We start from the raw sequence: 224,233 nt of genomic DNA, 5'->3' as shown, positions 1-224,233 counted from the left end.
GCAGGAACTCGTTCCACGCGATCATGAAGACGTAGAGCGAGACGCTGGCCAGCGCCGGCAGCGACAGCGGCAGGGTGATCTGCCAGATCACCTTGAGCCGGCTCAGCCCGTCCATCAGCCCGGCCTCCTCAATCTCGGCGGGCAGGCCGCGGAAATAGCCCTGCAGCATGTAGAGCGCCACGGGGATCGTGGTCACCGGGTAGATCAGCACGATGCCGAAGATGGTGTTGCGCAGCCCGGTCATGGAGAACGCGATGTAGATCGGCAGCGCCAGCACGATCATCGGCACCATGTAGATCAGCAGGATCGAGCGCGAGAACAACGCCTGCCCGCGGAAGCGCAACCGCGCCACGGCGTAGGCGCCGGGGATGGCGAAGGCCAGGGTGATCAGCACGGTGAGCACCGAGACGTAGAAGCTGGTCCACAGGTAGCGGCCGAAGCTGTACTCGGTCATCAGTTCGGAATAGCTGCGGAACAGCTCTGCTCCGCGGCTCAGGTCGATGGTGAAATCGAGCGGGTTGGCCATCAGCTCGGACTGGTTCTTCAGGCTGGTCATCACCATGACGTAGAACGGGATCAGCACGATCGCGGTGAAGAAGATGTAGCCGAAGCCGGTCAGGAAGCGGATCACCGCCTCCTCGAACTCGTGCCGGGTGAGGGCGCCGGGGCGCAGCTCCTCGAGGATCAGCCACAGCCCCAGCCCGGTGAAGCCCAGCGTCGCCACGCGCCCGGTCCAGGCCGCCAGCGGCGCGCTGTCCTCGCCGATCTCGAGAGGGCCGATCCCCGCCAGTCCGCCCAGCGTCAGCAGGACGAGCGCCACCGCCAGCGGGATCAGAACCCGCTGCTTGCCGCCGAACCGCAGGCAGGCCAGCCCAAGCGCCACGCCGGCAAGCAGACCGCCCGCGAGCGCCGGGCGGAAGGCGTCGCCGGTGAACAGGCTCATCGCCACCGCCACCGTCGTCGCCACGACAAGCGCCCACAGCGCCCCAAGGATTGGCCCGGCCAGGAGCCCATGCCGCAGCAGCCTCATGCCGCACCCCCGATCTTCTCTGGTTCAAAAATACCTCGGGGTGAATGCCGCCCCCCGGGCGGCAGAGGGGCAGTGCCCCTCCACACCCCTGCCACAGGCGCCACGCTCACAACCCTTCCTCCCGGCTCATCACCCGGAAGAAGAACACCGAGAACAGCAGCAGGCAGCAGAAGATCACCACCGCCACCGCCGCGCCGGCGCCGATATTCGACAGCGCGAAGGCCTGCTCGTAGACGTTCACCGTCAGCACCCGCGTGCCCGCGTTGCCGCCGGTGAGCAGGAAGATGTCGTCGAACTTGTTGAAGGTCCAGATGAAGCGCAGCAGGAACAGCACCGACAGGATGCCCAGAAGCTGCGGCAGCGACAGGTACCAGAACTTCTGGAACGGCGAGGCACCGTCCATGTCGGCGGCCTCGTACATGTCGTGGTCGATCGACTGCATCCTTGCGAGGATGAACAGGAAACTGAGCGGGAAGTAGCGCCAGATCTCGAACAGGGTCACCATGATCAGCGCCAAGGGGCGCTCGCCGAAGAAGTTGATCGCCTGCGAGGTCACGCCCATCTGCAAGAGCAGCGCGTTGGCCGAGCCCGAGAACGGATCAAAGAGCAGGATCCACGCGAAGGCCACGGCGATCACCGGGGCGACATAGGGAAACAGGTAGAGCCCGCGCAGGATGCCCTGTCCCTTGAAGGACTTATTGAGCAGCATCGCGGCAAACAGCCCCATGATCAGCGCGCCCAGCGTGCCGAAGACGGTGTAGAACAGCGTCACCCCCAGCACCGACCAGAACTCGTCGCCGTCGAAGATGCGGACGAAGTTCTCGGCGGTGAAGTCGAAGCTGGTCAGCACGTTGGTGGCGCTGCCGGTCATCGCGGGCGGGCTGTCGGTGGCGGGCGGGCCGGCGAGATAGGTCTCGGTCGCGGTGACGGGAATGCGCAGCGTCACCCGCTGGCCGCCCTCCCAGTCGCCGAAATCGCAGCTCAGCTCGCCATCGGCGATGGCACAGGCGGGATCGAGCTCGCCGGCCTCCAGACCGTCTGGCCAGGCATCGCTCAGCGTCACGCCGCGGATCGGCTGATCCTGCGAGGAATTGCGCAGCCGGTAGCGCAGCGTGGCTTCGTCGCCCGGCGCCTCGAGATCGCCGCGGATGTCCTCGCGCACGATCGGCGTCGGCGGGCGCAGGTCGGCCAGCGTCACCGGCTTGAAGCTGATCCAGAACACCGCCAGCAGCGGCAGGATCACCACCAGCGACACCGCCGCCAGCGTCGGGAACAGCAGGCCCCAGGCCAGCCGCGCCTCGCGCTTTGCCAGCGGGCCGGTGCGGGTGGGAGGGGTGGCGTCGGTCATCTTCGCCCTCGTCTTGCGGATACCGGGCCCGTCCCGACGCGGCGCCGGGACGGGCAGGGGCCGTGCTTACTGGATCGCACCCAGCTCGCTGTTGAGCTGCTCGACCGCGGCGCCGGCGTCGATCTCGCCGTCAATATACGCCCGCACCACGCGGTTCAGCGCCTGGCTGCTGATCATCTTAGACGCCAGCGCCAGCTGGCCGTCATCGGCGCCCCAGCGCTGGGCGACGTCGAGCCCGGCGACGATCTCGTCGATCATCTCCTGCGGGTAGAGCTCGCTGAGCGGCGCCTTGCGATCGACACCGACCGGCAGCTCCTGCCACGCGTTGACGAAGGCCTCGGCATCCTCGCCGTCGCCGCGGCGGATCGGAAACTTGCCCTCGGGCGCGATCGCCAGCGTGTCGACGTAGCCTTCGCCCATCGAGTAGGTCACGAACTCGATGGCGGCGTCGGTCTGCGCATCGCCGGTGATGCCGAACATGTTGATCGACGCCCACGCCGCACCATCGGGGTTCGAGGGGCCGGCGAAGTTGGTCACGATGCCGGTCTTCGAGGCGAGCTCGGACGACGTCGGATCGTCGGTGATGGTCGGCGGCGCGCTGTCGCGCAGGCCGGCCAGCTCGTCGAGGATGAAGGGCGACCAGATGATCATCGCCGCGTTGCCCGAGAAGTAGAGCGTGCGCGACTGGTCCCAATAAAGATCACCCGGGGGCGAGGCCTCTGCGATGGCCTTGTAGAACTCCAGCACCTCGGTGGTCGCGGCCTCGTCGAGCGGGGTGAAGCCCTCGGGACCCACCGGCGAGACACCGTTGGCGAGGAAGACATGCTCGAGCACCTGGCTCATGAACGACTCGTCCACCTTGGTGGCGGCGACGAAGCCGTACATCTCGGGCGGGTTGTGCAGCGCCTCCAAAGCGGCCTCGACCGCGGCGTAGGAGGTCGGCGGCTCGAGGCCCGCCTCCTCGAACAGGTCGGCCCGGTAGACGATCATCTGGGTCCAGCCGTCCGCGGGCACCGAGGCCCAGCTGCCCTCGTCGAAGCGCGCCATCTCGAGCGCGCCAGATGCGAAGGTGTCGGGGCCAAGCGCGTCGATCACGTCGGTGGCGGCATCGGGGTCGAGGATGCCCGCCTCGGCCCAGGGCAGGGCCAGCGCCAGCGGGTGATAGATCACGTCCGGAAGGTCGCCCGCGGCATAGGCCGCGGTGGCGCGGGTGCCAAGCTCGCTCTCGGTCACCGGGATCACCTCGACGGTGTGGCCCGAGGCCTCGCCGAACGCCTGCGCCATGCTCTCCTGCCGCGCGAGCCGCTCCGGCTGCTCCTCGGTGGTCCAAAAGCGGATGGTTTCCGCCCCGGCGGCGCCGGCGCTCAGCACCAAGGCCATCGCGACGCTGCCGAGCAGCGGTTTGCGCATGGATATCATGGGGTCCTCCTGTGAATTGGCGAGATCATCGATACAGCAACGGGCACGCTGCCCGGCGACGGGTCAGGGCGGATCTTCAAAGCTTGCCTGGGGTGCGGGGCGTGCGCCGCGCGCGTCTGCGCGGGCGTTGCGCCGCCTCTTTTCCTGCTTGCCAACCGCCGCATGAAAACAACTCTCCCGTCCGGAAGACTTGTCCTTCAAAGCGATTTGGGCAAGGGAAAAATGCGCCGCATCGCAGCAAGTTAGCGATAAACCGTCAGATCGACACTTTCGCCAGCAAGGCGGCGCGGTCGATCTCGCCCGCTCTTCCGGAGAGGGCCACTTCGCCGCGGGTCACCGCGACGAAACTGTCGGCCAGCCCCCACATGAAATCGAAGTACTGCTCGACGAGGATGATCGCCATGTCGCCCTGATCGCGCAGCTGCGCGATCACCCGCCCGATCTGCTGGATGATGTTGGGCTGGATGCCCTCGGTCGGCTCGTCGAGCAGCAGCACCCGCGGCCGCGAGATCAGCGCCCGCGCGATGGCGAGCTGCTGTTGCTGCCCGCCCGACAGGTCGCCGCCGCGGCGGTGCAGGAAGTCCTTCAGGATCGGGAACAGCTCGAAGATATGCGCGGGCACGCCGTGTTCCGATTTCGGCAGGCAGGCAAAGCCGGTCTCGAGGTTTTCCTGCACCGTCATCAGCGGGAAGACCTCGCGCCCCTGCGGCACGTAGGCGATGCCCGCCCGCGCGGCCTGATAGGCATTGAGATGCGACAGCGGCGCGCCGTCGAGCGTGATCGTGCCGCCCGAATAGGGGTGCCGCCCGGCGATGGCCTTCAGCAGCGAGGTCTTGCCCACGCCGTTGGTCCCGGTCACGGCGGTGACCTCGCCCGGCGCGGCGGTGAGCGAGATCCCGTGCAGGATCTGGCTTTGCCCGTACTTCAGGGTCAGGTTCTCGACGCTCAGCATGGCGTTCTCCTCTCAGCGACCGAGGTAGACTTCGATGACCTGCGGGTTCGAGGTCACGTGATCGAGCGAGCCCTCGGCCAGCACCGAGCCCTCGCAAAGCACCGTCACCCGGCAGTCGAGCCGGCGGATGAACTCCATGTCGTGCTCGACGACGACGACGGCGTGTTTCTTGGCGGCGCGCTTGAGCAGGTCGGTGGTGTGTTCGCGCTCCGCCGGGGTCATCCCGGCGGCGGGCTCGTCCACCAGCAGCAGGCGCGGGTCCTGCGCCAGAAGCATCCCGATCTCGAGCCACTGCTTCTGGCCATGGCTGAGCTCGCCCGCGACGCGGGGCAGGGCGTCGGTCAGTCCGATGATCTCGGCCAGCTCCTCGATGCGTTCGGCACCGCGCTTCGTCTTGCGATAGAGCAGCACGTCGAATGGCCCGCGCTTGTTCTTCAGCGCCATGGCGAGGTTTTCGCGCACGGTTTGGGCTTCGAACACCGTAGGCTTCTGGAACTTGCGCCCGACGCCGGCCATGGCGATCTGGCTTTCCGACATCTTCAGCAGCGAGATCGACTTCTCGCCATAGATCACCGTGCCCTCGTCGGGCCGGGTCTTGCCGGTGATGATGTCCATGAAGGTGGTCTTGCCGGCGCCGTTGGGGCCGATGATGGCGCGCAGCTCGGGCTCGCCGATGCGGAAGCTCAGGTTGTTGATCGCCTTGAAGCCGTCGAAGCTCACCGACACGCCGGACATTTCGAGAAGTGTCTTCATTTCTCTTCCTCTCCTTCGGCGGTGCGGCGGGCGCCCGTGTCGGGGCCGAAATCACCCACCCGCGCGGGCGTCGGGTGGCGCGTGGAGATCAGGTCGAACAGCCCGCCGATGCCCTTGGGGGCGAGCAGCGTGACCGCGACGAAGCTCACGCCGAGCAGCACCAGCCACCAGTCGGTCCACTGGATGGTGTAGAAGCCAAGCGGCACCGAGGGCACCGCGCCGGAGGTGAACCAGCTCGACAGGAGCGACACGAAGGCCGCGCCGAGGGCGGCGCCGTAGAGCCTGCCGCGGCCGCCGATGGCAACCCAGACCGCGAGGTAGATCGAGGCGATGGGGGCGATCTCGTTGGGGTTGATGATGCCGGCCTGCGGATAGTAGAGCGCGCCGGCGATGCCCGCGACGATGCCGGTCAGGGTGAAGACGAAGAGCTTGTAGCCCTCGACATGGTAGCCGAGAAAGCGCACCCGGCTTTCGTTGTCGCGGATGCCGCGGATCACCGAGCCGAACTTGCCCGAGGTGACCCAGGCAAAGAGCACGTAGCCGAGCCCCAGCGCCGTGGCCGAGGCCCAGAAGAAGGCGATCGACAGCGTGGCCTGCGGCACGTCGTCGAGCCCCGGCAGATTCTGCAGGCCCGAAAGGCCGTTGTTGCCGCGCAGCCCGCTCTCGTTCTGGAAGAGATAGAGCGACAGCGCCAGGGTCATCGCCTGCGTCAGGATCGACAGGTAGACGCCGGTGACCCGGCTGCGGAAGGCGAGCCAGCCGAAGACCAGCGCCAGAAGGCCCGGCACCAGCACCACCATCGCGATCTGCAGCCAGAAGCTGTGCGCAAAGATCCAGATTGCGGGAAACTCGGAGCTGCCCACCACCCCGAAGATCTGCGTGCCGATGGCATCGTGGATCTCCTGTGGGGTCGGCGGGATGGCGGCGGCCAGCAGGCTTTCTGTGACGATGATCTCGGTGCGGGCATACATCAGCCACATGCCGATCATGTAGCCGCCGAGTCCGAAGAACGCCATGTGGCCGAGGCTGAGGATGCCGGTATAGCCCCAGACCACGTCCATCGCCACGGCGACCAGCATCAGGCACAGCGTCTTGCCCAGCGTCTTGACGAAGCTCGTCGAGATCATGCCATTGCCAGCGGCGTCGGACAGCACCGTGACGATCAGGGCGAAGATCCCAAGCGCCAGCAGGAACCAGAACACCGAGCGGTTCTGCGTCAGGAAGGTACGGGTCATGCGAGAGCCCTTTCGCTGGTCAGGGAGGGGGCGCTGCCCCCTTCGCGCGCCGGGGCGCGCTCACCCCCGGGATATTTTCGGCCAGAAGAAATCAGGAGCGCGGCCTGCAGCTTCTTCTGGCTGCAAATATCCCCGCCGGAGGCAGGCCGGAGATCGCGGCCGGGGGTGGTGTTTCGGATCGGTGCGGTCATGCTCAGTCTCCCGCCGCGCGGCCCTTGAGGGCGACGATGCCCTTGGGGCGGAATTGAATGAACAGGATGATGAACAGGATCATGTAGGTCTGCGCCGCGAGCGTGTTCGAGGGGTTGAAGAACTCGATCCCCTTCTGCAGCCCGCCGATCAGGGTGGCGCCCGCGAGCGTGCCCCAGACATTGCCGACCCCGCCCACGACCACGGTCATGAAGCTCTGCACGATGTAGTTGGCGCCCATCTCGGAGGTGACCTGCGCGTATAGTCCGATGGCGATGCCGGCGATGCCGGCGATGCCCGAGCCCAGGCCGAAGGTCAGCATGTTGATCTTGTCGGGATTGATGCCCATCGAGGCGGCCATGCCGGGGTTCTGGGTCACCGCGCGCACCTCGAGCCCGAGACGGGTCTTGTTCAGCACCAGCAGGATCAGACCGAGGAAGATCAGCGCGAGGAGGAAGATGGCGATGCGGATATTGGCGATGCCCACCACGTCGTTGAGCACCCACGCCCCGTCGAGCCAGGAGGGCGAGGTCAGCGGCCGCGCCTGGGTGCCGAAGATGTTCTTGGCAAGCTGCTGCAGCGCGATGGAGATTCCGAAGGTGGCCAGCAGGGTCTCGAGCGGGCGGTGGTAGAGCCAGCGGATCACCAGACGCTCCATCGCCACGCCGGCGGCGAAGGTCACCGCGAAGGCCAGCGGCAGCGCCACGATCAGGCTCAGGGTGTAATCGGGGATGATCTGCTGCACCACGTAGCCGGTATAGGCGCCCATCATGATGAACTCGCCATGCGCCATGTTGATCACCCCCATCACGCCGAAGGTGATGGCGAGGCCAATGGCGGCGAGGAAGTAGATCGAGGCCAGCGACAGCGCGTCGAGCCCGAGATCCAGCGCCTGGTTCATCGCCACGCGGGTTTCGACCTCGTTGAGGGCGGCGCGGGCGGCCTCGGTGATCGCCGGATCGTCCTCGGTGTATTCCTCGTAGAACACATGCGCGGCGAGGGCGGCGTCGATGTCGCCTTCGGTGACCAGCGGCGGCACGGTGCCGGCCTCGGCGAGCGCCGCGTAGGCCCGGGCGCGCCCGGCTTCGGAGGCGAGTTGGCCGATCGGCACGCCGCCGACGCGGCCGTCGTCGATATTGTCGGTCAGGACCGCCTTGATCTCGTCCGGCGACTGCCGCGCCGGGGCGAGGCCGGCCTCGACCAGCCGCGCATAGGCCTCGGCCTCGGAGAGATCGTCGCCGGGGGTCAGGGTGCGGGCGATGTTGCGGTCCTCGGGGAGGCGGTCGGCCACGCCGCTGCGGGTCGTGAGGATCTGGTTGAGCACCGCGCGCACGTCCACCGCCAGCGCATCGGAGAGCGCGTCGATGGCGGCGATGCGGATCTCGGGCGTGGCGCCGTAGCGCGCCGCGAGCATCCCGGCGAGGCGCTCCTTGCGGGCCTTCAGAACGGGGTCGGTCTCTATCTCGATCGAGGCGCGCAGCGGCGCGAGCTGGTCGGGCTCGGGGTTGCGCGAGATGCTGTCGAGCGCGTCGGTGCGGCGGGCGATGTCGGGATCGGAGAGCTGGAACTGCACCAGCGCGGTGGCGATCACCCGGCGCACGCCGCCATTGGGGCGCACATCCTCGAGCTCGGCTCCGGGGTCGAGCGTCACCGGCGCTCCGGTGTCGATGTCGCGCGGCGGCGTGCCGTCATAGTAGAACAGGCCGGTGGTCTCGTCCTGCACGACCTCGCGCTCGGCCCAGCGGTTGAGAAAGTCTGGCACCTGCGGCAGCTCGGAGGCGACCAGCGCCTCGATCACCGACGCGACGGTCTGTCGGCCGGGGCTGGCGACCTCGTCGGCCTGGCTTTGCAGAAGCGTCTGGAGCGGGCCCGGATCCTGCGCCGCGCCCGGTGAGGGGGGCAGGAGAAGACAGAGCGCCAGCGACAGGGCGAGGGCAAACATGCGCGGCATCGGCAGCGGTCCCGGATATTGGAGGAGGGGTCTTTCGGACAAGCGGCGGGCGCCCCGGAGCGAGGCGCCCGCCCAAGATCACGTCAGATCAGTAGTTCGACTGGATCTGCACGCAGGTCTCGGTCTCGGTGTTGTACATGCCGCATTCGAGCTCGGCCCAGTCGGACTTGAGCGGCGCGGATTCCGGCAGGTAGTCGGTCCAGGCATCGCCCGGAACCGGATCGGTTTCCGAGATGATGTCGAACATGCCGTCGGCGCGGATCTCGCCGATCAGCACGGGCTTGGAGAGGTGGTGGTTAACGCCCATCACGGCGGTGCCGCCGGTCAGGTTCGGGAACTCCTGCCCCCACATGGCCTCGCGCACCGCGTCGACATCGGTGGTGCCGGCCTGCTCGACCGCGTTCACCCACATGTTGAAGCCGATGTAATGCGCCTCCATCGGGTCGTTGGTCACGCGCTTTTCGTCGCCGATGAATTCGTGCCACGCGGCAATGAATTCGTCATTGGCCTCGGATTCGGCGGTCATGAAGTAGTTCCACGCGGCGAGGTGGCCTTCGAGGTTCGAGGTGTCGAGGCCCGACAGCTCTTCTTCGCCCACCGAGAAGGCCACGACGGGGATGTCGTCGGCCGAGATGCCGGCGGCCGCGAGTTCCTTGTAGAAGCCGATATTGGCGTCGCCGTTGATCGTCGAGATCACGCCGACCTGCTTGCCGTCCTCACCCAGTGCCACGACGTCGGAGACGATGGTCGACCAGTCCGAGTGGCCGAAGGGGGTGTAGTTGACGAAGATGTCTTCCTCGGCGATGCCCTTCGACTTGAGGTAGGACTCGAGGATGTTGTTCGTGGTGCGCGGGTAGACGTAGTCGGTGCCGAGCAGGGCGAACTTCTCGACGCCAAGCTCGTCGAGGAAGTAGTCGGTGGCCGGGATCGCCTGCTGGTTCGGCGCGGCGCCGGTGTAGAACACGTTCTTCGAGCTTTCCTCGCCCTCGTACTGGACGGGGTAGAAATACAGCGCGTTGAGTTCCTCGAGCACCGGCAGCACCGCCTTGCGGCTCGCCGAGGTCCAGGAGCCGAAGGTCACGTCGACCTTGTCGTTGGAGATCAGTTCGCGCGCCTTTTCCGCAAACAGCGGCCAGTCGGAGGCCGGATCCTTGACCACCGCCTCGAGCTCGCAGCCGAGCAGACCGCCATCGGCGTTCTGCTTCTCGATCAGCATCAGCATGGTGTCTTTCAGAGTGGTCTCGGAAATCGCCATGGTGCCGGAGAGGGAGTGCAGCACGCCCACCTTGATGGGGCATTCCACGTCCTGGGCGTTGGCCGCGCCGGCGGCAATCAGCGCCGCGGCGGCCACGCCCGAGAGTTTCAATGTCTTGATCATAAAGGTCACATCCCTTGTGCGCGGCGCGATCCTCCCGGTCCCGCCCGGCGCTGGGCCGGGCGGAGCAGACCTGACGGCGCGCCGCTTTGTTATTGTTCGCCAGGGCGGGCTTCGGGCCTTCGCCTCTTGCCGCCGTGACATCCCCGTTGGTCGCTCCCTGAGAAAGCGCGATAACTGCTTAGCCGGGGCGCCCACGGGGGCCACGCGAATATGCGGGGGAGGGTTCTGCTCCGGAGCGTATGCCCTATTTGTGTGCGAAATTTCGCCCGTTTGCTGTCATTTTGTGCAAAAAATCGTATAAATCCGGCGCGAAGGATGCGTTTTGGTGGTTATCCTAGTCAAACGGCGAATCCCGTTTCGCTCAGGAATTGGGCGCAACGTGGCGGAAACGCCAAGAATTTTTACCCGGGGGCTTTCACTTGATGCAGATTAGTCGGACGTTGAGGCGCAGAGCGAAGGGAAGACAATGAGCGCCAAGCAAGCCCCGATCTTCAATGAGATGATGAACGGCGTGGACACCCGCGCCGCCTACCAGAACCTCGAGCAGTGGTATCGGTCGATGCCCTCCGAGCTTCGCAGCCTCAAGCAATCCGAAGCCGAGGACCTGTTCCGCCGCGTCGGCATCACCTTCGCGGTCTACGGCGAAGGCGGTGACCCGGAGCGGCTGATCCCGTTCGACATGTTTCCGCGCGTGCTGACCGCCTCGGAGTGGCGCAAGCTCGACCGTGGCATCCGCCAGCGCGCCGCCGCGCTCAACGCGTTTCTCTGCGATGTCTACGGACGCCGCGAAATCATCCGCGCCGGGCGCATCCCCGAGCATCTGGTGACCAACAACGAGGCTTACGAGAAGGCGGCGATCGGATTCATGCCGCCGGGCGGCGTTTTCAGCCATATCGTCGGCGTCGACCTCGTGCGCACCGGACCCGATCAGTTCTACGTGCTCGAGGACAATTGCCGCACGCCCTCCGGCGTCAGTTACATGCTGCAAAACCGCGAGATCATGATGCGCATGTTCCCGCAGCTGTTCATGGAGAACCGCATCGCGCCCGTCGATGGCTACGCCGGGCTGCTGAAGAAGACGCTGGGCTCGGTGGCGCCGAAGAAATGCCAGAACGAGCCCAATATCGTCATCCTGACACCGGGCCAGTTCAACTCGGCCTATTACGAGCACTCCTTCCTCGCCGACCTCATGGGGGTCGAGCTGGTCGAGGGGCAGGATCTTTTCGTCGAAGGCGATTTCGTCTGGATGAAGACCACCGAGGGCCCCAAGAAGGTCGACGTGATCTATCGCCGGATCGACGACAGCTTCCTAGACCCGCTATGCTTCCGTCCCGACTCGATGCTCGGTGTGCCAGGGCTGATGAACGTCTACCGCTCCGGCGGCGTGACGATCTGCTCGGCGCCCGGCGCCGGCGTGGCCGACGACAAGGCGATCTACACCTACGTGCCCGAGATGATCCGCTTCTATCTCGGCGAGGAGCCGGTGCTCGAGAACGTGCCGACCTGGCAATGCGCCAAGAAGGACGATTGCAAATACGTGCTCGAGCACCTGCCGAAGCTGGTGGTCAAAGAGGTGCACGGGTCCGGGGGGTACGGGATGCTGGTCGGTCCGAAAGCCGACAAGTCCACCATCGAGGCCTTCGAGGCCAAGATCCGCGCCAAGCCCGAGAACTACATCGCGCAGCCGACGCTGGCGCTCTCGGCCTGTCCGACCTTCGTCGAGGAGGGGATCGCGCCGCGCCACGTGGACCTGAGGCCCTACTGCCTCGTGGGGGAAAAGATCGAACTGGTGCCCGGCGGGCTGACCCGCGTGGCGCTGACCGAAGGGTCCCTGGTGGTGAACTCGTCGCAGGGCGGCGGGGTGAAAGACACCTGGGTCCTGGCGGAGTAGGAAGACCATGCTGAGCCGTACCGCAGATCACCTTTACTGGATGGCCCGTTATCTCGAACGCGCCGAAACCACCGGTCGCCTGCTCGAGGTGGGCGCCCGCAACGCGCTGCTGCCCGACCCGTCGGGCGGCTATCGCAACGACTGGGAGGCCGTGCTTCAGGCCAAGGGCACGCTCGAGCCGTTCCGCGAGAAATATGGCGAGCCCAACCAGCGCAACATCGAGACCTATATGTTCTTCGATGCGGACAACCCGTCCTCGGTGCTGTCCTGCATCAATGCGGCGCGCGAAAACGGCCGGGTGGTGCGCACCGCGCTGACCGCGCCGGTCTGGGATGCGCTCAACGGCGCCTATCAGGAGCTCAAGCAGCTGCAGCGCATCGAGCGCAGCAAGCTGATGACCAGCGAACTGACCGACTGGACGATGCGCAACTGCTTCCTCGTGAAGGGCTGCGTGCAGGCCACGCAGCTGCGCAATGACGGCTACGATTTCATGGGCATCGGCACCGCCATCGAGCGCGCCGACAACACCGCCCGGCTGATCGACGTGAAATACTACGTGCTGCTGCCGTCGCTGTCCTATGTCGGCTCCGGCCTCGACCAGAGCCAGTGGGCGCTTCTGCTGCAGTCGATGACCGCGCAGCGCGCCTTCAACTGGACCTATACCGGCGAGATCACCGCGCAGAAGATCGCCCACCTGCTGATCCTCAACCGCAAGTTCCCGCGCTCCCTGCGTTCGTGCGTGCAGTGGACCTGCGATCACCTCGACAACATCGCCGAGAACTACCAGACCGGGTCGCGCGCGCAGGAGGCGGCGCACCAGCTGCTCGACGATCTGCTCAACGTCACCGTCGATGACATCTTCGACGAGGGGCTGCACGAGTTCCTCGGGCGCTTCATGGCGCGCAATGCCGGCCTCGCCAACACGGTTCAGGACGTTTATCTTCACGGGATCCCCGCATGAGACTGAGTGTCAGACATACGACCCGCTACAGGTTCGACCACCCGGTGCGCGGCGTGGTGCAGTCGCTGCGCCTCTGGCCTGCGGATTGCGCCTCGCAGAAAGTGCTGTCCTGGGAGGTGACGACCGAGGGCGCCACCCGCGGCGCCGAGTTCACCGACGGGGCGGGCGACCGCACCGCGCTGGCAAGCTGGCGCGGCCCTCTCGAGACGCTGACCGTCGAGGTGATCGGCGAGGTCGAGACCGTCGATCTCTTTGGTGTGCTGCGCGATCATCGCGAGAAGGGGCCGGCCTCGCTCTACCTGCGCGAGACCCGGCAGGTTCGGCTGGACCAGGATCTCAAGGACCTGTCGGCCTCGGCCCTCGAGGGCATGAAGGGCGCCAGCGAGCTTGACCGCGCGCACGCGCTTGCCAGCGCGGTGAGCGGCGCGATCGCCTACGTGCCCGACGCGACCATGGCCCACACCACCGCCGCCGAGGCGCTCTCGGGTGGGGAGGGGGTGTGTCAGGATCACACCCACGCGCTGATCGCCGTGGCCCATGCCGCGAACATTCCTGCGCGCTACGTCACCGGCTATCTGCAGGCGGATGCCGACGGAACGCAGCACGGGGCCAGCCATGCCTGGGCCGAGCTCTTCGTGCCCGAGCTTGGCTGGGTCGGCTTCGACGCCGCCAACCGCTGTTGCCCGGACGAGCGCTATATCCGCCTCGGTTCGGGGTATGACGCGCAGGATGCGGCGCCGATCCGTGGCGTGGTGCAGGGCAGCACGCCGGAAGAGCACCTCGAGGTCGAGGTGGTCGTGGCGAACGGGCAGCAACAGCAGCAGTAACCACGCCCGCGCGTCGCCATTGCCCGGCCCCCGCATCGGCAGTATGACGCCAGGCGGGGCGGGGTGCCTCAAGAGGATTCGAACATGACCTATTGCGTTGGATTGCTGCTCGACGCGGGCGTTGTCCTGCTGTCGGACACGCGGACCAATGCGGGTCTCGACAACATCGCGACCTATCGCAAGATGTTCCTGTTCGAGCAGCCGGGCGAGCGCGCCATCGGCATCATGACCGCCGGCTCGCTGTCGATCACCCAGACGGTCATGGCGCGGCTTGCCGATGCCAACGAGCAGCCGGACAACGACCGCTCGATCTTGCGCGCGCCGTCCATGCTTCAGGTGGCCGAGCTTGTCGGGGCGACGCTGTCGGACGTGACGTCGGACGTGAAGTCCAAGATGGAGCGCATGAGCCAGAATGCCACCGCCTCGATGATCGTGGCCGGGCAGCGCAAGGGCGGCCCGATGCGCATGTTCCTGATCTATCCCGAGGGGAATTTCATCGAGGCGACCGCCGACACGCCCTTCCTGCAGATCGGCGAGCACAAGTACGGCAAGCCGATCCTCGATCGGGTGATCGAGCCGGGGACGTCGCTGGGCGATGCGGAAAAGGCGGTGCTGCTGTCGATGGATTCGACCCTTCGCTCCAATCTCAGCGTCGGGATGCCACTGGATTTCGCCGTGATCGAGGCGGACAGTTTCAAGATCGGCCGCACCCGCCGGATTGAGGCCGATGACGAGGGCTTTGCCCGGATGAGCGCGGCCTGGTCCGAGGCGCTCCGCAACGCGTTTCAGGAAATTGACCCGATCTGACGAGGTTAGAAGGCGCTTTGAATGGGGGCCTGGCGGGTGCATTTCGCGTCTTTGGGGCTCTCGCGATCCTGTCGTGGAATTTCTCTCGTCCCGTGATGCACGACGGGCCGGCCCCTCACGCCGAACTGTCCTCTCGTTGAGAGGGGCGCCCCATGACGGGCGCCGCCTCTTCCTGCTTTGCGAGGTCCGTGGTGCGTTGGCGCGGCGCGCGGATATGGTGTGATCGCGGCGCATGTCAGAACAGCACGATTTCGCCAACCGGAGCCGCAGGTGCAGGGGCAGGGGGGGCGACGCGGTCCACCGCGCCCGGAACAATGAACTGCTTCACCCGCCCATCCGACGGCCAGAACCGGATTCTGCGGGCCGAGTTGCCACCGGTGCTTTCCGATGCGATGGGAATGCCCTCGTTTTGCAGGAACTCGCGGGCGAAAGCGACGTTGGAATCGCCAATGTCCCGCAGTTGAGTCAACATCTTGGCGCCGCCGAACAGCTTTGCGACCATGCGGTGCTTGCGCGCGCCATGCTTCAGTAAACCGTTGATCAAAAGCTCCATTGAGTAGGCGCCGTAACGGACGTCTTCGCCGGACCGTCCGGTGCCGTGCGGCAGCAAAAAATGGTTCATGCCGCCGATCTTCTGAGACGGGTCGGTGAGGCAAACCGCAGCGCAGCTGCCGAGGACGGTCGACATCACGCAGTCGGGGTCCGCGGAGATGTGGTACTCCCCCTGAACGACGTTCACCAATTTTTCGCTCGTGCTCATCGCGTGGCGAGCCTCCGGTTTGTTTCTGTTGGTGCTTCGTGGCAGATCCTGAGGATCTCCGGCCCGATCTTCGGCAGCGGCAGCGAGTGCATCGCCGCCCCAAGTTCCACCGCGGCGCGCGGCATTCCGTAGACCGTGCTGGTGGCTTCATCCTGCGCAAAGGTGGTGGCCCCGGCGTCGCGCAGGGCGCGAAGGCCAGCCGCGCCATCGCGGCCCATGCCCGTGAGCAGGGCCGCGACCACCCGTTTCGCCCCCGGTATCGCGGAGTGGAACATCGCGTCGACCGACGGCATGTGGCCGGAAATCGGTCCGTCGGACGCGAGCGTTATGCGCATCGGCTTGCCGCCCGCAAGGCGCATGTGAGCCCGGCTCCCAGCGGCCACCACCACCTCGCCATGGGTGACACGTTCGCCATCTCGGGCGGGGCGCACGCGTGCTTCGCATTGCCTGTCAAGCAGGCGGGTCAGGCTCTCTCCGAAGCCCCCGCCGGTGTGCTGCACGATGAAGGTGGGAGGGCAGTCGGCCGGGAAGGCGGATAGCACGGTGAGCAGGGCGTCGACTCCGCCGGTGGAAGCGCCAATCAGAATAAAACGATTGCTGCGCCGACTGTCATTCCCCGGATCCGCTTTCGGACCCACGGTCGTCTTGGCCGGTGCCGCCGTGCCGATCCGCCGGGCCGTGCGCGTGACGCTGCGCAGTTGGCCGATCAGAGGCTCTGCGGCAATATCGGCTGGCACAGCGAACAGGTCCGAGGTTCGGCCCCAGGGCGACGCGGAGACACGGCTGCCTGTGTCGGGCTCATCGGAGATGACGATCCACCGAACATCCAGAGCGGCGAAAAGCGCGCGCATCACTTCGAATTCCGGTGCGCGCGCCAAGCCGCCATCGATAAGCACCGCCATCGGCTGTTGCTCTTCGACCTCGGAAAACGTGGCCATCAGGTCAGCCGTTTCGGCGATGATCCGAATCTGCGGTGACGATTCGATACTTTGCACAACCCGCCGGCGGCGCGTTCGGTCCGGTATGGCAATGATCAGCGAAATCGGATCCATCGAAGCCCCTTTCAGTCGGTGGTGCTGCTGCCGATAGCGGACGGCCGCAGGCGAGGCCCCTTAGGGGCCTGTCGAAGAAGCGTGAGGGCCTACCAAAAGCGAAGCGCCGCCAACGGAGCGCGGTCCTCACGGTATCAAAACAGTTCGGGCGCGTTTGCGGCCAAGTCGTCATGGCTGATCCCGCTTAACCGGCGTCCGAGCGCACGAAGCGGTATCGCAGAGAGCTCGCGGGTCAGGTCTAGTTCGGCGCTGTCCTCAAGCCGTTGTGAGAGCTTCTCTGAATAGGACGCAAGCGCATCCGTGGACTGCGCCAGTACATCAAGCTCCTGCAATGCCGTCACGGCGACAGAGCCGAGCCTCTCCCCTCCCGACGCATAGACATGTTCGATCCCATGCTCGAGCCGGGCAAGGCGATGGTGAAGATGGCGGATTTCGTCCGACAGCATCCGCATCGCCTCGCTCGGAGAAAGCCGGATTTCACCCTTGGTCATATCAGAGCTTTCCCACGACGCTTTCGATGCACTGTTTCATTGCCAAGGAAGTGAATGGCTTCTTGATCATGTTGTTGAGACCCCATTTCTTGGCCGTCGAGACCATGTCCGGCGTCGGTTTGCCGGTCACCAGGATAAAGCCCATGCGCTGCGTGGCCTTGTTTTGCCGCACCGCCTGCAAAAGGCCGAGACCGTCCATATTGGGCATGTTGAAATCCGACAGCACCAGGTGCACGGGGTTTGCCGAGATGCGCGCGAGGGCCTGCTGGCCATCATTTTCGGTCAGGTAGTTCTTGATGCCGATCTCATCGAGCGCTTGTGTGATAAGGCCACGGCTTGTCGCCATGTCATCGACGACCATGATGCGCAGGGAGTCCTTCAGGCTCATTCTTGTCTCCTATCAGGCGTGGTCGGGGCGGGGGCGACGGCTTTGCGGTAGGTGGTGACACCGGCGGACTGCAGACTGTCCAGCGCAGGTCCTGCAACACGTTCGGAGTGCCCGATGAACAGAAAGCCGCCCTCGCGCAGCAAAGCGGTAAACCGGGACCACAGGCGATGCTGCGTTTGATGGTCGAAGTAGATCGCGACATTGCGACAGAAGATTGCGTCAAAGGGGCCTTTGAAGGGCCACGGCTCCATCAGATTGAGTGCACCGAAGGACACCATGCGCTGCACCGGGGCGGTTATTTCGAAACTGGCCGGTTCTTCGGCGCAGGGCCGCGTGGCGCTCTGCTGCATCTTCGCAGGGATCGTGGCGAGATCCTCGAGCGCATAGCGCGCCGCGGAAGCTTTGCGGATCATCGCAGGATCAATGTCCGTGGCGAGGATGCGAGCATTGCGCAGGCTGGCCTCCGATAGCGCGTCGGTCAGGGTCATCGCGATGGAGAAAGCCTCTTGTCCCGAAGAGCATCCCGCCGACCAGATGCGGACCCTTTGCTGCTTTTCGAGCTGCGGGATCAGGTCTTTCTGCAAGGTGTCGAAATGGTGCTTCTCGCGGAAGAAGCTGGTGACGTTGGTGGTCAGTGCGGAGATCAGCTCGAGACGCTCCTCGGCTTCTTCCGGGCTTTTGAGCAGGGCCATGTAACTTGAGAAATCGTTAATCTTGCGGGCGCGCAGGCGCCGCGCGATGCGGGAGTACACCAACGGCTTCTTGCTCTCTGCCAGCGCCAGACCGAATTCGGCGTGCGCAAGCTGCGCCAGAGCGCGGAAGTCATCGTCGGTAAAGCGGACGTCGCCCGATCCGCTCACCGGGGCGGTGGTGATCATACGGTGCCCCCCTCGTTGTCGAGTACGGCGTCGAGGTTGACCACCCGGACCATGCTTTCCCCGACCGAAATCACGCCGAGGATCGCTTGGCGTGCGGCTTCGGACTTAATGTCCGGTGTTTCCTGGATCGCGGACTTCGCGACCGAAAGGATCTCTGAAACCGACTCGACGAGTAGACCGATTGTTGTTCCGCCGGCAGCGGCGACGATGACGACGTTGCGCTCATTGTCGATGGTCTCACCGAGACCAAACCGGGCCGAGAGATCGAAGATCGGGATCACCGCGCCGCGAAGGTTCATGACGCCGAGGACATCGTCGGGCGTGTGCGGCAGCTTGGTGACGGGCGTCCAGCGTCGAATCTCCCGGATCTGGGTGATCTCGAGGCAGAAACTCTGGTCCCCGGCGGAGAAAGTAATGAATTCGAACTGGGCCTCGGTGGGGGCCTCGGAAACGTCAAGCATGGCGCAGCTCCGGTCTGGGGGGGGAGGCGGGCGGCAGGAAAATTGCCGCCGGGGTGAGTTTGACAAGTTCGTCGGGGTCGAGAATCAGGGCAATCTTCCCGTCGCCGAGGATGGTTGCCGCCGAGACGCCGGCGATGGCCCCGTAATTGCTTTCGAGGCTCTTGATCACCACCTGGCGCTGATCGTGGATCGCGCCGACACGCAGCGCGGTGAGGCCTTGTCCTTCCGTGCTCACCAGAAGCAGGACGCCGCTGCTGTCTGCACGCTCGCTGGAGAGCCCGAGATTGCGGGCCACATCGACGATTGGGACATAGGCGCCACGCACCGAGATCACCTCGCCGTCGGTTCCGATACAATGCAGGTCGCGCGGGTTTGGTCGTATGGTTTCGATGATCGAGGCGATCGGGATCACCATCGTCTGATCGGCGATCGAGATGACGAAACCGTCCATCACGGCCAGGGTCAGTGGCAGGACGATGGTGAAGGTGGTGCCTGCTCCGGGGCTTGAGGTGATGGACACACGTCCGCCGAGCGCCGCCACGGCGTTCTTGACCACATCCATGCCGACGCCGCGGCCGGACAGGTTCGAGACCTCGGCGGCGGTGGAAAAGCCTGGCAGGAACAGGAGGTTGTCGACCTCTTGTTCGGAAAGCTCCGCCTCGGGAGAGACGAGGCCCTTCTCGATCGCCTTTTCAAGGATCCTGGCCCGGTTGAGGCCCGCCCCGTCATCGGCGATCTCGATGAAGACGCTGCCGGAGCGGTGCGAGGCGGACAAGCGAATCGCGCCGGTCGTGTCCTTACCAAGCTCGGCGCGCTTTTCCGGCCGCTCAAGCCCGTGGTCGACAGCATTGCGCACCATGTGCGTGAGCGGGTCGGCGAGGCGTTCAATCACGGTCTTGTCGACCTCTGTCGAGTCGCCCACGGTCACCAACTTGACCTTTTTCCCGGTGACTTCGGCGGCCTCGCGCACGATGCGGGACATGCGCTGAAACAGAGGCTTCACCGGTTGTGCCCGGATCGCCATCACCCCCTCCTGAATGTCGCGCGCCAACAGCTTGTAGGCTTCAAGCTCGTTGGTGAGATGTGCGACCGCCGGCAGCTCGAGCTCTTCGATCCGCTGCGAGATCATGGCCTGATTGATGATCAGCTCGCCCACCGTGTTGATCAGCCGATCCACACGGTCGAGGTCGACGCGGAGGGTCGGGCGCGGGCCGCGTGGCTCGTCGCGCGGGGCGCTGGCCGTGGCGGTCTTGGCGCTGGGCGGCGGCGTGGTGTCCTCCTGTGCTTTCGGCTCGGCCAAAGCCGCCCTGTCGGTAGGGGCCGGAAGGCCTTGAGAGGCGCGGCTGTCGAGCGGGGGCTCATCCACGGCCACGACCGGTTCGTCAGAGACCGCGATCTCCAGATCACAGAGGGCATCGACGAACTCGAACACCTCGTGGAGCACGGTCTCGTCCTCGGAGGTCAGCAGCGTGAGGCGCCAGTTTATCACCGCGTCCTCGGGATCGAAGCGGTCGAACTCGGGCAGGCGGGATAGGTCGGCGGTCACCGAGAGCGGTCCGAGTTCGGCCAGGGCGTCGAACAGCAAGAGCGGCTCGTGACCGTTGGCGTAGAGGGCCGGGGTCGGGCAGAACCGGATATCGAAGCGCCGCAGCTCGGTCCCGGTGGGCGGATCATGCTCGCCAATGTCGAGCGCCAGGGGGGCTGCGTCGAAGGCGAGCGGGGCGGCGTCGAAAGCGATCTCTTCCTCGCTTTCGACATCCCCGAGATAGGCGCTCAGCTCCTTGAGGATCGCGGCCTCGGATTCGGCGTTGGGCTCGCGCTCGTCGCGCGCCGCCTCCACGAGGTCGGCCAACTGATCGCCGGACCGGTGAAAGAGCAGCATCAGCTCCTCGTTTACGGCAAGCTGTTTCGAGCGGACCTTGTCCATCACCGTCTCGAAGGTGTGGGCGAAGTTCACCAGCCGGTCGAGGGCGAATGCCCCGGCGCCGCCCTTGATCGAGTGCACGGCACGAAACACCGCGTTGACCACCTCCATGTCGGAGGCGTTCTCTTCCATGGCGGCGAGTCCTTCGACGAGCGCCTCGAGAAGCTCTTCGCATTCTTCGAAAAAGGTATCGCGGATCGAGCTGTTGGACATGGCTTACACCACGTGTCCGGTCAGCCGGCGCAGAACCGAGACCAACGACGCATCGTCGAAGGGTTTCACGATCCAGCCCGTCGCTCCGGCCTCGCGGGCGCGGGCCTTGAGGTCCGGGCCGCTTTCGGTGGTCAGCACGATGATCGGCACAGTGGTTCGGTTGGGGCCGCTGCGCAGGTTATCGATCACACCGAAACCATCCATGTTGGGCATGTTGATGTCGGTGATCACCACGTCGGGCTCGACTTCGGCGAACTGCTCCACACCTTCGACGCCGTCGCACGCCGAATGGTATTCGAATCCCGCGCCTTCGAGCGAAACGCGCAGCAGGTTTCGGATGGTGCGGGAATCGTCGATCGCGAGGACTTTGGTGGTCATGAGGTCTGGTCCTTGTCGAAATGATCGGGGGCGAGGCCGAGCCGTTCGAGGCCGGCGCGGAAACTGTCATTCGCATCGGTCAGGCGGAACGGAAGTTCTTCGCGGGCCCACTGCTTCTGGGCCACGAGCAGGATCTGGAGCCGGTGGGCATCGAGCCGTCCGACATCGCTGACCGAGATCGTCACCGGGGCGTGGCGCGCCCCCAGCAGGAACGGAACCAGCGCGTCTTCGCCGTTGCGGTTTCGCGTGGGTTCGAGAACGTGAATATGGGAGTCGGACATCGTGTGCTCGGTGCCTTTGCCAGCCTCTGGGTCGGGTGACCCGCGCCGCGGCCATGCCGCCCAGGGTCAGACATGAGACATACGGTCGGTGTCTTAACAAAGCGTTCTGGAGTGCCGCTTTTCGCAGTCTGCTTGCAGACGCGCGGGCATCGCCTACAAGTAAGACGTCAGAGCAAAGGGAGAGTGTCGATGGCGCGCAATGGTGGACAGCTGGTGGTGGACTGCCTTGTGGCCCTTGGGGCCCGCAGGGCGTTTGGCGTTCCGGGAGAGAGCTACCTTGCGGTGCTTGACGCGATGCACGACACCGGCGGCAAGCTCGATTTCGTCAACTGCCGGCAGGAGGGCGGGGCCGCCTTCATGGCGGCGGCGCACGGCAAGCTGACCGGCCAGCCCGGCATCTGTATGGTGACCCGCGGCCCCGGCGCGACCAACGCGTCGATCGGCGTGCACACCGCGATGCAGGACAGCGCGCCGATGATTCTCCTCGTCGGCCAGATCGGAACCGAGATGCGCGAGCGCGAGGCCTTTCAGGAGGTCAACTACCGCGCCGTCTTCGGCACCATGGCCAAGTGGGTGACCGAGATCGACGATGTCGCCCGGGTGCCCGAGATCCTGTCGCGGGCCTGGACCACAGCGACCACCGGCCGTCCCGGCCCGGTGGTCATCGCACTGCCAGAAGACATGCTGATGGCCGAGACCGAGGCGGCGCCCGTCTCCGGCCCGGTGCCGGTCTTCCCGCCCGAGCCCGCGCCGGCGGCGATGGCCGAGGCGATGGAGATGCTGCAGGGCGCCGAGCGGCCGCTGATCGTGCTCGGCGGCGCGCCGTGGGACCGCGAGGCGCAGGACGCGCTCAAGCGCTTTGCCGAAGGCTCGGATATCCCGGTGATCAGCTCGTTCCGCTATCAGGACCAGTTCGACAACGGCTCGGAGTGCTTCTGCGGCGACGCGGGCGTGGGCATGAGCGCCGCGACCAAGGCGCTGCTCGGGCAGGCGGACGTCATCCTCGCGCTGGGCACCCGCTTCGGCGAGAACATGACCGACGGCTACACGCTGCTGCAGGTGCCCGATCCGGTGCAGAAGATCGTCCACGTGATGGCCTCGGACCGCGAGATCGGCAAGGTCTACCGCCCGGCGCTGGGCATCCATGCCTGCCCGCAGCGCTTTGCGCTGGCGCTCGGCGAGGCGGTGCAGGGGGGCTGGGCCGACTGGCGGCGCAAGGCGCGCGAGGCCTATCTCGGCTTCATCGACAACGCCCCGGCGCAGCCCGGGCCGGTCGACATGGTGGCGGTCTGCGCACATCTGCGCGAGCGCCTCGAGGAGCAGGAGCTGGTCCTGACCAACGGCGCGGGCAACTTCACCGTCTGGCCCACCCGCTTCTTCCGGTTCCGCCCGGGGATGCGGCTGCTCGGGCCGCAATCGGGGGCTATGGGCTACGGCCTGCCGGCCGCAGTGGCGGCCAAGATCGAACGCCCCGATGCGACGGTGATCTGCTTCGCCGGCGATGGCGACATCCAGATGACCATGCAGGAGCTCGCCACCGCCCGTCAGGCCGGTGCGGCGGTGATCGTGATGGTGGTGAACAACGGCACCTACGGCACCATCCGCGCGCATCAGGAGCGCGAGTTTCCGGCCCGGGTCTCGGGCACCGAGCTGGTGAACCCGGATTTCGCCGCGCTGGCGCAGTCCTGCGGGTTGTACGGCGAGGTGGTCTCCGAGACCGCCGGGTTCGCCGAGGCGTTCGAGCGGGCGCTCGCGTCGCCCACCGGCGCGCTTCTGGAGCTGATCGTCGACAAGGAGGCGCTGACCCCCTACCGGACGCTGAGCCAGATCCGGAATGGCAGCTGACCGGTGGTTTGACGCTCGGTTTTGAACGGAGACGGTCTGGCTGCGAGGCCAGACCTGCCCGCCCGGGGCCGGGATATGGGACTTGGTAGCCGATATGGCGTTCGGCGATCAGCGTCGGCGCAGCATCGCCCTCTCGTGACCCGGCATCGGGAGGCCCGCCCGCCCCCGTGAGTCGCGGAGGAATCATCGCAGCTCGCGGAAGGCCACGCGCTTTTCGCGGGCGGAGGTCTCGGGCATTCCCCGGCAGATCGGCTTGCCGCCAGCCTCACACGAACGCATCAAACGTCAGAGCGTGTGGCGGTTCGTCGGTGTCGACGACGATCGGGTGACGGGCGCGGCGAGCGTGCGCCCGGGGCGCTGCGCTGAAACTGTTGATTGAGAAGAGCCGCAAGCGCCGCGCATCAAGCTGCGCCAGACCATCCCAAAACGGTCTGCGGCGTTGCTTTGTCGGGCGCGGGATCGAGCGCGAGCGCACGTGTGGCGCCCCGCACAGGCGCAGCGGCGCTGTGCATCCAAGTGACTGATATCGCTTTGGAAAGTTGTGGTGCTGCTGGAGAGAATTGAACTCTCGACCTCTCCCTTACCAAGGGAGTGCTCTACCTCTGAGCTACAGCAGCGCCGGTGCGCCTTGGTGGCGTGGCGGCGTCTCTAAAGGCAATTTCAGACGGGCGCAAGCGCAATCTGGACCCTTTTTTGCCCCTGCTTTAAAGAAGTGTCATGGAGCGCAAGACAGGCAGCACTAAAACCAAGGCAGAAGAGCGTGATGCGCGGCTGAAAGCGGCGCTCAAGGCGAATCTCGCCCGTCGAAAACAGCAGGCCAAGGCCCGCAGCGCGGAGAGCACCGTGCGCGATCAGAGCAGTGAAAAGGACAAATAGGACATGGATTCGATCATCGTCACAGGGAACGGGCCGCTGTCCGGCCAGATCCCCATCGCGGGCGCGAAGAATGCCTGTCTCACGCTGATGCCGGCAACGCTGCTCTCGGACGAACCGCTGACGCTGACAAACGCGCCGCGCCTGTCGGACATCCGCACCATGACGACGCTTCTGCAGTCGCTGGGGGCCGAGGTTCAGGCGCTGAACGAGGGGCAGGTGCTGGCGCTGTCGAGCCACGCGCTGACCTCGACCCGCGCCGAGTATGACATCGTGCGCAAGATGCGCGCCTCGATTCTCGTGCTTGGGCCGCTTCTGGCCAAGCACGGTCACGCAGAGGTGTCGCTGCCCGGCGGCTGCGCCATCGGCGCCCGCCCGGTCGATCTGCACCTGCGCGCGCTCGAGGCGTTGGGGGCCGAACTCGACCTGCGCGAGGGCTACGTGCACGCCAAGGCGCCGGCGGGCGGCCTCAGGGGCGGTGTCGTGGACTTCCCGCTGGTCTCGGTGGGCGCCACCGAGAACGCGCTGATGGCGGCGACGCTGGCGAAGGGCACCACGCTGATCAAGAACGCCGCGCGCGAGCCGGAAATCGTCGATCTGGCCCGCTGCCTTCAGAAGATGGGGGCGCAGATCTCGGGCGAGGGCACCGACACGATCGAGGTGCAGGGCGTCGAGAGCCTTGGCGGGGCGACCCACCGCGTGGTCACCGACCGCATCGAGCTGGGCACCTACATGCTCGCTCCGGCCATCGCCGGCGGCGAGGTCGAGTGCCTCGGCGGCACCATCGAGCTGGTGAAGAGCTTCTGCGAGACGCTCGACGCCGCCGGAATCGACATCGAAGAGACCGAGACCGGTCTCAAGGTCAGCCGCAAGAACGGCCGGGTGCGCGCGGTCGACGTGACCACCGAGCCGTTCCCCGGCTTTCCGACCGACCTGCAGGCGCAGATGATGGCGCTGCTCTGCACCGCCGAGGGCACCTCGGTGCTCGAGGAGAAGATCTTCGAGAATCGCTTCATGCACGCGCCCGAGCTGATGCGCATGGGCGCGCGCATCGACGTGCATGGCGGCACCGCCACCGTGACCGGGGTCGAGAAGCTCAAGGGCGCGCCGGTGATGGCCACCGATCTGCGCGCCAGCGTGTCGCTGATCCTCGCAGGGCTTGCGGCCGAAGGCGAAACCGTGGTCAACCGGGTCTACCATCTCGACCGCGGCTATGAACACGTGGTGCGCAAGCTCTCGGGCGTGGGCGCTAAGATCGAACGGGTGAGGAACGAGTGACCGACGCACGCTTTGAAGACGCCGCCGGCGCGCCGCTGAACCTCGGCGCCATGGACCCCGACGACCTGCAGGTGCTCTCGGCATTGCTGCAGGACGCGGTGCTGACCGTGGCCGATGTCGCCTGGCAGAAACGCCACCAGCGCCTGACCCTTCTGGTCAACCGACTGCGCCGCGAGGATGGCGTGCACGTCTCGCCGCCCGAGCGGGTGCGGGCGCTGCTCGCGGTCGAGAACGTGATCGGCGTGTCGAGCCAGGGCATCTCGCGCGATGACCCCGAACTGGTGCTGTCGATCCTCGCGGTAAGCTTCGAGCCGACCGAGGAGGGCGCGGGCCACGTGGTCTTCACCCTCGCCGGCGATGGTGCGCTGCGCGCCCAGGTCGAGGCGCTGGAGCTTCGCTTGAAGGACGTGACGCGGCCCTATCAGGCGGTGTCCGGCAAGACTCCGGATCACGAGCTGTAAATCGGCGCCCAGCCCCTTCCTCCCATACGCGAGGGGAGGGGGCCGGCGAAGGGTTGTTGTCGCGCGACCTGATTCCGCCGACACAGGGCCGATCTCGCGCCGGCGCTCCGGTGTCTGCCGCATGGCTCTCCCCGCCGGATCTGGCGCCGATTCTGTCTTTCGCCCGTCATCCCGGCCAGCCCAGCCGACCCGTCACCGGGATCGCGGTCCCAGACGCTTGAGGCGGGGGCGGGCAGGGGGTAAGAGGCGCGGGACAGCGAAAAGGACCGCGCCATGCCCGTTTTCCTCGACACCACCGATCCCGATTTCGAGATCGCGTTCTCCCGCCTGCTGACGGCCAAGCGCGAGGATAGCCCCGATGTCGACGACACGGTCGCGGCGATCATCGCCGACGTGCGGGCGCGTGGCGACGCGGCACTGGTCGACTATACCGCAAAATTCGACCGGCTCGAACTGACGCCCGACCGGCTGGCCTTCACGCCGGAGGAGATCGAGGCGGAATGCACCCGTGTGCCCGCCGATGAGCGCGCCGCGCTGGAGAAGGCCGCCGAACGCATCCGTGCCTATCACGTGCGCCAAGTGCCGGAAGATGCGCTCTGGACGGACCCGGACGGCGCCACCCTCGGCTGGCGCTGGACCCCGGTCGCGGCTGCCGGTCTCTACGTGCCGGGCGGGCTGGCGAGCTACCCGTCCTCGGTGCTGATGAACGCCATTCCCGCCAAGGTGGCCGGGGTCGAGCGGCTCTGCATCACCGTGCCGACGCCCGACGGCGTGGTGAACCCGCTGGTGCTCCTGGCGGCGCGCATTGCCGGCGTCGACGAGATCTACCGCCTCGGCGGCGCGCAGGCCATCGCAGCCCTCGCCTATGGCACCGAGACCGTGGCGCCGGTCGACAAGATTACCGGCCCCGGCAACGCCTTCGTCGCCGCCGCCAAGCGCCGGGTCTTCGGCAAGGTGGGCATCGACATGATTGCCGGCCCCTCCGAGATCCTCGTCATCGCCGATGCCGAGAACGATCCCGAGTTCATCGCCCTCGACCTGATGAGCCAGGCCGAGCACGACGAGAGCGCCCAGTCGATCCTCGTCACCACCGATGCCGCCTTCGGGCAGGCGGTCGCAGCCGAGGTCGAGCGCCAGATCGAGGTGCTCGAGCGCGGCGCCATCGCGGGTGCGAGCTGGCGCGATTTCGGCGCCATCATCGTGGCGCGCGATCTCGACGAGGCGGCGGCGCTGTCGGACCGGGTGGCGCCCGAGCACCTCGAGCTCTGCGTCGCCGACCCGCTGGCGCTGTCCGAGAAGATCCGCCATGCCGGTGCGATCTTCCTCGGCCAGTGGACGCCCGAGGCCATCGGCGATTATGTCGGCGGCCCCAATCACGTGCTGCCCACGGCGCGCTCGGCGCGGTTCTCCTCCGGTCTCTCGACCCTCGATTTCCTCAAGCGCACGACGCTCGCGCAGATGTCGCCGCAGGCGCTGCGCGCCATCGGCCCCGCCGCCGAGGTCCTCGCCACGTCCGAAAGCCTGCAGGCGCACGGCCTCAGCGTAACCGCGCGCCTGCGCAAGATGAACGAGTGAGCCTGCCGCCTGTGCCGCGGTTGCGGGTCAGGCGCATTGCAGTGTGATCCCGGGCGCGCTAAGCCTTTCGGGCCCGGGGAAGGACTGTGCTCATGAGCCACATCTCGCAGATCGATCTTGACGACGGCAACCTGCCGCCGCCCACGCCCGAGATCGAGCAGGAACGCCGTGTCGCCATGTTCGACCTGATGGAGGAGAACTCCTTCGCGCTCCCCGATCGCGACGGCCGCGAGGTGCCTGCCGGCCCCTACAAGCTGGGGCTGGCGATCCGCGAAAAGCGGCTGGTCTTCGACGTCGCCACCGAGGCGGGCGAGAAGGCGGCGGAGTTCCACCTCTCGCTGTCGCCCTTCCGGCAGGTGGTGAAGGACTACTTCCAGATCTGCAAAAGCTACTTCGACGCGGTCAAGACCGCGGCGCCGAGCCAGATCGAGACCATCGACATGGCCCGCCGCGGCATCCACAACGAGGGCGCGCGCATCCTGCAGGAGCGGCTCGAGGGCAAGGCCGAGGTCGATGACGACACCGCGCGCCGGCTCTTCACCCTCATCTGCGTGCTGCATTTCGGGGGCTGAGGCTTGGCCGGTCTGCCGCAATCGGTGCTGTTCTGCTGCGATCACAACGCAGTGCGCTCGCCCATGGCCGAAGGGATCATGAAGAAGCTCTACGGCTTCGACACCTACGTGCAGTCGGTGGGGGTGGTGAACGATCTCGACATCGACGGCTTCGCCATCGCGGTCTGCCGCGAGATCGGCGTCGAGCTCGACAAGCACCGCTCGCGCAGCTTCGAGGAGCTCGAGGAGATGGGCGAGGCGCTGTCGGGCTTCGACCTCATCGTCGCCATGTCGCCGGCCTCGCAGCGCGCCGCGCTCGACCTCACACGCTATTACCACCTGACGGTCGAATACTGGCCCGTCATGGACCCGACCGGCCTTGGCGAGAGCCGCGAGATGAAGCTCAACGCCTATCGCCAGACCCGCGACCAGATCACAGACAAGCTGAAGAGCAGATGGGGAGCCACATGAGCGCAACCGACACCATCCGGCGCTATTTCGACGCCTTCAACGCCAACGACACCGAGGCCATGCTGGCCTGCCTCGATGCCGAGGTGGCGCATCACGTCAACGAGGGGCAGGTGCGCACCGGCAAGACCAAGTTCGCCGAGTTCTGCGCCCACATGTCCCACTGCTATGACGAGCATCTCACCGACATGGTGGTGTTCGAGGCCGAAGGCGGCACCCGCGCCGCCGCCGAGTACACCGTCAACGGCACCTACCTCGCCACTGATGAGGGCCTTCCCGAGGCCAACGGCCAGACCTACCGCCTGCCGGCCGGCTCGTTCTTCACACTGAAGGACGACAAGATCACCCGCGTGGTCACCTATTACAACCTCGCGGACTGGATCCGGCAGGTCGGCTGATGCGGGTCGAGGTGCTGACCGGCGCGGCGCTCGAGGCCGCGCTCGACGAGGTGGCGCGGCTGCGCATCGCGGTGTTTCGCGACTGGCCCTATCTCTATGACGGCGATTTCGACTACGAGCGCGCCTACCTGCAGACCTACCGCGACAGCCCCGGCGCGGTGCTGGTCGGCGCCTTCGACGGCGACCGGCTCGTCGGCGCCGCCACCGGCACCCCGATGGAGGACCACGCCGACGACTTCGCCGCCGCCTTCGCCGGCACCGCGCTCGATCTCGACACGATCTTCTACTGTGCCGAATCAGTGCTGCTGCCCGGCTATCGCGGTCGCGGCGTCGGTCACCGGTTCTTCGACCTGCGCGAGGCCCATGCCCGCGCCATGGGGCGCACCCGCTCGGCCTTCTGCGCCGTCGAGCGCCCCGCCGATCACCCGCTGCGCCCCGTCGGCTACGCCCCGCTCGACCCGTTCTGGCGCAAGCGCGGCTACGAGACACTCGAGGGCGCCCGCGCGCATTTCCGATGGAAAGACCTCGACCAACCCGCTGAGACCGACCACCCCCTGCAGGTCTGGATCAAGGCCCTGACCTGAGCCGCCAGTAGACCACGCCCCGGTCTTCTTCTGGCCGAAAATATCCCGGGGTCCGGGGTGGAACCCCGGTCCGACGCCCGCAAAAGGATCCGCGCCATGAAACTCGCCACCGCCGCCTACAAGATGGATGTCCTCGACAGCTGGGAGGCTTATGCCGCCAAGCTCACCGCGTGGGTCGAGGACGCCGCCGGGCAGGGCGCCGACCTGCTGGTGTTCCCGGAATACGGCGCCATGGAACTGGCGACCCTGGCGGGCCTCGAGGTGGCGGGCGATCTCGAGGCCTCGCTGCACGCGGTCTCCGACGTGATGCCGCAGGTCGACGCGCTGCATTCCGAGCTGGCGCAGGCGCACGGCGTCCATATTCTCGCCGCCTCCGCCCCGGTCTTCGACCCCGCGATCGGCCCCCGCCCGGTCAACCGCGCCCGCTTCTTCGCGCCCTCCGGCGCCATGGGCCATCAGGACAAGCAGATCATGACCCGCTTCGAGCGCGAGGATTGGGGCGTGGTGGGCGGCGGGCCGCTGCATCTCTTCGACACCGCGCTTGGCAAGATCGGCATCCTGATCTGCTATGACAGCGAATACCCGTTGCTCGCCCGAGCCATGATGGAGGCGGACCTGATTCTCGTTCCCTCCTGCACCGAGGCGGCGCATGGCTACCATCGCGTGCGCATCGGCGCCATGGCGCGCGCGCTCGAGCAGCAATGCGTGACGGTGATGGCCTCGACCGTGGGCGAGTGCGACTGGTCCGAGGCGGTCGACACCAATTGCGGCATGGGCGGCATCTTCGGCCCGCCCGACACCGGCTTCCCCGCCGATGGCGTGCTGGCGCAGGGCGAGATGAACAGGCCCGGCTGGACCTATGCCACGCTCGATCTTGACGCCGTCCGCCGGGTCCGCAAGGATGGTGTCGTGCTCAACCGCGCCCACTGGGCAGAGCAGGTCGGGCGTGACAGCCCCGCCATCTTGCGGAGCCTTTCCTGATCCCTGCTGCAATGCGCCCTTGAATTATGCGCGAATTGAGCGCATATCGTGATCCGTTCCGCAGCGTTTGGCGGAACTGCAATCACAGGAGTGACCATGGCCAAGGAAGACATTCTCGAATTCCCCGGCGTCGTGAAGGAACTCCTGCCCAACGCGACATTCCGGGTCGAGCTCGAGAACGGCCATGAGATCATCGCGCACACGGCAGGCAAGATGCGCAAGAACCGCATCCGGGTTCTGGCAGGCGACCGCGTCCAGGTGGAAATGACCCCCTACGATCTGACCAAGGGTCGGATCAACTACCGCTTCAAGTAAGCCTTGCATGGGCCTGACGGTATTGGCGAAACCCGTAACGCGGGCAGCGTCCGCTCGGGTCCGCGCATGAAGCTCGTTCTGGGATCCGGCAGCCCGCGCCGGCGCGAATTGCTCGCGCATCTGGGCGTGGTCCCTGCCGACATCCGCCCCCCCGACATCGATGAGGATCCCCGTCGCGGTGAACTGCCGCGGCCCTATTGCGTGCGGCTTGCGCGCGAGAAGGCCGAGGCCATTCCCGCCGCTGCCGACGAGGTCGTGCTCTCTGCCGACACCACCGTGGCGTTGGGCCGGCGAATCTTGGGCAAGCCCGAGGACGAGAAGCAGGCGGCGGAATTCCTCACCGCGCTCTCCGGGCGCCGCCACCGGGTGATCACCGCCGTCGCGGTGCGCCGTGGCGACAAGGTCTGGGAACGCGACGTCGTCACGCAGGTCAAGATGAAGAGCCTCTCGAACGAGGAGCTCAACGCCTATCTGCAAAGCGGTGACTGGCGCGGCAAGGCCGGGGGCTACGGCATCCAGGGCATGGCGGGCGCCTTTATCCCGTGGATCGGCGGCAGCTTCACCGCCGTCGTCGGCCTGCCGCTCGCAGAGACCGCGAATCTGCTTCAAGCCGCCGGGTTCCCGCTCTACAAGTCGGCCCCATGAAGGGACGAACCATCGCATTGGACGAGCTCGACGGGACGGAAGCGGCAGCGCTGATCGTCGACGGCCAGCTCCACGATCTGCTCATCGACAGCGACCATCCGCGTCCGGGCACGATCTATCGCGCCGTGGCCCTGCGCCCGGTGAAAGGGCAGGGCGGCATGTTCCTGCGCACTCCGGACGGCAACGCCTTCCTGCGGCAGGTCAAGGGGCTCGCCCCCGGCGACGCGCTTCTGGTGCAGGTCACCGGCTTCGCCGAACCCGGCAAGGCCATTCCGGTGACCAGCCGTCTTCTGTTCAAGTCGCGCTACGCCATCGTTACCCCGGGCGCGCCGGGCATCAACGTCTCGCGCCAGATCAAGGATGACGACTTGCGCGACACGCTGCTCGGCATCGCGCACGAGGTGATGGAAGGCGATCACGGGCTGATCCTGCGCTCCTCCTGCGCCGCCGGCGATCCCGACGACATCGCCGAGGACATCGCCGCCATGATCCAGCTCGCGGCGCAGGTTCTGGCCGACACCAGCGGCGAGCCCGAGACGCTGGTCGAGGGCGACGGACCGCACGCGCTGGCCTGGCGCGAGTGGGAGAGCGACGAGGTCGACGGCACGCCCGGCAGCTTCGAGCGCCACAACGTGCTCGACGCGCTTGAGGATCTGCGCTCGCCGATGGTGGCGCTCCCGGGAGGCGGGTCGATGTGCATCGAGCCCACCCGCGCGCTGGTCGCCATCGACATCAACACCGGCAACGACACCTCGCCCGCCGCCGGGCTCAAGGCCAACATGGCGGCGCTGCGCGAACTGCCGCGGCAGCTTCGTCTGCGCGGGCTGGGCGGCCAGATCCTCGTCGATCCGGCCCCGGCCCCCAAGAAGGACCGCCGCCAGATGGAGCAGGTGCTGCGCGCCGCGCTCAAGCAGGACGCCACCGAGACCATTCTCGCCGGCTGGACCCAGCTTGGCCTGATGGAGCTGCAGCGCAAGCGCGAGCGGATGCCGCTGCGCGAGGTGCTGACATGAGCTGTCCGATCTGCGGCAAGCCGACCGAGGCGGCCTACCGCCCGTTCTGCTCGAAACGCTGCGCCGATATCGACCTCGCCAAATGGGTCTCGGGCAGCTACGCCATCCCGTCCACCGATCCCGAGGATATCGAGGGGGCCATCGAGGCCGCCGAGAAGGCCCGGCAAGAGGAAACCAAGCATTGACCACCATCACCCCCGAGCTGCTCACCGAGATCCGGTCGAAATTCGCCCATGTGGAGGCCTGCCCCTTCACCGGCCCGCGGGTGTTCTTCGAGAACGCCGGCGGCGCGCTGACGCTGAACTCCGTGGTCGAGACCTCGGCCCGTTTCGCCGCGATCCCCGACAACCAGGGCCGCGACAACGCGGCCTCCGCCGCGCTCGGTGAGATCATCGCTAAGGCCCGGGAAGACGCGGCGACCTTCTTCAATGCGCCCGGTGGCAAGGTCTTCGTCGGCGAAAGCGGCACTGAGCTGCTGTTCCGGCTGATCGCGGATGCCTGCCTCGGCACGCCCGAGGGCATCGTGCTGGGCTCCACTGTCGAACACCCGGCCTCGCGCAGCGCCTGCGCCCGCTGGGCCGAGGTGGCAGGCAAGCGCCACGTGCTGGTCGCCCATGACGACGCCACCGGCGTCGTGACGCCCGAGGCCTATGCCGAGGCCGTGACCGCCGACACCCGCGTCGCCACCATCCTGCACACCTCGCCGGTCACCGGCATGGGCATGGACGTGGCCGGCATCGCCGGGGCGATCCGCGCCAAGGCGCCCGAGGCGTTGATCATCGTCGATGGCATCCAGCACGCCTGCCACGGCGGCATCGACATCGCCTCCTATGACATCGACGGCTACGTGGTGTCGCCCTACAAGGTGTTCTCGCGCCACGGCTACGGCGTGGCCTGGGCCTCCGACCGGCTCAGCGCGCTGCAGCACGACGCGCTCGTGGGCGGCCCCGAGGGCAACTGGGAGCTCGGCACCCGCGACACCGGCGCCTACGCCACCTTCTCGGACGTGGTCGAGTATTTCGAATGGCTGGGCAGCCGGGTGTCCGACGCCACCGACCCGCGCGCGCGGATCAAGGCGGCGGGCCGCGCGATCCATGACCACGAGGCGGCGCTCACCAACGCCATGCTGCACGGCACCGGAAACCTGCCGGGGCTGGCGGAGATGGAGGGCGTGCGCATCGTCGGCGGCGCCGACAACCCCGCCCGCGAGGGGCTGGTGAGCTTCTACGTCGCAGGGCGTGCGTCGCCTGAGCTGGTCTCGGCGCTGTCGGAGCACGGCATCCGCACCCATACCCGCAAGGCGGATCACTACTCGGGCAACATCCTCACGCCGCTCGGCCAGTCCGATTGCGTGCGCGTGTCGCTGGCGCATTACAACACCGAGGCCGAGGTCGCGGCCTTCCTGTCCGCGGTCAAGCGGATCCTCGACTAAACACTGAGCCTCACGCTTGCAGTGGGGGCGCTGCCCCCGCCGCGGCAAGCCGCGACTCCCCCGAGGTATTTGAAAACCAGAGAAGGGCAGGGCGCGGCGCCCCTATCTTCTCTTCGTCAAAAATACTCCCGCCGGAGGCGTCTGACCGTGACGTCCGCGCCAGCCCTGGGGGAGGGGCGGGCCTCCGGGTCAGGTGCGGAAGCGCAAGAGAACCCGGCGGCTGCCGCGGAGTGCGTCGATGGCCACGCGCGGGGCGGCGCGGCGGAGCAGGCGGTCGACCCCGCCCGGATCGGTGACGGCGCGACCGTCGATCTTCAGCACGATATCGCCGCGGCGCAGGCCGATGCGGGCGGCATAGGGGCCGGGCTCGGTGACCACGACGCCTTCGGCGGACATCGGCAGATCGAGCTCCGTGGCCACCGCCGGGTTCACCCGCGCCAGCGCCAGTCCCGGCAGCACGGCGCGCTCGCCCAGTGTCACGGCATCGCGCGGCGGGGTCTCGGGCGCGGTGATCATCTCGACCTCCGCCTCGTGCGTTTCGCCGTCCTGCAGGAAGCGGATGCGGGCCACGTGACCGAGACCGGCCACGGACATGCGGAAGATCATCTCGGGCGGGGTGTTGACCGGCTGGCCATCCACCGCGAGCACCACGTCACCGACGCCGAGCCCGGCCTTGGCAAACGGGCTCTCGGGGTGGATGGCGGCGATCAGCACGCCGCCGGGCAGGCCGAGCCCGAGGCTTTCCGACAGGTCCGCATCCACCGGCTGGCCGGTCATCCCGGCCCAGGGCCGGGCGAAGCCCGCATTGCCGGCGCGGGCCTGCTCCACGAACTGCGCCACCAGCGCCGAGGGGATTGCGAAGCCGATGCCGTTGGAGCCGCCCGAGCGGGTGAGGATCGAGGTGTTTACCCCGATCAGGTCGCCGTTCACATCGATCAAAGCGCCGCCGGAATTGCCCGGGTTGATCGGCGCGTCGGTCTGGATGAAGTAGCCCCGCGCGTTGCCGGTGGCGGTGCCGGAGCGCGCCAGCCCCGAGACGATGCCCGAGGTCACGGTCTGGCCGACGCCGAAGGGGTTGCCGATGGCCAGCACCAGCTCGCCCACCTCGACCGTGTCGCTGTCGCGCAGCGCCAGATGCGGCATGTCGCTGGCGCCCTCGAGCTTGAGGATGGCGAGGTCGGATTCCTCGTCGCCGAGCAGCACGCTCGCGGCGTATTCCTCGCCGGTGTTGAGCACCACGCGGATGTCTGTGGCCTGCCCGACCACGTGGTAGTTCGACACCACGACGCCATCGTCCGAGAGGATCACGCCCGAGCCCAGTGAGTTCTGCACCCGCGGCCGGCCGCCGAAGTCGCGGAACAGGTTGCCGAAGAGCGGATCGCCCGCGAACGGGCTGCGGGTCTCGACTGTGCGGCTGGCATAGATGTTCACCACCGCGGGGGTGGCCTGCTTCACCAGCGGCACGAAACTGAGCGAGATCTCGGCCTGGCTGTCGGGCACCCGGGTCTCGGCGAGGGCAATGCTGGCGGTGAGCGAGAGGGCGAGGGCGGCAAGCGCTGCGACGACGGTGCGAAGCATGGGACGATCCTTCTGTGCGTGTTCGATATGCCCGCCCCGGCGGTCGGTTTCAAGCCGGGGCGACGGAACGCGGAAAGCGCTATCCGCGTTGTCAGAGCACAACCAAGGAAAGGAGCCTCTCATGCCCGAGCGCCACAGATCCGAGGACGGTCGCCGCGAGACCGAGGAGTACACCGACAGCACCGAGACCCCTGACCAGCAGGGCCGCGCCGGCGGCACGACCGAGCGGCAGGTCGGGACCCGCGACCTGCTCAAGCGGGCCGAACAGGACCGCCCCGGTGCGACGCGCGTGCGCAAGTCGGAAGAGAAACAGAGCGACTGAGGAGACGACGATGACCACACTGAAAAAGGGCACTTGGGTGGTGGTGACCGACAGTGAGAAGGCGCTCTTCCTGCGCAACCTCACCGATCACGACGATCCCAATCTGAACGTGTTCGACGAGGAGGAGCAGGAGAACCCCTCCGACCGCGAGCAGGGGGCGAACAAGCCGGGCCGCATGCCCGACACCGGCGTCGGGCAGCGCTCGTCGATGGACGACACCGACTGGCACCAGCTGCAGAAAGAGCGCTTCGCCGCTGATCTGGCCGATCACCTCTACAAGGAGGCGCACAAGGGCGCGTTCGACGAGCTGGTGCTGGTCGCCTCGCCGCAGGTGCTGGGCGATCTGCGCCGGGAGCTGCACAAGGAAGTCGCCGACAAGGTCGTCGCCGAAGTGCCGAAGACCCTGACCAATCACCCGGTCGACAAGATCGAGGCGCTGGTCAAAAAAGAGCTCGACGCCGCCTGAGCGCGCGACAGCACACAAGAAAAAAGGCGCCGCAGGGATCTGCGGCGCCTTTCTTTTGGTCGCGTGTCGCGAGGATTACTCCTCAGCGGCCTCGAGCTCTGCGAGGCGGGCCTTGTCGGCTGCGCCCTTGGCGTCGACGTCGCGGTCGACCAGCTCGATGATCGCCATCGGCGCCATGTCACCGTAACGGAAGCCGGCCTTCAGCACGCGGCAGTAGCCGCCCGAACGCTCGGCGTAGCGCGGGCCGAGCACTTCGAACAGCTTCGCGACGTCCTTGTCCTGCTTCAGCTGGGCAGCGGCCTGACGGCGGGCGTGCACGTCGCCGCGCTTGCCGAGGGTGATCAGCTTGTCGATGACGCGCTTGAGTTCCTTGGCCTTGGGCAGGGTGGTCTTGATCTGTTCGTGCTCGATCAGCGAGCCGGCCATGTTTGCCCACAGTGCCTTGCGGTGCTCGTGGGTGCGGTTGAGGCGGCGGTAGCCTTTTGCGTGACGCATGTCTCTTTACTCCGATATGCCCTCTACGGGCGGTTTTGCTTTGTCAGGCGGCCCATGCGTTGCGGACCGCTCACCTTGGGGCAGATGCCCGGATCCCCTTGCGGGGGCGGAAACGGGGCGCCCTCTCACCGCGCCCCGTCCCGTATCTTTAAGAGGCTCTTAGAACTGGTCTTCGAGCTTCTTGGCGAGATCTTCGATGTTGTCCGGCGGCCAGTCCTCGACATCCATGCCGAGGTGCAGACCCATGGAGGACAGCACTTCCTTGATCTCGTTCAGCGACTTGCGGCCGAAGTTCGGGGTGCGGAGCATCTCGGCTTCGGTCTTCTGGATCAGGTCGCCGATATAGACGATGTTGTCGTTCTTCAGGCAGTTCGCCGAACGCACCGACAGTTCGAGCTCGTCGACCTTCTTGAGAAGGAGCGGGTTGAACTCGAGACCATCGTCCTCGTCCTGACGGCCAGCCGCTTCGGGCTCGTCGAAGTTGACGAAGATCGACAGCTGGTCCTGCAGGATGCGGGCCGCAAAGGCGATCGCGTCCTCGGGCGTGACCGAGCCGTCGGTCTCGACCTTCATGGTCAGCTTGTCGTAGTCGAGAACCTGGCCCTCACGGGTCGGCTGCACCTCGTAAGCGACGCGCTTGACCGGCGAGTAGATCGCATCGATCGGGATCAGGCCGATGGGCGCGTCTTCCGGCTTGTTCTTGTCGGCAGACACGTAGCCCTTGCCGGTGTTCACCGTGAGCTCGACATAGAGATCGGCGCCATCGTCGAGGTGGCAGATCACGTGATCCTTGTTGAGCACCTCGATGCCGGCGGTCTCGGCGATGTCACCGGCGGTGACGGCGCCCGGGCCGGTGGCGTTGATCGAGAGCCGCTTGGGGCCTTCGACTTCCATGCGCAGCGAGACGCCCTTGAGGTTCAGGACGATGTCGGTGACATCTTCACGGACGCCCGCGACAGACGAGAATTCGTGCAGAACATTGTCGATCTGCACGCTCGTGATGGCCGCACCCTGAAGGCTCGACAGCAGCACCCGGCGCAGCGCGTTGCCAAGGGTCAGACCGAAGCCGCGCTCGAGCGGCTCGGCGACGACGGTGGCCACGCGGCTCGGGTCGGCGCCGGGGCGAACCTCCAGCTGGGTTGGCTTGATCAGTTCAGCCCAGTTCTTGTGGATCATGCGTCCCTCCATTCCTGTCCGTGCCCCATGTCCAAAGGCTCAGACGCCCGAGGTTGAAATGACGTAAGGCGGGGCCCCGCTCGACGGCAGGGCCCCACCTTGTTGTAGCGATAGATCAGACGCGGCGGCGCTTCGGCGGGCGGCAGCCGTTGTGTGCGATCGGCGTCACGTCGCGGATCGACGTGATGTTGAAGCCTGCGGCGGCCAGCGCGCGCAGGGCCGATTCACGGCCCGAGCCGGGGCCTTGGACTTCGACTTCCAGCGTCTTCACGCCGTGTTCCTGCGCTTTCTTGCCGGCGTCTTCTGCGGCCAGCTGAGCAGCGTAGGGAGTCGATTTCCGCGAGCCCTTGAAGCCCATGGTGCCGGCGGACGACCAGGAGATCGCATTGCCTTGCACGTCCGAGATCAGGATCTTGGTGTTGTTGAACGAAGAGTTCACATGCGCCACGCCTGCGGCGATGTTCTTGGAGACCTTCTTCTTGCCTCCGCGACGGGTATCACGTGCCATATCGAGTAGCCTCCCTTACTTCTTCTTGCCGGCGATCGGCTTCGCGGGGCCCTTGCGGGTACGCGCGTTGGTGTGGGTCCGCTGACCGCGGACGGGGAGGTTGCGGCGGTGACGCAGGCCACGGTAGCAGCCGAGGTCCATCAGGCGCTTGACGTTCATCTGAACTTCACGGCGCAGGTCACCCTCGACGGTGTAGTTCGCGTCGATGTGCTCGCGGATGGCGAGGACTTCGGAGTCGGACAGCTCGTTGACGCGACGGGTCGCGTCGATGTTCACGGCTTCGCAGATCTGCTCAGCCGAGGTGTGACCGATACCGGTGATGTAGGTGAGGGCGATCGGCACCCGTTTGTTGGTCGGGATGTTGACGCCGGCAATACGTGCCAAATCTCTGTTCCTTTTCGTTGCGGTTCCGTAGCGCCAGAACCTTTTTTCACAACATGAGCCCGAGGCGAAATCGCCGTCGGGCTGTCCGCTGATGAGGTGATCTGCGGTAGGGGAGCGACCCGCCCCGCAAACATTGATTCTCAGATAGAGATGCGGGTGGGTATGAGGATTCGAAGCAGGGGTCAAGCCCTATGTCGGAACCTCGCGCCGCAATGGCGCGTTTCTCACGGTATGACAACCGTTCACCATATCCCCCGCCCGAGCACGGGATCTGATCCCGACATGATCACACAGATGCTTTATACAAGTCTGTCGCGGCATCCGCGAGGTCATTCATCGGATTATGACATTCTTGAGCACGCGATGCAAAACAATCGCTCCGCGGGCGTGACGGGCTATCTCCTGCGCGATACCGACCGGTTTTGTCAGCTGCTCGAAGGAGCGCAGGGCGTTCTGGACGCGCTTTACGACCGAATTCATCGCGACCCGCGCCACCACCAGATTGTCCTGCGGATGAAGCGCACGGTGCGCGAGCGCGGCTTTCTCGGCTGGTCGATGGGCTACGGAAGCCTGTCGGCTGAAGACAGCGCCATTCTCGCGCGGAGTTTTGCCGGGCCACCGAAGGGTATTCTGTTGGCCTTCAACCGAGTCAGTCGTATTGCCAGTGTCGCTGGATGACCAGCGCCAGGGCAGGGCGGGGTGCCCGAGTGTGCAGTCGGCGGAGCGGGCGGCGGTGCGCTTTCGTCCAGCGAGGCCGGTGACGGTCTGACACGGCTGCGCCGCAAAGAAAAAGGCGGACCCTCGGGCCCGCCTCTGATCTCTTCGCGAACAGCAGCGCTCAGCTGTCGAGCCGTTCCGCAAGCGATGCCTTGACCTCGTCCATCGAGGCCATGCCGTCGATGCGCGAGTACAGCCCCTTGGCGTAGTAGTACCCGATCAGCGGCGAGGTCTGCTTGTAGTATTCCATCAGACGCGTCTTGAAGCTCTCGGCATTGTCATCGGCACGCGGTTTCTCACCGGCGGCGATGGCGGCCTCGGCGCGCCCCACGATGCGGTCGACCAGCGCCACGTCGTCGACGCGCAGCTCGATCACCTTGTCGAGGCTCTGGCCCATCTCGGTCAGCAGCTCACCCAGCGCGTCGGCCTGCTTCAGCGTGCGGGGGAAGCCGTCGAAGATGACGCCCGATGCCTTCGTGGTCTGCAGCTTTTCGCGGATCAGGCCGATGACGATCTCGTCGGTGACCAGTTCCCCTGCATCCATGATCGCGGCGACACGCTTGCCCATCTCGCTGCCCGAGGCCTTGGCCTCGCGCAGCATGTCTCCGGTCGAGAGCTGCACCATGCCACGCTCTTCGACGAGAAACCCGGCCTGTGTGCCCTTGCCGGCGCCCGGCGGTCCAAGAAGAATAATGTTCATCGGCGTGCAGGCCCCCTCCGCTTGCGGGTCTTACTCTTACCGCGGAGCTGCGACTTCTGAATAAGACCTTCGTATTGATGTGCCAGCAGATGGCTTTGGATCTGCTGAATGGTGTCCATGGTCACCGAAACCACGATGAGAACCGAGGTGCCGCCGAAATAGAACGGGATCGCGTATTGCGAGCGCAGGATCTCGGGCATGAGGCAGACGGCAGCCAGGTAGGCAGAGCCAACGACCAGGATACGGTTGACCACGTATTCGAGGTGATCCGCGGTCCGCTTGCCGGGGCGAATGCCCGGGATGAAGCCGTTCTGGTTCTTCAGGTTGTCGGCCACGTCATCGGGTTTGAACGACACGTTGAAGGTGTAGAAATACGCGAAGAACACGATCATCGCGGCGAAGAACAGCAGGTAGAGCGGCTGTCCGGGGCCGAAATAGGCGAGGATCGTCGACATCACCGGACCGCTCGAGCCGGCTTGGCTGAAGGTCGCGATGGTGGTCGGAAGCAGCAGCAGCGAGGAGGCGAAGATCGCCGGGATCACGCCCGCCGGGTTGACCTTGACGGGCAGGTGCGACTGCTGCGCCTCGGTCATCTTCATGCCGACCTGGCGGCGCGGGTACTGGATGGTGATCTTGCGCAGGGCGCGTTCCATGAACACCACGAACATGATCACCGCGATGACCATGATGATGACCCCCACGATGATCGCCGGGCTCATGGCGCCGGAGCGACCCGAGGCGAAGAACTGCGCCAGTGCGGCGGGGATCTCGGCCACGATGCCGACGAAGATGATCAGCGAGATGCCGTTGCCGACGCCGCGTGCGGTGATCTGCTCGCCCAGCCACATCAAGAACATCGTGCCGCCGACCAGCGTGATCACCACGGCGGCGCGGAAATACCAGCCGGCCTCGTGGGCGAGGTCACCGGCCTCGAGCGACACCGCCAGCCCGTAGGCCTGGAACAGCGCCAGCGCGACCGTGCCGTAGCGGGTGTACTGGTTGATCTTCTTGCGGCCCTGCTCGCCCTCTTTCTTGAGCTGCTCGAGCGCCGGCACCATGGCCGCGAGGAGCTGCACGATGATCGAGGCAGAGATGTAGGGCATGATGCCGAGGGCGAAAATGCCCATGCGTCCCAGCGCGCCACCGGTGAACATGGAGACCATGCCGCCGATGCCCTGACCGGCCTGCTCCATGAAATCGCGGAGCGCGCCGCCGTCGATGCCGGGGACGGGGATGAAGGTGCCCAGCCGGTAGACGATCAGAAGTCCGAGGGTGAATAGGATGCGGTTGCGAAGGTCAGTGGCCTTCCCAAGCGCCGCCCAACTGGTGTTGGCGGCCATTTGTTCCACAGCGGATGCCATGCGGGTCCTCTCGAAGGCAGAACGCCGCCGGAAGCGCTTTCCGGCTCCGGCGGCGTTCGTGGAAAACGTGGGGTCCTATGTAAGCGGCAGTTTCACCGCTCACAACCCGCTTATTCTGCGGCCGCCGCGGTCGTGACCTTGAGAGCGCCGCCGGCTTTCTCGACCGCCTCGACGGCCGATTTCGACGCGCCAGTGGTCTCGATGGTCAGGGCGGTGGTGACGTCACCCTTGGCGAGCACGCGGATGCCGTCGAGCTTGCGGCGCACGAGGCCCGATGCCACCAGGCTGTCCTCGGTGATCGATGCGGCGTCGAGCTTGCCTGCATCGACGAACTTCTGGATCAGGCCGAGGTTGACGACGGCATAGCTCTTGCGGTTCGGCTTGTTGAAGCCGCGCTTGGGCAGGCGCTGGTAGAGCGGCATCTGGCCGCCTTCGTAGCCGTTGATGGCCACACCCGAACGCGATTTCTGGCCCTTGATACCACGGCCACCCATCTTGCCCTTGCCCGAACCCGGGCCACGGCCAACGCGCTTTTTCGACTGGACGGCGCCAGGATTGTCGCGGAGTTCATTCAGTTTCATGTCGCTTCTCCATTGCCGGATGTGGCCCCGAAGCGAACGGGCCAACCACGGCGTTTCTTGGTTTTCTGAATCAGTGGCCTTAAGCCACCGGGGGCCTGTACCGCAGAGCCCCGGCCAAAGCAAGGGTGCGGGCGTGGCTCGGTGGCTCGGGATCTGCCCTAATCCTAAAGCATCGCTGCATCGCGCGACGGCCTGCCTCCGGCGGGAGTATTTTTGACGAAGAGAAGCCAGGGGCGCGGCGCTCCTGGCTTCTTTGGTTCAAAAATACCTCGGGGGTGAATTGGCGCACGGCGCCAAGAGGGGGCAGCGCCCCCTCTTTCGTTCTTAAAGGCGCACGTCGGGTGAGACAGGGCGCGCGGACATCTCTCATGTCGCCTTCGGGGCGATTACTCCGCGCCCTTTTCCAGAGCGTCGAGACGGGCCTTCAGCGCCTCGTTCTCCTCGCGGGCCTTCTGGGCCATGGCGCGCACGGCGTCGAACTCCTCGCGGGTGACGAAATCGCGCTCGGCCAGCCAGCGGTCGATCATCGACTTCATCGCCGTCTCGGCCTCGTCCCTCGCGCCCTGTGCCACGCCCATGGCGTTGGTCATCAGCTGCGAGATGTCGTCGAATACCTTGTTGCGGGTCTGCATGGGTGCTCCTGATACGATGCTACCCTCAATATGGGCCCTCGGGCCGCCGGCCTCAAGGTTGACTTCGCCGGCAAAGCGACGGCACTCATGCCGCCATGAAAGCTGCGCTGCAATTCCCCTCGCTCTCGCCCGAACTGTTCTCGATCTCGATCGGCAGTTTCGAGTTCGCCCTGCGCTGGTACGCGCTGGCCTATATCGTCGGCATCCTGCTGGGCTGGCAGCTCGCCGCCGCGGCGCTGCGCCGCGCCCGCCTCTGGCACGACGACAGTCCGCCGATGAGCACCGAGCAGCTCGAGCAGCTGCTGACCTGGGTGATCCTCGGCATCATCCTCGGCGGGCGGCTGGGCTTCGTGCTGTTCTACCAGCCGGCCTATTACCTCTCCAATCCCGGCGAGATCCTGATGATCTGGCATGGCGGCATGTCGTTCCATGGCGGGCTGCTGGGGGTGATTCTGGCGGTGCTCGGCTTCTGTGCCAAGCATCGCATCCGCCTGATGCCCACCGCCGACCTTATGGCGCTGGCGGTGCCGCCGGGGCTGCTGCTCGGGCGGGTGGCGAATTTCGTCAATGCCGAGCTCTGGGGCCGACCCACCGACCTGCCCTGGGGGGTGATCTTCCCCGGCGAGGCGGCACAGGCCTGCGGACAGGCCGCGGGAGAGCTTTGCGCCCGCCACCCGTCCCAGCTCTACGAGGCCGGGCTCGAGGGGCTGATCCTCGGCGCGGTGCTGATCTGGCTGGCCTTCGCGCGCGGAGCGCTCAAGCGCCCCGGCACCGTCGCCGGCACGTTCTTTGCGGGCTATGGCCTCGCGCGGTTCCTCGTCGAGTTCGCCCGCCAGCCCGATGCGCAGTTCGTCTCGCCGGGCAACCCGCTGGGGCTCGCCTTTCAGGTCGGCGGCTACGGTCTCACCATGGGGCAGATCCTGTCGCTCCCGATGATCCTCATCGGTGTGGCGCTGCTGATCCGGGCGAGGCGGCGGGCATGACGCCGCTCGAGGAGATCCTGCACCGGCGCATCGCGGCCGAAGGGCCGATGACCATCGCCGAATACATGGCGATCTGCCTGAGCCATCCGCAACACGGCTACTACACCACCCGCGACCCGCTGGGCGTGGCCGGGGATTTCACCACCGCGCCCGAGATCAGCCAGATGTTCGGCGAACTGCTTGGCCTGTGCCTCGCGCAGTGCTGGATTGAGCAGGGGCGGCCATCGTCCTTCGTGCTGGCCGAGCTGGGGCCGGGGCGCGGCACGCTGATGTCCGACGCCACACGCGCCATGCGCGGCGTCCCGGGGATGCTCGAGGCGGCGCGTCTGCACCTGGTCGAGACCTCGCCACGACTGCGCGACGAGCAGCATCGAAGGCTGGCGCCTCTGATGCCGGTCTGGCACGACAGCATCGCCAACCTGCCCGAAGCGCCGCTCTACCTGCTCGCGAACGAGTTCTTCGACGCGCTGCCGATTCGGCAGTTCCTGCGCTCGGGCGAGGGCTGGTGCGAGCGCGTGGTCGGCGTCGTCGACGGCCGGCTCGCCTTCGGGCTGACCGAGCCCGCGCCACGCGGCGAGCTCGAGCATCGGCTGGCAGACACGGAGGAGGGCGATCTTGTCGAGACCTGCGCCCCGGCCACCGGCATCGCAGAAGAGATCGGCCGTCGCATCGCCGCGCATGGCGGCGCCGCGCTGATGGTGGACTACGGCAGCGCGCGCAGCCTTGGCGACACGTTCCAGGCGGTGCGCAGGCACGAGAAGGTCTCGCCCCTCGACGCGCCGGGCGGGGCCGACCTCACCGCGCATGTGGATTTCGGTGCGCTGGCCGCGGCGATGCCCTGCGCCACGACCGCGCTCACGCCGCAGGGGGTCTTCCTCGAACGGCTGGGCATCACCGAGCGCGCCCGTGCGCTTGCGGCCCGGCTGAGCGGCGCGGAGCTCGACAGCCACGTCTCTGCACATCGCCGGTTGACGCACCCCGAGGAAATGGGTTCGCTGTTCAAGACACTCGGGGCCTTTCCGGAAGGCGCGGCCCCACCGCCCGGACTGCAGGACACATGACGCTCGAGATCATCACCGCGCAAAGCCTCGTTCCCCTGAGGCACGGTTTCTTCACCCGCAAGGGCGGCGCCTCGTCCGGGGTGTTCGCGGGGCTGAACTGCGGCAACGGCTCGTCGGACCAGTCCGAGATCGTGGCCATCAACCGTGCGCGCGTCGCCGAGGCGATGGAGGTCCCGGTCGGGCGTCTGCTCAATGTTCACCAGACCCATTCCTCGAAGGTGCTTGTGGTCGACGGGCCGCATGAGGGCCCCGTGCCCGAGGCTGACGCGCTGGTCACCGCAACGCCGGGGCTGGCGATCGCGGTGCTCACCGCCGACTGTCAGCCGGTGCTGTTCGCCGATGCCGAGGCGGGCGTGGTCGGAGCCGCCCACGCCGGTTGGCGCGGTGCCATCGACGACATCCTCGACGAAACCGTGACCGCCATGGTCGGGCTGGGTGCGGTGCGCGAGCGCATCCGGGCCGTGATCGGCCCGAGCATCAGTCAGCGCGCCTACGAGGTCGGACCCGAGTTCTTCGAGACCTTCATGAGTGCCGATCCCGCGCATGGCCGCTTCTTCGCAGGCGGGGAGGGCGATCGGATGCATTTTGACCTGCCGGGCTTTGGCCTGCACAAGCTGCGCGAGGCCGGGGTCGAGGCGGAATGGACGCGCCACTGCACCTATTCCGATCCGCAGCGCTTTTATTCCTTCCGCCGCTCGGTGCACGAGCGCGAAGCGGATTACGGACGCCTGATCTCGGCCATCCGGCTTTAGTCCCGGTTCCGGACGCAGAGCCCGGGCGCTGCCGAAAGTTCGGCGCCTCTTCTGAACGGCGAGTCTCCGGCCATGCACCGGAATACCCCGCACGCGGAATGGTGCTGCTAAGAGCTTGAGAACCACGCGCAATCGCCATGGCATGGACCGTTTCGTCAACTCGGACGCCGCAACCGGCATGCCAGCCAGGGCGGAGGCTAAGCCAAGCTGGCATCGCGTGCCCCGCAGGTAGGCCCCGATCCTGCAATAGCCCGATCTGCGGCTCGATTCGCCTCAGTTTTGCCAAGGTTCGGTGCGATGATGTTGAGAGCGAAACACTCGCTGTCTTTTAATTTGATTGCTGGCGTTTGTTCGCGCACAACCGTTTATTCTTTGACATGCCCCGGGTTTTGGGGCCTATTTCATTTCGTTCGTTTACATCGGTTCATTTATTGTTGTCGGTGCCAACACCGACGTGACCGGTTCTTTAAAGGTGCTGACGTGTCTCGTGTTAACCAGTCCTCCAAGGCCGCGCCGTTTTCGGCCTCTTTTGAAACCTCCCGCAGGTCCGTTCCGCTCCGTGCCGAGCCGCGCCCCAGACGAAGTTCGGTTCCGATGCGCACCTACGAGACCGCGGCGCTGATGCCCGATCTCACGATTTCCTTCAGAAGCCAGATGGCCCCCGCCGAGCCGATTTTCGAAGAGGCCTTCACGGCGTTCCCGCGTGGCACGCTGATCCCTACCGTGAGCGGCCCGGTCGCCATCGAGGATCTGCTGCCCGGCGACGAGGTCGAGAGCAGTGCCGGCGTGCAGCCGGTCACCTGGATCGGCTCGACCACCTATGAGCCTGCAGCGTCGGATGATGCCAGGATGCAGACGTCGCTGTCGCGCATCACCGCCGAGGGCTTTGGCCCGGGGTGCCCGATGGCTGACGTGGTCGTCGGACCGGCGGCGCGCATGGTGATGCGCTCCGAGCGGCTGACATCGCGGACCGCGCACGAGAGGGTGTTGGTGCCGGTGGCGGATTTCGCCGACGGCGCGCGCATCGTCGACGTGGCCCCGGCAAGCTCGGTCCAGCTTTATCACCTGATGCTGGGGCGGCACGCCACCATCCGCATCGGCGGCATCGAGATGGAGAGCTACCATCCGGGCCGGACGCTCGCCCACGCCATGGGCGAGAGCGGTACGGCGCTGTTCCTGTCGCTGTTCCCGAATATCGGCCAGGCCGAGGATTTCGGCGCGCTCTGCCTCGCGCGCACAACGCGCAAGGCGATTGACGGACGTCAGTCTCGATAATCCGCTAGGGGCGGCTCAGGCGGAGCGGCTCAGCCGTTCCTCGAGCACGTCGAACGGCACACCCGGCTCGTCCTTGGCGCCCCGGATCACCAGCGAGGTCTTCACACTGCCGACATTCTCGGCGGTGAGCAGCTCTCCGGTCAGGAAGCTCTGGAAGGTCGACAGATCGGGCGCCACGCATTTCAGGATGAAGTCGACCTCGCCGTTGAGCATGTGGCACTCGCGCACGAGCGGCCAGTTGCGGCAGCGTTCCTCGAAGGCGCGCAGGTCGCTTTCGGCCTGGCTCTGCAGCCCGACCGAGGCAAAGACCTGAACCTCGAAGCCCAGCTCGCGCGGATCGACTTCGGCGTGGTAGCCTCGGATGAAGCCCTGCTCCTCGAGCGTGCGCACCCGGCGCAGGCAGGGCGGGGCAGAAATTCCGACGCGTTTGGCAAGCTCGACATTGGTCATGCGGCCATCGGCCTGAAGCTCCGCCAAAATCTTGCGATCGATCGGATCGAGCCGGTGTCCGGGCATCGTCATACCTCTTTTCATTTCGCGATTGTTATACCATCCCGGCTGCGTGGCGCAATAAAGTTTCACTTTTGCGAAAGAATATTAAGTTCTCATGCGTTAAAGCGCTGAAAATTCCATCGGCACACTGTCAGGTTGAGGCGCGCGCCGTGGCGGCTGTTGGCGCGAACATCGGTTCGGCCGCGACGGCGGGGCGGTTCGCGCGCCTTATGCCGCGCTGCGGCGCAAACGGCAAGCGCTTCGGGGCGGGGCTTTCGCTGCCGCGGCAAGCCGACTATATGAGCGCGAAACGCTTTGACCGAGGATTGCCCCATGTCCGATACCCGCCACACCAAGGTCCTGATCATCGGCTCCGGCCCGGCCGGCTACACCGCCGGGGTCTATGCCTCGCGCGCCATGCTCGAGCCGATCCTCGTGCAGGGGCTCGAGCCGGGCGGTCAGCTCACCACCACCACCGAGGTCGAGAACTGGCCCGGCCATACCGAGGTGCAGGGCCCCGAGTTGATGGTCAACATGGAGGCCCACGCCCGCGCCATGGGCACCGAGATCATCGGGGACATCATCACCAAGCTCGACCTCGACGTGCGGCCCTTCGTGGCGCATGGCGACAGCGGCACCACCTACACCGCCGACGCCGTGATTCTCGCCACCGGCGCCCGCGCCAAGTGGCTGGGGCTCGAGTCCGAGGAAGCCTACAAGGGCTTCGGCGTCTCGGCCTGTGCCACCTGCGACGGCTTCTTCTATCGCGGTCAGGAGATCGTGGTGGTCGGCGGCGGCAACACCGCCGTGGAAGAGGCGCTGTTCCTGACCAACTTCGCCAGCAAGGTGACCCTCATCCACCGCCGCGACGAGCTGCGCGCCGAGAAGATCCTGCAGGACCGCCTGCTCAAGCACGAGAAGATCGTGCCGCTCTGGCATCATGCGCTCGAGGAAGTGGTGGGGGAGGGCAGCCCCAAGGGTGTCACCGCTGTCCGCGCCAAGAACGTGCAGACCGGCGAGATCACTGAGATCCCCTGCAAGGGCGTCTTCATCGCCATCGGCCACGCGCCGGCAAACGAACTGGTGAAGGACGTGCTCGAGACCCATATGGGCGGCTACGTGAAGACCCAGCCCGACAGCACCGCGACCTCGATCCCCGGCGTCTTCGCTGCCGGCGACCTGACCGACCACAAGTACCGGCAGGCGGTCACCAGCGCCGGCATGGGCTGCATGGCGGCGCTCGAGGCCGAGCGCTGGCTGGCCGAGCAGGGCATGGACGAGGGCAAGGACGTCTCCGAGCCGCTGGGCTACGGCGCGGTGAACCCGGTCGCCGGCTGAACTGGAAAGACCTTGAGTGATAAAGGGGCGTGCCGCTGGCGCGCCCTTTTTCGTTTTGCCCCGTGCGCGCTGTTCTCGCAGAAGCGACAATCGCCGGTTGAAGTGGGGTTGCAATACATCCGGGCAACGGCAAGCGCCGCGGGTGGCGGAATTGTGCGACTGCAGCAATTTTCCCTTTTCTGGTGTCGCGGTCTGTGCAATGCGTTCACCCGTGAACACACTTTGAGTCGTCTATTATGTCCACCCCGGGTGCAAAACCGATTACCGATGAGGAAGGCCCGCTGTTCCGGCTGTTGCGTCACGTCGACGTCGCACCGCACGCATCGCAGCGGGAAATCTCCTCGGCCATCGGCGTGTCTCTGGGCAGTCTCAATGCGCAGCTTCGGGCCGCAGCCGAAGCCGGGTTCATCACCATCAGCGAACGCTCGGGGCCGGACCGGCGCCAGCGCTTCGCCTATTCCCTGACTTCGCGCGGTGCGGCTGAGAAGGCCCGGCTCACGGACCGTTTTCTGGCGCGGAAGTTCCTCGAGTATCAGGCACTTCACGCCGAACTGACCGGGACCGCCAGCAGCTACGTCCCCTCCACTAACAGGACCAGATTCATGCAGAACAATCTCGCCCCCATTCCCGAGCTGTTCGTCTCGTACGACAGCGCCCAGAAGCTCAAGGTCGAAGCCGGCGAGCTGACCTCGCACGATCTGACCCCGCGCCAGATCTGCGACCTCGAGCTGCTGATGAATGGCGGCTTCTACCCGCTGAAGGGCTTCCTCGGTGAAGAGGACTACAACGGCGTGGTCGACGACATGCGTCTGGCCGACGGCACGCTGTGGCCGATGCCGATCACCCTCGACGTGAAGGAAGACTTCGCCGACACCATCGAGATCGGTCAGGACATCGCCCTGCGCGATCAGGAAGGCGTGATCCTCGCCACCATGACCGTGACCGACAAGTGGGAGCCGAACAAGTCCAAGGAAGCCGAGAAGGTCTTCGGCGCCGATGACGATGCGCACCCGGCGGTCAACTACCTGCACAACACCGCCGGCAAGATCTATCTGGGCGGCCCGGTCACCGGCATCCAGCAGCCGGTGCACTACGACTTCCGCGCCCGCCGCGACACGCCCAACGAGCTGCGCGCCTATTTCCGCAAGCTCGGCTGGCGCAAGGTGGTGGCGTTCCAGACCCGCAACCCCCTGCACCGCGCCCACCAGGAGCTGACCTTCCGCGCCGCGCGTGAATCGCAGGCCAACCTGCTGATCCACCCGGTCGTCGGCATGACCAAGCCCGGCGACGTCGATCACTTCACCCGCGTGCGGTGCTACGAGGCGGTGCTCGACAAGTACCCGGCCTCGACCACCTCGATGTCGCTGCTGCCGCTCGCCATGCGCATGGCAGGCCCGCGCGAGGCGGTCTGGCACGGCCTGATCCGCAAGAACTTCGGTGTGACCCACTTCATCGTCGGTCGCGACCACGCGGGCCCGGGCAAGAACTCCGCCGGCGAAGACTTCTACGGCCCCTATGACGCGCAGGAGCTCTTCAAGCAGCACGAAGAGGAAATGGGCATCGAGATGGTGCCGTTCAAACACATGGTCTACGTCGAAGAGCGCGCCCAGTATGAGCCCGCCGACGAGATCGCCGACAAGGACAGCGTCAACATCCTGAACATCTCGGGCACCGAGCTGCGCCGTCGTCTTCAGGAAGGCCTCGAGATCCCCGAGTGGTTCTCGTTCCCCGAGGTGGTCGCCGAGCTGCGCCGCACCAAGCCGCCGCGCTCGAAGCAGGGCTTCACGGTGTTCTTCACCGGCTTCTCGGGCTCGGGCAAGTCGACCATCGCCAACGCTCTGATGACCAAGCTGATGGAGATGGGCGGCCGTCCGGTGACCCTCCTCGACGGTGACATCGTGCGCAAGAACCTCAGCTCCGAGCTGGGCTTCTCGAAGGAGCACCGCGACCTCAACATCCGCCGCATCGGCTATGTGGCTTCCGAGATCACCAAGAACGGCGGCATCGCGATCTGCGCGCCCATCGCTCCCTACGCGGCCACCCGCCGCGCGGTGCGCGAGGACGTCGAGCAGTTCGGTGCCTTCATCGAGGTGCACGTGGCGACCACGATCGAGGAATGCGAGCGCCGCGACCGCAAGGGCCTCTACAAGCTGGCGCGCGAAGGCAAGATCAAGGAGTTCACCGGCATCTCCGACCCCTACGACGTTCCGGCCAACCCGGAGCTGCGGGTCGAGACCGAGGGCACCGATGTCGACAACTGCGCGCATCAGGTGATCCTGAAGCTCGAGAGCATGGGCCTGATCGCCGGCCACTGAGCCAGCGACACGCCGAAAGTGCAGGGGCCACGCGCGACACCGCGCGTGGCCCTTTTTGCGTGTGGTCGCCAGCGGGGCGGCGCCGATGGCGCGAGAGGCCCGGCTTGTTCGTCGCGCGCGATGGGCTATCCTCGTGGCAAACGACAAAAAGGCAGCCGGCCATGAAACGTCTCATCTTTCTTCTTGCCGCCGCGGTGACGGTGGCCGGTGCGGCGCAGGCCGCGCGCAACCATGGCCGCATCGACCAGACCCCGGTTGCCGAACGGGCCTCCGGCACGTCGACGGAGCGGCTCGCGATGAGCATGGGGCGGCCCAACGCGCTCACTACCGGTGAGCAGCAGGAAGTGGTCTTCCTGCTTCCGGGCACCGACCCCACCACCATCCCGCCGGAGAAATGGGGGCGGGTGCGCGCCATCATCCACGGCGATTACAGCGACGCCCAGAAGAAGACCGATCTGCGGCTTCTCCTCCGGCGCTGACCTGCCGCCCTCCTACTGGGCGGCGTTCCTTGAATAGGTTTTGCCGAAGCAGAGCTGCGGCAGATTGTCATTTTCCGAAGCCACCCCTCTCCGTATCACGGAAGCCGAGATATTCGGGCGCAGCAGCGCCCCGGCACGGAGGACGCGCGGATGACACTCGAGACGATCGACACCCTTGTGGTCGGGGGCGGGCAGGCCGGGATCGCAATGAGCGAGCATCTGGGCCGCGCCGGCATCCCGCATCTGGTGCTCGAGCGCGCCCGCATCGCCGAGCGCTGGCGCTCGGAGCGCTGGGACAGCCTCGTCGCCAACGGTCCGGCATGGCATGACCGCTTTCCCGGCCTCGATTTCCCCGGTGGCGATGGCGAGGCCTTTGTCGCGAAGGAGCAGGTCGCCGACTACTTCGTGCAATATGCCGAGCAGATCGGCGCCCCGCTGCGCTGCGGGGTCGAGGTTACGTCGGTGCGGCGTCTCGAGGGCCAGCGGGGCTTCCGGGTCGAGACCTCCGAGGGGCCGATCGAGGCGCGAAACGTGGTCGCCGCGACCGGGCCGTTCCAGCGCCCGGTGATGCCGGAGGTGATCGCCCCGCGCGACGGCCTGCTGCAGATCCATTCCAACAGCTACCGCAATCCCGCGCAGTTGCCCGACGGCGCGGTTCTGGTGGTGGGGGCGGGCTCGTCCGGCGTCCAGATCGCCGACGAGCTGTCGCGTGCGGGCCGCAAGGTCTTCCTCTCGGTCGGGCCGCACGACCGCCCGCCGCGCCGCTACCGCGGACGCGACTTCGTCTGGTGGCTGGGAGTGCTCGGCAAATGGGACCTCGCCGCGCAAGAGCCGGGCCGCGAGCATGTCACCATCGCGGTGAGCGGTGCGCGCGGGGGCGAGACGGTGGATTTCCGCAGGCTCGCGGCGCAGGGCATCACGCTGCTCGGTCGCACCTTGTCTGAGGAGGGCGGCACGCTGCGCTTTGCCGACGACGTGGCGCTGCAGGTGCAGCGCGGTGACGAGAATTACCTCTCCCTGCTCGACGAGGCCGATGCCTATGTCGCGCGCAACGGGCTTGACCTGCCGGAGGAGCCGGAGGCGCGGGACTTCGGACCCGAGCCCGACTGCCTGACCAACCCGGTCACCGCGCTGGATCTGGACGAGGCTGGCATCACCTCGGTGATCTGGGCCACCGGCTATGCCGTGGATTACGGCTGGCTCGAGGTCGACACGTTCGACGAACGGGGCGTGCCGCGGCATCAGCGCGGGGTCTCGGAGGAGCCGGGGATCTACTTCCTCGGGTTGCCGTGGCAGTCGCGCCGGGGATCGAGCTTTATCTGGGGCGTCTGGCACGACGCCCGCCACGTCGCCGATCAGATCGCGATACAGGCGAGCTACACCGTCTATGACGAGGCCGCACGCGACGGCGCGCGTCCGGTCGCGAAGGCGGGCTGAGGGCGCTCAGCTCGGGTCGGTCCCGGCGGGCGGCGCGTCCATGCCCGGGATGCGGCTGTCCGAGATCTCCCGCGCGCAATGTTCCATGAAACTGCGCAAAAGCCGGGTCGGCTCCTGTCGGGCGACGTGGACGAGACCCAGCCGCAGCGGCTGCTGGTCGCCGGCGATGGGCACCCGCACCACCGCCCGCCCGTCAAGCGCGTGGCGAGATTTCGGACGGATATTCGCGATGGTGTAGCCGAAGCCGTTCGCGACCATGGTGCGGATCACATCCATCTGCTGCAGCCGCGCCGAAACCCGTGGCGTCAGCCCCGCCCGCGCGAAGAGCGAGAGGAAATAGTCGCGCGAGAGCGGCAGGTCGAGCAGGATCAGGTCGCGTGCGGCCAGCTCGTCCAGCGTCACCTCGGGCGCCTGTGCCAGAGGATCGGTCTCGGCCAGCATGGCAAACGGCGCCAGCCGGGCCAGCGGCGTGAAGCTGAAGCCGTCGGGCAGGTGCAGGTCATAGCTCAGCGCGAGGTCGAGCTCGGCGCGCTCCAGCCGGTGCAGCAGGCGTTCGTGATCGGCGACATCGGGCAGCACCTGCGCGCCGGGAAAGGCGGTGCTGAAGCTATGCGCGATGGCCGGAAGCACCATTGGCGCGAAGGTCAGCAGGCAGCCGAGCGACAGCGTCCCGGCCACCGTCTCGGATGCTTCGGAGGCGGTCTGGTAGAGCTTCTGCGCCTGATCGAGCAGCTGCTTGGCATCGACCAGCAGCGCGCGCCCCACGCGGGTCAGCGACAGCCCCTGCGCGTGCCGGCGCAGGAAAAGCTGCGCGCCAAGCTCGGCCTCGAGCTGCGAGATCGCCGCGGAGATCGAGGGCGGCGAGACATGGATGCGCTCCGCCGCAAGCGTGATCGACCCGGCTTCGGCGGTGGCGACGAAATATTCGATCTGGCGCAGCGTGTATCTCATGCCAGCGAGTCTTTCCCGGACGCCGGGGCAGGGCAAGCCGAAAGCGCGGCGCTGGGGGCCGGCCTCGTCGGACGCCTGCCTGATGTCGGGGCTCAGAGCGCAGCCGCCCCCGCCGCGCGGCCCAGCACCGCCGCTGCGAGCAATCCGTTGCCGGAAAGGTAGCCGCTGTCCCCTGCGCCCGAGACGCCGCAGGCAGCGCCGCCGGCGGCGAAGAGGTTGGGGAAGGGGGCGCCATCTGTCGCCATGACCCGTCCGCTGCCATCGGTCACGAGCCCGCCCTGGGTGTGAAACAGCGCCCCGGTGACGCGGACCGCGCAATAGGGCGGCGTCAGCCGGGTTTCGCCCCAGAGCCGGCCGAAGCGGTCGGTTCCGCCGGGCGTGATCGCGCTCATCTCTGCGTGCAAGGCGTCGGGGGGCAGATCGAGCTGTGCTGCTAGGTCTTCGAGCGTATCGGCACTGCGCACCGCGCCCTGCGCCTCGGCATTGCGGAAATCCTCGAATTGGCGCGCGATGCCGGCGATGCGGGCGTCGAAGATCGTCACCGCCTCGCGACCGGGCTGGGCCAGCACCACGCGCGCCGCCTCGGAGTAACCCTGTGCCTCGTTCCAGAAGCGCTTTCCGTTGCGATTCACCTGAATGCCGCCCTCGGTGATGGTGGCCCATGTGATCAGGATACCATGCGGATGCGCCACGTTGCCGTGGCCTTGATAGGCGCCAAGATGCCGCGTACCGGCTCCGAGTGTCGCGCCCCAGTCGAGAGCCTCGCCGCGGTTGCCCTCGTGGCCGAACCACAGCGCGTCCGAAATCGCGGGCATGTGGGCGGCGACCTTGTCGCGGCTCCCGCCGAAGCCGTTGCAGGCCAGCACCAGCTTGGTGCAGCCTACGGTCTCGAGCGTGCCGTCCGGCGCCCGCAGCCCGGCGCCGGTGACGGTGTGGCCCTCATGATAGAGAATCTCGGCCCGGCGTCCGCAGAGCAGGTCGATGCCCTGCGCCTCGACGGTGGCGCACAGCCGGTCGACCAGTTCGGCGCCCGAGCGGCTCGGCAGGCCGTGCATCCGTCGCCGTGAATGGCCGGGATAGTCGAAATCGCTCACCACCGAAAAGGGCAGGCCGTAGCGCTGTGCCAGCCAGTCGATCACCCCCGCTGAGCCCTCCGCCAGCGCCGCGACCAGCGCGGGATCGTTCTCGCCCTTGGCCTTGGCCTTGGCCTGGATGTCGGCGGCGAAGCGCGCCGCGTCATCGGCGATCCCGGCCTCGGCCTGCAGCGCGGTGCCGGCCGCAGGGATCAGCCCGGCCGAAAGCGCCGTTGAGCCCTTCGGCACCGGGTCGGCCTCGATCACGAGCACCTCCTGCCCGGCTTCGTGGGCCGCCAGCGCCGCGATCAGGCCGCAGGCCCCGGCGCCGACGATCAGTGTTTCGACCTCGATGTCGAAGGCATCGGGAGTGGGGGCGACCTCAGCCATCGCGGGGTTCCCACTTCTGTCCCGAGGCCAGCATCTCGGGCGTGCCGATGACCTCGTTCAGCCCGTCGAAATCAAACATCCGCGCGCCGAAAGGCCGGTTCGAGCCGTTGGCGTGCAGGCTGGCGTAGTAGTCCTGCGCGGTGCGCGCCAGCGCCCGCACGATGCCGCCGGGAAAGATCACGATGGAAAAGCCCATCGCCTCGAGATCGCGGGCGTTCGAGATCGGCGTGAAGCCTCCCTCGACCATGTTGGCGAGCAGCGGAATGCGCTTGCCGAAGGTCTCGCCGACCAGCTTCAGCTCCTCGCCCGAGCGCGGTGCCTCGATGAAGAGCGCGTCGGCGCCGGCCTCGATATAGGCCTCGGCCCGGGCCATGGCGGCGTCGATGCCCTCCACCGCGATGGCGTCGGTGCGGGCGATGATCAGCGTCTCGTCGCTGGCGCGGGCATCGGCCATGGCGGCGATCTTTCCGGCCATCTCGGCCGAGGGGATCAGCGACTTGTCCTTCAGGTGGCCGCAGCGCTTGGGATAGGTCTGGTCCTCGACCTGCAGCGCGGCGGCGCCGGCGCGCTCATAGGCGCGTAGGGTACGCTGGGCGTTGAGCGCGTTCCCGAATCCGGTGTCGGCGTCGATGATTACCGGCACATCGATGCGGTCGGCGATCAGAGCCATCGTGTCGGCCATCTCGCTGGCGGTGGTCAGCCCGATATCGGGCCTGCCGAGCCGGGTATAGGCGACCGCGGCGCCGGAGAGGTAGACCGCCTCGAACCCGGCCTGCTGCGCCAGCGCGGCGGTGAGCCCGTCATAGACGCCGGGGGCGACGAGGATCTCGGGGGCGTTGAGCCGCGCGCGCAGGCTCATGACAGCGCCTCCAGCTCGGCGATGACCTCGGCGCAGCTCTTCTGGGTGCCGAGCGAGCCAAGCGAGACCAGAGTGGCGTCATGCACCTCGGAGCGGAACGCGGCACAGCCATCGGTCAGCAGGATCGTGTCGACATTGCGCAGATGCGCGTCGCGCAACGTCGAGGCGACGCCGCCATTGGTGACGATCCCGCCGATGATCAGCGTATCGATCCCCAGTGCCCGCAGGATGTATTCCAGCCGGCTCTGGTAGAAGGCGGAATAGGCCACCTTTTCGACGGTGTAGTCGGCGGGGGCCAGCGTCTCGACCAGCTGGTGACCGAACTTGCCGGGCGCGAAATCGCCCTTGCCGAGGAACGGGCGCAGTTCCTTGAGATGCGGCGCGATCAGCGGCTCGTCCCCGGGGCCAGGGACCAGCGTGAACTGGGCGCTGATATAGGTGCCGCCCCTTGCGCGAAGCGCGTCGCGCAGCGGCGCGATGCGCTCGGGCAGGGCGGCGATGGGCTTTGCGGACTGGCCAGCGCGGCCATAGGCGCCCTCGGGGTGGAGGAAGTCGTTCTGCAGGTCGATGGTCAGCAGAGCGGTGCGTGTCGGGTCGATCGGTCCGTGAGCCATGGGTCAGGTCCTCGTGATGATGGTGTTGCCATAGGCGTCGACCCGGCCCGTCAGGCCCGGATCGAGCAGCACGGTGGTGTCGGCCTGCTCGAGGATCGCCGGGCCCTCGATCACGGCGCCGACCGGCAGTGCGAGCCGGTCGTAGATCGTGGTCTCGTGCCAGGCGGTGCCGAAATGCACCTGCCGCGTGCCCTTGCGCGCCGCCTCGGTGCTGCCGCCCTGCGGCGCCAGCGTGGCGAGGTCGAATTTCGGTCGCTTGCCGATCACCGCACTGCGCAGGTTGATCACCCGCTGCACGCCACCGGGCAGCGTGCGGCCATAGGCGGAACGATACGCCGCCTCGAAGGCCTCGGCGACCTGCGCGGCGGTGGGCGGGGTGACGGCGCCATCCTCGACACGCACATCAAGCGCCACCGGCACGGTGTGCGTCTGCCCGAGATAGGCCATGTCGAGCTCGAAGCGCAGCTCGCGGGCCTCGAAGCGGGTGGCGGCGGCGTCGAGCATGGCGCTGCCCTTGTCGGCGTGGTCCTGCATGAAGTGCCCGAGCGCCTCGCGGTCGAGGGTCGAGACGGTGGCGTTGATGGTCTGCACGAAATCGTGGCGCATGTCGGCGATGACGCAGCCCATGGCCGAGGTCACGCCCGGGTAGCGCGGCACGATGGCACTGCCGAGCCCGACATCGGCGAGCATCGCGCCGGTGTGGAGCGCGCCGCCGCCGCCGAAGGGCATGAAGGCAAAGCGCTTCGGGTCGAAGCCACGCTCGATGGAGACGAGGCGGATCGCACCGGCCATGCGCGAGTTGGCGACCGTCAGGATCGCCTCGGCGGCCTCGGTGCTTGACAGGCCGAGCGGTGTGCCCACATGCGCGTCGATGGCGCGGGCGGCGGCCTCCACATCGAGCCGCTCGAGCTTGCCGCCGATCGGATTTTCGGGATCGATGCGGCCCAGCACCACGTTGGCGTCGGTCACCGTGGGGCGGGTGTTGCCCTGCCCATACGCCACCGGGCCGGGGGTGGAGCCGGCGCTTTCCGGCCCGATGTTGAGCAGCCCGCCCTTGTCGACCCAGGCAATCGAGCCGCCGCCGGCGCCGATGGTGGTGATCTCGATCATCGGGGCGCGCACCGTCATGCCGAAATCGACGGAGGTCTCGGGCGCCAGCATCGACTGGCCGCCGGCGATCAGTGACACGTCGAAGGAGGTGCCGCCCATGTCGCCGGTGATGATGTCGGGAAAGCCGGCTTCGGTAGCGATATGGGCCGCCGCGATCACCCCCGCCGCCGGACCCGACAGCGCGGTGCGCACCGGCAGGCGACAGGCGGTGTCGACATCCATCACGCCGCCGTTCGACTGCACGATGAGGAACTCGGAGCCGAAGCCGCCGTTGCGAAGGGCAGTGTCGAGCCGATCGAGATAGCCCGACACCTCGGGCTGGAGGTAGGCGTTGAGCGCTGTGGTCGAGAAACGCTCGTATTCGCGGATCTCGGGCAGGATCTCGGACGAGGCCGAGACATGCGCGTTGGGCCAGATCTCGCGCAGCGCGGCGACCGCCTTGGCCTCGTTGCCGGGGTTGGCGTAGCTGTTGGCAAACAGCACCGCCACCGCCTGCGCGCCGGCCTCGATGAGCTGCCGTCCCGCCGCGCGCACCGCGTCGAGATCGACCTCGGTGCGGATGCTGCCGTCGGCCAGCGTGCGCTCGGGCACCTCGAGGCGCAGCTCGCGCGGCACCACGGGCTCGAACTCGCCGCGCAGGCCCCAGGTGCGGGGCCGGTCGCGGCGGCGCATCTCGAGCACGTCGCGCAGGCCCTCGGTGGTGATGACGCCGATGCGCGCGCCCTTGCGCTCGAGCAGGGCGTTGGTGCCGGCGGTGGTGCCGTGGATCACCGCCTGCACGGTCGAGAGGTCGGCGACCTGCCGGCCAATGCCGTCGAGAAAGCCGCCCGACTGATCGGGTCGCGTGGTCGGCACCTTGGCGACGCGGGCGGTGCCCGCCGCCTCATCGACCACGAAGACATCCGTGAAGGTGCCGCCCACGTCGACGCCGATGACCTGAGACCGGTCCGTCATGCCCGCACCTCCTTCCACTTGGGTCCGTAAATCCTGTCCGCCTCGGCCGCGCTGAGGAAGCCCTTGGCCACGTCGCCTGCCACCTTCTCGGGGGCGCGGTCTTCGGGGGCGCCGTAGCCGCCGCCGCCCGGCGTCTCGAGCCGTACGGACTGGCCCTGCGTCAGCTGGATGCCGCGCATCTTGGAGGCCAGCGGCGGGCTGTCCCAGCCCGCGTCGGTCTGGTACTCGAAATGGTTCAACGCCGCCTCTCCGCCGCCCGAGACGCCCTTGGGCGCGAAGCGGCCGCGTTCGCCGAAGAGGAACACCTCGGCGCCGTTCTCTTCCAGCACCTCGATCTCGTAGACAGCGCCGAGCCCGCCGCGATGCTGGCCTGGGCCGGCGCTGTCGGGGCGCAGCGCCCATTGCCGGAACATCACCGGATAGGCGGCCTCGAGGATTTCCATCGGCGGGATCGTCGCGGTCGAGATCGGCGCGTTGCCGTGGTTCAGCCCGTCCGACTCGGGCGAGCCGCCATGGCCGCCGCCATAGAACGAGAACATCACCCACGGGCTGCCGTTCGAGCGCCGCCCGGCGATGGCGAGCGCGTTGATCGTGCCGTAGGCATTGGCGACCACCCGCTCGGGCGCGGCCTGCGCGGCGGCAGAGAAGATCACGTCGATCATCCGCATGATGGTCTCGGTGTAGCCACCCACGGGCGCGGGAAATTCGGCCGCCAGCAGCGAGCCCTCGGGAATGCGCACGTCGATCGGGCGCATGACGCCGGCATTGGCGGGCACGTCCGGGAAGATGTGCTTGATCGCCACATAGGCGGTCGCCACGGCTGTGGGCAGGGCGATGTTGACCGGGCCCTGACAGCGCGGGGCGGTGCCGGTGAAATCGAGCACCATTTGTTCGCCCTTGATCTCCAGCGCCACCCTGATCGGCAGCGCTTCGTCGGTGATGCCGTCGTTGTCGAGGAAATCCTCGGCTTCCCAGCGCCCGTCGGGCAGGGTGGCGAGCTCGGCCCGCATCAGGGTCTCGGCCCGGTCCGACAGCGCCGTGAGCGCCGCCGCGACGGTGCCGCCGCCATACTCGCCCAGCAGCTCGCCCATGCGCCTGACGCCAAGGTCCAGCGCGCCGAGCTGGCCGTTGAGATCGCCCTCGGCGGATTGCGGCAGGCGGGTGTTGCGCATCAGGATGTCGATGACGTCCTGATTGATCTCACCCTTGCGGGCCAGCCGCACGGGGGGCAGCACGAAGGCCTCCTGAAAGGCATCCTTGGCAGCGGGGTTGTAGTTGCCCGGTGCGCCGCCGCCGAGGTCGTGCCAGTGCCCGACCGACGCCAGCCAGCAGAACAGCTTGCCGTCGTGGTAATAGGGCCGGATCACCCGCATGTCATTGAGATGGGTGCCACCGAGATGGGCGTCGTTGAAGATGAAGATGTCGCCGTCCTCGGCGCTGTCGCCGAACTTGTCGATCACCGCCTTCACCGCGAAGGACATCACGCCGACAAAGATGGGCAGGCCCGACTTGCCCTGCACCAGCGTGTCGCCGGTGGTGGCGTGGTAGATGCCGTGGCTGGCGTCATGGGCCTCGGCGATGATCGGGTTGAAAGCCGAGCGGAACAGCGTCGCGTCCATCTCGTCGGCGATCTGCTCCATGCGGCCGGAGAGAACCGCCAGCGTGATCGGGTCGATTTCGGGGCCGGGCATCAGGGGCGCTCCTCTGCGATGTCGTTCCAGACGTCCTGTCTGGTGATGAGGCCGTCGGTCAGCTCGAAGCGGTCGATGAACCGGATGCCCTCGAACGGCGTACCGTCGGGCCATTCGCCTTGGAGCGTGCCTGCGACGTAAACGGCCGAGCGTCCGGACGCGGCGGCGAGCTCGACGCTTTCGATGGTCTTCCTGACGAAGCGGTAGCGCGGGCGCGACCAGTCGATCAGCGCATCCAGCGTGGTCATCGGGGCGGCACTTGGGAAGCGCATGGTGAAGCCCTCGCCAAGCCGGGCGCGCGCGGCGTCGAGCGCGCCGTCTTCCATCTCGGCAAGGTAGCCGCGCACGATGGCGCAGGGATCGGGCAGGGCGGGGGCCGGGCTGCGGCGGACCCGTCCGCGCATGTAATCCTCGCCCGAATGCTCCGAGATCATCACCGTGACCGCGTCGGCTGGTGCGGCGATCACCGAGCTGATCGCGTCGGTGACGGCTTCGCCAAGACGGCGCTTGGTGTCACCGTCATAGCCTTCGATGAGATGCATCTGCACGATCGGCATAAGAAGTGCCTCCTGTTTGACCTGTATTTTTTATAAGACAGATTTTGACGATCAGAAAAGACAAATTTATTGATTTTGTAAAATCATTGCGTAGGCTCGGGCCTTCAGGAGTAGAAAATGACTGATCAGCACCGCCAGACATTGCCGGAAGGGGGCAAGGCCCGCAGGGTCTATCTCCTCCTGCGCGACGATATCCTTTCGGGCGTGCATGGCGCAGGCGCGGTTCTCGCGGGGGAGCAGAAGCTTGCCGAGATGCACGGGGTCAGCCGGGTGACGATTCGACGGGCGCTCGACGCACTCGACGAGGACGGCCTGATCGAGCGCCGCGCCGGCAGCGGCACGCGGGTCCGCGAAGCCGTGCAGCCCAAGACCATGTCGGCGGACATGGCGACGCTGATCCCGCAGATCGTCAAGATGGGCCAGCACAGCGCCCGGCTGCTGTCGTTCTCCTACGGCGCTGCGCCGGATCACGTGGCCGAGGCGATGGGGCTGGGGGCCGGCCACCGGGTGCAGCGCGCCGTGCGTGTGCGACTGGCAGGCGAGGCGCCGTTCTCGCATTTGACCACGTTCGTGCCTGAGGACATCGCGGTGAACTACTCCGAAGCCGATCTCGCCAACGTGCCGCTCTACCAGCTGCTCGAGCGCTCGGGCGTGCGGGTGTCGTCGGCCTCGCAGCGGGTCGGGGCGACGCTGGCCGGGCCGGACGTGGCCGAGGCGCTGGGCGTCTCGGTGGGCGCGGCGCTGTTGTCGCTGCGCCGGGTGGTCCGCGATGGCGAAGGCCGCGCGGTGGAATACCTCGCGGCGCTGTATCGGCCCGATCGCTTCGAGCTGGAAATGTCGCTCTCGCGGGTCGGCGAAAGCGCCACGCGCCACTGGGAGCCGGTGGTCGATCTGCCGTCGGGCGACACGGAGGGGCAGCCCTGATGGCGACGCTTCTCGACAAGCTCTGGTCGGCGCACGAGATCAAGGCCGAGCACGGCCAGTCGCTGCTCTGGGTCGACCGGCATCTGGTTCACGAGGGCTCGCACCACGCCTTTGCCAAGCTCGCCGAGCGCGGGCTCGAGGTGTCCGAGCCGGGGCTGACCTTCGGCGTCGCCGATCACTACGCGCCGACGCGCAACCGCGACCGCATCGAGGACCCGCAGGTCGCGGTGATGCTTGAGCGGCTCGAGGCCAATTGCAGCCGCCACGGCATCCGGCTCTTCGGGCTGCGCGATCCGCGGCAGGGCATCGTGCATGTCATCGGGCCGGAGCAGGGGCTGACCCTGCCGGGGCTGCTGATCAATTGTGGCGACAGCCACACGTCGACCCATGGTGCCTTCGGCGCGCTGGGATTCGGCATCGGCGCGACGCAGGTGGCACATGTGCTGGCCACCCAGACCGTCTGGCAGGCCAAGCCCCGCGCCATGCGCATCCGCTTTGAGGGGGAGGCGGGCCTTGCCGTGACCGCAAAGGACATGGCGCTGCACTGGGTCTCGCAACTCGGCACCGGCGGGGCCGCGGGGCACGCGGTGGAGTATGCCGGGTCGGCGGTGCGGGCGCTGTCGATGGAAGGCCGCATGACGCTGTGCAACCTCTCGATTGAGGGCGGTGCGCGCTTCGGTATGGTGGCCCCTGACGCGGTGACGCTGGCCTATGTGAAAGGCCGCCCGATGGCGCCTTCGGGTGCCGACTGGGACGCCGCCGAGGTCGATTGGCAGACGCTGCACAGCGATGCCGATGCCAGCTTCGATCGCGACGTGAGCTTCGACATGGCAGAGGTCGCCCCGACGGTGACGTGGGGCACGACGCCGGATCAGGCCCTGCCCATCGGCGCAAGCCTGCCCGATCCGGCGCGCCTTGACGCCACGCAGGCCGAGGCTGCGCGGGACGCGATGGACTACATGGGGCTGACGCCGGGCCGTCCGCTCGAGGGCACGCCGGTGGATCAGGTCTTTCTCGGATCCTGCACCAACGGCCGCATCGACGACCTGCGTGCCGCCGCCGCGGTGCTGCGTGGGCGCAAGGCCAAGGTGCCCGGGCTGGTCTCGCCGGGCTCGATGCTGGTCAAGCAGCAGGCCGAACAGGAGAGGCTCGACAAGGTCTTCATCGAGGCGGGGCTGGAATGGACCGGCTCCGGCTGCTCGATGTGCGTCGGCATGAACGGCGATCTCGTCGCCCCCGGCAAGCGCTGCGCCTCGTCGACCAACCGCAACTTCCGTGGCCGGCAGGGCAAGGGCGCGCGCACCCACCTGATGAGCCCGGCCATGGTCGCGGCTGCCGCCGTCACCGGCACACTCACCGACGTGCGGCCCTTGCTGGAGGGACGCGGCTGATGGCTGGCTGGACCACACACGAGGGCGAGGCGGTGGTGCTCGACCGCCGCGATGTCGACACCGATCAGCTGATTCCGGCGCGGTTCATGTCCGCCAGCCGGTCCGAGGGCTACGGCCGTTTCCTGCTGCACGATCTGCGAGAGGGCGACGCGGACTTCCCGCTCGACCGCCATCCCGGGGCGAGCGTGCTGATCGCGGGGCCGAATTTCGGCTGCGGCTCGTCGCGCGAAGCGGCGGTCTATGCGCTTGTCGATGCCGGCATCCGCGTTGTCGTGGCCGAGAGCTTTGCCGACATCTTCGCCGGCAACGCGGTGAACAACGGGCTGCTGCCGATCGCCACACCCGAGGCGGCGGCGCTGCGCGCGGCCATCGGGCGGGGTGCAGCGCCCGCCCGCGTCGATCTTGCCACCCGCCGTCTCAACGTGGCGGGGCAGGAGCTGGGCTTTGCGCTGTCCGAGACGGCGCAGGCCAAGCTGATCAATGGATGGGACGACGTCGACCTCACCCGTGCCCATGCGGGGGATATCCGGAACTTCCGCGACAGACGGAAGACCGATCACGCCTGGGCCTGGCCGTCAGCCTGACGCCGGGTCCGCTTTCAAATGCCGGGCGACCGGCACCTTACAGGGAGAGATTCTCATGAAGACGACCTTCTTCGCCAGTGCAGCCGCGATGCTGCTGGCGACAACGGCGCTGGCCGAAGACCGGCTTTCCGCCGTTCACGCCTTCCCCGAGACGCTGATCTACACGCAGAGCTTCCTGAGCTTCGTCGACAAGGTCAACGAGGCCGGCGAGGGCGTGGTGCAGATCGACGTGCGCGGCGGCCCCGAGGCCATCGGCATGTTCCAGCAGCCCGACGCGGTGCGCAACGGCGTGGTCGACATGGTCTACACCCCCGGTTCTTTCTACGCTGGCACCGTGCCCGAGAAGGACGCGCTGGTCACCGCCAACATCGCCGCCCCGGTGGCGCGCGAGAATGGCGGCCTCGACCTGATCGACGAGATCCATCAGGAGAAGATGGGCGTGAAGTACCTCGGCTGGTTCGACAGCGGTGTGTGCTACAATCTCTGGACCCGCGACGAGCCGAAGCTCGACGCCGAGGGCAACCTCGACGTCTCGGGGCTGAAGCTGCGCGGCAACGCGGTCTACAACGCCTTTTTCAGCGACTATCTTGGCGCGCAGGTGATCGACCTGCCGACCACCGATGTCTATTCCGGCCTCGAACGCGGGGTGGTGGATGCCACCGGCTGGACCCAGATCGGCCTCATCGACCTGAAGTGGAACGAGTTCCTCAACTACCGCATCGAGCCGTGCTTCTTCTCGACCGACCTCGGCGTGATCGTGAACCTCGACAAGTGGGAGAGCCTCTCGGACGAGTCGCGCCAGATCCTCACCGAGGTCGCCATCGCGCACGAGGCCGAGTCTGCCGCAGCCCTGGGCGAAAAGCGCGACGAGGATTTCGCCGCGCTGGAAGAGCAGGGCATGGAGGTCGTCACCCTCGAGGGCAAGGCGGCCGAGGATTACCTTGCCGCCGCGCGCGGCGAGACGCTCGAGCGTATGCAGGAGCTGATGAGCGCGCATCCCTCGGGCGCCGGCAACTACGACGCTCTGGTCGACCTGTTCTACGACGACGGCGAGTGACGCCTCCCCGGTGCGGCCCCGCTGCGGGCCGCGCCGCCTTCTTTCCTGAAAGGCAAGACTCATGCAGTCCCTGACACGGGCCTATGACAACGTGCTGACCGGCATGGCGATCCTCTCCGGTCTGCTGCTGCTTTGGATGATGGTCTCGATCATCGTCTCGGTGACCATGCGCAACCTCGGGCTGCAGCCCTTCGCGTGGCTGTTCACCTCGCTTGAATATGGCCTGCTCTACATGACCATGCTGGGTGCGCCGTGGCTGGTGCGCGAGAAGGGCCATGTGCATATCGAGCTCTTCACCGCCGGGCTGTCGCCCGCGGGGCAGCGCTTCGTGAGCCGTCTGGTCGCGGTGCTCTGCGTGCTGGTCTGCGCGGTGCTGGCATGGAAGGGCGTCGAGCTCGTGGCCAAGAACCTCTCGCGCAACGATTACGACGTGCGCGCCTACTACACGCCGAAATGGATCCTGACGCTGGCCTTCCCGATCAGCTTCGGCTTCATGGCGATCGAGTTTGCCCGGTTCACCTTCGGGCCCCGGATGCTGCTTTCGGGCGAGGCGGGGATCCACGAATGATGGAATGGTACTGGGCCATGGCCCTTCTGCTGGGCACGATCATGGGTCTCATGGCCCTCGGGATGCCCGTGGCGCTGGCGTTCCTCGCCTCCAACATCGTCGGGGCCTACGTGTTCATGGGCGGCATGAACGGCATCAGCCAGCTGCTCGACAACGGCTTCGGCGCGCTGACGCGGTTCTCGCTGGTGCCGATCCCGCTGTTTCTGCTGATGGGCGAGATCTTCTTCTATACCGGGCTGGGCGAGCGCATGTTCAATGCCATCGACCGCCTGCTCGGCCGGGTGCCGGGGCGGCTGTCCTACGTCACCGTGATCGGGGGCACCGGTTTCTCGACGCTGTCGGGCTCGTCGATGGGCTCGACCGCGCTGCTGGGCAGCCTGATGGTGCCCGAGATGAGCAAGCGCGGCTACAAGAAGCACATGTCCATCGGTCCGATCCTCGGCACCGGCGGCTTGGCGATCATCATCCCGCCCTCGGCACTGGCGGTGCTGCTGGCGACGCTGGCGCAGATCGACGTGGGCCAGCTGCTGCTCGCCGGCGTGATCCCGGGCGTGCTGCTGGCGGGGCTCTACATCGTGCTGATCTGGGCCCAGACGAGGATCGACCCCGAGGCCGCGCCGGCCTATGACGTCGCGCCGCTCGCGGGTCGCGAGAAGCTCAAGCTGATCGCCAAGGACATCCTGCCGATGATGTCGGTAATGGTGTTCACCGTCTGGGGCATGGTGGCCGGGGTCTTCACCCCCTCCGAGGCCGCCGCCTTCGGTGCGCTGGGGGTGCTGATCCTTGCGGTGATCTTCCGCTGCCTGAGCTTCGACGCGATGGTCAAGTCGGTGAAAGGCGCGCTGCGGGTGACGCTGATGGCCTATCTCATCGTCTTCGGCTCGGCCACGTTCAGCCAGCTTCTGGCGTTCTCGGGCGGCTCGCGCGGGCTGATCAACTGGGCCACCGGCTTCGAGCTGGCGCCGCTTGCGATGCTGGCGGTGATGTTCGGCGTGCTACTGATCCTGGGGATGTTCATGGAGCAGATCTCGATGATGCTGCTCACCGTGCCGATCTTCTTCCCGCTCGCGGCGCAGATGGGGTTCGATCCGATCTGGTTCGGCCTGATCATGCTGCTCGGACTCGAGATCAGCTTCACCACGCCGCCCTTCGGTCTGCTGCTCTTCGTGATGAAGGGCGTGGCGCCTCCGGGCACCACGATGCACCAGATCTACATGTCGGCGCTGCCCTTCATCGGCTGCTCGCTGCTTCTGGTGCTGATCCTCGTGGCCTTCCCCGGGCTGGCGCTCTGGCTGCCGGGGCTCTGAAACGGCCATTCTCACGCGCAAGACCCGCCCGGCCGGTCCGCAGACCCGCCGGGCGGTTTCGTTCTGAAAGAGGCTTCGGCGGACCGCGTGGGTACGGCCCGCGGGGCGTCTGCGCACTCAGGAGGGGAAGAAGGCCTCCGGCGACTTCATGCCCGGCAGCGCGCGCATCGCCTCGCTCCAGCGCCGCATCTTGGCGGAGGGGGCAACGCCGGCCTCGTCGAGCCACTGCACGTAGCCCCAGACGGCGCAATCCCCGATGCCCGGAGCCTCACCGTGCAGGAAGCGGGCCTCGCCCAGAAGCCGGTCGAAATTGGCCCGGTCGACCTCGAACCGCGCGGTGAGCCACGCGATCACATCGGCGGGAAGGCCGCCGCTGCCGGGGCGCCTCGCCTCCTTGAGTTGCGGCAGGCAAAGGCCGATGCGGTTGGCCTCCCACATCAGGATCTCGCGGCCACGGCGCAGGCCTTCGGAAGTGTCGCCGCCCAGCACCGCGTAGCGCTGCGCCAGCTCCATGAGGATCGCGCCTGACTGGAACACCGGCGTGCCGTCGATCACCAGAACCGGCACCTCGGCGAGGGGGCTCACGGCGAGAAACGCGGCCGGGCGGGTCTCGGGCGCGGCCCAGATGTCGATGCGCGTCGTGCGATGTGCAAGACCGGCCAGCGAGAGGGCCAGAGCGACCTTGCAGGCATGGCCGCTGTCGGGATGTCCGTAGAGATGAAGGTCGGTCATGGGCGCTCTTTGAGGCGATGGCGTGAAGGTGCGCGGACGCCCGGAGGAGTCAACATGCTTCTCCTGCACCGGGCGGCAAGACCGGCGAGGGCAGCCCCAATGATCGCGCTTTGTGAGACGCGTCCGGAGGGCGTTGAAGGGCTGTTTTGAAGCGAGGGGGATTTGGTAGCGGAGGAGGGACTTGAACCCCCGACACGCGGATTATGATTCCGCTGCTCTAACCAACTGAGCTACTCCGCCAAACCGTGGAGCGGTGGGTATGACAGGGGGGCTGACTCGTCAAGCGGAAAAAGGCGGTTTTTTCGTCGTTCGGCAAAATGTTTGCCCGGGCTCGGCGGCCGCTCCCTGCGCCAGCCTTGCGCGATGAAAAACGCCACCCCGAGGGCGGCGTCGGTGGGGGCTGACACTGCCGCCAGAATGCCTGGCTGCGTTCACTTGAGGATGGCCTCGTCCCTGACGAACATGTTCGACCACGCACGATCCACCAGCTCCTTGGTCATGCGGTAGGGCCAGCCTTCGAAATTGCAGATCGCGATCATCTGATCGATGAGAAACACCGGATGATAGTTGGCATAGACATTGTTGATCGTCGGATATTTGGACTGCAGCAGGTAGACCAAAGCCCCCTCGTCGAGCTCGAGCCGTTTCTTGCGCGCGACGAGTGCAAAGATCTTCAGGAAGTCCTGCTGGTTCGGGCCATCGATCTTGATCTTGAAGAAGATCCGGCGCAGCGCCGCCTGATCGAAGATCTCGTTAGGATGGAAGTTGGTCGAAAAGATCACCAGCGTGTCGAACGGCACCTCGAACTTCTCGCCTGATTGCAGCGCAAGGATGTCCTTGGATTCCTCGAGCGGCACGATCCATCGGTTGACCAGGGCCTGCGGCGGTTCTGCCTGTCGCCCGAGGTCGTCGACGATGAAGATGCCGCCGGTCGACTTGAGCTGCAGCGGCGCCTGATAGGTGCGGGCCGTGGGGTTGTAGACGAGGTCGAGCATGTTCAGCGACAGCTCGCCGCCGGTGATCACCGTTGGGCGGTCGCAGAGCACGTAGCGGCTGTCGAAGCGGCTGGTGCGGCGCAGCTGGGTGGGGTCGTCCTCTGCGACCTCGGCGGCGCTGTGCACGATGGGATCGTAGACCGAGATGACCTGACCGGAATACTCGATGGCGCGGGGCACATAGATCTTGTCCCCCAGCGCGTCGCGGATGCCGTTCGAGATCGACGACTTGCCGTTGCCGGGCGGGCCGTACATCAGGATCGACCGCCCCGAGCTCACCGCCGGGCCGAGATGCGAGATCAGCTCCTCGGGGAGCACGAGATGGCCCATGGCGCTCAGCAGCTGGGCGCGGGTGATCTGCAGGTTGCGGATCGACTGGCGCTTGACCTGCTCCCGGTAGCTCTCGAGCGTGACCGGCATGGCGCCGAAATACTCCGACTGCGACAACGCGTCGAGCGCGCGGGCCTTGCCGGACTCGGTCAGCTGGTAGCCCATCTCGTTGCCGTTCCTGCTCGACCTGAGTGTGCCCATCGCCTCGATCAGGCTCTGCGACCGGCCAAGGTCGATCAGCTCCTGCGTGATGCCGATCGGCAGGCAGAGCGCCTTGGCAAGCGCGCTCACGGTGTTGGTGTTCTTACGGAACAGGGTCTTCAGCGCGATGTCGCGCATGAAGATCTGGGGCAGCTTCATCTCGTCCAGCCGCTTGCGCGCGGGCGGTGCCAGAACGGCGCTTGGTTCCATGTTCATCTGCGAAGGCCCCCTCGGAAGTGTCGCCCGAGAAGAAGCGCCCGCTTTGTGGCAACAGCTTGGCCGGGCTTGGGAATTGCAGCGGCGTCTCGCGGGAGGGCGCAATTGCCGGTGCGGTCGTTCAGGGGCGCGGGGCGTCCTCGATCACGGCGGCGATCCGTTCGGCGATGGCGCGGCTACCCTTGGGCGAGGGGTGGATGAGGTCGGGACCGTGAAAAGAGCGGTCGCCCTCGGGCACGAGATCGGCGAGCGAGACATGGGTGACGCCGGGATCGAGATCGGCGAGCCGGGCGAGGCGGCGCTCGAAGCGGTCGCCGATGTCGCGGCAGCCGTCGATCAGCGACCAGCGGCCGGGGCTGCGCAGGTAGCCGGGATAGACCACGCGCGCGCCGGTCGCGCGCAGCGCGGCCACAAGCTCGGGGATCACGCCGCCGCGGCCATCTGCCGAGATCATCCGCTCGAGGCGGGTCTCGCAAAGCGCGCAGGCGCAGCCGAAGAGCAGGTCGTTGCCGCCGCCGTTCAGCACCACCCAGTCCCACGGGCGGGCGCGGAACTGCGCCGCGATGCGCAACCCGGCGCTGCCGGTGAGGGGGAAGACATAGATCATCCGCGCGCCCGGCACCGAGCGGTCGATGACCTCCTCGCCAAGCAGGCTCTCGAGCCCGTCGCCCACCGACTGGCCGGTGCCGCGATGGGTGGCGAGCATCGAGTCGCCCATCATCAGGATGCGGGCATCGCTGCCGGGCGCGATGCGCTCGCCGCAGGCGGCGAGCAAGGCGAGGCAGAGGAGGCGAAGGGGCATGGCGTCGCATCTCGCGCAAGGAGCGCCAGCCGATCCGGCGCCCGCTACTTGCCGTAGAGTATGCCGAAGATCAGGTAGATCGCCAACGTGCCGCCGAGCGCCACGCCCATCGGGAAGCGCTTACCGCTCGACCAGCTCTCCCAATGAGGGGCGAGGCGGCGCAGCGGGGTCAGCTTGGCGATGCGATGCGCGATGAAGGCGGCGAGCGTCACCGCCGCCCCGAGCGCCAGCAGAAAGCGCAGGTCGCCCACGTGGACGAAGGGCGCCGCCGCGGCGATGAACTTGGCGTCGCCCGCGCCCATGACGCCGCCGGCGTTGAGCGCGACCCCCGCCACCAGCGCAATGCCGAAATGCGCGTAGCGCCAGAGATAGGCGTCGAAGGGCAGCACGAAGAGCCCCACCACGGCATAGACCAGCAGCAGCGCCAGGTTGGCCTGGTTGGTGATCCGCATCTCACGCATGTCGGTGAAGCAGACATAAAGACAGATCGGCAGCACGAACGGCGCGAACCATGTCGCGGCGGCGGCGGAAATCGACAGCATCGGCTCAGTTCGTGACCGTCGGTTCCAGCGCCGCGAGCGCCGTGGCGGCGGCGTCGAAATGCTGGGGATGAGTCTCGATCGCGTCCTCGAGCAGGCCCTTGCCGATGCGCACGTCGCCGCGCTTGATCGCCGAAAGACCCAGCGTGTGCAGAAGCTCGGCGCGCTCGACCTGGGTCATCTGCATGACCGGCAGGCTGTAGTTGCCCTGGGCGCCGCGGGCCAGCACGAGGTTGTTCTTGGCGGTGAACAAGGTGGGATCGTGGCGCAGGGTCTCGTAGAAGAGCTTTTCGGCACCGGAATAGTCGCCGCGCGACAGCTTGGAATAGCCCCAGTTGTTCAGCACCGAGGCCGGCTTGGTGGTCAGGCCCACCGCGGTCTCGTAGAAGCTGTCGGCCTTGTCCCAGTTCTGGTTGGCGTCCGCGATCATCGCCTCGAGCCGGTAGCGCTTGTAGCTCTCGTGCGTCGGCGGGATCGAGTTCAGGGTCTGCTCGGCCCGGTCCCAGTCGTTGTTGCGGATCAGCGCGTCGGCCAGCGCCACCCGGTCATCATTGGTGCTGTCCGCATGGTCCACGACCTTGGCCCAGGCGATGGTGGCTTCCTGATTGCGCTTGGCGCGCACCAGCGAGGCGGCGAGGCCGCGCATCAGGTCGATGCGGCCCGGGTCCATGCTTTCGGCACGTTGGAAATAGACCACCGCCTCGGCCGGGTCGGCGGCCTTGAGCATGACATCGTTGAGGCCGGTCCCGTCGACGGCGTTCAGGCCGGTGAACTCGCGGTCGACGGCGTCCTTGTCGATGGTCTTTTCACATGCGGATAGTCCGAACACCCCTGCTGCGCAGAGGGTCGCAAGGATGGGGTGGCGCATTGTTGCGTCCTTTTTGCTGCTCTTGCCTCGTCAGTCGATCGACCGGATGAGGTAGCTGCCGCTGCCCCGGCGGACCAACTTGTAGTCTTCTTGCCTCGGCGCACCATAGCTTGCGGCGTCCATTTTTGCGAGCGCCAAGCGCAGATTGTCCCGAATTGCGTCACTTTCGCCATTGTCGAGCGCGTAGGCGCGGCGGAACACCTCGGACGCTTCGGCAGTCTCGCCGCGCTCCATCAGGACCACGCCGAGGTTGTTCCAGGCCTCGGACCAGTCCGGCTCTTCCTCGACAGCCTGCCGCAGCAGGGCCTCGGACTGGTTGAGCCGGCCGAGCCCGAGATTGGCGGTGCCGAGCGAGCTCAGCACCTCGGCGGTCAGTCCGTGGCTGGCGGCGGCGCGGGTGAAGGCCTCGAGCGCGAGCTCGTACTGCCCGGCCTGCATCAGCCGGTGGCCGACGACCAGCCCGTCCACCGCCTCGCCACGCGGGTCGAGGGTGGGGGCGTAGATCTGGCCCTCGGGAAGGACGCGGTCACCCGACGCGCAGGCGGCCAGCATCAGAACTGTCAGGCAGGCGGTCAGGCCTTGGCGCATGGCGTCCCCGTTGCGCGGTCCTAGAAGCCGAGGCTTCCGAGCTTGGTGATGTTCACGATCGACGGGCCGACCAGAATGATCAGCAGCGGCGGCACGGTGAGCATCATAGTCGTGAGCGTCATTTTTGTCGGCAGCTTGTTGGCCTTTTCCTCGGCGCGCATGACTCTTTTGTCACGCATCTCGCTGGCGTAGATGCGCAGCGCGTCGGCGATCGAGGTGCCAAAGGTCGAGGCCTGATTGAGCACGGTGACGAAGGACGACACGTCGGCCACGCCGCAGCGCTCGCCCATGTCGTTGAGCACCGAGGCCTTGTCCTTGCCGGCCTTCATCTCGTGGCTGATGATCTCGAACTCGTCGGCCAGCGCCGCGTAGGAGGCGCGCATCTCCTTCGAGACCCGCACGATCGACTGGTCGAGGGACTGGCCGGCCTCGACGCAGACCAGCATCATGTCGAGTGCATCGGGAAAGCCTTCCTCGATCTGCTTCTTGCGTTCCTCGACTCGCTTGGTGATCCAGTACTTCGGGGCGAGATAGCCGAGCGCACCGGGCAGGATGATATACATCAGCTTCTGCTGCATCGTGCTCTCGGGGCCGTCGACGACCATCAGGTAGTAGGTCAGGCCAGCCACCAGAAGCCCGACCCCCAGCACCATCTGCGCAAGGTAGTAGATTCGCACGGCGTCGCGGCTGCGGTAACCCGCCTGCAGCAGCTTCATGCGCACCTCGCCAAGCTCCTTGTCGCTCTTGGGTTCGAGATACTGGGCGTATTTGTTCAGCTTGGCGTTCTTGCGCTTGTCGCGCAGGATCGCCCGGGTTTCGGCGTCGACCCGGTCGCGGCCGGACTTGGTGAGCCTGTCCATCGGGTCGGGCTTGCTCACGAGCATCAGCGGGATCGCCGCGACGATCAGCAGGAAGGCGAGGCCGGCCACCACCATGAGCGGACCCGCCGGGCCGAGCATGTCGGTGATCATGATGCTGAGCGTTTCGATCATCGGGACAGACCTCTCAGACCTTGATGTTCACGAGCATACGCATGACCATCAGGTTCAGCGCCAGAAACACCGCGACGACAAAGCAGGCCGGAACGAACCACGGGTGGTCGAGAACCTCGTCGTAGTAATGCGGATCGGTCAGCTGGATCACCAGCAGCACGCCGACCGGGAAGCCCGACAGGAACTTGCCCGACCACTGCGCCTCGGCGGTGATTGCCTTGACCCTGCGGAACAGCCGGAAGCGGGCGCGGATCACCTTGGCGAGACCTTCGAGGATCTCGGCGAGGTTGCCGCCCGATTGCTGTTGGATCGACACCGCCACCGCGAGGAAGCGCAGATCCTGCATGTCGAGGCGCTCGGCCATGTGCTTGAGGCTTTCGCCGATGTCGCGGCCATAGGTGTTCTCATCGGCGATCACGCCGAACTCGGTGGCCAAGGGGTCCTTGATTTCCTTCGAGACCACCGTGATGGCCGAGCTGAACGGATGGCCCACGCGCAGCGAGCGCACCATCAGCTCCACCGCGTCGGGCAACTGCTCCTCGATCAGGGCGAGGCGTTTCTTGGCCTTGCCGTTGACCCACATGAACACGCCGCCCACGCCCATGCCGATCGCGAACATCACCCGCACGCCGAGCCCGGCCTCGGTGCCGATGCTGAGGGCGACGAAGGCAAAGGCGCTCACGCCGGCCATCATCGCGATGAGCTGGTTCGGGGTGAAGGCCAGCGCGGCCTTCTGGGCGCGATCCGCAAGCAGGGAGTAGAGCGGCAGGCCGCTGCTCTTCATGTGCTGGTCCATCTCCTTGCGGAGCTTGGCGAGCACCTCCTCGCGGTTGCTGTGCTTGTCGAGCATCTCGAGCCGGCGGTTGACCTTGCTGTTGAGGCTGATCGACTTGCCGAAGGCCACGAGATAGACGCCTTCGACCAGCACGAGCACGCCGACGAAGATCAGGCCATAGATGATCAGTTCTGCCGAAAACATGACAGGTTACTCCGGACGGAAGGGTTCGTAGATCGACGGCGGGACGTCGTAGCCCCACATCTTGAAGCGTTCCGAGAAATGGCTGCGCACGCCTGTCGCGGTGAAATGGCCGATGATCTTGTTGTCCGGGGTCAGGCCGACGCGCTGGTAGCGGAAGATCTCCTGCATCGAGATCACGTCGCCTTCCATGCCGGTGATCTCGGTGATCGAGGTCATCCGGCGCGAGCCGTCCTGCAGGCGCGAGGCCTGCACGATGAGGTTGACCGCCGAGGAAATCTGGCTCCGCATGGCCTTGAGCGGCATCTCGACGCCGGACATCGCGATCATGTTCTCCATCCGCGAGATGCCGTCGCGCGGGTTGTTGGCGTGGATCGTGGTCATCGAGCCGTCATGGCCGGTGTTCATCGCCTGCAGCATGTCGATGACCTCCTCGCCACGGGTCTCGCCCACGATGATGCGGTCGGGACGCATCCGCAGCGCGTTCTTGAGACAGTCACGCGGGGTCACCGCGCCCTTGCCCTCGACGTTGGGCGGGCGGCTTTCCATGCGGCCCACGTGGCTCTGCTGCAGCTGGAGTTCCGCGGTGTCCTCGATGGTCAGGATGCGCTCGCTGTCGTCGATGAACGAGGACAGCGCGTTGAGGGTGGTGGTCTTGCCCGAGCCCGTCCCGCCCGAAACGATCACGTTGAGCCGGGTCGCGACCGCCGCCTGCAGGTAGACCGCCATCTCGTCGGTGAAGGCGCCGTACTGGATCAGGTCGTCGATCGACAGCTTGTCCTTCTTGAACTTCCGGATCGAGACGAGCGAGCCGTCCACCGCGATCGGCGGCACCATGGCGTTGAAGCGCGAGCCGTCGGGGAGGCGGGCGTCGACATAGGGGTTCGACTCGTCGACCCGGCGACCCACCGCCGAGACGATCTTGTCGATGATCCGCATCAGGTGGCGTTCGTCCTTGAAGGCGACATCCGACACCTGCAGCTTGCCGTCGCGCTCGACGAAGATCTGGTGCGGGCCGTTCACGAGGATGTCCGAGACGGTCTCGTCCTTCAGCAGGGATTCCAGCGGGCCGAGGCCCTTGACCTCGTCATAAAGCTCCTGATTGAGGGTCTGCCGGTCCTCGCGGTTGAGCACGAGGCCCTTGTCCTGCAGCGTCTCGGCGACGATAGCGCTGATTTCCTCGCGCAGCTCCTTCTCGCTGGCCTGATCGATGGCCGCGAGGTTGAGGTTGTCGAGCAGCACCCGGTGCATCTCGAGCTTGATGTCGCCGAGACGCTCCTTGCGCTTTTTCTCGCGGTCCTGCGGGGTGACCTCGGCGGGCCGGACGCGCGGCGTGCGCGGCGGGGTGGCCGGCGTCGTCGGCGCCTTGGTCCGGGCGGCCTGTGGGGCAGGGGAGGTGGCGGCGGGCGCCTCGGCCACGTCGACAGCCGGCGCCGCGCCCTTCGCCGAGGGCCTCTTGTAACGTGAGAACATGTGTCAGATTCCTGCTCAGGCGGCTTCGGCTTCGGACTGGCCGATGCTGTAGAGCTCGGCGGCCAGCTTCGCGATATCCTTGCGCAGCGGGTTCTTGTGCGCGTGCTGCGCCAGCGTCAGCCCGTGATCGTTGGCCTGCCCGACAAGGCGCCCGCCATCGGGCAGTTGCACGTCGACGCGGATGCCGAGGCTTTCGGACATGCGCCGCACCCGGCTCTTGCCCTGAAGGTCGGTGAATTTCGGCGCCCGGTTGAGGGTGAAACGCAGCTTGTCGAAGGGCAGATCCTCGGCCTGCATGGCGCGCTTCAGCCGCAGGGTGTTCTGGGCCGAGCGCATGTCGAGGTCGATCACCGCGAAACAGACCTGCGCCTCGGTGAGCACCGTGTCTGTCCATTGCACCAGCGCGCCCGGCATGTCGACGACGACGTAGTCGAAATGCTCGCGCGCCACGTCGAGGACCCGTTTCACTTCGTCCGGACCGATCAGGTCGAGCGGAACGAGGTCGGCGGGAGAGGTCAGGACCTGAAGCTTGTCCTCGAAGCTCACCAGCGCCTGGCCGAAGCTCTCACCGTCCATGGCGTGAACGTCGCTCAGCATCTCGAGCACCGCTTCGCGGCGGGGCAGGTCGAGATAGGTGGCAACCGAGCCGAACTGCAGGCCGAGATCGAGCAGGCAGACCCGCGGCGCGCGCTCCTTGGCCACGTTGGCCAGCTCCCACGCGAGATTGACCGCAAGGGTGGTGGCGCCGCAGCCGCCGCACAGGCCCTGCACCGCGATCAGCACACCGTCGCCGTCGCCCGAGAGCTTCACCCGCGGCTCAGTGACCGTGGCCACCTCCGTCGCGCGGCGCATTCGCTCGATCGCCGAGGCCAGCTCGCGCTCCGGCAGCGGGTAGGGCACGAACTCGTCCGCGCCGCTGCGCAGAAGCTGGTGCAGCGATGCCGGTGTCACGTCCTCGGCGATCAGCACGACCCGGATGCCGCAGGCCTTCGCGCCGCAGATGATCTCGGAGAGCACGCCGAGGTTTTCCTCGTCCTCCCCGTCGATCGCGATGGCGAAGAACTCGAGATCCTGCGAGTCGGGCTGTCCGAGAAAGGCCAGCGCCTCGCCGAAGCCAAGATCGCCCCAGCCCTCGCCAAGCAGCGCTTCCATATCCTCGATGAGAAGGTCGAAATTCTGCACGTTCCGGCTGATCGTGCAGGCGACGATCGGGCTCGGGTTACTCTTTACAGCGGTCATACTCGTCATTCGCCAGTCATCCTGTGCCGTCTCCGGAACACCCGGCGCAGCAGGTCAGACAGCACACATGCCTGTTCCCGGGGCCGGGGTGCTGCTCCGACTCGGTCGGCACAGCGCTCCCATTGACGGTAAATTCACCCAGAATGTAGGCGACATTGGGGCCGAAAAGCCGAAATTGTAGGGTATCGCTGGACGATCCGGCGCAGGCCGCGCCGATCAGCTATCGGTGGACATCTCGGCGCCGGTGATGCCGCTGAGGCCGGAGGCCGGCTCGGCGCTGCGGATGTACTCGCGGTAGATCACCTGGGCATACTTGCCGTCGAGCACCGTGGGATGCGAGCCGACGAAGCCCGAAACCTCGGTCACGGTGCGCCGGTTGCGGCGCTCGCGCTCGCCGGTGGCGATCAGCGGCTGGGTCTCGCCGAACGACACCACCGCCTCGAGCCGCGCGCGCGAGATGCCCTGCGCCGCAAGGTATGCGACCGCCGCCTGCGCCCGGGCCATGCCGAGGCGCTTGTTGTAGGCGGGCGATCCGACGAGGTCGGTGTGGCCGTAGACGCGGAATCGCACTTCGGGGAACTGGCGGATCCAGTTCGCCTGTTCGCGCAGCGTTGCGCGCGCGCCATTGTCGAGCTGGGCGCTGTTGAAGGGGAAGGTGACCATGGTCGGCACTTCCCTGGCGAACCGCTCGCCAAGGTCGACCACGTAGCGGCGGTCGCCGTTCTGGATCTGGGTGTTGTTCATCGTGGCATTGCCGAAGCTGCCATTGTCGACCACGCGCCCGGCTTCCTGGCCCCACTGGCTCGAGGCACCGCAGGCGGTGAGGAGGGAGAGGCCAAGGCCCGCGAGGCCGACCCTGATCATCTTGCTGCGCCCGGTCATCTCAGCCGTCCTCATCTCAGTCCATCACATAGCCGTAGGAGCCGGTGAAATCCTGCTTAGCGACTTCCGCCGCACCACCGGATTGCGGCCTGCGGCTGTCGGAGGCGGTCCGACCGTAGAGGAACAGGTCCTTCTCGGTCGGCGGGCGCACGCGGTCGGTGGGCAGCGCCAGCACCTCGCCCCGGGTCGGGGTGACGAGATGCGGGGTGACGATGATCACCAGTTCGGATTGCTGGCGCGCGTATTCGGCGCTGCGGAACAGGGCGCCCAGCACCGGGATGTCGCCGAGCCAAGGCACCTGGCCATTGAGGTCGCGGAAATCGTCCTGCAGCAGGCCGGCGATGGCAAAGCTCTCGCCGTCGCGCATCTCCACGGTGGTCGAGGTTTCGCGGCGCCGGAAGGCGTCGATGGTGATGTCGCCGGAGGTGATGCCGTTCGCCGTGTCGATCGACGAGACCGCCGCCTCGAGCTCGAGGTTGATGAGGTCGCCATCGATCACGCGCGGCACGAAGTTCAGCTCGACGCCGAAGGGCTTGTAGCTGACGGTGGTGGTGCCATCCTCCTGCGACACCGGCACCGGGTATTCGCCGCCGGCGAGGAAGCGCGCTTCCTGACCAGACAGCGCCGTCAGGTTCGGTTCGGCGAGGGTGCGCGAAATGCCTTTGGATTCAAGCGCTTCGAGCAGGATGCCCACCTGAAGCGCGCCACTGTTGAAGCCCAGCAGAAAGGCCCCTTCGGTGTTGTCGCTCACATTGATGCGGGAATCGTCCGACTGACCGAGCAGGGTGCCGGTCTGGGTCGCGAGCGAGGTCTCGTCGTTGCCGAACAGCGTGCCGGTCACCGACAGCGACGAGCGCAGGTTCTTCGCGACCGAGCGCTGCATCTCGGCGAAACGCACCTTCAGCATCACCTGCTGCACGCCACCCACGCTCATCAGGTTCGAGACCCGCTCGGGGGCGTAGCGCTCGGCAAGGTCGAGGGCGCGCTGCAGCTTCTGGGCGCTCGAGATCGTGCCCGACAGCACGATGCCGTCATTGGCGGTGCGCACTTCGATGGGCTCGTTGGGCAGGATCTGGCGCAGACGTTCCTTGAACTCGGTGACATCGGCGGCGACGCGCACGTCGACATTGGTGATCAAGCGGCCGTTTGCGTCGAGGATGGTCAGCGTCGTGGTGCCGGGGGTCTTGCCCAGCACATAGATCGTGCGGTCGGACAGCGAGGAGATGTCGGCGATGGCGGGGTTCGCGATGGAAAGCTCGGCGAAGGGGGAGTCGCTCTCGACCACCACGGCGCGGTTCATCGGAACGCTGAGCACGCTTTCGGTGCCGGTCCGCACGACGCGCAGACTGTCGGCCCAGCTTGCCGGGGCCACCGCACTCGCGGCCAGGGTCAGCCCGAGCAGGGCTGCCTTCAGGGTCGTTTCGAATGTCATGTGACCTGCCTCTCGATCACGCCTCGGACGCGGGTCTTTTCTGCCCACATTTCCGCCGACTTTGGGGGAGTTTAGGATTCTTTGCAAGAATCAACGGCTTCAGGCGCGGTGATGATGTGGGGTGCGGGCAACAGCGCGGTGTGTCTTGAGACGCGATGCAAACAGGGGCGCCAACTGGCGCCCCGGCTCAAACGACTGAAAAGGCTCAGTTCGTACAGGGGATCGGGATGTCGACAACCTCCGAGCCGCGCCGCACCCGGGTCGAGCAGGACTGAATCTTCGGCGCCGCAGCCTGCGGCGTTTGCTCGACGAGGCCGAGCAGAACGCGCTGGTCGACCTCGATCACGTCGGCGACGGTCTCGTCATTGGCGCCCATCAGCGACAGCGACAGCCGTCCGGTGCTTTGCGCCTGCGCCAGACCTGCCACCTGTTGCGGCGTGATGGCGACGGTGACGGTGCGCGCGATGGTCGTCGGGCTTGCGGTCGCCGATTCAGCGGTCTGGTCGACAGCGATCAGACGCACACCCGTTTCGATGAGCTTGGTCACGTCGCCCTGGATCATGCCGGGATCGTTGCCGGGCACCCGGCCGGTCCAGTAGACGTCGACCCGGTCGCCCGGGCGCAGGAAGCCGGAGACGCCGGTGGCCACGTCGACCTTGATGGCAAAGGCGCGCTCGCCGCGCTCGAGCCGCGAGGTCAGGCCGGCATCGCCGCCCGGTTCGCTGACGCGTCCGTCAAGCACCGCGTCGAACTTGTCCATCGCCTGGACCACGACGCGCGGAGCCTCCCCCTCGACGAAGAGCGGCCGCTTCGCGGTAAAGATGCCCTCGGGCATGATTTCCATCGGCCAGGGCGCCAGCTTGACGGCGTCCGGGGTCAGGATCTCGCCGCGGGCGATGGGCCGGGTCATGACATAGATGCGGCCGGTCGGCACCGCTTCGACGGCCTTCTGGCGTTCCTGCTGCAGCGCGCTCTGATAGGCGCCGAACTGCTTCTGGGCGAGGTGAACGGCAAAGCCCGCGAGCGCGAGGCCTGCCAGAAGGACAAGTCCGAATACCAGTCGCATACGTGTTACCTTTCGGGTTGTCGCCTGTCTCCGGGCCGCCATTGGACCGGGGCGAACTCTGAACCTGGTCCACACCGCCAGCGGCGGAATGTGACCTGAACGGGCCGTCCTCGCAGCGCGTTGCGGGGCGCTGTCGCCAATGCAGGCGAGGGCGGGCCTGAAACAAGAAAGCCGCTTCGGGTCGAAGCGGCCGGGGGAGTGTCAGGGCTGACCTTGAGGGATCACTCCGGGAAGAGCCGCGTCTGTTCCTGCGCGACGGCGTTGCCCGCCGCAGCTTCGAGGTTCGCGCTGTTGTCTCGGATCTGGTAGAACGAGATCGCCGCCATCGCCACGACCGACGCGGTAAGAACCACCCAGTCGACGGTGATTGCGCCGCTGTCCTCGTCCAGGAAACGCCTGAGCTGTTGGATCATCTGACCCCCTCTGCAGGGAAAACTCGTTAAAGCAATGAACAAGGGCGGCTCTGCCCGCCGGCCGTCAGACGGGCCGGGGGCGAGAGATCCGGGGCGTCCGACTTAGTTGGTGAACAGATTGCCCTGCTCGGCCGCGATGGCGTTGCCCGCGGCGCTGATCATGTTGTCGGAGTTGTCTTTGATGGTGGTGTAGGCACCAATCGCCATGGCAACCACGGCTGCGGTCAGAACGACCCAGTCCACCGTCACGGCACCGTCTTCGTCTGCGCGGAAGGTTTTGATGAAGTTCAGCATGTCTCTCTCCGAAATCTAAGTACTGGTCTCAGGTTACTCATTCACCGCGACGGTGCCTTGGGGTGTCTCTCATGCCCCGTCCGTTGCGGTATGACGCTTATAGTCCCCGGATTCGGGCACGAATTTGGCGCAATTGGTTTGTTTTCACGAGCGAGATGGAAACAATCTGGCACGTTCATCTTAATGAAATCTAAAGGGATTTTCCGACCCTTTGTTTCCCGTTTTACGGGTGTTTTGGAGGGGCGGGCGAAAAAGGCACGGCCCGATAGCGAAACCCGGCGCAGCTCTTGGTCGGGGGGCCCTCGCGTGAGACACTGCTGCAAAAGCTTAGAGACCAGAGGCAGGTCCGACGATGTTTCGCATGATGACAGCCACCGTTCTCGTGGCCCTGATGGGCGCGGGGGGCGCCCCGGCCGAGCAACCGGCGCCGTTCCCGGAGTTCTCGGCCAAGCGGGTGACGCCGCCGAAGCCCGGCACCACGCGTCGCATCACGGTTCAGATCGCGCCCGCTCCGATGACGCCCAAGGCGCTGCCGGCCTCCGAGGCGGCGGTGGCCGTGCCCTCCGGGCGCGCCAGCGGCCCGGGCTCCTATGGCTGGTTCTGGGATGCGGTCTCGCCGGCGCTGGCCGACAGCGGCCCCGGCCGGCTCGAGCCGACCCTGATTAAGCTCTCGACCCCGCCGCAGGGCTATGGCGTCGCCGCCCCGCGCCTGCAGGACCTTCAGAGCATGGCGTCGTCATGGGGTGTCGAGCTGCTCAAGGCGACGGTGGGCACCCGCGTGTCGCCGGCGCTGGCGCTGGCGGTGATGGCGGTCGAGTCCTCGGGCCGGGCGGATGCGGTGAGCGGCGCTGGCGCGCAGGGGCTGATGCAGCTCATGCCCGCGACCGCGGCGCGCTTCGGGGTCGCGGATTCCCTCAACCCCGCGCAGAACATCCAGGGCGGGGTGGCGTTCCTCGATTTCCTGATGGAGACCTTCGACGGCGACCCGATCATGGTTCTCGCGGGCTACAATGCCGGCGAGAACTCCATTCCGCGGCACGAGGGGGTGCCCCCCTATGCCGAGACCCGCGACTACGTGCCCAAGGTGCTTGCGGCATTCAGCGTGGCGCGCGGCCTGTGCCTGACGCCGCCCGAACTGATCTCGGACGGGTGCGTGTTCCGGATCTCGGCCAACTGACGCGGGCCAAGATTTTTCGTACGAAAAATCTTGCGCTGTCCCACGCGCGCGACGGCGGCTGTCAGCCGCGCAGCACCGCGCCGGGGTTCATGATGCCATTGGGATCGAGCGCCGCCTTGATCGCCCGCATCGCCGCGAGCTTCGCCGGATCGCCATAGCGCTCGAGATCGTCGACCTTGAGCCGCCCGATGCCGTGCTCGGCGCTGACCGAGCCATCCATCTCGTGCACCAGGTCATGCACTGTCCGCTTGATCTCGTCGCGCTGGTGGACATGGTCCTCCTTGCGGCGTCCGGGCAGGGGGAAGACGTTGTAATGCAGGTTGCCGTCGCCGAGATGGCCGAAGCAGTTGATGCGGAAGTCGCCGACCTTCGCCAGCCGCGGCGCGCCACGCGCGATGAACTCCGGCACCAGCCCCAGCGGCAGCGAGATGTCATGCGACGAGATCGCCCCGATCGCCTTGTTGGCCTCGGGGATGCGCTCGCGCAGCGCCCAGAACGCGGCGCGCTGTAGCTCGGACTGCGCCACCAGCCCATCGCTCACCAGCCCGGCCTCGAGCGCGGTCGCGAAGAGCCCTTCCAGCGCCGCCGCGGGGTCGAGCCCGCGCGCGAGGCCAAGCTCCACCAGCACGCACCACTCCGGTGGCCGGGGCCAGGGCTGGCGCAGCTCGGGCAGGGCCTCGGTCAGGAAATCCAGCCCCTGCCGCGAGATCAGCTCGAAGGCGCTGATCCCCTCGCCAAGCTGCTCGCGGGCGATGGCCAGCAGGTCGAGCGCGGCGGCGGGGCTCTCTACGGTGAAGAGCGCGGTGCCGGTGGCGGCGGGCACCGGTGACAGCTTGAGGGCGGCGGCCGTGATCAGCCCCAGCGTGCCCTCGGCGCCCATCAGCAGGTGGCGCAGGTCGTAGCCGGTGTTGTCCTTGCGCAGGCGTTTGAGCCCGTTCCAGACCGTGCCGTCCGGCAGCACCGCCTCGAGGCCCAGAACCTGCTCGCGGGCATTGCCGTAGCGCAGCACGTTGACGCCGCCGGCGTTGGTGGCGAGCAGCCCGCCGATGCGCGCGGTGCCCTCGGAGGCCAGCGACAGGGCAAAGAGCCGGTTCTCCGCCAGCGCCGCCGCCTGCACGTCAGCCAGGACCGCGCCGGCCTCGGCGATCAGCACGTTCTCCCGGGGATAGAGCGCGCGCACGGCGGCCATGCGCTCCATCGAGACCAGGAGCGGCGCGACGCCGTCCTGGGCCACCTGTCCGCCCACCAGCCCGGTGCCGCCGCCATAGGGCACGAGACCCACGCGCGCCGCGTTGCAGGCGCGCACGATGGTGGACGCCTCCTCGGCGCTGCGGGGCAGGGCCACCCATTGCGAGCTGCCCGTCCAGCGACCGCGAGGCTCCTCGAGATAGCGCGGCTCGGCGCGACGCAGGGTGTTGTCGGGCAGGCGGGCGGCAAGGGTCTCGGCGAAGGTGTCGTCGGCGGGCATCAGCGGCATGGCAGGGTCCTTTCGGCGCCGACTGTGCCGATTTTCCGCCCGAAGCCAAGGGGCGCGCCGGTGGGGCGCGGGGCAAATCTTTCGCAGAAAGATTTGGGCGCCGGTCAGAAGGGGCGCAGCGTTACTCCCGCAGGGGCACCGGCTGCAGCACCACGACGGTCGGGCGCGAGGGCAGGTCGCGCAGGCTCACGGTGATCTCCGGCCCGCTGCGCCGATCGATCAGGAAGCGGTCCGACACGCCCGCGATAAAGGCCTCGAGCGAGTAGCCCGAGAACCAGTGCATGGGCAGGATGATCGAGCTTTTCACCCGGTCGACCACCTTGATCATCGTGTCGAGCGACATGGTGTAGCCGCCATCCACCGGCACCATAAGCACATCGAGCCGCCCCAGCGCCGCGTATTGCGCATCATTGGGCTCGTGATGCAGGTGGCCGAGATGGCCGATGCAGAGCCCCTCGACCTCGAATACAAAGATCGAGTTGCCGCGCGGTTCGGTGCCGCCCATCGCCGAGCGGATGTCGGTCGAGACGTTGCGCACCAGCATCTCGCCAAGGTCGAGATGGTGCTCGATGCCCTCGCCGAACGGCCCCCAGCCGGGCAGGACATGCGGGATCTCGGGGTCGGGGTTGGCCGTCCAGTGCGTGGAATGGGCGTGGTTCATGGTGACGATGTCGGGAACGAGATCGGTGGTGCCGATGAAGCCGGTGTAATCGGTCACCGCGTCGAGCCCGCCGCGGGTCTGGATCAGGAAGCTGGCGTGCGACAGGTAGCGAATGCGCACCGAGTACTCCGGCACCGGGTCGGTATAAGCGGCCCTGTGGAGGTACTGCAGCCCCGGTGCTGCGTCGGCGATGGCGATGCAGTGCGAGGGCTGGCGGGCCTCTTGAGCCTGCAGGGCCGGGGCCGTGGCGAAAAGGGCAAGTCCGAGGGCAAGCGCATGGCGCAGCATGGGCGGGTCTCCTTGTTGCGTGAGACCAGCCTAGCAGGGAACGCCGCCCTGCCATCTGACATTTACGTAAGGTCAGGCTGCGCGTGCAACCGAACGACGCACTGCCCAAAGCGCGGGCAGGCGGGACGGGGCGCGGTCAGCCGACCTGCGTCTTGCCCCGCCGGTCGCCGCGCAGGGCCGCATAGAGCACGTGGGTGCGCCAGCGCCCGTTGATCTGCAGGTAACTCTGGGCCACGCCCTCGTATTTGAAGCCCGAGCGCTCCAGCAGCCCGCGCGAGGCGACGTTCTCGGGCAGGCAGGCGGCCTCGATGCGGCTCAGGTCGAGCCGCTCGAAGGCGTGGTGCACCAGCGCCGCGATGGTCTCGCGCATGTAGCCGTGGCGGGCGAAGGGCTGACCGGTCCAGTAGCCCAGCACCCCCGATTGTGCCGGGCCGCGGCGGATGTTGTCGAGAGTGATGGCGCCCAGCAGCTGCTCGTCCTCGCGGCGGAACAGGAACAGCGGCACCGCGGTGCCCGCGGCGATCGAGCGCGTGGACCAGTAGACCCGGTTGGTGAAGGCGCGTCGGGTGAGGTGGTCCTGCGCCCAGGATGGCTCCCAGGGCGTCAGGTAGGCTTGGCTCTCGACGCGCAGCGAGACCCAGGCGTTGAAATCGCCGTGCTGCGGCGGGCGCAACACCAGACGCTCGGTGTCGAGCCGGAACCTGCGCCGCCGTCCGAGCATCAGGCGGCTCGACGTGCCTGCAGCGCGGCGAGGTCGGGGGCCTTGCTGACCGGGCCGTAGAGCGCCAGCGCCGCCGGCGCCGAGGCCGCCATCTGCTCGGCAAAGAGCCGCACGTCGCCGGTGGTGACGTTGTCGATCTTGGCGACCGTGTCCTCGATCGGCGGCACGCTGCCCCAGATCTGCACCATGCGCGCCATGCGTTCGGCCCGCGACGACGAGCTTTCTAGCCCCATCAGCAGCCCGGCCTTCATCTGGGCGCGGGCGCGGGCGATCTCTTCGGGGGACATGTCGTCGGCGGCGCGCTTCATCTCGTCGATGGTGAGATGGGCAAGATCTGCCAGCTCGTCGCCGCTGGTGCCAGCATAGACCGTCATCAGCCCGGTATCCTCGTAGGCCCCGCTCTGGGCGAAGATGGTGTAGCACAGGCCGCGCTTCTCGCGGATCTCCTGGAACAGCCGCGAGGACATGCCGCCGCCAAGCGCGATGGAATAGATCTGCGAGGTGTAGAACCCCGGATCGCGATAGCCGGGCCCTTCGAGGGCAAGCGCGAAATGCGCCTGCTCGAGCTGCTTCTCGCGGCGGATCTCGCCGCCGGTGAAGCGTGCGGTCTCGGGGTCCTTGGCCTTGCGCGAGCCCATGTCGCCGAACAACGCCTCGGCCTGGCTGACCAGCGCCTCGTGATCGACCGAACCCGCGGCCGAGATGATCAGCTGCTCGGGGCCGTAATGCTCGTCGACGAAGGTCTCGAGATCGCCCCTGCCGAAGCCGCGCACGTTGGCCTCCTCGCCAAGGATGGTGCGGCCCAGCGGCTGCTTCTGGTAGGCGCGCTCCTGCAGCCAGTCGAAGATCACGTCGTCGGGCGTGTCGAGCGCCTGACCGATTTCCTGCAGGATGACGTGGCGCTCGGTCTCGATCTCGCGCTCGTCGAAGACCGGGTTGCGCAGGATGTCGGCGATCACGTCGAGCGCCAGCTTGGTGTCGTTTTCCAGCACGCGCGCGTAATAGGCCGTGACCTCGCGCGAGGTGTAGGCGTTGATGTAGCCGCCCACGTCCTCGATCGCCTCGGCGATCTGCAGCGCCGTCCGGGTCTTGGTGCCCTTGAAGGCCATGTGCTCAAGGAAATGCGCCACACCGTTCTGCTCGATGCGCTCGTTGCGGCCACCGGCGGTGACCCAGACGCCAATCGAGGCGGATTGCAGCCCGTCCATGCGCTCGCTGACGATGCGCAGGCCGTTCTTCAGGGTGGTCAGTTCGACAGTCACTTGTTGATACGCTCCCGGATCAGGGTTTCGAGGGCGGAAAGATCGTTTTCCACCCGGGTGACGCGCTCGGGCCGGTCGAAGAGATCGGCCATGCGCTCGGGCAGGGGCGGGCGAAGGCCGCTGGCCTGCTCGACGGCGTCGGGGAATTTCGCCGGGTGGGCGGTGGCCAGCGTGACCATCGGCGTCGCCGGGTCGCGGTGCTCGTCGGCCACCTTCACGCCGATGGCGGAGTGCGGGCAGAGCAGCTCGCCCATGCTGTCATGCGCCTTGCGGATCGTCGCGAGAGTCTCTTCCTCGGAGGCGCGGCCGCTTTCGAAATGCTCGCGCAGGCCCTGCAGCGCGCCCTGGCTCACGTGGAAGCCGCCGCCGGATTTCAGCTCGTCCATCAGTTGCGCCACGGCGTTGCCGTCCCGGCCATAGGCATCGAACAGCGCGCGCTCGAAGTTCGAGCTCACCTGGATGTCCATCGAGGGCGAGATCGAGGGGAACACCTCGGCGGTCTGGTAATCGCCCGAGGACAGGCAGCGGTGCAGGATGTCGTTCTGGTTGGTGGCGACCACCAGCCGGTCGATCGGCAGGCCCATGCGCTTGGCGATGTAGCCGGCGAAGATGTCGCCGAAATTGCCGGTGGGGACGGTGAAGCTCACCTTGCGGTCGGGCGCGCCGAGCGAGACGGCGGCAGAGAAGTAATAGACCACCTGTGCCAGCACCCGCGCCCAGTTGATCGAGTTCACGCCCGCCAGCCGCACGTCGTCGCGGAAGGCGAAATCGTTGAACATGTCCTTGAGCTTGGCCTGGCAGTCGTCGAAATGCCCGTTAAGCGCCAGCGCGTGCACGTTGGCCTCGGTCGGGGTGGTCATCTGGCGACGCTGCACTTCCGAGACGCGGCCATGCGGGAACAGGATGAACACGTCGACCGCGTCGAGGCCCTTGAACGCCTCGATGGCGGCCGAGCCGGTGTCGCCCGAGGTGGCGCCCACGATGGTGACGCGCTCGCCGCGGCGGGTCAGCGCCTCCTCGAAGAGCTGCCCGATGAGCTGCATCGCGAAGTCCTTGAAGGCCAGCGTCGGGCCGTGGAACAGCTCGAGCAGGAAATGCCCCGGCGCAAGCTGCACCAGCGGCGCGCGCGCGTTGTGACCGAAGCCGGCATAGGCCTTGGAGATCAGATCGCCGAAGGTCTCGTCGGTGAAGCCGTCGCCTACGAAGGGCCGCATCACGCGGAAGGCGGTTTCCTCGTAGCTCAACCCGTGCAGCGCCCGGATGTCCTCGGCGGACATGGCCGGGATGGTCTCGGGCACGTAGAGGCCGCCATCGCGGGCGAGGCCCGACAGCATGGCGTCTTCGAAACTCAGCGCGGGCGCCTGTCCGCGGGTCGAGATGTAGCGCATCAGGTCTCTCCGGTCTTTCTCAGCCGCACGATGTAATAGGCGGTCATGAACAGCCACACCACGGCGAGCGAGAACCATGTCAGGGCATATTGCAGGTGATCGTTGGGAATGCCGCTGGTGTCCACCGGCAGCGGCTCGATTTGCGGGTCGCCGGGAGAGATCTCGCGGGCGATGACCAGAAGCGGTTCGGTCTGCAAGGCGTCGGCCATCTGGCCGATGTCGCGGGCGAACCAGATGTTGCCGGCGACATCGTTCTCGGGGGTCGAGGAATTGCGATCGTCGGGCCAGTGCAGGTTGCCGAGCACCTCGGCTGGGCCGGTGAGGCGCCGCGCATCCTTGTTGTCGGCGCCGGTGAAGCCGCGGTCGAGCAGCACCAGCCGGCCGTCGTTGGTGCGGAAGGGCGACACGATGCGGTAGCCGGCGCCGATCATCTTGCGGCTGACCAGAACGCGGACGTCTCCGGGCAGGATCTCGCCGCTCAGCGACACCGGCTGGTAGCGCTGCTCGGAGGGCGAGACCATCACCGGCAGCGGCTCGGGATCGGCGGCGATGCGGGCCTCGATGTCGTCCAGAACGCCCAGCTTCCAGTCCAGCCGCTGCAACTGCCACAGGCCGAGACCGACAAGAATGCCGGCACCGATCAGGCCGAAGAGCAGGGGGGCAAGGTAGCGGGACACGCGGGCTCCGAGACGGACTACAGTGCCGCCTGCTTTATCGCGCCGGGGCGGGGGGGTGCAAGCCGGGATGGCCGAGGCGCCCGCGGCGGAGATCGGCCTGTGCCGCGGTGGTCTCTCGGTGCTGTGAGATCGCTGCCCGAGTTTTGCCTGAATCGCCCGCTAGGGCGGCGCGATGAAGCAGATTTTATCCAGTATTATCCTAATTCTGGCCGGGGCAGTGGCCGCGGCCGGGCCGTCGGGCCGGGTGCATGTGATCGACGGCGACACGCTCGACGTGGGCGGCACGCGGGTGCGGCTGCATGGCATCGATGCGCCCGAGGTCAAGCAGATGTGCGGCGGCGACGGCACGCCGATGTGGCCCTGCGGGGCGTGGGTCTCACAAGACGTGCGCGACCGCTACGAGGGCCGGCAGGCCCGCTGCGAGACCCGCGACACCGACCGCTACGGTCGCGCGGTGGCGCGCTGCGAGGTCGACGGGCGTGATATCGGCCGCGAGATGGTGCGCGCGGGGCTGGCCTTTGCCTACCGGCGCTACTCGATGGACTACGACCTCGACGAGAAGCGCGCGGCGGTGAACGGGATCGGATTGCACGGCACCGGCGTGCAGGCTCCGGCGGCGTTCCGGGCCGAGGCGCGGAAGGGGCGCGCGGTGGCCAACGGTGCCGGGGCACCCGAGGGCTGCGCCATCAAGGGCAACATCTCGCGCAAGGGTGAACGGATCTACCACGTGCCGGGGCAGGAGCATTATGGCGCGACGCGGATCAGCACCGCCAAGGGCGAGCGCTGGTTCTGCTCCGAAACCGAGGCCCGCGCCGCCGGCTGGCGCCGCGCCAAGCGGTAGGGGACGGAGCCGCGCAGGCGCAGGCGGTTCGGTTTTAGGAGGCGGTTGGGCAGTCCGCGGACGGCATGGCGATGACCGACTGGTCGAGGACCGCGCTCCGGGAGACGCTGCGGAGGCGGTCGGCCTGCGCGGTCACTTGAGGAGTGGTTCGACCCGCGAGATGATCGCTGCGGATGTGGGGCGCGTTGCGGCGCCCCAGCCCTCGACGAAGCTGCCGTCGGGGCCAATCAGCGCCTTGTTGAAATTCCACGAGGGCGAAAACCCCTGATCGTCCAGCCAGCGGTAGAACGGATGCGCCTCCGCGCCCGTCACATGGGTGATGGTGGTCATCGGCAGGTCGAGGTCGAAGTTCAGCTCGCAGAACTCCTTGACCTCGGCCTCGCTGCCGAGCTCCTGCCGGAAATCGTTCGAGGGCACGGCGAGCACCACCAGACCGCGGTCGCGATAGGTGTCGTAAAGCTCTTGCAGATCATCGTATTGCGGGGTGAAGCTGCAGCGCGAGGCGGTGTTGACCACCAGCACCGGCTGCCCGCGATAGCGACCGAGGTCGAGCGTGCCGCCGTCGATGCTGCCAAAGCTGAAGCCCTGCGCGGCCAGCGCGGGCAGGGCGAGGAACAGGGCGATGAGGGGGGCGAGAACGCGGATCATGCGGGCACTCCTTTGAGAAGGCAAGGTAGAGCGGCGCCGGCAAAGTCAACGGGTCTGGAAACAGCGCCCCGTCAGGCCTATCTTTTTCCCGATAGAGGAGAGTGCCATGGCCGGAGGCTGGAGCCGCGACGGGGCGGTGAGCGAACAGATCGAGGCGTCGATCTCGGAAGAACTGGAGCGGATGCGGGCGCGGCGCGGGCCGGTGGGCGAGAGCCTGACGGAATGCGCCGAGTGCGGCGAGGAGATCCCCGAGAAGCGCCGTCTGGCGCTGCCGGGGGTGAAGCTCTGCGTCGACTGCCAGCAGGAACGCGACGGATCCCTGAAGGCGCGCGGCGGCATCAACCGGCGCGGCTCGAAAGACAGCCAGCTCAAGTGATCCCGCGGGGGACGTGACCTGGCGGAGCGGGCGCAGGGCGCCCGCGCAGGTCGTCTCGCCCCCGGCCCTTTGGGCCGGGGTCTCGGGTTGGCGATCGTGGACGTGTTTCGGGGATTATGATTGGCGCGGCGCCCGTGGCCTTGCCGGGATTGCCTGCCGAGAGGCGTCTGAGGGGCAGGTCTGCTCTCAGAGCGCCATTCCGAGCATGGGGGCGAGTCGCCGTCGCCTCAAGGACGCCTGCGGCGCCGCGCTCCGCGCGGGGACCTGCGGCCCTCCTTGACCCGCCGGAGACTCACCTGTCGTCTGGATCGGCGGGGGGCTTTGTCCGCCCGGCCCGGCGCAGCGCGGCCCGGTAGAGCGGCACGAGATCGAGCATCGCCACCGCAACGCCCAGCGGGATCATCCAGAAGCCCAGGATCGGCAGGAAGCCGAGGATGCCGCCGCCGATCAGCAGCAGCCCCAGCACCAGCCTCAGTCCCGGCGGCACGCGGCGCCGTACATGCACCTGGAAGCGGCGCGTCCGGCTCTTGAGCGAGCGTCTCGGGCGTCGGGGCCGGGGCTCCTGCATCGGCGTCCGGGAGGGCGCTCAGCCCTCCATCGCCTCCAGCTCGTCGATGAAGCCCTCGATCATCGACAGGCCCTTGTCCCAGAAGCTGGGATCGGAGGCGTCGAGGCCGAAGGGCGCCAGCAGCGCCTTGTGGTGCTTGGAGCCGCCCGCCTTGAGCATATCGAAATACTTGTCCTCGAAGCCCTCGGGGTCCTCCTGGTAGACCGCGTAGAGCGCGTTCACGAGGCCGTCGCCGAAGGCATAGGCGTAGACGTAGAACGGCGAGTGCACGAAATGCGGGATATAGGCCCAGAAGCGCTCGTAACCTTCCATGAACTCGAAACACGGCCCGAGGCTCTCGGCCTGCACCGACATCCACAGCGCGTTGATGTCATCGGGGGTCAGCTCGCCCCCGCGGCGCGCCGCGTGCAGCTTGCACTCGAAATCGTAGAACGCGATCTGCCGCACTACGGTGTTGATCATGTCCTCGACCTTGCCGGCGAGCAGCACCTTGCGCTCCTTCGGGTCGGTGGCCTTGTCGAGCATGGCGCGGAAGGTCAGCATCTCGCCGAAGACCGAGGCGGTCTCGGCCAGCGTCAGCGGCGTCGAGGCCAGCATCTCGCCCTGACCGGCGGCCAGCACCTGGTGCACGCCGTGGCCGAGCTCGTGCGCCAGCGTCATCACGTCGCGCGGTTTGCCGAGGTAGTTCAGCATCACGTAGGGATGCACGTCGGTCACCGTGGGGTGGGCGAAGGCGCCGGGCGCCTTGCCGGGCTTCACGCCGGCATCGATCCAGCCCTTGTCGAAGAACGGCTCGGCGATCTCGGCCATGCGCGGGTCGAACCCGGCATATGCCTGCATCACCGTGTCGCGCGCCTCGTCCCAGCCGACCACGCGGTCGCTTTCCATCGGCAGCGGCGCGTTGCGGTCCCAGACCTGCATGGTCTCGAGCCCGAGCCACTTGCGCTTGAGCTCGTAGTAGCGGTGCGACAGGCGCGGATAGGCGGCGACCACCGCGTCGCGCAGCGCCTCGACCACCTCGGGCTCGACATCGTTGGAAAGGTGGCGGCCCATCTGCGCCGAGGGCATCCCGCGCCAGCGATCCATGACCTCCTTCTCCTTGGCCTGCGTGTTGTGCACGCGGGCGAAGGTGCGAATGTTCTCGCCGAAGACCCGGGCCAGCTCACGCGCGGCGGCCTCGCGCTTGGAACGGTCCTGCTCGGTGAGGAAGTTGAGCGCCGACTCGATCGACATGTCCTCGCCGTCGATGGTGAAGGTCAGCCCGGCGATGGTCTCGTCGAAGAGCTTCATCCACGCATCGCCCACCACGCCCATGTCGTGCAGGAAGCGCTCGAGCTCGTCGGAGAGCTGGTAGGGCTTCATCGCGCGGATGCGGTCGAAGGCGGGCTTGTAGCGCGCCAGCTCGTCATTGGCCTCGAACAGCGCCGCATAGGCGTCATCCTCGACGCTGTTGAGCTCGAGCGAGAAGAACACCAGCGGGGTGGTGTAGATCGTCACCTTCTCCTGCAGGTCGGAGAGGAACTTGGCGCGTTCGCTGTCCATGGTGTTCTGGTAGTAGCGCAGCCCGGCGAAGGACATCAGTCGGCCGCCCACGGCCTCGATCTTCTCGTGGCGCTGGACCATCTCGAGGAAGCCCGCGGCGTCGAGCCCGGCGATCTTGCCCTCGAAATCCTGTGCGAAGCGCGCGCAGGCATCTTCCAGCCAGTCGAGGTCGCGTTTCAGCTCGGGCGCATCCTGCCCCTCGTAGAGATCGCTCAGGTCCCATTCCGGCAGCTTGCCGAGGTCGCGGCCCCCGGAAGCGTTGGCGTCGAAGACGGGGCGGGGATGGGAGAAGGCGTTCGTCATGGAGTCCTCATCAGAAGTTTCCCTCTGACATAGGGTCGGGGGTGGGGCGATGGCAATGGCCGCGGGCGGGAAAGCGTGCGGGGCTGGGCAGAAGCGCGGTGTCTGGCCTGCCGTGCGCGCCTGATCGCCGGGGGGCTGCCCGTGCGCTGCGAGGCGGCAGGGGCTGTCGGCGCTGCCGAAGATCACGGTTCACGGAGGCCGATCCGCCCGGAGGGGCGAAAAGGTGCAGGGCGCGTAGGGACAGGTGCGGGAGTTTGCCTCGCGCGTCGGCTCTGCGGGACAGCGCGGCGGGGCGGGAGCCGCCCGGTCACCGTGGGCTTAGGCGGGGTCGGTCCCCGGCGCGGACTGCGGCTGCGGCCGGAGGGCGACAGACCGGCGCGAACGGGGACGCACGTGGCCGTCGTGGCCGACCCGGAGAGACTGGTTCCGGCTCAGCCGTAGGCGGCCAGCAGTGCCTGCAGGTCGGCCAGCGTGTTGGCCTCCTGCACCGGCTTGTCGTGGCGCCAGCGCGCCATGCGGGGAAAGCGCAGGGCGAGGCCCGACTTGTGGCGCGGGCTGGGCTGGATTCCCTCGAAGGCGATCTCGAAGACCAGCTCGGGCTTCACCTGCCGCACCGGGCCGAAGCGCTGCAGCGTGTTGCGCCGCACCCACGCGGTGATCTTGTTGAACTCTGCATCCGTGAGGCCGGAATAGGCCTTGGTGAAGGGCACCAGATCGTTGCCGTTCCACGCCGCGAAGGTGAAGTCGGTGAACAGGTTGGCGCGCCGCCCGTGGCCCTGCTGGGCATAGATCATCACCGCGTCGACGCTGAGCGGGTCGAGCTTCCACTTCCACCAGTCGCCCTTCTTGCGCCCGGCGAGGTAGGGGGCGCCCAGCCGCTTCAGCATCAACCCCTCGGCGCGGCGCTCGCGGGCGGTGGCGCGGGTCTCGGCCAGCCCCTCCCAGGTGTCGAAGCCAAGACGCGGCGAGGGGCGGATGGGCGCGTCGGGTGGCAGGTCCGAGAGCAGCGCGTCGAGCCGGGCGCGGCGCTGGGCCAAGGGCGTGTCGCGCAGATCCTGCCCGTCCGCTTCGAGCAGGTCATAGGCCAGCAGGATGACCGGCGCGTCCTTGAGCAGCTTCTTCGGCACCGTCTTGCGCCCGATCCGCTGTTGTAGCGTGTTGAAGGGCAGGGGCTGGGTGCCGTCCCAGGCCAAGATCTCGCCGTCGAACACGTGGCCGGGCGGGATGAAATCCGCCGCCCGGGCAAGCTCGGGGAAGCGGTCGGTCATCAGCTCCTCGCCGCGCGACCAGACGTGGTGCGATCCGCCGCGCAGGATGAGCTGGCCACGGATGCCGTCCCATTTCCACTCCGCCAGCCAGTCCTCCGGCGGGCCGAGGCTCTCGGGGCCGTCGTCGAGCTGGTAGGCGAGGTAGAACGGGTAGGGGCGGCTCTCGTTTTCCTCCGGGTCGGGGGATTCGACCAGCGCGTGCCAACTGGTGCCCTGAGGCGTCCAGTCGCCCATCAGCCGCAACGCAAGTGCTGCCTCGTCCTGACCAGTGGCCTGCGCCAGCGCCCGGGTCATCAGCTTGCGACTGACCCCGATCCGGAAGCCGCCGGTGATCAGCTTGTTGAACAGGAAGCGCCCGGTCTCGTCGAGCTGGTCCCAGGCGTCGAGGATGAAGGCCTTGCGCGCCTCGAGGTCGCGGTTGGGCATGTCCGACAGCGCCTCGAGCCAGCTCGTCAGGCTGTGATCCGCCTCGCGCGTGGCGGGCGGCAGGAGCAGGGCGATGGTTTCCGCAAGGTCGCCGACGATGGGGTAGCTCTCTTCCAGCAGCCAGAGCGGCAGGCCGGCGCGCTCGGCGGCCCATTCGCGCAACTGCGTGGTGGTGACGGCGCGCTTCGGGCGGCGCCCCGAAAACAGCGCGATGGTCCAGAGCCGGTCCTCGTCCGGCGCGGTGCGGAAATACTCCGCCAGCGCCGCGGTCTTGACCGTGGTCTTGGTGCTCTGGTCGACGGCGGTGAACAGCGCTTCAAAGGCCTTCATGCGGCATCCTCCGCGCTGTCCGCCGCGTCTTCCTCGCCGCCGAACTCGGTGGGCACCACCTCTGCCTGATAGCCCTGCGTGTTGAGCCAGCGGGCGAAGATCTCGGTATAGCCATGCGTGGCGAAGATCCGTTCGGCGCCGGTCTGCCGGATCGCCTCGTGCAGTTCGGGCCAGTCGGCGTGATCGGAAAGCACGAAGCCCCGGTCCGCGCCGCGCCGCCGCCGCACCCCGCGCATCCGCATCCAGCCAGAGGCCATGCCGGTCGAGGCACGCCCGAAACGCCGCGCCCATGTGCTGCCGAGCGCCGAGGGCGGCGCGATGACCAGCGCGCCGGGATGCGCCTTCACGTCGAGATCGGGCGTCACGTGGTGTGTCTCGGGCAGCGCGTAGCCCTGCGCGCGCAGCACGGCGTTGGTGTTCTCGACCGCGCCATGGGTGAGGATCGGGCCAATTTCTGGGTCGAGCAGTGCCATCAGGCGCTGGGCCTTGCCGAGCGAGTAGGCCCCGAGCAGGCAGTGCCGGCCCTCGGCGGCGGTGGTGGCCCACCAGTGGTTGATCTCGGCGGCGATCTCGTGCTGCGGGCGCCAGGTGAAGACCGGCAGGCCGAAGGTGCATTCGGTGATGAAGGCGTGGCAGCGCACCGGTTCGAAGGTCTCGCACAGCCCGTCTGGCGCGAGCTTGTAATCGCCCGAGGCCACCCAGACCTCGCCGCCGACCTCGACCCGGATCTGCGCCGAGCCGGGGATGTGGCCGGCGGGGTGAAAGCTGACCGTGGCACGGCCGATCTGGCGGCGCTCGCCGAAGCGGATGGTGTCGAGGGTGATCTCGCCGAGCCGATGCCGGATCACCGGGGCGGCGGCCTCGGTCGCGAGGTAGGCGCCGTGGCCGGGCCGGGCGTGGTCGGAGTGACCATGCGTGATCAAGGCGCGCGACACGGGGCGCCACGGGTCGATGTAGAAATCGCCCGCCGGGCAATAGATGCCCCGTTCGGTGAAGGTGAGGACCGGCTCTGTCATGCGCCAGAGGGTAGTGCGGCGCGGGCCGCGGGCCAGATCAGGCGGTGCGGCTGGCGGCGTCGGTCTGCGCGCCCGCGCTGGCGAAGACATCGGCGATGCGGGTGAGGATGCGGCCACGGGTGAGCGCGTCTTCCATCAGCACCTCGTGGCGCCCGCCCTCGACGGTCTCGAGCTGACCGCCGGGCCATGACGCCATGCGCGCGGCGATGCGCGGCACGTCGACGATGCGCTCGTCGCTGCCGACAAAGGCGATGGCGGGCATCTTCGGCGCGGGCAGGCGGGCCAGGGTCAGGCATTCGTTGAGCGCTTCGTGCAGCCAGCGCATCGACGGACCGCCAAGCTGCAGCTCGGGGATGTCGTTCACCTGCCGCTGCATGTACTCCCAGCCGTCCCGGTCGCGGGTCAGCAGGTTCTTCTCGAACGCCACCGTGGCGACATAGCTCGCGGGGCCGGTGGAGGGCGCGTAGACATGACCGATGCCCATGCGGATGCTGCCCCAACCGAGCGCCCAGGCCGCGGGGCGCAGGGCCGCGGCCATGCGGATGCCCCACATCGGCCCGGTGAAGGCGGCGGCGTCCACCGGCAGCCCCTCGATCAGGGCGCGCAGCCCGATGCAGCCGCCCATGGAGTGCCCCAGCAGGTAGAACGGCCGGGGCAGGCCCAGCTCGTCCGCCGCCGCGAGCAGGGCGGTGACGTCGAACTGGTAATCCTGGAACAGGTTGACGTGACCGGCGCGGGGGTCGCGGTGCATACGGTCCGCAAGCCCCTGTCCGCGCCAGTCGATGGTCAGGGTGTGATAGCCCAGATCGGCGAACTCGCCGGCGACGCGCCCGTACTTCTCGACATATTCCGTGCGGCCGGGAAACAGCAGCACGGTGCCCTGCGCCGCCTCGGGCCCCGGGTAGTGGGCCACGCGGACGCGCAGGTTGTCTTCGGTGGTCTGCCAATAGGCGCGGGCCCCGGCGGGACCCTCGGCCAGATCGGCGTGAAAAGGCGCGTCGGGCATCATGTCAGGACAGAACCCCTCCGAGGCGCATCGCCGCGCCCATGTCGCCGTCGATGGCAAGCTTGCCCGACATGAAGGCCGTCGTCGGGTTGAGGTCGCCCTCGAGGATCTGCTGGAAGGTCTCGGTATCGGCCGAGAGCGTGACATCGGCGTCGTCGTCGCCCGCGCGGGCGCCGGCCTCGTCGATGATGATGCTGCCTTCGTCTTCGATGACGAACTTGGCGGTGCCGTCGAACCCTTCGCCGTCCAGTTTCTTGTTCAGCGCGTCGACCGCGGCTGTGATGACTTCGCTCATTCTGATCCCTTCCTTCACGAAAACCTGTGCTGGCAATCCAGCCTCTTCGGGTTACACTCGGAATCTATGAGCATGGGCCTACGCAAGAGCAAACGTATCGTGGCGGCACTTTCCGTCACAGTCCTGTTTTCCCTACCCGCCGCGGCACTCGCGCAGGCGGCGGCGGGGGAAATGCTGGAGCATCTTGGTGCGGCGCAATCCGCCGCCGAGGCCGAGCGCATCGAGCGCGAAATCTTTCTCGAATGGTCGAAATCCGGCTCCGCGGCGATGGACCTGCTGCTCAAGCGCGGGCGCGACGCGCTCGAGGTCAACGAGACCGGTGCCGCGATCGAGCATCTGACCGCGCTCACCGACCATGCGCCACAGTTCGCCGAAGGCTGGCACGCGCTTGCTCTGGCCTATTACCAGGCCGAGATGTTCGGCCCCGCGATGGATGCGCTCGAGCATGTGCTTGCGCAAAATCCTCAGCATTTCGGAGCCTTGCGCGGCGTTGCCGCCATCCACGAGCAGCTCGGGAACGAGTCGCTTGCATATGACGCATACACGCGGGTACTGGAACTCAGACCGTTTGACGAAGAGGTCACCGACGCGCTCGACCGGCTTGCGGGCCAGGTCCAGGGCATCGAGATCTGAACCTCTGAGGGAAGGAACAGGGCGTCACCATGCCCCAGCGCGCACGGATCGCGGCCGTTCTCGGCCCGACCAACACTGGCAAAACCCATTACGCCATCGAACGCATGCTCGGTCACCGCACCGGGATGATCGGCCTGCCGTTGCGGCTGCTGGCGCGCGAGGTCTACGACAAGGTCGTGGCGGCGCGCGGACCGGGCACGGTGGCGCTGGTCACCGGCGAAGAGCGCATCGTGCCGCCGCGGGCGCAGTACTGGATCTGCACGGTCGAGGCGATGCCCGAGGGCATGGGCTGCGATTTCGTCGCCATCGACGAGATCCAGCTGTGCGCCGATCCCGAGCGCGGCCACGTCTTCACCGACCGTCTGCTGCGGATGCGCGGGCTGCACGAGACGCTGTTTCTCGGTTCCGACACCATGCGCGGGCCGATCAATGCGCTGGTGAAGGGCTGCGAGTTCATCCGCCGCGAGCGGATGAGCCAGCTTGGCTATCTCGGCTCGAAAAAGATCAGCCGGATGCCGGCGCGCTCGGCGATCGTCGGCTTCTCGGTCGATAACGTCTATGCCATCGCCGAGCTGATCCGCCGCACCAAGGGCGGTGCCGCGGTGGTGATGGGGGCGCTGAGCCCGCGCACCCGCAACGCGCAGGTCGATCTCTACCAGAATGGCGAGGTCGACTACCTCGTGGCCACCGACGCCATCGGCATGGGGCTCAACCTCGATATCGACCACGTCGCCTTCTCGAGCCTGACCAAGTTCGACGGCCGCCGGATGCGCCCGCTGCAGCCCAACGAGCTGGCGCAGATCGCCGGTCGGGCCGGTCGCGGCATGAAGCCCGGCACCTTCGGCACCACGGGCGATGCCGGCCAGATCCCCGACGACTGGGTCGAGGCGATCACCAGCCACAGCTTCACGCCGCTGCGCAAGCTAAACTGGCGCAACCCGAAGCTCAATTTCGGCTCGATCCAGGGGCTCGTGCATTCGCTCGAGCTCGGTCCCGACGACGAGTGGCTCGTCAAGGCGCGCGAGGCCGACGACCTGATGGCGCTGAAGACGCTGGGGCAGGAGGCCGAGGTGCAGGCGCGCGCGAGCAACCCGCGCTCGGTGCAGCTTTTGTGGGATGTCTGCCGGATCCCGGATTTCCGGGGAATCAGTCATGCGGAACATGCTGGCCTGTTGCAGGTTATCTTCCAGCATCTGCACGAGCGCGGCGAGATCCCGAACGACTTCCTCGCCCGTCAGATCAAGCGGATCGACCGCACCGATGGCGATATCGACACATTGTCGAAGCGATTGGCGTTTATCCGCACATGGACCTACGTGGCGCAGCGCCGCGGCTGGGTCGATGACGAAAGCCATTGGCGCGAGGCGACCCGCGCTGTAGAAGACGCACTGTCCGACGCCCTGCACGAGCGTCTGACTCAGAGATTTGTTGACCGGCGGACAAGCGTATTGCTTCGCCGGTTGAAGCAGAAGGAGGCCCTTTTGGCCGAGGTGAATGACAAGGGTGAGGTGACCGTCGAAGGAGAATTCGTCGGACGTCTTGAAGGGTTCCGGTTCCGTCAGGATCAGGGAGCGACGGGCCAGGAGGCCAAGACGCTGAAACAGGCGTCGCTTCAGGCGCTCGCGCCGCATTTCCACCTTCGGGCGGATCGGTTCTACAACGCGCCGGATACCGAGATCGATTTCACCGAGCAGGGCGGCCTCATGTGGGGCGACCAGGCGGTGGGCAAGCTCGCCAAGGGCGACGACCCGCTCAAGCCGCGCGTGGTGGCCTTCGTCGACGACACCGCCGGAGCGGACGTGGTCCAGAAGGTCGAGCGCCGTCTGCAGCACTTCATCGACCGCAAGATCGCGGCGCTGTTCGAGCCGCTGCTGAACATGCAGCGCGACGAGACCCTCACCGGCCTTGCGCGCGGCTTCGCCTTCCGCATGGTCGAGGCCATGGGCATCCTGCCGCGCCAACTGGTGGCCGACGAGGTCAAGCAGCTCGATCAGGACGCGCGCGGCGTGCTGCGCAAGCACGGGATGCGCTTCGGTCAGTACACCATCTTCATGCCGCTGCTGCTCAAGCCCGCGCCGACGCGCCTGCGGCTGGTTCTCTGGTCGCTGCACAACGATCTCGACACCTTCCCCGAGGCACCGCCGCCGGGTCTCGTGACCGTGCCCAACGTTCGCGACGTGCCGATGCAGCACTACTCGCTGGCGGGCTATCGCCCGGCCGGTGACCGCGCGATCCGCATCGACATGCTCGAGCGCCTCGCCGACCTGCTGCGTGCGCAGGACAGCCGCGGCGGCTTCGAGGCCAACGCCGACATGCTGTCGATCACCGGCATGACGCTGGAGCAGTTCGCCGACCTGATGCAGGGACTCGGCTATCGTGGCGAGAAGGGTGAACGCACCAAGGTGCGCCGCGCCGACGAGGTGGTCGCCGAGACCTCCGAGCCGTCGGGCGTGGCCGGTGAGGACGAGCCGGTCTTCGACGCCGCCCGCGAGGCGGAAACCACACCGGGCGCCATGCCCGATCCCGCCGAGACTCCGCCGGCGGCGGACGTGGTCACCGGCTCCGAGGCGATCGATGACGAGGGCTTTGCCCCGGTCAACGAAGATCCCGCGCCGCTCGAGGTCGACGATCACATCGCCGAGACCCCGGAAGAGGAAATCCTCCCCGGCACCGCGCCCGACGAGGCCCTCGCGGGTCCCGAGACCGAGGTGTTCTACACCTTCACTTGGGCCGGCAACCGCAACAACCGCGGCCCGCGCCGCGAGGGCGGCGGCCAGCGCGAGCGTGACGGCGGTGGCCGCGACGGGCAGAAGAACGCCCGTGGCAAGGGCGGCGCGCCGCGCGGCAAGGGCGGCCCCGGCGGCAAGAGGGGCAAGGGCGGCAAGCCCGACGGCGACAAGGGCGCCAAGACCTACGAGTCCCGTCCCCGCAAGGAGCAGAAGATCGACCCCGACAACCCCTTCGCCGCGGCGCTCATGGGGTTCAAGGGCAAGTCGTAAGTGGCCGAGCCGGCGACCAAGCTGCGCATCGACAAGTGGCTGTGGCAGGCCCGCTTCTTCAAGACGCGGAGCCTTGCCGCCAAGGTCGTGTCGAGCGGGCTGCGGGTCAACGGCCAGTCCATCGCCAAGCCCGCCTTCTCGGTGGGGCTTGGCGACGTCCTGACCTTCTCGCAGGGGCGCGACGTGCGGGTGATCAAGGTGCTTGCCCTTGGCACGCGGCGCGGCCCGGCTCCGGAGGCGCAGGCGCTCTACGAGGATCTCGACCCGCCGGCGCCGCGCGCGCCGGAACCACAGACCCCGCGTTTCGAGGGCGGGGGACGTCCCACCAAACGCGATCGGCGTCAGCTCGACCGGCAGCGGGATAGGCTTGAATGATCCCGCATCGTGGTCTAGCTAGACGCAACTCGCGAGACTCTGACGGATGATTTTGCCATGACTTACGTGGTCACTGAAAACTGCATCGCCTGCAAATACACCGACTGCGTCGAAGTCTGTCCGGTGGATTGCTTCTACGAAGGCGAGAACACGCTGGTGATTCATCCCGATGAATGCATCGATTGCGGCGTCTGCGAGCCCGAATGCCCCGCGGATGCCATCCGGCCCGATACCGAGCCGGACATGGAGAAGTGGGTCGAGTTCAATCGCAAGTACTCGGAGCTCTGGCCGGTCATCATTTCCAAGAAGGATCCGATGCCCGAGGCCGAAGAGCGCGATGGCGAGCCGGGCAAGATGGAGAAGTATTTCTCCGAAGCGCCGGGCGAGGGCGGCTGAGCGGCGATTCGCCGTTCCGCGGCCAAAGCGGTTGCAAATGCGTAACTGGATCCGCGCAAAGCCCTGTTTTTGCGTGGAATCTCTGTTTCCGCCAAGAATCTGGGAAAGAGCGGGCTTTTGTGCTATTCTTTCTTGCACACATGACGAAGCCACGCAGACATGATCAGGTCGGGAACCGGCCGGGGGAATAATCCAAGACGTGACGCTTTCAGACGAACGGGATGCTTTGCATATCCGTCCGTCTTTTTTGTCGCCGCGTCCTTCTTGTCGTGATGAACCGTGGCTTGGCTGCTAAGGACACTTTTGTATGACCAAGAGCAAGAAAAACGAATTCCGGCCCAACGATTACGTGGTCTATCCCGCCCATGGCGTGGGTCAGATCATGTCGATCGAAGAGCAGGACGTCGCCGGCATGACGCTGGAACTGTTTGTGATTTCCTTCGAGAAGGACAAGATGACCCTTCGGGTGCCGACCCACAAGGCGACCGAGATCGGCATGCGCTCGCTGTCCTCGCCCGACGTGGTGAGCCAGGCGATGAAGACGCTTAAGGGCAAGGCCAAGGTCAAGCGCGCGATGTGGTCGCGCCGCGCTCAGGAATATGAGCAGAAGATCAACTCGGGCGACCTGATCGCCATCGCCGAGGTCGTGCGCGACCTGCACCGCGCCGACGACCAGCGCGAGCAGAGCTACTCCGAGCGTCAGCTCTACGAAGCCGCGCTCGAGCGTCTGACCCGCGAAGTGGCCGCCGTCTCCGGTGGGGACGAGGTCGCCGCGGCGCGTCAGGTCGACGAGGTTCTGGGGCTGCGCGCCGCCTGATCTTTCTGCGACTGTGGAATTCGAACTAAGCGGGCCTTCGGGTCCGCTTTTTTCGTTTCTCGCGTGTCGATCCTCTTTTCGAGCGGGGGGCCTAGCAAGGAGTGCGGCGACGGCACCTCCTGTCAGGCTACGCCGCGTCCTCGCGCCCTTCCATCAGCGCCGTGTAAAGCGCCGTTTCGAGCTCTTTCTCGAGCTCGCGGGCGCGCTTGATGTAGGCCTCGTTCTCGGACGACGGCACGCTCGGGTCCCAGAGCTGGGCCAGCTCCCGCACCGTCTCGCGGTCGTGGTGATAGAAGGTCTCCTGCGCGATCGCCGCCTCGTACTCGCTCATCCCGACCTGCTCGAGCACATAGCGCCCGGCCCGCAGGGAGCTGTCGAACATCTCGCGCACGATCTTGTCGGCACCGGCCTGATAGAGCTCGTAGACATGGGTTCTGTCGCGGGCCCGGGCGATGATGAAGAGGTCCTCGTTGATGCGGCGTGCAAAGCGCACCAGCTTGGTGCTGGCCTTGGGATCGTCGAGCCCGACCACCAGCACCTTGGCATCCTTGATGCCGGCGGCGTGCAGCAGTTCGGGCCGTGTCGGGTCGCCGAAATAGCCGCGGTGCCCGAAGCGGCGCATCAGCTCGATGGTCTTCATGTCGTGGTCGATCACCACCGTGCGGTAGCCCGAGCTGCCCACCAGCCGGTTCACGATCTGGCCAAAGCGCCCGATGCCGGCAATGATGATCGGCCCGTCCGCCTCGACCCTGTCCTCCTGCTGCGCCTCGCGGGTCTCCTCGAGCCGGGTCGAGAGCCAGTCATAGAGGATGAAGAGCAGCGGCGTGATCAGCATCGACAGCGCCACCACCAGCAGCAGCCGCTGCCCGAGCGCGGTGTCGAAGATGCCGAGTTGCAGCGCGAAGGAGATCAGCACGAACCCGAACTCCCCCGCCTGCGCCAGCGACAGGGTGAAGAGCCAGCGCGCCCGCGTGCGCAGCTTGAAGATGCGCGCCAGCAGCATCAGGATCGCGCCCTTCAGCAGCATCAGCCCGAGCGCCAGCCCGAGGATGACGAAGGGCTCGCTCATGAAGGCGAGCAGGTCGATGCCCGCGCCCACGGTGATGAAGAACAGCCCCAGCAGCAGGCCCTTGAAGGGCTCGATGTCCGACTCGAGCTGGTGGCGGAACTCCGAGTTCGCCAGCACCACCCCGGCGAGGAAGGTGCCAAGCGCCGGCGACAGGCCCACGAGCTCCATCACGAAGGCGATGCCGACCACGATCAGCAGGGCCACGGCGGTGAACATCTCGGGCAGGTGCGAGGAATGGATATGCCGGAACAGCGGGCGCGCGCCGTAGATGCCCGCCACGATGATCAGCGCGATGGCGGCCAGCGTCACCAGGGCCACGCCCCAGCCCGGCAGGCCCTCGACCAGCGACATGCCGTGGTGCGCGGCGTCGTCAGCGTGGCCGATGTCGATGGAGCCGTCCGCCGACAGATACGCCACGCCCGGAAGCGCCAGCAATGGCAGCAGCACGAGCATCGGGATCACCGCGATGTCCTGCGTCAGCAGCACCGAGAAGGCCGAGCGCCCGCCGGTCGATTGCATCAGCCCCTTCTCGTTCAGCGTCTGCAAAACGATGGCGGTCGACGACAGGGCAAACACCATGCCGCAGGCCAGTGCCGGCGCCCAGCTCACCCCGAGCGCCATGGCGCAGCCCATCACCGCCAGCATGGTGATGGCAATCTGCGAGCCGCCCAACCCCACCAGCCGGTGGCGCATGTCCCACAGCGCGCGGGGTTCGAGCTCGAGCCCGATGATGAACAGCATCATCACCACGCCGAACTCGGCGAAATGGCGCAGGTCCTCGGTGGCGGCGACGAGGTTCAGCACCGGGCCGATGACGATGCCCGCAAGAAGGTAGCCCAGCACCGAGCCGAGCCCGAGCCGCGCCGCGATGGGCACCGCGATCACCGCCGCCAATAGGTAGATCGACGCCTCGAAGAGAAATCCGTCCATGCTCGTCTCGCTGCCTCTGCCGGCATCATGATGGGGCAGGGCGGGCGGAAATGACAACCTCTCCCGGCGCCTGTCTTGCGCGGATCCCCGCGGAAATCGCGCGCATTCGAGTCAAAGACCGGAGGGATGGCGCGGCCTGTCACCACCGGAAAGCTTGACGCAACGGCGCGAGAGGCGTAATGCGCGGCCCGTGGCGCTTTGTTACCGGATTGCGGGCCACGTTAAAAAATTCCGCTAAAGAGGTCAGACGAAAGCCCCTTTCGCTTGACCGCGACGGGGCTTTTTTCAATTGCGGCGAGGGGTGCCGCGAAAGGACACGACATGACCAGCAAGGGATCTCGCACGAACGCGGTTCACGGCGGCACCAAGCGCAGCCAGTGGGGCGAGCTCAGCGAAGCGATTTTTCTGACCCAGGGCTTCGCCTATGACAGCGCCGAGCAGGCCGAGGCGCGGTTTCTGAAGTCCGGCCCGGACGAGTTCATCTACGCCCGCTACGGCAACCCGACCGTCGCCATGTTCGAAGAGCGCATCGCGCTGCTCGAGGGCGCCGAAGATGCCTTTGCCACCGCTTCCGGCATGGCAGCCGTGAACGGCGCGCTGACCTCCTGCCTCAAGGCGGGCGACCGGGTGGTCGCCGCCAAGGCGCTGTTCGGCTCCTGCCTCTACATCCTCGAGAGCATCCTGCCGCGCTACGGCGTCGAGGTGGTCTTCATCGACGGCGGCGACCTCGCGGCGTGGGAAGAGGCGCTCGCGCCCGGCGCCACGGCGGTGTTCTTCGAGAGCATGTCGAACCCGACGCTCGAGATCGTCGATATCGAGGGTGTGGCCAAACTAGCCCACGCGGCCGGTGCGATCGTCATCGTCGACAACGTGTTCTCCACCCCGGTCTACTCCGACGCCATCGCGCAGGGCGCCGACGTCGTGGTCTACTCCGCGACGAAGCACATCGATGGTCAGGGCCGGGCGCTTGGCGGCGTGATCCTCGGTACGCGCGAGTTCATCCGCGGCACGGTCGAGCCCTACATGAAGCACACCGGCGGCTCGATGAGCCCGTTCACCGCCTGGATCATGCTCAAGGGGCTCGAGACCATCGATCTGCGGGTGCGGGCGCAGACGGTCTCTGCCAAGGCCATTGCCGAGGCGGTGAGCACCCATGCCAAGGTCACGCGGGTCAGCTATCCGGGGCTGGAGAGCCACGCGCAGCACGCGCTGGCACAGCGTCAGCTCGGGGCAGGGGGCACGATGGTGGCCTTCGAGATCGACGGCGGCAAGGAGGCGGCGTTCCGCTTCTGCAATGCGCTTGAGATCATCCTGATCTCGAACAACCTTGGCGACGCCAAGTCCATCGCGACCCACCCGGCGACCACGACCCACCAGCGCCTCTCGCTCGAGCAGCGCGCGGATCTGGGCATTTCCGACGGGCTGATCCGCCTGTCGGTCGGCATCGAGGATACCGACGATCTGGTGGCCGACGTGCTTCAGGCGCTTGATGCCTGTTAGCATCACATGCGTGTGATCTCCGGGCGTTACTCGCCCGGAGAGATGAAAATGTTGGCAAACGGTTCGCACGCCACCTATCTCTGTGGCGGTAGGAGTGTCGCTTGAGGAAGACCGAGATGAACGTCCATACGCCGGAAATCGACAGCAAACCCAGCGAAGAGCAGGCGCGCGCCGCGCTCGACCTGCTGCGCCGTTTTGCAGACAAGGCGCATGATAGCGAGATCGACGCGGTCGATCCGGCGCTTGCCCTGCTGCGGGACGGGCCCGGCTATCCGGACCTGTCACGTGTCTATCCAAAGGATTTCAAGGCGGACGCCGCCTATCGTGAAACCCTGCCGGACCTGCAGAATGGCCCGGCGTCGCTGATCCGCGGAGAGAACCGCGCGATCCAGCATGTTGGTATTTCCAACTTCCGGCTGCCGATAAAGTTCCACACTCGCGACAATGGCGATCTGACGCTGGAGACCTCGGTCACCGGCACGGTCAGCCTCGATGCCGACAAGAAGGGCATCAACATGTCGCGCATCATGCGCAGCTTCTATGTCCACGCCGACAAGACCTTCTCCTTCGAGGTCATCGAAGCGGCGCTCGACGACTACAAGTCCGATCTGGAAAGCTTCGATGCCCGCATCGAGCTGGCCTTCTCCTTCCCGATGAAGGTCGAATCTCTGCGCTCGGGCCTGTGGGGGTTCCAGTATTACGACATCGCGCTCGAACTGGTGGAGACCGCGGGCGTGCGGCGCAAGCTCGTGCATCTCGACTATGTCTACAGCTCGACCTGCCCGTGCTCGCTCGAGCTGTCGGAACATGCCCGGCGCGAGCGCAACCAGCTCGCAACGCCGCATTCGCAGCGCTCGGTGGCGCGCGTGTCGGTCGAGCTGCGGGAGGGCGAGTGCCTGTGGTTCGAGGATCTGGTCGACCTCTGCCGCGCCGCCGTGCCCACCGAGACTCAGGTGATGGTCAAGCGCGAGGACGAACAGGCTTTCGCCGAGCTCAACGCCGCCAACCCGATCTTCGTCGAGGATGCCGCACGGCTGTTCGCCGCGCAGCTTCAGGCGGACCCGCGCATTGGCGACTATCGCGTGCTGGCTAGCCATCAGGAAAGCCTGCACTCGCATGATGCGGTCTCGGTGCTGACCGAAGGCGCCACCTTTGCGCATGACAGCCTTGGCCCCAAGCTGTTCCCGACGCTGATCCACAGCCACTGAGACACGCTCACCGCTGCAATTCGATGCGCCGCCCCCAGGGGCGGCGCATTTCTTGTGCAGCGTGCTGCATTGCAGCAATTCCTGCGCGGCGTGTTGGGGAACGGGTAAGAGGTCGGCCTAATTGTGAGGGCGGGAGGACCCCCACAGACGGAGGTTTCCGAATGCACGCCGACACCGTTCAGCTCGCCATCGGGCGCGGCTCTCTGAAGCACAAGATCGACCTGTACTTCGCCAATCTCGGGCTGGGGCTGAACCCCTATGGCCTGCGCAAGGCCCGCATGCGCGAGATCGTTCATCTCGAAATGAAAAGCGACGACCAGCTTGCCCGCATGGGGCTGAGGCGGGACGAGATCCTCCCGCACGTGTTCCGCGACCTCCTGTCCGCCTGAGCGGCGGCGGCGCGGGCGTGGAATTTGCTCGCCCGGCTGCTTGACTAATTTCGCGGGGCAGGACAACGCTGCGCCATGTTCGACCTCCGCCCCGTCGCCTATGTCATCGGTCTTCTTGTCGCCACTCTGGGCGCGACCATGTTCCTGCCCATGCTCGTCGATATCGCCGAGGGCCGGGGCGAGTGGAACGTGTTCCTCGAGACCGGTCTCGTCACGATGCTGACCGGCGGGCTGATCGCGCTGGCCTGTGCCAACGGCGTGAAGGAGGGGCTGACGCTGCAGCAGACCTTCCTGCTCACTGTCGGGGTCTGGGCGGCGCTGCCGCTCTTCGGCGGGCTGCCCTTCATCTTCGGGGCCACCGAGGCCAGCTTCACCGACGCCTATTTCGAGGCCATGTCGGGCCTGACCACCACCGGCTCGACCGTGTTCGTCGGGCTCGATACCCTGCCCAAGGGGCTGCTCCTGTGGCGCGGCATCCTGCAATGGCTGGGCGGCATCGGCATCATCGTGGTCGCCATGGTGTTCCTGCCCGAGCTGCGGGTGGGCGGAATGCAGGTGTTCCGCTCCGAAGCCTTCGAGACGATGGGAAAGATCCTGCCCCGCGCCACCGAGATCGCCTCGTCGATCTCGACCATCTATGTGGGGCTGACGCTGGCCTGCGCCGTGGCCTACCTGCTGTGCGGCATGAACGCCTTCGATGCGATGGTGCATGCGCTCACCACGATCTCGACCGGCGGATTCGCCAATTACGACGCCAGTTTCGGCACCTTCTCGGGGCCGGCGGAATACGTGGCCTCCGTCTTCATGATCGGCGCGGCGCTGCCCTTCGTGCGCTACGTGCAGATGATGAACGGCCATTACACCGCGCTGTGGCGCGACAGCCAGGTGCTGGCCTTCTTCGGCACCATCGCGGTGCTGGTGATGGTGATGGTGGTCGTGCTGGTCTCGATCTTTCCGCATCACCCGGAACAGGCGGTGCGCGAGGCGCTGTTCAACATCACCTCTATCATCTCGGGCACCGGCTACGCCTCGGTGGACTACATGCAGTGGGGCTCGTTCATCATCACGATGTTCTTTTTCATCGGGCTGATCGGGGGCTGTGCCGGCTCCACGGCCTGCTCGGTGAAGATCTTCCGCTACCAGATCCTGTTCGCCTCGATCCGGGTGCAGCTGCGCCGCATCCGCGCGCCGCACGGGGTGTTCACGCCGCGCTTCCAGGGCCGCCCGGTCGATGACGACACGCTGTCCTCGGTGCTGAGCTTCTTCGCGTTCTTCGTGGTGTCTCTGGGGGTGCTGTCGGTGGGGCTCGGGATGACCGGCCTCGACTTCATCACCTCGCTCTCCGGCGCGGCGACGGCGCTGGCCAATGTCGGCCCCGGTCTCGGCGATCAGATCGGCCCGGCGGGCAACTTCGCCGATATCAACGACACGGCGAAATGGATGCTGGCCTTCGCCATGCTCACCGGCCGTCTCGAGGTGATGGTGGTCTTCACCCTGTTCACCCTGCGCTTCTGGCGCGCCTGAGGCGCGTGGTTGCGGGCGCGGTGGTTTAGGCCAACCCTAGGCGCGTGGGTACGGTGGTTCAGACGCGGCTGAGGCGCGTGGGCGCGGTCGTTTTCGTTCAGCGCGCGAGCGCCGGCGTCCTCTCCGGGAGCGCCGGCGCCGAAGCTCAGTGCGGCTCGCCTGCGAGGTGGGTGATGTCGAGGCCGCGGGTAAAGACCAGCCCCATCGAATCCCGCAGCACCAGCGGACCGCCGACATAGTCTGGCCCGATGCCCGGGCCACGGATCGTCAGATGCCAGTCGTTGCGGCTGACGCTGTCGGGCAGCAGGTCGAGCGGGTCGATGTTGTCGGTGGCGCCGCCTTCCATGTGGCACACGGTGAACACCTCGCCCCCCTGCGGTGCGTTGCGCAGCGAGACAAAGACCGTGCGGCCGTCGATAGGTTCGACATAGCGGAAATGGTCATCGGCGCGCAGGTTCTGGCGCAGCCACGGGTTGTTGAGCCGGAACATGCGCAGGCGGCGCATGGCGTTGGTCTGCACCGGGTCGAGCTTCGAGGTCGAGTGCGAGACGTTGCAGTACTCGTGCATGTCGTCCATCCACGCCCGCGCGATCTGCTTCAGCCCGCCCACGGTGATCGGACGCGGCCCGGCCAGCGGCGGCTCCACCGCGTTGAGCAGCGTGGCGATGGTGTTGAGGTCGTAATCCGTCACCTCGACCAGCGCCGGCAGGAACTCGAGGAACCGCGCGAGGTCCTCTCGGGTCTCGAAGCCCAGCTCCTTGAGCCAACGGAAGTTGCCGGGGACCGAGTAGCTGTATTCGTCCACCTGCCACTTCAGCGAAATCGCCTCCTCGGCCACGACCTTGACCCCGTACTTGTCGTCCTGGTTGCGGATGAAGCCCCAGCTGGCGCGGGCGGTGGCGTTGAGGAAGTCCATCGGCACGCCGGGCAGGGCGGCATAGGTGAGGATCGACACGGCGGGGTTGTCATAGGCCTTGTCGAGGATCTCCATCTTGGTCTCGCCAAGCCGGGTGTTGATGTTGAGCTTGGGGTTCACCTGCGTGCCCCGGCGCAGCGTGTCGTGGTTGGCGGTGCCCGAGATCCAGTTCGAGCCGCGGGTGAGGATCTCCCACAGGCGCCAGTATTTCGACAGCCAGAAGGTGTAGATGAACGGCGTGTTGTGGGCGAAGGTCAGCGGCCCCCACTGGAACACGTCCGGGTCGGTGTCCTTCTGCGTCTCGATCACCGCGCGGTAATCCGAGCTCAGCTCCCAGTCTTCCTGCGGCCAAGGGCGGCCGTCCTCGAAGACGAACCAAGGGCGGTAATCGACGCCCGCCACGTTCTGCACAACGTCCGACATTTCCTGCAGGTAGTCGTCGTCGTGCCGCATTTCCTGCGTCGAGACATCCCACCACTTGAAGTCCTGCGCCCCGTCCACGCGCACGCCGTCGGCGCCGAAATCCACCTTGCGGCGCTGCAGCTCGAGCAGGATCGCCCGCACGAAGGGATTGTTGTAGTCGAGGTTCTGGCCGTACATGTTCGGCCCGGCGAAGAAATGGCTGTTGAGCGCGTTGAGACCTTGGTTGTCCGAGTGGCCGAACACCACGTCGAGCACCAGCATCTTGGGCCAGTGCGGGAAGTTGTGCAGCACCGCCGCGAGGTCGACCAGCTCGTCGGGGCGCGCCGTCTCGAGCAGCACCGGGTTCACCGTCGCCATGCCCGAGATGACGATGTCATAGCCCCAGTTGGTGGTGTCGGGCCGCATCAGATGGGCGGTCACCGTCTCCTCGTCGCTCTCGATGTCGGTCCAGAAATCCGGACCCGCCTCGTAGACGGTGGTGGGCTCGACCGGCAGGAGCTGCACCGCGTCGTAGCCGGCGAACAGCTCTTCGTCGGGCTCCAGCGTCAGTCCGGCGCCGACACGCGCGGCGAGGCGTTCGAACTGCCGGGTGAGCGAGGCCAGCGTGCCGCCGGGCGTTGCCGTGGGGACATGGACCTGCAGGATCGAGGTCGGCGGGGCGAACTTGTGCGGGCCGTCGGCCTTTCGGACCTGCTCGAAATAGCCTTTGTCCTGCCGCCGCGCCTGCATGGCCGGCAGATCGTAGATCTCGGCCGGGGAAAAGGCGCCATAGGGCAGCGAGGCGGCGAGCGGATCGAGGATGCGGTGATAGGCACCCTCCTGATCGCGGTAGACCAGCGCGTAGAAATCCCCGATCTGGTCCCGGCTGCCGGCCCTGAGACCGGTGGCGGCGGCAAAGGTGAAGGCCTCGCAGCGGGCCACCGGCAGCAGCACGCGGTCGAAGCGCACGTCGCCCTGGCTGGCGGTGAGGTCGAGCTCTTCCTGCGGGCGCAGCACCTCGAGGAACACGTCGCCATCGGCGATGCGCCAATCCTGCAGCTCCGGCGTCCAGAAGCCGAACTCCACCTTTGCACCATCGACCAGAGCTCCCAGCCGCCGCGCGATCTGCTTGCCGGCGTCAAAGCGGTTGGGCGCGGTGTCGAGCACCTGCTGGCACCACTCGGCGCGGGCCTCGGCGGCGGAAAGGTCGGCGAGGATGGCGGGCGTGTCTGTCATGGCGTCTCGGTCCTGTGTCGTTGCTCATGTGCCACCACCGCGGCCCTCGCGGGCGCGGCGCGGACTGTCTGGCGATCTGCGGGACAGCCACGCTTGCGCGCACCGTCCCGGGCGAACCGGCGGGCGGTCCCGCCAGTCCTCCGGTCAACCTAAGGCGCTGAGACGGGTCTGCAACGCGAAAGGCGGGGTTTCGCTTCGGGGAAGGGCTGCGTCTCGGGAAAAGCGCGGTCAGTCAGCAACGGATCGGGCGGCACCGGATCAGGCGGCGGCCCTGAGGAGCTTTTCGCGCATGAACTCGATCCGGTCCTGTCCCCAGAACCGTTCGCCGTCGACCACGTAGGTCGGCGCGCCGAAGATCCCGGCCTCGATCGCCGACTGCGTGACAGCGCCGGCCTCGTCACGCACGTGCTCGGCCTCGGCCTCGTGCAGGATGTCATAGGCGGGCATGTCGATCTGGTGCAGTGCCTCGCACAGTTCGCCCGGATCCGAGATGTTGCGCCCCTCGGCCCAGACCCCGCGCAGGCAGGCCAGCGTCACCGCGTCCTGATCGAGCCCGAGGCGCCCGGTGGCAAGGATCACCCGGCAGGGCAGGCGCACGTCGACCGGATGATGCGCCGGGTTCGGGGTCATGCGCAGGCCCCGCAGCCGCGCCCAGCGGCGCTGGTCCTCGATGCGGTAGCTCTGCCGGGCCTCGCATTGCTCGAGCGGGTGGGTGATGCCCATCTCGGCATAGACCCTGCGGATGTCCAGCGGGTGGAAGCGCACCATCGCGCCGACCTCGGCGGCCAGCGCCATCAGCGCCTGATGACCGAGATAGGTGAACCCGGAGGCTGGTGAGAAGAAATAGTCGATGGTTTTGCGCATGACGCCCCCGGAACTCGAAACTGGCTTCTACCCTTCATCGGCGGTCCGCGTCGGCTTGCCCGGCACTGTGGAGCGCCTGACCGGATCATGCCCCGATTGACGCGCAGAGGCGCGCTTTTTGTCAACGAAACCCGGTTCGGGCGGGCCGGGGGCAGGGCCGCAGCCGGGCGATCCGGGCGGAAACGCTCCTGACCCGCGAGGGAACGCCGGAAATTTGCGCAGATTTGAAACCATCGCGCGACGCCGCGCTCGGCGTCGCTGAGGCATTGTCAGCGCCCGTGCCTTGGCTATGCTCCGCCGCGACAAGGGAGGGTTTGTTATGAAGATCGAAGATCGTGTGTTCCTCGTGACCGGCGGCGGCTCGGGCCTCGGCGCGGCGGTGGCCGAGATGCTGGTGGGCGCGGGGGGCCGCGCGGTGCTGCTCGACGTCAACGCCGAGGCCGGCGAGGCCAAGTCCGACGCGCTTGGGGAGGCGGCGCATTTCGTGAAGACCGACGTGACCGACGCGGTGCAGGGCGAGGCGGCGGTGGCCGCGGCGCTCGAGCGCTTCGGGCGGCTCGACGGTCTGGTCAACTGTGCGGGCGTGGCGCCGGGCGAGAAGATCGTCGGGCGCGAGGGGCCGCACGGGCTCGACAGCTTCGCGCGCGCGGTGACGATCAACCTCATCGGCACCTTCAACATGCTGCGGCTGGCGGCGGACGCGATTTCGAAGCAGGAGCCGGGCGAGGGCGGCGAGCGGGGGGTGATCATCAACACCGCCTCGATCGCGGCGATGGACGGTCAGATCGGGCAGGCGGCCTACGCGGCGTCGAAGGGCGGTGTGGCGTCTTTGACGCTGCCCGCGGCGCGCGAGCTGGCGCGGCACGGCATCCGCGTTGTGACCATCGCGCCGGGGATCTTCGGCACGCCGATGATGGCGGGCCTGCCGCAGGACGTGCAGGACAGCCTCGGCGCCTCGGTGCCTTTCCCGCCACGGCTGGGCGACCCGGAGGAGTACGCGGCGCTGGCGCGGCACATCATCGAGAACCAGATGCTGAACGGCGAGGTGATCCGCCTCGACGGCGCGCTTCGGATGGCGCCGAAGTAGGACTAGGCGCTCGGGCGCCGTGCGGACTTCGGAAGGGGCGAGCGGGGCGAATGCGCGGCGGCGTCCCGGCTCGATGAGGTGGGAGTGGCTGAGAGGGATTGGGGCCGCGTGGACTTCGGAAGAGCCGAGCGTGTCCCCGCGCGGAATCAAGGCCGTAGGCCGCCGCGCAATCGCCGGCCCGCCCCCCGGGCTGGCGATCTGGTGAAGCTGGGAGCCGCGTGTCGAGGTCCTTCGGATGTGGCCGGGATAAATCGAGAGGTTCGAAGACCGGATCGCCACCCCGCGGACCGGCGATGGCGTGGCGGCGTCCCGGCACGACGAAGCAGACGGACTGGGTGGTGAAGTCGCTGAAACACTTCGCCCCCGTGGGCCAGAGATCGCACGGCGGTCTTCGGAATCGCGGTGCTAGAGTGGTCAGATGAGAGCGGGGCGTGCCGCCCCCCAAACGCAAACCGCCGCCCCGAAGGGCGGCGGTTGTCGTTTCAGCGAGAGAGACGCCTATCAGCCGATCTCGGCCAGACGCGCCAGCGCCTGCTTGAGCTTGGTCTCTTCCTCTTCGCGCGCGGCGAGGTTGTCGCGGGTCTCCTCGACCACCTCCTCGGGCGCGCTCTCGATGAACTTGGGGTTCTTCAGACGCCCGCGCAGACCGCCCAGCTCCTTGCCGAGCTTGGCGATGTTCTTCTCGAGCCGCGCCTTCTCGGCCTCGACATCGATGATGTCGGCCAGCGGCAGGCCGAAGGTCGCCCCGCCCACCGGCACGGTCACGCAGCCCTTGGGGAAGCTGTCGACCCGTGTCAGGCTCTCAAGCCGCGCCAGCCGCTTGATCAGCGTCTCGTTGTTGGCCCAGGCCGCCTCGCCGGCGGCGTCGATCTCGGTCACCAGCACCGGCACGTAGAGCCCCACCGGCACGCCCATCTGCGCCCGCGCCGAGCGCACGCCCTCGATCAGCGAGATCACCCAGCGCATCTCGGCATCCGCTGCCGGGTCGAGCAGTTCCTCGGTGGTGTAGACCGGCCAGTCGCCATGCACGAGCATCTTCGAGCGCGCGCCCAGCGTGCCCCAGAGCTCTTCGGTGATGAAGGGCATGATCGGGTGCAGCAGGACGAGGCACTGGTCGATGACCCACGACATGGTGGCCTGCGTCTCGGCCTTCGCAGCCTCGTCCTCGCCCTGCAGAAGGGGCTTGGAGAACTCGACATACCAGTCGCAGACCACGCCCCAGACAAAGGCGTAAAGCGACAGCGCCGCATCGTTGAAGCGATACTCGGCCAGAGCCGCATCGACGGTCTCGCGCACCCGCGCGGTCTCGCCGAGGATCCACTTGTTTACCGTGGCCTGCGGCACCGGGCGCGCCCCGCCAAGCCCCACGGCGCCGTTCATCTCGGCGAAGCGGGCAGCGTTCCACAGCTTGGTGCCGAAGTTGCGGTAGCCGGCGATGCGCTGCATGTCGAGCTTCAGCACCCCGCCCAGCGAGGCCATGGCGGCATTGGTGAAGCGCAGCGCGTCGGCGCCGTACTCGTCGATGATCTCGAGCGGGTCGACCACGTTGCCGAGCGACTTGGACATCTTCTTGCCCTTGGCGTCGCGCACCAGCCCGTGCAGGTAGACGTCGCGGAACGGGATATCGTCGACCACGGCGAGCTGCATCATCATCATCCGCGCGACCCAGAAGAACAGGATGTCCTGCCCGGTCACCAGCACGTCGGTGGGGAAGTACTTCTCGAGCTCCGGGGTCTTCTCGGGCCAGCCCAGCGTGCCGATCGGCCACAGCCCGGACGAGAACCACGTGTCGAGCACGTCGGGATCGCGGAACACCGGGATCGCCTGCGGCCGGCGGCGCTGGTCGACGCCGGTGAAATCAACGCCCTGCTCGAGCAGCGCCGCGAGGTGATCCTCGGCCGCTGCCGCGTCCTCGACCATCAGGAACTCGGCGTCCTCGCCGAAGAAGTCGTGCATCTTCTTCAGCGCCTCCTCCTCGGTCGCGGCGCAGAACGAGCGCCACTCGTCGCCGAGGCCGGGGGTGTGCCAGACCGGGATCTGGTGGCCCCACCACAGCTGGCGCGAGATGCACCACGGCTCGATGTTCTCGAGCCAGTGAAAATAGGTCTTCTCACCGCTCTCGGGCAGGATCCGCACGCGGCCCTCGCGCACGGCATCGAGCGCCGGCCCGACGATCTGGGTGGTGTCGACGAACCACTGGTCGGTGAGCATCGGCTCGATCACCACCTTCGAGCGGTCGCCGAAGGGCTGCATGATCGGCTTGGCCTCCACGAGCGGCACCCACTGCGCCGCCTCGTCGCGCGCCTCGCCGCCCTCTTCGGGGGCCACGGGGGCCTGCGCCGCCGCCTGTCCGAGCCGCGGATCGGTGAGCTCGGTCATCACCGCGAGACCGTCCTCGGTGATCTCGCGCACCACCGCCTCGCGCGCCTCGAACCGGTCGAGCCCGCGCAGGTGGTCGGGCACGAGGTTGAGCGCATCGGCCTCGTGCTCGGAGAGCGTCAGCTCGCCGCGGGCGACCTTCTGCGCGGTCTCGGCGGCCTCGGCATAAGAGATGCCGTCGGCGCGCATGGTGCCGCGGGTGTCCATGAGGCGGTACATCGGGATGCCGCCGCGCTTGGCCACCTGGTAGTCGTTGAAGTCATGCGCACCGGTGATCTTCACCGCGCCCGAGCCGAAGGTCGGGTCGGGGTATTCGTCGGTGATGATCGGGATCAGACGGCGGTGCTCCTTCGGCCCCACCGGGATCTCGCAGAGCTGGCCGACGATCGGCGCATAACGCTCGTCAGAGGGGTGCACCGCGACGGCGCCGTCGCCCAGCATGGTCTCGGGGCGGGTGGTGGCGATGGAGATGTAGTCGCGCTCCTCCTCGAAGAGCACGGTGCCGTCCTCGTCCTTCTCGACATAGGTGTAGGTGGCACCGCCGGCCAGCGGGTACTTGAAGTGCCACATGTGGCCGGGCACCTCGATGTTCTCGACTTCGAGATCCGAGATCGCGGTCTCGAAATGCGGGTCCCAGTTGACCAGCCGCTTGCCGCGGTAGATCAGGCCCTTCTCGTACATGTCGACGAAGACCTTGATCACCGCGTCGTGGAAGTTGCCCTCCTCGCCCGCCGGGGCGCCCTCGGCGCCCGACATGGTGAAGGCGTTGCGCGACCAGTCGAGAGAGGCGCCAAGCCGCTTGAGCTGCGTCATGATGGTGCCGCCGGAGTGCTGCTTCCACTCCCAGATCTTCGCGGTAAAGGCCTCGCGGCCCATCTCGCGGCGGGTGGCGTTGGCCGGATCCTTGGCCAGCTCGCGCTCGACCACCATCTGTGTGGCGATGCCGGCATGGTCCTGACCGGGCTGCCACAGCGTGTCGAAGCCGCGCATCCGGTGCCAGCGCACGAGGATATCCTGCAGCGTGTTGTTGAAGGCGTGCCCCATGTGCAGCGAGCCTGTCACATTGGGCGGCGGGATCATGATGCTGAAGCTCTCGTCGCGCGAGGCATTGGCCCCGGCGGCAAAGGCGCCCGCTTTTTCCCACGCTTCGTAGATACGCGCCTCGGCTTCGGCCGCGTCAAAGGTCTTTTCCATCGCCATGGGTCGTCTTCCCGTGCCTGCATGATTGTCCAGCCTCGTCTACCTGCTGGCGGGGCAAAGGGAAAGGCTGCACGTCCCGCGCCGCGCTCCCGGTTTCTTCTGGCCGAAAATATCCCGGGGAGTCCGCGCTCGAGCGGACGGGGCAGAGCCCCGAATTCACCCGCCACACGGACGCAGCGTTGAAGCAGGGTCCCAAAACGAAAAACGGCGGCGCCCGGGAGGAGGAGGGGCACCGCCGTCTGATCATTCCGACTGCCCAGGGAGGAGGAGAGGGCTGCGGAAACCGGCTGGACCATCGCGGTCCGAATGGGAGGTGCGGCGGGATCAGGGAGGAGGAGAGATCCCGCCGCGTATCGAAGGCCCCAGGGAGGAGGAGAGGGGCTCCGAAACTGTCGGGCGCGTGGCCCGGATGTAGGGTGCGACGGTGCCAGGGAGGAGGAGAGGCACCGTCGCGTATCGAAGGCCCCAGGGAGGAGGAGAGGGGCTCCGAAACTGTCGGACACGTGGCCCTGATGTAGGGTGCGACGGTGCCAGGGAGGAGGAGAGGCACCGTCGCGTATCGAAGGCCCCAGGGAGGAGGAGAGGGGCTCCGAAACTGTCGGGCATGAGGCCCGGATGTAGGGTGCGACGGTGCCAGGGAGGAGGAGAGGCACCGTCGCGTATCGAACGCCCCAGGGAGGAGGAGAGGGGCTCCGAAACTGTCGGGCACGTGGCCCGGATATGAGGGTGCGGCGGGATCAGGGAGGAGGAGAGATCCCGCCGCGCATCGAAGGCCCCAGGGAGGAGGAGAGGGGCTCCGAACTGTCGGGCACGTGGCCCTTGTGTCTTTGCGGCGGCGACCTCGGGAGGAGGAGGGAGGTCGCCGCCGGGGCTCGATGCGCTCAGGGAGGAGGAGGAGAGCGCCTCGAGAAAACTGTGATCAGGCCTCGTAGGCGGCCTGGTAGGCGATCCGGCGGATCATCGAGCGGTGCAGCCCGAGGTCGCTCAGTTCGCGGTTGCTCAGCTGGCCGAGCTCGCGCAGGGTCTCGCGGTAGAGACGGCGACGGGCATTGCGCTCGCGCAGCGAGGCGATCATGCCGGCGAAGAAGCCGTTCGAGCCTTGGGTGCTGGTGTCGGTTGCGTATGCCATGTTCGTTGCTAGCCTGTGTTCGTGTAACTGAGTGCGTGTCTTGCTCTGTTGGCCCTAACATGTGGCAAATGCTGCGAGTGCACAATCCCGCCAAAGCTCAATGCCGCTATGCAGCATCTGCATGGGCGACGTGAGGGAGAGCTATGCGAAAGCAACGCGTTAAGCGTAACAATTAAGCGGCCTGTGTACGAGCGTTGCGCGCAGAGCATGGTGACGCTACGTCGGTCTGCAGAAATGGAAAGGATAGACCATGTCCCCGACACAAGAGGCGGTGAAGGCAGAGCTGGCGCGGCTGGAATTGCCCGACGGCGGAAACCTGATTTCGCGAGACATGATTCGAGCGCTGAGCATCGAGGGCGGTGCCGTGCGCTTCGTCATCGAGGCGCCCTCGCCGGACATGGCCAAGCACATGGAGCCGCTGCGCGCCGCCGCCGAGCGCGCCGTGATGGCGCTCGAGGGCGTCACCTCCGCCAGTGCGGCGCTCACCGCGCACGGCCCGGCGGCGAAGGCGCCGTCGCTGAAGATCGGCGGCCACGCCAAGCCGCAGGAGGGCAAGATGAACCCGCCCGGTGTGAAGGCGGTGATCGCCATCGGCTCGGGCAAGGGCGGGGTCGGCAAGTCGACCGTGTCGTCGAACCTCGCGGTGGCGCTGGCGCGGGCGGGCAAGAAGGTCGGCCTGCTCGATGCCGATATCCACGGCCCGTCGCAGCCGCGCATGTTCGGCATCTCCAAGCGCCCGGCCAGCCCCGACGGCAAAACCATCATCCCGCTTCAGGCGCATGGCGTGACGCTGATGTCGATCGGCTTCATGCTGCCCGAGGACAAGGCGGTGGTCTGGCGCGGGCCGATGCTGATGGGGGCGCTGCAGCAGATGATGATGCAGGTGGAGTGGGGCGAGCTCGACGTGCTGCTCATCGATCTGCCGCCGGGCACCGGCGACGTGCAGCTCTCGCTCGGCCAGAAGAGCGATCTGGCCGGCGCCATCGTGGTCTCGACACCGCAGGACGTGGCGATGATCGACGCGCGCAAGGCGCTCGACGCGTTCGAGACGCTGAAGGTGCCCGTGCTGGGGCTCATCGAGAACATGTCGATGTTCGTCTGTCCCGATTGCGGCTTCGAGGCGCATCTCTTCGGGCAGGGGGGCGTTGCGGCCGAGGCCGAGAAGCTGGGCCTGCCGCTGCTGGCGCAGCTGCCCATCGACCTCGACACCCGGATCGGTGGCGACGAGGGCCGCCCCGTGGCGCTGGGCGACGGGGTCATGGCGCAGGCCTACGCGACGCTCGCCGACCGCTTCATCAAGGGCGGGATCGTCTGAGGCGGCGTCCCCGCGGGGACACTTTATATATAAGCGCGGGATGCGGGAGCGGCAGCGCTCCCGGCGCCATGAGGGCGGAGCTGCGCTTTCAAGAGAAGTGAGGGGGCTCTGCCCCCTGTCGCACCGGAGGTGCGCCTTGAAGAAAGAAGAGAGGGGGCTCTGCCCCCTCTTGGCGCTGTGCGCCAATTCACCCCCGAGGTATTTTTGAACCAAAGAAGATGGGGGCGGGGTGGCGTGGGCCGGATCAGCCTCGGCGGTCGAGCTTGGTGGTGAGGTGAATGAGGCTTTCCGAGCTTCTCACCCCGCGGGCCTCGGCAACGCGGTCGAGGGCGGCATCGAGCGCCTCGGTCGAGGCGGCGCAGACGATCACCATCAGATCGACCCGCCCCGTCGTGGTGTGCACCGTCTCGACCTCGGGCATCTGGCGCAGCCGGGCCAGCACCTCGGGCTGGGAGCGCGGCTCGATGCAGACCAGCACCGTGGCGCGGATCGCCTCTCTCAATGCAGGGCCGCGTCGGATGGTGAAGCCGGCAATGGCGCCGCGCTGGATCAGCCGCTCGATGCGGGCCTGCACCGTGGTGCGCGCCAGCCCCAGCCGCCGCGCGAGATCCGAGACCGGCATCCGCGCGTCATTGGAGAGCAGCGTCACGAGGGCGCGGTCGGTGTCGTCGATATTGTGGTTGGCGCTGTCGATTTGCGTCATCTGAGCCTCATAATGACAGTTCTGCCGAACGAAATCGAGTCTCCTGCCGCCCATACTGGCGAAAACTGCAAACAGGAGGTGTCTTCATGGGGATCGAGCAGGCCCTGATGCCGTCGCCCGAGGCGTGGCTCGCACGCGAGCGGCCCGACGAGCCGGTGTTCTTTTTCTGCCCGCGGCGGCTGGGTGAGGTGGCGACGCGGTTTCTCGACGGGTTCCCGGGGCTGGTGAGCTACGCGGTCAAGGCCAACCCGCTGCCGGAGATCATCGACGGGGTCTGGCGCGCCGGGGTGCAGGTCTTCGACGTGGCCTCTCCGGCGGAGATGGCGCTGGTGCGGACGCAGTGCCCCGGGGCCGTGCTGCATTACCACAACCCGGTGCGCTCAAACGACGAGATCAAGGCGGGGCTCAAGCATCGCTGCGTGTCCTGGTCGGTGGACCGGATGCGCGAGCTCGAAAAGCTCGCGGCGCTGCCGGCGGGCACCGAGATCGCGGTGCGGCTGAAGCTGCCGGTAACCGGCGCGGCCTATGATTTCGGCGCGAAGTTCGGCGCCGGGCCGGCCGACGCGGTGGCGCTGCTGCGGCGGGTGGTCGAGATGGGGCTGACGCCGTCGCTGACCTTTCATCCCGGCACGCAATGCCGCGGCGCCGCGCCTTGGGCGCGCTACATCCACGCCGCCGCCGAGGTGGCGCGCGAGGCGGGCGTCACGCTGCACCGGCTGAACGTGGGCGGCGGCTTTCCGAGCGACCGGGGCGAGGGGCATCCCGACCTCGAGACCATCTTCGCCACCATCGCGCGCGCCACCCGCGACGCCTTCGAGACGCCTCCGGCGCTGGTCTGCGAGCCGGGGCGCGGGCTCTGCGCCGAGGCATTGATGCTGGCGCTCCGGGTCAAGGCGGTGGATGCCGACGCGCTTTTCGTCAATGACGGCATCTATGGCGGTCTGGCCGAGTGGCGGGACCTGGGCGCGATGGGGCGGCTGCGGGTCATCGATCCCGCGGGTCGGCTGCGGGCCGGGCCTGCGCAGGCGCGCATCGTCTTTGGCCCGACCTGCGACAGCCTCGACCGGCTGCCCGAGCCGATGCCGCTTCCGGCGTCCATCGAAGAGGGCGATTTCCTCATCTGCGAAGGCATGGGCGCCTATTCGCGGGCGCTGGTCACCGGGTTCAACGGCTACGGCGCGCGCAGGGTGGTGCCGATGTCGGAGGCCTTCTGAGAATTCCCCGTCCTCGCGCTGGACACTTCCCCGGCAGGGCGCCACTCTGCGCCGCAGAGGACCAGCCAAGGGCGAGGACGGGAAATGGAAAAGTTCGGCAAGAGCCAATCATTCAAGCGCAGCGAGGACGTGCGCTTTCTGACCGGTCATGGCCGCTACATCGACGACATCGCGCCCGAAGGGGCGCTGCACGGCTTCGTGCTGCGCTCGCCGGTGGCCCATGCCACGATCACCGCGCTGGATGTGACCGCGGCGCGCGAGGCCGAGGGTGTGGCGCTGGTGCTGACCGTGGATGACCTGCTCGAGGCGGGCATGGACATTCGCATGGGCGGCACCGTGCTGACCAACCGCGACGGCTCGAAGGCGGCCGCGCCCGAGCGCCCGATGCTGGCGCGCGGCAAGCTGCGCCATGTCGGCGAGCCGGTGGCGCTGGTGGTGGCCGAGACCCTGCAGCAGGCGCGCGACGCGGCCGAGCTGATCGAGCTCGACTACGACGATCTGCCGGCCCATGTCGAGGTCTGTGCCGGCGGCGAGACCATCCACCCCGAGGCGCCCGACAACCGCGCCTTCGACTGGGGCATGGGCGACGAGGCGGCGACCGCGGAGGCCTTCGACAGCGCGGCCCGTGTCGTGCGGCTCGAGGTCGACGACAACCGGGTGATCGTCAACGCCATGGAGGGCCGCGGCTGCTATGCCGAATGGGACGGTGCGCGGCTGCACGTGGCGTTCAACGGGCAGGGGGTCTGGGGTCTCAAGGGTGATCTGGCCGCGGCCATGGGGCTCGACCCGGAGGCGGTGCGCATCACCAACCCCGACGTGGGCGGCGGCTTCGGCATGAAGGCGGCCTCCTACCCGGAGTATTTCGTGCTGGCACAGGCGGCGCGGGTGCTGGGCAAGCCGGTGCGCTGGATCTCGGAACGCACCGAGGGGATGCTGTCGGACCACGCCGGGCGCGACCTGACGACGATGGCGGAGCTGGCCTTCGATGCCGATCATCGCATCCTCGGCTACCGCATCCACACGCTGTGCAACCTCGGGGCCTACAACTCCGGCTTCGGCCAGCCGATCCAGACGCTGCTGTTCTCCAAGGTGCTGACCGGGACCTATGACATCCCGACCGCCTACATGCGGGTCGAGGGGTTCTACACCAACACCACGCAGGTCGATGCATATCGCGGCGCCGGCCGACCCGAGGCGATCTACGTGATCGAGCGGGTGATGGACCGCGCCGCGCGCGAGCTTGGGCTCGACCCGATCGAGCTGCGCAAGATCAACTTCATCAAGGACTTCCCCTACAAGACCGTGACCGGCGAGACCTACGACGTGGGCGATTTCCCCCGCGTGTTGGATCATGCGATCCTTGATGCCGACGTGGCGAGCTTTGCCGCGCGCAAGGCCGAGAGCGCGGCGCAGGGCAAGCTGCGCGGGCTGGGGCTGTGCTTCTACATCGAATCGATTCTCGGCGACCCAGCCGAGGACGTGCGAGTCGAGTTCACCGAGGACGGCGGCGCGGTGATCTATGTCGGCACCCAGTCGAACGGGCAGGGGCACGAGACGGTGTTCGCCAAGTTCCTCAGCGACCACAGCGGCATTCCCTTCGACAAGATCGCCTTCGTGCAGGGCGACAGTGACCTGATCGCCCGGGGCGGCGGCACCGGCGGGTCGCGCTCGGTGACCACGCAGGCCAACGTGACGCTGTCCTGCGTGCGGCAGATGGTCGACGGCTTCTCGGCCTTCCTCGCCGAGGAGATGGGGGTCGAGGCGGCCGAGGTGCGGTTCGACGACGAGCGCTTCCGGGCCGAGGGCTCGAACCTGACGCCGACCATGCTGGAGGTGGCCGAGATGGCCCGCGCCAAGGGCCGGGAGGACTTGCTGAGCTGGTCCGCGCGCGACCAGATCGAGGCCCGCTCCTATCCCAACGGGGCGCATTTCGCCGAGGTCGAGATCGATCTCGAGACCGGTGTCACCGAGGTGGTCAAATACACCGTGGTCGACGATTTCGGCAATCTCATCAACCCGATGCTGGCCGAGGGTCAGGTGCATGGCGGGGTGGCGCAGGGGCTCGGGCAGGCGCTGTGCGAGCGTACGGTGTTCGACGAGGACGGCCAGCTGCTCTCGGCGAGCTTCATGGATTACGCCATGCCGCGGGCCGACGATATGCCGTGGGTCAAGTTCGACGTGGAGCCGGTGCCCTCCACCGGCAATCCGATGGGGATGAAGGGCTGCGGCGAGGCCGGTACGGTGGGCGCGCTGGCGGCGGTGTCGAACGCCGTGCAGGATGCGCTCTGGGAGAAAGGCGTGAAGCAGGTCGACATGCCCTTCACGCCGATGCGGGTCTGGAGCCTGCTGCAGGGCGCGCCGCTGGCGGCGGAGTGAGGGCTCTGCAAGGGTGGCTCTTGGGTGGGCGTCAAGCCTTTTGTTCACGCTTCCTTGAGGAGGTTTGCAATTGTGTCTTTCGCGCCCATATCCAGTACAGGATCGCGGATACGGAACCTCCGCGACGCCTTCACTGTCCCTCGTTCCGCACTTGCGCCCAAGGTTTTCCTTGGGCGCTTTTTCTTTTCACGGCGGGTGCTTAAGGTGAGGCCATGACCTATTCCGACGCGTTTCTGAAATCGGTTCTCGACCGCACCAAGGTGATCGCGGTGGTGGGCGTATCGCTGAACCCCGTTCGGCCGAGCTATTACGTGGCGCGTTACCTGAGCCTGCGCGGCTACCGGGTGATCGGCGTCAATCCCGGCCATGCGGGCGCGATGCTGTTCGGCGAGGAGGTGCGCGGGGCGATCGAGGAGCTTCCGGCCGAGGTCGACATGGTCGACATCTTCCGTCGCTCCGAGGCGGTGCCGGGCATCGTCGAGGCCGCGCTGGCCCATCTGCCGGGGCTCCGGACCGTGTGGATGCAGATCGGCGTCGAACACGCGGAAGCGGCCGCTATGGCAGAGGCGAGAGGAGTCGACGTGGTGATGAACCGCTGCCCCAAGATCGAATACCAGCGCCTGCATGGCGAGCTGCGCATGGGCGGCTTCAACACCGGTGTGATCTCCTCGAAACTGTGACTGGCGCTGCGGCACGCGTGTGGATCCTCGCCTCGGCGCGCCTCCCCGACGCCTCGATGGCGGAACCTGTCGGACGCCTCCGGCGGGAGTATTTTTGACGAAGAGAAGCAGGGGCGCGGCGCCCTTGGCTTCTTTGGTTCAAAAATACCTCGGGGGTGAATTGGCGCACAGCGCCAAGAGGGGGCAGCGCCCCCTCCTTCTTTCTCAAGAGCGCACCTCGGGTGCGACAGGGGGCAGCGCCGCCGCCTTCCTTCCTAGAGGCGCACTTCCGAAACGACAGGGGCCAGTGCCCCGGTCCTGCCGGGCGAGGACACGGCCTCAGCCCTTGCGCGAGGCTTTCTCTGCGATGCCGGACTGTCCCTGCCGGCGCGCGAGTTCGTCCATGACCGCCGAAAGCGGCAGGTCGCGCGCCTTGAGCATCACGAGGAAGTGGAACAGCACGTCGGCTGCCTCGGAGGCCAGCTTCTCGCGGTCGCCCTTGACCGCTTCGATGATGGCTTCAACCGCTTCCTCACCGAACTTCTCGGCGCATTTTTCCGGCCCCTTCGCGAGCAGCTTGGCGGTCCAGCTGTCGTCGGGCGAGGCGGATGCGCGCGCGGCGACGACGGTTTCGAGCTCTTCCAGCGTCATCAGAACCTCACCGGGATGCCGGCCTGCGCCATGTGGGCCTTGGCCTCTGCGATGGTGAACTCGCCGAAATGGAAGATCGAGGCGGCGAGCACGGCGGATGCATGGCCCTCGGTCACGCCTTCAACAAGATGGTCGAGCGTGCCCACGCCGCCGGAGGCGATGACGGGGATGTCCACGGCGTCGGAGATCGCGCGGGTCAGGGGCAGGTTGAAGCCCGCCCGGGTGCCGTCCCGGTCCATCGAGGTGAGCAGGATCTCACCGGCGCCCTTCGCGGCCATCTTGCGCGCGAAATCCACCGCGTCGATGCCGGTGGGCTTGCGACCGCCATGGGTGAAGATCTCCCAGCGGCCCGGCTCCACGGTCTTGGCGTCGATCGCCACCACGATGCATTGCGAGCCGAAATGATCCGCGGCCTCGGCCACCACGTCGGGGTTGGCCACCGCCGCCGAGTTGAAGCTGACCTTGTCGGCCCCCGCGAGCAGCAGGTTGCGCACATCGGCCACCGTGCGAACGCCGCCGCCCACGGTCAGCGGGATGAAGCATTGCTCGGCGGTGCGGGTCACCACGTCGAACATCGTGCCGCGATTTTCATGCGTGGCGTGGATGTCGAGGAAGGTGATCTCGTCGGCGCCGGCGGCGTCATAGGCGCGGGCGGCGTCGACCGGGTCGCCGGCATCGCGCAGGTCGACGAAATTGACGCCCTTGACCACGCGGCCATCGGCGACATCGAGACAGGGAATGATGCGGGTCTTGAGCATGAGAGCCTTATGGCGCGGATCGACGGGGGAGGAAAGGGGGCTGGTGGGGCATCGCTGCCGCCGTTGTGGGGCGTGGAAGCCAAAGCGGTTGGGCGGGGTGCTGTTGGGTGTCGCACCAGAGGTGCGCCCATAAGGAAGAACCAGAGGTGCGCCCTCGAGCTGCGCCGGAGGTGCACTTCTAGGAAAAACCCGGAAGCGCGCCTGCCAGAGGGGCGCAGGGGCTCTGCCCCCTCTTGGCCTTCGGCCAATTCACCCCCGAGGTATTTTTGAACCAAAGAAGCCAGGGGCGCGGCGCTTCTGGCTTCTCTTCGTCAAAAATACTCCCGCCGGAGGCGTCCGGCAGGGACGCTCCCGCGGTGTCGGGATGGGGCGGTCAGGCGACCTTGTGGAGTTGCAGGATCAGGTCGAGCACGAGGGCGGCCGGGTCGACATTGACCGCGCGCGCGTGGCGGGCCCGGTCGCCGGCCTCCTGCGCCAGTTGCGCCCAGGCGCGGCCGGTGGCCGGGTCGGGCGACAGGCGCGCCAGCATGGCGGCTTCGCCGGGCGCGGCCTCCGGGGTGGGGGGCGTGCCGGTGACGCCGGTGCGGGCCAGCCGGGCGAGCAGCGTGTCCATCAGCGTGAGCGTCAGGTCGAGCCGTGCCTCGTTGGCCTTGCCCGCCGTGCTGTCGCCGAGCGCGATGGCGCGCGGGCGGTCGAGCCGGGGCAGGGTGCCGACGGTGTGCACCAGATCGGCGTAGAGCTTCAGGCCGTCATGGTTGAGCAAGCGCATCGCCGCGCCCACCGAGCCCGAGGACAGCGCCGCCAGCGCCTGCGCATCGGTGGCGGCGGTCTCGGCCCCGGCCTGTCCGAGCGCACGGGCCATGTCCTCGGTGTCGAGCGGCGCCAGCCGCAGTTCGCGGCAGCGCGAGCGGATCGTCGGCAAGAGCCGCGAGGGCTGGTGCGCCACCATCAGCAGCGTGGTGCGCGACGGCGGCTCCTCGAGCAGCTTGAGGATGGCGTTGGCGGCGCTGGTGTTGAGCTCGTCCATGCTGTCGACGATCACCACCCGGCGCCCGCCCTCGGCGGAGGACAGGGTGAAGAAGCCCTTGAGCTTGCGCACCTCGTCCACCGTCAGCTGGGTCTTGAGCCGCTTGGCCTTGTCGTCCCAGGCGCGGCGCAGCAGGAACAGGCCCGGCTCCGACAACGCCAGCGTGCGGCGCATCACCGGGTGATCGGCGCCGATGTCGAGCGTTTCGGGCACCGCAGGCGCGCCGAAGAGGCCGTCGTCTCCGGGCTCGGGCGTGGCCAGCAGGAAGCGGGCGATGCGCCAGGCCAGCGTCGCCTTCCCGAGGCCCTTCGGCCCGGTCAGCAGCCAGCCATGATGCAGCCGTCCGGTGGTGAAGGCGGTGAGGAAATCCTGCTCGGCCTTGTCCTGCCCGAAGAGCCGCACGGTCTCGCGCGGGTGGGGGGCGCCCTCGACCCGGTCGGGCTGGGGGATCTCGGTCTCGCTCATGGCCGCGCCTCGAGCGTGGCCTGCACGTCCTGCGCCACCGCCTCGGGGTCGCGGTTGCCGTCGACGATGCGGAAGCGGTCGGCGAACTCGGCGGCCAGCGCCAGAAAGCCCGCGCGCATCTTCTGCTGCAGCGGCAGGCCGAAATCCTCGAACCGCTCCTCGGCGGTGGCGCGGGACTTGGCGCGCGAAAGAGCCGCCGCCGGGTCCATGTCGATCAGCAGGGTGAGGTCGGGCTCCACCCCGATCATCAGGGCGTGCAGCGTGTCGACCTTGCCGCGCAGGTTGCCGCGCGACAGGCCCTGATACATTCGGGTGGAATCGGCGAAGCGGTCGCAGATCACCGTGGCCCCGCGCGCCAGCGCCGGGCGGATGGTCCGCTCGAGATGGTCGCGGCGGGCGGCGGTGAAGAGCAGCAGCTCGGTCTCTGCCGACCAGCGCTCGGGGTCGCCCTGCAGCACCAGTGCGCGGATCTCCTCGGCGCCGGGCGAGCCGCCGGGCTCGCGGGTCAGGACGACCTCGCGACCGGTGCCGCGCAGATGCTCGGCCAGCAGCCGCGCCTGCGTCGACTTGCCGGAGCCGTCGATGCCTTCGAAGCTGATGAACAGCCCCGTGCCGCCGGTCACATCGCCTCCCCGGAGCTGTCGTTGAGGCGGGTGAGGAGCGCCTGGCTGACCACCATCATGCGCTGGCCGAAGCCGCCGCCGGCCACCGCCTTCTCGGCGAAGAGCGGCACGCGGTGCTCAGGCAGGCCCTCGGGGCGGATGATCAGCTCGGCCAGCTGCTGCCCGGCGCTGATCGGCGCCCGGAGCGGGCCGGTATAGACCACCTCGGCCTCGAGCATGGTGCCCGGGGTCACCGGCACCAGCAGCGTGACGTCCTCCTTGGCGACCAGCCCGACGCTGTCCTCGGCGCCGAGCCAGACATCGGCCTGCGCGACCGCGGTGCCCTGCTCGACGAGGGTGCGCTCGGCGAACTGCCGGAACGCCCAGTTGACGATCGATTCCGCCTCCTCGGCGCGGGCGCGCTCGCTGTCGAGCCCGCTGATGGTGAAGATCACCCGGCGCCCGTCCTGCTCGGCCGAGCCTACCAGGCCGTAGCCGGCCTCTTGGGTGTGGCCGGTCTTGAGCCCGTCGGCGCCGATGTCGAGGCGCAGGAGCGGGTTGCGGTTGTTGACGTTCGACGGCGCGCGGCCGTCGAACTCGAACCGGCGCTCGGAGAAGATCGGGTAGAACTCCGGAAAGTCCTCGATGATCCGGGTCGCCAGCAGCGACAGGTCGCGCACCGACATGCGGTGGTTCGGCGCAGGCCAGCCGCTGGCATTCTCGAAGGTCGAGTTGCTCATGCCGAGTTGCTGGGCACGGCGGGTCATCAGCTCGGCAAAGCCGGACTCGGTGCCGTTGGGCGAGAGCGCCTCGGCGATCACCGCGCAGGCGTCGTTGCCCGACAGCACGATGATGCCGCGCAGCAGATCCTCGACCGCCACCCGGTCGGTGGTGTTGAGGAACATGGTCGAGCCGCCATAGGACATGGCGTGCTCCGAGACCGGCAGGCGCTCGTCGAGCGTCAGGCGACCGTCGCGGACCGCCTCGAAGGCCATGTAGAGCGTCATCAGCTTCGACATCGAGGCCGGCGGAAGCGCCTCGTCGGCGTTCTTGGCCATCAGCACGGTGCCGGTGGTGTAGTCGAGCACGAAGGCGGCGCGGGCGCTGGTGTCGAAGGCGCTGGCCTGTGTGGCCAGCAGGGCCACCGCGGAGGCGGCGGCCATCATGCGGCGCAGGGAACGGGTCGGGATCATGTGCGGGTCCTCGTCCTTGTGCGCCCCGGGCCGCGCGGGCCGGGACGGATCAGTTGGTGACGGCGTAGGCGTCGGTGAAGCCGGAGGCCTTGATTTTCGCCAGCAGCTCGGCGCGTTCGGCCGCGGACTGGGCGGGGCCCACGATGACGCGCCAGAAGGTCTTGCCGGAGCTTTCCTGCTTGCGCACCAAGGGCACCATGCCCTGCTGACGCATGGCGGTGGCGGTGTTCTCGGCGTTCTGCTCGATGCTGAAGATGCCGATCTGGAGATAGGGCTTGTCGAGGGGTGAGGCCGGTTTCGCAGCCGGCGCCGGTTGCGGGGCAGGGGCGGCCGCAGGCGGCGTGGCCGCGGCGACCTGCGGGGCGGGCGCGCCGCCCTCGAGCGCCGCGGTGGCGCTGGCGGCCGCCGGGTCGAGCGTGCCCTCGGTCACGTCGGAGGCGGCGGCGATGGTGGGGCTCCCGGCGGCGATCGCGGCAGGGGCGCCGTCGGAGCCGGCCTCTTCGCGGCGCAGGGCGATCACGTCGAGATTGGTCGGCGCGCCGGCCAGCATCCCGAGCGCCGCGGCGGCGTCGGAGGAGACCTGAAGGCGCGGGCCGGGGGACTGCCGTTCGCGGCGGAACAGCGCGCCGATGACGAACTGTCCGTTCTGCTGGTTGCGGATGATGACGCGCTCGGGTTCGCTGACCTCGGGGTGCGCGACCCAGACCCCGCCGAGCGACGGGCGTCCGTCCCACAGGCCGGCCTCGGTGGCGTGGAACACCTCGGGCGCTTCGATGTCGCGCTCGACGCTTTGTGCCGCGCGGCTGACGGCCTCGCCGCCGGCGCCGTCCTTGGATTGGAGAAAGCCGGGCATCTGGGCATTGTCGCAGGCTGCGAGCGCCGCCATGCCGGTCAACAGCCACGCGGCCCGCCAGGCCGCCTCACGACGCTTCGAAAACGCACTGCCCATGTTCTGCCCCATGCCTGTCCTGCGGGTGTTCCCGTCCCGCATCCCCTGCTCGCCCCGGATCTTTGTGCCGGGTTCCGCGATGAGCGGGATATGCCGGTGCCGGGGGCCTGTGACGACCGCCCGGCGGCGCACCCGCCTTGAGGCGCAAGAGTAACGGCTCGGTCGGATCAAGGAAAGCCTGCAATGCCACATCGGCGCTTTTTCCCTTGCGTAGCGGCTTTCAGAATCGCGTGAGCGGGGCTAGAGCTGCGGCACCGGAGGTTTGGCAGAGTGGTCGAATGCGGCGGTCTTGAAAACCGTTGGGCGTGAGAGCGTCCCCAGGGTTCGAATCCCTGAGCCTCCGCCAGATTGCCCTCCCGGGGCTATGATCCGGCATCTTCCGCTGATGCGATCTGCCCCCGTGCCGAGCCTTCCGGCCCGTCGTGCAACAATCAGCCCCTGCGTGCCGCTGTGTTTCGAGACATATCGTATCTGGTCGCGAACATCGGACGGTGAGCCGCGTCTTGCAGCGGTAGAACCGGGCCGTGGAAAGCGGATACAGTCGATCCACGAGACGTGGAGGGGCGATGGCTTCGAGACCCCTCGAGACATCCGGCGCCTGACCGTCTTCGCCGAAAGCACGCTGTGACAAGCACGCGGCGGAGCTTCGGACGCGCAGCGCGCCGGTGCGGCTTTGCTCTCTTCCCCTCATGCCTATCGGATCGCCGTGAGGCTGGAGAGTCCGGGGAACAGGCCGGGGCGGTGGGGAGCGGCGGCTTCGCGGGTTCCGCGGTGTTCGATCCCCGTGGGGAGATCGAAACATCTCAGTCCTTTGCCCCCGCACGCAGCAGGCGCGACCCTCACCGCAAATCTGACTCAGGAGCCTTCCGAAGACCGGCAGAATAGATGTCGCGCAAGGGCTCTTCGGTGACCGGCTTTGCAATGAACACCACATCCCGGGGCAAGTCCGGCGGTGCGCGGCGGGTGGACATCAGCGCGAAGCGACAGGTGGGGAAGAGGTCGCGGGCCCGCTCGATCAGATCCCGCCCGCTGAAGCCGTCGTCCAGCCAGAGATCGGTCAGCATCAGGTCGAGATGCTCGATCCGGTTCAAGGCCTCGAGCCCCTGCGCGTAGGAGCCGGCGCGAATGACCTTTGCGCCCAGATCTTCCAGAAACCGGCAGGAGCGCGCGAGGGCTGCCGGATCGTCGTCGATGACCAGCACGGTGCTCGGCGTGCCGGGCGAGGCGGGCGCCTCGGCAGATGCCTGCCGCGGGAAGAACAGGGTCACCGTCGTGCCACGGGCCGGGGCTTCGGTGGCCGTCTCGATCTCGAGCCGCCCGCCGGATTGATGCACGAAGCCGTCCACCATCGACAGCCCCAAGCCGGTGCCGCTGCCATCGGGGCGCCGTGTGAAGAACGGATCGGTGGCGTGGCGCAGCACGTCTTCGGACATGCCGCAGCCGGTGTCGCGCACCGCCACCTCGATCATGTCGCGGGCGTTGACCGACACCACGATCCGCCCCGCCTCGGCCCCCGTCGCGACGATGGCCTGCCCGGCATTGATGCACAGGTTGAGGATGGCGCTTTCCAGCTGGCCGGGATCGACCAGACAGGTCGCCGGGCTGTCGGGCACGTCCACGAACAGCGAGACCTGCTCCGGGATGGCAATCTCGAGAAGATCCGCCATACCGGTCACGAGTTCGGAAACATCGGTGACCTGCGGCGCCAGATGCTGCTTGCGGGCGAAGGCCAGAAGCCGCTCGGTCAGGGAGGTGCCCAGATCGACCGCCGCGCCGAGTCGTTCGTGCAGGTCGCGCCGGCGCTCGGCGTCGGCCTGCTCGAGAAGGTGCAGGTTACCCGAAATGCTCGAGAGGATGTTGCCGAAATCATGGGCCACTTCGCCCGAAACCTTGCCCAGGGCCTCGACCCGGCGGATGGCCTCGAGGCGTGCCTCCATGCGCTTGCGTTCGGTGGTCTCGGACACCAGCCAGACCTGACCGCCGTCGGGCAGGGGGGATCTGTGGATCTCGATCACGTTGCCATCGGAATCACCGTATTCCTCGAAGCCGCCGCGCTCGTCTCCGCCGGCGCCCTGACGGAAGGGGGAGGCCGCGATCAGCGCGCTCATGCGGTCCGATGGCGCCTCGAGATCGGGCGGCAGGCGCAGCAGGCGCCGCAGCTTCTCGTTCTCGGCGATGATGCGACCGTCCGCCGCCTCGACCGCGACGCCGTCCTTGATGTTCTGGAACACCCGCGAGAACAGCGCGTTCTGATGGCGCATCTGCGCCGTGCGGCGGTCGAGCTTGCGGGCATTGTCCCGGAAGACGCCGAACGCCGCGAAGAGCTGGCCGATCTCGTCGCGTGACGTCGGTGGATCGGGCAGGTCGACGCGCAGGTTCCCCGAGGCCAGCCGCCGCATCGCGCCGGAGATGCGCTCGAGATTTCGCGCCACGTGCCGTGACACGTAGAGCGAGGAGGTCACCGCCACCACGAGACTGGCGACGATCATCGCGAGAAACGCGTTGCGCGCGAAGGCCAGCGTGTTCGACGTCTCGGCCCGGGCGCGGGACAGCCGGTCCTCGGCCTGCGCCACCTTGGTCTCGGCGAAGGCGCTGACCCGCCGGGTTTCCTGCCGGATGCGAAACAGGGCATTCTCCGCATCGAGCCGCACCGCCAGATCGCCGTGCTTGAGCACGAAGAGCCCGGGCCCGCGGGTCACGACCTCGGAGATCTCGTCGAACGTCTCGCGCGGTGCGTTTCGCAGCGTGGCGTCGAGGCGTGCGCTCTGGTTTCGGAAATCGCGCGCGAAGCCGCCCAGCTCGATCAATTCCTCCGCCCGCGCCGCGCCGAGGGCGACCGCCGTGAGCTGCTGCAGCGCGCCCCAGTCCTGCCGGGTCTCCAGCGGCAGGAGGTCATCCTGTGCCATCCGCCGGCTTCGGGCATTCAGGCGGACCAGCGCCCGGTCGATGGCCTTCAGCTTCGCCTGACGGGCGCTTTGCGGCAGCAGCGCCTGGGCGAGATCCTCGATGGCAAGACCCAGGCGCGCCAGCGGCAGCTCCAGCGCGGGATCGTTGGCCGAGGACTGCCGCACGCGGTCGAGGTTGGCCATGACCGCGGAGACTTCCTGCTCCAGCTGGTAGGGCGCGAAGAGCGCGAACAGGAACGGCGCCGAGGTCGCAAGTTCGGAGGCATCGCGGGACAAGTCCATCGCGGCTGCGACCTCGGTCAGCGTGTCGCGGTGCAGCACGTTCATCCAGATCTCGGTGCGATCGAGCACCCGCAGTCCGACCACGCTGACCAGCAGCATGAGCGCGAACATCACGGCGAGCGCGGCGGACAGGCGGATCCGCACGCCAAGGTCGCGAAACCAGGTCATCCGGCGCCCAGATGGAACACGTAGCCGCGGGCCCGGCGGGTCTGAAGATGCACGGGCTTTGCGGGCACCGGCTCGATCTTGCGACGCAGGCGCAGGATCAGCACGTCGACGGTGCGGTCGACATAGCGCTGGGTGTCGGCGCCCAAAGCCTCGAGCAGTTCCTCCCGGGGCACCACCCGTTCGGGGTTGCGAGCGAGAAACTCCAGCAGGCGGTATTCGGCGTTGGTCAGCGGCACCTCTTCGCCCGCGCCATCCATCAGTCGCCGTGCATCGAGGTCGATCCGCTTCTCTCCGAACGCGATCTGCCGCTTGCCGGGCGCCGAGGCCCGCGCGGAGGCATGGCCGTAGCGGCGCAGCACGGCGCGAATGCGCGCCACCAGTTCGCGCGGGTTGAAGGGCTTGATCAGGTAGTCGTCCGCGCCGGTTTCCAGCCCGATGATCTTGTCGATCTCGTCGCCCACGCCGGTGAGCATGACAATCGGGATCTCGTGGCGCTCGCGCAGGTGGATCGCCAGCGTCAGCCCGGACTCGCCCCGGAGCCGCAGGTCGATCAGCGCGAGGTCGACGGGCGGCGGATCGCCCAGGGCGTGAAAGGCATCGATATCGGCGCAGCTGACCGCCGCGAAGCCGCTGTCATGCATCAGCGCCGACAGGGTGTCGCGCACCTGCGGATCGTCATCGACGATGGCGATAACCGGCTCGGAACCGTTGATCGGACGGGTGGCCTGCATGTGACGCTCCTCCTGCGACGTGCTGGCAAACGGTCGCCTCCCCGACGACCGGACCCAGCCCTAGCGCAGATCATATCCGACTTTAAGCGCCCGGCGTCGCTTTGTAATACTGTTAACAATTCAGCCGGCGTTCTGTGGTTTCGTTAACTGTTCGACGCTCGCAATCGTGGCCGCGCCGCCCTTAGCCTGCCTGCATGATGCGAGAGGCGGCAAAGCGCCGCTCGCTGTCAAAGGGAGGACACCATGACGAAATTCATCACCCGTGCGGTCACCGCACTGGGCATCCTGTCGTGCACCACGATCGCAGCCTATGCGCAGGACTGCGCGGAGCGCGGCGCGCTCGACGTGCTTTACTGCGATGCCAACGGCGACCTCGTGGCCGACACGCCCACCGATCCGGCCGAGCTCACGAACCCCGACACCCTGGTCTTTGCCTATACCCCGGTGGAGGACCCGGCGGTCTATGCCGACATCTGGGAGCCGTTCATCGAGCATCTCTCCGAGGTTACCGGCAAGGACGTGCAGTTCTTCGCGGTGCAGTCCAACTCCGCGGAAGTCGAGGCGATGCGCTCCGGCCGTCTGCATGTTGCGGGCTTCTCCACCGGCCCGACGCCCTTCGCCGTGAACCTCGCGGGCGCCGTGCCGTTCGCGATCATGGGCGCCGAGGACGGCCAGTTCGGCTACAAGCTTCAGGTCTTCACGCAGGCCGACAGCGACATCCAGGAAGTTGCCGACCTCGCGGGGAAGCGGGTGGCGCACACCTCGCCGACCTCGAACTCCGGCAACCAGGCGCCGCGGGCGTTGTTCCCGGATCTGGGCGTGGAACCGGACAAGGACTACGAGGTCGTCTATTCCGGCTCGCATGACCAGTCGATGCTGGGCGTCGTCGCCGGGGACTACGACGCGGCCCCCGTCGCGTCCGAAGTGGTCGACCGGATGGCCGAACGCGGCCTCTACGACCCCGCCGACGTGCGCAAGATCTGGGAGAGCGACCCGTTCCCGACCACGTCCTTCACCATGGCGCACAACCTCGACCCGGAGCTTGCCGAGAAGGTGAAAGAGGCGTTCTTCTCCTTCGACTTCGCAGGCACCGCGCTGGGTGAGGAATTCGAGGGCGTGTCGAAGTTCATCCCGATCACCTACAAGGATCAGTGGGCGGTGATCCGCCAGATCCAGGCGTCCAACGGCGTGGAATACACCCCGCAGGGTCTCGCCGAGAACTGATCCCCTCCGACATCGCCAGCCCGGTGCGCCTCGTGCGCGCCGGGTTCAATACACCGCCCTGACCGCGATGGTCAGGGCGCTGGCCGCGCCATTCCCAAGAGGCCCCCATGCTGAAGATCACCAACCTGACCAAGCGCTACGGAGCCGGCGATCCGGTTCTGAAAGAGCTGAACCTGACCGTCGAGGGCGAACAACTCACCTCCGTGATCGGCTCCTCCGGCGCGGGCAAATCCACCCTGCTGCGCTGCATCAATCGCCTTGTGGAGCCGACGTCGGGCTCCGTCGTGCTCAACGGCACCGAATTCACCACCCTGTCCCGCCGCGAGCTGCGCACGGCGCGCCGCCGCATCGGCATGGTCTTTCAGGGCTTCAACCTCATCGACCGTCTGACGGTGATGGAGAACGTGCAGGCCGGGCGTCTGGGCTACATCTCCACCTGGGCCGCGCTGTCGCGGCGCTACCCCAAGGACGACATCCGCCGCGCGTTCGAGCTGATGGAGCGGGTCGGCATCGCGCATTACGCTGACAAGCGGGCCGACGAGCTGTCTGGCGGCGAGCGCCAGCGTGTCGGCGTGGTCCGCGCGCTGATGCAGCGCCCCGAGATCCTGCTGGCCGACGAACCGACCGCCTCGCTCGACCCCAAGACTTCGGAGCAGATCATGTCGCTCCTGCGCGATCTTGCGAACGAGCTGAACCTGCCGGTCATCATCAACATCCACAACGTGACCGAGGCCAAGGAATTCTCCGACCGCATTGTCGGGATGCGCTATGGCCGGATCATCTTCGATGACAAGCCCGACGCCCTGACGCGCGACGAGATGGACCAGATCTACGCCGGCGTTCCCTCGCAGGACCGCGCCGAAGCGGGGGCCGCCGCATGAGCACCTCGCCCGATACCCTTCCGGAGAGCTGGCGCAAACCGCCCTTCATCGCCAACCCCGTGCTGCGCTACGCGCTCTATATCGGGGCGCTGGTCTACGTCGTCTTCACCCTCGCCACGCTGCCCATCGACTGGGCGCGCGTCTCGGACGGTCTGAGCCGCGCGCAGCGTATCTTCAGCGGGGCCTTTCCGCCCAGCTTCGACCGCGCGGGGCTGCTCTTCGACGGCTTCATGGAGAGCCTCAAGATCGCCATCCTCGCCACAGTGGGCGGCATCATCCTGTCCGTGCCGCTTGCCTTCATGGCGGCGGGCAACATCGCGCCCAAGCCGATCTACCTGCTCGGACGCGCGATCATCATCGTGGCCCGCAGCTTCCACCCGGTCATCGTCGCCATCATCTTCGTGAAGGCGGTGGGCTTCGGCCCGTTCGCGGGCGCGCTGACGCTGGTGGTCTATTCTGTGGGCTTCGTCGCCAAGCTGCTGGCCGAACGCATCGAGGAGATCGACTTCGGACAGGTGGAGGCCATGCGCTCCGCCGGAGCCGGGTTCCTGACGACGCAGGTCTATGCGGTGGTGCCGCAGGTCATGCCGCGCCTCGTGGGGCTTGGCATCTACCAGCTCGACAGCAACCTGCGGGCCTCTGCCGTGGTCGGCATTGTCGGTGCGGGCGGCATCGGCGCGACGCTGGCGAACGCGTTCGGTCGCTACGACTACGACTTCGCCCTCGCCATCACCATGGTCATCGTCGGCGTGATCCTCGTCTCCGAGGCCGTGAGCGGCGTCATCCGAAAGCGCATCACATGAACACTCTCTCTCAAACGCAACCCCTCTCCGAAGCGCTCAGCGGGCGCGACGACTGGTCCCGCTTCACGCTGAAACAGCGCCTGATCCGCTACGCGAGCTTTGCCGCCGCCGCCGCGGTGGTCGCCTGGGCGCTGGGCAGCATCGACGTGATCTGGGCCTGGGTCTGGGACAGCCCCGCGCAGATGGCCGACCTCTTCGGGCGCATGATGCCGCCCGATCCGTCGAACCTGCCATCCATCCTCGAAGCGATCTGGCAGACCGTGAACATTGCCACGCTCGCCACCATGATCGCGGTCGTCGTGTCTCTGCCGGTGGCCTACATCGCGGCGCAGAACACCACGCCCAACCGCGCCTGCCTGTGGCTTGGCCGGTTCATCCTCGTGTCGTCGCGGTCGGTGAACACGATCATCTGGGCGCTGCTGTTCGTGGCGATCTTCGGCCCCGGCATCGTGGCGGGCATCGTGGCGATCATGTTCCGCTCGATCGGGTTCCTCGGCAAGCTGCTGGGCGAGGCCATCGAAGAGATCGACCGCAAGCCGGTGGAGGCGCTCGAAGCGTGCGGCGCCTCGCAGTTCAAGATCGTGCTCTATGCCATCGTGCCGCAGGTCATGCCCGCCTTCTTCGCCGTGTCGATCCTGCGCTGGGACATCAACCTGCGTGAAAGCACCGTGCTGGGCCTCGTCGGCGCCGGCGGCATCGGGATGATCCTGCAGGGCGCGATCGACACCTTCAACTGGCCCGAGGTCGCCACGGTGCTGCTGACCATCCTCGCGCTGGTCATCTTCGGCGAGATGGTGTCCTCCTTCCTGCGACGCAAGATCCTGTAAGGCACACCATGATCACGACCGAGGCAGCCTTTGCCCGTTACGAACGCCTGCGGCCCATCCTGCCGCAGGCGAGCTTCCCCGAGACGTCGCGGACGGGCCGGACGCTCGAAGACACGATGGGCGACTACGACGCCTATATCCTCGATGCGTTCGGCGTGTTGAACAGGGGCGAGGCGCCGATCCCCGGCGCGGTCGAGCGCATCGCGCAACTGCGCGCCGCCGGCAAGCGCCTCATCGTCCTGACCAACGCGGCAAGCTACACGCGCTCGGGCGTGCTGGCGAAGTACCATCGTCTGGGGTTCGACTTCACGCTCGATGAGGTCGTCTCGAGCCGCGACGTGGCCTTCGCGCATCTGCCGGAGGTGCAGGGTGTCTGGGCCGCGATCACGGCGGATGGGGATGATCTCTCCGACGCGCCCGCCGGGCATTACATCGCGGATCTCCACACCCAGCCGGAGCTTCTGATCTCTGCCGCGGCCTTCCTGTTCCTGTCGACCGCCCGCTGGAGCGACGCGGACAACGCGCGCCTCGAGCGCGCGCTGCAGTTCCAGATGCGCCCGGTCATCGTCGCCAATCCGGACCTCGTGGCCCCGCGCGAGGACGGCCTGTCGCTGGAACCCGGCTGGTACGCCCAGACCCTCGCGGCAAGCACCGGCGCCACCATGCCCATGTTCGGCAAGCCGTTCGGCAACGCCTTCGACGAGGCGCTGCGACGGTTGCCCGGCATCTCGCCGCACCGCATCGCGATGGTCGGAGACACCCTGCATACGGATGTCCTCGGCGGCGCGGCTGCCGGGCTCGGGACCATCCTGATCCAGGAGCACGGTCTGTTCCGCGGTCTGTCACCGGCGCCCTTCATAGAGGCGAGCGGTCTGCAACCCGACTGGCTGGTGCAAAGCACCTGAGCCCACCGCGCGCGCATGTCCCTCGGCGTCTTGGGGGGGCGGCGGGCTTACGCGCCGCGTCGCGTGTGACGGAGAGAAGAACTCTCAGCTTGGTCCGTCCGAGCAGGTGCGCACGCCGCCCGGTTCGGCGCCGGGCTCGGATGCCCCTCCGCCACGATCAATGCTGGGCTGCGCCCGGGCGGGCGGGGCGCCGCTTGTGTCGCGCCCCGCCCGGCTGTCGGCAAATCCCGCCCTGGAGATCAGCGTTCGATCTCCTGCGCCACCTGTCCGTAGGCCAGCAGCGCGAAGAGGCCGGTCCCACCGAGGATATTGCCCATCAGGGTCGCGCCGAGCAGGGAGGCCACGTTCAGCGCGCCGACCTCGCCGCTCAGCAGCAGAAGGAACATCTCGGCGGAGCCCGCGATCACGTGGGTGAAACCGCCCATCGCGATCAGGTAGGTGAACATCACGATGACCAGCACCGACGCGCCCCGCGCCGAGGGCATCATCCAGACGATGGCGGCGATGTAGAATCCCGCGGGCACGCCAAGCCAGAACGCCTCCCCCGGGGTGTGTTCGGCAAAGTGGCGCGAAATCGCGATCATGCCCTCGACGTTCTCCGGCGGAATCGGGCTCCCCCAGACCGCGAAGGCGCTGGCGAGGAAAGTGCCGACGAAATTTGCCAGCAGAATCACCGACCAGAGCCGCGCCGTGCACCAGAGCCTTCGCGGCGTGCGCTGCACGAGCAGCGGCAGGATCGCGGTGAGCGTGTTCTCGGTAAAGAGCTGAAGCCGCCCGAGGATCACCAGCACGAAGCCCACGGTGTAGCCGAGGTTCTCGATGGCGGCCTGATAGGGGTGGCCTTCGAACGTGGTGTGCAGCACACCCTCGGCGATCACCGAAGAGGTGATCCCGAGCCCCGCGGCCACCCCCGACCACCAGAGAGAGGAGAGCGGGCGCTCAAGCTCGTCCACGCCCTCCTCGTGTACGATGCCATAGACCGAGACGGCGCTGAGGCCCTGATTTTCGGCAATATCCTGCTTTTCCTCCTCGGACGTGTTGAGGGGTTCTTCGCGCGGGGCGGTTCTGGGCATCTGTACGGCTCTTTCGATCTCTGGCGGGCCGCGAGCGGCCCGCAGGTCTGTGCCCGGTCGCGCGTCGGCGAGGCGAGGCTGTTCTGACCCCACAGGTAGCCCGGCGGCGCAGAATGGGAATTGCTGATCGAGATGCGCGGACAGTCCACGTCACCGGCTGGGGTCCTTTCCCGGATCGCGACAGGCGAGCGCGCGCGGCGCCAGCGCGACTCGAAGGCGGAAACACGCTTTGCGCCGACCGATTCCCGTGTCTGCCGCATCGGGCTGTGCCGCGCCGTCTCGGCGGTGGCCCGGAGGGGCGGACCCGGTCGCGCCTCCGCGCTGCGCCATTGCGTCGCAAACCTGCTGAACCGACGCGCATGGCGACATTTTTTCCGCATCGCGAAACGGCAGGCGGCGAGAAACCGCTTCGGGAGGTTGACCTCGGACGCGCGGGCGACCAGTGAGCGCACGGACATATGTGCCGCCCGTCCCGTGCGCGCCGATCAGGCCGTGTTGGGCGGGCGGCGTCCCCTCATTTTCCCCGCGGCGGACCTCCCCAATCCCGCCCGATCCTCAATGGAGAGAGACATGAAGACCGGAATGAAACTCCCCGACGTGACCTTCCGCACCCGCGTGCGTGACGAGGCGGTCGGCGGCCCCAACCCGTTCCGCTGGCAGGACATGACCACCGCCGACTACTTTGCCGGCAAGCGGGTCATCCTCTTCGCGCTGCCCGGCGCCTTCACCCCGACCTGCTCGACCTACCAGCTGCCGGGCTTCGAGAACGGCTTTGCCGATTTCCAGGCCGCCGGGGTCGACGCGATCTACTGCCTCTCGGTCAATGACAGCTTCACCATGAACAAGTGGGCGGAATCGCAGGGCATCTCGAACGTGAAGGTGATCCCCGACGGCTCGGGCGAGTTCACCCGCCGCATGGGGATGCTGGTCAGCAAGGAGAACCTCGGGTTCGGTCAGCGCAGCTGGCGCTATGCCGCCGTGGTCAATGACGGCGTGATCGAGGCATGGTTCGAAGAGCCGGGCCTGATGGACAACTGCCCCGACGATCCCTACGGCGCCTCCAGCCCCGAGACCCTGCTCGCCTACCTGAAGGGCGAGGCCGTAGCCGCCGAGTGAGCGCGGCACAGCTTGAAGTGCGAGAGGCCCCGCCGGTTTGGCGGGGCCTTTTTCGTTTGCAAGGGGGAGAGGCCGGGCAGGGGGCAGGCCTTCGTCTCCAGAGCGGGCGGTGATGGTCGGGTTCGGCTGCGTTGCGCTGTCTCCATCACACCACGGCGCGCCTTTCTGGTGGCACTGCAGAACGCGATGGCTCAGCAGATCGCATCGACCCTTGCGCCGGAGGGCCGCGCGCCGGCAAGGGCGCCACAGCTGTTGGGAAAGTGACGCTTCGTCAACTTTGGCCGTCGACAGGATGGTCGGCGTGGAGTTAAACCTATAGGAGACCTGATGTCGGTTGTTTCACCTTGAGGCGAGGTGCCTCCGTCCACCCGGACGATGTCAGGCAAGGGAGGGAACGATGCAGCCGTCAGACTTTCAAAAAGCCACCCCCGCGATCCTGAGAGGCACGGCGCTGGGCGTCGCGCTCGGCTTGTCCAGCGGCGGCGCGGGCTTCGCGGCAGAGGGCGCGGCGGGCTTCTATCTGCTCGGGTCCAAGGGGCCCTACGCCGGGGTGCTGCCGGCGCCGGGCACCTATATCAACAACGATCTCTACTATTACAGCGGCTCGGCCTCGGCGAGCCGCGACCTGTCGTTCGGGGGAGAGGTGATCGCGGATGTCGATGCCACGGCCTGGATCGACGTGTTCACCGGCATGTGGGTGCTGCCCGACGAGGTGCTCGGCGGCAACCTCGCCCTGACCGTCTCGCTTCCCTTCGGCAGCAAGGCGATCGACGCGCGCGCCTCGGTGACGGGAGCCGGCCTCGGGGCCTCGGTGGATGACGACATCTTCACAATGGGAGATCCGGTTCTGGGCGCGGCGCTCGGCTGGCATGACGGCAACCTGCACTGGACAACCGGCGCCATGCTCAACGTGCCGATCGGCGATTACCACGAGGGCGACATCGCCAACGTCGCCTTCAACCGCTGGGGCCTCGACCTCAACGGGGCGCTGACATGGTTCGACCCGGCCAGCGGCTGGGAGGTCTCGGGCGCGATGGGCTTCACCTTCAACGGAGAGAACCCCGACACCGACTACAACACCGGCACCGAGTTCCACTTCGAAGGCGCGGTGACCAATGCGCTCTCGCCGGCCTTCTCGGCGGGCCTCGTGGGCTACTATTACGAGCAGCTGACCGGCGACAGCGGCGACGGCGCGACGCTCGGCGACTTCAAGGGGCAGGTGAGCGCGCTTGGGGCCACCTTCAACTACAATTTCCAGATGGGAGACACGCCGGTCGCGATGCGGGTCAAGCTGTTCGAGGAGTTCGACGCGAAGAACCGTCTCGAGGGCACGGCGGCCTACGTGACCTTCACCGTCCCGATCGGCGGCTGAGCGTTCGAGGGAGGCGCTTCCCTGCGCCTCCCGGTCGTCAGACGCAGCGTTGTGCCGCTCAGGCGGGCGCGACCTGCGCGAGGATGCTCTTGGCGCGCAGCCGCACCGGCGCGTCGACCATCACCCCATCGACCGAGACCGCGCCGTCGCCCGAGGCCAGCACCCGGCGGGCCCAGTCGATTTCGGCCTCGGAGGGCAGGAAGGCGCGGCGCGCCTCGGGGATCTGCGCCGGGTGGATGCAGAGCTTGCCCGTGAGTCCCAGGGCGCGGGCGTGCACCGCGTCCTCGTAGGTCTCCAACAGGTCATCGAGCCGCGCGGTCACCCCGTCGAGGGGCGCGGCAATCCCGGTAAGGCGCGAGGCCAGCACCAGTTCGGAGCGTACCGGCAGCAGCACCTCGCGCAAATGCGCGCAGCCGAGATCGGCGCAGTAGTCGATCGAGCCGAACGCCAGCCGGCAGAGGCCGGGCAGGGCGGCGATGGCCCGGCACCGGGCAAGCCCGAGCCCGGTTTCGATCAGTGCGATGACCGGCGTTGCCCCGCCCAGGGCTGCGATCACCGCGGACACGCTCGCCGGGTCCTCGGCCTTGGGCAGGATCACGGCGCTCGGGTTCAGGCCACACAGCGCGGCGAGGTCCTCTTCGTGCCACGGCGTGCCGGCGGCATTGATTCGCACCAGCACCGGGAGGTCGGTGAAATCACTGCGCAGCGCGGCGCGGGCGGCGTCCTTGCGGTCATCGGCCACGGCGTCCTCGAGATCGAGGATCACCGCATCCGCGCCCGAGACCGCGGCCTTGGCAAAGCGGTCGGGCCGGTCGGCGGGAACGAAGAGCGGGGTGCGGATGGTCTCGGGGGTCACCATTGCGCACTCGCCTCCATCGCCACCGGACCGCCGGGCGCGGCGCTCCAGAGCGTCATCGCGCCGTTCTCCTCGGTGGCGTGCAGCACCAGTGGGGTGCCGGAGAACGCCGGCGACAGGCCGCGGAAGCGGAACTGCGCGGGCGCCGCGCCGCGCAGGTCGGCAGCAAACTGCGCCAGCAATGCGGCCTGAAGCGGCCCGTGCACCACGAGGCCGGGATAGCCTTCCTCGCCCGTGGCGTACGGCAGATCGTAATGGATGCGGTGGCTGTTGAAGGTCAGCGCCGAGTAGCGAAACAGCAGCTCCGGCGAGGGATCGACCTCCCGCCGGGACGTGCCTTCGGGCGCGGGCGCTAGCGCTTTCGGTGCGGCCCCGGGGGCGGGGGCATCGCGGTAGACGATGTCCTGACGCTCGCTCAGCAGGGCGCGCCCCTCGGCGGAGAACGCGTGCGTGACGGTGACGAAACAGAGCGTGCCGCTGCGTCCCTGCTTGATGCGCACGTCCTCGATCACCGAGCGGCGGGTAATGGTCTCGCCGACGCGGGGCGCGCTGTGAAAGGCGATCTCGCCGCCGGCCCACATGCGCCGGGGCAGGGTGACGGGCGGCAGGAAGCCGCCGCGCGGCGGGTGTCCGTCGGGGCCGAGCGCGGAGGTCGCGGCCACGGGGTGGCAGAGCGCGTGGTGCAGGAGCAGCGGCGCCTCGGCGCCCGGGCCGCTCTCGCCCGCGCGGTCGAAGGTGGCGAGGAAGCGCTCTGTGAGCGCCGGAGTGAGCTGCTCCGAGGCGCGCTCTTCCCGGCCGATCCACGCGCCGAGATGGTCGGGGGTCATGTCCATCACACCGCCTCCTCGAGCGGGGCGAGCCGAGGCACCGGTCCGAAGCGCGGGGCGTCGCCCTCCCAGACCGGCGCGGGCGCGGGGTAGGAGACCGGGCCGTTCGGAGTGTCGACGGTGATGCGCCGCAGGTGGGGATGCCCCGAGAGCGCCTCCATGTCGTTGACCCGCGCCAGCGCCACGTCGGCGCTCAAGAGCGCCGCCTCCGCCTCGGCGGCGGTGAGCGCCGCGAAGCGGGTGGCGAGCAGGGCATCGGTCTGGGCCCGATTGGCGACCCGGGCCACGTTGTTGGCAAAGCGTGGATCGGTGGCAAGGGCGGGCTGGCCGAGGAACGCGTCGCAGAGCGCCGCCCACTCCCGGTCGCTCTGGATCGACAGCAGGATCTGCGTTCCGTCCTTGGCGGTGAAGACGCCATAGGGCGCGATCGAGGGATGCGCGAGGCCGACACGTTCGGGGCTCTGGCCGCCCTCGTGGTTCAGCAGCGGCACGGTGAGCCAGTCCGCCATCACGTCGAACATCGAGATCGAGATGTTGGCGCCCGTGCCGGTGACGCCGCGCCGGATCAGCGCCTCGAGGATCGCCGTCTGTGCCGTGGTGCCTGTGGCGATGTCGACGATCGAGATGCCCACGCGCGCCGGCTCGGACGGCCCCCCGGTGATCGAGCAAAGCCCGGATTCCGCCTGCACCAGCAGGTCATAGGCCTTGCGGTCGGCCATCGGGCCGCCCTCTCCATAGCCCGAGATCGAGCAGGTGATGAGACGCGGGAACTCGCGCGTCAGCCGCTCGAACGGAAAGCCGAGCCGGGCCAGTGCGCCGCGCTTGAGGTTCTGCACCAGCACGTCGCTCTCGCTCAGCAGCCGCGCAAGCTCTGAGCGGCCATGGTCCGACATCAGATCGAGCGTGCGTGCCTGCTTGCCCCGGTTGAGCCAGACGAAATAGCTCGACTGGCCGTTCGCCACCGCGTCGTATCCGCGGGCAAAATCGCCACCGGGACGTTCGATCTTGATCACCTCGGCGCCGGCATCGGCCAGCCGCGAGGTGCAGAAGGGGGCGGCCACCGCCTGTTCGATGGACACCACCTTCACGCCATCGAGGGGGCGCATCAGAATGACCTCGGCAGGCCCAGCACGTGCTCGGCGACGTAGGACAGGATCAGGTTGGTCGAGATCGGCGCGACTTGGTAAAGCCGGGTCTCGCGGAATTTGCGCTCGACGTCGTATTCGCAGGCGAAGCCGAAGCCGCCGTGGAACTGCAGGCAGGCATTGGCGGCCTCCCACGAGGCCTTGGCGGCGAGGTATTTCGCCATGTTGGCCTCGGCCCCGCAGGGCTGGCCGGCATCGTAGAGACGGCACGCCTTTTGGCACATCAGGTTGGCGGCCTCGATCTCGATATAGGCCTCGGCGATGGGGAACTGCACTCCCTGGTTCTGGCCGATGGCGCGGCCGAACACGTTGCGCTCGCTGACATACTTCACCACGCGGTCGGTGAACCAGTAGCCGTCGCCGATGCATTCGGCGGCGATCAGCGTGCGCTCGGCGTTGAGACCGGTGAGGATGTACTTGAAGCCCTTGCCCTCTTCGCCGATCAGGTTCTCCTCGGGGATCTCGAGATTGTCGAAGAACAGCTCGTTGGTCTCGTGGTTGACCATGTTGGGGATCGGGCGGACGGTCATGCCCGACTGCATCGCCTGCTTGATGTTGACGAGGAAGATCGACAGCCCCTCGGATTTCTTCTTCACCTCCGAGAGCGGCGTGGTGCGCGCGAGCAGGATCATCAGGTCGGAGTGCTGCACCCGGCTGATCCAGACCTTCTGGCCGTTGATGATGTACTTGTCGCCTTTCTTGACGGCAGTGGTCTTGAGCTGGGTGGTGTCGGTGCCGGTGGTGGGCTCGGTCACGCCCATCGACTGCAGCCGCAGCTCGCCGCTGGCGAGCTTGGGCAGGATGCGCTGGCGCTGCTCCTCCGAGCCGTGCCGGACCAGCGTGTTCATGTTGTACATCTGGCCGTGGCAGGCGCCGGAATTGCCGCCGGCGCGGTTGATCTCTTCCATGATCACCGCCGCCTCGGTCAGCCCGAGCCCCGAACCGCCATACGCCTCTGGGATCAGCGCCGCCATCCACCCGGCCTTGGTGAGCGCGTCGACAAAGGCCTCGGGATAGGCGCGCGCCGCGTCGATCTCGCGGTGATACGCATCCGGAAACTCGGCGCAGAGCGCGCGGACTGCGTCGCGGATGTCCTGGAATTCGTCGCTGTCTTGGTCGTACACGTCTGTCCCTCCGGATCTTTCGGGGATCATCCGATGGGGCGAGGCATAATTCAAATATCTAGGTGGTCTTTCAGAAATGCTTTGAAGGTATGGGATGAGAGTTCATCCTCAGTCCCGCGCGAGCGTTTCGCGCTGGAGAAATGAGATTGCGCGGAATCAAGCCCGCAGGGCGCCGCGCCATCGCCGGCCCGCCCCCCGGGCTGGCGATTTGGTGGGGCCAGTGCAAAGTGGCGAGGTCTTTCGGACTTGAGCCAGATAAATCGCGAGGTTCATGGCGTCGGATCGCCACCCCGCGGGCCGGCGATGGCGCCGCGCTGTCGCCCCGAAGAGGAAACGCACCCGCAGTGCCCCGCGGGCGCGCCCAGTCAGTCAAAGCAGTCAGGATTCCCGCCCTACACCGGGTCCCAGCAGAACACGTCTGCCGACACGTCGAGCGGCACGTAGCTCGCCTTCAGCGCCGGGATCGCGTGGCTGGCGACGCTGTCCACGTCCCAGCCCTCGCCGCGATGCACCGAGCGGATCGGGCGAGGCTGCGACATCAGGAAGATCTCGTTGTTGCGCACAGCGAAGATCTGGCCCGTGGTGTCGGCGCCCGCATCGGAGGCAAGGTGGAGCGCCAGCGGTGCGATCTTCTCCGGCTTCATCTCCTTCATGCGGTTGACCCGCTCTTCCTGCTCGGGGCTGTCGACCTTGATCGACGAGGTCATCCGGCTCCAGGCAAAGGGAGCGATGCAGTTCGAGCGGATGTTCCAGCGCTGCAGATCCAGCGCCAACGACTTCGACAGCGCCGCGACGCCGAGCTTGGCGGCGGAGTAGTTGGCTTGTGCGAGGTTGCCCACCAGCCCAGAGGCCGATGTCATGTGGATCAGGCTGCCGGATCCCTGTTCGCGCATCACGTCGGCGGCGGCGCGGCTGACGTTGAAGGTGCCGTAGAGGTGGACCTTCACCACCGCATCGAAATTCTCGTAGGTCATCTTGTGGAAGAACTGGTCGCGCAGGATGCCGGCGTTGTTGACCACCGCATCGAGCCTCCCGAACGCATCGGTGGCCTGCCGGACCATCGCCTTGGCGCCGTCGGGGTCCGAGACGTCATCGCCATTGGCGACCGCCTTGCCGCCGAGCCGTTCGATCTCGGCCACGGCCTCCTGCGCGGCGGCGCTGGACTCGCGCTGGCCGTCGAGCGACGCGCCGATGTCGTTGACGACCACCGATGCCCCGGCGCGGGCGGCCTCCATGGCGATGGCACGACCGATGCCGCCGCCGGCGCCGGTGACCAGCATGACTTTTCCTTCGAGGGGTTTCATATCGGACATGTCTCCTCCGTTTTGTCCTGAACGTCTCGTATCGGTCTGTCAGTCATCGGCACGCAGGCCGAAGAGGCCGCGCTCGATCTGGCGCGCGGCCTGCGCCAGCGCCGCGCCAACCGCGTCGAGGCTCGCGTCGGTCTGCTGGCCGGTGATGTTGATGCTGCTCATACCGAGCCGCGGCACGCCGGCGGCATCCGCCGAAAGCGCGGCGACGATGTCGAGGCCACGGAACAGGTGGCCGCGGTCCTGCGCGGTGCCGCTGTCGCGTGCGGCCTCCACATCGGCCCAGTAGCTCTCGAACGCCGGCGCGTTCTGCCAGCGCACGCTGTCGAACCCCTTGCGCGTCTGCACCTGCGTGAGCCCCCGACGCGCCGCGTAGACCCGGCCCACCGCTCCGGCAAAGACCGGCAGGCGGCTGCTGCGCGAGATCACCGCCTGCACGATGTTGGGCGCGGTGAAGCGGTCGATCAGCACGATGCGCTGGTTTGCGGTGATCTGCCAGAGCGCGACCGCCACCTGATGCTCCTGCGCGATGGCGCTGAGGGTGGGGCGGATCAGGTCGCCGGGATTGGCGCCCAGAAGCGGGGCCGCGAACTCCATCAGCCCCATGCCGATGACATAGGTCTTGGCCTCGGGATCGAAGCTCAACAGCCCCTCGTGGTTCAGCGTGCGCAGGATGTTGAACGCCGACGAGACGTTCAGCCCGGCCTCGCGGGCGATCTGCGTCGCGCCCATCGGCCGGCCGCTCGCCGCCAGCAGGCGCATGATGATCATCGCGTTCTGAACCGCGGGGACGAGCTTTTGTCCGGTGTCGTCGGCCATGCCATTCCTTGCTTACGATATTCCGCAGAGAGAATAACATTTACCATACAGAATAACTTTGGTAGAGCAAGGGCAGACTGAAGGCATCCCGAGGGAGGAACGAAGATGGCGTCAGGTGTGGATAGCGATGTTTTCGAACAGCTTGTGGCAACCGTTGAGCGATTCGCCCGCGAACGCCTGATCCCGGCCGAGCGCCGGGTCGAGGAGGAGGACGAGATCCCCGAAGAGATCGTCACCGAGATGAAGGAGATGGGGCTCTTCGGTCTGTCGACGCCCGAGGAGTATGGCGGGATCGGCCTCAGCGTGCCGCAGGAGGCGCGGCTGATCGAGGCGCTGTGTTATGCCTCGCTGACCTTCCGCTCGCTGATCGGCACCAATGTCGGCATCGGCTCGCAGGGCATCGTCATGGACGGCACGCCGGAGCAGAAGGCGCAGTGGCTGCCGGGGGTCGCCAGCGGCGAGGTGATCGCCTCCTTCGCGCTGACCGAGCCCGACAACGGCTCCGATGCCGGCGGCATCCGCACCTCGGCCCGCCGCGACGGCGGTGATTTCGTGATCAACGGTACGAAGCGCTACATCACGAATGCGGTGCGCGCCGGCGTCTTCACCGTCTTCGCCCGCACCGATCCCGACAAACCCGGCGCCGACGGCGTCTCGGCCTTCATCGTTCCCGCCGACACCCCGGGCATCACCGTGGCCAAGCCTGACCGCAAGCTCGGCCAAAAGGGCACCAAGACCTCGGACGTGATCTTCGAGGATGTGCGGGTGCCGGAAAGCGCCATCATCGGCGGCCCGGAGAACCTTAACAAGGGGTTCCGCACCGCGATGAAGGTGCTCGACCGGGGCCGCATCCATGTCGGTGCGATGGCGGTGGGGCAGAGCCAGCGTATGCTCGACATCGCCACCGATTACGCGCTCGAGCGCAAGCAGTTCGGCAAGCCGATCGGCGAGCACCAGCTGGTGCAGGGGCTGATCGCCGACTGTCAGGCCGAGCTGCACGCCGCCCGCGCGCTGGTGCGGGCGAGCGCTGACACGTTCGACCGCGAGGGCAAGGCCATCATCGAGGCCTCCTGCACCAAGTATTTCTGCACCGAGGCCGCGGGGCGCATCGCCGACCGGGCACTGCAGATCCACGGCGGTGCGGGCTATATGGCGGAGTACGATATCGAGCGGCTCTACCGCGATATCCGCCTTCTGCGCATCTACGAGGGCACCAGCCAGATCCAGCAGCTGGTCATCGCGCGCCGCACACTGGCGCAGCGGGCGGCCTGAGCATGGCGGCGCACCCGACCCGCAGCCTCGAGGAGATGCCGCCGCGTTCGGCCTTCGCCGCGCTTCTGGGGATCGAGATCGAGACCTGCACCCCGGAGGAGGTGGTGTGTTCGATGCTGGTGACCGAGGCGATGGGCAACCGCAACGGCGTGCTGCATGGCGGCGCGCTGATGACCCTCGCCGACACCGCGGCCGGCACGTCGGCCTTCATCAACAGCCCCGCCGAGGTGTCCAACACCACGGTCGAGGCCAAGACCAATTTCATCCGGCCCGTGCGGGTGGGCGACAGGCTCACCGCGCGCTGCGTCCCGGTCCATGTGGGCCGCATGACGCTGGTGCTGCAGGTGACGCTGACGCGCGGCGACGGAAAGGTCGTCGGCAGCACGTCGCAGACGCACCTGTTTCTGGGCTGGAAGGACTGAGACAGAGAAAGGGAGGGGGAAACATGAAGGACACCGATGTGTCGCAACTGGGGCCGCAGGCCGCCTACGAGGCGTATCTTGCCGACGGCCGGTTCATGATCCAGCGCGCCGCGAGCACCGGCGAATACATGTTCTGGCCAAAGGTGACGTCGCCCAGCGGCGCCACCGACCTCGAATGGGTCAAGGCCAAGGGCACGGGCACGGTCTATGCCATCACCGTCAACCGCGCCCGCTCGGGTGCCTACAACATCGCGCTGATCGAGCTCGACGAGGGCGTGCGCATGATGTCGACGCTGCCCGCGGTCGAGACCGCCGAGATCGGCGCGCGGGTCAGGGCGCGCATCGAGGACGCCGAGGAGGGTCCGCGCGTGGTCTTCGATCTGGTCGGGGAGGACGCGGCATGAGCATGGAGAGCATGCGGGGAAAATCCGCCATCGTGGGCATGGCGACGGCGGGCATCGGCGAGGCGCCGGGCTTTTCGGCGATGGAGCTTCTGGGGCAGGCGGCGGTCAAGGCCGTCGCCGATGCCGGACTGAAAATGCAGGACATCGACGGCGTCTTCGCCGCGACCTCGAGCCACGCCTTCCCGACCATGAGCGTGGTCGAGTATCTCGGTCTCAGGCCGCGTTTCTTCGACGGCACCAACGTGGGCGGCTCGAGCTTCGAGATGCACCTGCTGCAGGCGACGCTGGCGCTCGAGGCCGGGCTCTGCGACGCGGCGCTGATCTGCTATGGCTCGAACCAGCGCACCGCCGGTGGGCGGCTGGTCTCGATGAGCGAGCCGCAATGGCACGAGACGCCCTACAAGCCGCGCCACCCGATCACCGCCTACGGTCTGGCGACCAGCCGCCACATGGCCGAATTCGGCACTACGCGCGAGGATCTCGCCGAGGTGGCGCTTGCCGCACGCGGCTGGGCCAACCTCAACCCCGAGGCCTTTGCCCGCGGTCCGCTCAGCAAGGACGAGGTGATGTCGGCGCGGATGATCTCGGACCCGCTGACCAAGTCCGATTGCTGCCTCGTCACCGACGGCGCCGCCGCCTGCGTGCTGGTGCGCGCCGACCGGGCCAAGGACCTGCCGGGCAAGCCGGTTTACTTCATGGGGGCCGGTGGCGCGAATTATCACCGCTCGATCGTGGCGATGCCCGACCTCACCACCACCGCCGCCGCCGAGAGCGGGCCGCGGGCGATGGAGATGGCCGGGGTCAGCCAGAAAGACATCGACGTGGTGATGCTCTACGACGCCTTCACCATCAACACGATCCTGTTTCTCGAGGATCTCGGCTTCTGCCCCAAGGGCGAGGGCGGGCGCTTCGTTCAGGACGGGCGCATCGCGCCGGGCGGCGAGCTGGCGGTCAACACCAATGGCGGCGGGCTGTCCTGCGTGCATCCGGGCATGTACGGGCTGTTCCTGATTGCCGAAGCCGTCGCGCAGATCCGTGGCGAGGCCGGGGAGCGCCAGAAGGACGACTGCACCGTCGCGCTGTGTCATGGCAATGGCGGCACGCTGTCGAGCCAGTGCACCGCGATCCTCGGCTCGGAGGCGGCGCTATGACGGACCTCTCCCTGATCGACGGTCTTATCGCGCCGAAATCCGTCGCCATCATCGGCGCGTCCGAGGATCCGGGCCGCATCGGCGGGCGGCCCATCGCGGCGATGCTCAAGGCCGGCTACGCAGGCCGCATCCTGCCGGTGAACCCCAGGCGCGACACGGTGCAGGGGCTGCGCTGCTATGCCAGCGTCGACGATCTTCCAGAGGCCCCCGAGGCGGCGCTGATCGCGGTGCCCGCCAGGCTGGTGCCCGAGACCATCGAGGCGCTGGGCCGCAAGGGCTGCAAGGCCGCGACGCTGTTCTCGGCGGGCTTCGCCGAGACCGGCGCCGAGGGCGAGGCGGCGCAGCGTGACCTCGTCGCGCTGGCGGGCAAGCACGGGATGCGTCTGCTCGGGCCCAACACGCTGGGCGTCTACAATGTCGATCTCGGCTATTACGGCACCTTCTCCTCGTCGCTCGACACCGGCTTTCCGCGCCCGGGCAATATCGGCATCGCCAGCCAGTCCGGCGCCTTTGGGGCGCATCTGGGCGCGCTGGCGCGGGATCGTGCGCTGGGCTGCTCGGTGCTCATCACCACCGGCAACGAGGCCGACATCACCGTGGCCGACGCGATCCGCTGGATGGCAGAGAGCGACAGCATCGACGTGATCTGCACCTATATGGAGGCGGTCAATGACGCGTCCGCGCTGCTCGCCGCGCTCGACGTGGCGCGCGCCGCCGGCAAGCCGGTTCTGGCGCTGAAATCGGGACGGTCGGTGGTGGGCGCGCGGGCCGCGGCCTCGCACACCGCCTCGCTCACCGGCGATGCGGTCGTGGCCGACGCGGTGCTCACGGATCATGGCGCGATCATCCTGCGCGACCCGGAATCGATGATGGACATCGCCTACGCGGCCTCGAAGAAGGTGCTGCCGTCGCAGCATTCGCTCGGCGTGGTCACCGTCAGCGGCGGGGCCGGCATCGTGGCCAGCGACGAGGCCGAGCGCATCGGTCTGCCGATGCCCTCCATGCCCGAGGACGCGCAGGCGAAGCTTCTCGAGGTTCTGCCCTATGCCTCGGCGCTCAACCCGCTCGACTGCACCGCGCAGGCGCTGAACGAGCCGGCGCTGCTCGAGCAGTTCACCCGCGCCGGGCTCGAGGAAGGCGGCTACGGCGCCGTGCTCTGCTTCCTGACCTACGTGGCGGGCAGCGAGCGGCTCTCGAAGGTCATTCTCGAGGCGATGGCGCCGCTGCGCGCGGCGTTTCCCGACCGGATCATCGCCTTCTGCGCGCTGGGCGATCCGGAGGTGCTGCGCCGCTACGACGACGCAGGTATCCTCGTCTTCAACGATCCCTGCCGCGCGGTGCGCGCGCTCGACGCGGTGCTGCGCCTCGGCTCGGCGCAGGCGAGAAGCGCGAAAGCGGCGCCGCCGGAGCCGAAGTCCGTGCAGCTGCCCGTCAGCAGCCCCGACGAGGCCGAGGCCAAGGCGCTGCTCGCCGAGGCGGGCATCAACGCCGCACCCGAAAAGGCAGTGCAGAGCGAAGAGGAGGCGGTCGTCGCCGCCGAAGGCTTCGGTTTCCCGGTGGTGATGAAGATCCTGTCGCCGGACATTCTGCACAAGTCCGATATCGGCGCGGTCAAGCTCAACATCCGGGATGCCGATGGCGTGCGCGCCGCTCACGCCGACATCCTCTCCGCCGCCGCGACCCACGCCCCCGACGCCCGCGTCAGCGGCGTGCTGGTGGCCAAGCAGCTCTCGGGCGGGGTCGAGTGCCTGATGGGCATCAACCGCGACCCGACCTTCGGGCCGGTGGCGGTGTTCGGTCTCGGCGGCATCTTCGTCGAGCTCTTGAACGACGTGGCGCTGCGCGCCTGTCCCTTCGGCCCCGAGACGGCGCGCGAGATGATCCTGTCGATCCGCAGCGCGGCGATCCTGCAGGGCGCGCGCGGTGCCGCTCCGGCGGATATCGACGCGCTGGCCGAGATGCTCTCGCGCCTGTCGGTCTTTGCCGCCGGCGCCGGTGAACGGCTGGTCTCGATCGATCTCAACCCGGTGCTCGCGATGCCCGAAGGGCAGGGGGCCTACGCGCTCGACGCGGTGATCGAGCTCAGCGCGCAGGAGGTCGCCGCCGATGGCCATTGAGTACGACCACCTGCTGAATTTCGACATTCCCGAAGTGCGCCAGAGCTACGGCGCCGAGGAGGTGGCGCGCTTCGGGCTGACCGTGGGCATGGGGCAGGATCCGATGGACATGCGCCAGCTTCCTTACGTCGGTGCACTGGCAGACGATGCACGGGCGATGCCGGCCATCGTCAACGTGCTGGGGCATCCGGGCTTCTGGCTCGGCAATCCCGACACCGGCGTCGATGCGCTGAAGCTGGTGCATGGCGAGCAGGGCATCACCATCCACCACACGATGCCGCCCGAGGCCACCATCGTGGGCAAGACGCGGGTCACCGGCCTTGTCGACAAGGGCACTGGCCGCGGCGCGCTGCTTTATTACGAGAAGCAGATCCGCGACGCCGACAGCGGCCTGCATCTTGCGACCTGCCGCGGCACCACCTTCCTGCGCGGCGATGGCGGCTTCGGCGGGCCGGACGGCCCGGTGAAGCAGGCGCACAGGCTGCCCGAGACCGAGCCGGATCATGTTTTCGACACCCCGACCCGGCCCGAGCAGGCGCTGTTCTATCGCTGGAACGCCGACCCGAACCCGCTGCATCTCGATCCGCGGGTGGCCGAGGAGGCGGGCTTCGAGCGGCCCATCCTGCACGGGCTCTGCACCTTCGGCTTCGCCGCCCACGCGCTGCTGGCGGTGATGTGCGATTACGATGCCACGCTCTTCGGTGCGATGGACGCGCGCTTTACCGCCTTCGTCTACCCGGGCGAGACGCTGCGCACCGAGATCTGGAACGATGGCAGCTTCCGCACCCGGGTGCTGGAGCGTGACAAGATCGCCATCGGCAACGGCCTGTTCAAGCGGAGGGCGCGGGCATGAGCCTCGAGATCACCACCGATGGCGCGGGCCTCTGCACGCTCACGCTGAACGAGCCGGACCGCCGCAACCCGATCGGCCATGCAAGGCGACAGGAGCTTCGCGACGCGCTGGCGGCGACCGCCACCGACGATGCGGTGCGCGCCGTGGTGCTGACCGGCGCCGGAGGGCACTTTTCGGCGGGCGGGGACATCCGCGATCAGGGCGAGCGTAGTCTCGGCACCCACCGCGAGCGATTTGCCGTCGTCAGCGATCTGGTGACCCGCATGGCGCGCTTTCCCAAGCCGCTGGTCGCGGCGGTCGAGGGCTGGGCGGCGGGCGGCGGTCTGGCGCTGGCGCTGGCCTGCCCGATGGTGGTGGCCTCGCGCGAGGCGCGCTTCACCGCCGCCTTCACCAAGATCGGCCTGATCCCCGATATGGGGCTGCTGAGCACGCTCCCCGCCCGCATCGGGGCGGCGCGGGCGCGGCGCCTGCTGCTCGACAACCGGGTGGTCGAGGCTTCCGAGGCGCAGGAGATCTGCCTTGTCGACTACCTGGCAGACCCGGGCGAGACGGCGCGCATGGCCGGGGAACTGGCGCTGCAGGAGGCCGGGGAGGCGCCGTTGCCTCGGCAGTTCATCCTCGACTGGTTCACCCGCGATATCTCGGAGGCGCTGGAGTACGAGGCCCGGCTGCAGCCGGTGCTGATCAACAGCACCGACGCCGCCGAGGGTCGAGCGGCCTTTGCCGAGAAGAGGCGGCCACAGTTCCGCGGATGCTGAGCGCCGGCGGGCACGTCTCCGCCGGAGCCGCGGGGGAGGATGGCAGTGCCGCGCTGCGTCGCGGCGTGATGGCGGCGATCATGCTGGCGGCGCTGGTGCTGGTGTTCCTCGACTCGAGGCTCGTGACCGGTGCGGCGGTGGCGGCGCTGGTGCTCTACCTCGTGCTGGCCCGCCGCCAGTTCGGCTTTGGCGCGTGGGTGCCGGTGCTGATGGCGGCGGCTGGTCTGGCCGCCGCGCTGTGGCAGGGGGTCGAGGCGTCGGTGCTCTGGCAGGGCGCCGACCGGATGCTGTTCCTCGCCGCGCTGATCGCCATGCTGGGCACGCTGCGCTCGGCCGCGGCCATCGCCCCCGAGGTGCACCGTGCGGGGCTCTTCGTCACCGGCCAGCCGGCCTCGCGGCGCTATCTCGCGATGACGGGCGGCGGGCACCTCTTCGGCGTGCTGATCAATTTCGGCGGGCTGGCGCTGCTGCTCGACCTAGCCTCCCGCTCGATGGACAGCGCGGCGGCGGCAGAGCTGCCGCCCGAGGCGCGCGAGGCGCGGCTCCGGCGGATGACCATGGCGGTGGTGCGGGGGTTCTCGCTGATCTCGCTCTGGTCGCCGTTCGGCTTTGCCACCAATGCCATCCTGATCGCCGTGCCGGGGCTGAGCTATGCCAGTTTCGGCCCACTGGGCTTTGCCATGTCCTTCGTATTCATCGCCATCGGCTGGCTGTTCGATTTCTGCGACGGGCGGCGCTTCCGCCGCCTTGGACTGCCGCGCCCGAGCCCGCCGCCGGGCAGCTGGACCGGCGCCGCGGCGCTGGTCGGACACGTGCTGGCGCTCGGCACGGCGGTGTTCCTGCTTCATGAGGTGACGCCGCTGAGCTTTCAGCAGGGGTTGATCTGCGCGGTGCCGTGCTACGCGCTCCTTTGGGCCGCCGCCGCGACCCGCAAGACACAGGGCGGGCCGGCCTCGGGCATGGCCGAGGCGGCGCGGGCGACATGGACGCGGCTTGGCGGGCTGGGCTCAGAGGTCGGGGTGTTCGCCTCGGCGGGGTTCCTGCCGGTGGTGCTTCTGGCGCTGATCCCGGTCGAGGATCTGCGCGCGGCGATCTCGGGGCTGGGTCTTGGGCCGGTGACGCTGGCCTTGGGCATCTCGCTGTCGATCTTCGGACTGGCGCTGATCGGGGTGAACCCGATTGTCGTGGCCTCGGTGCTCGGGGCCATTGCCGCGCAACTCAACGTGCCGGGGCTCAGCGACACCGCCATCGCGCTGGCGATCACCGGGGGCTGGACGGCGGTGATCGGGCTATCGCCATTCATCACCACGCTGGTGATCTGCTCGGCCATCGTCGGGCGCAGCACCACGACGATCGGGCTGAGATGGAACGGCCCTTATTGCGTCGCCATTCTCGCGGTGTGGTCGGGGATGCTGGCCGGGCTGATGCTGGCGGGATGGATCTGACGCGGCCGCCTTAGGGTTTGAGTATGTCTGGGGCCTATCAGATGCTGCGAAAGCATTTCATTCGTACTCAAAGCGTCGTCCCGGGCCATTGCCCCGAGGCAACCATCGCGTGCACCTCAGAGGTGAGGAAATCCGCGAAGCTGCTGGTGAGCCGCGAGCCGGGCCGGTTCAGCGGCGTCATCAGAACCAGCGTCCGGTCTATCGTGCGCCGCACGATGGGCCGGGCGATCAGCCGGCCCTCGCGGACCTGATGGATCACGCTGACCAGCGGCAGGATCGTGGCGCCGAGCCCGCGCTCGACGAAGGCGAGCATGGTGGGCAGAATGTCGATCTCGAGCACGACGTTCAGATCGATGCGGTCCTCGTGCGCGATGGCCTCGATCCGGCCGCGCAGCCCGTGCTCGGGGTTGGGCAGGATGAGAGGCTGTTCAAGAGCGTCGCGGGCCTGGATCGGCACGCCGTCGCGAGCGCCCTGCGTGTTCGCCGATTGTATCAGGAAAAGCTGTTCCATGATAATGGGTTGCGCCTTGATCGAGGGCGACTTCTGGCCCTCGTAGGCGACCCCCAGATCGATCTTTCCACGCAGCAGCCAGTCCTGCACGTGGCCGCTGAATCCCGAGCTGATCCGCAGCTTCACATCCGGGTAGTCCTGCATCGTCCGCTCGATCAGGTGGGTGGCCAGAATCTCGGAAACCGTGGGCGGCAACCCCAGGGTCACAGTGCCGGAGAGGGGGGCGCTCTGACCCGAGATGTCGCCCGCCAGATCCTCCACGTCCTCGAGGATCGCCTTGGCCCGGCGGGCCAGCCGGATGCCCTCTTCGGTGGGCATCACACCGCGCCCGTGACGGCGCAGGAGCGACACGCTGAGTTCCTCTTCAAGCGCCTTGACCTGCCGGCTCAGAGCCGGCTGGGCGATGTTCAGACGCTCAGCCGCGGCGGTGATGCTGCTGAGCTCGACGACCTGGATGAAGTTGCGGAGCTGGCGGAAATCCATTCATGCCTCACCTGTATCCCTGTTATGTCAATAATGCATTTGAATCATACATGCCAGTCGGACACAGTTCCTCTCAGGGAGAGAACTGTCCGGCCGATCGCTGAGGAATCGCGATCGTTGCCCGCGCAAGGCCGATGGAGGATGGGCCGCCGGAAAGTCGCTCGCCATTCAGGGAGGATCACATGAAGACCAGATACAAACTCGGGGCTGCCGCAGGCGGCCTGATGGCGCTGTGCGCCGCGGCCACTTCGGCGCAGGAGCTGCCGGGCACCATGGTATGGACGTCCTACGACGTGGGTTCGGCGGGCTATGCCGAGGCCTCGGCCATTGCCGACGCCTTCGGCAAGGAGTTCGGCACCCGTGTCCGCATTCAGCCTTCTGGCAGCGGCATCGGCCGGTTGCAGCCGCTGCTTCAGGGCCGCGCCGATTATGCCTTCCTCGCCACCGAGGCGTTTTTCATGGCGGAAGGGGCGTTCGACTTCGCGACCCCCGAATGGGGCCCGCGCGAGCTGCGTGCCGTGGCAGGCCGTCCGGCGGGCATCACCCTGATCGCCGCCGGGGATGCCGGCATCGAGACCGTGGCCGACGCCCGCGGCAAGCGCATCGCCTTCGTCGCCGGCAACCCGTCGGTGAACGTGAAATGCGAGGCGATCCTCGCGTTCGGCGGGCTGACCCTCGACGATGTCGAAGTGGTGACCTTCCCGACCTATGCCTCGGCGATGTCGTCGATGACCCGCAACGAATCCGACGCCACCTGCACCACGCCGACCACCAGCCAGCTCTACGAACTGGCGGAAAGCCCGCGCGGCATCCACTACGCGCCGCTCGAGGCCGACAATGCGGAGGGCTGGGAGGGCCTGCTCAAGGTGCTGCCGATCATGGGGCCGTCCGACGAGGACGTGGCCGCCGGGCTCGAAGAGGGCGAGATCGCCAAGATGGCCGCCTACCGCTACCCGGTGATCACCACCACGGCCGAGAAATCCGCCGACGATGTGTATGCGTTCATCAAGGCGCTGGACGAGACCTACGATCTCTACAAGGACGGCACCGCCACCATGGCGCGCTGGTCGCTGGACAAGTCGGGCCGGCCCGCGATCGACGTGCCGTTCCACGAAGGCGCCGTGCGCTACCTGAAGGAGAAGGGCATCTGGACCGCCGAGGACGATGCCTGGAACGAGAGGCGCACCGAGCGCATGGACGCGCTCCTCGAGGCCTGGGACAGCTTCAAGTCCGAGAACGAGGGCCTGTCGGGAGAGGAGTTCGCCGAGGCCTGGATGGCGCGCCGTGCCGAGGTCGTCGCCGGCCTGAACTGAGCCACCGACCGCTGATCGTGCCCCCGGCGGTCCATCCGCCGGGGGACCCTTCTTGCCAGATCAGGACGAGATCATGGATTCCGACCAAACCACCTCGGCCGCGGTGCCGGAGGGCGGGCCTGCCCCGGCAGGGCCCGACTCCGCCCTCCAGACGGCCCTTCGCGTGATCGTGATGGTGCTGGGCACCCTCGGCGTCATCATGGCGATCAACCAGCAGTTTCTTCTTGGCCTCTTCGGGTTCCAGCCGCTCGGAAACGCGTATCTCTACTACCTGATCGGCATCTTCCTTGCGCTGGCCTTCCTGACGCTGCCCGCAACGACGATGAACCCGCAGCGGTTCTGGTGGCTCAACATCGTGCTCGCCATCGCCGCGATGGGCAGCGCCGGATGGCTGGGTTTTCACGGGCTCGACATCATCCAGAAGGGCTGGGAATACGACGCGCCGCTGGGCGCCGACATCGCCGCCTCGGTGCTGATCGTGCTGGTGCTCGAAGGCGTGCGCCGGGCGGGCGGGCCGATCCTGCTGTTCACGGCGCTGCTGTTCGGGACGTATCCGCTCTATGCGGACGCGATGCCGGGCTTTCTCTGGGGCACCGAGTATTCGCTGATCGGCACCGTCCGGGCGCATGTGCTGGGCGTTGAATCGATCATCGGCATCCCGATGCAGGTGGTGGCCGAGCTGGTCATCGGCTTCGTGATCTTCGGCTCGGTTCTGGTCGCCACCAAGGGCAGCGACTTCTTCATGGAGCTGGCCTCGGCGCTGCTCGGCCACAGCCGGGGCGGGCCTGCCAAGGTAGCGGTGATGGGCTCGGGCATCCTAGGTTCGCTCTCGGGGAGCGTGATCTCGAACATCCTGACCTCGGGGCCGTTCTCGATCCCGACCATGCGCCGGGTGGGCTATCCGGCGCATTACGCCGCCGCCGTCGAGGCCTGCGCCTCCACCGGTGCCACGCTGATGCCGCCGGTGATGGGCACCGTGGCCTTCGTCATGGCCTCGTTTCTCGGCGTGCAGTACTCGTCCATCGTCATCGCGGCGGTGATCCCGGCGATCCTGTTCTACGTTGCGCTGCTGTTCCAGGTCGACATGTACGCCGCGCGGCGCGGGCTCAACGGCCTGCCGCGCAGCGAGACGCCGCCGATCTGGCCGGTGCTCAAGCAAGGCTGGCCCTACCTGCTGAGCCTCGCGGTGCTGATCTTCGTCCTGATGGGGCTGCGCATGGAGGCGCGCTCGCCCTATTACGCCTCGGTCGTGATGCTGGTTGCTACCGCGTTCCGCAAGGATACCCGCCTGACACTGGCCCGCGCCAAGGCGCTGCTGCTCGACATCTCGTGCAATATCGCGAACCTCGTCGCGGTGCTGGCAGGCATCGGGCTGGTGGTGGGCGGCCTGTCCTATACCGGCGTCGCCGGAGCCTTCTCGCGCGAACTGCTGCTCTATGCCGGTGGCAACACCGCGCTGATGCTGATCGCAGGCGCGGTGACGAGCTTCGTGCTCGGCATGGGGATGACGGTGACGGCCTGCTACATCTTCCTGTCGATCCTGCTGGCGCCGGCGCTGGTGCAGGCCGGGCTCAATCCGATCGCCAGCCACCTGTTCATCCTCTACTGGGGCATGCTCTCCTACATCACGCCGCCGGTGGCGCTGGCGGCGATCACCGCCGCCAACGTGGCGGGTTCAAAGCCGATGAAGACGGGCTTCCACGCCATGCGCCTCGGGATGCCGCTCTTCGTGCTGCCCTTCATCTTCGTCTACGATCCGGCGCTGATCATGGAAGGCAGCTGGCTGCAGATCATCGAGCGCGTTGGCCTCACGGTGCTGGCGATCTGGGCGATCACATCGGCCTTCGAGAGCTGGATCTACAAGGTCGGCCGCATCGGCATCCTAAGCCGCATCGCCTTTGCCTCCGGGGGCATCCTCGTGTTGTTCCCCGAGCTGACCACGAGCCTGGTCGGGGCGGCGGTGTTGGTGGGCGTGATCGTGGTAAACCTCGGCCTTGGCCGACGCCGCGCCGCCGTGAAGGCCTGAGGGAGGACCGCATGGACAAGAGTGCCGAAGATCTGGCGCAGGCGGTGGCGCCGGTCAGGGACGGTGCGTCGGTAATGATCGGGGGCTTCGGCTCCTCGGGCATCCCGTTCGGGTTGATCGACGCCCTGCTCGAGCAGGGTGCCACCGGGCTCACGGTGATTTCCAACAATGCCGGCGCCGGCGAAACCGGCATCGCCAAGCTGCTCAAGGCGGGGTGCGTCGCCCGGGTGATCTGCTCCTATCCACGCACGCCGGGCTCGATTTGGTTCGAGCGGCGCTTCGAGGCCGGAGAGGTCGCGCTCGAGGTGGTGCCGCAGGGCACGCTGGCCGAGCGCATCCGCGCCGCAGGGGCCGGGCTGGGCGGGTTCCTGACGCCCACCGGCTACGGCACGCGGCTGGCCGAGGGCAAGGAGACCAGGGTGATCGACGGGCGCGGCTACGTGCTGGAAGCCCCGCTGCCGGCGGATTTCGCGCTGATCCGCGCCGATCGCGGCGACAGGTGGGGCAATCTCGGCTTCCACGCCACCGCCCGTAATTTCAATCCGGTCATGGCAATGGCCGCGACCCACGCGATCGTCGAGGTTCGCGAACTCTCGGACCTCCCGCTCGATCCGGAGACCGTGGTCACGCCGGGGATCTTCGTGCAGAGCGTGGTTCAATACGGGATGAGACCATGACCGCAGTGACACTGACCGCTCTCGACGACGCGCAACTGGCGGCCCGCGTGGCGCAGGACATCCCCGACGGCTCCTATGTGAACCTCGGGATCGGCAAGCCCACCCATGTCTCGGGCTACGTGCCCGAGGGGCGCGAGGTGATCTACCACTCCGAGAACGGCATCCTCGGCGTCGGGCCGTCGCCCGCGCCGGGCTGCGAGGACCCCGAACTGATCGACGCCAGCAAGCGCTATGTCACCGCGGCGCCCGGCGCGGCCTATTTCGAGCATTGCGACAGCTTCGCGATGATGCGGGGCGGCCATATCGACATCGCGGTGCTGGGGGCCTACCAGGTGGCCGAGAACGGCGATCTGGCCAACTGGGCCACGCTGGACGAAACCTATCCCCCGGCGGTGGGCGGCGCGATGGATCTCGTGGTGGGCGTGCCGAAGATCTTCGTGATGATGCGCCACGTGAACCGCGACGGCAGCCCCAAGCTTTTGAAGCAGTGCACCTATCCGCTCACCGGCCTCGGCGTGGTGAGCCGGGTCTATACCGACCTCGCGGTGCTCGATGTCACCCCGGAGGGCTTCCGGCTCGTCGAGCTGACCCCCGGCAACAGCCTCGACGCGGTGCAGGCCGTGACCGAGGCGCGCATTCTGACGTGACGGCCCGGGGCGCGCCTGCCGGTCCGCGTGCGCGCAAGGCGCCAGAGCCGCTCCTGAGCGCGCGGGTCGAGGCTGCGCCCGCGAGCGGCCCGTTCCTGCCGCTCTTCGTCTCGGCCGACCGGCCAGATCTCTTTGCCGGCGCGTGCAAAGCGGGCGCCGATGCGGTGGTGATCGATTTCGAGGATTCCGTGCCGCCGGAGAGCAAGGCGCTGGTGCGACGCATCCCGCAAAGCGCGCTTCCGGCCGAGCCTCCGGTGCCGATCTACCTGCGCCTCAACGCGCCTGGCACGCCGTGGTATCGCGACGACGTGGCCTTCGCCCGCGGGGCCGGTTTCGAGGGCGTTGTGCTGCCCAAGGTCGAGAGCGTGGCGCAGCTCGCCGCGCTGCGCGAGGCGCTGGGAGAGGGGCAGAGGATCATCGCCCTGATCGAGACGGTCCTGGGCCTCGCCCGGGTCGAGGAGATCGCCTGCGCCGCCGACCGGATCGCGTTCGGCTCGCTCGACCTCTGCGAGGACCTGGGCTGCGCGCACACCCGCACGGCGCTGCTGCCGCTGCGCAGCCGCATGGTGCAGGCCGCCCGGCTGGCCGGGCGCCCGGCGCCGCTGGACGGGGTCACGGTCTCGGTGGTCGAGGCGGCGCTGATCCGCGACGAGGCGATGCACGCCAGCGAGTTGGGTTTTGGCGGAAAATGCCTGATCCACCCGCGCCAGATCGCCCCGGCGCGCGAAGGCTTCCGGGCCGAGCAGCCGGATCTCGACTGGGCGCGCAACGTGGTCGCGGCCGAGACGGGCAGGCTCAGCGCTGCCGACGAGGCGGCGCTCGGGCAGTCGCCGGTGGTCGCCCGCGCAAGGCGGGTGCATCATCGCGGCAAGGCTGGACTGTAGCCGACGCGGGCGGCCTCCGATTGGGCCGCGCGTCACTGGAACGGAGAAGACGATGACACAGCATTCCCCCATCGACGCGCTCGGCACCGGGCTTACTCTGCCGCTGATCGGCGCGCCGATGTTTCTCGCCTCGGGGGTCGATCTGGTGGTGGCGCAATGCTGCGCCGGGGTGATCGGCACCTTCCCGGCGCTCAACGCCCGCCCCGCCGCACAGCTCGATGACTGGCTGACCGAGATCGAGACCCGTTTAGACGCCTACCGCCGCGACACCGGAACGCCCACCGCCCCCTATGGCGTCAACCTGATCGTCAACGACTACAACACCCGGCTCGAGGAGGACCTCGCCACGCTCGTGCGCCACGAGGTGCCGCTTGTCATCACCTCGCTCTCGGCGCCCGACAAGGTGGTCGAGGCGGTGCACGGCTATGGCGGGCTGGTGTTTCACGACGTGGTCAAGGCGCGCCACGCCCGCCGCGCGGCGCGGGCCGGGGTCGACGGGCTGATCCTTGTCTGCGCCGGGGCCGGGGGGCACGCCGGCACCCTCAGCCCCTTCGCGCTGGTCGAGGAGGTGCGCGCCTTCTGGGAGGGGCCGCTGGCGCTCTCCGGGGCGATCGCCAATGGCCGCTCGATCCTTGCCGCGCAGGCGCTGGGGTGCCAATTCGCTTATGCCGGCACCGTCTTCATCGCCACCGAGGAGGCCATCGCGCCCGAGGCCCACAAGCAGATGATCCTCGAGGCTGGCTCGGACGAGATCCTCTACACGCCGATGTTCTCGGGCACCCACGCCAACTACCTCGCGCCCAGCATCGCGGCGGCGGGGGTCGACCTCGAGGAGGCGCGGCTTGCCCGGCCCCGCCGCATGGGCGACAGGAGCGACCCCGACCGCCCCAAGGCGTGGTCGCAGGTCTGGAGCGCCGGCCAGGCGGTGGGCCAGTCGCAAAGGCTCGAACCGGCGGGCGAGGTGATCGCCCGGTTGGAGCGCGAATACCGCGCCGCCCGCGCCGCGCTGTGCGGCTGAGAGGGACCACGAATTCGGCAGCTCTGAGGCTTGGCTGTTTCGCGCCCGAAAGTCCTGCCGCCGTCCTGCGGTGACGGATTTCGTCCGGGTCTCGCGCGTCGACCGGCCACGGTCGGCCTCGCCGGCCTCGACGACCCTGTCGCCCGCATCCCCCGCGCAGGGCCGGGCTAGGGTCTTCGGCGCTGCCCCCTGTCGCACCAGAGGTGCGCCTCTACGAAAAGAAGGAGGGGGCTCTGCCCCCTCTTGGCCTGCGGCCAATTCACCCCCGAGGTATTTTTGAACCAAAGAAGACGAGGGCTCCGCGCCCCTGGCTTCTCTTCGTCAAAAATACTCCCGCCGGAGGCCGGCCGGCCGGTTCGTCCGGGCGGCGGGTCTGTTCATGGGCGTGGTCGGCGTGGCCTCGACAGGGCCAGTGTAGACGGCGCGCGCGAGGGCGGGCATTGTCGCGCAGGCAGAGTGCGCAGGGGAGGGCCGGGCCATGAACGAAAACACCGATGTCGCAAGTCTTGTCGAGCGGCTGTCCGCTCTGGCCGGCGCGGAGGCGCGTGTCTTCGTGGCCATCGCCGGGGCGCCGGCCTCGGGCAAGAGCACGCTGGCGGAGACCCTGCGCGACAGGATTGGCCACGCCCATCCCGGCCGTGTCGAGATCCTGCCGATGGACGGGTTCCATTACGACGACGCGGTGCTGCGGGCGCGGGGCACGCTGGCCCGCAAGGGCGCGCCCCACACCTTCGACGTGGACGGTCTGGCGGCGATGCTCGACCGGCTGGCCGCGCGGGACCGGCCGGTGGCGGTGCCGGTCTTCGACCGGACGCTCGAGATCTCGCGCGCCGCGGCCCGGATCATCGACCCCGGGGTGCGGCTGATCCTCGTCGAGGGCAACTACCTGCTGCTTGACGATCCCGACTGGGCGCGGCTGCGACCGCGTTTCGACCTGACGGTCTTTGTCGATGTCCCGCCAGAGGTGCTCGAAACGCGCCTTGCAGCGCGCTGGAGCGCGCTCGATCCTGAGCAGGCACAGGTCAAGATTGCCAAAAACGACCTGCCCAACGCGCGGCTGGTGGCCGGACAGAGCGTGGCGGCCGACCTTGTCCTGGAGGGCTGAAACGCGGGGCCGGGGGATCGGACCGACGCGGCAGGCGACCAGCGCGGGGCACACCGTCCCTAGCAGGCGGACATCGCGGTTGCCGCGTCGCGGGGACGAGAGCGGTCGCGCCGGGACTTGTCCACAGGGCGACTCCCGGACGATGAATTTCTGCGCAAACCTGTCATTTTTCGGGCAAGTCACGACGGCCCTGCGCGGGCCCGACTGCCCGTCGCGAGCAAGATCTGTCAATCTTCAGCCCGCTGGGGCCATAGAACGCGCCAGTCAGGACTTTAGGGGAGCACGCCTTGTTCAATCGTTACATCTCGTCCGCCTTCGCCGCCTCCATGGCCGTGATCGGCGCAACCGGTGCCGTGAGCGCCGAAACCGACATGCCGTTCGCGCTGGACTGGAAATTCGAGGGGCCGGCGGCGCCCTATTTCCTTGCCGTCGACAGCGGCCTGTTCACCGATGCCGGCCTGAGCGTCGAGATCTCCGAGGGCAAAGGCTCGCTCGACGCCATTCCGAAGGTCGCCACCGGCGCCTACCCGGTGGGCTTTGCCGACATCAACAGCCTGATGCGCTTCATCGACCAGAACCCCGGTGCGCCGGTCACTGCAGTGATGATGGTCTACGACAAGCCGCCTTTCGCGGTCGTCGGGCGCAAGTCGCTCGGCATCGAGACGCCCAAGGATCTCGAGGGCAAGGTGCTGGGCGCGCCGCCCCCCGACGGCGCATGGGCGCAATTCCCGATCTTTGCCGCCGAGAACGACCTCGACATGGACGCGATCACCGTCGAGCCGGTCGGCTTCCCGACGCGCGAGCCGATGCTGGCGCAGGAAGAGGTCGACGCGGTGACCGGCTTCTCGTTCTCCTCCACGCTCAACCTCAAGCGTCTCGGCGTGGCCGAGGATGACCTGAGCGTCATCCTGATGGCCGACAACGGCGTCGAGCTTTACGGCAACGCGGTGATCGTGAACACCGATTTCGCGACCGAGAACCCCGAGGCCGTGACGGCCTTCCTCGGCGCCATCGCCGGTGGCTGGAAGGCGGCCATCGCAGATCCCGATGCCGCGATCGAGGCCCTGCTCGTGCGCAACCCCGCCGCAGATGCCGAGCTCGAGACCGAGCGGCTACAGATGGCGATCGACGACAACGTGCTGACCGACTACGTCGCCGAGAACGGCATGGGCGGCGTCGATGCCGACCGCATGGCGGCGGCCATCGAGCAGACCAAGTCGGTCTACGCGTTCACCTCCGAACCCGACGCGGCGCTGTATTTCGACGACAGCTATCTGCCCGCCGCCGATGCGCGTATGCTGAAATGAGGATATCGGGCGCCGGTGGAAGTGTCGCCGGCGCCCGGAAGACCATGACCAATCTCATCGATATCAGGGGCGTGACCCACGCCTACCAGACACCGAACGGCCCGCTGCCGGTGCTGGACAGTCTCAACCTCTCGGTCCCCGAGGGCGAGTTCGCCGCCGTGGTCGGCCCCTCGGGCTGTGGCAAGTCGACACTGACCCGCCTCGTGGCCGGGCTGATGAAGCCCGATCAGGGCGAGGTCTGGCTGCATGGCAAGCTGGTCAAGTCGCCGCGCAAGACCGTTGGCATGGCGTTCCAGAACCCCGTTATGCTGGAATGGCGCACCATCCTGCAGAACGTCATGCTGCCGCTCGAGATCGTGGCGGCGGGGATGCCCAAGGCGCAGCGCGTCGCGCGCGCCATGGAGCTGCTCGAGCTGGTGGGGCTGACTGGCTTCGAGAACAAGCGCCCGTCGGAGCTGTCGGGCGGGATGCGCCAGCGCGCCTCGCTGTGCCGGGCCATCGTGCACAAACCCGACGTGCTGATCATGGACGAACCCTTCGGCGCGCTCGATGCCTTCACCCGCGAGGACCTCTGGCAGACCATGCACGAGCTGCGCGCCAAGGAGCCCTTCACCGCCGTCCTGATCACCCACGACCTGCGCGAGAGCGTCTATCTTGGCGATCAGGTGATCGTACTCTCGGGCCGCCCGGCGACGACGCAATACGTGCTCGATGTGCACTACCCGGGCGAGGGGCTGCGCAAGCTCGAGGGGCTCTACACACCCGAATGTGCGCAGATGCTGGCCACGCTGCGCGAACAGATCCAGATCGCCCAGTGGCGACAGCCAGAACCGGCGGAGCAGTGATGCGAAATTTCCAGAAAGTCGCCGTTCCGGTCGGCGCCATCGTCATCTTCCTGCTGCTGTGGGAGTTCCTCGTCTGGGTCAATGGCTGGCCGAATTACGTCATGGCCTCGCCCTCGGACCTGCCCGACGCCTATATCCGGTTCTGGTCGCTGTTCGTCGACGGCAGCTGGCAGACCCTCTGGCGCACCGTGGCAGGGCTGGCGCTGGCGGTGATCTTCGGCACGTTGCTGGGGATGGTCATGGGCTTCTCGCGCATCTCGCGCGATGCGCTCTACCCGCTGCTGGTGGGGTTCAACGCCATCCCCAAGGCGACGCTGGTGCCGGTGCTGGCGCTGCTCTTCATCGGGCAGCACAACTTCAACACCGTGCTGATGGCGTTCCTGATCTCGTTCTTCCCGATCGCAGTGTCGGTGGGCATCGGCCTGTCGACGCTGGAGCCGGAATACCGCGACATCCTGCGTTCGCTCGGAGCGAGCCGGCTGACCATCTTCCGCAAGATCGCCCTGCCCAAAACGCTGCCGGAGTTCTTCGGCGCGCTGAAGGTCTCGGTGACGCTGGCCTTCATCGGCACCAACCTCGTCGAGATCATCTCGCCGCACGGGCGGGGGCTGGGGGCGCTGTTCCTGTCGGGGCAGACCAACTCGAACTACCCGCTGATGTTCGCGGTGCTGATCGCGCTCGCGGTGTTGGGGATCATCCTCTACTACGCGGTGGTCATGCTGGAGAAGATCTTTGCCGGCTGGGCGGAGCGCCCGCAGCACTGAGCCGAGCGTGGCCTTTGGCCCGTGATTTGAAGCGCCCCTGCAGGAAACTGCGGGGGCGTATTCGCGTTTCTGCGTGTCCGGTCGGTCGCGCGATGGGACGCCTTCGTCGTGGCGCTGGACTGGGCTGCATGAGGGGGGACCTCTTAGTCGGGTCTGCCCTCCGAACGCAAAGGACCCGCGCCAGTGGCGCGGGTCCCGTCGCAGCAGCAGACCATGAGCCTCAGACCATGCGCGGCCGGGCGTAGAGGTCGAGCGGGGTGCGCGGGAAGCGGAACATGCCGTCCGCCTTGCCGGAATGGATCTGGAACCCGTGGCGACCGTAGAACGCCACCAGATCGTCGCGGCTCAGCCCTTCCTCGCCAAAGGGCTCGTGATCCAGCGCGATGCCGAAATCGGTTTCGTCGGCGGCCTCGACCAGACGGCGCAGGATGCGGTGGGCGATGCCCTTGCCGCGATAGGCCGGTGCCACCCAGATGCCGTTCAGGATGAAGCGCTTCTTCTGCAGCGCGTGCTCGATATAGGCGACGTTGTCCACGGCGGTGCGATAATATGTGCGCTCCTCGGTCTCGCCGCGGGTCGCACTGAGTCCCGGCACGCGCAGGATCTGCGCGAGGATCTTGGCGTATTTCATCTCGGCCCGCTGGCGCGAGCGCTGAATGCCGGCCTCGATCTCCCGCGTCAGGTCGGGGTGGCGGGTTTCGCAATACTCGCGCATCCCGTGTTGCAGGGCGACGGCGATGAAGGCGCGCAACTCGCCCTCCAGCTCTTCGATCTCGCTCAGAAGGTCGGTTTCGCGCACAGCCTGCGCGTAGATGGGCCGCAAACCCTCTCTATTCGTGTATGGCATGACATCCTCCCGGACAGGATATTAGTGCACAGAGGTCGCAGGCGCATCATTTTTTCGCCGCCGCGGTGTAAAATCGGACACGTATAGATTGATTCCTACAATAACGCCTCACTATAGCGTTAGTTCCGCCGGCTCAAGAGGCTGGCGGGCCCTGACGTGACCGGGACGGGACCGCGCAATGGAATCGATTGTTCAGTCGATCAACCGGCGCTGCAGCGCCTCGTCCGGCAGGGAACACATGTCGCTGCGACCGAAGCGATAGCGGTTGAGGGCGATGCGCCGGTAGAGCCAGTCGCGCAGAGGCCCCGGCAGCACACGGAGCGCGCTTGCGGCGCGTCCGAAGCCGCCAAGCCGTTCGCCGATGCGGATGATCGCGTCCATTCCGGACCACGCCTGGCCCCGGTCAAGAAACAGCCACGTCTGCGGATCGTCGGGGTCCTGACCGAAGTGCCGCACCAGGGCGGTGCCGAGCGGAGACTGCACCGGGCAAATGCGGAAGGCCTCGGCCCGGTCGAGCCGGGCGATCACGCGCGCACCCCGTGAGCACAGGGCGCAGTTGCCATCCATCACCGCGACCGGCCGGTCGTCGTCGAACGCCGGAACGGTCGGGTCGTCTCTCCAGGAATAGGCGGGGCGGTCGGGAAGCTGGGCCATCAAATCTCCTCCTGCCGGGGCAGGGTGAACCAGATGGCGCCGGAGGGAAAGGGCCGCGGCTCAGGCCGCCGGTTGCTCCGGCCAGCGGGCCTCGACCAGCATGGGCAGGACGCGACCGAGGAAATCGCCCTGCGGATCGTCGCGCGAGACTGTGAAGCACCAGTTGCCCTCTACGGCGGTCAGCGCCATGCCCTGCAGGGTGGCGTAATCGAGCAGCAGTTGCGGATGCGTCTCCGCCCCGGTTTCACGGTCGGGGACAGGCTCGCCGTGATAGCGCGCCGCGCTCGCGAAGAACTGCCCGAACGCCTCTGCGGAGGCGCGGTTGAAATCGGGATCGGTCCGGTCGACGATGGCGCGTCGATAGATGATCTGAAGGCGGCCCGGGTACTCCATCGAGTAGCGCACATAGACCGACGCCAGCTCACGAAGCTGTTCCGCGAGGGACAGATCCGTCGAGACCGCGCGCATCCGTTCTGCCAGTTCATCGAGGCTCAGAACCGCCACGGCGGTCAGCAGGCCGTTCACCGATTTGAAGTGATGCGCCGGCGCACCCGGCGAGACACCCGCGCGCGCGGCGGCCTTGCGCAGTGAGAACCCCTCGATGCCGCGTTCGTGCAGAAGCTCGTCGGCGGCGGTGATCAGCGCTTCGCGCAACTGTCCGTGGTGGTATGTCTCGCGGTTCATGGGCATTTTCTGACCCTCCTGGCTGCACCCTTATCCATGCAGCGGATAAGTCCGAAAACGACCCGGTCACGCGGTCGTTTCGCAAATCGATACGTCTCAAATTGCGCCAACTGGGCGTCGGCCCCGGACGATTGGCTTTTTGCAATTTAACTGGAAAGCAAACGCAAACGGGGGGCGTGGGTTCCCTGTCACGACGCTATCGCTCTGCGAGTTCAGCGCGCGGAGGGACCAAGGGGCTGTCCGTCTCATGGCCCGGCCTGACGCGTCAGATCGGGTGCACCTCGAGCGTCACCCCCGGGTCGGGGCGCACGGTGATGTGCATGATGGGCTCCGGCACCGCCCCGGCGGGGGCAAAGCGGAACTGTGCCAGCAAGGTGGCCAGGATGATCTGCGCCTGCATCATCGCGAAGTTGGCGCCGACGCAGACCCTAGGGCCGGCGCCGAAGGGCAGGTAGGCATAGCGGTCACGCCCCTCGCGGGCGGCGGGCGAGAAATGATCTGGGTCGAAGACGTGCGGACGCTCCCAGAGATCCTCGTGCCGGTGCAGGGCGTAAGTGTTGACGAAGACCGTCTCGCCGGGGTGGATGTCGCGGTCGTAGATCTCGTCATCGTCGAGCACGTTGCGGGCCAGCATCCCAACAGGCGGGTAGAGCCGCATCGACTCGTCGAGCACCTGCTCGATATAGGGCATGGCCGCGAGGTCATCGGCCTCGGCGGCGCGCCCGCCCAGCACGCCGCGCGCCTCGTCGCGGGCGCGCGCCTGCGCGGCGGGGTCGTTGGCCAGCAAATAGAGCGCCCAGGACAGCGCCAGGGCCGTGGTCTCGTGGCCCGCGACGATGAAGAACTGCATGTTGTGCAGCAGATCCTGCGGCGACATGGTGCGCCCGGTCTCGGGGTCCTTGGCGCGCAGCATGTGGTCGAGCAGGTCGTCGAGCGGACCCGCGCCCTGCTTTCTTCGCTCCTTGATGGCCGCCGAGACCATGCGATGCATGGTCTTGACCGCGCCGCGCCCGAGGATCTCGCCGGGGCGGGGCACCCAGATCGGCACCTCGAGGAAGTCGAGCAGCGAGGTGCGACCGACGGTCACGAAATACCTGGTGATCGCTTCGCCATAAAGATCGGCGTCGAAATGATCGCGCCCCGAAAGGGCGACGTCGCAGATCACGTCGAAGGTGGCCGAGAGCATCTCCTTGACCATCTCGGCCTGCCCGCCGCTGGCGCGCAGGCGGGCGGCGGCGCGGGCGGCGGTCTCGGTCATCACCGGGGCCAGCGCATCGACATTGCGGGCGGCAAAGACCGGCGCGATGGCGCGGCGCTGCCAGCGCCACTGCGCGCCCTCGGAGGTGAAGAGCGAATTGCCAACCGCGGGGCGCAGCATCCGCAGCATGACCTCGGATTTCGGGTAGTTGCCGACGTTGTCGAGGTAGATCCGCTTCATCCCCTCGGGGCCCTGCACCATGTGCCAGCGCGACGGGCCGGTGGTGCCGGTGACGATGGGCTGGGTGTAGGCTATGCCGGGAATGATGCTCAGCACGTTGCGCCGCGCTTCGCGCACGCTGGCCAACATGCCAAGCGGCTTGGCAGGCGGGGTGACGGTGGGCGGAACGAAGGCGGACATGATATCCTGACAGTGTGCTGAGTGTATTTGCACCGGCGGTGAGTGCCGTCGGTTGAGTTCTACATATGGCGGCGGCGGGCCGGGGCCAGCATTCTCAGCAAACCGTGAGGATCGCAGGCGCCCTCCGGGCGGGATTGCGCCGACCGCCGTGAGGAGCGCGCCGAGGTGCGCATTCTGCAGCGATCATCGGCGTCGTGGAGGCAAGGCCGACGCGGTGGCTCGTGTTCAATGTGGGGCATGTCTTGGCAATCGGGAGCGCCCGGCGCAGGCGGTCGCCACGCGCCCGGATATGCGAAAAGCGGCCTTCCGCCGCGCTCGGCAAGAAACCCGCCAGCCGGCGTGCGCGCCCTTGGCGCTGGCGGGGCCGCGCGGTATGACGATCCTCCCGAGTGACAGGAGGCCCCCTTGGACCAGACCGCCGAGCGCATCGCCCGCACCATCGCCACCGAGATCGCCGCCAGCCCCAAGCAGGTCAGCGCAGCGGTCGAGCTGCTCGACGGGGGCGCCACGGTGCCCTTCGTGGCGCGCTATCGCAAGGAGGCCACCGGCGGGCTCGACGACACCCAGCTGCGCACGCTGGGCGACCGGCTGGTCTATCTGCGCGAGATGGAGGCCCGCCGGTCCTCGATCCTCGAGTCGATCAAGGGGCAGGGCAAGCTGACCGACGCGCTGGCCCGCTCGATCGCGCAGGCCGAGACCAAGGCCACGCTCGAGGACATCTATCTTCCCTACAAGCCCAAGCGCCGCACCAAGGCGATGATCGCCCGCGAGAACGGGCTCGAGCCGCTGCTGCGCACCATCCTCGAGGACCGCTCCGCCGATCCGCAGGCGTTGGCGGAAGGTTATGTCGGCGAAGCTGTCGAGAGCGCCAAGAAGGCGCTTGAGGGCGCGCGCGACATCCTCGCCGAGGAGCTGAGCGAGAATGCCGACCTGCTGGGCCGGCTGCGCAGCTTCATGAAGGACGAGGCCGTGATCTCGGCCACGGTGCAGCCGGGCAAGGAGCAGGCCGGGGCCAAGTTCTCGGACTATTACGACCATTCCGAGAAATGGGCCGACATCCCCGCGCACCGGGCGCTGGCGATCCTGCGCGCCTCGAAGGAAGAAATCCTGACGGTCAATATCGCGCCCGAGCCCGAGACCGGGCCGACCCGCGCCGTGGGCATCATCGCGCGCGCCATCGGCATTCCCGGCGATGCGCCCGGAGACACGTGGCTGCGCGAGGCGGCGGGCTGGACGTGGCGGGTGAAGCTCAGCCTGACCATGTATGTCGACCTGATGACCGACCTGCGCCGACGCGCCCATGACGAGGCCATCCGGGTGTTCTCGCGCAATCTCAAGGATCTGCTGCTGGCCGCGCCTGCCGGGGCCAAGGCGACGCTGGGGCTCGATCCCGGCATCCGCACCGGGGTCAAGGCGGCGGTGGTCGATGCCACCGGCAAGCTGCTCGAGACCGCGACGCTCTACCCCTTCCAGCCCAAGAACGACCTTCGCGGCGCGCAGGCCGAGATTGCCCGTCTGGTAAAGCGCCACGGGGTCGCGCTCATCGCCATCGGCAACGGCACCGCCAGCCGCGAGACCGAGCGGCTGGTCGGCGACACGCTCAAGCTGCTCGAGGGGTCGAAGCCCACCAAGGTGGTGGTCTCCGAAGCCGGCGCCTCGGTCTACTCGGCCTCCGAGCTGGCGGCGAAGGAGTTCCCCGATCTCGACGTCAGCCTGCGCGGCGCGGTGTCGATCGCGCGCCGCCTGCAGGACCCGCTGGCGGAACTGGTGAAGATCACCCCGGAGAGCATCGGCGTCGGCCAGTACCAGCACGATGTCGACCAGCGCCAGCTCGCGAAGGCGCTCGAGGCGGTGGTCGAGGACGCGGTGAACGCCGTCGGCGTCGATCTCAACACCGCCTCGGCGCCGCTTCTGGCGCATGTGGCGGGGCTCGGCCCGTCGCTGGCGCAGAACATCGTGGCGCATCGCGACACGCATGGCGCCTTCGCCTCGCGCAAGGCGCTGAAGAAGGTGACCGGCGTCGGGCCCAAGGCCTTCGAGCAAAGCGCCGGCTTCCTGCGCATCCGCGAGGGCGACGAGCCGCTCGATGCCTCCTCCGTCCACCCCGAGGCCTATGACGTGGCGCGGCGCATCGTGAAGGCCTGCGGTCGCGACATCCGCCAGATCATGGGCCACCCCGAGGCGCTGCGCGGGGTGCGGGCCGAGCAGTTCGTCGATGCGAGCTTCGGCCTGCCGACGGTGCAGGACATCCTGTCGGAGCTCGAGAAGCCGGGGCGCGATCCGCGTCCGAGCTTCAAGACCGCGAGCTTCACCGATGGCGTCGAGCAGATCACCGACCTCAAGCCCGGCATGTCTCTCGAGGGCACGGTGACCAACGTGGCGGCCTTCGGGGCCTTCGTCGATATCGGCGTGCATCAGGATGGTCTGGTGCATGTGAGCCAGCTCGCTGATCGTTTCGTGAAGGACCCGCACGAGGTGGTGAAGGCCGGCGACGTGGTGCGCGTGCGGGTGACCGAGGTCGACGTGCCGCGCAAACGCATTGGCCTGTCGATGCGCAAGGACGGCGGCGGCAAGCCCGAGCGCGGCGGCAAGCCGGGCGGGCAGGGCGCGCCCAAGGGGCGGCGTGGCGGAGGCGCGAGCAGCGCGCCGCGGGGCAAGCCCGCGGGCGGCGGTCAGGGTGCGCTGGGCGCGGCGCTGGCGGATGCGATGAAGAAGCGGTGAGGTGCACGCGGTCGCCGCGCTAGCGTACCGCATTATTGCCTATGAGACTGGTGCCCGCTGCGCAGCGTCGGGCCGCGGGTTGGCGATCAGATCGCGGACTCCCTCGACTTATCCCAACCAGATCCGAGGGACCGTTTAGCTCGGCGCTGGTATCACCAAGTCGCCGGTCCGGGGCAGGTCATGCCAGAGGCATGCTTACAGCAGGGCGATGGCGCGCCTCTCGGCGTTTGCTTGCAAACGCCTGCCGGCAACACATCGCGAAACGCGATGTGTGATAGGCGGCCTGCGGCCTTGATTCCGCGCAGGGCGTCCGAACGGATGTTCTAAATAAAACGCCCGCCAGCCGGACCCGGAGGGCCAAGGCTGACGGGCGCCAGGGAGCAACTCTTGGTCGTCTAAGCCCTCAGCTCGAGAGTGGCAGCTCTCGCAGCAACAGCGAGGCGAGGCAGGCCAGCAGGGCCGCGCCGGCGGCGATCCAGAACACCGGGTGCAGGGCCTGTGAAATGCTCTCCATCACCAGCATCTGGGCGTCGTGCGGCAGCGCCTTCACCATGTCCGCGCCGATGTCGCGCACGCCGCCCTCGGCCACGCCCGGCAGCTTGCCGTCGAGCGAGCGGGCCAGCTGGGTGCTGAACAGCGCGCCGAAGGCCGCGGTGCCCACCGCGCCGCCGATCAGGCGGAACATGTTGGCACTGGCGGTGCCCACGCCCAGCATCGACATCGGGATCGCGTTCTGGATCGCCGCCACGCCGATGGCGAAGACCGGCCCGAGGCCGAGCCCGATGCCGACCATCGACAGGGCGATGAGCCACAGCGGGCTTCCGACCGACAGCGTGGTCATCGACAGCAGCGACAGCGCCAGCAGCGCGGTCGAGGCCACCGGCAGGAACTTGTAACGCCCGGTGCGCGCCATGTAGCGGCCAGACAGGATCGAGGCCGAGAGCAGCCCGCCCATCATCGGCACCAGGAACAGCCCCGAGGAGGTCGGCGAGACGCCCTTCACCACCTGCAGGAAGAACGGCAGGAAGGTGATGGTGCCGAACATCGCCATCCCCACGAGGATGCCGACCGCGTTCATCACCACGAAGGTGTTGTTGGCAAACAGGCTCATTGGCAGGATCGGCTCGGCGGCGCGGCGCTCGACCCGGATGAACAGCGTCAGCGCGCTAAGCGCGATGACCCCCAGCGCGAGGACCTGCGGGCTCGACCATGCGAAGACGGTGCCGCCGGTGTTCGAGATCAGCACCAGCGAGGCGAGCAGTGTCGCCAGGAGCGCGCCGCCGGCATAGTCCACCGACTTGCGCGAGCGGTCGCTGCGGCGGGGCAGGGCGATGCCCAGTACGATGAAGGCCAGCGCGCCGACGGGGAAGTTGACGAAGAAGATCCAGTGCCAGCTGAGGTTCTGCACCAGAAAGCCGCCGAGCAGCGGCCCGACGACCGTCGAAATGCCGAAGGCCGCGCCCAGCACCGCCTGCGCCTTGCCGCGCTCGCGCGCCGGCAGCAGGTCGCCCACCAGCGCCATGCAGGTCACGATCAGCCCGCCGCCGCCGGCGCCTTGGATGATGCGGCCGGCGATCACCATGCCCATGCTGGTCGCCGTGCCGCAAATCACCGCGCCGAGGATGAACACGCCGATGCCCCATTGCAGCACCGGCTTGCGGCCGTAGAGATCGCCCAGCTTGCCTGCCACCGGCGCGCCGATGGTCGAGGCCAGCAGGTAGGCCGTCATCACCCAGGTGATCTTGTCCATGCCGCCAAGCTCGGCGACCATCACCGGCAGCGCGGTCGACACGATGGTCTGGCCGAGCGAGGCAAACAGCAACGTCGCCGCAACCGCGCCCAGGACGAGCCGGATCGGCACCGGTTCGGCGCTAGCAGCGGGCGGCATGTCGGTCGTGCCTTGGTCTATGGCGCTCATTCGAGTATCTCCACGAAAACTGTGCGGGCCCGGGGCGGGCGCACGGGTCTGCGAACCGGGGTTTGCAAACTGGCGCCGTCACGCCCCTTGGGTCAGAATGGTCTGGGTCTTATAACTGTGCTGGAGACATATATCTGTCAATAGCATCAAATTGCGCGAGGCATCATTGAGCCGACGAGACGAGATACTGAAGGACGGCCTCGAGCGGGCGGGGATCGGACGCGATGTGTCGCAGGCCGCGCTCGACGTGGACGCGGTGCTGCAGCGCTGGCGGCGGCGCGTGATGAAGCGCGATTTCGGTCACAAGGCCCTGCACGACCTCGATCTGCCCATCGACCTGGCCCAGCTCGACGTCCTGATGGCGGTGCGTGCCCCGGCCAACGAGTTCGGCGACGAGGACACGAGTTGCGAAACCACCGTCGGCACCGTGGCGCAGCGGCTCAGCATCGATCCGTCGCGCGCCAGCCGCGTCAGCACCGACCTCATCCGCCGCGGCCTCGTGCAGCGCGCGGTCAGCCAGCAGGACGCGCGACGCGCGGTGCTCGAGCTGACCGAGGCCGGCGGCCGCATCGTCGAAGCGGTACGGACCTACAAGCTTCTGGTTCTGGGGTCGTTCTTCCGGGACTGGACGATGCAGGAGATCCAGACCTTCCTGCCGCTTCTGGCGCGGTTCAGCGAGTGGTCCGAACGCGCCGAACAGCCCGGCGGTCCGGTCGAAAGCGAGATCGCGGAATTGCGCGCCAGCCTTGCGGGGATCGTCGGCGACGAGGGCTGACCCCTCGGGTCGCTGCCCCGCCGGCGGGATGCCACCGAACGGCGCCGAAGTCCGGGCAGGAAGCCGCGCAATCTCACGATTGTGATATTTTCTCCGTGCACCGGACGGTCGGAGAAACTAAAGGGTCGATCAAAACGAGTGCGCGTGCGAGTCGCGCCCAGACATACGAGAGCAGGAGCACGCATCCCGGTGCCAGCAGACGTTACCCGAGACCGAGGCGCCCGCGCGTCGGTGGCGGTCCAACCGTTCCAGGTCCGCGGTCGATTCATGACCGCCATCGCCCTCCGGATCGAGAGCGACCAGTTCGACGACGCCTTCTTCGAGGCCATCGATGCCCAGATCACCAAGGCGCCGCAGCTGCTGCTCGATGCGCCCATGGTGCTGGACTTCTCCAAGGTCCCGGAGTTTGCCGACAGCGCCGCTCTGGCCGATCTGGTCGCGAAGCTGCGCACCCGCAACATGCTGGTCTTCGGGGTGCAGAACACCACCACGCCCCAGCTCGAGGCGGCGGACGGCCTTGGCCTGATCCCGGTGCGCATCGGTCGCGACGGCCCCGCCCCCGAGGCCAAGCCGGCGCGCAAGAGCAAAGTCGACCGGCTGCTGCCGCCCGACAACAAGGTCATCACCAAGCCGGTCCGCTCGGGCCAGCTCGTGGTGGCCGAGCGCGGCGATCTGACGATCATCGGGCCGGTGTCCTCCGGGGCCGAGCTGGTGGCGGCGGGCAACATCCATGTCTACGGGCCGCTGCGCGGTCGGGCCATGGCGGGCTGCCACGGCGACGAGACCGGGCGGATCTTCTGCCGGGCCCTGCACGCCGAACTGCTGGCGGTCGCGGGGCTCTACAGGACAAGCGAAAGTATCGAGGACGAGCTGCGCGGCCAGGCTGTGCAGATTTTCCTTAAAGGCGAACGACTATGTGTGGAGGCGCTCGGATGACGACGCAACTCAAGGACGAGGCGCCGCTGGGCCGGATCGTCGTGATCACCTCGGGCAAGGGCGGGGTGGGCAAGACCACCTCCGCCGCCGCGATCTCGGCAGGACTGGCGCAGCAGGGCTACAAGACCGTGGTGATCGACTTCGATGTCGGCCTGCGCAACCTCGACATGATCATGGGATGCGAACGCCGCGTGGTGTTCGACTTCATCAACGTGATCCAGGGCGATGCCCGGCTCAAGCAGGCGCTGATCAAGGACAAGCGCCTTGATACGCTGTTCATCCTGCCGACGTCGCAGACCCGCGACAAGGACGCGCTGACCCAGGAGGGCGTCGAGGCGGTGCTGAACGAGCTCAAGGAAGAGTTCGACTACATCATCTGCGACAGCCCGGCGGGCATCGAGCGCGGCGCCCAGCTGGCGATGTATTTCGCCGACGAGGCTGTCGTGGTGACCAACCCCGAGGTCTCCTCGGTGCGCGACAGCGACCGCGTGCTCGGCCTGCTGAGCAGCAAGACCCAGCGTGCCGAGAAGGGCGACAGCGATCCGGTCAAGGCGCGCGTCCTGCTGACCCGCCACGATCAGGGCCGCATCGACCGCGGCGAGATGATGACCGTCGACGACGTGCTCGAGATCCTCGCCGTGCCGCTTCTGGGCATCATCCCGGAAAGCCAGGCGGTGCTGCGCGCCTCCAACGTCGGCACGCCGGTGATCCTCGACGAGCCGTCCTCGGCCCAGACCGCCTACAAGGACGCGGTGTCGCGCCTGCTTGGCGACGACATCGAGATGCGCATCGAGAGCGAGCGCAAGCCGGGCCTGTTCCAGCGGCTGTTCGGACGGTCGGCATGAGCCTGTTCGGTTTCTCCCTCAACCGCCGCCGTCCCAAGACGGCGCAGACCGCACGCGATCGCTTGCAGCTTCTGCTGGCGCATGAGCGCGGGCAGGGGTCGGGCACGCCCGACTACCTGCCGCAGCTGCAGAACGACCTGATCGCGGTGATCCGGAAATACATCGACGTCGCCGATGACGAGGTCGATATCCGGATGGAGCGCGACGACGATGTCTCCAGCCTCGAGATCAACATCGATCTCCCCTCGGCCGAGGAGAAGGCGGAAAAACCCGCCAAGAAACGCTGAGACCAGATCTTCAAACCGCCCGCGTCGCAGACCGACGCGGGCGGTTTTCTTTTGCGCCATAGGGCTGGATTGCGCGGGTCAGGGGGCCAGCTCGATCAGGCTGATGCCGCCGAGCACGACGGCGGCGAGGAACAGCGTCTCGGCCACGATCAGCGCAATGGCCCCGCCGCCGACCTGGATGATGTTGCGCAGGTCGGTCTTCATGCCGACCGCCGCGATGGCCGCGAGCAGTGCCCAGCTCGAGATCCGCGCCAGCACCTGGCCGAGACCCTCGGGGATCAGCTCGAACGAGTTCAGCGCCGCCAGCACCAGGAAGCCCAGAACGAAGCCCGGGATGAGCGGCGGGCGCTTGCCCCCGGTCACGGCGCCGCGTGGGGTCCAGAGCGCGATCACCACAACCACAGGCGCGAGGAAGGACACCCGGATCAGCTTGACCAGCGTCGAGGTCTCACCGGCGGTCTCGGAGATCGAGAAGCCCGCGCCCACCACCTGCGCCACGTCATGCACGGTGCCACCGATGAAAGCGCCGGCTGTGAGGTCGTCGAAGCCCAGCGACCGGGTGAGGATCGGGTAGAGGATCATCGCCGCGGTCGAGAGCACGGTGACGCAGAGCACGGTGAACAGCAGGTCGCGTTCCGAGCGGTCGTCTTTCGGCAGGACCGCCGCGATGGCCATCGCCGCCGAGGCGCCGCAGATCGCCACCGCGCCCGCGGTCAGCACGGCGAAGCGGCTGCGCTGGCCGATCAGCCGCGCCAGAGCGAGGCCGAAGAGGATGGTGAGGACCACCCCCGCCACCAGCAGCGCGATCATGCCCCAGCCGAGCGACAGCAGCATCTCGACGCTGATCCGGGCGCCCAGCACCGCCACGCCGAAGCGCAGCACGGTCCGGGCGGTGAACGAGATGCCGGCGGCGGTCGGGCCGTCGTCGCCGAGGAAGTTGAGCGCGATGCCGAAGAGCAGCGCCATCAGCATCGCCGGGGCGCCGTAATGCTCGGCCACGAACTGCGCCGCGAGCGCGACGAGGATCGAGACCATGACACCGGGGAAGTGGGCCTTGAGGCGCCCAGACGTGTGAGGGCCGGCCCTCAGGGCGGAAAGACGTGAGCGCATGGGATCAGCTCGGCTGTTCGGTCATGTCGGCAGCGACGTGTTCGCGCCCCGCCGCGAGGGCCGCGCCGATACGGATGAAGGCGTGGCAAAGGCCGTGCCGTTGCCCGACCCTCGTGCCGGCGTCCTCGGGTGTCGTCTCCATGCGCGTCTCTCCCCACGGGGCAGGGCGGTGATCCGCCATGTCGCTCTCTGGCATCGCTTCGCTGGTGGCGAGATCCGGACAGGATTGGCCCTCCCGGACCCTGGCCCCGCAGCCCACCGTTCTGGGCAGATCGAACCGGGCGGACGATGAGGCCTCTCGCCTGCGTTTGGTAGTCAGTCGGTCGGGAGGCGTCAACGCGCCTTGCGCTTGGGTCGCACGCCGGGTGGGCCTCGCGCAGGAAGGCACTCGAGGGCGCGCGGGCTCGGCGGAGGACGCCAAGCGATACGACTGCGATAGGCAACGCGTGCGGCGTCGGTCTCCGGCTCTAGCCGACCCGGCCCGCGCCTCTGTCCCGTTCGCAGACCTGCGTCCGCGACCTGATCCACGCAAGCGCAGGGCGCATCCTCGGCCAAAAGGGGGGCTCCAGCATTCAAGACGGCAGATGCGCCCGGGCGGGGCCTCCATGGCGTGGCGAATTGGCCTCGGGCGTCGTCCCGGTCTGCCTGCGTCCTTCATAGCGCTTCCGGCGCCGGGATGGATTTGGTAGGGGAGGCTCAGGCGCTGGAACAGCCAGAGGACGCGAGGCGATCGTGCCAGAGATTCTGACAATCACCACCGGGGGCGACCTGCGCACTCTGCTGCGCGACGCCGACCTCGGAAAGCTGCATCTCTCGCTGGACGAGGCAGACGGCGGCTCCGCCTTCACGCTGCTGGACACGTTCGATGCTCAGGTCGCGGCGGCAGAACTGCTTTTGCTGCTGACCGAGGACGGGCTGCACCTGCTGGGCGGCGCCGCGCCGCTGGTGCAGGCGCACGCCGAGCCCGACTTCCTCGCCCGGATGCCCGCGGGGCCAGTCACCAAGCGCCTTTCCGGCATCGTCTCGCCGCTGCGCACGCTGATGAGCGTGGCCGGCGGCACGCTCTCGCGGCAGGGGCTGCGGGTGCTCGACGACAACGAGAAGACCCACCTGCGCGGCACGCTGCACGTGCTCGACGCGGGCAAGGGGCGGACGGTTTCGGTCTCGGACCTGACGCCGCTGCGCGGCTACGACAAGACTCTGCGCAAGGTCGGCTCGGCGCTCTCCGGACGCGCCGGCAAGGGCAAGGTCAACACCATGCTCGAAGCCAGCGCGGTGCTGCGCGGCGAGGACCCGGCGCTGATCGGCAAGACCCGCGTCGTGATGTCGGCGGACGAAAAGGCCTTCAAGGCCGCCAACGACATCATCCGCGCCCAGCTCGTTGCAGCCCGGCGGCAGGAAGACGGCATCCGGGCCGATCTCGACAGCGAGTTCCTGCACGAATACCGCGTCGCCCTGCGCCGCGTGCGCTCGGTGATCTCGCTCTTCAAGGGCGTCTACGACGACAAGCAGACCGCCGATCTCAAGGCCCGGTTCGGCGCGATCATGGCCCGGACCGGACGGCTGCGCGATCTCGACGTCTACCTAATCGAGCGCGAAGCCTATCTCGCGCTGGTGCCCGAGGGCTTCCGGCCCGGCATCGGCAAGCTCTTCGACATGTTCGCCGCGCAGCGCGATGTCGAGCACGCCAAGCTCACCGCCTATCTCGACAGCAAGGCGTACCAGAAGGAAATGGCCAAGCTCGAGGCGCTGTTCGACAAGACCAAGGCGCTTTCGAAAGGGCCCGAGGCGAAGCGCCACGCGCTCGACTACGCCAAGGCGCTGATCTGGAAGCGCTACCGCAAGGTCTGCAAGATCGCGCGCGACATCGACGACGCGACGCCGGACGCGCAGGTCCACGAACTGCGCATCGAGTGCAAGAAGCTGCGCTACCTGATGGAGTTCTTCGCGCCCCTGTTCGGCGATGCCGAGGTGCGCAAACTGATCAAGGCGCTGAAGGGGCTGCAGGACAACCTCGGCAACTTCAACGACTACTCGGTACAGCAGGCGGCGCTGCAGGCGCAGGCCGAGGCGCTCGTCGGAGGCACCGCAGCCGACACCGTCGAGATCGCAAGCGGGCTTGGCGCGCTTGTCACGGTGCTGCATCAGAAACAGCTCGAAGAGCGCGCACGCGTCGCCGCCTCCTTCGCCGCGTTCGACAGCGCGGAGACGCAGGCGCAGTTCCGGTCGCTCTTCAAACCCGGCGGGGAGGCGAAGCCATGAAAATCGTCGCGTGCTATTCCAACAAGGGCGGCGTCGGCAAGACCGCCAGCGCGGTCAATATCGCCTACGGGCTGGCCAAGGCCGGGCAGCGCGTGCTGCTTTGCGATCTCGACCCGCAGGGGGCCTCGGGCTTCTACTTCCGCGTCAAGCCGTCGAAGAAACTGACCGACGCGCGTTTCTTCACCGACGTGAAGCGCTTCACCAGCGCCATCCGTGGCAGCGATTTCGACAATCTCGACATCCTGCCCGCCAACATGAGCTTTCGGGATTTCGATGTCTTCCTGTCGCGCATGAAGAACTCGCGCTCGCGCCTGAAGAAGGCGCTGAAGAGCGTCGACAAGGACTACGATGTGGTGCTGCTCGATTGCCCGCCAAACATCTCGACCCTGTCGGAGAACGTGTTCAAGAGCGCCGACGCGATCCTCGTGCCGGTGATCCCGACCACCCTGTCCGAACGCACCTTCGAGCAGCTTCTCGCTTTTTTCGACGAGAACGGACTGCCGAAGAAGAAGATCCTCGGCTTCTTTTCCATGGTGCAGGGCACCAAGAAGCTGCATTCCGAGACCGTCGAGGCGATGCGCAAGCGCTACGGCAAACGGCTGCTCGACGTGGCGGTGCCGTTCAGCTCCGAGGTCGAGAAAATGGGCGTGCATCGCGCGCCGGTGGGCACCTTCGCCCGGAACAACGCGGCAGTGAAAGGATATGATCTGCTGTGCAACGAGCTGCTGGAGCGTCTATGACCGACAACCCCGTTGAAATCGAACGCAAGTTCCTAGTGGCGGAGCTGCCCTCGCTGGACGGCGTCGACAGCAAGAAGATCCGGCAGGGCTATATCACCGTGCCCTCGGACTCGGTGCAGGTGCGGTTGCGCCAGAAGGGCAAGAAGTTCTTCATCACGGTGAAGGGCAAGGGGAAGATGATGCGCTCCGAGCGTGAGAGCGAGATCGACGCCGCCACCTTCGACCGGCTCTGGCCCGCGACCGGCGAGCGCTGCATCGCCAAGACCCGCTGGACCGGTCTGCTCGAAGACGGGCGCACCTTCGAGCTCGACCTGTTCGACGACCGCGATTTGCGGCTGGTCGAGGTCGAGTTCGAGAGCGTCGAAGAGGCCGAGGCCTTCGTGCCGCCGGCATGGTTCGGCGCGGACGTGACCGGGAACCCGGCCTATTCCAACAACGTGCTCGCCAGCGGCGGGGTCGGGGCCGCCTGAGCCTCTGCCGGCCCCACTGCCCGTACGGATGAGAAAAGCGCCGCGATGAGACCATCGCGGCGCTGTCTTTTGTAGCGGGTGCGCCCTCACACGGAGGGACTGAGGCCCCGCAGAACGTCGTCCTTTCCAAGCTGGCCAATGAGTGCGCCATGCTCGGTCACGCCGACCGGCGCGTCGCTGCCCAGCAGCGTGGCGAAGCTGTCGCGCACGAGGCTGTCGGCCTCGATGGAGCGGGACGGGCTGGTGGTCAGCGGGGTCATCAGGTCCCGCGCCCGCAACACGCCCAGCGGGTTCATGTGCTGCACGAACTCGGCCACGTAATCGTTGCGCGGATCGGTGAAGATGTCCTGCGGCGCACCGCTCTGAACGATCCGGCCGCCTTCCATGATCGAGATGTGGTTGCCCAGCTTGAACGCCTCGTCGAGGTCGTGGCTGACGAACAGGATGGTGCGCTTGAGCCGCTGCTGCAGCTCGAGAAGCTCGTCCTGCAGCTTGGTGCGGATCAACGGGTCGAGCGCCGAGAAGGGCTCGTCCATGAGCAGGATCGGCGCCCGGGTGGCAAAAGCGCGGGCCAGGCCCACGCGCTGCTGCATCCCGCCCGAAAGCTCGCTGACCTTGTTGTCGGCCCAGTCGGCCAGACCCACCAGCGCCAGCTGCTCCTCGACGCGGTCGCGCGCCTCCTTGCCCTTCATGCCGGCGAGCTCGAGGCCGAGGCCCACGTTTTCGCGCACCGAGCGCCACGGCAGCAGGCCGAACTGCTGAAACACCATGGCGACGTTGTGCATCCGGATGCGGCGCAGGGTGGCATCGTCGCAATGGGTGACGTCGACCATCCGGTCGCCGTCATTGACCTCGACCTTGCCGCGCACCACCGGGTTGAGCCCGTTGACCGCGCGCAGGAGCGTCGACTTGCCCGACCCCGAGAGACCCATGAGGACGTGGATCTCGCCCTCCTGAACCTCGAGGTTGCAGTTGTGCACGCCGAGAACCTGATCGGTCTGGTGCTGGATCTCGGCCCGGTCCTTGCCTTCGTCCATCAGGGGCAGGGCGCGCTTGGGCCGGTCGCCGAAGACGATGGAGACGTTGTCGATCTTGACGGCTGTGCTCATTTGCGGCCTCCGACGTTGAGGATGCGGTCGAGCATGATGGCGACCACCACGATGACGAAGCCGGACTCGAAGCCGAGCGCGGTGTTGACCTGATTGAGCGCGCGTACCACCGGCACGCCGAGGCCGTCTGCGCCGACCAGCGCCGCGACGACGACCATGGAGAGCGACAGCATGATGGTCTGGTTCAAGCCGGCCATGATCTGCGGCACCGCATAGGGCAGCTCGACCTTGAAGAGCGTCTGCGACGGCGTGGCGCCGAAGGCCGTGGCCGCCTCGAGCAGCGCCTTGGGCGTCGAGGCGACGCCGAGATAGGTCAGGCGGATCGGCGCGGGAAGCACGAAGATCACCGTCGCGATCAGGCCCGGCACCATGCCGATGCCGAAGAACACGATGGCCGGGATCAGGTAGACGAAGGTCGGAAGGGTCTGCATCAGGTCGAGCACGGGGCGCAGGTAGGTATAGACCTTGGGCCGGTGCGCCGCGTAGATGCCGATCGGCACCCCGATCGCCATGCAGACAAGGCAGGACGAGAGCACCAGCGTCAGGCTTTCGGTGGTCTCTTCCCAGTAATCCTGGTTGAGGATGAAGAGGAAGCCCGCGAACACGAACAGCGCGGTCTTCCAGTTGCGCTGAAGCGCGTAGGTGATGGCCACGAAGACGAGGATGACAACGAGCTCGGGCGGCTCCTGCAGGATCCAGAGGATCGCGTCGATCATCGCTTCCATGAAGGTTGAAAGGGCGTCTAGGACAACTTCTCCGTTGTCCCGTACCCATTCGAAGACGGCACTGGCCGCGTCGCCTACGGGAATCTTGTAATCGGTCAGCCACTGCACGGCGCCGGGTCCCCCTTGGGTTTTATCTTTTGGTTTTTTCGTGGCCCGTCAGAGGGCCGGGGCAGGGGCGCCGCCCGCGCGCGGTCGCGCGGACGGCGCTCGGGACTTACATGCCCAGATGGCCTTTCACCGCGGCGACCGCATCGCCACCGTCAACGGTGGTCACGCCGTCGAGCCAGGTGTCGAGAACGTCGACGTTCTCCTTCAGCCACGCCTCGGTGGCGTCGGCCGGATCGGTGCCGTCGTCAAGGATCTGACCCATGATCATGTTTTCCATCTCGAGGGTGAAATCCATGTTCGAGAACAGCGTGCCGAGGTTCGGACACTCTTCCGAGAAGCCCTTGCGGGTGACCGTGTGCACCACGCCTTCGCCGCCGAAGAAATCCTCGCCGCCGGGCAGGTACTTCAGGTCGAAGTTGGCGTTCATCGGGTGCGGTTCCCAGCCGAGGAAGACCACGGGCTTCTCGTCCTTGTAGTAGCGGGCGACCTGCGCCAGCATCCCCTGCTCGGAGCTTTCGACCACGTCGAACTCGCCAAGGCCGAACTTGTTCTCCTCGGTCAAACTCACGAGATAGGCGTTGCCCTCGTTGCCCGGCTCGATGCCGTAGATCTTCTCGTCGAGTTCGTCGGCGAACTTGGCGATGTCCTCGTAGCTCTGCAGCCCGGCCTCGTAGGCGTAGGTCGGGGTCGCGAGCGTGTACTTGGTGCCTTCGAGGTTGACGTTGATCTGCTCGATCTCGCCGCTCTCGAGGTAGGGCGTGATCGCGCTGTTCTGCGCCGGCATCCAGTTGCCGAGGAACACGTCCACGTCGTCGCTTTCCAGCGAGGCGAAGGTCACCGGCACCGACAGGACCTTCACGTCCACGTCATAGCCGAGACCCTCGAGCACATGCTTGGCAGTGGCGGTGGTGGTGGTGATGTCGGTCCAGCCCACGTCGGACAGCGAGACGGCGTCGCAGTCGGCGAAAGCCGCGCCCGCGCCCGCGGCGGTGAGGGCGATGGCCGAGATTGCTGTGCGGAGTTTCATATAGTTTCCCCTGTGCTTTTGATTGAGCGTTTTATTGATTGACCAGTCAAACAGTGCCTGATTATCTGCGCATTGCAACCCTTTTTCTGAGAAAGGCCCGCGATGTCCGCGCAGGCACAACGTAGAACGCAACTGATCGAGGCAACCATCCACGAGATCGGTGCGACCGGAACGCTGTCGGTCACCGTCGGCCAGATCGCCAAGCGCGCAGGCGTGTCTCCGGCGCTGGCGTTTCACTATTTCGGCGACAAGGATCGGCTGTTTCTGGCGTCGATGCGCCACATCCTGTCGTCCTATGGGCGAGACGTTCGGGCCGCCTTGAACGGCGTCGAATCGCATCGCGACCGGCTCGAGGCGGTGATTCGTGCGAGCTTCAGCGAGTCGAACTTCAGTCATGACGTCATCGCCGCGTGGTTGAATTTCTATGTTCTCGCCCATCGCTCCCCCGAAGCCCAGCGGCTTCTGGTGGTCTATCACCGGCGGTTGCACTCGAACCTGACGCGCGACCTGCGGCCGCTCGCCGGCGATGCCGGTGCGCCCGGGATCGCCCGGCGCATCGCGGCGCTGATCGACGGGATCTACCTGCGCTACGCGCATTTCCCCTCCAACGAGCCCGAGCAGAATGCCTCGGCGCATGTGCTCGCCGCACTGGACAACGAATTGAAGGCCCTCGCATGACCCGACCGAACATTCTTATCCTGATGGTGGACCAGCTCAACGGCACCTTCTTCCCGGACGGCCCCGCCGACTGGCTGCACACCCCGAACCTCAAGAAGCTGGCCGAGCGCTCGGTGCGGTTCCGCAACTGCTACACCGCCTCGCCGCTCTGCGCGCCGGGGCGGGCGAGCTTCATGTCGGGCGAGCTTCCCTCGGTCACCGGCGTCTATGACAACGCGGCCGAGTTCCCCTCGGATCTGCCGACCTATGCGCACCATCTTCGCCGCGCAGGCTATCACACCTGCCTGTCGGGCAAGATGCATTTCGTCGGCCCCGACCAGATGCACGGCTTCGAGGAGCGCCTGACCACCGATATCTATCCCGCCGATTTCGGCTGGACGCCCGACTACCGCAAGCCCGGCGAGCGCATCGACTGGTGGTATCACAACATGGGCTCGGTCACCGGCTCGGGGGTGGCCGAAATCTCCAACCAGATGGAGTATGATGACGAGGTCGCCTACCACGCCACCCGCAAGGTCTATGATCTCGGTCGGCGCAAGGATGACCGTCCGTGGTGCCTGACGGTGAGCTTCACCCACCCGCACGACCCTTATGTCGCGCGGCGCAAGTACTGGGATCTCTACGAGGACTGCGAGCACCTGCTGCCCGAGGTTGGTGATCTCGGCTACGAGAACCAGGACAAGCACTCGAAGCGCATCTTCGACGCCAACGACTGGCGCAGCTTCGACATCACCGAGGAGGACATCCGTCGCTCGCGCCGGGCCTATTTCGCCAACATCTCCTATCTCGACGACAAGATCGGCGAGATCCTCGAGGCGCTGGAAGGCACGCGGCAGGATCAGGACACCATCATCCTGTTCGTGTCCGACCACGGCGACATGCTGGGCGAGCGCGGGTTGTGGTTCAAGATGAGCTTCTTCGAAGGCTCCTCGCGGGTGCCGATGATGATCGCGGCGCCGGGCCTCGAACCCGGTCTGTGCGAAACGCCGGTGAGCAATATCGACGTCTGCCCGACGGTCTGCGATCTCGCCGGCGTCAGCATGGACGAGGTGATGCCCTGGACCGCCGGCGAGACGTTGGTGCCGGTCGCCAAGGGCGCGCCGCGCGGGCCGGTGGCGATCGAGTATGCCGCCGAGGCCTCCTACGCGCCTCTGGTCGCGCTGCGCGAGGGCGACTGGAAATACACCCGCTGCGAGCTCGACCCCGAGCAGCTGTTCGACCTCGCCAGCGACCCGCACGAGCTTTGCAACCTCGCCGAGGATCCGGCCCATGCCGAGCGGCTGGCACGGTTCCGGGCGATGGCCGACGCGCGCTGGGATCTGGGGCGCTTCGATGCGGAGGTCCGCAAGAGCCAGGCCAAGCGCTGGGTGGTCTACGAGAGCCTGCGCAACGGCGCCTACTACCCGTGGGATTACCAGCCGCTGCAGAAGGCCAGCGACCGCTACATGCGCAACCACATGGATTTGAACGTGGTCGAGGAAAACGCCCGCTACCCGCGCGGCGAATGACCTGACGACAAGGAAAGACCGATGACATACGACATTCAGCCCGCGGGCAGCCACTATATCGACGGCGCCTATGTCGAGGACACCGCCGGCGCCGAGATCCCGGTGATCTACGCCGCCACCGGCGCGCGCATCGCCACGCTGCACGCCGCAACGCCCGCCATCGTCGAGCAGGCGCTGGCCGCCGCCGAGCGGGCGCAGGCCGAATGGGCCAAGCTCTCCCCGCGCGAGCGGGGCAGGGTGCTGACCCGCGCCGCGGCGATCATGCGCGAGCGCAACCACGACCTGTCGGTTCTCGAGACCTACGACACCGGCAAGCCGCTGCAGGAGACCCTCGTGGCCGACGCCACTTCGGGCTCCGACGCGCTCGAGTATTTCGGTGGTCTCGCCGCCAGCCTCACCGGCGAGCACATCCCGCTGGGCGAGGACTGGGTCTACACGATCCGCGAACCGCTCGGCGTCTGCGTCGGCATCGGCGCGTGGAACTACCCCACCCAGATCGCCTGCTGGAAGGCCGCACCGGCGCTGGCCTGCGGCAACGCCATGGTGTTCAAGCCGTCCGAGACCACGCCGCTCTGCGCCCTCAAGGTGGCCGAGATCCTGACCGAGGCCGGCGCCCCGGCGGGCCTGTTCAACGTGGTGCAGGGCATGGGCGAGGTCGGCGCCGCGCTGGTCACCGATCCGCGCGTTGCGAAGGTCTCGCTCACCGGCTCGATGCCGACCGGGCGCAAGGTCTATGCCGCCGCCGCCGACGGCATGAAGCACGTCACTATGGAGCTTGGCGGCAAGTCCCCCATGCTGGTCTTCGACGATGCCGATCTCGACAACGCCGGGGGCGGCGCGATCCTCGGCAACTTCTACTCCTCCGGCCAGATCTGCTCGAACGGCACCCGCGTCTTCGTGCAGAAGGGCATCAAGGAGGCCTTCCTCGCCCGCCTGAGCGAGCGCCTGAAGGGCGCGGTGATCGGCGATCCGCTCGACGAGGCGACGAGCTTCGGCCCGATGGTCTCCGAGCGGCAGATGACCCTCGTGCAGGGCTTCATCGAGAAGGGCATCGCCGAGGGTGCCCGCCTCGTCACCGGTGGCAAGCGACTTGATCGCGACGGCTGGTACCTCGAACCCACGGTGTTTGCCGATGTCACCGACGATATGACCATCGCGCGCGAAGAGATCTTCGGCCCCGTGATGAGCGTGCTCGACTTCGACACCGAGGAAGAGGCCATCGCCCGCGCCAACGCCACCGAGTACGGACTGTCCGCGGGGGTCTTCACCTCGGATCTCAGCCGCGGTCACCGGGTGATCGGCCAGCTGCGCGCCGGCAGCTGCTTCATCAACTCCTACAACGACGCGCCGGTCGAGGCGCCGTTCGGCGGCGTGAAGATGTCGGGCGTGGGGCGCGAGAACTCCAAGGCCGCGATCGACCACTGGAGCCAGATGAAATCCGTCTATGTCCGCATGGGCGACGTGGAGGCCCCGTTCTGATGCAGGCCGAATACGTCATCGTGGGCGCCGGCAGCGCCGGCTGCGCCATGGCCTACCGGCTGGCCGAGGCGGGCAAGCGCGTGCTGGTGATCGAGCATGGCGGGTCCGATGCCGGCCCGCTGATCCAGATGCCCGGCGCGCTCAGCTACCCGATGAACATGAAGCGCTACGACTGGGGCTTCCAGTCCGAGCCCGAGCCGCATCTCGGCGGCCGCCGCCTTGCCACGCCGCGGGGCAAGGTGGTTGGCGGGTCGTCCTCGATCAACGGCATGATCTACGTGCGCGGACATGCGCGCGATTTCGATCAATGGCGCGATCAGGGCGCCGATGGCTGGGGCTATGCCGACGTGCTGCCCTATTACCAGCGGCAGGAGAACTGGCACGATGGCGGCCATGGCGGCGACCCGGCGTGGCGCGGCACCGACGGCCCGCTGCACGTGAGCCGCGGGCGGCGGGACAATCCGCTCACGCAGGCCTTCGTCGAGGCCGGGCGCGAGGCGGGCTACCCGGTCACCCCCGATTACAACGGTCACCAGCAGGAAGGTTTCGGCCCCTATGACATGACCGTGTGGCAGGGCGCGCGCTTCTCCGCCGCCAAGGCCTACCTGCGCCCGGCGTTGCAGCGCGAGAACTGCGATCTGGTGAGGGCCTTCGCCCGTCGCGTGGTGATCGAGGACGGCCGCGCGGTCGGTGTCGAGGTCGAGCGCGGCGGCAAGATCGAGGTGATACGCGCCGAGGCCGAGGTGATCCTCGCCGCCTCCTCGCTGAACTCGCCCAAGCTGCTGATGCTCTCGGGAATCGGTCCGGCGGCGCATCTGGCCGAGCATGGCATCGAGCTGGTCGCCGACCGCCCCGGCGTGGGGCAGAACCTGCAGGACCATCTCGAGCTCTATATCCAGGCGGCGGCGAGCCAGCCGGTCAGCCTGTTCAAGTACTGGAACCTGCTTGGCAAGGCCTATGTCGGGGCGCGCTGGCTGTTCACCAGGACCGGGCCGGGCGCCACGAACCAGTTCGAGAGCGCGGGCTTCATCCGCTCCGAGGCGGGTGTCGATTATCCCGACATCCAGTACCACTTCCTGCCCATCGCGGTGCGCTACGACGGTCAGGTCGCCGCCGAGGGGCACGGCTTTCAGGCCCATGTCGGACCGATGCGGAGCCCCTCGCGCGGCGAGGTCACCCTGCGCTCGTCCGACCCCAAGGACGCGCCCCGCATCCTGTTCAACTACATGGCGCACGAGAAGGACTGGTCGGATTTCCGCAAGTGCATCCGCCTCACGCGGGAGATCTTTGCGCAGGACGCGTTCAAGCCCTACTACAAACACGAGATCCAGCCCGGCGCGGATGTGCAGAGCGATGACGAGTTGAACGATTTCATCCGCCAGCACGTCGAAAGCGCCTATCACCCCTGCGGCACCGCCCGCATGGGCCGGCGCGACGATCCGATGGCGGTGGTCGATCCTGAGACGAAGGTGATCGGCGTCGAGGGGCTGCGTCTGGCCGACAGCTCCATCTTCCCGCGCATCACCAACGGCAACCTCAACGCGCCGTCGATCATGGTGGGCGAGAAGGCCAGCGACCACATCCTCGGGCGCACGCCGCTGCCGCCGAAGAACGACATGCCGTGGATCCACCCGAACTGGGAACACGCTCAGCGCTGAGGGCGGGGGGAAGATTTTTCGTACGAAAAATCTTGGCCCCTGCCGAAGCGTTGCTCAGTCGAGGGAGACCAGAACCTCGGCCACGCGCTGCGCGTCGTATTTCTCGTCGTCCGCGCGGCGCAGGGGCAGGCGGATGCAGGGGATGGCGAAGCGCTCGGTCACCGCGGTGCACGCGGCCTCCGGGACCGTGCTGTCGCAGATCACGTGGGTGAGGAAGCGTGTCGGCTCGAGCTCGTCGCCGGCGTCGGCGCCGAGCGGGGCCAGAAGGGCTGCCACCTGATCGGCGAGCCCGTGGCCGAGCGCCTCCGGGTCGCGCCCGAGGTTCGGCAGGTAGACCTTGGGCACGTGGCGCGCCGCGATGGCGGCGCCGGTGCCGGCGGGCAGCAGATTGGCGACGACGCTGGAATAGAGGCTGCCCGGCGGGTAGCAGATCAGATCCGCCTCGCCGATGAGCTTGCGGTTGCGCTTGGGCAGTGCCACCTCTGACGGTGCCAGCTCCCGCGCGCCGTCGCTCAGGAAACAGCGCCGGATCAGGCTGTCGAGCGGGTCGACCTCCTTGCCACTGATCGCGCGCTGGCCGATCACGCGCCGCCCGTCGGCCAGCTCGGCCCCGAGCTGCAGGTTGGCATCGACCACCGCGCGGACGGTGCCGCGCACGTCGACCATCTTGGACATCAGGAACAGCACCGGCTCGAGCGCGCGGTCGTTGCGCAGGTAGCCCCCCGCGAGGATCAGGTTGCCGATGCTGGCGTGGCGATAGTCGAACCCCTCGGGAACGGCCTCGGCAAAGCTGCGCAGACTGGTGCGGATGAGCTTGCGCATGGGCTGCGCGATGGCGGCGATCAGCGGGTGCGTGCCGGCCACCATCTCGGCCACCTCGGCGCGCAGCACCGCCTGCGCGGCATCGCGCGACAGGCGGTGGTTAAAGAGCGCGTAGACATCGGGCTGGCCCAGTACAGTCTCGTCGGCCAGCGCCATCAGGCGGCTGCGCAGGTCGCCCACCGCCGGCATTCCGAAGGCCTCGCGCAGCACCTGGCTGCTGCCGCCGCTGTCGAAGGGGGTGATGAGGTGGGTCGAGTTGAAGGTGTAGCGCTTGAGCTGGCGCGAGATGCCGTTGAGCGCGCTGCCACCGCTGAAGAACAGCAGGCGCGGCCCGAGATGCGGCGCGCTGCGCGCCCGGGCGACCCGCAGATCATCCGGCAGCGCGATCTCGCGGGCAATGCGTATCCTGTTCATGCAGACCCTCTTGCAGCATCCGGCTCCCTCAATACCCGCGCCGCCGAGGGCTGTCATCAGTCCCTAGGTGCGTCGGCAAGGTGCTGCGCCGCCTGCCGTGGGTCGCAGGGGAGCCATGCGCTGCGGGCCGGGTAGATTGCCGTGCCGCCGTGCCCGCTTCTTGACCCGGCCAGATCAGCGGATCAACGGCCACAGGCCTGCATCGGTTTTGAGGTTGTATAATCAAATTCTCTATTCCCGTAATGCGTGTGGGTGTAGGCTCGTGGCACAGCGCGCGCCCGGCCTGTGCAAGTATTCTTGAGGGCGCTTCAGTCAAACCGAGGGCACGCCCATGTCAAAGACTTCCACGCTTCTCATGGCTGCCGGTGCAGCCGCAACGCTGCTTCCCGCCATGGCCGCCGCGCAGGATGCCGACGAGCTGGCCCGTCAGCTCGCCAACCCGATCGCCAACCTCTACAGCCTGCCGTTCCAGCTCAACTACGACGACGGCTACGGGGCCGACGGCGAGGGCCATCGCTACACCCTCAACATCCAGCCGGTCATTCCGATCTCACTCACCGAGGACTGGAACCTCGTATCGCGGACCATCATCCCCGCCATCAGCCAGACCGACGTGATGCCTGGCACGACGCAGAAGGGCTATGGCGACATCGTCCAGAGCTTCTTCTTCTCACCCAAGGCGCCCACCTCCGGCGGCCTGATCTGGGGCGTCGGTCCGGTCTTCCTGCTGCCCACCGGATCGAAGGAGTTCAGCGCCGACCAGTTCGGCGCGGGCCTCACCGCGGTCGGGTTGAAGCAGGCCGGCCCGTGGACCTTCGGAACGCTGATCAACCACATCTGGGACGTGGGCGGCGGAGAGGATGCCACCGATATCGATGCCACCTTCTTCCAGCCCTTCGCCACCTATGGCTTCGACAGAGGCTGGTCGGCGACGCTCAATTCCGAGCTGACCTATGACTGGGTCAGCGAGCAGACGTCGCTGCCGATCAACTTCAACGTCTCCAAGGTCACGACCATCGGCGGCGCGCCGGTCAGCATCGGCGCCGGTGTGCGCTACTGGGCCGACGCGCCCGACAACGGCCCCGACGGCTGGGGCGCGCGGGTCACGATGACTTTCATGTATCCGAAGTGACGAACCGTGCCCGGGCGTCGACCTAGCGCCCCGCGCAGCCTCGAGAACGCGACCGACGCGCCCAAGCGCTGATGCCATCTCCGCCCCGCGCCGCTCAGCGGCGGCGCGGGGCAGGGTGGAGGCGCTCGGTGGGCTGACGGTGAGGATGCCGGCCCGGCTTTTGCGTGAAGAGGTCAGGCGCTTCCCAGGGCCTTGCGCAACGCCTCCTCGAGCGAGGTCGAGGTGAACGGCTTCTGCACGATTGTGCAGGGCGGGTAGGTGGCGACCAGTTCCTCGGCCGATCCGTAGCCGGTGGCGAGCACGAAGGGCACGCCCATCTCGTGCAGGCGGCGGGCCACTGGAAGCGACTGCTCATCACCGAGATTGACGTCGAGGATCGCGAACTCGACCGGGTTCTGGTCGATCCAGCTCAGCGCGCGGGACACAGAAGACAGGATTTCGACCCTGGAGGCGCCAAGATCCTCTAGCGAGGCGGCGGCATCCATGGCGATGATCAGCGAATCCTCGAGCACCATGCCCTGACCGGAAAGGCGCACTTTGCCCTCTTTCGCCACGGGGGCCGGGGACTGCGCGGGCACCGTGCCGCGCTCGGCCACGATCTCCGAGATCACCGTCGGCGGCAGACGGAAATGCGCCTCGAGGCCGGTGACCTTGTAGGACACCTCGGCATCGCCCCGGAGTTCGTGCGGGATCGAGCCCTCGATGATGGTGGTGCCGAAGCCGCGCCGCTTGGGCGGGGTCACCGGGGGGCCACCACGCTCGGCCCAGTCGATCAGCAGACCGCCGCTGCTGTCCTCGGCAAGTTGCACCTCGACGGTGCCGCTCTGGTCGCAGAGCGCGCCGTACTTGATCGAGTTGGTGGCCATCTCGTGCAGCACCAGCGCCATCGTCGTGTAGGCGTTGGGGGCGATCATCGCGTCGGGGCCGGTGATCTTGACCCGTGCCGACTTGTCCGAGGCGTAGGCGGCGAACTCGCAGTGGATCAGGCTCTTGAGCGAGGCCGGCTCCCACTGCTCCGAGGTCAGCTGGTCATGGGCCCGCGCCAGCGACTGGATGCGGCCGTCGAGATTGTCGGTGAAGCCCTCGAGCGTGTCCGACGTGGCGCGCGACTGCGACAGCAACCCGCGCATCAGGTTGAGGATGTTGCGCACCCGGTGGTTCAGCTCGGAGATCAGAAGCTGCTGCTGCTCATGTGCGCGCTTGCGCTCGGCCTCGGAGGCATCGAGCACCTTGAGATAGACCTCGAGCAGGATGGTGCGCAGCTTTTCGGCGGCGTGCGCCTGTTCGTGCGACCAGGGCTGGCTGCGGCCCTCGACCGTTTCGCGCCAGACGTCGAAGCTCTTGCGCGGGGTGAGGCGATGGCCATTGGGGCCGACCTCCACCGGCTTGGTGGGATTGCCCGCCCAGGAGACGGTGTCATGGATCTGCCTGCGGAACAGCACGAGGTAGTCGCGCGGGCGCTTGGAGATCGGGATCGCCATCAGCCCGGCGGCGCGCTGCGGATAATCGCGGGCAGCCTCGAGGTAGCGGCCCAGATGGTCGGTATGGAAGATGCTGGCGCCGATCGAACGGTCGAGAAAGCGCGCGATGCTGCGGAACTCTTCCTCGCTGGGCACGGTGCCGGCGGCGTGGAACGCGCCGTTCTCGAACAGCACCGCCCCGTCATGCGGGATGATCGTGGCGATGTCCTCGGAGATCGACAGCAGGCTGTCGGCGACCTGGTGGCCATCGGCCATGTGGCCCATCAGCAGGGCCTGCAGGCGGCTGGTCTCGTCCTCGACCTTCTTGCGCTGCTGGTCCTCGAAGCGCGACAGCTCGTAGGAGAACATGTGCGCGAACATCTCGAGCGCGGTGCGGCGCTCGTACTCGATGTAGCGCGGGCTGTGATGGTGGCAGGCAAAGAGGCCCCAGAGCTCGCCATCCTTCATGATCGAGACGGACATCGAGGCCTCGACCCCCATGTTTTTCAGGTACTCGATATGGATCGGAGAGACCGACCGGGTCACCGCCAGAGACAGGTCGAGCGGCTGGCCGTCGAGCGTGGTGCCCGGCAGGATCGGGCTGCCGGGATCGTTCACGTCCGAGATCAGCCGCAGCAGCGAGCGCTTGTAAAGCGCGCGCGCCTGCACCGGGATGTCGGAGGCGGGGAACATCAGTCCGTCATATTTCGACTGGCGGTCCTTGCGGACCTCGGCCACCACCTTGCCCGACTGGTCGGGCTGGAACTGGTAGACCATGACGCTGTCGAAGCCGCAGAGCCCCTGCAGGCCGCGCGCCGCGGCGACGGTCAGCGAGCGCAGATCGCGGTTGCGGCTGAGCGACGAAATCTGCGGATAGACCTCCGCCAGCACGTCGCGACCACGGGTGGCGACCTTGGGTTCGAACTCGATGATCAGGTGGCGGCCCGAGCCGTGCACCGACACGTCGAACGCCTTGCCGCTGGCCTGCATCGTCACGTTGAACAGCCGCAGCACACCGTCCTGAAGCTCGATCACGCGCAGGTTCTGGCGAATGCGGTCGTACCCGTCCGACACGATCAACTCGTGCAGGGGGCGGCCAAGCGCCTGTTCGGCGGGGATGCCGAGGATGGTCTCGAGATTTTCGGAGGCGTGCTGGACGATCCAGTCCGTCGACAGCGCCAGCAGGGCGCCGTAGGACTGCACCCGGCCAAGCTGGTGGATGGGCTCGCGGTCGCAGTCGGTCAGATCCACGGTCCGCTGCGGGGCAGGGAACGGCGGCGTCATTGTCATTTGGTTGGGTCTTTCGTCTTCATGCCTGGGTAATGGCCGCGCGTGCAAAGAGCGCAAAGCCTGCCTTGGTGTCTTGAATGACCGCCGTGGCCCGAGCCGAGCCGACGTCGATGGCGTTGAGCTCGGCGCAGTGGCGCTGCCACAGCTCCGGCATCGTGCCGATCAGGAAATACTGCGGGATCGCCTCGCGCTGATGATCCGCGAAAAGCTTGCGCCGCATGGTTTCGGTGCCCAGCCGCGACCCCAGCACGAGGTAGTCGATCGCGACCGTGTCGAGGCTCTGGTTGGGGGTGGTGATCGCCGGTGCGATCACGCCGCGGTTCTCGAGGTCGAAGCGCAGCCGCCCGACAAGCTCGGTTAGCAGCAGCCCGCACAGCATCCGCTCGGCCGCGACCGGCCGGCTTGCCAGCAGCGCGCCGAGGGCCGCGTATTGCGTGGCGAGAAACCAAGAGAGATGGCGCTCGGGCGTGGTCATGAACGGCAGGAACTGCGCTTCGAGCGCGTCATGCTCGGTTTTCGTGTCCCGCCGAAGGGTGTGGCGGAAGGTCGGCGCGCAGTCGGCAAGACGCGCTGCGCTCGTAGCTGTCGTTGTCAAGTTCTGTTTGCCTTCAAGATACCTGTCGTCCCAAGTGCTTTTAACGCTGGGGCGTTTGATCGGTTCCAGAAAAAATCCGCGAACTGCGGTTTTTTTATCGGGCTACGCTCAACCCCTGCCGGCATGAGCTTTCTGCATGGCGGGTTTCCCTATCTGCCTGTTGTTCTTCCCCCCGTGCGGCCCGACATGGAAGGCATGAAGGCGAAACGAGGCGCCACTGCGCGCCAGCTCCGCCGCATCCCTATAATCGAGACCGAAAGGACAAACACATGGCTCATGTGACCGAACATTCCGTGCATCACGGGCTTGGCGCCCAGATCCACGCTGCCATCGCCGCGGTGCGGCACTGGAACGCGCGCCGCAACGAATTTGCCCGCATCTACGACGAACTGTCCCGTTGCTCCGACCGCGAGCTTGCGGACATCAACGTGGCCCGTTCGCAGATCCCCGAGATCGCCCGCTCCGCCGCTCTCGCGGTCTGAGCGGCGCCGAGGCACGGCGCGCGCCCGACCTTCGGCCTCAGGCCGCGGCGTCGAGCAGCCGCTTGCCCGCCCGGGCGATGACCAGTTCCTCGTTGGTGGGCACCACGAGGACCCGCGCCCGGCTCATCTCGGTGGAGATCAGGGTGTCGTTGCGGGCGTTGCGCTCGCGGTCCAGCTCCAGCCCGATCCAGCCCATCCCCTCGCAGACCCGCTCGCGGATCAGCCGTGAGTTCTCGCCGATGCCGCCGCAGAAGACCAGCGCATCGAGCCCGCCGAGCGCGGCGGCCAGACCGCCCAGCTCGCGGCGGATGCGGAACACGAAGTAGTCGATGGCCTCGTTGGCCTCGACGGTGCCCGCGGCCTCCAGCGTGCGCATGTCGTTCGAGAGGCCTGACAGCCCCAGAAGCCCGGATTTCGAGTAGAAAAGCTGGCGCACCTCGTCGATGCTCATGCCCTCCTGCTGCACCAGATAGAAAATCACGCCGGGGTCGATCTGGCCCGTGCGCGTGCCCATCGGCAGCCCGTCGAGCGCGGTGAACCCCATCGTCGACGCGATCGAGCGCCCGCCGATCATGCCGCACATCGAGGCACCGTTGCCCAGATGCGCCACGATCACCCGACCGTCATGCACCAAGGGCGCCAGCCGCTTCAGCTCTCCAGAGATGTAATCGTAGCTCAGCCCGTGGAAGCCGTACCGCCGCACGCCCTTGTCGTAATACTCGCGCGGCAGGGCGAAGATGTCGTTCACCTTGGGGTGGCTGCGGTGGAAGGCGGTGTCGAAGCAGGCCACCTGCAGTGCGTCGGGGAAGGCGGCCATGGCGGCCTCGACACCGGCGAGGTTGTGCGGCTGGTGGATCGGCGCGAACGGGGACAGGCGGCGCAGCTCTTCGAGCACCTCGGCGGTGATCGCCACCGGCTCGGAGTAGACCGGGCCGCCATGCACCACCCGGTGGCCTACGACCGAGGCTTTCGCGTCGGGGAACCGCTGCCGCAGTTCGGAGAGCGCGGTGGATAGCGCGCTGACATGGTCGCGCGCCTCGGCGGCGGTGAGGTCGCGCTTCAGGGCCGGGGCGGCGGCGCCGAAATCGGCCTTCAGCCGGGGCGCGGCGCCGATCGCGTCGACCAGCCCCGAGGCCAGCTCCATCGGCGCGCCGGAAATGTCGTAGAGGGCGAACTTCAGCGAGGACGAGCCCGCGTTCAGCGTGAGGGCGACGGGGGTCTTGGTCATGGCAGCGCGCGCCTTTCTGTCTGCTCCGTGGGCGTCGGGGGCCGGCATGGCGCAGAGACCGCGCCGCGGGCACCCGGCGTTGCGGCGATCTTACCTGCCAGCGCTCCGGCGACCACCCCGTTTTTCGAGAGGCTGCCATGTGTTAGCCGCCGTTGCTCGCGCGCCGTGGGAAACTGCGCGCCGGGTGATCGCGTGTCTCAGCCGGTGATCTCGGGCTGGCCTCCGGCGCGGGGGCGCGCCGACCGCCGCGCCTCGGTGAAATCGTGATCGGTGAGGGCGGTGGTAACTGATGCGTGAAAGCCGGTTCCGCGCTATGCTCGGTGCATAACAAGCAGCACAGTGCAGGCAGGAACAGGCATCATGAACGACAAACCCTTCGCGGGTCGCGCCACCGCCGCGGCCCTCCTTCTCGCAGCAGCTGCGGCGCTGGCCGCCTGCGGCGGCGCCTCCCCGAGATCGTCGGAAGGCGCACAGGATTTCGCCACCTCCGGCGTCAGCCAGATGTCGATCCGGGCCAACCGGGCCGAGGGCATCCCGGCCCGCTTCGGTGATACCAAGCCGCACGCCTGGGGGGCGCGCAGCCCGGCCAGCTATCCGGTGCACGGGCTCGACGCCGCGCGCTACCAGGGGCGTATCGATTTTCGCGAAGCGCGCGCGGCCGGCATCAGCTTCGCCTGGCTCAAGGCCACCGAGGGCGGCGACATGGTCGACCCGGCCTTCGCCGAGAACGCCGCCGGGGCGCGCCGCGCGGGCGTGCCGGTGGGGGCTTATCACTTCTATTACTTCTGCCGCCCGGCGCATGAGCAGGCGGCGTGGTTCATCGCGAACGTGCCGAAGGTCCGGGGCGATCTGCCCCCGATCCTCGACATGGAGTGGAACCACCTTTCGCCGACCTGCACGCTGCGCCCGCCAGCGGCCGAGGTGCGCGCCTCGATCCGCGAGTTCAGCCGCATCGTCGAGCATCACTACGGCACCGCCCCGCTGATCTACACGACGCCGGATTTCTACGAACGCAATGACCTCGGCTCGCTCGGCGGGGCGGAGTTCTGGCTGCGCTCGGTCAAGGCGCATCCGAACGAGCGCTACCCGAACGAGCGCTGGAGCTTCTGGCAGTATTCCGGCACCGGGCTGGTGCCCGGGGTCGGCGGTCCGGTGGATCTCAACGCGTTCGGCGGCAGCCGTCAGGCCTGGCAGGCCTGGCTGTCGCGGCGCAGCCAGGGCTGACGATCCGGGCAAGGGGGGGAGGCGCCACGTCAGGCGCTTCCCGCTTGCCCGCAGGGACGCAGGTGTTACCTCTGTCGGCGATCCACTGACAGAGCGAGGACGCCTCATGACCGACAGCCCCATCGACCCGACCCTTGTGCAGCGTCTTGCGGATGTGGCGGTGCGCACCGGCCTCAACCTTCAGCCGGGGCAGGAGCTTGTCCTGACCGCGCCGATCGACGCGGCGCCGCTTGTGCGCGCCGTGGCCGCCGCCGCCTACGAGGCCGGCGCCAGCCTCGTGACGCCGATCTTCTCCGATCCCGGCGTGTCGCTGGCGCGCTACGGCAAGGCCGATGACGAGAGCTTCGACACCGCCGCAGGCTGGCTCTACGAGGGCATGGCCAAGGCCTTCGAGCGCGGCGCCGCGCGCATGGCCATCGTTGGCGAAGACCCGATGCTGCTGGCCGAGCAGGACGCCGCCAAGGTCTCGCGCGCCGGGAAGGCGAACTCCGCCGCCTACAAGCCCGCCCTCGAGAAGATCGCCAATTTCGAGATCAACTGGTCGATCTGCGCCTGGCCCGGGAAGGCCTGGGCCGAGCGAATGTTCCCCGAGCTTGACCCGTCCGAGGCGCAGGCCAAGCTGGCCGACGCGATCTTCGCCGCCTCGCGCGTCGACCGCGACGACCCGGTCGCGGCCTGGGCCGAGCACAACGCCACGCTGCGCAGCCGCACCGAGTGGCTCAACGAACAGCGCTTCTCGGCGCTGCACTTCAAGAGCCCGGGCACCGACCTGACGGTTGGCCTCGCCGATGATCACGAGTGGCACGGCGGCGCATCCGAGGCGCAAAACGGCGTTGTCTGCAATCCGAACATCCCCACCGAGGAGGTGTTCACGACGCCGCACGCCCACCGGGTCGACGGCACGGTGCGCTCGACCAAGCCGCTGTCGCATCAGGGCAGCCTGATCGACGGCATCGAGGTCACCTTCAAGGACGGCCGCATCATCGAGGCCAAGGCGGATGTCGGCGGCGACATCCTGCGCGAGCTGATCGCGACGGACGAGGGCGCGGCACGGCTGGGCGAGGTGGCACTGGTGCCGCACAGCTCGCCGATTTCGCAATCTGGGCTGTTGTTCTACAACACGCTCTTCGACGAGAACGCCGCCTGCCACATCGCGCTGGGTCAGTGCTACTCCAAGTGCTTCCTCGACGGCGCCAGCCTGTCGGCGGAAGAGGTGGCCGAGAAGGGCGGCAATGCCAGCCTGATCCATGTCGACTGGATGATCGGCGGCGCCGACACCGATATCGACGGCATCAAGCCCGACGGCACCCGCGTCCCGGTGTTCCGCGGCGGCGAGTGGGCCTGACCCCACCGTCCGAGTTTATGAAAAACGGCCCCGGTGCGCGAAAGCCCCGGGGCCGTTTCATTTCGGAGGGGGCGTAAGGGGGGCTGCGGCGGTGCGCGGCGCAAAGCTATGGTCGCGGGGCGTGTGGTCTACGCGCAAGCCTGTACTTAGTCTCAGGCAATGCCGAGCAGCCAGAGCATCAGCGGGATGGTCAGCACGGCCGCCAGCGTTTGCAGCGTCACGAGGCCCGCCATCAGCGTGCCGTCGCCGCCAAGCTGCCGGGTCAGCACATAGGCGGTGGGGGCGGTGGGGATCGCCATGAACACCACCAGCACCAGCGCCTCGACCCCGTCCAGCCCGAAGACCGCCGCCACTCCCGCGCCAAGCGCCGGCATCGCCAGAAGCCGCAGCGCCGAGGGGCCGGCCAGCGCCACCACGTCCTGTCGGATCGCCTTGGGCTGCAGCGCCGCGCCGACGCAGAGCAGGCCCAGCGGCAGGCTGGCCTGCGCGAGAAACTCAAGCACGCGCTTCGAGCCGAAGGGCAGCCCGGTGCCCAACAGCGCCAGCGCGATGCCCACGACGCAGCCCAGAATGAGCGGGTTGCGCGCCATGGTCTTCAGGAGCGGCAGCGGATGGCGCAGCACGCTGGCCTCGGAGAGCGCGATGATCGACAGCACGTTGACCAGCGGCACCCCCACGGCGAGCAGCACTGCCGCGCGCTCGAGCCCCTCTGTGCCCACAAGGCTCGCGGTGATGGCGAGGCCGAGATAGGTGTTGAAGCGCACCACGCCCTGCAGCGCCGGGCCGAAGCGCGCCGCGGGCGCCTTGAGGACCGTGTTGCGAACGAGGGTCATCGCCAGCGCCGCGAGGCAGGTGGTCACCACCATAGCGCCGCCCAGCCGCAGGATCGCCGGGTCGCGCACCGGCGCATCGACGAGGTTGGCCACCAGCAGCGCAGGGAACAGCACGAAATAGTTCATCCGCTCGGCGGCGGGCCAGAACGCGGCGCTCGGAAATCCGGTCCGCGCCAGAACATATCCGAGACAGATCAGGGCAAAGAGCGGCCAGATGGTCAGGAGCAGCAAGGCGGTGGTCCCGTGCAGGTTGAGAGGTGTCGCCTTCCGGCTCTACAGCAGCCGGCGGGGCGGGACCAGTGGGGGCGCGTGACCGTCGCCCACGAGGGCGTGCCTGCGCGCGGCGCGCCTCTGAAACGGTGGGGGTGAGGTCACGCGTTCCGCTCCGGACGCGGATCGTGTCATCCATCCGTTCCGTTTTCGTCCCGGACAGGCTAGACTGTCGCGAAAGATAACACGAGCAGACAGACAGGAGATAGCCATGCGCGGATCATGGTTCAGGGCGCTTGCGGCAGGCGTGACGGCGGCCCTTCTCATCACCCAACCGGCGGGCGCGGGCCTGCGCGACCGCTTCGAGGTCTTCGGCGTGCCCGAGGGCGATATGCTGAAGCTCCGGGGCGGGCCGGGCACCGGCTTCGACGTGATCCTCGGCCTGCCGAACGGCACCGTGGTGCGGGTCCACGACTGCACCCAGACCGGCAGCACCCGCTGGTGCGAGATCTCGCTCGACAAGGCGCGCGGCCTGCGCGGCTTTGCCTCCTGGGCCTACCTGCGCGAGATCTGAGGGCCGGCCACGCTGAAACAGACAAAGCTGAAACAGACAAGGGGCGCCACCGGGGCGCCCCTTTCTCGTTTGCAGGGCAGTCCTGCGCTCAGCCGCCGAGCCAGCGCGGCACCACGAGCGTCAGTGCCGGGATCATCAGCAGGATCGCAACCCGGATCACCTCGGCGCCGAGGAACGGCATCACGCCGCGGAACACGGTGGCCATTCTGGTGTTCTGCGCCAGCGAGGCGATGATGAAGACGTTGAGACCCACCGGCGGGGTGATCAGCCCCAGCTCAACCACGATCAGCGCCAATATCCCGAACCAGATCTTCAGGCTGTCGGTGTCCATGCCGAAGGCGGCGGTGTCGGCGGTGGCGAAATCGCCGCCGTTGATCGCGATGAGCGTCGGCCAGAAGAACGGCACCACCACGAGGATCATCGCGAGGCTCTCCATGAAGCAGCCCAGCACCACGAAGATCACCAGCATGATGACGAGGATCAGCATCGGGTCGAGCCCGCTGGTGGCGGCCCAGTCGCTGAGCGCCTGCGGCAGGCCGGTGCGGGTAAAGAAGCCCTTCAGAACCTCGGCGCCGAACAGGATCAGGTAGATCATGCCGGCGGTGATCGCGGTCGATCGCACCGCGCGCACCAGCCCGGCAAGCCCCAGCCCCTCGCCGGTGACCCAGCGCAGGACGAAGCCGTAGACGGTGATCGCGAAGACCCCGATCGAGGCGGCGGGGGTGGGGGTGAACAGGCCAAAGCCGAGGCCGAGGATGATCGCGCCGAAGATCGTCAGCACCGGGATCAGCCGTCGCAGCGCGACGCGGCGCTCGGCGCGTTCCATGGGCTTTGGCTCGGGGGCGAGCGCGGGGTTCAGCTTCACCGAAACCGCGATCACGAGGATGAAGCCCAGCACCGCCATCATGCCGGGGATCACCGCGGCCTGGAACATCTTGAGGATCGAGCCCTCGACGATGATGGCATAGATCACCAGCGCCACCGAGGGCGGGATCAGGATGCCCAGCGTGCCGCCCGCCGCCAGCGCGCCTGAGGCGAGCCTCGGATCGTAGCCGAGCTTGCGCAGCTCGGGCAGGGCGACCTTGCCCATGGTGGCGGCGGTGGCCAGCGACGATCCGCAGACCGCGCCGAAGCCGCCGCAGGCGGCGACCGCGGCCATGGCGACGCCGCCGCGCAGCCGCGACAGCAGCGCCTCGAGCCCCTTGAACAGGTCCGAGGACAGCCGCGCCTCGGCGGCGATGTAGCCCATCAGCACGAAGAGCGGCACCACCGAGAGGTCGTAATTAGCGACGTTCTCCCACAGCAGCGACTTGAACTGCCGGATATAGGGCACGAAGCGCACGAACGGGACAAACAGGCTCAGCACCCAGGTGCCGCCGATGCCCACCACGATCATCGCGATGCCGACGGGCATCCGCAGGATCAGCAGCAGGAACAGGACCGCGAGGCCGAGCACGCCGACCGTGATGGGATCAAGCATGTGCCACCTCGCCGCGGATCTGCGCGAGGGCGATGAGCGCCCACAGCACCATCGACGCGATGCCGGGAATGTAGAACGGCCAGACCGGCCAGTTGAGCACCGAGGTCACGGCGCTGTCGTCGCGCGCCTCGAGCAGTCCGAACACCATCCAGTAGGCGAGGAACGCCGCGATGGCGGCGGTCAGCAACAGCCAGCTCCGGTCGGCGAACCGCTGCACCTTGGCGGGCAGCCGCTCCATGAACAGCTCGACCGAGACATGGCCGCGATTGGCCTGGCAGAACGGGAAGAACATCAGCGCCACGCCGCTGATCGCAAGCTGCACGAAATCCTCGTAGCCGGGCAGGCCCGAGACGCCCGATCCCGTCAACCGCGCGATGCGGTCGAGGATGAAGGCGGCCGTGTTGGTGGTGGTCACAAGGACGATGAGCAGGAGGATGAAACCTCCGAGCAGCGCGAAGATGTCGGCTGCACGCCAGAGAACGGCGTTCATGAGGGCCTCCCTCGGAAATCACGGTGGGCGGGAGGGGCAGGCAGCCCCTCCCGCGATGTGTCGGTCGGCGCTGCAGCTCAGCGCGAGGCGGCAGCCTCGGACACGGCGGCGCGGGCGCCTTCGACGAGGGCCGCCCCGTCGATGCCCTTCGCGGTCACCTCGTCGATCCATTGCTGGACGACCTTTTCGCTGGCGGCGTCGAACTTGGCGCCTTCTTCTTCGGAGAGCACGATGCGCTCGACCCCGGACGCTTCGAGCGCGGCGACGCCCGGCTCTTCGAAGCCCTCCCAGAGCGCGCCGATCTCGGCGGCGACGTTCATGCCGGAATTGGCGTCGATGATGGCGCGCAGATCTTCGGGCAGGTCATCGTAGATGTCCTGGTTCATCGCGAGCATGAACACCGACGTGCCGAAGCGGTCGCCGTCGGGCAGCTCGGTGGTGGCCTTCTCGAGCTCCTGCAGGCTCAGCGCCGGCACGATCTCGAACGGCACCAGCGCGCCGTCGACGACGCCCTTTGCCATCGCCTCGGGCAGGGTCGGGACCGGCATCCCCACCGGCTCTGCGCCCATGGCGCTGATCACCCAGGCCCCGGTGCGGCTGGGGGTGCGCAGCTTGAGGCCCGCGGCGTCCTCGAAGCTGCGGATCGGCTCGCCGGCGGAGTGGATCAGGTTGCCGTCATGGCTGTGCAGGAACAGCACCTTCACGTCGCTGAAATCCTCGGCGAGCATGTCCATCGAGGCGTTCAGCGCCACCGTGGTGTCGGTCGCCGAGCCGGCATGAACCAGCGGTAGCTCGAACACCTCGCTGCGCGGGAACACGCCCGGGGTGTAGCCCAGCAGCGTCCAGACGATGTCGGCGGCGCCGTCGCGGACCTGACCGTAAAGCTCGTTGGGCTTGCCGCCCATCGCCATAGACGGGGCAATCTCGATCGCGATGCGGCCCTCGCTCTCGGTCTCGATCTTCTCGGCCCACGGCGCGAGCATGTCCTTGTGGGCGGCAGAGACCGGCGGCAGGAAGTGATGCATGATCAGCGTCACCTCCTGCGCGCTGGCGGCGGTGCCCATGGCGGCGGCAAGCGCGGCTGCGCTGACGAGTTTCGAGAATTTGGTCATCCATTCCTCCATCTGGATGGGCTTCGCCCGGGTCGGGCGAAGGGTCTTCGATCTTATTGTGTCCCGTCGGCGACCTTGGCGGTCAACCGCGACCTTGCCTAGGTCAACGTGATATCCAAGGCAATAATGGATCGATTTCCCGGTCCCTGCCTGAGTGTAGCCACGGATTGTCGCCCCGAGGATGACGAAAGCGTCAGCACCGGTCGGGGCGCGAAACAGAGGCGCGCCGGACGATCGGCGCTCTGCCTGCCGCTCCGGTTTCGCTGCAGTGCACAGCCGCCCGGACGGGAACCTCGGGCGCGGATTGCCGTTGATCCGCATAGCCACGGGAAGCTGAGCATGAGCAAGACGAGCAAAACCTCCAAGCCGAATAGCAAGCGCAACTCCGGCAAGCGCGCGGCGGCCTCGGCCGAGGCAAAGCAAGCCATCGCGCCGGTGCGGGATCTGGAAAGCCGGGTCGAGGCCTATCGCGAGCTGTGCCGCGCCTATCTCAAGTATCCCTGCGTGATGCGCCCCTCGGCGCTGACCGGCTTCGAGCGCAGGCTGCACGTGCGCGACACCATCGTCGAGGACCACGCGGTGCGCATCGACGAAAAGGCCGAGGGCGCGAAGGAGAAATTCGAGGCGCTCGCCGCATCGCTTTATTCCTTCTTCCGGGGCACCTCGCTGCTCTTTCACCGCGACATGCTGGGCGAGGACGAGCGGATGCCGACGGTGCTGGCTCTGGGCGACGTGCACCCGGAGAATTTCGGCATCATGCCCAACGCCGACAACGTGCCGATCTTCGGGGTGAACGATTTCGACGATGTCCTCTACGCCCCCTTCACGTGGGATCTAAAACGCGGCGCCACGGGGTTTCTCATCGCCTCGGAAGAGATTGGGGGCCACGGGAAAAAGCTGCGCAAGAAGATCACCCGCAAGTTCCTTGAAGGCTACCGCGAGGGCATCGGCTTCTACGCCCGCCACGACAAGGAGGCGAGCCAGCAGATGCGCGCCGACAACAGCCCCAAGGTGGTCAGGCGGATGTTCAAGAAAGCCGCCAAGAGCCGCAAGGCGTGGCTGTGGGGCCGCTATCTGAACGAGACCGGCCGCGGCTTTCCCGCCAACGAGGAGCTGACGCCGATCTCTTCGCGGATCAAGGAGTTTCAGGGCTACGTAAACGAGGTCGCCAAGCAGAACGGCATTTCGCCGGAAGGTCGCGCCGGTGAGCTTCGGGTGAAGGACGTGTGTCTCCGGCACGGGCAGGGCACCGCCTCGCTCGGGCTGGCGCGCTACTACTGCCTGATCGAGGGGCCAAGCAAGGATGCCACCGACGATCTGATCGTCGAGTTCAAGCGCGCCCGCCGCTCGGCGCTCGAGGGGCTTGTGCCCGAGAACGACTTTTTCGCGGGCGGCGAGGGGGACCGCATTGCGCACGGCCAGTCGGTGCACCTGTCCAATGGCGACGTGTTCTACGGCAATGTCGAGATCGACGGCATGAGCTTCATGTCGCGCGAGCGCGCCCCGTTCCGCGACGACATCGATCTCGATGAGCTGTCCAAGAAGAGCTGGAAGCACTATGCCCATGCCTGCGGGCTGGCGCTGGCGCAGGCTCACGCGCGCTCGGACGATGCCGGAGAGCTCGACTATCGCATCGAACCGCGCATCCTCGAGGCGATGGAGCCCGATGAGCTGTTCATCGACGACATCCTGTGTTTCGCGCGGGCGGCGGTGAAGCGGATCAAGTCCGATCACCGCTCCTACAAGCGCGACCTTAAGTTGGGTGCCTTCGACATGTCGCAGAAGCGCTATCGGTGAGGCTGGGGGCTGCGCAGTGCCGTGCCGGCCCTGCGCTGCGCCGGTGGGCGAACGCGCTCGGTCCCGTCAGCGCCTCGGCGACGCGTTGGGATTTCCCAACGCTCCGCACCCAGAGCCGGTCCGCGCCTTTGCGCGGCCGGTGCGCGTCGGCCTTCAGGACGATGCCGATCACGCGCGCGGCGGGGGCACCGGCCCGGCGGCGGGCCGGAGGCGTCAGGCCCCCGAGCCGCGCGGCGCTGTCAGGCCGGTGATGCGCGTGACGATGGCGTCATGATCCGAGAGCGGTCGGCCGGTGGCATCGAGCGATGACCGGATCTCGGTCTGGTCGAGGTCCATATCCCGGGCGAGGAACCAGTCAAGCTTCATCTGCCGTTCCGGCCAGCGGGTGATCAGGCTCGGGCGCGTGGTGGGCTGATCCTCGGGGCCGCCATGCACGGTGAAACCGGCCTCGCGGGCGGCGTCGAACAGCCCCTCGGCGCGCCAGTCGCCTTCGTTGTGGTTGCCGGTGTTGAGATCGCCGCCGATCAGCACCGGCAGGCGGGGGAAAGCCGCGTCCAGCGCCGCGATCAGGCCGCGCACCTGCCTCTCGCGATGCTCCGGGCCGCAGGCGCTCTCGAGGTGGGTGGAGACCGCCAGCAGCGGGCCTTCATCGGTCTCCACCGTGGCGCCCACCGCGATGCGCTCGCCAAGGCGCGGCTGCTCGTCGTCCGAGAACCACTGCCGCTCGCCCCAGAGCCGCAGCGCGAAGGGATCGCGCAGCGCGGTCTTCGCCATCAGCCCGTTGCCGTGGTAGCCGCGCGCGTTGTGATCGTCCTCGCAGAATTCGTGCTCGATGGGCGAGCCGAGCCCCAGCTCGAGGAACTCGACCGCGTAGGCATAGGCCATCCCGAGCCCGAAGGCCACGTCGCGCGTGGTGTTGCGCTGGCCGGTGCGGGCCATGCCGTGATCCATCTCCGACAGCAGAAGAACGTCGCAATCGGCCATCTTCTGCGCCGCCGCCTCGGGAAACAGGCAGCGCTCGAGGTTCCACGCCCCAACGGTCAGGGGCAGGGCGAGCGGCACCGCGGGCGCCGTGCCACCGGTCTCGATAAGGTTCATGCCCGGGACCTGCGCCATGTGGGTGTCATGAGCGCTGACGCTGCGCGGCAGGGTGCGCAGCGCGAGGTCGGCCTCGGTCGGAACCGGCAGGTCGGATACCGTGTCGCGGATCATTCGGCAGGCACTGCGACAGGCTGCGTCGCGGTCTCGATGCGGCGCCCGGTGCGGGCGTCGAAGAGATGCACGCGCGAGGGGGCGACGCCCAGATGCACGGTCTCGGGCAGCAGGGCTTCGCTGGTGTCGATGATCGCCAGCGCCTGGTCGCCCACGGTGCCATGCACGATGCGCTGGGCCCCCAGCTCCTCGACATGGTCGACCCGCATCGGCACGCCGCCGGACGTGAGGCGCAGATCCTCGGCTCGCAGCCCAAGCGTGACCGGCCCGGCCGCGTGCGCCACCGGCGCCAGCGCGTGGCCCTCAAGCATGACCTGGCCGTTCTCGACATGTGCGTCGAGCAGGCTCATCGCCGGGGCACCGATGAAGGAGGCCACGAAGGTCGAGGCCGGGGCGCGGTAGACCTCGAGCGGCGCGCCGATCTGCTCCACCCGTCCGCCGTTCAGCACCACCAGCCGGTCGGCCAGCGTCATCGCCTCGAGCTGGTCGTGGGTGACATAGAGCGAGGTGGTGCCGAGCCGTTTCTGCAGCTTGCGGATCTCCATCCGCATCGACACGCGCAGCTTGGCGTCGAGGTTCGACAGCGGCTCGTCGAACAGGAAGGCCGAGGGCTGGCGCACGATGGCGCGGCCCATGGCGACGCGCTGGCGCTGGCCGCCCGACAGGGCGCGCGGCTTGCGGTCGAGATAGGGGCGCAGCTCGAGCATCCGCGCCGCCTCGGCCACACGCTCCTCGATCACCGCCTTTCTCTCTCCGCGGTTCTTCAGGCCGTAGGCCATGTTGTCGCGCACGCTCATGTGGGGGTAGAGCGCGTAGTTCTGGAACACCATGGCGATGTCGCGCTCGGCCGGATCGAGCTTGTTGACCAGCCGTTCGCCGATGCGGATCTCGCCCTCGGTGATGGTCTCGAGCCCGGCCACCATGCGCAGGAGGGTGGACTTGCCGCAGCCCGAGGGGCCGACCAGCACGATGAACTCGCCGTCGCGGATCTCGATATTGACGTCCGCCACCGCCGGCTGGGCACTGCCGCCATAGGTCTTGCCGACATTGGTGAGAGAAAGATGTGCCATTACTTGTCGCTTTCCGTCAGGCCCTTGATGAACATGCGCTGGAAGATCACCACCACCGCAACCGGGGGGACCATCGCCAGCACCGCAAGGGCAAAGGCTTCGTTGTAATCGGGGATCTGGCTGCCGACCCAGACCTGCAGGATCGACTTGATGCCCCGCATGAGCGTGAAGAAGCTCTCGTCCGTGGTCATCAGCAGCGGCCAGAGATACTGGTTCCAGCCGTAGATGAACATGATGATGAAGATCGCCGACATCATCGTCCGCGACAGCGGCACCAGCACGTCGATGAAGAACTTCACCGGTCCGGCGCCGTCGATGCGCGCCGCCTCGAGCAGCTCGTCGGGCACCGAGCGGAAGAACTGCCGGAAGAAGAAGGTGCCGGTGGCCGAGGCCAGCAGCGGCACGATCAGGCCGGTATAGGTGTTGAGCAGGTGCAGCTCGGACATCACCTGATAGGACGGCATGATGCGTACCTCGAGCGGCAGCAGCAGCGTCGCGAAGATGGCCCAGAAGATGAGCGTGGCGAAGCGGAAGCGGAAATAGACCAGCGCATAGGCGGCCATCATCGACAGCACGATCTTTCCGACCGCGAAGCCCAGCCCCATGATCATCGAGTTGGTGAGCATCAAGAGCCCGGTCACGTCGCCGGTAAACCCGCCGCGGCTGGTGAGCACCTTGGTGTATGTCTCGGCGCCGTGGCTGCCGGGGGTGATGTAGAGGCCGTTCGAGTGGATGTCGATCGCGGCATGGGTCGAGGACATCAGCGCCATCACCACGGGCACGCAGAGAAACAGCGCGCCGAGGATCAGGATGAGGTGGTCGAGGGGTTTGATCTTCTGCATCTTCTTACCCGTAATGCACGCGGCGTTCGAGGAAGCGGAACTGCAGCACCGTGAGCAGCGCCACCACCACCATGAGGATCACCGACTGCGCCGAGGAGCCGCCGATGTCGTTGCCTTTGAACCCGTCGAGATAGACCTTGTAGACCAGCGTCATCGGGTTGTTGGCGGGCTTATCCTTCACGATCACGTCGATGATCGGAAAGGTGTCGAACATCGTGTAGGTGATGTTGATGACCAGCAGGAAGAAGGCGGTCGGTGCGAGCAGCGGCAGGGTGATGTCGCAGAACCGGCGCCAGCCGGATTTCGCGTCGATCAGCGCCGCCTCGCGCACCGAGACCGGCACCGACTGCAGCCCCGACAGGAAGAAGATGAAGTTGTAGGGGATCTGCTTCCACACCGAGATCACGATCAGGGCGGTGGCGGTGTCCCAGTAGTCGATGCCGACCCGCAGGTCGTGGCCGAACCACGCGGCGATCTGGGTGAAGGGGCCCATGTGCATGTCGAAGAACATCATGCCGATGAGGCCCGCCACCGGCGGTGCGATGGCATAGACCGAGATCAGCAGCGTCTTGTAGGTCTCGGCGCCGCGGATCACCTTGTCGGCCTTGACCGCGAGCAGCAGCCCTAGCCCGAGCGACAGCGCGGTGACCACGACGCAGAAGAAGGCGGTGAAGGCGGCGGTCGACATGTAGCCGCGGCTGGTCAGCGCCTCGGTGTAGTTGTCGAGGCCCACGAAGGTGGCGCCGAAGCCGAACGGATCCTCGAGGTAGAAGGACGAGGTCACCGCCTGCACGGACGGCCAGTAGAAGAAGATCGCAACCACCGCGAGCTGCGGCAGCAGGAACATCCACGGCGTCAGCGGGCGGTCGAACTGGACGCGCTTGACGGGGGTGGCGGTCTCACCGGACCACCAGCGGCGGAGCCGGGCGAACAGCGTGCTGTCGGCCTCGGCGAGGGAAAGGGGGGTATCGGTCACGGGCGTGTCCTGATCGGGGGCGGGTCGTCCCGGTTCGGGCCGGGCGCGGCCCCAAGAGCGGCAACGGAAACGGGGGCCGGGCGCTTGGCCCGACCCCCAGATGCGGTCGATGCTGGCTTACTTCGCAGTCTTGGCGAAGCGTGCGAGCAGGGCGTTGCCCTCTTCCTCGATGATCGAGAACGCCTCATCCACCGACACTTCGTCCGAGAAGATGCGGTTGAACTCGCGCTCCATCACCGAGCGGATCTGCGGGTAGAAGCCCATGCGGTAGCCCTTGGACCACTCGCCGCCCTCGAGCATCAGCTGCTGGATGCCGACCTCGGCCACCGGCTGCTCGTCGTAGTAGCCTTCCGACTTGGCCAGTTCGTAGGCCGCTTCGGTGATCGGCACGTAGCCGGTGCTGCGGTGGTAGAAGAACTGGGTCTCGGGCGAGGTCAGGAAGGTGAAGAACTGCGCCGTGCAGGCGTTCTCTTCGTCGGGCTTGCCGGCCATGGCGAACAGCGCCGCGCCGCCGATGAAGCTCTGGGTGCCGGCGCCTTCGATGCTGTCCCAGTAGGGCATGTAGACGGCGTCGAACTCGAAATCGGCCGACTGCTGCAGGCCGCCGAAGGAGCCCGAGGAGCCGATCCACATGGCGGCTTCACCCTCTTCGAAGGGCTTGAGGTTGTCGGCCCAGCCGGCCCCGTAGAAGCCGTAGAGATCTTCGTCGGCCCAGGCCTTGAGCTTCTCGAACATCATTTTCTGGTTGTCGTCGTTGACGAGGATCTCGGTGCCCTCGAAGCCGTCGTAACCGTTGTTGTTGGTGGCGAACTGCTGGTTGTTCCGCGACTTGAAGTTCTCGACCATCATCCAGGTGAGCTGCGAGGCGGTCATCGGGATATAGCCGGCCTCTTTCAGCTTGGGCGCGATCTCTTCGAACTCTTCCCAGGTCTTCGGCGGCTCGACACCGGCGGCCTCGAAGGCCTCGGTGTTGTAGTACAGGATCGGCGCCGACGAGTTGAACGGCATCCCGATGAACTTGCCGTCGGCATCGGCGTAGAAGTTGCGCACGCCGGCGATGAAGGCATCGCGGTCGAACTCTTCACCGGCGCCGGTGATCAGGTCCTCGGCGGGGACGGTCGCGCCACCGGCGGCGATGATGGTGGCGGCGCCAGCGTCGAACACCTGCAGGATGTTGGGCTGCTCGCCCGAGCGGAAGGCCGCGATGCCCGAGGACAGCGCCTCTTCGTAGGTGCCGCGCGAGACCGGCGTCAGGTTGCACTGGTCCTGTGCCTCGTTGAACTGCTGCGCGATCTCGTTGATCACTTCGCCGTTGCGGCCACCCATGCCGTGCCACCAGCTGATGTCGGTCGCGGCGGAGGCGGTGGAGGCGGTCAGTGCCAGAGCGATGGCGGTGGATGCCGTCTTGATCATGTCCCAGGTCCTTCTTCGGGAGTTTGTTCGTTGCGCGACGGCTAGGGGTGATCTGTAACGGACAGGCATAAGAATTGTGAAATTTATGCGTCAGGCCCTTGATGACGCACCGCGCGGGTGCCCGGCAGGGGGCGACGAGGCGCATCCGAGTCCGGTTGCGGGGGCCCGTGCGCTGTCTTTGCGGGGGCTTTGGGGAGGGGACTCGCCCGGCAACGTCACACCGCTCCCATGCTTGCGAGAGGCCTGCCCGAAATGCGCGCAGGTCGGGCAGGGGGTTGATGCGGCGCAGGTCTCACGCGGTCGCAAGCGCAAAGGGGCGGGGCTTGGGGCGACACGAAGGCAGGTTGAGAATGTTGCGGGACGTGAGGGGTGCGCCGGTGATACCTGCGGCGCAGGCTTGTGGCCGGGGCAGCGCGTAAGGCCTTCGTCAGACGGTAAGGCTCGATGCGGTCAGGCGGACGCCCACCTCACCCGGCGCCCTAACCCGGGATGGGCGCGCGCAGGATGACGTTGGTATAGCCGTCGTGAATCACCCGGCTCATGGCGTCGCGGGCGTCCGTCTGGGCGCCGGAGGCGATGGCCGACACGATGGCGCGGTGGCGCTGGGCCACGGTTTCACGGCGGTCCGCGAAATCGCCGATATGCTCTGCCATGAACAGCGAATAGAGCGCCGTCTGCACCAGATCGCCAAGGGATTGCAGGAACCGGTTGCCGGACAGGCGCAGCACCTGCTTGTGAAACGCATAGTCCGCAAGGGCGAACTCGGTCGGCGTGTCGGCGGCGGCGAGCCGGTCGCAGATCGCGTGCAGCGCGTCCAGATCCACCTGATTGACGCGCCCCGCCGCCTGCGCGGCGGCGGCTGGCTCGAAGATCATCCGGATCTCGTAGAGCTCTTCGAAGAACCGTGTCGGGTTGCGCGCGGTCGCGTGCCAGCGCAGCACGTCCTCGTCGAACATGTTCCAGCCGTCGGCGGCGCGGACATGCGTGCCGACCTTGGCCTTGGACTGGATCATCCCCTTGGCGATCAGGGTCTTTTTCGCCTCGCGGACGACGGTGCGCGAGACGCCGAACATCTCGCACAGGTCGGGGTCAAGCGGGATCATCGTCTCGGCAGGGTATTCGCCTGCGACGATGGCGCGGCCGAGCTGGTCCACCACGAAGGCCGTGTGATTGGACGCGCGTTCCGCCCCTGCGCCGCCCGCTGTGACCAGGGTCATGAGAGAGCGGCGGAACCAGTCGCTGTGCGCATCCTTGCCTGCGCTGCCCTTTTCTTTGCCGCCCACGTCAGCCCTTTCTGAAGGAGGATGAATGCGAAGAGCAGGCTACCGATCACGATCTTGGTCCACCAGCTCGAGAGGGTGCCGTCGAAGACAATATAGGTCTGTATCAGCCCCATGATGAGAATGCCGAAGAACGTCCCGGCGACAAAGCCGTATCCGCCGGTCAGAAGCGTCCCCCCGATGACCACCGCAGCGATCGCGTCGAGCTCCACCCCCACCGTCGCCAGCGAATAGCCGGCCGAGGTATAGAGCGAGAACACGATGCCCGACAGCCCCGCCAGCCCGCCGGACACGGCGTAGATGCCGATGGTGGTGCGGGCCACCGGCACGCCCATCAGTTTGGCCGCCTGCTCCCCGCCGCCAAGGGCATAGACATTCTGTCCAAAGCGCGTGCGATGCGCAACGAGGGCGCCGACGATGAAGGTTAGCACCATCAGGCCTCCAATCAGGCGAAAGCGCGCGCCGTCGATCTTCCAGTAGAGGCCCTGCAGCGTGTCGTAGAACTCGTGCGTGATGGGCACGCTTTCGGTCGAGAGCACATAGGCCGCGCCGCGGGCCAGAAACATCCCCGCCAGCGTCACGATGAAGGGCGGCATCTCCAGATAATGGATCGTCGCTCCCATCGCGGTGCCGAACGCAGTGGTCAGCAGCAGCACGAGCGCGAAGGCCGCCAGCGGGTGGATCGAGGTCTCGCGCAGGATCACCGCGAGGAACACTCCGGTGAAGGCGATCACCGAGCCGATCGACAGATCGATGCCGCCGGAGAGGATGACGAAGGTCATCCCCACCGCGGCGATCCCGAGGAAGGCATTGTCGGTCAGCAGGTTCGCAACCACCCGCAGCGACAGCATCGCCGGGTAGGCCGAGGCGCAGAGCGCATAGGCCAGCACGAAGGTCGCCAGCGTGATCAGGAGGGGCAGATGCGTGGACCGGATCATCGCGCGGTCTCCTCTTTCGTGGGGCTGGAGGCGGGGGCATCGGGCTCGGGTTGCGGGCCGGAGGCTTTCAGCAGGTAGATGTAATTGCCGATGCGGGGCGACTGGATCACGAGGATGCCGAGGATCAGCAGCGCCTTGATGACGAGGTTGAACTCGGGCGGCAGGCCCGACAGCAGGATCACCGAGTTGACGGACTGGATGATCAGCGCGCCGATCAGCGAGGCGATGATGGAAAACCGCCCGCCAAGCAGGGAATTGCCGCCGATCACCACCGCGAGGATCGCGTCGAGCTCGAGCCAGAGCCCGGCGTTGTTGGCGTCGGCCCCCTTGATGTCCGCGGCGACGATGACACCCGCCAGCGCGGCGCAGAGGCCGGACACGAGATAGACGCAGACCAGCAGTACGCGGCTGTTGATCCCGGCCAGCCGCGAGGAGCGCTCATTGATGCCGATGGCCTCGATCAGCATCCCCAGCGCCGTCTTGCGTACCACGAAGGTGACAAGCGCGCCCAGGGCCAGCCAGATCAGGATCGGCGTCGGAACCCCGGCCACGGTGCCCGCGCCCAGATGGATCAGCCCGGGATTGTCGAAGGTCAGGATCTTGCCCTCGGTCACCAGCTGCGCGATGCCGCGCCCGGCCACCATCAGCACCAGCGTGGCGACGATCGGCTGGATGCGCAGCACGGCCACGAGAAGCCCGTTCCACAACCCGCAGAGCCCGCCCGCGGCAAGCGCGGCGAGCAGGGCGGTGCCCCAGCCGTGGCCGTCCACCACCACCGAGGCCGCAACGGCGCCCGCGATGGCCATGACGGCGCCGACCGACAGATCGATGCCTTTGGTTGCGATCACCAGCGTCATGCCGATGCACAGCAGCGCCACCGGTGCGCCGCGGTTCAGAACGTCGATCAGGTTGCCGAACAGCCGCCCGTTGCGGAAGTCGATCTGAAAGAACTCCGGAAACACCGCGACGTTCAGCGCCAGCGCCACGGCCAGGATCACCAGCTGCGGCAGGATGCGCCTCAGGACGGACGGGCGGGGGCCAATGGTCTGGGACGTCATGCGACCTCCTCGGTTGCGATGGCGTTGATGATATTGTCGGGGGTGATCTGATCGCCGGTCAGCTCGCGCACCTGTTGCCGGTCGCGCAGCACCACGACGCGGGTGGAATAGGCCACCAGCTCCTCGAGCTCGGAGGAGGCCACCAGCAGCGCCATGCCATCGGCGCGCAGCTGTTCGATCAGGGCGATGATTTCCGCGTGCGCGCCGACATCGATGCCGCGCGTCGGCTCGTCAAGGATCAGGAAGGCCGGATTGGTCGCCAGCCAGCGTGCCAGCAGCGCCTTTTGCTGATTGCCTCCGGACAGAAGCCGGATCGGCATGTCGAGCGATGCCAGGCGGATGTCCAGCGCACGCACATAGCTTTGCGCGATCTCTTCCACCTTGGCGCGGGGGATCGGGCGCATCCAGCCCTGCCGGGCCTGCAGCGCCAGAATGATGTTGTCACGCACCGAGAGGTCGCCCACGATGCCGTCGATCTTGCGATCCTCGGGGCAGAGCGCGAACCGGTGGGCCACTGCGTCGCGCGGGTTCTTGATGGAGATGTCCTGCCCGCGCAGCGCGATGCGACCCTGATCGGCCGGCTCCACGCCGAAGATCAGGTTGGCGGTCTCTGTTCGGCCGGAGCCGAGCAGACCGGCAAGGCCCACGACTTCGCCTTCGCGAATATTGAGGGAAAACGGCGCCATCATGCCGCGTTTGCCGAGATCGTCGATCTCGACCAGCGTCTTACCCGCCGGGCCGACATCGCGCGCCTTGGTTCGTGCCTCGAGCTGGCGGCCCAGCATCATCGTGACGACGTCGCGCTGGGTCATCTCGGCCAGCAGGCATTCGCCCACCACGCGGCCGTTGCGCAGAACGGTGGCGCGGTCGGAGATCGCGAAGACCTGATCGAGGAAATGGGTGATGAACACCACCGCAAGACCACGCGCCTTGACCTGCCGGATCACATCGAACAGCAGCTGGACCTCGTCGTGATCGAGGCTGGCTGTCGGTTCGTCGAGGATCAGCACCTTGCCCGACATCTCGACGGCGCGGGCGATGGCGATGACCTGCTGGATCGCGACCGAATAGGCGGTGAGCGGCTCGGCCGGGTCGATGCGCAGCCCGTAGCCCGCCAGCACGGCGCGGGCCTCTTCGTTCATCCGCCGCCGCGCGATGAAGCCGCCGCGCATCGGCTGTCGCCCGAGGAACAGGTTCTCGGCCACGGTCAGGTTGGGCAGGAGATTGACCTCCTGATACACGGTGCCGATGCCGAGGCGCTGGCTGTCGGCGGTCGAGACCGGGTGGATCTCCTGCCCGTCCATCAGCATCGTGCCCGCGTCGCGGCGATAGGCGCCCGTCAGGCATTTGATCAGGGTGGACTTGCCAGCGCCGTTCTCGCCCAGAAGCGCATGGACCTCGCCGGGCATGAGGCGCAGTTCCACGTCGTCCAGCGCGATGGTGCCGGGAAAGAACTTCGAGATACCGCGTGCGTGCAGCACCGGCGCGTCGGGTGTGAGGGTGTCTGTCATTCGGGGACCTTATCCGCCGGGGGCCGTGCCGCGTGCAAGCGTCGCAACGGGCCAGGCGGACAGCACCGCCCGGCCCTGGGGATCAAGGCTCAGTAGCCAAGATCCTTCTTCTCGTTGAAGATTGCCATGTTGTCATCGTCGGCGGTGAACAGCCGGGATTCGGTCTGGATCCACTTCTCGGGCTCGGTTCCGTCGGCAAGATAGGCCTCGAGCGCGTCGAGCGCGGGCCCGGCCATGTTCGGCGTCAGTTCGATCGTGGCGTTCATCTCGCCGTCGGCGATGGCCTTGTGCGCGTCCGGCACAGCGTCGATGGCGACGATCCTGATGTCTTCGCCCGGCTTGAGCCCGGCTTCCTTGATCGCCTGGATGGCGCCGACGGCCATGTCGTCGTTATGCGCATAGAGCGCGCAGATGTTCTCGCCGCCCTCGGCCTTGAGGAAGCTTTCCATCACCACCTTGCCCTGGGCACGGGTGAAGTCGCCGGTCTGGCTGCGGACGATCTCGAGGTTGTCATGGCCCTCGATACCCTGCTCGAACCCGGTCTTGCGGTCGATGGCAGGGGAGGAGCCCGTGGTGCCCTGAAGCTCGACGATGCGGCAGTCTTCGCCGTTCATCTCGTCGACCAGCCACTGGCCGGCAACCTCGCCTTCGTGCACGAGGTCCGAGGTCACGGCGGTCAGGTAGAGCGACTCGTCCGCATCGACGGTGCGATCCAGCAGGACCACGGGAATCTCGGCGTCCTTGGCCTCTTCAAGCACCTCATCCCAGCCGGTGGCCACGACGGGCGCGATCAGGATGGCATCGACGCCCTGCGCGATGAAGCTGCGGATCGCCTTGATCTGGTTTTCCTGCTTTTGCTGGGCATCGGCGAATTTCAGGTCGATGCCGCGCTTTTCGGCCTCTTGCTTGGTGACGGTGGTTTCCGCCGCGCGCCAGCCGGATTCCGACCCGATCTGGCTAAAGCCGATGGTCAGGTCTGCCGCCATGGCGGCCATCGGGGCAAGCGCAATCACAGACGCCAGAAGCGTTGTCTTCAGTTTCATGATTTCCTCCCATTCGGAGCCTCTCCTTGCTCCATGGAGCTGATTAAGTATTATTTTATTAGTTTTGTAAACAGTTCTGTGAAGTGGCCGTCAGAAAAGGTCCGTTCGAGCCCGTTCCCCCTGAAACGCATCCGTTCAGTGTTGCTGTGCTGCTAGGACGCGCGCCGCCCTTCGGCGCTCCAGTTCGCTCATGAGGTCGGGTATATCGCCCGGCTCTTGGCTCCCGGCTGGCGAAGGCGTTCACCACTGCCAATGGCACCCACGTCGATGCTACGCAGCGGCGCTGCGCGGATCGGTCAGATGTCGATGGCCGGAGCTTCGGCAGCCCCTTCATCGCGACGCCGTGACACTCACCAGAATACGCGTGCGTGCCCCTCCCTGCGTGGGGTGGGGCGGTTTGGCGGCAAAGCTCGCCATCCGGACCTTTATTACCTCCAGCGACCATCATCGCGCGCCCTCAACCCCTTGGCAGGGCGCTTCCGGCGCTGATCTGTTGGCGGACAAAGGATGCCGAAACACACGGCGAGCAAGAGCAGCGAGCAGCTTGGAACACGCCAAACTCTGTCCAAAAAATCGGGAACGGTTCACGCTTGGGCGGTCTCTGAGAGGAGCAGACAATATTGCGTTTCGAGGATGCTGCTCAAGCAAGCGATCGCTTTGCTTTGAATGGTGCCCGGGGGCGGAATCGAACCACCGACACGAGGATTTTCAATCCATGCTGAAGTCTGATCTAGTTCTTTGCGTCAACGTTATAGCTACGTAAATGCAAGTTGGCTTCCGGACGGAGCTGGGGGACCTGTCGGGCACTTTGACTGCCGGTAGCGTGCCAGCTATTGCCCGAAGTCAGCGTCGGCTTTGCCACTGTCGGGCATGTCCGGAATTGAAGCGCAGACGCGTTACCTGCTTCGCGAAAGGGCTCCGCAGGTGCCTCGATCTGTCTCGCGGCCGACCTGTTGCTATGAATCTGTTGCTCCCTCCAAAGCGTCACGGCGTTCCGGATGTGCTTCGAACGACCGTCAGGCGAGAACATCCGAATTCAGATGAAACATCACCCGATCCACAAGCTCATCGATTATTGCAATGCGATGCGCGCCGCTCGGGCGGATTGCGTAGTAGGAGACCGGTATGTTCGCCGAGAAGGGGATCGTCACCAGCCCGGCATTCGCCGCACGCGTAGATATTTCGTCCACGATGGCGACACCCATGCCTTCCGCGGCAAAGTGGCAACAGTTCAGCATCGATGTTTCGATTACGCTCGCGGGAGCACTCTTCGCTGTCGAAAGCGCGCTGTCGAAGGCGATGCGCACCGGAGAATTGCGGCCGGGGATCAGGATCCGTTCGTCGATCAGGTCATCGGGGGTGCAGACATCCTTGGTTGCGATTGGATGTGACGGCGGCACCGCGACGACAGCAGGCATCTGTCGCAACTTCAGGGCCCGATCACTCATGCGCTGACGCCGATAGACGAAGCCGATGTCATACTGTGCCTTCTCGACCATCTCCCAGATGTGTCGGCTGTTTTCGACGTCGACGATTAGAGGGACATCCTTGCGGTCCCCGATGACCTCTCGGATCGCGGTCTGCAGATAGGGGCGCACCAGCGACGTCACCGTGCCGATGCGGATGACAATATTCTTGTGCGCGCGAATGTCTTCCGCCGCCTGTGCGATCTGGTCGAGGCCGAGATACAGTCTCTCGACCTCGCGATAGAGCATGAGGGCCTCGGCAGTCGGATCCAACCGGGCCCCACGCCGACTGAAGAGTTGCAGGGCAAGGGACTCTTCCAGATCCCGGATCAGGCGACTCACAGCCGGTTGTGTCACATGCATCAGGTCTGCCGCAGCAGTGATCCCTCCACTCATCATAACGCAGCGAAACGCCTCAACCTGTCGGTGCTTCAAATGCATCTTCGCGCTCCAGTATAACATTTGGTCATGATGTAAGTATCAGATACAATTTTATCGCAGCTGTGAAGGCCGCTAGCTTGCGTTTTGCCCGATGGGAGAAAGCGGGCACAAAACCGAACGGAGGAGTTCCCTGATGAAACCTGTTGCCTTGGCCGCGCTGCTCGCGGCCAGCACCGCGCTCGCGCCTGCCGCCCTGTCAGCCCAGGAGCTGACGATCGGTCTTGCCGCATCGACCACGTCGATGGACCCGCAGTTCTACGTCGTTGGTCCGAACAGCGCCATGGCTCGGAACATCTTTGACGGGCTTGTGAACCAGGACGAGAACCAGCAGATCGTGCCCGCTCTCGCGACGTCCTGGAAGATCGTTGATGACACCACATGGGAATTCACCTTGCGCGAAGGCGTCACGTTCCACGACGGGAGCGACTTCACCGCCGAGGATGTGGTGGCGAGTATCAACCGCGTGCCCAAGGCGTCGAACAACAGCCCCAGCTCCTTTATGCCCTACGTCAAGGCGATCAAGGATGTGCAAGCCGTCGATCCGTCGACGGTTCGCATCACCACCGACGAGCCAACGCCCCTCCTGCTGAACAACCTCAGCCGGATCGCAATCCTGCCGGCCGAGGCCGCCGAGACTACCACCGAGCAGATGAACTCGGGCGAGGGCGTGATCGGCACCGGGCCGTTCCAGTTCGTCTCCTGGGTGCCCGACAGCGAAGTCGTGGTCGAACGCAACGATGCCTACTGGGCCGAGCCCGCAGCTTGGGAAGACGTGACTTTCAAGGTCTTCAAGAACAACAGCGCCCGCGTTGCTGCGATGCTCTCGGGCGACGTTGATATGATCGAGAGCATTCCCACCGCCGACACGCGTCGGCTTGTGGACGCTGAAGATGTCGAAGTCGTCTCGGTTGCGGGCAACCGGGTCATGTATCTGCATATGGACCAAGGGCGTGAGGAATCTCCCTTTGCCACCGACGCCGAGGGCAAGAACCCACTGCGCGATCCGCGCGTGCGCCGCGCCCTGTCGCTGTCGCTGAACCGCGAGGCGATCGTCGATCGCATCATGGATGGGCAAGGGGTCCCCGCGGGTCAGCTCGTCCCTGAAGGCTACTTCGGCTATGACAGCGAGATATCGGCGGACCCGTATGATCCCGAAGCGGCGAAGGAACTGCTGACCGAAGCGGGCTATCCCGACGGTTTCGAGCTGACCTTCCACGCCTCGAATGACCGCTATCCCAATGACAGCCGAGTTGCACAGGCCATCGGGCAGTTCTTCAGCCGGATCGGCATCGATACCTCGGTCGAGACACTGCCAGCGAGCGTCTACTTTTCGCGGGCGTCGAACCTCGAGTTCAGCTTCATCATGGGCGGTGCCGCGGTCGAGACAGGTGAGGCGTCGGGCGTTCTCGGGCCGTTGCTCGAGACCTATGGCGAGAGCGCCGGTCGTGGCAACCGCGGACGCTACTCCAACCCCGAGTTCGACAGCGCGCTCTCGGAAGCGCGCCAGACGCTTGACGAAGAAAAGCGCCGCGAGCTTCTCGAGAAAGCGACCGAGATCGCCATGACCGACCTTGGTGTGATCCCGGTCTTCTACCTCGCAAACACCTGGGCACTTGAAGACGGT

210 protein-coding genes, 3 tRNA genes and 1 riboswitch (2 of these 214 running past the window's edge) are annotated in these 224,233 nt (G+C 67.3%); of the genes, 98 read left to right on the top strand and 115 right to left on the bottom strand.

Translation table 11 applies throughout. From position 1 onward, the window contains the following. The 8 genes from LCM15_RS08435 to urtA form a co-directional block, all read right to left on the bottom strand. Positions 1 to 1,030, bottom strand: partial view of a carbohydrate ABC transporter permease gene (locus tag LCM15_RS08435; protein WP_224855361.1) — the 5' portion only. The gene continues 194 nt to the left of window position 1, outside the view; 1,030 of the gene's 1,224 nt are visible here — the first part of the coding sequence; the start codon lies at positions 1,028 to 1,030; its stop codon lies off the left edge, out of view. 106 nt (positions 1,031 to 1,136) lie between these two features. Then, entirely contained in the window at positions 1,137 to 2,378 is a 1,242-nt protein-coding gene (locus LCM15_RS08430) for a carbohydrate ABC transporter permease (protein ID WP_224855359.1), read from the bottom strand. A 66-nt stretch (positions 2,379 to 2,444) separates the two neighbouring features. After that, the gene (locus LCM15_RS08425; RefSeq protein ID WP_224855357.1) at positions 2,445 to 3,797 is read right to left on the bottom strand and encodes an ABC transporter substrate-binding protein; all 1,353 of its coding nucleotides are present in this window, start codon (positions 3,795 to 3,797) and stop codon (positions 2,445 to 2,447) included. Positions 3,798 to 4,053: 256 nt separating this feature from the next. Further along, positions 4,054 to 4,749 carry an urea ABC transporter ATP-binding subunit UrtE gene (gene urtE, locus LCM15_RS08420; protein WP_224855355.1) on the bottom strand — a complete coding sequence of 232 codons (696 nt, stop codon included), beginning with the start codon at positions 4,747 to 4,749 and terminating at the stop codon, positions 4,054 to 4,056. Positions 4,750 to 4,761: 12 nt separating this feature from the next. Beyond that, positions 4,762 to 5,502: an urea ABC transporter ATP-binding protein UrtD gene (gene urtD / locus LCM15_RS08415; protein WP_224855353.1), complete on the bottom strand. Its 741-nt coding sequence runs from the start codon at positions 5,500 to 5,502 to the stop codon at positions 4,762 to 4,764. Beyond that, positions 5,499 to 6,737, bottom strand: a complete 1,239-nt coding sequence (urtC, locus tag LCM15_RS08410; RefSeq protein ID WP_224855351.1) for an urea ABC transporter permease subunit UrtC — start codon at positions 6,735 to 6,737, stop codon at positions 5,499 to 5,501. The genes urtD and urtC overlap by 4 nt, the downstream gene beginning before the upstream one ends. A 193-nt stretch (positions 6,738 to 6,930) precedes the next feature. Further along, positions 6,931 to 8,877, bottom strand: a complete 1,947-nt coding sequence (gene urtB / locus LCM15_RS08405; RefSeq protein ID WP_412103280.1) for an urea ABC transporter permease subunit UrtB — start codon at positions 8,875 to 8,877, stop codon at positions 6,931 to 6,933. 88 nt (positions 8,878 to 8,965) lie between these two features. Continuing rightward, entirely contained in the window at positions 8,966 to 10,255 is a 1,290-nt protein-coding gene (urtA, locus tag LCM15_RS08400) for an urea ABC transporter substrate-binding protein (protein WP_224855349.1), read from the bottom strand. A gap of 466 nt (positions 10,256 to 10,721) precedes the next feature. On the opposite strand from urtA, the gene LCM15_RS08395 reads away from it, so the two are divergent. From LCM15_RS08395 to LCM15_RS08380, 4 genes are all read left to right on the top strand, one after another. Continuing rightward, the gene (locus LCM15_RS08395) at positions 10,722 to 12,146 is read left to right on the top strand and encodes a circularly permuted type 2 ATP-grasp protein (protein ID WP_224855347.1); all 1,425 of its coding nucleotides are present in this window, start codon (positions 10,722 to 10,724) and stop codon (positions 12,144 to 12,146) included. Between the two features lie 7 nt (positions 12,147 to 12,153). Continuing rightward, positions 12,154 to 13,107: an alpha-E domain-containing protein gene (locus LCM15_RS08390; RefSeq protein ID WP_224855345.1), complete on the top strand. Its 954-nt coding sequence runs from the start codon at positions 12,154 to 12,156 to the stop codon at positions 13,105 to 13,107. Continuing rightward, complete coding sequence (locus LCM15_RS08385; RefSeq protein WP_224855343.1) at positions 13,104 to 13,934, top strand: transglutaminase family protein; 831 nt, start codon at positions 13,104 to 13,106, stop codon at positions 13,932 to 13,934. The genes LCM15_RS08390 and LCM15_RS08385 overlap by 4 nt, the downstream gene beginning before the upstream one ends. Before the next feature lie 84 nt (positions 13,935 to 14,018). Beyond that, on the top strand, positions 14,019 to 14,741 hold the full coding sequence (locus LCM15_RS08380) for a peptidase (RefSeq protein ID WP_224855341.1): 723 nt from the start codon (positions 14,019 to 14,021) through the stop codon (positions 14,739 to 14,741). A gap of 235 nt (positions 14,742 to 14,976) precedes the next feature. Here LCM15_RS08380 and LCM15_RS08375 read toward each other — a convergent pair whose 3' ends face one another. The 9 genes from LCM15_RS08375 to LCM15_RS08335 all read right to left on the bottom strand — a co-directional run bounded on the left by LCM15_RS08375 (position 14,977) and on the right by LCM15_RS08335 (position 21,567). Further along, positions 14,977 to 15,501, bottom strand: coding sequence for a chemotaxis protein CheD (locus LCM15_RS08375; protein WP_224855339.1), 525 nt, complete (start codon positions 15,499 to 15,501; stop codon positions 14,977 to 14,979). After that, positions 15,498 to 16,553: a CheB methylesterase domain-containing protein gene (locus tag LCM15_RS08370; protein WP_224855337.1), complete on the bottom strand. Its 1,056-nt coding sequence runs from the start codon at positions 16,551 to 16,553 to the stop codon at positions 15,498 to 15,500. Before LCM15_RS08370 ends, LCM15_RS08375 begins: the two co-directional genes overlap by 4 nt. Before the next feature lie 134 nt (positions 16,554 to 16,687). Continuing rightward, positions 16,688 to 17,044, bottom strand: coding sequence for a chemotaxis protein (locus tag LCM15_RS08365; RefSeq protein ID WP_224855335.1), 357 nt, complete (start codon positions 17,042 to 17,044; stop codon positions 16,688 to 16,690). A 1-nt stretch (position 17,045) separates the two neighbouring features. After that, positions 17,046 to 17,432 (bottom strand): response regulator, encoded by a 387-nt coding sequence (locus tag LCM15_RS08360; RefSeq protein WP_224855333.1) that lies wholly within the window; start codon positions 17,430 to 17,432, stop codon positions 17,046 to 17,048. Next, entirely contained in the window at positions 17,429 to 18,310 is an 882-nt protein-coding gene (locus LCM15_RS08355) for a CheR family methyltransferase (protein ID WP_224855330.1), read from the bottom strand. Before LCM15_RS08355 ends, LCM15_RS08360 begins: the two co-directional genes overlap by 4 nt. Next, positions 18,307 to 18,771: a chemotaxis protein CheW gene (locus tag LCM15_RS08350; RefSeq protein ID WP_224855328.1), complete on the bottom strand. Its 465-nt coding sequence runs from the start codon at positions 18,769 to 18,771 to the stop codon at positions 18,307 to 18,309. Before LCM15_RS08350 ends, LCM15_RS08355 begins: the two co-directional genes overlap by 4 nt. Next, positions 18,764 to 20,908, bottom strand: a complete 2,145-nt coding sequence (locus tag LCM15_RS08345; protein ID WP_224855326.1) for a chemotaxis protein CheA — start codon at positions 20,906 to 20,908, stop codon at positions 18,764 to 18,766. The genes LCM15_RS08350 and LCM15_RS08345 overlap by 8 nt, the downstream gene beginning before the upstream one ends. Before the next feature lie 3 nt (positions 20,909 to 20,911). Further along, complete coding sequence (locus LCM15_RS08340) at positions 20,912 to 21,286, bottom strand: response regulator (RefSeq protein ID WP_224855324.1); 375 nt, start codon at positions 21,284 to 21,286, stop codon at positions 20,912 to 20,914. Beyond that, positions 21,283 to 21,567: an STAS domain-containing protein gene (locus LCM15_RS08335; protein ID WP_224855322.1), complete on the bottom strand. Its 285-nt coding sequence runs from the start codon at positions 21,565 to 21,567 to the stop codon at positions 21,283 to 21,285. The genes LCM15_RS08340 and LCM15_RS08335 overlap by 4 nt, the downstream gene beginning before the upstream one ends. A 189-nt stretch (positions 21,568 to 21,756) precedes the next feature. Here LCM15_RS08335 and LCM15_RS08330 point away from each other — a divergent pair, with 189 nt between their 5' ends. Next, complete coding sequence (locus tag LCM15_RS08330) at positions 21,757 to 23,412, top strand: thiamine pyrophosphate-dependent enzyme (RefSeq protein WP_224855320.1); 1,656 nt, start codon at positions 21,757 to 21,759, stop codon at positions 23,410 to 23,412. A 542-nt stretch (positions 23,413 to 23,954) separates the two neighbouring features. Here LCM15_RS08330 and LCM15_RS08325 read toward each other — a convergent pair. Further along, positions 23,955 to 24,029, bottom strand: a tRNA-Thr gene (locus LCM15_RS08325). Between the two features lie 100 nt (positions 24,030 to 24,129). Here LCM15_RS08325 and LCM15_RS08320 point away from each other — a divergent pair. From LCM15_RS08320 to LCM15_RS08255, 14 genes are all read left to right on the top strand, one after another. Beyond that, positions 24,130 to 24,288, top strand: coding sequence for a hypothetical protein (locus tag LCM15_RS08320; RefSeq protein ID WP_224855317.1), 159 nt, complete (start codon positions 24,130 to 24,132; stop codon positions 24,286 to 24,288). Positions 24,289 to 24,291: 3 nt separating this feature from the next. Continuing rightward, entirely contained in the window at positions 24,292 to 25,563 is a 1,272-nt protein-coding gene (gene murA / locus LCM15_RS08315; protein ID WP_224855315.1) for a UDP-N-acetylglucosamine 1-carboxyvinyltransferase, read from the top strand. After that, positions 25,560 to 26,024, top strand: a complete 465-nt coding sequence (locus tag LCM15_RS08310) for a DUF2948 family protein (protein ID WP_224855313.1) — start codon at positions 25,560 to 25,562, stop codon at positions 26,022 to 26,024. Before murA ends, LCM15_RS08310 begins: the two co-directional genes overlap by 4 nt. 273 nt (positions 26,025 to 26,297) lie before the next feature. Then, on the top strand, positions 26,298 to 27,599 hold the full coding sequence (gene hisD, locus LCM15_RS08305; protein ID WP_224855311.1) for a histidinol dehydrogenase: 1,302 nt from the start codon (positions 26,298 to 26,300) through the stop codon (positions 27,597 to 27,599). 92 nt (positions 27,600 to 27,691) lie between these two features. Next, complete coding sequence (locus LCM15_RS08300) at positions 27,692 to 28,171, top strand: UPF0262 family protein (RefSeq protein ID WP_224855309.1); 480 nt, start codon at positions 27,692 to 27,694, stop codon at positions 28,169 to 28,171. A 3-nt stretch (positions 28,172 to 28,174) separates the two neighbouring features. Beyond that, positions 28,175 to 28,621 (top strand): low molecular weight phosphatase family protein, encoded by a 447-nt coding sequence (locus tag LCM15_RS08295; RefSeq protein WP_007792585.1) that lies wholly within the window; start codon positions 28,175 to 28,177, stop codon positions 28,619 to 28,621. Then, entirely contained in the window at positions 28,618 to 29,016 is a 399-nt protein-coding gene (locus LCM15_RS08290; RefSeq protein ID WP_224855307.1) for a ketosteroid isomerase-related protein, read from the top strand. Before LCM15_RS08295 ends, LCM15_RS08290 begins: the two co-directional genes overlap by 4 nt. Beyond that, complete coding sequence (locus tag LCM15_RS08285) at positions 29,016 to 29,600, top strand: GNAT family N-acetyltransferase (protein ID WP_224855305.1); 585 nt, start codon at positions 29,016 to 29,018, stop codon at positions 29,598 to 29,600. The genes LCM15_RS08290 and LCM15_RS08285 overlap by 1 nt, the downstream gene beginning before the upstream one ends. A 96-nt stretch (positions 29,601 to 29,696) precedes the next feature. Further along, positions 29,697 to 30,581, top strand: coding sequence for a carbon-nitrogen hydrolase family protein (locus LCM15_RS08280; RefSeq protein ID WP_224855303.1), 885 nt, complete (start codon positions 29,697 to 29,699; stop codon positions 30,579 to 30,581). Between the two features lie 96 nt (positions 30,582 to 30,677). Then, complete coding sequence (gene infA / locus LCM15_RS08275; RefSeq protein ID WP_007792573.1) at positions 30,678 to 30,896, top strand: translation initiation factor IF-1; 219 nt, start codon at positions 30,678 to 30,680, stop codon at positions 30,894 to 30,896. Positions 30,897 to 30,962: 66 nt separating this feature from the next. Beyond that, complete coding sequence (locus LCM15_RS08270; RefSeq protein ID WP_224855301.1) at positions 30,963 to 31,541, top strand: Maf family protein; 579 nt, start codon at positions 30,963 to 30,965, stop codon at positions 31,539 to 31,541. Further along, a complete protein-coding gene (locus LCM15_RS08265; protein ID WP_224855299.1) occupies positions 31,538 to 32,554 on the top strand; it encodes a ribonuclease E/G in 1,017 nt (338 codons plus the stop codon). The genes LCM15_RS08270 and LCM15_RS08265 overlap by 4 nt, the downstream gene beginning before the upstream one ends. Further along, positions 32,551 to 32,739, top strand: a complete 189-nt coding sequence (locus tag LCM15_RS08260) for a DNA gyrase inhibitor YacG (RefSeq protein ID WP_224855297.1) — start codon at positions 32,551 to 32,553, stop codon at positions 32,737 to 32,739. Before LCM15_RS08265 ends, LCM15_RS08260 begins: the two co-directional genes overlap by 4 nt. Next, complete coding sequence (locus LCM15_RS08255) at positions 32,736 to 33,986, top strand: aminotransferase class V-fold PLP-dependent enzyme (protein ID WP_224855295.1); 1,251 nt, start codon at positions 32,736 to 32,738, stop codon at positions 33,984 to 33,986. The genes LCM15_RS08260 and LCM15_RS08255 overlap by 4 nt, the downstream gene beginning before the upstream one ends. A gap of 189 nt (positions 33,987 to 34,175) precedes the next feature. On the opposite strand, the gene LCM15_RS08250 is transcribed toward LCM15_RS08255, so the two are convergent. Then, positions 34,176 to 35,564: a trypsin-like peptidase domain-containing protein gene (locus LCM15_RS08250; RefSeq protein WP_224855293.1), complete on the bottom strand. Its 1,389-nt coding sequence runs from the start codon at positions 35,562 to 35,564 to the stop codon at positions 34,176 to 34,178. A gap of 121 nt (positions 35,565 to 35,685) precedes the next feature. On the opposite strand from LCM15_RS08250, the gene LCM15_RS08245 reads away from it, so the two are divergent. Beyond that, positions 35,686 to 35,886 carry a hypothetical protein gene (locus LCM15_RS08245; RefSeq protein WP_224855291.1) on the top strand — a complete coding sequence of 67 codons (201 nt, stop codon included), beginning with the start codon at positions 35,686 to 35,688 and terminating at the stop codon, positions 35,884 to 35,886. A gap of 10 nt (positions 35,887 to 35,896) precedes the next feature. Beyond that, positions 35,897 to 36,352 (top strand): host attachment family protein, encoded by a 456-nt coding sequence (locus LCM15_RS08240; protein WP_224855289.1) that lies wholly within the window; start codon positions 35,897 to 35,899, stop codon positions 36,350 to 36,352. 75 nt (positions 36,353 to 36,427) lie between these two features. Here the strand turns inward: LCM15_RS08240 and rplQ are convergent, their stop codons facing one another. The 4 genes from rplQ to rpsM all read right to left on the bottom strand — a co-directional run bounded on the left by rplQ (position 36,428) and on the right by rpsM (position 38,915). Next, a complete protein-coding gene (gene rplQ / locus LCM15_RS08235; RefSeq protein WP_007792547.1) occupies positions 36,428 to 36,847 on the bottom strand; it encodes a 50S ribosomal protein L17 in 420 nt (139 codons plus the stop codon). 159 nt (positions 36,848 to 37,006) lie between these two features. Further along, on the bottom strand, positions 37,007 to 38,023 hold the full coding sequence (locus tag LCM15_RS08230) for a DNA-directed RNA polymerase subunit alpha (RefSeq protein ID WP_007792545.1): 1,017 nt from the start codon (positions 38,021 to 38,023) through the stop codon (positions 37,007 to 37,009). A 115-nt stretch (positions 38,024 to 38,138) separates the two neighbouring features. Further along, positions 38,139 to 38,531 carry a 30S ribosomal protein S11 gene (gene rpsK / locus LCM15_RS08225; RefSeq protein WP_188789007.1) on the bottom strand — a complete coding sequence of 131 codons (393 nt, stop codon included), beginning with the start codon at positions 38,529 to 38,531 and terminating at the stop codon, positions 38,139 to 38,141. A 15-nt stretch (positions 38,532 to 38,546) separates the two neighbouring features. Beyond that, positions 38,547 to 38,915 (bottom strand): 30S ribosomal protein S13, encoded by a 369-nt coding sequence (rpsM, locus tag LCM15_RS08220; RefSeq protein WP_224855287.1) that lies wholly within the window; start codon positions 38,913 to 38,915, stop codon positions 38,547 to 38,549. 282 nt (positions 38,916 to 39,197) lie between these two features. Here rpsM and LCM15_RS08215 point away from each other — a divergent pair, with 282 nt between their 5' ends. Continuing rightward, positions 39,198 to 39,593, top strand: a complete 396-nt coding sequence (locus tag LCM15_RS08215) for a BLUF domain-containing protein (RefSeq protein ID WP_224855285.1) — start codon at positions 39,198 to 39,200, stop codon at positions 39,591 to 39,593. Between the two features lie 160 nt (positions 39,594 to 39,753). Here LCM15_RS08215 and LCM15_RS08210 read toward each other — a convergent pair whose 3' ends face one another. From LCM15_RS08210 to LCM15_RS08195, 4 genes are all read right to left on the bottom strand, one after another. After that, positions 39,754 to 40,332 carry an adenylate kinase gene (locus LCM15_RS08210; RefSeq protein ID WP_224855283.1) on the bottom strand — a complete coding sequence of 193 codons (579 nt, stop codon included), beginning with the start codon at positions 40,330 to 40,332 and terminating at the stop codon, positions 39,754 to 39,756. Beyond that, on the bottom strand, positions 40,329 to 41,693 hold the full coding sequence (gene secY / locus LCM15_RS08205; RefSeq protein WP_224855281.1) for a preprotein translocase subunit SecY: 1,365 nt from the start codon (positions 41,691 to 41,693) through the stop codon (positions 40,329 to 40,331). The genes LCM15_RS08210 and secY overlap by 4 nt, the downstream gene beginning before the upstream one ends. Positions 41,694 to 41,803: 110 nt before the next feature. Further along, positions 41,804 to 42,274 carry a 50S ribosomal protein L15 gene (gene rplO, locus LCM15_RS08200; protein WP_224855279.1) on the bottom strand — a complete coding sequence of 157 codons (471 nt, stop codon included), beginning with the start codon at positions 42,272 to 42,274 and terminating at the stop codon, positions 41,804 to 41,806. Positions 42,275 to 42,660: 386 nt separating this feature from the next. Continuing rightward, positions 42,661 to 42,906: an accessory factor UbiK family protein gene (locus LCM15_RS08195; RefSeq protein ID WP_224855277.1), complete on the bottom strand. Its 246-nt coding sequence runs from the start codon at positions 42,904 to 42,906 to the stop codon at positions 42,661 to 42,663. Positions 42,907 to 43,001: 95 nt separating this feature from the next. Between LCM15_RS08195 and lgt the strand changes: the two genes are divergently transcribed. From lgt to LCM15_RS08175, 4 genes are all read left to right on the top strand, one after another. Further along, positions 43,002 to 43,889 carry a prolipoprotein diacylglyceryl transferase gene (gene lgt / locus LCM15_RS08190; protein WP_224855275.1) on the top strand — a complete coding sequence of 296 codons (888 nt, stop codon included), beginning with the start codon at positions 43,002 to 43,004 and terminating at the stop codon, positions 43,887 to 43,889. Continuing rightward, complete coding sequence (locus tag LCM15_RS08185; RefSeq protein WP_224855273.1) at positions 43,886 to 44,950, top strand: class I SAM-dependent methyltransferase; 1,065 nt, start codon at positions 43,886 to 43,888, stop codon at positions 44,948 to 44,950. The genes lgt and LCM15_RS08185 overlap by 4 nt, the downstream gene beginning before the upstream one ends. Further along, entirely contained in the window at positions 44,947 to 45,702 is a 756-nt protein-coding gene (gene pgeF / locus LCM15_RS08180; RefSeq protein ID WP_224855270.1) for a peptidoglycan editing factor PgeF, read from the top strand. Before LCM15_RS08185 ends, pgeF begins: the two co-directional genes overlap by 4 nt. Before the next feature lie 594 nt (positions 45,703 to 46,296). Next, positions 46,297 to 46,977 (top strand): Hint domain-containing protein, encoded by a 681-nt coding sequence (locus tag LCM15_RS08175; protein ID WP_224855268.1) that lies wholly within the window; start codon positions 46,297 to 46,299, stop codon positions 46,975 to 46,977. Between the two features lie 15 nt (positions 46,978 to 46,992). Here LCM15_RS08175 and LCM15_RS08170 read toward each other — a convergent pair whose 3' ends face one another. Continuing rightward, a complete protein-coding gene (locus tag LCM15_RS08170) occupies positions 46,993 to 47,493 on the bottom strand; it encodes an Lrp/AsnC family transcriptional regulator (protein WP_224855718.1) in 501 nt (166 codons plus the stop codon). Between the two features lie 309 nt (positions 47,494 to 47,802). On the opposite strand from LCM15_RS08170, the gene trxB reads away from it, so the two are divergent. The 4 genes from trxB to LCM15_RS08150 all read left to right on the top strand — a co-directional run bounded on the left by trxB (position 47,803) and on the right by LCM15_RS08150 (position 53,038). Beyond that, positions 47,803 to 48,807: a thioredoxin-disulfide reductase gene (trxB, locus tag LCM15_RS08165; protein ID WP_224855266.1), complete on the top strand. Its 1,005-nt coding sequence runs from the start codon at positions 47,803 to 47,805 to the stop codon at positions 48,805 to 48,807. A gap of 236 nt (positions 48,808 to 49,043) precedes the next feature. Further along, positions 49,044 to 51,122 carry a bifunctional sulfate adenylyltransferase/adenylylsulfate kinase gene (locus LCM15_RS08160; protein ID WP_224855264.1) on the top strand — a complete coding sequence of 693 codons (2,079 nt, stop codon included), beginning with the start codon at positions 49,044 to 49,046 and terminating at the stop codon, positions 51,120 to 51,122. Between the two features lie 161 nt (positions 51,123 to 51,283). Further along, positions 51,284 to 51,601 carry a hypothetical protein gene (locus tag LCM15_RS08155; RefSeq protein ID WP_224855262.1) on the top strand — a complete coding sequence of 106 codons (318 nt, stop codon included), beginning with the start codon at positions 51,284 to 51,286 and terminating at the stop codon, positions 51,599 to 51,601. Between the two features lie 150 nt (positions 51,602 to 51,751). Beyond that, a complete protein-coding gene (locus LCM15_RS08150) occupies positions 51,752 to 53,038 on the top strand; it encodes a flavin-containing monooxygenase (protein ID WP_224855260.1) in 1,287 nt (428 codons plus the stop codon). A 6-nt stretch (positions 53,039 to 53,044) separates the two neighbouring features. Here the strand turns inward: LCM15_RS08150 and LCM15_RS08145 are convergent, their stop codons facing one another. The 7 genes from LCM15_RS08145 to LCM15_RS08115 form a co-directional block, all read right to left on the bottom strand. Continuing rightward, a complete protein-coding gene (locus LCM15_RS08145) occupies positions 53,045 to 53,989 on the bottom strand; it encodes a LysR family transcriptional regulator (protein ID WP_224855258.1) in 945 nt (314 codons plus the stop codon). Between the two features lie 92 nt (positions 53,990 to 54,081). Continuing rightward, positions 54,082 to 55,452, bottom strand: coding sequence for an FAD-dependent oxidoreductase (locus tag LCM15_RS08140; protein WP_224855256.1), 1,371 nt, complete (start codon positions 55,450 to 55,452; stop codon positions 54,082 to 54,084). Further along, positions 55,445 to 56,311, bottom strand: coding sequence for an isocitrate lyase/PEP mutase family protein (locus LCM15_RS08135; RefSeq protein ID WP_224855254.1), 867 nt, complete (start codon positions 56,309 to 56,311; stop codon positions 55,445 to 55,447). The genes LCM15_RS08140 and LCM15_RS08135 overlap by 8 nt, the downstream gene beginning before the upstream one ends. After that, positions 56,308 to 56,925, bottom strand: coding sequence for a cysteine hydrolase family protein (locus tag LCM15_RS08130; RefSeq protein WP_224855253.1), 618 nt, complete (start codon positions 56,923 to 56,925; stop codon positions 56,308 to 56,310). The genes LCM15_RS08135 and LCM15_RS08130 overlap by 4 nt, the downstream gene beginning before the upstream one ends. A gap of 3 nt (positions 56,926 to 56,928) precedes the next feature. Further along, positions 56,929 to 58,989: a hydantoinase/oxoprolinase family protein gene (locus LCM15_RS08125; protein ID WP_224855251.1), complete on the bottom strand. Its 2,061-nt coding sequence runs from the start codon at positions 58,987 to 58,989 to the stop codon at positions 56,929 to 56,931. Further along, positions 58,986 to 60,680: a hydantoinase B/oxoprolinase family protein gene (locus LCM15_RS08120; RefSeq protein ID WP_224855249.1), complete on the bottom strand. Its 1,695-nt coding sequence runs from the start codon at positions 60,678 to 60,680 to the stop codon at positions 58,986 to 58,988. Before LCM15_RS08120 ends, LCM15_RS08125 begins: the two co-directional genes overlap by 4 nt. Then, positions 60,680 to 61,237 carry a tautomerase family protein gene (locus tag LCM15_RS08115; protein WP_224855247.1) on the bottom strand — a complete coding sequence of 186 codons (558 nt, stop codon included), beginning with the start codon at positions 61,235 to 61,237 and terminating at the stop codon, positions 60,680 to 60,682. The genes LCM15_RS08120 and LCM15_RS08115 overlap by 1 nt, the downstream gene beginning before the upstream one ends. 117 nt (positions 61,238 to 61,354) lie before the next feature. Here LCM15_RS08115 and LCM15_RS08110 point away from each other — a divergent pair, with 117 nt between their 5' ends. The 6 genes from LCM15_RS08110 (at position 61,355) to LCM15_RS08085 (ending at position 67,068) form a co-directional block, all read left to right on the top strand. Next, entirely contained in the window at positions 61,355 to 62,161 is an 807-nt protein-coding gene (locus LCM15_RS08110; RefSeq protein WP_224855245.1) for a GntR family transcriptional regulator, read from the top strand. After that, positions 62,161 to 63,552, top strand: coding sequence for a 3-isopropylmalate dehydratase large subunit (leuC, locus tag LCM15_RS08105; protein ID WP_224855243.1), 1,392 nt, complete (start codon positions 62,161 to 62,163; stop codon positions 63,550 to 63,552). The genes LCM15_RS08110 and leuC overlap by 1 nt, the downstream gene beginning before the upstream one ends. Next, positions 63,552 to 64,136, top strand: a complete 585-nt coding sequence (gene leuD, locus LCM15_RS08100) for a 3-isopropylmalate dehydratase small subunit (protein WP_224855241.1) — start codon at positions 63,552 to 63,554, stop codon at positions 64,134 to 64,136. Before leuC ends, leuD begins: the two co-directional genes overlap by 1 nt. A 55-nt stretch (positions 64,137 to 64,191) precedes the next feature. Continuing rightward, on the top strand, positions 64,192 to 65,193 hold the full coding sequence (gene dctP / locus LCM15_RS08095) for a TRAP transporter substrate-binding protein DctP (RefSeq protein WP_224855239.1): 1,002 nt from the start codon (positions 64,192 to 64,194) through the stop codon (positions 65,191 to 65,193). A gap of 61 nt (positions 65,194 to 65,254) precedes the next feature. After that, complete coding sequence (locus LCM15_RS08090; protein WP_224855237.1) at positions 65,255 to 65,761, top strand: TRAP transporter small permease; 507 nt, start codon at positions 65,255 to 65,257, stop codon at positions 65,759 to 65,761. Then, positions 65,761 to 67,068: a TRAP transporter large permease gene (locus LCM15_RS08085; protein ID WP_224855716.1), complete on the top strand. Its 1,308-nt coding sequence runs from the start codon at positions 65,761 to 65,763 to the stop codon at positions 67,066 to 67,068. Before LCM15_RS08090 ends, LCM15_RS08085 begins: the two co-directional genes overlap by 1 nt. A 117-nt stretch (positions 67,069 to 67,185) precedes the next feature. Here the strand turns inward: LCM15_RS08085 and LCM15_RS08080 are convergent, their stop codons facing one another. The 16 genes from LCM15_RS08080 to LCM15_RS08005 all read right to left on the bottom strand — a co-directional run bounded on the left by LCM15_RS08080 (position 67,186) and on the right by LCM15_RS08005 (position 81,106). Beyond that, positions 67,186 to 67,800, bottom strand: a complete 615-nt coding sequence (locus tag LCM15_RS08080; RefSeq protein ID WP_224855235.1) for a glutathione S-transferase family protein — start codon at positions 67,798 to 67,800, stop codon at positions 67,186 to 67,188. A gap of 163 nt (positions 67,801 to 67,963) precedes the next feature. After that, a tRNA-Met gene (locus LCM15_RS08075) sits at positions 67,964 to 68,040 on the bottom strand. 191 nt (positions 68,041 to 68,231) lie between these two features. Beyond that, positions 68,232 to 69,542, bottom strand: a complete 1,311-nt coding sequence (locus LCM15_RS08070) for an ATPase (protein ID WP_224855233.1) — start codon at positions 69,540 to 69,542, stop codon at positions 68,232 to 68,234. A 121-nt stretch (positions 69,543 to 69,663) separates the two neighbouring features. Then, entirely contained in the window at positions 69,664 to 70,344 is a 681-nt protein-coding gene (locus LCM15_RS08065) for an SGNH/GDSL hydrolase family protein (protein ID WP_224855231.1), read from the bottom strand. Positions 70,345 to 70,388: 44 nt separating this feature from the next. Next, the gene (locus tag LCM15_RS08060; protein WP_224855229.1) at positions 70,389 to 70,886 is read right to left on the bottom strand and encodes a prepilin peptidase; all 498 of its coding nucleotides are present in this window, start codon (positions 70,884 to 70,886) and stop codon (positions 70,389 to 70,391) included. 4 nt (positions 70,887 to 70,890) lie between these two features. Then, a complete protein-coding gene (locus tag LCM15_RS08055) occupies positions 70,891 to 71,751 on the bottom strand; it encodes a tetratricopeptide repeat protein (RefSeq protein ID WP_224855227.1) in 861 nt (286 codons plus the stop codon). A 30-nt stretch (positions 71,752 to 71,781) separates the two neighbouring features. Then, positions 71,782 to 72,339: a tetratricopeptide repeat protein gene (locus LCM15_RS08050; protein ID WP_224855225.1), complete on the bottom strand. Its 558-nt coding sequence runs from the start codon at positions 72,337 to 72,339 to the stop codon at positions 71,782 to 71,784. Between the two features lie 20 nt (positions 72,340 to 72,359). Next, the gene (locus LCM15_RS08045; RefSeq protein ID WP_224855223.1) at positions 72,360 to 73,331 is read right to left on the bottom strand and encodes a type II secretion system F family protein; all 972 of its coding nucleotides are present in this window, start codon (positions 73,329 to 73,331) and stop codon (positions 72,360 to 72,362) included. A 13-nt stretch (positions 73,332 to 73,344) separates the two neighbouring features. Next, positions 73,345 to 74,310 carry a type II secretion system F family protein gene (locus LCM15_RS08040; RefSeq protein ID WP_224855221.1) on the bottom strand — a complete coding sequence of 322 codons (966 nt, stop codon included), beginning with the start codon at positions 74,308 to 74,310 and terminating at the stop codon, positions 73,345 to 73,347. A 6-nt stretch (positions 74,311 to 74,316) separates the two neighbouring features. Then, positions 74,317 to 75,780, bottom strand: coding sequence for a CpaF family protein (locus tag LCM15_RS08035; protein WP_224855219.1), 1,464 nt, complete (start codon positions 75,778 to 75,780; stop codon positions 74,317 to 74,319). A gap of 15 nt (positions 75,781 to 75,795) precedes the next feature. After that, a complete protein-coding gene (locus LCM15_RS08030; protein ID WP_224855217.1) occupies positions 75,796 to 77,028 on the bottom strand; it encodes an AAA family ATPase in 1,233 nt (410 codons plus the stop codon). A gap of 207 nt (positions 77,029 to 77,235) precedes the next feature. Beyond that, entirely contained in the window at positions 77,236 to 77,901 is a 666-nt protein-coding gene (locus LCM15_RS08025) for an OmpA family protein (RefSeq protein WP_224855215.1), read from the bottom strand. A 16-nt stretch (positions 77,902 to 77,917) separates the two neighbouring features. Next, positions 77,918 to 79,333: a type II and III secretion system protein family protein gene (locus tag LCM15_RS08020; RefSeq protein ID WP_224855213.1), complete on the bottom strand. Its 1,416-nt coding sequence runs from the start codon at positions 79,331 to 79,333 to the stop codon at positions 77,918 to 77,920. 205 nt (positions 79,334 to 79,538) lie between these two features. Next, on the bottom strand, positions 79,539 to 80,399 hold the full coding sequence (gene cpaB / locus LCM15_RS08015) for a Flp pilus assembly protein CpaB (protein ID WP_224855212.1): 861 nt from the start codon (positions 80,397 to 80,399) through the stop codon (positions 79,539 to 79,541). A 221-nt stretch (positions 80,400 to 80,620) separates the two neighbouring features. Continuing rightward, complete coding sequence (locus LCM15_RS08010; protein ID WP_224855210.1) at positions 80,621 to 80,812, bottom strand: hypothetical protein; 192 nt, start codon at positions 80,810 to 80,812, stop codon at positions 80,621 to 80,623. A gap of 102 nt (positions 80,813 to 80,914) precedes the next feature. Further along, on the bottom strand, positions 80,915 to 81,106 hold the full coding sequence (locus LCM15_RS08005; RefSeq protein WP_224855208.1) for a Flp family type IVb pilin: 192 nt from the start codon (positions 81,104 to 81,106) through the stop codon (positions 80,915 to 80,917). Between the two features lie 352 nt (positions 81,107 to 81,458). Between LCM15_RS08005 and LCM15_RS08000 the strand changes: the two genes are divergently transcribed. After that, positions 81,459 to 82,283 (top strand): lytic transglycosylase domain-containing protein, encoded by an 825-nt coding sequence (locus LCM15_RS08000; RefSeq protein ID WP_224855205.1) that lies wholly within the window; start codon positions 81,459 to 81,461, stop codon positions 82,281 to 82,283. Between the two features lie 61 nt (positions 82,284 to 82,344). Here the strand turns inward: LCM15_RS08000 and LCM15_RS07995 are convergent, their stop codons facing one another. The 6 genes from LCM15_RS07995 to LCM15_RS07970 all read right to left on the bottom strand — a co-directional run bounded on the left by LCM15_RS07995 (position 82,345) and on the right by LCM15_RS07970 (position 88,757). Next, positions 82,345 to 83,760, bottom strand: coding sequence for an FAD-binding oxidoreductase (locus LCM15_RS07995; protein WP_224855203.1), 1,416 nt, complete (start codon positions 83,758 to 83,760; stop codon positions 82,345 to 82,347). A gap of 121 nt (positions 83,761 to 83,881) precedes the next feature. After that, positions 83,882 to 84,709, bottom strand: a complete 828-nt coding sequence (locus LCM15_RS07990) for an MBL fold metallo-hydrolase (RefSeq protein ID WP_224855201.1) — start codon at positions 84,707 to 84,709, stop codon at positions 83,882 to 83,884. Positions 84,710 to 84,845: 136 nt separating this feature from the next. Then, complete coding sequence (locus tag LCM15_RS07985) at positions 84,846 to 85,430, bottom strand: GNAT family N-acetyltransferase (protein WP_224855199.1); 585 nt, start codon at positions 85,428 to 85,430, stop codon at positions 84,846 to 84,848. After that, positions 85,430 to 86,692: a M16 family metallopeptidase gene (locus LCM15_RS07980; protein ID WP_224855197.1), complete on the bottom strand. Its 1,263-nt coding sequence runs from the start codon at positions 86,690 to 86,692 to the stop codon at positions 85,430 to 85,432. The genes LCM15_RS07985 and LCM15_RS07980 overlap by 1 nt, the downstream gene beginning before the upstream one ends. Continuing rightward, positions 86,689 to 88,080 (bottom strand): threonine synthase, encoded by a 1,392-nt coding sequence (gene thrC / locus LCM15_RS07975; RefSeq protein WP_224855195.1) that lies wholly within the window; start codon positions 88,078 to 88,080, stop codon positions 86,689 to 86,691. Before thrC ends, LCM15_RS07980 begins: the two co-directional genes overlap by 4 nt. Next, positions 88,080 to 88,757, bottom strand: coding sequence for an SURF1 family protein (locus tag LCM15_RS07970; RefSeq protein WP_224855193.1), 678 nt, complete (start codon positions 88,755 to 88,757; stop codon positions 88,080 to 88,082). Before LCM15_RS07970 ends, thrC begins: the two co-directional genes overlap by 1 nt. Positions 88,758 to 88,929: 172 nt before the next feature. On the opposite strand from LCM15_RS07970, the gene LCM15_RS07965 reads away from it, so the two are divergent. Then, on the top strand, positions 88,930 to 89,598 hold the full coding sequence (locus tag LCM15_RS07965) for a thermonuclease family protein (RefSeq protein WP_224855191.1): 669 nt from the start codon (positions 88,930 to 88,932) through the stop codon (positions 89,596 to 89,598). 132 nt (positions 89,599 to 89,730) lie between these two features. On the opposite strand, the gene LCM15_RS07960 is transcribed toward LCM15_RS07965, so the two are convergent. Next, on the bottom strand, positions 89,731 to 90,246 hold the full coding sequence (locus LCM15_RS07960; RefSeq protein ID WP_224855190.1) for a glutathione peroxidase: 516 nt from the start codon (positions 90,244 to 90,246) through the stop codon (positions 89,731 to 89,733). A gap of 106 nt (positions 90,247 to 90,352) precedes the next feature. On the opposite strand from LCM15_RS07960, the gene LCM15_RS07955 reads away from it, so the two are divergent. Continuing rightward, on the top strand, positions 90,353 to 90,622 hold the full coding sequence (locus LCM15_RS07955; RefSeq protein ID WP_224855188.1) for a DksA/TraR family C4-type zinc finger protein: 270 nt from the start codon (positions 90,353 to 90,355) through the stop codon (positions 90,620 to 90,622). A gap of 292 nt (positions 90,623 to 90,914) precedes the next feature. Here the strand turns inward: LCM15_RS07955 and LCM15_RS07950 are convergent, their stop codons facing one another. From LCM15_RS07950 to LCM15_RS07925, 6 genes are all read right to left on the bottom strand, one after another. Then, entirely contained in the window at positions 90,915 to 91,109 is a 195-nt protein-coding gene (locus LCM15_RS07950) for a hypothetical protein (RefSeq protein ID WP_224855186.1), read from the bottom strand. A 99-nt stretch (positions 91,110 to 91,208) separates the two neighbouring features. Continuing rightward, on the bottom strand, positions 91,209 to 93,035 hold the full coding sequence (locus LCM15_RS07945) for a M3 family oligoendopeptidase (protein WP_224855184.1): 1,827 nt from the start codon (positions 93,033 to 93,035) through the stop codon (positions 91,209 to 91,211). 431 nt (positions 93,036 to 93,466) lie between these two features. Beyond that, a complete protein-coding gene (locus LCM15_RS07940) occupies positions 93,467 to 95,059 on the bottom strand; it encodes an ATP-dependent DNA ligase (protein ID WP_224855182.1) in 1,593 nt (530 codons plus the stop codon). Then, complete coding sequence (locus LCM15_RS07935; RefSeq protein WP_224855180.1) at positions 95,056 to 96,075, bottom strand: ligase-associated DNA damage response exonuclease; 1,020 nt, start codon at positions 96,073 to 96,075, stop codon at positions 95,056 to 95,058. Before LCM15_RS07935 ends, LCM15_RS07940 begins: the two co-directional genes overlap by 4 nt. A 37-nt stretch (positions 96,076 to 96,112) precedes the next feature. Then, positions 96,113 to 97,084, bottom strand: coding sequence for an alpha/beta fold hydrolase (locus tag LCM15_RS07930; protein ID WP_224855178.1), 972 nt, complete (start codon positions 97,082 to 97,084; stop codon positions 96,113 to 96,115). Position 97,085: 1 nt separating this feature from the next. Next, positions 97,086 to 97,376, bottom strand: coding sequence for an SCP2 sterol-binding domain-containing protein (locus LCM15_RS07925; protein ID WP_207074442.1), 291 nt, complete (start codon positions 97,374 to 97,376; stop codon positions 97,086 to 97,088). Positions 97,377 to 97,499: 123 nt separating this feature from the next. Between LCM15_RS07925 and LCM15_RS07920 the strand changes: the two genes are divergently transcribed. The 5 genes from LCM15_RS07920 (at position 97,500) to LCM15_RS07900 (ending at position 102,596) form a co-directional block, all read left to right on the top strand. Beyond that, positions 97,500 to 98,009 carry a tetratricopeptide repeat protein gene (locus LCM15_RS07920; protein WP_224855714.1) on the top strand — a complete coding sequence of 170 codons (510 nt, stop codon included), beginning with the start codon at positions 97,500 to 97,502 and terminating at the stop codon, positions 98,007 to 98,009. Between the two features lie 29 nt (positions 98,010 to 98,038). After that, positions 98,039 to 101,008 (top strand): helicase-related protein, encoded by a 2,970-nt coding sequence (locus LCM15_RS07915; RefSeq protein ID WP_224855176.1) that lies wholly within the window; start codon positions 98,039 to 98,041, stop codon positions 101,006 to 101,008. Beyond that, a complete protein-coding gene (locus LCM15_RS07910; protein ID WP_224855174.1) occupies positions 101,009 to 101,383 on the top strand; it encodes an RNA-binding S4 domain-containing protein in 375 nt (124 codons plus the stop codon). A 57-nt stretch (positions 101,384 to 101,440) separates the two neighbouring features. Then, the gene (fdxA, locus tag LCM15_RS07905; RefSeq protein WP_224855171.1) at positions 101,441 to 101,779 is read left to right on the top strand and encodes a ferredoxin FdxA; all 339 of its coding nucleotides are present in this window, start codon (positions 101,441 to 101,443) and stop codon (positions 101,777 to 101,779) included. A gap of 307 nt (positions 101,780 to 102,086) precedes the next feature. Next, the gene (locus LCM15_RS07900; protein ID WP_224855169.1) at positions 102,087 to 102,596 is read left to right on the top strand and encodes a CarD family transcriptional regulator; all 510 of its coding nucleotides are present in this window, start codon (positions 102,087 to 102,089) and stop codon (positions 102,594 to 102,596) included. Between the two features lie 127 nt (positions 102,597 to 102,723). On the opposite strand, the gene LCM15_RS07895 is transcribed toward LCM15_RS07900, so the two are convergent. Beyond that, positions 102,724 to 104,595: a monovalent cation:proton antiporter-2 (CPA2) family protein gene (locus tag LCM15_RS07895; RefSeq protein ID WP_224855167.1), complete on the bottom strand. Its 1,872-nt coding sequence runs from the start codon at positions 104,593 to 104,595 to the stop codon at positions 102,724 to 102,726. Between the two features lie 180 nt (positions 104,596 to 104,775). Continuing rightward, a riboswitch (SAM riboswitch) is annotated at positions 104,776 to 104,854 on the top strand. A gap of 62 nt (positions 104,855 to 104,916) precedes the next feature. On the opposite strand from LCM15_RS07895, the gene metZ reads away from it, so the two are divergent. From metZ to LCM15_RS07875, 4 genes are all read left to right on the top strand, one after another. Further along, positions 104,917 to 106,095 carry an O-succinylhomoserine sulfhydrylase gene (metZ, locus tag LCM15_RS07890; protein ID WP_224855165.1) on the top strand — a complete coding sequence of 393 codons (1,179 nt, stop codon included), beginning with the start codon at positions 104,917 to 104,919 and terminating at the stop codon, positions 106,093 to 106,095. Positions 106,096 to 106,211: 116 nt separating this feature from the next. Further along, positions 106,212 to 107,303 carry a GTP cyclohydrolase FolE2 gene (gene folE2 / locus LCM15_RS07885; RefSeq protein WP_224855712.1) on the top strand — a complete coding sequence of 364 codons (1,092 nt, stop codon included), beginning with the start codon at positions 106,212 to 106,214 and terminating at the stop codon, positions 107,301 to 107,303. 161 nt (positions 107,304 to 107,464) lie between these two features. After that, complete coding sequence (locus LCM15_RS07880; protein ID WP_224855163.1) at positions 107,465 to 107,692, top strand: hypothetical protein; 228 nt, start codon at positions 107,465 to 107,467, stop codon at positions 107,690 to 107,692. 75 nt (positions 107,693 to 107,767) lie between these two features. Beyond that, positions 107,768 to 109,216, top strand: coding sequence for a TrkH family potassium uptake protein (locus LCM15_RS07875; protein WP_224855161.1), 1,449 nt, complete (start codon positions 107,768 to 107,770; stop codon positions 109,214 to 109,216). Positions 109,217 to 109,361: 145 nt separating this feature from the next. Here LCM15_RS07875 and gghA read toward each other — a convergent pair whose 3' ends face one another. Further along, positions 109,362 to 111,770, bottom strand: coding sequence for a glucosylglycerol hydrolase (gene gghA / locus LCM15_RS07870; protein ID WP_224855159.1), 2,409 nt, complete (start codon positions 111,768 to 111,770; stop codon positions 109,362 to 109,364). A gap of 258 nt (positions 111,771 to 112,028) precedes the next feature. Then, a complete protein-coding gene (locus LCM15_RS07865; RefSeq protein WP_224855157.1) occupies positions 112,029 to 112,634 on the bottom strand; it encodes a 2-hydroxychromene-2-carboxylate isomerase in 606 nt (201 codons plus the stop codon). Between the two features lie 319 nt (positions 112,635 to 112,953). On the opposite strand from LCM15_RS07865, the gene LCM15_RS07860 reads away from it, so the two are divergent. Beyond that, positions 112,954 to 113,721, top strand: coding sequence for a 3-hydroxyacyl-CoA dehydrogenase (locus LCM15_RS07860; protein WP_224855155.1), 768 nt, complete (start codon positions 112,954 to 112,956; stop codon positions 113,719 to 113,721). Positions 113,722 to 114,222: 501 nt separating this feature from the next. Here the strand turns inward: LCM15_RS07860 and LCM15_RS07855 are convergent. After that, positions 114,223 to 117,300, bottom strand: coding sequence for a valine--tRNA ligase (locus LCM15_RS07855; RefSeq protein ID WP_224855153.1), 3,078 nt, complete (start codon positions 117,298 to 117,300; stop codon positions 114,223 to 114,225). Between the two features lie 919 nt (positions 117,301 to 118,219). Next, the gene (locus LCM15_RS07850) at positions 118,220 to 118,429 is read right to left on the bottom strand and encodes a DUF1127 domain-containing protein (protein ID WP_207074451.1); all 210 of its coding nucleotides are present in this window, start codon (positions 118,427 to 118,429) and stop codon (positions 118,220 to 118,222) included. 250 nt (positions 118,430 to 118,679) lie between these two features. Between LCM15_RS07850 and LCM15_RS07845 the strand changes: the two genes are divergently transcribed. Further along, a complete protein-coding gene (locus tag LCM15_RS07845; RefSeq protein ID WP_224855151.1) occupies positions 118,680 to 119,744 on the top strand; it encodes an Mrp/NBP35 family ATP-binding protein in 1,065 nt (354 codons plus the stop codon). Positions 119,745 to 119,988: 244 nt separating this feature from the next. On the opposite strand, the gene LCM15_RS07840 is transcribed toward LCM15_RS07845, so the two are convergent. Continuing rightward, positions 119,989 to 120,447, bottom strand: coding sequence for an Lrp/AsnC family transcriptional regulator (locus LCM15_RS07840; protein WP_224855149.1), 459 nt, complete (start codon positions 120,445 to 120,447; stop codon positions 119,989 to 119,991). A gap of 86 nt (positions 120,448 to 120,533) precedes the next feature. On the opposite strand from LCM15_RS07840, the gene LCM15_RS07835 reads away from it, so the two are divergent. From LCM15_RS07835 to LCM15_RS07825, 3 genes are all read left to right on the top strand, one after another. Beyond that, on the top strand, positions 120,534 to 121,661 hold the full coding sequence (locus tag LCM15_RS07835) for a type III PLP-dependent enzyme (protein ID WP_224855147.1): 1,128 nt from the start codon (positions 120,534 to 120,536) through the stop codon (positions 121,659 to 121,661). Between the two features lie 84 nt (positions 121,662 to 121,745). Next, positions 121,746 to 124,037, top strand: a complete 2,292-nt coding sequence (locus LCM15_RS07830) for a xanthine dehydrogenase family protein molybdopterin-binding subunit (RefSeq protein WP_224855145.1) — start codon at positions 121,746 to 121,748, stop codon at positions 124,035 to 124,037. A 212-nt stretch (positions 124,038 to 124,249) separates the two neighbouring features. Then, positions 124,250 to 124,717, top strand: a complete 468-nt coding sequence (locus LCM15_RS07825) for a CoA-binding protein (RefSeq protein WP_224855143.1) — start codon at positions 124,250 to 124,252, stop codon at positions 124,715 to 124,717. A 318-nt stretch (positions 124,718 to 125,035) separates the two neighbouring features. Here LCM15_RS07825 and LCM15_RS07820 read toward each other — a convergent pair whose 3' ends face one another. The 6 genes from LCM15_RS07820 to LCM15_RS07795 all read right to left on the bottom strand — a co-directional run bounded on the left by LCM15_RS07820 (position 125,036) and on the right by LCM15_RS07795 (position 130,353). After that, positions 125,036 to 125,347 carry a phosphoribosyl-ATP diphosphatase gene (locus tag LCM15_RS07820; RefSeq protein WP_224855141.1) on the bottom strand — a complete coding sequence of 104 codons (312 nt, stop codon included), beginning with the start codon at positions 125,345 to 125,347 and terminating at the stop codon, positions 125,036 to 125,038. Continuing rightward, positions 125,347 to 126,105, bottom strand: coding sequence for an imidazole glycerol phosphate synthase subunit HisF (gene hisF / locus LCM15_RS07815; protein ID WP_224855139.1), 759 nt, complete (start codon positions 126,103 to 126,105; stop codon positions 125,347 to 125,349). The genes LCM15_RS07820 and hisF overlap by 1 nt, the downstream gene beginning before the upstream one ends. A 373-nt stretch (positions 126,106 to 126,478) precedes the next feature. Then, positions 126,479 to 127,597 carry a DNA polymerase III subunit delta' gene (locus tag LCM15_RS07810; RefSeq protein ID WP_224855137.1) on the bottom strand — a complete coding sequence of 373 codons (1,119 nt, stop codon included), beginning with the start codon at positions 127,595 to 127,597 and terminating at the stop codon, positions 126,479 to 126,481. Further along, positions 127,594 to 128,220, bottom strand: coding sequence for a dTMP kinase (gene tmk, locus LCM15_RS07805; protein ID WP_224855135.1), 627 nt, complete (start codon positions 128,218 to 128,220; stop codon positions 127,594 to 127,596). Before tmk ends, LCM15_RS07810 begins: the two co-directional genes overlap by 4 nt. After that, the gene (locus LCM15_RS07800; RefSeq protein ID WP_224855133.1) at positions 128,217 to 129,392 is read right to left on the bottom strand and encodes a D-alanyl-D-alanine carboxypeptidase family protein; all 1,176 of its coding nucleotides are present in this window, start codon (positions 129,390 to 129,392) and stop codon (positions 128,217 to 128,219) included. The genes tmk and LCM15_RS07800 overlap by 4 nt, the downstream gene beginning before the upstream one ends. A gap of 49 nt (positions 129,393 to 129,441) precedes the next feature. Beyond that, on the bottom strand, positions 129,442 to 130,353 hold the full coding sequence (locus tag LCM15_RS07795; RefSeq protein ID WP_224855131.1) for an SPOR domain-containing protein: 912 nt from the start codon (positions 130,351 to 130,353) through the stop codon (positions 129,442 to 129,444). Between the two features lie 244 nt (positions 130,354 to 130,597). On the opposite strand from LCM15_RS07795, the gene LCM15_RS07790 reads away from it, so the two are divergent. After that, positions 130,598 to 130,687, top strand: a tRNA-Ser gene (locus LCM15_RS07790). A gap of 493 nt (positions 130,688 to 131,180) precedes the next feature. Here the strand turns inward: LCM15_RS07790 and LCM15_RS07785 are convergent. Both LCM15_RS07785 and LCM15_RS07780 read right to left on the bottom strand, forming a co-directional pair. Continuing rightward, positions 131,181 to 133,697, bottom strand: coding sequence for an ATP-binding protein (locus tag LCM15_RS07785; RefSeq protein ID WP_224855129.1), 2,517 nt, complete (start codon positions 133,695 to 133,697; stop codon positions 131,181 to 131,183). After that, positions 133,694 to 134,428, bottom strand: a complete 735-nt coding sequence (locus tag LCM15_RS07780; RefSeq protein WP_224855127.1) for a winged helix-turn-helix domain-containing protein — start codon at positions 134,426 to 134,428, stop codon at positions 133,694 to 133,696. The genes LCM15_RS07785 and LCM15_RS07780 overlap by 4 nt, the downstream gene beginning before the upstream one ends. 243 nt (positions 134,429 to 134,671) lie before the next feature. Here LCM15_RS07780 and phnD point away from each other — a divergent pair, with 243 nt between their 5' ends. From phnD to LCM15_RS07755, 5 genes are all read left to right on the top strand, one after another. After that, on the top strand, positions 134,672 to 135,652 hold the full coding sequence (gene phnD, locus LCM15_RS07775) for a phosphate/phosphite/phosphonate ABC transporter substrate-binding protein (protein ID WP_224855125.1): 981 nt from the start codon (positions 134,672 to 134,674) through the stop codon (positions 135,650 to 135,652). 107 nt (positions 135,653 to 135,759) lie between these two features. After that, positions 135,760 to 136,533 (top strand): phosphonate ABC transporter ATP-binding protein, encoded by a 774-nt coding sequence (phnC, locus tag LCM15_RS07770; protein ID WP_224855123.1) that lies wholly within the window; start codon positions 135,760 to 135,762, stop codon positions 136,531 to 136,533. Then, positions 136,530 to 137,336 carry a phosphonate ABC transporter, permease protein PhnE gene (phnE, locus tag LCM15_RS07765; RefSeq protein ID WP_224855121.1) on the top strand — a complete coding sequence of 269 codons (807 nt, stop codon included), beginning with the start codon at positions 136,530 to 136,532 and terminating at the stop codon, positions 137,334 to 137,336. Before phnC ends, phnE (LCM15_RS07765) begins: the two co-directional genes overlap by 4 nt. After that, positions 137,333 to 138,163: a phosphonate ABC transporter, permease protein PhnE gene (gene phnE, locus LCM15_RS07760; RefSeq protein WP_224855119.1), complete on the top strand. Its 831-nt coding sequence runs from the start codon at positions 137,333 to 137,335 to the stop codon at positions 138,161 to 138,163. The genes phnE (LCM15_RS07765) and phnE (LCM15_RS07760) overlap by 4 nt, the downstream gene beginning before the upstream one ends. 8 nt (positions 138,164 to 138,171) lie before the next feature. Next, entirely contained in the window at positions 138,172 to 139,068 is an 897-nt protein-coding gene (locus tag LCM15_RS07755) for an HAD-IIA family hydrolase (RefSeq protein WP_224855117.1), read from the top strand. A 239-nt stretch (positions 139,069 to 139,307) separates the two neighbouring features. Here LCM15_RS07755 and LCM15_RS07750 read toward each other — a convergent pair whose 3' ends face one another. Further along, a complete protein-coding gene (locus tag LCM15_RS07750; protein ID WP_224855115.1) occupies positions 139,308 to 140,141 on the bottom strand; it encodes a formate/nitrite transporter family protein in 834 nt (277 codons plus the stop codon). Positions 140,142 to 140,711: 570 nt separating this feature from the next. On the opposite strand from LCM15_RS07750, the gene LCM15_RS07745 reads away from it, so the two are divergent. Together LCM15_RS07745 and LCM15_RS07740 are read left to right on the top strand one after the other, a co-directional pair. Continuing rightward, positions 140,712 to 141,257, top strand: coding sequence for a peroxiredoxin (locus LCM15_RS07745; protein WP_224855112.1), 546 nt, complete (start codon positions 140,712 to 140,714; stop codon positions 141,255 to 141,257). Positions 141,258 to 141,654: 397 nt separating this feature from the next. Further along, a complete protein-coding gene (locus LCM15_RS07740) occupies positions 141,655 to 142,629 on the top strand; it encodes a transporter (protein ID WP_224855110.1) in 975 nt (324 codons plus the stop codon). A gap of 58 nt (positions 142,630 to 142,687) precedes the next feature. Here the strand turns inward: LCM15_RS07740 and LCM15_RS07735 are convergent, their stop codons facing one another. From LCM15_RS07735 to LCM15_RS07710, 6 genes are all read right to left on the bottom strand, one after another. Then, on the bottom strand, positions 142,688 to 143,488 hold the full coding sequence (locus LCM15_RS07735; RefSeq protein WP_224855089.1) for an HpcH/HpaI aldolase/citrate lyase family protein: 801 nt from the start codon (positions 143,486 to 143,488) through the stop codon (positions 142,688 to 142,690). Then, a complete protein-coding gene (locus tag LCM15_RS07730) occupies positions 143,482 to 144,318 on the bottom strand; it encodes a MaoC family dehydratase N-terminal domain-containing protein (RefSeq protein ID WP_224855087.1) in 837 nt (278 codons plus the stop codon). The genes LCM15_RS07735 and LCM15_RS07730 overlap by 7 nt, the downstream gene beginning before the upstream one ends. Next, positions 144,318 to 145,418, bottom strand: coding sequence for a CaiB/BaiF CoA transferase family protein (locus tag LCM15_RS07725; RefSeq protein ID WP_224855085.1), 1,101 nt, complete (start codon positions 145,416 to 145,418; stop codon positions 144,318 to 144,320). Before LCM15_RS07725 ends, LCM15_RS07730 begins: the two co-directional genes overlap by 1 nt. Further along, the gene (locus LCM15_RS07720; protein WP_224855083.1) at positions 145,418 to 146,611 is read right to left on the bottom strand and encodes an acyl-CoA dehydrogenase family protein; all 1,194 of its coding nucleotides are present in this window, start codon (positions 146,609 to 146,611) and stop codon (positions 145,418 to 145,420) included. The genes LCM15_RS07725 and LCM15_RS07720 overlap by 1 nt, the downstream gene beginning before the upstream one ends. 362 nt (positions 146,612 to 146,973) lie before the next feature. Beyond that, positions 146,974 to 147,894: an SDR family NAD(P)-dependent oxidoreductase gene (locus tag LCM15_RS07715; protein WP_224855081.1), complete on the bottom strand. Its 921-nt coding sequence runs from the start codon at positions 147,892 to 147,894 to the stop codon at positions 146,974 to 146,976. Between the two features lie 39 nt (positions 147,895 to 147,933). Beyond that, positions 147,934 to 148,710, bottom strand: coding sequence for an IclR family transcriptional regulator (locus LCM15_RS07710; RefSeq protein ID WP_224855079.1), 777 nt, complete (start codon positions 148,708 to 148,710; stop codon positions 147,934 to 147,936). 105 nt (positions 148,711 to 148,815) lie between these two features. On the opposite strand from LCM15_RS07710, the gene LCM15_RS07705 reads away from it, so the two are divergent. From LCM15_RS07705 to LCM15_RS07670, 8 genes are read left to right on the top strand one after another with little or no spacing between them, the layout of a single operon-like run. After that, a complete protein-coding gene (locus LCM15_RS07705) occupies positions 148,816 to 149,982 on the top strand; it encodes an acyl-CoA dehydrogenase family protein (RefSeq protein ID WP_224855077.1) in 1,167 nt (388 codons plus the stop codon). Between the two features lie 2 nt (positions 149,983 to 149,984). Beyond that, entirely contained in the window at positions 149,985 to 150,404 is a 420-nt protein-coding gene (locus LCM15_RS07700) for a PaaI family thioesterase (RefSeq protein WP_224855075.1), read from the top strand. 23 nt (positions 150,405 to 150,427) lie between these two features. Then, a complete protein-coding gene (locus LCM15_RS07695) occupies positions 150,428 to 150,808 on the top strand; it encodes a Zn-ribbon domain-containing OB-fold protein (protein ID WP_224855073.1) in 381 nt (126 codons plus the stop codon). Then, positions 150,805 to 151,959, top strand: a complete 1,155-nt coding sequence (locus tag LCM15_RS07690) for a thiolase (protein WP_224855072.1) — start codon at positions 150,805 to 150,807, stop codon at positions 151,957 to 151,959. Before LCM15_RS07695 ends, LCM15_RS07690 begins: the two co-directional genes overlap by 4 nt. Then, the gene (locus LCM15_RS07685; protein ID WP_224855069.1) at positions 151,956 to 154,076 is read left to right on the top strand and encodes an acetate--CoA ligase family protein; all 2,121 of its coding nucleotides are present in this window, start codon (positions 151,956 to 151,958) and stop codon (positions 154,074 to 154,076) included. The genes LCM15_RS07690 and LCM15_RS07685 overlap by 4 nt, the downstream gene beginning before the upstream one ends. Next, positions 154,066 to 154,929: a MaoC/PaaZ C-terminal domain-containing protein gene (locus tag LCM15_RS07680; protein WP_224855068.1), complete on the top strand. Its 864-nt coding sequence runs from the start codon at positions 154,066 to 154,068 to the stop codon at positions 154,927 to 154,929. The genes LCM15_RS07685 and LCM15_RS07680 overlap by 11 nt, the downstream gene beginning before the upstream one ends. Continuing rightward, complete coding sequence (locus LCM15_RS07675) at positions 154,926 to 155,687, top strand: enoyl-CoA hydratase/isomerase family protein (RefSeq protein ID WP_224855066.1); 762 nt, start codon at positions 154,926 to 154,928, stop codon at positions 155,685 to 155,687. The genes LCM15_RS07680 and LCM15_RS07675 overlap by 4 nt, the downstream gene beginning before the upstream one ends. Beyond that, a complete protein-coding gene (locus tag LCM15_RS07670) occupies positions 155,681 to 157,132 on the top strand; it encodes a hypothetical protein (RefSeq protein ID WP_224855064.1) in 1,452 nt (483 codons plus the stop codon). Before LCM15_RS07675 ends, LCM15_RS07670 begins: the two co-directional genes overlap by 7 nt. A gap of 67 nt (positions 157,133 to 157,199) precedes the next feature. On the opposite strand, the gene LCM15_RS07665 is transcribed toward LCM15_RS07670, so the two are convergent. Next, positions 157,200 to 158,126: a LysR family transcriptional regulator gene (locus tag LCM15_RS07665; protein ID WP_224855062.1), complete on the bottom strand. Its 927-nt coding sequence runs from the start codon at positions 158,124 to 158,126 to the stop codon at positions 157,200 to 157,202. A 182-nt stretch (positions 158,127 to 158,308) separates the two neighbouring features. On the opposite strand from LCM15_RS07665, the gene LCM15_RS07660 reads away from it, so the two are divergent. The 10 genes from LCM15_RS07660 to LCM15_RS07615 all read left to right on the top strand — a co-directional run bounded on the left by LCM15_RS07660 (position 158,309) and on the right by LCM15_RS07615 (position 168,712). Then, positions 158,309 to 159,439 (top strand): TAXI family TRAP transporter solute-binding subunit, encoded by a 1,131-nt coding sequence (locus LCM15_RS07660; RefSeq protein ID WP_224855061.1) that lies wholly within the window; start codon positions 158,309 to 158,311, stop codon positions 159,437 to 159,439. Between the two features lie 73 nt (positions 159,440 to 159,512). Further along, positions 159,513 to 161,465: a TRAP transporter permease gene (locus LCM15_RS07655; RefSeq protein ID WP_224855059.1), complete on the top strand. Its 1,953-nt coding sequence runs from the start codon at positions 159,513 to 159,515 to the stop codon at positions 161,463 to 161,465. Positions 161,466 to 161,476: 11 nt separating this feature from the next. Continuing rightward, the gene (locus LCM15_RS07650) at positions 161,477 to 162,142 is read left to right on the top strand and encodes a 3-oxoacid CoA-transferase subunit A (protein ID WP_224855057.1); all 666 of its coding nucleotides are present in this window, start codon (positions 161,477 to 161,479) and stop codon (positions 162,140 to 162,142) included. 5 nt (positions 162,143 to 162,147) lie between these two features. Next, a complete protein-coding gene (locus LCM15_RS07645; protein ID WP_412103284.1) occupies positions 162,148 to 162,789 on the top strand; it encodes a 3-oxoacid CoA-transferase subunit B in 642 nt (213 codons plus the stop codon). Next, complete coding sequence (locus LCM15_RS07640) at positions 162,786 to 163,673, top strand: HpcH/HpaI aldolase/citrate lyase family protein (protein WP_224855053.1); 888 nt, start codon at positions 162,786 to 162,788, stop codon at positions 163,671 to 163,673. The genes LCM15_RS07645 and LCM15_RS07640 overlap by 4 nt, the downstream gene beginning before the upstream one ends. 52 nt (positions 163,674 to 163,725) lie before the next feature. Beyond that, a complete protein-coding gene (locus tag LCM15_RS07635) occupies positions 163,726 to 164,691 on the top strand; it encodes an NAD(P)H-dependent flavin oxidoreductase (RefSeq protein WP_224855051.1) in 966 nt (321 codons plus the stop codon). 478 nt (positions 164,692 to 165,169) lie between these two features. Beyond that, a complete protein-coding gene (locus LCM15_RS07630; protein ID WP_224855050.1) occupies positions 165,170 to 165,796 on the top strand; it encodes a nucleoside/nucleotide kinase family protein in 627 nt (208 codons plus the stop codon). A 326-nt stretch (positions 165,797 to 166,122) separates the two neighbouring features. Then, positions 166,123 to 167,103, top strand: coding sequence for an ABC transporter substrate-binding protein (locus LCM15_RS07625; protein WP_224855710.1), 981 nt, complete (start codon positions 166,123 to 166,125; stop codon positions 167,101 to 167,103). Between the two features lie 44 nt (positions 167,104 to 167,147). Then, complete coding sequence (locus LCM15_RS07620; protein WP_224855048.1) at positions 167,148 to 167,948, top strand: ABC transporter ATP-binding protein; 801 nt, start codon at positions 167,148 to 167,150, stop codon at positions 167,946 to 167,948. Continuing rightward, complete coding sequence (locus LCM15_RS07615; RefSeq protein WP_224855046.1) at positions 167,948 to 168,712, top strand: ABC transporter permease; 765 nt, start codon at positions 167,948 to 167,950, stop codon at positions 168,710 to 168,712. The genes LCM15_RS07620 and LCM15_RS07615 overlap by 1 nt, the downstream gene beginning before the upstream one ends. Positions 168,713 to 168,932: 220 nt before the next feature. Here LCM15_RS07615 and LCM15_RS07610 read toward each other — a convergent pair whose 3' ends face one another. From LCM15_RS07610 to LCM15_RS07595, 4 genes are all read right to left on the bottom strand, one after another. After that, complete coding sequence (locus tag LCM15_RS07610; protein WP_224855044.1) at positions 168,933 to 169,559, bottom strand: GNAT family N-acetyltransferase; 627 nt, start codon at positions 169,557 to 169,559, stop codon at positions 168,933 to 168,935. Between the two features lie 192 nt (positions 169,560 to 169,751). After that, the gene (locus LCM15_RS07605) at positions 169,752 to 170,213 is read right to left on the bottom strand and encodes a thiol-disulfide oxidoreductase DCC family protein (RefSeq protein WP_224855042.1); all 462 of its coding nucleotides are present in this window, start codon (positions 170,211 to 170,213) and stop codon (positions 169,752 to 169,754) included. Between the two features lie 60 nt (positions 170,214 to 170,273). Beyond that, positions 170,274 to 170,897, bottom strand: a complete 624-nt coding sequence (locus tag LCM15_RS07600) for a TetR/AcrR family transcriptional regulator (RefSeq protein ID WP_224855040.1) — start codon at positions 170,895 to 170,897, stop codon at positions 170,274 to 170,276. 265 nt (positions 170,898 to 171,162) lie between these two features. Further along, positions 171,163 to 172,515, bottom strand: a complete 1,353-nt coding sequence (locus LCM15_RS07595) for a cytochrome P450 (protein WP_224855038.1) — start codon at positions 172,513 to 172,515, stop codon at positions 171,163 to 171,165. A 405-nt stretch (positions 172,516 to 172,920) separates the two neighbouring features. Here LCM15_RS07595 and LCM15_RS07590 point away from each other — a divergent pair, with 405 nt between their 5' ends. After that, positions 172,921 to 175,236, top strand: coding sequence for a Tex family protein (locus LCM15_RS07590; RefSeq protein WP_224855035.1), 2,316 nt, complete (start codon positions 172,921 to 172,923; stop codon positions 175,234 to 175,236). 403 nt (positions 175,237 to 175,639) lie between these two features. Here LCM15_RS07590 and LCM15_RS07585 read toward each other — a convergent pair whose 3' ends face one another. After that, a complete protein-coding gene (locus tag LCM15_RS07585) occupies positions 175,640 to 177,154 on the bottom strand; it encodes an MDR family MFS transporter (protein ID WP_224855034.1) in 1,515 nt (504 codons plus the stop codon). Positions 177,155 to 177,320: 166 nt separating this feature from the next. Here LCM15_RS07585 and LCM15_RS07580 point away from each other — a divergent pair, with 166 nt between their 5' ends. The 4 genes from LCM15_RS07580 to minE all read left to right on the top strand — a co-directional run bounded on the left by LCM15_RS07580 (position 177,321) and on the right by minE (position 179,997). Beyond that, positions 177,321 to 177,929 (top strand): MarR family winged helix-turn-helix transcriptional regulator, encoded by a 609-nt coding sequence (locus LCM15_RS07580; RefSeq protein ID WP_224855033.1) that lies wholly within the window; start codon positions 177,321 to 177,323, stop codon positions 177,927 to 177,929. A 138-nt stretch (positions 177,930 to 178,067) separates the two neighbouring features. After that, entirely contained in the window at positions 178,068 to 178,865 is a 798-nt protein-coding gene (minC, locus tag LCM15_RS07575; protein WP_412103279.1) for a septum site-determining protein MinC, read from the top strand. Beyond that, positions 178,862 to 179,710 (top strand): septum site-determining protein MinD, encoded by an 849-nt coding sequence (gene minD / locus LCM15_RS07570; RefSeq protein WP_224855031.1) that lies wholly within the window; start codon positions 178,862 to 178,864, stop codon positions 179,708 to 179,710. Before minC ends, minD begins: the two co-directional genes overlap by 4 nt. Continuing rightward, positions 179,707 to 179,997 carry a cell division topological specificity factor MinE gene (minE, locus tag LCM15_RS07565; RefSeq protein ID WP_224855030.1) on the top strand — a complete coding sequence of 97 codons (291 nt, stop codon included), beginning with the start codon at positions 179,707 to 179,709 and terminating at the stop codon, positions 179,995 to 179,997. Before minD ends, minE begins: the two co-directional genes overlap by 4 nt. Before the next feature lie 78 nt (positions 179,998 to 180,075). Here the strand turns inward: minE and LCM15_RS07560 are convergent, their stop codons facing one another. Both LCM15_RS07560 and LCM15_RS07555 read right to left on the bottom strand, forming a co-directional pair. After that, complete coding sequence (locus LCM15_RS07560; protein WP_224855029.1) at positions 180,076 to 181,107, bottom strand: YeiH family protein; 1,032 nt, start codon at positions 181,105 to 181,107, stop codon at positions 180,076 to 180,078. 4 nt (positions 181,108 to 181,111) lie between these two features. Further along, entirely contained in the window at positions 181,112 to 181,249 is a 138-nt protein-coding gene (locus tag LCM15_RS07555; RefSeq protein WP_224855028.1) for a hypothetical protein, read from the bottom strand. Positions 181,250 to 181,839: 590 nt separating this feature from the next. Here LCM15_RS07555 and LCM15_RS07550 point away from each other — a divergent pair. Genes LCM15_RS07550 through LCM15_RS07540 form a run of 3 tightly spaced genes read left to right on the top strand, consistent with a single transcriptional unit; the run spans position 181,840 to position 184,579 of the window. Beyond that, positions 181,840 to 183,369, top strand: a complete 1,530-nt coding sequence (locus LCM15_RS07550) for a CHAD domain-containing protein (protein ID WP_224855027.1) — start codon at positions 181,840 to 181,842, stop codon at positions 183,367 to 183,369. Continuing rightward, positions 183,366 to 184,109 carry a ParA family protein gene (locus LCM15_RS07545; RefSeq protein WP_224855026.1) on the top strand — a complete coding sequence of 248 codons (744 nt, stop codon included), beginning with the start codon at positions 183,366 to 183,368 and terminating at the stop codon, positions 184,107 to 184,109. Before LCM15_RS07550 ends, LCM15_RS07545 begins: the two co-directional genes overlap by 4 nt. Continuing rightward, positions 184,106 to 184,579, top strand: coding sequence for a CYTH domain-containing protein (locus tag LCM15_RS07540; RefSeq protein ID WP_224855025.1), 474 nt, complete (start codon positions 184,106 to 184,108; stop codon positions 184,577 to 184,579). The genes LCM15_RS07545 and LCM15_RS07540 overlap by 4 nt, the downstream gene beginning before the upstream one ends. A gap of 86 nt (positions 184,580 to 184,665) precedes the next feature. On the opposite strand, the gene choV is transcribed toward LCM15_RS07540, so the two are convergent. The 3 genes from choV to choX all read right to left on the bottom strand — a co-directional run bounded on the left by choV (position 184,666) and on the right by choX (position 187,548). Then, positions 184,666 to 185,688: a choline ABC transporter ATP-binding protein gene (gene choV, locus LCM15_RS07535; protein WP_224855024.1), complete on the bottom strand. Its 1,023-nt coding sequence runs from the start codon at positions 185,686 to 185,688 to the stop codon at positions 184,666 to 184,668. Then, a complete protein-coding gene (choW, locus tag LCM15_RS07530) occupies positions 185,685 to 186,521 on the bottom strand; it encodes a choline ABC transporter permease subunit (RefSeq protein WP_224855023.1) in 837 nt (278 codons plus the stop codon). Before choW ends, choV begins: the two co-directional genes overlap by 4 nt. Positions 186,522 to 186,627: 106 nt before the next feature. Next, entirely contained in the window at positions 186,628 to 187,548 is a 921-nt protein-coding gene (choX, locus tag LCM15_RS07525) for a choline ABC transporter substrate-binding protein (RefSeq protein WP_224855022.1), read from the bottom strand. A gap of 102 nt (positions 187,549 to 187,650) precedes the next feature. Between choX and betI the strand changes: the two genes are divergently transcribed. The 4 genes from betI to betA are packed head-to-tail and all read left to right on the top strand — an operon-like array spanning position 187,651 to position 192,871. Further along, positions 187,651 to 188,226, top strand: a complete 576-nt coding sequence (betI, locus tag LCM15_RS07520; RefSeq protein ID WP_224855021.1) for a transcriptional regulator BetI — start codon at positions 187,651 to 187,653, stop codon at positions 188,224 to 188,226. Next, a complete protein-coding gene (gene betC / locus LCM15_RS07515) occupies positions 188,223 to 189,734 on the top strand; it encodes a choline-sulfatase (protein ID WP_224855020.1) in 1,512 nt (503 codons plus the stop codon). The genes betI and betC overlap by 4 nt, the downstream gene beginning before the upstream one ends. A 21-nt stretch (positions 189,735 to 189,755) precedes the next feature. Continuing rightward, a complete protein-coding gene (betB, locus tag LCM15_RS07510) occupies positions 189,756 to 191,213 on the top strand; it encodes a betaine-aldehyde dehydrogenase (protein ID WP_224855018.1) in 1,458 nt (485 codons plus the stop codon). Next, positions 191,213 to 192,871, top strand: a complete 1,659-nt coding sequence (gene betA / locus LCM15_RS07505; RefSeq protein WP_224855016.1) for a choline dehydrogenase — start codon at positions 191,213 to 191,215, stop codon at positions 192,869 to 192,871. Before betB ends, betA begins: the two co-directional genes overlap by 1 nt. 54 nt (positions 192,872 to 192,925) lie before the next feature. Here the strand turns inward: betA and LCM15_RS07500 are convergent, their stop codons facing one another. Further along, entirely contained in the window at positions 192,926 to 194,107 is a 1,182-nt protein-coding gene (locus LCM15_RS07500; RefSeq protein ID WP_224855014.1) for a GAK system CofD-like protein, read from the bottom strand. A 331-nt stretch (positions 194,108 to 194,438) separates the two neighbouring features. Between LCM15_RS07500 and LCM15_RS07495 the strand changes: the two genes are divergently transcribed. Continuing rightward, a complete protein-coding gene (locus LCM15_RS07495) occupies positions 194,439 to 195,239 on the top strand; it encodes a transporter (protein WP_224855012.1) in 801 nt (266 codons plus the stop codon). 173 nt (positions 195,240 to 195,412) lie between these two features. On the opposite strand, the gene LCM15_RS07490 is transcribed toward LCM15_RS07495, so the two are convergent. Together LCM15_RS07490 and LCM15_RS07485 are read right to left on the bottom strand one after the other, a co-directional pair. Next, complete coding sequence (locus LCM15_RS07490) at positions 195,413 to 197,989, bottom strand: HWE histidine kinase domain-containing protein (RefSeq protein WP_224855010.1); 2,577 nt, start codon at positions 197,987 to 197,989, stop codon at positions 195,413 to 195,415. Between the two features lie 19 nt (positions 197,990 to 198,008). Further along, positions 198,009 to 198,584, bottom strand: coding sequence for a hypothetical protein (locus tag LCM15_RS07485; protein ID WP_224855008.1), 576 nt, complete (start codon positions 198,582 to 198,584; stop codon positions 198,009 to 198,011). A 269-nt stretch (positions 198,585 to 198,853) separates the two neighbouring features. Between LCM15_RS07485 and LCM15_RS07480 the strand changes: the two genes are divergently transcribed. Beyond that, positions 198,854 to 199,066, top strand: a complete 213-nt coding sequence (locus LCM15_RS07480) for a DUF1127 domain-containing protein (RefSeq protein WP_224855006.1) — start codon at positions 198,854 to 198,856, stop codon at positions 199,064 to 199,066. Positions 199,067 to 199,103: 37 nt separating this feature from the next. Here LCM15_RS07480 and LCM15_RS07475 read toward each other — a convergent pair whose 3' ends face one another. Continuing rightward, entirely contained in the window at positions 199,104 to 200,294 is a 1,191-nt protein-coding gene (locus tag LCM15_RS07475; protein ID WP_224855003.1) for an acetate/propionate family kinase, read from the bottom strand. Between the two features lie 360 nt (positions 200,295 to 200,654). On the opposite strand from LCM15_RS07475, the gene LCM15_RS07470 reads away from it, so the two are divergent. Together LCM15_RS07470 and LCM15_RS07465 are read left to right on the top strand one after the other, a co-directional pair. Further along, positions 200,655 to 201,518: a GH25 family lysozyme gene (locus tag LCM15_RS07470; RefSeq protein WP_224855001.1), complete on the top strand. Its 864-nt coding sequence runs from the start codon at positions 200,655 to 200,657 to the stop codon at positions 201,516 to 201,518. Between the two features lie 106 nt (positions 201,519 to 201,624). Continuing rightward, positions 201,625 to 202,863, top strand: coding sequence for an aminopeptidase (locus tag LCM15_RS07465; RefSeq protein WP_224854999.1), 1,239 nt, complete (start codon positions 201,625 to 201,627; stop codon positions 202,861 to 202,863). Between the two features lie 152 nt (positions 202,864 to 203,015). On the opposite strand, the gene LCM15_RS07460 is transcribed toward LCM15_RS07465, so the two are convergent. Beyond that, a complete protein-coding gene (locus LCM15_RS07460) occupies positions 203,016 to 203,927 on the bottom strand; it encodes an AEC family transporter (protein WP_224854997.1) in 912 nt (303 codons plus the stop codon). Between the two features lie 250 nt (positions 203,928 to 204,177). Between LCM15_RS07460 and LCM15_RS07455 the strand changes: the two genes are divergently transcribed. After that, positions 204,178 to 204,480, top strand: a complete 303-nt coding sequence (locus LCM15_RS07455; protein ID WP_224854995.1) for an SH3 domain-containing protein — start codon at positions 204,178 to 204,180, stop codon at positions 204,478 to 204,480. Positions 204,481 to 204,568: 88 nt separating this feature from the next. On the opposite strand, the gene LCM15_RS07450 is transcribed toward LCM15_RS07455, so the two are convergent. From LCM15_RS07450 to LCM15_RS07440, 3 genes are all read right to left on the bottom strand, one after another. Then, positions 204,569 to 205,960, bottom strand: coding sequence for a TRAP transporter large permease (locus LCM15_RS07450; protein WP_224854993.1), 1,392 nt, complete (start codon positions 205,958 to 205,960; stop codon positions 204,569 to 204,571). Beyond that, positions 205,953 to 206,450 (bottom strand): TRAP transporter small permease, encoded by a 498-nt coding sequence (locus LCM15_RS07445; protein WP_224854991.1) that lies wholly within the window; start codon positions 206,448 to 206,450, stop codon positions 205,953 to 205,955. Before LCM15_RS07445 ends, LCM15_RS07450 begins: the two co-directional genes overlap by 8 nt. A 77-nt stretch (positions 206,451 to 206,527) precedes the next feature. Further along, positions 206,528 to 207,562 (bottom strand): TRAP transporter substrate-binding protein, encoded by a 1,035-nt coding sequence (locus tag LCM15_RS07440; RefSeq protein ID WP_224854989.1) that lies wholly within the window; start codon positions 207,560 to 207,562, stop codon positions 206,528 to 206,530. A gap of 339 nt (positions 207,563 to 207,901) precedes the next feature. Between LCM15_RS07440 and LCM15_RS07435 the strand changes: the two genes are divergently transcribed. Beyond that, a complete protein-coding gene (locus LCM15_RS07435) occupies positions 207,902 to 209,359 on the top strand; it encodes a DUF2252 domain-containing protein (protein WP_224854987.1) in 1,458 nt (485 codons plus the stop codon). Positions 209,360 to 209,572: 213 nt separating this feature from the next. On the opposite strand, the gene LCM15_RS07430 is transcribed toward LCM15_RS07435, so the two are convergent. The 11 genes from LCM15_RS07430 to LCM15_RS07380 form a co-directional block, all read right to left on the bottom strand. Further along, on the bottom strand, positions 209,573 to 210,571 hold the full coding sequence (locus tag LCM15_RS07430; protein ID WP_224854985.1) for an endonuclease/exonuclease/phosphatase family protein: 999 nt from the start codon (positions 210,569 to 210,571) through the stop codon (positions 209,573 to 209,575). Further along, positions 210,568 to 211,641 (bottom strand): sn-glycerol-3-phosphate ABC transporter ATP-binding protein UgpC, encoded by a 1,074-nt coding sequence (gene ugpC, locus LCM15_RS07425; RefSeq protein ID WP_224854983.1) that lies wholly within the window; start codon positions 211,639 to 211,641, stop codon positions 210,568 to 210,570. The genes LCM15_RS07430 and ugpC overlap by 4 nt, the downstream gene beginning before the upstream one ends. Then, the gene (locus tag LCM15_RS07420) at positions 211,641 to 212,483 is read right to left on the bottom strand and encodes an ABC transporter permease subunit (protein WP_224854981.1); all 843 of its coding nucleotides are present in this window, start codon (positions 212,481 to 212,483) and stop codon (positions 211,641 to 211,643) included. The genes ugpC and LCM15_RS07420 overlap by 1 nt, the downstream gene beginning before the upstream one ends. Positions 212,484 to 212,487: 4 nt before the next feature. Then, a complete protein-coding gene (locus LCM15_RS07415) occupies positions 212,488 to 213,459 on the bottom strand; it encodes an ABC transporter permease subunit (RefSeq protein WP_224854979.1) in 972 nt (323 codons plus the stop codon). Between the two features lie 117 nt (positions 213,460 to 213,576). Beyond that, positions 213,577 to 214,872 carry an extracellular solute-binding protein gene (locus LCM15_RS07410; protein ID WP_224854977.1) on the bottom strand — a complete coding sequence of 432 codons (1,296 nt, stop codon included), beginning with the start codon at positions 214,870 to 214,872 and terminating at the stop codon, positions 213,577 to 213,579. A gap of 479 nt (positions 214,873 to 215,351) precedes the next feature. Continuing rightward, positions 215,352 to 216,089 carry a FadR/GntR family transcriptional regulator gene (locus LCM15_RS07405; protein ID WP_224854976.1) on the bottom strand — a complete coding sequence of 246 codons (738 nt, stop codon included), beginning with the start codon at positions 216,087 to 216,089 and terminating at the stop codon, positions 215,352 to 215,354. Further along, positions 216,086 to 217,090: a galactofuranose ABC transporter, permease protein YjfF gene (gene yjfF / locus LCM15_RS07400; protein ID WP_224854974.1), complete on the bottom strand. Its 1,005-nt coding sequence runs from the start codon at positions 217,088 to 217,090 to the stop codon at positions 216,086 to 216,088. The genes LCM15_RS07405 and yjfF overlap by 4 nt, the downstream gene beginning before the upstream one ends. Then, complete coding sequence (locus LCM15_RS07395) at positions 217,087 to 218,148, bottom strand: ABC transporter permease (RefSeq protein WP_224854972.1); 1,062 nt, start codon at positions 218,146 to 218,148, stop codon at positions 217,087 to 217,089. The genes yjfF and LCM15_RS07395 overlap by 4 nt, the downstream gene beginning before the upstream one ends. Further along, positions 218,145 to 219,659 (bottom strand): sugar ABC transporter ATP-binding protein, encoded by a 1,515-nt coding sequence (locus LCM15_RS07390; protein ID WP_224854970.1) that lies wholly within the window; start codon positions 219,657 to 219,659, stop codon positions 218,145 to 218,147. The genes LCM15_RS07395 and LCM15_RS07390 overlap by 4 nt, the downstream gene beginning before the upstream one ends. An 89-nt stretch (positions 219,660 to 219,748) precedes the next feature. Next, positions 219,749 to 220,702, bottom strand: a complete 954-nt coding sequence (gene ytfQ, locus LCM15_RS07385) for a galactofuranose ABC transporter, galactofuranose-binding protein YtfQ (RefSeq protein WP_224854968.1) — start codon at positions 220,700 to 220,702, stop codon at positions 219,749 to 219,751. A gap of 1,016 nt (positions 220,703 to 221,718) precedes the next feature. After that, positions 221,719 to 222,609, bottom strand: a complete 891-nt coding sequence (locus LCM15_RS07380) for a LysR substrate-binding domain-containing protein (protein WP_224854966.1) — start codon at positions 222,607 to 222,609, stop codon at positions 221,719 to 221,721. A gap of 133 nt (positions 222,610 to 222,742) precedes the next feature. Here LCM15_RS07380 and LCM15_RS07375 point away from each other — a divergent pair, with 133 nt between their 5' ends. Continuing rightward, a protein-coding gene (locus tag LCM15_RS07375) for an ABC transporter substrate-binding protein (protein WP_224854964.1) crosses the window boundary here: on the top strand, positions 222,743 to 224,233 show its 5' portion. 60 nt of this gene lie beyond the right edge of the window; the window shows 1,491 of its 1,551 coding nt (coding positions 1-1,491); it begins with the start codon at positions 222,743 to 222,745; its stop codon lies off the right edge, out of view.

It is taken from the genome of Salipiger bermudensis, assembly GCF_020171625.1.
GTDB lineage: Bacteria > Pseudomonadota > Alphaproteobacteria > Rhodobacterales > Rhodobacteraceae > Salipiger > Salipiger bermudensis_B.
Note: the sequence above shows the minus strand (reverse complement) of the source record. Positions and strands in the feature narration are given on the sequence as shown.

Bases quoted from the DNA above. Each gene is read 5' to 3' on its own strand.
- LCM15_RS08135 (WP_224855254.1), bottom strand. From the start codon at position 56,311: ATGAGCCTGCGCGCGCGGCTCAACGCCCCCGAGATCCTCGTCGCCCCC.
- LCM15_RS08350 (WP_224855328.1), bottom strand. From the start codon at position 18,771: ATGCTTGACGTTTCCGAGGCCCCCACCGAGGCCCAGTTCGAATTCATT.
- LCM15_RS07490 (WP_224855010.1), bottom strand. From the start codon at position 197,989: ATGACAATGACGCCGCCGTTCCCTGCCCCGCAGCGGACCGTGGATCTG.
- LCM15_RS07835 (WP_224855147.1), top strand. From the start codon at position 120,534: ATGGGGATCGAGCAGGCCCTGATGCCGTCGCCCGAGGCGTGGCTCGCA.
- LCM15_RS07680 (WP_224855068.1), top strand. From the start codon at position 154,066: ATGGCCATTGAGTACGACCACCTGCTGAATTTCGACATTCCCGAAGTG.
- LCM15_RS08320 (WP_224855317.1), top strand. From the start codon at position 24,130: ATGGAGCGCAAGACAGGCAGCACTAAAACCAAGGCAGAAGAGCGTGAT.
- LCM15_RS07405 (WP_224854976.1), bottom strand. From the start codon at position 216,089: ATGACCCTGGTCACAGCGGGCGGCGCAGGGGCGGAACGCGCGTCCAAT.
- LCM15_RS08270 (WP_224855301.1), top strand. From the start codon at position 30,963: ATGAAGCTCGTTCTGGGATCCGGCAGCCCGCGCCGGCGCGAATTGCTC.
- LCM15_RS08160 (WP_224855264.1), top strand. From the start codon at position 49,044: ATGTCCACCCCGGGTGCAAAACCGATTACCGATGAGGAAGGCCCGCTG.
- LCM15_RS07455 (WP_224854995.1), top strand. From the start codon at position 204,178: ATGCGCGGATCATGGTTCAGGGCGCTTGCGGCAGGCGTGACGGCGGCC.
- LCM15_RS07730 (WP_224855087.1), bottom strand. From the start codon at position 144,318: ATGGACATGACCCCCGACCATCTCGGCGCGTGGATCGGCCGGGAAGAG.
- LCM15_RS08390 (WP_224855345.1), top strand. From the start codon at position 12,154: ATGCTGAGCCGTACCGCAGATCACCTTTACTGGATGGCCCGTTATCTC.
- LCM15_RS07705 (WP_224855077.1), top strand. From the start codon at position 148,816: ATGGCGTCAGGTGTGGATAGCGATGTTTTCGAACAGCTTGTGGCAACC.
- LCM15_RS08090 (WP_224855237.1), top strand. From the start codon at position 65,255: ATGCAGTCCCTGACACGGGCCTATGACAACGTGCTGACCGGCATGGCG.
- LCM15_RS08170 (WP_224855718.1), bottom strand. From the start codon at position 47,493: ATGCCCGGACACCGGCTCGATCCGATCGATCGCAAGATTTTGGCGGAG.
- LCM15_RS08130 (WP_224855253.1), bottom strand. From the start codon at position 56,925: ATGGCTCACGGACCGATCGACCCGACACGCACCGCTCTGCTGACCATC.
- LCM15_RS08245 (WP_224855291.1), top strand. From the start codon at position 35,686: ATGCCCGAGCGCCACAGATCCGAGGACGGTCGCCGCGAGACCGAGGAG.
- LCM15_RS08425 (WP_224855357.1), bottom strand. From the start codon at position 3,797: ATGATATCCATGCGCAAACCGCTGCTCGGCAGCGTCGCGATGGCCTTG.
- choV (WP_224855024.1), bottom strand. From the start codon at position 185,688: ATGAGCACAGCCGTCAAGATCGACAACGTCTCCATCGTCTTCGGCGAC.
- LCM15_RS07830 (WP_224855145.1), top strand. From the start codon at position 121,746: ATGGAAAAGTTCGGCAAGAGCCAATCATTCAAGCGCAGCGAGGACGTG.
- secY (WP_224855281.1), bottom strand. From the start codon at position 41,693: ATGGCATCCGCTGTGGAACAAATGGCCGCCAACACCAGTTGGGCGGCG.
- LCM15_RS07670 (WP_224855064.1), top strand. From the start codon at position 155,681: ATGCTGAGCGCCGGCGGGCACGTCTCCGCCGGAGCCGCGGGGGAGGAT.
- minE (WP_224855030.1), top strand. From the start codon at position 179,707: ATGAGCCTGTTCGGTTTCTCCCTCAACCGCCGCCGTCCCAAGACGGCG.
- LCM15_RS07985 (WP_224855199.1), bottom strand. From the start codon at position 85,430: ATGCTCGGACGGCGGCGCAGGTTCCGGCTCGACACCGAGCGTCTGGTG.
- LCM15_RS07745 (WP_224855112.1), top strand. From the start codon at position 140,712: ATGAAGACCGGAATGAAACTCCCCGACGTGACCTTCCGCACCCGCGTG.
- folE2 (WP_224855712.1), top strand. From the start codon at position 106,212: ATGAACGTCCATACGCCGGAAATCGACAGCAAACCCAGCGAAGAGCAG.
- LCM15_RS07875 (WP_224855161.1), top strand. From the start codon at position 107,768: ATGTTCGACCTCCGCCCCGTCGCCTATGTCATCGGTCTTCTTGTCGCC.
- LCM15_RS08285 (WP_224855305.1), top strand. From the start codon at position 29,016: ATGCGGGTCGAGGTGCTGACCGGCGCGGCGCTCGAGGCCGCGCTCGAC.
- phnE (WP_224855119.1), top strand. From the start codon at position 137,333: ATGAACACTCTCTCTCAAACGCAACCCCTCTCCGAAGCGCTCAGCGGG.
- LCM15_RS07395 (WP_224854972.1), bottom strand. From the start codon at position 218,148: ATGACGTCCCAGACCATTGGCCCCCGCCCGTCCGTCCTGAGGCGCATC.
- LCM15_RS08375 (WP_224855339.1), bottom strand. From the start codon at position 15,501: ATGAGCACGAGCGAAAAATTGGTGAACGTCGTTCAGGGGGAGTACCAC.
- LCM15_RS08125 (WP_224855251.1), bottom strand. From the start codon at position 58,989: ATGACGGACCGGTCTCAGGTCATCGGCGTCGACGTGGGCGGCACCTTC.
- LCM15_RS08215 (WP_224855285.1), top strand. From the start codon at position 39,198: ATGATCACACAGATGCTTTATACAAGTCTGTCGCGGCATCCGCGAGGT.
- LCM15_RS08140 (WP_224855256.1), bottom strand. From the start codon at position 55,452: ATGGCTGAGGTCGCCCCCACTCCCGATGCCTTCGACATCGAGGTCGAA.
- LCM15_RS07915 (WP_224855176.1), top strand. From the start codon at position 98,039: ATGCCCCAGCGCGCACGGATCGCGGCCGTTCTCGGCCCGACCAACACT.
- LCM15_RS08370 (WP_224855337.1), bottom strand. From the start codon at position 16,553: ATGGATCCGATTTCGCTGATCATTGCCATACCGGACCGAACGCGCCGC.
- LCM15_RS08110 (WP_224855245.1), top strand. From the start codon at position 61,355: ATGACTGATCAGCACCGCCAGACATTGCCGGAAGGGGGCAAGGCCCGC.
- thrC (WP_224855195.1), bottom strand. From the start codon at position 88,080: ATGCGCTACATCTCGACCCGCGGACAGGCGCCCGCGCTGAGTTTCGAA.
- LCM15_RS07585 (WP_224855034.1), bottom strand. From the start codon at position 177,154: ATGAGCGCCATAGACCAAGGCACGACCGACATGCCGCCCGCTGCTAGC.
- LCM15_RS08195 (WP_224855277.1), bottom strand. From the start codon at position 42,906: ATGCAGACCCGCAACAAGGTATTCGACGACATCTCGCAGCTGATGACC.
- LCM15_RS07845 (WP_224855151.1), top strand. From the start codon at position 118,680: ATGTCCCCGACACAAGAGGCGGTGAAGGCAGAGCTGGCGCGGCTGGAA.
- LCM15_RS07655 (WP_224855059.1), top strand. From the start codon at position 159,513: ATGGATTCCGACCAAACCACCTCGGCCGCGGTGCCGGAGGGCGGGCCT.
- LCM15_RS07895 (WP_224855167.1), bottom strand. From the start codon at position 104,595: ATGGACGGATTTCTCTTCGAGGCGTCGATCTACCTATTGGCGGCGGTG.
- LCM15_RS07855 (WP_224855153.1), bottom strand. From the start codon at position 117,300: ATGGCGATGGAAAAGACCTTTGACGCGGCCGAAGCCGAGGCGCGTATC.
- hisF (WP_224855139.1), bottom strand. From the start codon at position 126,105: ATGCTCAAGACCCGCATCATTCCCTGTCTCGATGTCGCCGATGGCCGC.
- LCM15_RS08050 (WP_224855225.1), bottom strand. From the start codon at position 72,339: ATGCGCCAAGGCCTGACCGCCTGCCTGACAGTTCTGATGCTGGCCGCC.
- yjfF (WP_224854974.1), bottom strand. From the start codon at position 217,090: ATGATCCGGTCCACGCATCTGCCCCTCCTGATCACGCTGGCGACCTTC.
- LCM15_RS07380 (WP_224854966.1), bottom strand. From the start codon at position 222,609: ATGCATTTGAAGCACCGACAGGTTGAGGCGTTTCGCTGCGTTATGATG.
- LCM15_RS08040 (WP_224855221.1), bottom strand. From the start codon at position 74,310: ATGTTTTCGGCAGAACTGATCATCTATGGCCTGATCTTCGTCGGCGTG.
- betB (WP_224855018.1), top strand. From the start codon at position 189,756: ATGACATACGACATTCAGCCCGCGGGCAGCCACTATATCGACGGCGCC.
- LCM15_RS07650 (WP_224855057.1), top strand. From the start codon at position 161,477: ATGGACAAGAGTGCCGAAGATCTGGCGCAGGCGGTGGCGCCGGTCAGG.
- LCM15_RS07495 (WP_224855012.1), top strand. From the start codon at position 194,439: ATGTCAAAGACTTCCACGCTTCTCATGGCTGCCGGTGCAGCCGCAACG.
- LCM15_RS08045 (WP_224855223.1), bottom strand. From the start codon at position 73,331: ATGATCGAAACGCTCAGCATCATGATCACCGACATGCTCGGCCCGGCG.
- LCM15_RS07935 (WP_224855180.1), bottom strand. From the start codon at position 96,075: ATGACAGAGCCGGTCCTCACCTTCACCGAACGGGGCATCTATTGCCCG.
- LCM15_RS07440 (WP_224854989.1), bottom strand. From the start codon at position 207,562: ATGACCAAATTCTCGAAACTCGTCAGCGCAGCCGCGCTTGCCGCCGCC.
- LCM15_RS08070 (WP_224855233.1), bottom strand. From the start codon at position 69,542: ATGAACATGGAACCAAGCGCCGTTCTGGCACCGCCCGCGCGCAAGCGG.
- LCM15_RS07475 (WP_224855003.1), bottom strand. From the start codon at position 200,294: ATGACCAAGACCCCCGTCGCCCTCACGCTGAACGCGGGCTCGTCCTCG.
- LCM15_RS07710 (WP_224855079.1), bottom strand. From the start codon at position 148,710: ATGGCCGACGACACCGGACAAAAGCTCGTCCCCGCGGTTCAGAACGCG.
- LCM15_RS08060 (WP_224855229.1), bottom strand. From the start codon at position 70,886: ATGCTGTCGATTTCCGCCGCCGCCGCGACATGGTTCGCGCCGTTCGTG.
- LCM15_RS07390 (WP_224854970.1), bottom strand. From the start codon at position 219,659: ATGACAGACACCCTCACACCCGACGCGCCGGTGCTGCACGCACGCGGT.
- phnE (WP_224855121.1), top strand. From the start codon at position 136,530: ATGAGCACCTCGCCCGATACCCTTCCGGAGAGCTGGCGCAAACCGCCC.
- LCM15_RS07780 (WP_224855127.1), bottom strand. From the start codon at position 134,428: ATGCAGGCCACCCGTCCGATCAACGGTTCCGAGCCGGTTATCGCCATC.
- LCM15_RS07635 (WP_224855051.1), top strand. From the start codon at position 163,726: ATGACACAGCATTCCCCCATCGACGCGCTCGGCACCGGGCTTACTCTG.
- rplQ (WP_007792547.1), bottom strand. From the start codon at position 36,847: ATGCGTCACGCAAAAGGCTACCGCCGCCTCAACCGCACCCACGAGCAC.
- LCM15_RS07785 (WP_224855129.1), bottom strand. From the start codon at position 133,697: ATGACCTGGTTTCGCGACCTTGGCGTGCGGATCCGCCTGTCCGCCGCG.
- LCM15_RS07410 (WP_224854977.1), bottom strand. From the start codon at position 214,872: ATGATCAAGACGGCATCCACCGCCATCGCTCTGGCACTGACCGCCTCC.
- LCM15_RS08250 (WP_224855293.1), bottom strand. From the start codon at position 35,564: ATGCTTCGCACCGTCGTCGCAGCGCTTGCCGCCCTCGCCCTCTCGCTC.
- LCM15_RS08260 (WP_224855297.1), top strand. From the start codon at position 32,551: ATGAGCTGTCCGATCTGCGGCAAGCCGACCGAGGCGGCCTACCGCCCG.
- LCM15_RS08340 (WP_224855324.1), bottom strand. From the start codon at position 21,286: ATGACCACCAAAGTCCTCGCGATCGACGATTCCCGCACCATCCGAAAC.
- LCM15_RS08240 (WP_224855289.1), top strand. From the start codon at position 35,897: ATGACCACACTGAAAAAGGGCACTTGGGTGGTGGTGACCGACAGTGAG.
- LCM15_RS07660 (WP_224855061.1), top strand. From the start codon at position 158,309: ATGAAGACCAGATACAAACTCGGGGCTGCCGCAGGCGGCCTGATGGCG.
- LCM15_RS08025 (WP_224855215.1), bottom strand. From the start codon at position 77,901: ATGACCGGGCGCAGCAAGATGATCAGGGTCGGCCTCGCGGGCCTTGGC.
- LCM15_RS07965 (WP_224855191.1), top strand. From the start codon at position 88,930: ATGAAGCAGATTTTATCCAGTATTATCCTAATTCTGGCCGGGGCAGTG.
- LCM15_RS07600 (WP_224855040.1), bottom strand. From the start codon at position 170,897: ATGAACCGCGAGACATACCACCACGGACAGTTGCGCGAAGCGCTGATC.
- LCM15_RS07700 (WP_224855075.1), top strand. From the start codon at position 149,985: ATGGCGGCGCACCCGACCCGCAGCCTCGAGGAGATGCCGCCGCGTTCG.
- LCM15_RS08150 (WP_224855260.1), top strand. From the start codon at position 51,752: ATGACACTCGAGACGATCGACACCCTTGTGGTCGGGGGCGGGCAGGCC.
- LCM15_RS08265 (WP_224855299.1), top strand. From the start codon at position 31,538: ATGAAGGGACGAACCATCGCATTGGACGAGCTCGACGGGACGGAAGCG.
- LCM15_RS08120 (WP_224855249.1), bottom strand. From the start codon at position 60,680: ATGCCCGGCCCCGAAATCGACCCGATCACGCTGGCGGTTCTCTCCGGC.
- phnD (WP_224855125.1), top strand. From the start codon at position 134,672: ATGACGAAATTCATCACCCGTGCGGTCACCGCACTGGGCATCCTGTCG.
- LCM15_RS07500 (WP_224855014.1), bottom strand. From the start codon at position 194,107: ATGAACAGGATACGCATTGCCCGCGAGATCGCGCTGCCGGATGATCTG.
- fdxA (WP_224855171.1), top strand. From the start codon at position 101,441: ATGACTTACGTGGTCACTGAAAACTGCATCGCCTGCAAATACACCGAC.
- LCM15_RS08430 (WP_224855359.1), bottom strand. From the start codon at position 2,378: ATGACCGACGCCACCCCTCCCACCCGCACCGGCCCGCTGGCAAAGCGC.
- LCM15_RS07560 (WP_224855029.1), bottom strand. From the start codon at position 181,107: ATGCGCTCACGTCTTTCCGCCCTGAGGGCCGGCCCTCACACGTCTGGG.
- urtA (WP_224855349.1), bottom strand. From the start codon at position 10,255: ATGATCAAGACATTGAAACTCTCGGGCGTGGCCGCCGCGGCGCTGATT.
- LCM15_RS08035 (WP_224855219.1), bottom strand. From the start codon at position 75,780: ATGTTCTCACGTTACAAGAGGCCCTCGGCGAAGGGCGCGGCGCCGGCT.
- leuC (WP_224855243.1), top strand. From the start codon at position 62,161: ATGGCGACGCTTCTCGACAAGCTCTGGTCGGCGCACGAGATCAAGGCC.
- lgt (WP_224855275.1), top strand. From the start codon at position 43,002: ATGAAAGCTGCGCTGCAATTCCCCTCGCTCTCGCCCGAACTGTTCTCG.
- LCM15_RS07810 (WP_224855137.1), bottom strand. From the start codon at position 127,597: ATGAGCGAGACCGAGATCCCCCAGCCCGACCGGGTCGAGGGCGCCCCC.
- phnC (WP_224855123.1), top strand. From the start codon at position 135,760: ATGCTGAAGATCACCAACCTGACCAAGCGCTACGGAGCCGGCGATCCG.
- urtE (WP_224855355.1), bottom strand. From the start codon at position 4,749: ATGCTGAGCGTCGAGAACCTGACCCTGAAGTACGGGCAAAGCCAGATC.
- LCM15_RS07610 (WP_224855044.1), bottom strand. From the start codon at position 169,559: ATGCCATACACGAATAGAGAGGGTTTGCGGCCCATCTACGCGCAGGCT.
- LCM15_RS07720 (WP_224855083.1), bottom strand. From the start codon at position 146,611: ATGATCCCCGAAAGATCCGGAGGGACAGACGTGTACGACCAAGACAGC.
- LCM15_RS08335 (WP_224855322.1), bottom strand. From the start codon at position 21,567: ATGTCCGACTCCCATATTCACGTTCTCGAACCCACGCGAAACCGCAAC.
- ugpC (WP_224854983.1), bottom strand. From the start codon at position 211,641: ATGGCACATCTTTCTCTCACCAATGTCGGCAAGACCTATGGCGGCAGT.
- LCM15_RS07555 (WP_224855028.1), bottom strand. From the start codon at position 181,249: ATGGAGACGACACCCGAGGACGCCGGCACGAGGGTCGGGCAACGGCAC.
- LCM15_RS07480 (WP_224855006.1), top strand. From the start codon at position 198,854: ATGGCTCATGTGACCGAACATTCCGTGCATCACGGGCTTGGCGCCCAG.
- betI (WP_224855021.1), top strand. From the start codon at position 187,651: ATGTCCGCGCAGGCACAACGTAGAACGCAACTGATCGAGGCAACCATC.
- LCM15_RS07900 (WP_224855169.1), top strand. From the start codon at position 102,087: ATGACCAAGAGCAAGAAAAACGAATTCCGGCCCAACGATTACGTGGTC.
- LCM15_RS08380 (WP_224855341.1), top strand. From the start codon at position 14,019: ATGACCTATTGCGTTGGATTGCTGCTCGACGCGGGCGTTGTCCTGCTG.
- rpsK (WP_188789007.1), bottom strand. From the start codon at position 38,531: ATGGCACGTGATACCCGTCGCGGAGGCAAGAAGAAGGTCTCCAAGAAC.
- LCM15_RS07445 (WP_224854991.1), bottom strand. From the start codon at position 206,450: ATGAACGCCGTTCTCTGGCGTGCAGCCGACATCTTCGCGCTGCTCGGA.
- LCM15_RS07840 (WP_224855149.1), bottom strand. From the start codon at position 120,447: ATGACGCAAATCGACAGCGCCAACCACAATATCGACGACACCGACCGC.
- LCM15_RS07545 (WP_224855026.1), top strand. From the start codon at position 183,366: ATGAAAATCGTCGCGTGCTATTCCAACAAGGGCGGCGTCGGCAAGACC.
- LCM15_RS08360 (WP_224855333.1), bottom strand. From the start codon at position 17,432: ATGAGCCTGAAGGACTCCCTGCGCATCATGGTCGTCGATGACATGGCG.
- LCM15_RS08080 (WP_224855235.1), bottom strand. From the start codon at position 67,800: ATGACCGACCTTCATCTCTACGGACATCCCGACAGCGGCCATGCCTGC.
- LCM15_RS07995 (WP_224855203.1), bottom strand. From the start codon at position 83,760: ATGCCGCTGATGCCCGCCGACGACACCTTCGCCGAGACCCTTGCCGCC.
- ytfQ (WP_224854968.1), bottom strand. From the start codon at position 220,702: ATGAAACTGAAGACAACGCTTCTGGCGTCTGTGATTGCGCTTGCCCCG.
- LCM15_RS08230 (WP_007792545.1), bottom strand. From the start codon at position 38,023: ATGATCCACAAGAACTGGGCTGAACTGATCAAGCCAACCCAGCTGGAG.
- LCM15_RS08085 (WP_224855716.1), top strand. From the start codon at position 65,761: ATGGAATGGTACTGGGCCATGGCCCTTCTGCTGGGCACGATCATGGGT.
- LCM15_RS08030 (WP_224855217.1), bottom strand. From the start codon at position 77,028: ATGACGAGTATGACCGCTGTAAAGAGTAACCCGAGCCCGATCGTCGCC.
- LCM15_RS08115 (WP_224855247.1), bottom strand. From the start codon at position 61,237: ATGCCGATCGTGCAGATGCATCTCATCGAAGGCTATGACGGTGACACC.
- LCM15_RS07665 (WP_224855062.1), bottom strand. From the start codon at position 158,126: ATGGATTTCCGCCAGCTCCGCAACTTCATCCAGGTCGTCGAGCTCAGC.
- LCM15_RS07860 (WP_224855155.1), top strand. From the start codon at position 112,954: ATGAAGATCGAAGATCGTGTGTTCCTCGTGACCGGCGGCGGCTCGGGC.
- cpaB (WP_224855212.1), bottom strand. From the start codon at position 80,399: ATGCGACTGGTATTCGGACTTGTCCTTCTGGCAGGCCTCGCGCTCGCG.
- leuD (WP_224855241.1), top strand. From the start codon at position 63,552: ATGGCTGGCTGGACCACACACGAGGGCGAGGCGGTGGTGCTCGACCGC.
- trxB (WP_224855266.1), top strand. From the start codon at position 47,803: ATGTCCGATACCCGCCACACCAAGGTCCTGATCATCGGCTCCGGCCCG.
- choX (WP_224855022.1), bottom strand. From the start codon at position 187,548: ATGAAACTCCGCACAGCAATCTCGGCCATCGCCCTCACCGCCGCGGGC.
- pgeF (WP_224855270.1), top strand. From the start codon at position 44,947: ATGACGCTCGAGATCATCACCGCGCAAAGCCTCGTTCCCCTGAGGCAC.
- rplO (WP_224855279.1), bottom strand. From the start codon at position 42,274: ATGAAACTGAATGAACTCCGCGACAATCCTGGCGCCGTCCAGTCGAAA.
- LCM15_RS08175 (WP_224855268.1), top strand. From the start codon at position 46,297: ATGCGCACCTACGAGACCGCGGCGCTGATGCCCGATCTCACGATTTCC.
- metZ (WP_224855165.1), top strand. From the start codon at position 104,917: ATGACCAGCAAGGGATCTCGCACGAACGCGGTTCACGGCGGCACCAAG.
- LCM15_RS08290 (WP_224855307.1), top strand. From the start codon at position 28,618: ATGAGCGCAACCGACACCATCCGGCGCTATTTCGACGCCTTCAACGCC.
- dctP (WP_224855239.1), top strand. From the start codon at position 64,192: ATGAAGACGACCTTCTTCGCCAGTGCAGCCGCGATGCTGCTGGCGACA.
- LCM15_RS08330 (WP_224855320.1), top strand. From the start codon at position 21,757: ATGGCGCGCAATGGTGGACAGCTGGTGGTGGACTGCCTTGTGGCCCTT.
- LCM15_RS07675 (WP_224855066.1), top strand. From the start codon at position 154,926: ATGAGCCTCGAGATCACCACCGATGGCGCGGGCCTCTGCACGCTCACG.
- urtD (WP_224855353.1), bottom strand. From the start codon at position 5,502: ATGAAGACACTTCTCGAAATGTCCGGCGTGTCGGTGAGCTTCGACGGC.
- LCM15_RS07595 (WP_224855038.1), bottom strand. From the start codon at position 172,515: ATGTCCGCCTTCGTTCCGCCCACCGTCACCCCGCCTGCCAAGCCGCTT.
- LCM15_RS07450 (WP_224854993.1), bottom strand. From the start codon at position 205,960: ATGCTTGATCCCATCACGGTCGGCGTGCTCGGCCTCGCGGTCCTGTTC.
- LCM15_RS07625 (WP_224855710.1), top strand. From the start codon at position 166,123: ATGGCCGTGATCGGCGCAACCGGTGCCGTGAGCGCCGAAACCGACATG.
- LCM15_RS08155 (WP_224855262.1), top strand. From the start codon at position 51,284: ATGAAACGTCTCATCTTTCTTCTTGCCGCCGCGGTGACGGTGGCCGGT.
- hisD (WP_224855311.1), top strand. From the start codon at position 26,298: ATGCCCGTTTTCCTCGACACCACCGATCCCGATTTCGAGATCGCGTTC.
- LCM15_RS08280 (WP_224855303.1), top strand. From the start codon at position 29,697: ATGAAACTCGCCACCGCCGCCTACAAGATGGATGTCCTCGACAGCTGG.
- LCM15_RS07825 (WP_224855143.1), top strand. From the start codon at position 124,250: ATGACCTATTCCGACGCGTTTCTGAAATCGGTTCTCGACCGCACCAAG.
- LCM15_RS07435 (WP_224854987.1), top strand. From the start codon at position 207,902: ATGAGCAAGACGAGCAAAACCTCCAAGCCGAATAGCAAGCGCAACTCC.
- betC (WP_224855020.1), top strand. From the start codon at position 188,223: ATGACCCGACCGAACATTCTTATCCTGATGGTGGACCAGCTCAACGGC.
- LCM15_RS07540 (WP_224855025.1), top strand. From the start codon at position 184,106: ATGACCGACAACCCCGTTGAAATCGAACGCAAGTTCCTAGTGGCGGAG.
- LCM15_RS07420 (WP_224854981.1), bottom strand. From the start codon at position 212,483: ATGCAGAAGATCAAACCCCTCGACCACCTCATCCTGATCCTCGGCGCG.
- LCM15_RS08145 (WP_224855258.1), bottom strand. From the start codon at position 53,989: ATGAGATACACGCTGCGCCAGATCGAATATTTCGTCGCCACCGCCGAA.
- LCM15_RS08055 (WP_224855227.1), bottom strand. From the start codon at position 71,751: ATGCGCCACCCCATCCTTGCGACCCTCTGCGCAGCAGGGGTGTTCGGA.
- LCM15_RS07430 (WP_224854985.1), bottom strand. From the start codon at position 210,571: ATGATCCGCGACACGGTATCCGACCTGCCGGTTCCGACCGAGGCCGAC.
- LCM15_RS07850 (WP_207074451.1), bottom strand. From the start codon at position 118,429: ATGGCATACGCAACCGACACCAGCACCCAAGGCTCGAACGGCTTCTTC.
- minD (WP_224855031.1), top strand. From the start codon at position 178,862: ATGACGACGCAACTCAAGGACGAGGCGCCGCTGGGCCGGATCGTCGTG.
- LCM15_RS07695 (WP_224855073.1), top strand. From the start codon at position 150,428: ATGAAGGACACCGATGTGTCGCAACTGGGGCCGCAGGCCGCCTACGAG.
- LCM15_RS07690 (WP_224855072.1), top strand. From the start codon at position 150,805: ATGAGCATGGAGAGCATGCGGGGAAAATCCGCCATCGTGGGCATGGCG.
- murA (WP_224855315.1), top strand. From the start codon at position 24,292: ATGGATTCGATCATCGTCACAGGGAACGGGCCGCTGTCCGGCCAGATC.
- gghA (WP_224855159.1), bottom strand. From the start codon at position 111,770: ATGACAGACACGCCCGCCATCCTCGCCGACCTTTCCGCCGCCGAGGCC.
- LCM15_RS07960 (WP_224855190.1), bottom strand. From the start codon at position 90,246: ATGATCCGCGTTCTCGCCCCCCTCATCGCCCTGTTCCTCGCCCTGCCC.
- LCM15_RS07755 (WP_224855117.1), top strand. From the start codon at position 138,172: ATGATCACGACCGAGGCAGCCTTTGCCCGTTACGAACGCCTGCGGCCC.
- LCM15_RS07470 (WP_224855001.1), top strand. From the start codon at position 200,655: ATGAACGACAAACCCTTCGCGGGTCGCGCCACCGCCGCGGCCCTCCTT.
- LCM15_RS07685 (WP_224855069.1), top strand. From the start codon at position 151,956: ATGACGGACCTCTCCCTGATCGACGGTCTTATCGCGCCGAAATCCGTC.
- LCM15_RS08010 (WP_224855210.1), bottom strand. From the start codon at position 80,812: ATGATCCAACAGCTCAGGCGTTTCCTGGACGAGGACAGCGGCGCAATC.
- LCM15_RS07630 (WP_224855050.1), top strand. From the start codon at position 165,170: ATGAACGAAAACACCGATGTCGCAAGTCTTGTCGAGCGGCTGTCCGCT.
- LCM15_RS07880 (WP_224855163.1), top strand. From the start codon at position 107,465: ATGCACGCCGACACCGTTCAGCTCGCCATCGGGCGCGGCTCTCTGAAG.
- LCM15_RS08005 (WP_224855208.1), bottom strand. From the start codon at position 81,106: ATGCTGAACTTCATCAAAACCTTCCGCGCAGACGAAGACGGTGCCGTG.
- LCM15_RS07750 (WP_224855115.1), bottom strand. From the start codon at position 140,141: ATGCCCAGAACCGCCCCGCGCGAAGAACCCCTCAACACGTCCGAGGAG.
- LCM15_RS07925 (WP_207074442.1), bottom strand. From the start codon at position 97,376: ATGAGCGAAGTCATCACAGCCGCGGTCGACGCGCTGAACAAGAAACTG.
- infA (WP_007792573.1), top strand. From the start codon at position 30,678: ATGGCCAAGGAAGACATTCTCGAATTCCCCGGCGTCGTGAAGGAACTC.
- LCM15_RS08385 (WP_224855343.1), top strand. From the start codon at position 13,104: ATGAGACTGAGTGTCAGACATACGACCCGCTACAGGTTCGACCACCCG.
- LCM15_RS07795 (WP_224855131.1), bottom strand. From the start codon at position 130,353: ATGGGGCAGAACATGGGCAGTGCGTTTTCGAAGCGTCGTGAGGCGGCC.
- LCM15_RS07990 (WP_224855201.1), bottom strand. From the start codon at position 84,709: ATGCTGCGCCATGCGCTTGCCCTCGGACTTGCCCTTTTCGCCACGGCC.
- LCM15_RS07865 (WP_224855157.1), bottom strand. From the start codon at position 112,634: ATGCGCAAAACCATCGACTATTTCTTCTCACCAGCCTCCGGGTTCACC.
- LCM15_RS07930 (WP_224855178.1), bottom strand. From the start codon at position 97,084: ATGATGCCCGACGCGCCTTTTCACGCCGATCTGGCCGAGGGTCCCGCC.
- LCM15_RS08355 (WP_224855330.1), bottom strand. From the start codon at position 18,310: ATGATCACCACCGCCCCGGTGAGCGGATCGGGCGACGTCCGCTTTACC.
- LCM15_RS08365 (WP_224855335.1), bottom strand. From the start codon at position 17,044: ATGACCAAGGGTGAAATCCGGCTTTCTCCGAGCGAGGCGATGCGGATG.
- LCM15_RS07800 (WP_224855133.1), bottom strand. From the start codon at position 129,392: ATGATCCCGACCCGTTCCCTGCGCCGCATGATGGCCGCCGCCTCCGCG.
- LCM15_RS08000 (WP_224855205.1), top strand. From the start codon at position 81,459: ATGTTTCGCATGATGACAGCCACCGTTCTCGTGGCCCTGATGGGCGCG.
- LCM15_RS08020 (WP_224855213.1), bottom strand. From the start codon at position 79,333: ATGACATTCGAAACGACCCTGAAGGCAGCCCTGCTCGGGCTGACCCTG.
- LCM15_RS07945 (WP_224855184.1), bottom strand. From the start codon at position 93,035: ATGACGAACGCCTTCTCCCATCCCCGCCCCGTCTTCGACGCCAACGCT.
- LCM15_RS08185 (WP_224855273.1), top strand. From the start codon at position 43,886: ATGACGCCGCTCGAGGAGATCCTGCACCGGCGCATCGCGGCCGAAGGG.
- LCM15_RS07715 (WP_224855081.1), bottom strand. From the start codon at position 147,894: ATGTCCGATATGAAACCCCTCGAAGGAAAAGTCATGCTGGTCACCGGC.
- LCM15_RS07605 (WP_224855042.1), bottom strand. From the start codon at position 170,213: ATGGCCCAGCTTCCCGACCGCCCCGCCTATTCCTGGAGAGACGACCCG.
- LCM15_RS07940 (WP_224855182.1), bottom strand. From the start codon at position 95,059: ATGAAGGCCTTTGAAGCGCTGTTCACCGCCGTCGACCAGAGCACCAAG.
- LCM15_RS07725 (WP_224855085.1), bottom strand. From the start codon at position 145,418: ATGCGCCCCCTCGATGGCGTGAAGGTGGTGTCCATCGAACAGGCGGTG.
- LCM15_RS08210 (WP_224855283.1), bottom strand. From the start codon at position 40,332: ATGAACATTATTCTTCTTGGACCGCCGGGCGCCGGCAAGGGCACACAG.
- LCM15_RS07820 (WP_224855141.1), bottom strand. From the start codon at position 125,347: ATGACGCTGGAAGAGCTCGAAACCGTCGTCGCCGCGCGCGCATCCGCC.
- urtC (WP_224855351.1), bottom strand. From the start codon at position 6,737: ATGACCCGTACCTTCCTGACGCAGAACCGCTCGGTGTTCTGGTTCCTG.
- urtB (WP_412103280.1), bottom strand. From the start codon at position 8,877: ATGCCGCGCATGTTTGCCCTCGCCCTGTCGCTGGCGCTCTGTCTTCTC.
- LCM15_RS07620 (WP_224855048.1), top strand. From the start codon at position 167,148: ATGACCAATCTCATCGATATCAGGGGCGTGACCCACGCCTACCAGACA.
- LCM15_RS07615 (WP_224855046.1), top strand. From the start codon at position 167,948: ATGCGAAATTTCCAGAAAGTCGCCGTTCCGGTCGGCGCCATCGTCATC.
- LCM15_RS08395 (WP_224855347.1), top strand. From the start codon at position 10,722: ATGAGCGCCAAGCAAGCCCCGATCTTCAATGAGATGATGAACGGCGTG.
- LCM15_RS08300 (WP_224855309.1), top strand. From the start codon at position 27,692: ATGAGCCACATCTCGCAGATCGATCTTGACGACGGCAACCTGCCGCCG.
- LCM15_RS08345 (WP_224855326.1), bottom strand. From the start codon at position 20,908: ATGTCCAACAGCTCGATCCGCGATACCTTTTTCGAAGAATGCGAAGAG.
- LCM15_RS07465 (WP_224854999.1), top strand. From the start codon at position 201,625: ATGACCGACAGCCCCATCGACCCGACCCTTGTGCAGCGTCTTGCGGAT.
- LCM15_RS08065 (WP_224855231.1), bottom strand. From the start codon at position 70,344: ATGCCCCTTCGCCTCCTCTGCCTCGCCTTGCTCGCCGCCTGCGGCGAG.
- LCM15_RS07735 (WP_224855089.1), bottom strand. From the start codon at position 143,488: ATGGTGACCCCCGAGACCATCCGCACCCCGCTCTTCGTTCCCGCCGAC.
- LCM15_RS07955 (WP_224855188.1), top strand. From the start codon at position 90,353: ATGGCCGGAGGCTGGAGCCGCGACGGGGCGGTGAGCGAACAGATCGAG.
- LCM15_RS07740 (WP_224855110.1), top strand. From the start codon at position 141,655: ATGCAGCCGTCAGACTTTCAAAAAGCCACCCCCGCGATCCTGAGAGGC.
- betA (WP_224855016.1), top strand. From the start codon at position 191,213: ATGCAGGCCGAATACGTCATCGTGGGCGCCGGCAGCGCCGGCTGCGCC.